Raw genomic sequence first — 230686 nt, forward strand, 5'->3', positions numbered from 1 at the left:
AAGGACATACGGGTTGATTGATAGGGATTTGATGGAAATTAGGGCCCCCTAAACGAGATAATTGTGTATCTGTATAGGAGAATAATCTTCCTTGCAGAAGAGGGTCATTTGAAAAATCAATACCTGGTACGACATGACCAGGGTGAAAAGCTACCTGCTCTGTTTCAGCAAAGAAGTTATCAACATTTTTATTGAGTGTCATTTTACCAACTAATTTTACGGGAACTTCTTCTTCTGGCCATAATTTCGTTGGATCTAAAATATCAAAATCAAATTTATGTTCATCTTCTTCTGGAATTAGCTGTAATCCAAGCTCCCATTCAGGATAATCCCCTTTTTCAATTGCTTCGTATAAATCTTGACGATGAAAATCAGGATTTTTCCCGGCAATCTTTTGAGCTTCATCCCATACTAATGAATGAACCCCGAGGGTAGGTTTCCAGTGAAACTTTACGAAATGGGCTTTTCCTTCTGCGTTAATGAGTCGAAATGTGTGAACTCCAAAACCTTCCATCATTCGTAAACTACGCGGAATAGCTCGGTCGCTCATTTGCCACATGACCATATGAGTGGACTCAGGATTATGCGCAACAAAGTCCCAAAAGGTATCATGAGCGCTAGCTCCTTGAGGAATATCATTATGTGGTTCTGGTTTAACTGCATGGACAAAATCAGGAAATTTAATAGCATCTTGGATAAAGAATACTGGCATATTATTACCCACTAAATCATAGTTTCCTTCATCTGTATAAAATTTTGTGGCGAATCCGCGTACATCTCTTACTGTGTCGTTGGATCCTTTAGAACCTTGAACGGTTGAGAACCGTACAAATACAGGTGTTTTCTTTGAAGGATTAGTAAGAAAATCTGCTTTCGTATATGTTTCTAAAGATTCATAAAGCTGAAAATAACCATGAGCGCCAACCCCGCGTGCATGAACAATCCTTTCGGGAATTCGTTCGTGATCAAAATGGGTCATTTTCTCGCGAAAGTGGAAATCCTCCATTAAGGTTGGGCCTCTTAAGCCCATCTTTAAAGAAAATTCATCTTCAGCTATTTTTACCCCTTGATTTGTTGTTAAAGCATGTTTGCATTGATTGTCAGTAACGTGATGCTTCAATTGTTCCGTTTTTTTATTCACAATATAGGCCCCTCCTTTACTCTGTTAATTAATAGATACCCTTTTTATTAGGTCGTAAACATGTATTATCGTTTTTGTATGTAAAAATCATAAAATATCGGTTGTTTCAGTGATTCTTGTTTGAGGAAGCAAAATAAAAACGCCAAGGATAATTTATTTTCTCCTTGGCGTTTAAGATATTTCTTTTCGTTAAAACGAAGAAACGCGTTGCTTCGTTTTTGGTACAATAATAAATTTGATCCAGAGTAACCCGACAATCATAATGATAAGGCTATGTAAAAATTGACCTGTAGCAATGAGTATAACACTCGAAAATACAATGAGTTGAATACTTAGCAATATAAAGATTAAGCTAAGAAATTGCTTCATTCTTTCTGCAGTACCAATTGGATATAATGTTGCAATAATATTTCCCGAAAAATATTTCCACAGTGAACGGAGCTGCATAGAAATCATATATAGAACGATGTAAGCGATAGCGCCTTTTACGTATATATTTGGTATAAAATATAATGCGAAGGCACCAATTAATCCTAAGCGAATATATATACCGAAATAATCATTCCCACGTAAAAATGCGAGTGTATGTAAATAGAAGAAAGTTGCTTGTTTTTTATGTAATAAAGGTTCAATCCAATTTGTAAGCCATTTTCTTTTATTTACTTGTTTATTCAGTTGCGGAACATCGGTAAAAATGCTAGCAAATTGATAAAAACGAACGTTCATTTTTTCTTCTTGCTCGATTATGTAATCCCACGGTATTCGTTTTGTAGGCTGTTTTTTCGTGTATAGAAGTAGGAAAGCAAGTAGTAAGAGTAGTCCGCCCAATATGAGAACATTTGCGGAATAAAACAGCATGTAAATGATTAGGGCGTTACAAGTAATACGGATGATCAGCCATATATTTTTTTCATGACTATCGCGCCACATCCAATGTATGTACATGTTCCAAGCTTTCGTAACCATTAAAACGATAAAGATTGTACATAAGAAAGGAACCGTTAATTGCAATGATTGCAGTGCAAGTGGTACGAGAATAAGGAACGTAAATAATAATGGGAAAAGCTGAATGATGTAATTATATAGAAGAGATTTTTTGAAATAAGATGTTAATTTCTCTTCTAGTGCTAGTAAATAGACAGCGTCAGGTTTCTGAATAAATGTACGGATAGGGCATCTCGTTATAATGAACGTAAGTACAATCGTTATAATTATTAAAGATATTCCTTTAGAAGGAGATGCTTTTAGAAACTGAGCATAATAATATGCACCAACACATGAAATAAAGATAAAGCTATATAGTAAACCGTTAATCATACGTGCAAAGTATGTAATGATATTTTGAATATGTTGTTGGAAGCGACTGCTCCATAGCGATTCGATTGACATGTTTTTCACCTCTTTGTTCTATTATATATGTTTTACAAAAGAAAAAACGAGCAAATTGCGTTATGCAACTTGCCCGTTTTTCTTTTCGTTATTTTTTTTCTGATCACGATTCATTAATGGATAGAAAGCAAATCCAATTACGAATAAACCAATTCCGAGAAGGAACGTTTTTATATCGGATGCGCCGGTTTTAATAACCCATAGTGCGTAGCAAAGTGCGATAACTGCGACTATGCCATCTGTAATTCTTGCCCGCATTTCATTTTTATATGTTTCACCAGTTGCGACTAGTTTTAACTGGAAGATTGGTGAAACGAGATATGGAATGAGGTAGGCCAGTGTCGATACGGTAATAACGAATGTATAAGCTTCCGCAATGGTTCCTGATAATGTTGAGAATAGGAATACTTGCGACATAATGTTTGTTAATCGTAATGAGTAAATTGGACTTCCTTTTTTATTTGTTTTCGTGAAGAAGGAAGGGAAGAAACCTTCTTTTGCTGCTTGATAAGGTACTTCTGAGCTTAATAAAATCCAGCCTAAGATAGAACCAAACAGGGAAGTAAGAGCAAGTAATGCCATCAGTTTCCCGCCGCCATGACCCATTGCAGCATTTAGTGCATCTGCTAATGGACGTTCAGAAGCTTGTAATTTATCAACGTGAAGTACACCCATTGTTAAAATTGTGATTCCTAAGTAAATCGCAACTGTAATAAGTAATCCCGCAACTGTTGCACGTTTTACCGTTTTTGGAGAAACAGCACGGTTTGATAAAAGAACGGCTGATTCAATTCCGATAAACGCCCAAAGCGTTGTAAGAGCAGCTAAATTTACTTGTGAAAGAAGACCGTGTGATGCACCTGATTTATCAATCATCGGTGTGTACCATTGTCCAAACTTAGAAGCTTCGAATGCAAATAACGTAACGACGATGAATAAAAGGAATCCAGTTACTTTCGTTGTTGTTGCTAAGAAGTTTAGTTTTCCAGCTCCGCTTACACCGTTCGTTAATATAATATGAGTTCCCCAAAGTAAGATGGAACAAATCGTAAATGTAATTAGTTTTCCGACTTCTACGTTAAACGAGCCGATTGAAAATAGTAGTCGCGTATCTTTCATAATTGGGAAGAAGAGTGATAAATATCCCGCAAATGATGTAATGATGGCAACGTTACTTGCCCAGTTTGCAACCCAATATCCCCATACCATACTGAATCCAGCCATTTTTTTCTTTTTTGGTGTTGAGAATAAAGCATATGCATGACTTTGTGGTCCTGTCGTTAAATCAGGACGACGAATTGCTAAATTACCGAAAACAAGAGCTAGCATTAAAACACCAAACCCTGTAGTTAACCAAGCTAAAGTGACACCGAGTGGGCTTGCTGTTTGTGCCAACGTACTTGGCACCATGAAAATACCAGCGCCAACCATGTTACCGACAACGAAAGCTGTTAGTACCCAAAAGCCCCATTTTTTTTGTTGCATAGAAAATACCTCCAAAGTTAGTATAACCAAGTCAAGCGAGGAGATATGTATGTCTTCCTGAGTCAGGAAGAGAAGTCCCAAACAAAACAAAAAAAGCACGTAATTTGCCGCTACATGCTTTCTATCTTATAAGAAACCCGCGACATACCTCTCGATAGCTCTCCACAAACGAAACGTTTGTGACAGTTCTGCACTTATTAAATGCAGACCCAGCAAGCGTGCATGGTGGACACGACTTACTTCGGCAAACATTCCTTTCTCATTCCTTCATCAATGCCACTACATCTCCTGAAATGATACTCTTAATGATTGCAACCTCTACCTCACCGAGATACGAATGAGGATTTAAATATTAAATTAACGTCTTTAAGAGTAACAAATGAATTTTTATACGTCAATGGATATAGTAATAATCAGATTATAGAGAAGAGTTTGTGATTAAAAGTGAGTTAGGAGAGGCTGTAACGATTATTAGTTCGGCAGAAGAAACAGCGATAGAGTTAAGTACCATTTTACAGCACAAAGGAATTTTGTCTGACAATCTGAATCCGAAGCATCGCTTTTTTACAACGGGATCTGTTTTATCATTTGAACATATCGCTGAGCGATGGCTAGGGTATCAAATTTCTGTAGAATGTGTACATTTGCCTATGAAAAATGCGTGTATACATAATTAAGATTTAGTAAATTACTTTTTTTTATAAATGAGGTTCGTTTCATAAGAAGGAAAGAATAAGCTTTTAATTGAAGTGTTTAAGGGCAGTTCAATTAAAGGGGAGATTGGATTATGGAATTATTAAGATCTCAATTATTTGCTTTAGAGTATATTTCAAAATATGCAGAGAACGAAAAACGTGGGGCTAAAGCAACGATTAATCATATACTTAAAATGTCTAATATTACAGATGAAATATTTGAAGAAGCTGTCGCTAATTTAAAATCTCATGCAAGGATTGCTTTACACTTTCATCCAGACAGATTAGATTTGAATATGAAAAGTATCGCTGAAGCACTGTTTGAGCAAGGAGTATATAAAAGTCAATTTGAAACGTTGCTATCTAATGGAAGCGTATCTGCTTATCCTGGTGGTGAACGTGACCTTTGGGAAAAGAGAATATTTGGAGGGGCATATCAATTAGAAGGCGTAACGAATGATCAACGGCCAAAATACGGAGCGCTAAATTTAATGTTACATCCAGATGGGCCGGCTCCGCGTTTTGGTTCATGTTATTTTCTCTTATCTCCAAAAGTTTCTTCGCGCTCTACATATACATATTTAGATTCGCATCAAGATCCGAAAGAAAAGGGGACTTATGAGGAGTTTGATATGATTTTAGCTGCTCTTTTGGAAGAGACATTCGTAAGAGATTTTGCAATTGGTGAAGGGAATTTGACGCCAACAATATTAATTAATCATTTACTAGCTAACCTGAAAAGGCCGTTTATAGATTTAGTAAGCAAAGAGCCAGCCCGTAATCTTAATCATTATATTGAAGCGCAAATTCATGGAGAGATTTCTCTTAAAGAAGACGTGGAGGCGCTTGTTGCAGATCCTTCATTTAAGGGTACGGATGTAGGGAAAGTTTTAGAAGAAATTTGCCTGAAGTATGCTATAGATTTGTATTGGCACATCGGTTTTGTACTTATGGTAGACGAAGTTCCGATGGATTTTAGAGGTTCAAAAATGCCATCTTTAGCAAGACGCATTGCACGGAATCATTGCATCGATGCAAATATAATTGGCTCTGCTGTAGTAGATTTGAAACGCAATCCATTATCTTGGAGTGATCGTGGAACTTATGAAGAAGTGCTTCAGGAATTAAAATTATTATGGCATGTTTTAGTTCGATTTGGAAAACCAAATCGGAAGTAGAACGAAATACTCCGTTTTTTGGAAGTATTTATATAGAAAAGAAGCTGATCTATAAATAGATCAGCTTCTTTTTATAAGATTAAACTAAGTTTAATACAGTTACTTTTTCACGTGTCATAGACTCAAGGCTCTTACGAATACCTTGTGCACCCATACCTGAACCTTTTACACCGATGAATGGGAAGTGATCAGGGCCGCGCTCTGTGCGTCCGTTAATTTGTACAGAACCAGTTTCGATTTTGTTAGCAATTGCAAATGCTTTGTTAATGTCTTTAGTGAAGACACTTGCTTGCAGACCGAACTCTGATTTGTTAGCAATTTCAATTGCTTGCTCATCTGAAGAAACACGGATGATTGGAAGGATTGGGCCAAATGGCTCTTCCCAAGCAACTTTCATTTCTTCAGTTACGTGGTCGATTAATGTTGGGTAAATTAAGTTACGCTCACGTTTGTTACCGATAACAATCGTAGCACCTTTTTCTACAGCGTCGTCAACTAAACCTTGAACGAAGTCAGCAGATTTATCGTCGATTAATGGAACGATTGTGCTGTCTTGTTCTGGAGATCCAACTGAGAGTTCAGCTACTTGCGCTTTTAATAAGCCAACAAGCTCGTCCGCTACGTTTTCGTGTACAAGTACACGCTTAATAGCTGTACAACGTTGACCAGAGTAAGAGAATGCACCGCTTACGATATGGTTTGCAGCATCTTGTAAGTCAGCATCTTCACGAACGATACCAGGATCTTTACCACCAAGTTCTAATACAAGTGGAATCATGGAAGCTTTTTTCGCTAAATGTTTACCTGTGTTTGTACCACCTGTGAACGATACCATATTGATGCCTTCGTGTTCTACTAAGTAGTCACCAATTACAGAACCGCGTCCTGTAGCTACGTTTACAAGACCTTTTGGAAGGCCAGCTTTATGAAGTGCTTCAACCATTTTAATACCACTAATTGCACCTTGAGTGGCTGGTTTGAAAATAACAGCGTTACCCATAATTAATGCTGGTGCAAGTTTTGCAGCAGATAAATTTACTGGGTAGTTAAATGGTGCGATTGCTAATACAACACCAAGTGGTGCGCGTTGGATAATCGCAAGTTTAGATTTTGTACCGCCCGGGAAGCTATCGCCCATCATGCTTTCTCCGTGCATATGTAAAGCTTCTTCGATCGTGTAACGAATGAAATCAGCCGTACGAACAACTTCTTTCTTCGCATCTTTATATCCTTTACCGACTTCTTTCATAATGATATCGGCAATTTCATCTTGCATATTTACGAGCTCATCAGCCCATTTATATAAATACTTTGCGCGATCTTGTAGAGAAGCTTCCGCCCATGATTTTTGAGCTTCTTTTGCAGATGCAATTGCTTCATCTACTTCTCCGCGAGTAATTGCTTGTACTTGTCCAATTACTTCGTGTAAGTATGGAGATGGAATTTCGATTGTTTCTCCTGAAGAGCTTTCTCTCCATTCTCCGTTTAAATAAAATTTGTACGTATTGCTAGTTGTCATGATTAGTCCTCCTAAAATAGCAACTTGTAAGAGTGAGTATAAGGTGATTGTAGGGGGTTTGATAACATTTTTCAAATGAAATGTTTGTGAAAACGATTTCTTATTCCTTTTTTATTTTGTATGCCCTTTCTTGCAGAACATTCTCTTATTTCAAAATGATGCATCATATATTTTTATTCCATGTGTAAAAAAACAATTGACAGAATACTCAATAAAGTTGTAAGATTATAAATGGAAAATAAATGAAGGGGGTGTGCGTAATGATTGTAATCGTAAATGTAATGGGCTTAGCTCTGTTAAATGGCAGAAAACATTCATATCATTACGCAACCCGTGCGGATATATAGGGCATCTTTGTCTTATAAAAAGCGTACGTTGCGTATATCGTAACGTACGCTTTTTATGCATTTTTGTGCATATCGTCAAGCGGCGGTATGCTTTTTTTTGTTTATTTTCCATGCTACTATATAAAACTTTGGAAGGTGGAAAAATGTGATGAGATTGTATGGGTTACGAAATGTAAATGTGATGGGTCTGGATAGTGGATAAAGAAATGAGAGGTAAACGAGAACGAGAAGGGAGAGGTTACATTGTTATCAGTATTACTAAAGTTAAAATGGTTTTTTAAAGAGCATTGGAAGAGATATAGTATCGCCATTGGAGCTCTTTTAATTGTGAATATAGTTGAAGTTATTCCCCCGAAAGTGTTAGGGGTTACGATTGATAATATAAAAACAGGAACGTTATCAAACGAAGCTATTATACAGTCTATTCTTATTTTAATTGGGGTTACCATAGTTGGATATGGTCTCACTTTCGTATGGCAACATCAATTGTTTGGTGGTGCATTCGTACTGGAGAAGACGATGCGCTCTAAATTTATGGGCCATTTACTTAAGATGACGCCGACTTTTTATCAAAAAAATCGTACTGGTGATTTAATGGCGAGAGCGACAAATGACTTAAAAGCAATCGCTATGACAGCTGGTTTCGGTATATTAACGCTCGTTGATTCGAGTTTATATATGCTTACGATTGTCTTTATGATGGGATTTACAATTAGTTGGGAGCTTACATTTGCAGCACTTATACCGCTTCCAATTATGGCGTATGCGATGAATATATATGGAAAGAAATTGCATGAAAGATTTACAGTTGCGCAAGATGCGTTCGGTGATATGAACGATAAAGTATTAGAATCGATTGCTGGCGTGCGTGTTATTCGTGCGTATGTACAAGAGAATGCAGATCAGGAAAGATTTCATCAATTAGGAGATGACGTCTACGAAAAGAATATGAAAGTAGCTAGAATTGATGCACTATTCCAGCCAACTGTGAAAATGCTTGTCGGTCTTAGTTATTTAATTGGTTTAGTGTACGGTGCATATCTTGTATTTCAATCAAAGGTGACACTTGGTGAACTCGTTTCATTTAACGTGTATTTAGGGATGATGATTTGGCCGATGTTTGCAATTGGCGAATTAATTAATGTTATGCAAAGAGGAAATGCTTCGCTTGACCGTGTAAATGAAACGTTAGCGTATGAACCGGATGTTAAGGATCCGAAACATCCAAAGCTTGTACAAGAGCCGGATTATATTCAGTTTGATGACGTTACCTTTTCATATCCTTCATCAACTGAAACAAATTTAAAAAAGGTTTCGTTTACATTAAAACAAGGGGAAACGCTTGGGGTTGTTGGAAAAACAGGAAGCGGAAAAACGACGCTCGTACGTCAGCTCCTTCGCCAATATCCACTTGGAGATGGAGATATTGCAGTCTCTGATGTGACGTTAGATAAAATGACGAATGAAAATGTACTCGGCTGGATTGGATATGTACCGCAGGAACATATTTTATTCTCAAAAACAGCAAGGGAAAATATTTTATTCGGAAATAGGGAAGCGACGGAAGAAGAACTTGAGAAAGCAATTGAAATTGCGGCGTTTAAAAAGGATTTAGAGTTTTTACCAGAAGGATTAGAAACGCTTGTCGGAGAGAAGGGTGTTTCTTTATCGGGAGGGCAAAAGCAAAGGATCTCGATTGCGCGGGCTGTTATTCAAAACCCAGAAATATTAATTTTGGACGATTCTTTATCAGCTGTTGATGCTCGTACGGAAGCAGCAATTATTGAAAATATAAGAACAGAAAGAAGCGGAAAGACGACAATTATTACGACGCATCGTTTATCTGCCGTACAACATGCGGATTGGATTCTCGTTATGGATGAAGGAGAAGTGATGGAAGAAGGTACGCATGATCAGCTTATCCAAAAGGGAGGCTGGTATGCGGAGCAGTTTGAAAGACAACAAGGGGAAAGTGAAAGTGCGGATAGTGGGGTGAAAATATGAGCGTTTCAAAACGATTGTTTCAATATGCGATGAAAGTGAAAGGAACGATTTTTGCAGCGATGCTAATGTTATTTATTTTCGTCATCGCAGAGCTTGCTGGTCCTTTCGTCGCGAAAACGATGATTGACGATCATATCGTTGGAATAGAGAAACCTTGGTATGAAACAGAAAAGAGTGAAGAGGCTGTTTCGTATAATGGCACCTTTTATAAGCGAAGCGATCGCTTCCAGGAAGGTGAGAAAAAAGGAAAAGAAGTACGCGTGATGCAAGTCGGTTTTCAATATTATTTTGTACCGAATAAAGTAAATGCGGAAGGGTCACGGACTGTAAAAGGTGATATGATTACCGTTCAAAATGGTAAAGCGGTGCAAGTGTATAAAGCGAAAGCATTGACGAAAGAAGAAGTGTTTGCGTTTTATAAACCAGAAATAAACCGTTTACTCCTACTTGGTGGTGGCTATTTTGCTTTATTAGTAGTCGTTTCATTATTTGCATACGGAAAGCAATTTTTCTTACAGAAGGCAGCGAACAAAATTATTCAAATTATGAGGGAAGATGTCTTTTCTCATATTCAAACGTTGCCAATTCGTTATTTCGATCATTTACCAGCAGGGAAAATTGTGTCGCGTGTAACGAATGATACGGAAGCCATTCGTGATCTATACGTAACGGTACTTGCGACATTCGTTTCAAGTATCATCTATATTATTGGGATATTCGCTGCGCTATTTTTACTTGATGTAAAATTGGCGACGTTATGTTTACTCATTATCCCGATTTTAATCGTTTGGGCAATTCTTTATAGAAAGTACGCGTCTGTATACAATCATAAAATGCGTTCGCGTTTATCTGATATTAACGGAACAGTAAATGAATCCATTCAAGGGATGCCAATTATTCAAGCGTTCCGTCAAGAGCGTGAAACGAAAAAAGAGTTTGAAGAATTAAATGGCGATTATTTTAAGTATCAAAATAAAATTTTGAATTTAAATGCAGCAACTTCGCATAACTTAGTATCCGTATTAAGAAATATCGCTTTCACAGGTGTGATTTGGTATTTCGGTGGAGCTTCATTAAGTGCTACAGGCGTCATTTCTCTAGGGATACTGTATGCGTTCGTTGATTATTTAACACGATTGTTCTCACCGATTACAAATATGGTGAATCAGCTTGCTAACTTAGAACAATCGCGTGTTGCATCAGAGCGTGTTTTTGAATTGTTAGAGGAAAAAGGAGAAGCAGTAGAAGAAGAGCGTATGCCTCGCTTACAAGGAAATGTGAAGTTTGATAATGTATCGTTTTCTTATAATGGGAAAGATGAAGTGCTAAAAAATATTTCTTTTGAAGCGAAACAAGGCGAGACCGTGGCACTTGTCGGTCATACTGGATCAGGAAAAAGTTCTATTATGAACGTACTCTTTCAGTTTTACGAGTTTGAAAAAGGAAAGCTTACGATTGATGGTCATGATGTAAAAGAGATGCCGAAACAAGCAACTCGTGAACATATGGGAATTGTACTGCAAGATCCGTTTTTATTTAGCGGAACAGTAGCATCTAATGTAAGTTTAGAAAATGAAAAAATTTCAAAAGAGCGCATCGTAAAAGCATTGCGTGATGTTGGTGCTGAAAGATTTGCGAACAATATAAATGAAGAAATTACGGAGAAAGGAAGTACTCTTTCAACCGGAGAACGTCAGCTTATATCGTTTGCTAGGGCGCTCGCTTTTGACCCAGCCATTTTAATTTTAGATGAAGCGACATCTAGTATCGATACAGAAACAGAGGCGATGATTCAACAAGCGCTAGAAGTTGTGAAAAAAGGAAGAACGACATTTATTATCGCTCACCGACTTTCAACAATTAAAAGCGCAGATCAAATTATTGTGCTTGATAGAGGAACCATTTTAGAAAAAGGGTCTCATGATGAGCTAATGAAAAAGCGCGGGCGTTATTACGATATGTACAAAACGCAAATGGAAGGGAACCAGAGCGCTTAATAGGTAAGGTGGAGAACTTGTGATTTTCACAAGTTCTTTTTTTAGTGAATCAGGGCAGTTAAATAAGAAGTATTATTTTACCTTTCGTACAATAAATGCTATATTAAAAAATGTTACTTATTTTTTGTATGTAGCATTATTTTTCCCTTTTGTTTGATTATGAAGAAAAAGGATAAACTAAATAAGAACATTTTCATTGAAAAATTGTTCAAGATTGCATACAATCAATATAGTTTTTAAATTCCTATCAGAATACTTGGAGGATTACTATCATGAAGAAATTATTTTCAGTGCTTGCAGTAACTACATTAGCGATTGGGATTGTAGCCGGCTGCGGTAAAGAAGAGAAAAAAGATACAGCTAGTCAAGACGCGTTACAAAAGATTAAACAAAGCGGTGAACTTGTAATTGGTACAGAAGGTACATATCCACCATTTACGTTCCACGATTCAAGCAATAAATTAACTGGATTTGACGTTGAATTAGCAGAAGAAGTTGCAAAACGTTTAGGTGTAAAACCTGTATTTAAAGAAACACAATGGGATAGCTTACTTGCTGGCCTTGATGCAAAACGTTTCGATATGGTTGCAAACGAAGTTGGTATTCGTGAAGATCGTCAAAAGAAATACGATTTCTCTAAGCCATACGTTTCATCTTCAGCGGCATTAGTTATTGCAAAAGATAAAGATAAGCCTGCTACATTTGCTGATGTAAAAGGATTAAAAGGAGCACAATCTTTAACGAGTAACTATGCAGATATCGCTAAGAAAAATGGTGCGGAAATTATTGGTGTAGAAGGATTTAGCCAAGCGGCAGAATTATTAGCTTCAGGACGCGTTGATTTTACAATTAATGATAAGTTATCAGTATTAAATTATTTAGAAACGAAAAAAGATGCGAAAATTAAAATTGTAGATACTGAAAAAGAAGCTTCAGAAAGTGGATTCTTATTCCGTAAAGGTAGCGATAAGCTTGTACAAGAAGTAGATAAAGCGTTAGAAGATATGAAAAAAGACGGTACGTATGACAAAATAACGAAAAAATGGTTCGGTGAAAATGTATCTAAGTAGTGCATTGGTTTCAGATCGATTGTCTACTTGGATAGATATTATGCAGACTTCCTTCATGCCTATGCTGAAGGAAGCTGTTTTTACAACAATTCCATTAACGCTTATTACATTTATTATCGGGATTATACTGGCAACGTTAACAGCGCTTGCACGTATTTCTGGTAGTCGTATTTTACAATGGATTGCTCGTATCTATGTATCTATCATTCGCGGAACGCCACTTCTTGTACAGTTATTTATTATTTTCTATGGTCTTCCAACTCTTAATATTGAAGTTGAGCCATATACAGCAGCAGTTGTTGGATTTTCATTAAATGTCGGTGCATATGCATCTGAAATTATTCGTGCTTCTATCCTTTCCATTCCGAAAGGGCAGTGGGAAGCAGCTTATACAATTGGGATGACATATCCACAAGCATTAAAACGTGTTATTTTACCACAAGCAACGCGCGTATCAATCCCACCGCTTTCGAATACATTTATTAGCTTAGTGAAAGATACTTCGTTAGCATCGTTAATTTTAGTAACAGAAATGTTCCGAAAAGCGCAGGAAATTGCGGCGATGAACTACGAGTTTTTAATTGTTTATTTTGAAGCAGGTCTTATTTATTGGGTTATTTGTTTCTTATTATCAATCGTACAACAGATGTTAGAAAAGCGTTCAGAACGCTACACATTAAAATAATCCTTTTACAAAAGGAGTTTTTGTTTTTATGATTTCAATTCAGCACTTACAAAAAAGTTTCGGAGATAATACCGTACTAAAGCATATAGATTTAACAGTTGAGAAGGGCGAGGTTGTTGTTATTATTGGGCCGTCTGGATCTGGTAAAACGACATTCTTACGTTGTCTCAATGTATTAGAAACACCAAACGCTGGTAATATTCGTATCGGTAATAAAGAGCTTAACTTCTCTCAAAAAGTAACGAAGAAAGATATTGTTAATCTTCGTACGCAAACAGGTATGGTATTCCAGCACCATAATTTATTCCCGCATTTAACAGCACTTCAAAATGTAATGGAAGGGCTCGTTACAGTGAAAAAGATGGGGAAAGAAGAAGCAAAGAAAAAAGCAAACTATTTCCTTGAAAAAGTTGGTTTAGCAGATAAAGTGGATTTATATCCGTTCCAATTATCAGGCGGACAACAACAGCGCGTTGGAATTGCGCGCGCGCTTGCGATGGAGCCGGAAGTGTTACTATTTGATGAGCCGACGTCAGCGCTTGATCCTGAACTCGTTCAAGAAGTTCTGAAAGTAATGAAAGAACTTGCTAAAGAAGGCATGACGATGGTTATTGTAACGCACGAAATGCGTTTTGCACATCAAATTGCGAACCGTGTTATTTTCATGGATGGTGGTGTCGTTGTCGAACAAGGTACACCAGAAGAAGTATTTACAAATCCAAAAGAAGAACGTACGAAGAAGTTTTTACAAATGTTGCAATAAATTAAGGAAGGTCTCAAGGCATATGCCTTGAGACCTTTTTGCCATATATATTTATTTGTGGAATCCGCCAAGGCTTTGCTCAGCCATTGCAACTAGACGTTTTGTGATTTCTCCACCAACTGAACCGTTAGCGCGAGCCGTAGAATCTGCTCCTAATTGTACACCAAATTCTTGAGCGATTTCGTACTTCATTTGATCGATTGCAGCTGTTGCACCTGGTACTACTAATTGATTTGAAGAATTTTGGTTTGCCATAGGAATATATCCTCCTTAGAGTTATAAAAGTTTTTTTGGTTGGACTAGCTGGAGTTGAACCAGATTATCGCCCCGATTGGCGCTAATCCATCGGTAATTAAGTTTGTACTCATAGTATGGATGTTACCTAGAAAGATATACAAAATAATAATTTGTAAATTTTGTAAAAAAACTTATTGATTTCGTAAATTATGAAATAAGAGTAATCGTTGTATTTTTAAGAAAACAGGCCAAACTAAGGAGGATATTAAATATAATTTTCTCATTGTAGCCTGCTACTTGTAGGCTAATTATTAGCTTCTTATATAGGATTTATTGAAATAAAAATGAAATCGGTAGCAACTTTATAGTTCTATTTTAAGTAGGGATGGAGTGGGCACTCCTATGTCTGGATAGGTTGCTCTCTTCACTCTAAAAAAGAGAGGCTTTAAACGATAACGTATGGAGGAATCATGATGGGGATTTGCCCGCTTTGCAACGCATTAGAATCACAAACATATTCTTGTCAAAATTGCCAAAGTATACTCCAAGATTATGGGAAGTCTGTAGATTATATAGACGATTATAGTGCCTATATGGATCAAGAATTATTAAGTGCAGTAGATGGTTTAACGCATAATAATTCAAATGAATATTGCAATCATATTTTTTATTGCGGAGTATGTAATGTGGAAACTGAGGTTGTAGTAAAACTTGTGTAAATAGAAAACTTCCACCTTATTATCTAGGTGGAAGTTTTTGTTTTTGTATTTGTGAGTGAATCATAGGAGAAGGGATATGTTCGGTGTTTGATGAAGCCCCTGATTTTATTTGAGACATTTTTTCCTTTGTATCACGTAGAGAATGTTCAGTTAAGTAGACGGCATATTCGTAAAATAATTGGCGTGTCAGTTCACTTTGTTCTTTTAATTTGGCATCTTGGAATACAGTTCGCCCAGGTTTAGAGTTGGCTTCAAATAACCACGGATTTTCCTTTGTGTCTAAACCGATATCAAAACCGATTTCTCCAATATTTCCGGTTACTTGTTCATCGAGCGCGTAACTTATTTGTAAGGCAGTATGTTTTAATTTATTTTCAATTTGAACTTGTTTCGTTGAATCTGGAAAAAGCTCTTGTAGCAATTTTGTATTACCGCCACTATTTACGTGCGTTGTTAAACTGCCTTTGCCGGCGATTTTGGCGACGATTGCACTAACTATCCAATTACCGAAATGATTTTTATTTGTATGAATGCGGAAATCAACAGGTTGCCCATCGAAGCGAAGTAACGAAATACCTTGCTGTACGATAAACTTTTTTAAATCATGCCCTTTTAGTACATGGTTTAGAAGAGTTTCTAATGATTGATACTTTCTCAGTTTGTTTTCTTCATTTTCGCGATAACGACAGTAGTAGCAATTTTCTGTTTGAGAATAAAATATTTGATGAATATTTCTACCGAAGCTCCCGTGTATTGGTTTCATGTACACTGATTTATATGTGCCAAGAAACCGTTCTACTTGTTCAAAATGCTGAAATGCTTCTGTATTTGGTAATAAGGGTTTAATTGATTCGTCTTTCATAAGAAGTTGATGAACTTCCCATTTATTGAAAAACCCTGGGTTAAACCATGGAATGGAGTAGTCTTGTTCTAACTTTCTTTTTGCTCTGACAATTGGTTTGTAATTTTCCGCTTGTCGATTCGGTAGTCGATCGTAAATGACGTTTGGTAAAGGAACCTTTTTCTTTATCCATTGTTTCTCTCGAAAGAAATATCCTTCAATTGTTTCTTCTTCCCAGTTTATATGTTGAACGCCAAAGACGAATACGAACGGTCGTAATGAGAATGGTGGTGTTAACAACTCACTGAGAGCGATTGAACGATTTCCTAAAGGATTAGAAGAATCATCGTTAAAGCCAGTTGTGAAAATGCCGATCAATGGTCCGAAAATAATTGTTTGGTTTTGTGTGAATGCATGAATAGTAGTTGATTGAGGCAGTAAAAGTTTTTCGGCAATATGTTTTCCAATAATAATTTCGCGAGTAAAGGAATAATGAATTTTTACTTCTTCACTTGCTATATGACGTATGCCGAAGGAGAGGGATGTAATAGGTGGTGTAATAGAAAAAACGTAAGGTAAAGTAATGCTATTTGGATGTTCATCTGAAATATTTAATGTATATATATGTTCTTTCAAAATAGGTTTACCTCCTTTCATTATGGTGTAAAACGACTGAATTTAAGTGGTCCATGAAATATCTTTTCAGCTAATGAATCACTATGACGAATGTATTGTTCGTAAGGAGGGATCGTGTTGACATACATAAGCCAGATTGCACCTTTTTGATCCATAATTGTGGAAAGTTCTAGTTCAAATAACGAAGAATAAGACTGATCTAGTGTTTGGAATACTTCATTTATAATGTCGTGTAAAGCGTCGTGCAATAGTTGCACACCTGTACTAGATAGTACGTATTTAATTTTTGAAAATGAATGTAATGAATCATCGTCCGTTGTTGAGGGTAAAAGCTGATTAGGAAATGAGCTTTTTTGTATAAATTGACCGATAACATTCCAAGTTTGTTCTTTGTTTTTTTGCAAAATGGTTCGAATGTGCAGTGGATATGTTAATTGATTTGGTGGTTGTAGCATAGTGTGCGCTATGTAACGTGATGAACGTATGTTAGATTTACACCAAGATATAAATTCGTCTGTGCGTTTGATTGGAATAGAAGTATGGTATTTTTCATTTACTGTATCGATCTGAAACGTTTTATTTTTGTAAGCGACTCGATATAAGTTATCTTTAGAATGTATATTAGTGGGGCGTATAATAATATCTTTAGTTTTTAACAACAGTTTGAAAATGTTTTGTATCGTCGCAATTTCAAATTTTGGTATATAAGGAGACAGTTTTTTATTAGTGAGAAATAAATCATGTAGTTCACTTGAATTAATAAGTGTGTTATTTAAAAAGGTAGTGGAAGGACGATTGTGCAAAGAGTGAATAATTGATTTTACTTTTTCAAAGTCTGTTTCCTCTTGAAAAGAATAACGATCATATATATAAGAAGGAATAGGGAATGTTTGCTTTTTCCATTTTCCTGTATCTGTATCGTAAATAAGACCAGAAACAAGGTCTGTTTTAGGATCAATACAAAATGGCGTAAACTGGGCAACGACATTATGATAAAGCCGAGCGCGTTTAGCGATTTCGGTGTAATACGTTTGCTCATAATGAAGTTTAGAAGTTAAAAGGCCGAGAACCAACGAAATCACTCCTTTACTACTATTTGCATAATAGGCGAAGCTATATATTGCAAATACGTTTTTATACCATTATACTTTTGTCCGTATGATGATATGCTATAGTTTTGGAGAAGTGAAAGGTTGATTGTAATGAATATATGGTTAAATATGTTAACGACGACAGGACTCGGAGCAATTATTGGAGGATATACGAATCATTTAGCGATAAAAATGTTATTTCGTCCTCATCGTCCTATTTATATCGGAAAGTTTCAAGTTCCATTTACACCAGGGTTAATTCCGAAGCGGCGTGATGAACTTGCTGTTCAATTAGGAAAAATGGTTGTAGAACATTTGTTAACACCAGAAGGAATCGGAAAAAAGCTAACAAATGAAGAGTTTCAAAAAGGTTTAATTCACTGGGCGCAAGTGGAAGTGGATAAAGTAATTACGAATGAACAATCACTGCGATATATGTTAGAAAAATGGAATATAGCACATGTAGAAGAAGAAGCGACTCGAAAAATCGAACATGTGATTACAGAAAAAATTCATGCATTTTTAGCAGAGTATTATACATATACATGGGAACAGGCTTTACCTCATTCTGTACATGAAAAGATAGAGAATGCGATTCCGAATGCCTCGGCGTTTATTTTAGAGCGAGGAATTAGCTTTTTTGAAAGTGAAGAAGGGAAAGCGCGTCTTTCAAAAATGATTGATGATTTCTTTGCTTCTCGTGGAACGCTACTTAACTTAGTTGGGATGTTTTTAGGAAATGTAAGTGTTGTGGATCGTGTGCAGCCAGAAGTTATTAAGTTTTTAGGGCAAGATGCTACAAAGCAGCTTTTAACTGACGTACTGCAAAAAGAGTGGGAAAAGTTAAAAGGAAGAGATGTAAAAGAATTAGAAGCATTTGTAGAGAAAGAAATGATTGTAAGCTCCGTGCTGTCAGCAGTTAAAGTAGAGGAAACAGTGAGTAAGTTTTTAAATCAATCGGTTCAGCAAGTATGTGAACCAGTTCGAGAAACAATTATTGAAAAAGTGGTTCCATGTGCAGTAACGAAAGGCTTAAAGTGGGGAACAGAAAACGTAGAGAGTATACTAAACAATCTACACCTTGCGGAAATTGTCCAGCAAGAAGTGTCTACATTCTCAACAGAAAGATTAGAAGACTTAGTTCTGTCTATTACGAAAAACGAATTAAAAATGATTACGTATTTAGGAGCGTTATTAGGCGGAATGATCGGGCTCGTACAAGGATTGTTACTATTGTTTCTTAGATAATAAGGTGAGTACATAGAAATAAAAGTGAAATTTCTTCACATCTCTTGCATAGTTTGATATGGTAAGAAGAGGTGCGTGTAAATGCACTGAAAAGGCAGTGCGTATGAAAAGCGCTAGCCTTCTAAAGGAGGAAAAATAAAATGACAAAGAACATTCATGATGTTGCATATGAATTACAAAAAGCAATCGCTGAAAACGATGACTTCAAAACTTTAAAAGAGAGCTACGCAGCAGTTCAAGCTGACACAGCTTCAAAGAATTTATTCGATGAGTTCCGTACAATGCAACTTAGCCTACAACAAAAAATGATGCAAGGCCAAGAAATCACTGAAGAAGACAACCAACAAGCACAAGAAGTTGTAGCTCGCATTCAACAAGATGCTAAAATTACAAAATTAATGGAAACTGAGCAACGCCTAAACGTTGTAATCGGTGACGTTAACAAAATTATCATGAAGCCACTTGAAGAATTATATAGCGCGCAACAACAAGCGTAATAGTGGAAGACGCTCCTAGGGGAGCGTCTTTTGTTGTTTTTATCCCGCTATTTGCTGGGCAGTAAGACCCCTACTGATTAAAGTTTCACTTTAGGGAACTCTGAATGTAACTTTATACATGTAAAATACTCTATATATAACAGGTGGGATATTAATTTTTCGTTTGTACGCATTTATATTGTCGTGAACTGTATTCCGTGATTAATAAAAGAATAAATTAGTCGGGGAGTTATATGCATAAGAAGTATATTAAGGGAATTCTCTTTCGGCAATCGCTTATCTATTTCGGGATAGCGCATTAGTATTTCGGTGAAAAAAATGTAATTTTTACATATAATGTATTTAATAATGAGCTAATTAATAGAGAGAAATGGAAGAGGTTAGTATAGATGGAGACCCTTATAGATTTAAATAGTTTTAAAACGGAAATATTAGCGAAACATGTACTTCATATGATGATAGAAAATGACTTTTTTTATCAAGGATCGCAATTGGTTGAAAATATTTGGGTAAATGATTCAACTATTTTTATAAATAATGTAAAGATACTTACAAAAGGTATTGAGATTTATAAAAAGAATAATGAATTTTATTTAACACGTCACCCAGATAGTACTAAAGTTATATTATATTAATATAATGAACAGAACAAGAAAGTAGCTTATAATTTATTTAACTTTGTGTTATAATTTTTTCCTAATCTCATGATGGTGAGTATATATTTTTATGGGGGTTCTAATTTTTTAGAAGTATGCTTAATTTACTTTTGAAAAATATAGAGCTATTTTTAATGTTTTAAGTGTAAGATAAATAATCCTATCTTTATTGAGGAATGAAAATCGAAAAATTATTCTAAGAATACCTAGGTAGAGCAATATATTTAATTTACCTTTTAAAAAATGCGGATTTATTTTTAATGTTAAAAATATAAGGTAAATAATTCTATCTTTATTTAGGAATGAAGATAAAAAAATTTCTCTTAAGAATACCTAGGGGGGGCAATGTATATGGTTGCGTTTGCAAAAGGATTTATGCAATGATAGCAAGAATGTGGAAATCTAAGTGGCAGTTGTTGATTCTGTTATTTTCACTTATAGTTAGTGGTTATTTCTCTTATTTAATAAAAGAATATCCTGAGATAGGTATATCTGTAAAATATGAATCTAATCAATATGTTATATATGAATTATCAAAATATAGTTGGGCGGGAAAAAGAGATTTCCAAATAGGAGATATTATTGTGAAAATTGATGACGATTCACCATCTAAACATTTTACAGTTGAACCGTATCATTCAATTGAACAAGCTAAAAAAATTACTTTAAATAGGAACGGGGAAATAAAAGAGTATGAGATAAAATATACACCTTATAGCAAGCAATTATTTTATCATTTGCTCATTCCAGTTGGATTTTATATAGTATGCTCTTTGATGGCATTATATCTTTTAATTTTTGTTCCTGAAATGAATCGTAGTACCACTAATCTAGTATATTTTTTAATTTCTCTTGGAGTGAATTTTATTAGTATTATGGCTGTTGAAAGAGAGGATATATTATCTTTTATTGTGGCCTCAATTTCATTAGTATGTTCATTTACTTTCTTTATTCGATTCATGATGTTGTATTTCTTGAATAATCAAATAAAATTTTTAATACCAAAGCAATCAAAAGTTTTAGATGCAATATCTGTATTCCTTATTATAGTGAGTATTTTTGTGTATATAAAACATAATGAATGGGCTAATTTGTTTACAATCATTTTAAGTTTGATATTATTTTGTTGTACAGTATACCTATTAGTAAGATTTTATTTTAAAAGTAAAAATAGTAGTTACATTAAATATTTAAAGATTATTATTATTAGTTTTTTTGTGTCAGCAACCCCATTTGTTTGTTTATATTTAATTCCAAATTTATATTATGGGGAAGAATTTATAAGTAGTGAAACGACGGGGATTTTCTTTTTATTTATCCCAGTGTGCTTGTTTTATTTAGTAATTGCAGGGAAGTTGTTTAATTTTAGGTTTATCGTTCAGCGATTACCACATTATATTATTTTATCTGTAGGGATTAACATATTTTTGGCAGTATTAACTATGGTAGTTTTTGAAGATAGTGAGGAAAGTTTATTAGATTGGATAAAATTTAGAATTATTGCTATTATTATTTGTATTTGTTTTTTATATATTAAGGATTATATAGATTTTAAGCTGAGAAAAAGTTTATACCATCATCAAAAAAATTATCAATTCAGCTTGCATCGATTTTTACACCAAGCGAAAAATGAATATAAACTATCAAATTTAATTTATAGTATGCGAAGAGAGATAGCGGATATTTTAAAACTTGAAGAGACGTGCTGTGTAGAAATAAATAAAATTGAGAAGTCTGTCCGTGTTTTGGATAGTGAATATGTTCCGCACCGGACGATAGAAACGTTATTTAATCATCAACTGGATACCTACAAGGTTGGTTCAAACATACAGTTAGAAAAACACTTTGGATTTGTTTTATCTGCTTCAGCAGAAAAAATGCTTATTTTATTGTGTAATTCTAATGGGAAAGAAATTTTAAGTGTAGATGAAGTAGTTTGGATTGAAACATTATGTAATTATGCAGATTTATTATTAGAGTGTTCTAATCAAATTGAAGACTTATTAAATCAATTACAAGAGATAAAAAATTTAGAGCAACCACCGATATGGTTGGCGAGACTTATGTTCAAACTATCAGAAAAAGAACGAACAAATCTTGCAAGTGATATACATGATGGAGTTTTGCAAGATCAAATACGTTTAACTAGAAAATTTGAAAGTTATAATGAACGTGTTAAAGATGAGGAAATGAAAGATATACTTAATGAAATATATGAAGAACTATTAGATCATATTTATACAATTCGTGAAACTTGTAATAATTTGAGGCCACCATTCTTATATGAGTTAGGTTTAAAACAAGCACTACTGAATTTATTTAAGCAAATTAATTTAAAAGCGACCTTTTTCTTCTACTATGATATTCCTGAAAGAATTGTAGTTCCTAGTATTGAACATGAACAAGCGATTTATCGAATTATACAAGAACTATTAAACAACGCAATGAAACATTCAAAAGCGACAAATGTAACGATAAGATTATTTCACAAAAACGATCACCTATATTTAACTTATGTAGATAATGGGGTAGGCGTTAAGTTAGATGAAGTAAACCGTTCTTACAACACGTTAGGCTTGTCTGGGATTGTCACTAGGATACAAAGCCTGAATGGAGAGATGTCTGTTGAATCAAAACCTAATCTCGGTTTGCAAATAATTATTAAATTTAAAGATAATTAATTTCCAGCGAGTCATCAGATGATGGGATGATGTTGTGTATAATGATATTGAAGGGGTGAGAAGATGATTTCAGTACTTGTAGTAGATGATCATGTTGCAGTAGGATTAGGGACGAAGGCGTTAATTGAAAAATACGATGATATGAATGTAGATGTAGTACATGATAGTATGGAAGTAGAAAAAATAATTAAGGATCAAAAATATGATGTTTACTTAATTGATCTACAAATGCCAAATATAAACGGTTTAGAGTTATCTAAAAAAATATTAAGGATACATTCAGAGGCATCAATCCTTATTTTTACAGGTTTTGATGTGCTTTCGCACTATAACCTACTTATAGAGAGTGGAGTTTTAGGGGTTTTAAGTAAAACATCGTCAGAGGAGCAAGTAATTACTTCGATTCGTCATGCAGTAAAAAAAGAAGTAGTTCTATCCCAGCAATTTGTTAAGCAGTTAAGAATAAAAGAAGCGATTTCGAATATAGCTACCGAACATGGAGAGGTTTCGAATAGAGTTTCATTAAATGAAGATGAAAAACAAATTCTAATAGAAGTGAGTAAAGGGAAAACAAATAAAGAGCTTGCTGGAATTTTGAATTTAAGTCAGCGTTCTATTGAGTATAAATTGACAGATATATTTCATAAATTAAAAGTTTCTTCTCGGATGGAAGCTGTTCAGAAAGCGAAGGAGCTGTGGCTTATTCCTTCTCTTGATTTATAACCTTAAATGGTACTTAGTGACATAAGCTCGGAAATAAAATATTTGATAAGAGGTTCTTTTCCAATTTCGTTTGGGAAGGAACCTTTTTTTGTTAGCAAGGAGATTTACTTGCGTTGTAAGCGCAAGTGTTTTTGCGTGGCATTACTTTGTTTTTTCGTTTCGGGATTTGGAAAAAATAGTTAATATAAGAATGGGATTGGGTGTCCTTTAATATTAGTGTAGATAACAGAAGCGATAATGAAGTGACACGGAGAGAAAGATAATCAAGTTAGGGAATTGTACAACAATAATCCCATAAAATTTAGGTATCTTTTAATAAGAAAGAAAGGGGGAGTAAATTGAGAGGAAGAACAAAGAAATTTGGGGAAATATGTTTAGCTAGTGGAATTCTATTTACTCAGGTTAGTACTTTGGGTGTTTTTTCGACCACCACTTATGCTGTTACAGGTGATGAGATATCAACTTTTATTATGCAAGCAAATAAAAGTAAGGTAAAGGTAGATGAGGACATCGTTTTAGAAATCGAAAACTCAGGAAATCAAGATGATAAGGTTGAGTTGCAATTACCTGAAGGCGTAAATTTCAATGAAGAAGCTACAAAAAAGCTGAATGAAACTAATGAAGCAATTGAAACAATCCATGTGGTAGAGCATTCAACAATTCAAATCCAAAGAAAATCGCAAAGTAGTGGTTTAGGTAAGGTGTTTTTATCAATTAAGGGAAATAAGCCAGGGGACTTTGCATTTGTGGCAAAGGTTCAATATGGGGACACTGAGGTAAAAACGAAAGCAGTTAATCTGAATGTTTCAGAAAATGTTCAGGAAGCTATTCAGGAACCAGATAATCTTTTGATAGAGAAAACAGAGGAATTGAATGAAGAGACGAGAGTAGTTGAAAAGACTACTAGTGATGGAAAAGTAGATGTTCAGCCAACTGAGGGAATGTCTGGTCAGATAGATGAAAATGCCCAAGAGGAAGAAAAATCAGAGGCTACATCAAATGGGAGATCTAAAGAAGGTAATAACGTAACTAGTAATGGAGAAGAACTAAATGCTGCCAAAGATACGAACACAGAAATAGTAAAGGTAGAGGAAGAAAATCAGACTGCTACTGCCTTGGTAGAACATGCAGATGAAACTCATCAGAGTATAATTCAGTATCCAAATGTTAATGTAATTAGTTCAAAGGATGGTACGGGATCTATGATTCCAGGAGAATATGCCCTTCAATGGAGATGGAGTACACAAGTAAAGTATAAAATTGTTGGGAGTACAACAGATACTAACTCAACATACCAGTCTTATGACTTTACAAACGTAAATCCCGATAAGGAATCGTATGTTCATATAGAGAAAGCTGGAATTTATATGGGCAGATGGCTAGATATACGTGTCAATATTATAAAGTTCGATGGAGTCACCAAAGTTAATGTAGCCACTCCGCGTAAAGTAAGTGGTAAAAAGGATTTCTTGCAAATGAGGTATTGGGGGCGAGTTGGATCTTCGGCTGATATTTCTTATGAATTTTATGACCATGAAACGGGAGAGTTAGTGCCTGTATCTGGTATGTGGAACATTAATAAATTGAATAGTCATAAGGCTATAGACTTAAATGTAGATAAAAAGCATTTCAATTCTTTATACACGTATGACAATACGACAATAACATATAAAGATAATGGTGATGGCACTGCTAATTTTGTGGGAACTGCTGGTGGTGCAGCTGGAAAAGATACAAATATGACATTCACTTATACGGGGATAACAGAATTACCAATGCGTATCCATCGATTAGGAGACTCAACATCACGGGTAAGGTATGAATATGAAGCTATGTCCAAGATTGGTATACCGCATCCTGAAGTAATAGGTGAAGTGACGGAGGGAGCTGATAGAGAACTATATTATCATGTATATCAAGATATGCCTCCGCAAGCCATTGCATCTTCTAATCCAACTTCATTTGTACTTGAGAGTAAAGTAAATCCAGATTTCAATGTAAAAAATGTAAAGATTTTAGATGAAGATGAAAAGGATATAAGTAGTTATTTTGATATTACACGTGAAAATAATAAGGTTACAGCTACTGCCAAAGCTAATATTGTAAATAAGTCAGAGTTCGGTGGTAAATTTTATGATATGCAAATTCGAGGCTCCTTGAAAGAAGAGGCTGACTTTAAGAAGTATTATAAAAAGGGCTATCTAGAGGTCCCTGTTTCTGCCAAAAACTATATTGATGGAGATAAAAAGGGACAAGAAGGTAATCAAGGTATTGCGAAAATACAGTACAAAGGTACCCCTACAGGAAAAGCGGTTCCACAAACTGTAAGGATTAACACAGATTTATCAAAGATGGATATTTCGAACTTTGTAACAGGATTATCTGTAGATACGGATGATAATATTGATAAACCAATATCTGTAGTTCGTTTGGAGAACATTCCAAAAACAAATGTTATAGGAGAGTATTCTGTTACAGTTGTAATTCGCACTGCACAAGGAGTAGAGGAAAGAATACAAGTACCTATAAAAGTAGTGGTGGGAACGTTGAAATTAGTGAATGTTCCACAAACGATCTCTTTTGAAAATTTGCTTATTCCATCCAAACCAACGATATATAATCCTACTTCTATGAATGGGAAATTGACGGTAGCAGATGAAAGGATGAAGAGACAGAAATGGCGTGTGGATGTAAAGGAAACAAAACCACTTACGTCTCGTACTAACGATAAATTAGAAGGTGCGATGATCTATACAACAAAGGATGGAACTGATCTTACGTTAAGTAAAGAGGGCGTAGAAGTAATTTCACATACACCGACTGATGATAAGAGTATTGAAGTGAACTGGGAACAAAATGAGGGAATTAGACTTCAAGTAGTACCAGGGCCGAATGTGAAAATGAATACAAAATATCAAGGTGAATTAACATGGACACTAACGGATGCTCCTAATTAAGATGATATATCTAAGAGAAATATAGATATAAATTTTAGAAAGGAGAGAATGTAATGCTAAAAAAATGTTTATTCTTGATGTTGTTTATGCTTGCTTTAATACCAATATTCTCATTTCATGAAAAGATATTAGCAGACAAGGTGAATTCAAAAGCAGGAATTACTTTTTCAAATAGTTATGTTCCCACTACAATTATCGATTCATTGATACCGGATGGATCTAATTTAGTAATCGATACATCTGATGACCAGATAAATAAGAAGGAGCTACCGAAAACAGGTGGACAATCTTTTTATCTGTTTCAATATTTAGGTTTAAGTAGTATTATAGCGGCTTTTGTTATGTTACTAACACTAGCCAGAAGTAAAAATAGGAAAAATAGAAACGCAAGTTTTTATTTAAATAAATAGAACTATATAAATGGAGGCCAATTATGAAATTAACGAAATTAGCATTAGCAGGAGCAGTATCATTTTCAACGGTATTAGCAGCAGGAGCACCAGCATTTGCAGAAGAAGCTGCAACAATGAAATCAGTTACAGATGTTTCATTTACAGAAAGTGAAGAAATTACGAACCCAGTTAACCCACTTAATCCAGATGAAACAGTAGAATCGAAAGATCCTAATGATAAAGAGGATCCACACGAGCCAGGAACACAAGGTCCATTAAGTATTGATTATGTATCAAATTTTCATTTTGGCAAGCAAGTTATGTCAGGTAATGATCAAGTATATAACGCAAAACTTGATACATTGAAAGTAAAAGGTGCAACAGAATCAACAGAAGTACCAAACTACGTACAAGTAACAGATAACCGTGGAACAAACAAAGGATGGAAATTGACAGTAAAACAAAATGGTCAGTTTATAGCCGATGATAAAGATAAAGCAGTATTAGACGGTGCTGAACTGAAGTTAAGCAATCCAGTTGCAAAGTCTGCAACAAATCAGAAATATGCTCCAGAAGTAAAAGAAGTAACATTAAATCCAAACGGAGATACACAAGAAGTAGCAATTGCTGCAGCTGAAAAAGGTATGGGAACATGGGTAACTATGTATGGTGAAGATGCTAAAAAAGGAATAGAAAGTGTTACATTATCTGTACCAGGTTCAACTGCAAAAATAAAAGATGCGAAATACCAAACATCATTAACTTGGACTTTAGAAGATACACCACAATAATTCATCGCAAATAATCATGAAACGAAAAACGAGATAAAAGGGGATAAATTATATGAAATTAACGAAATTAGCATTAGCAGGAGCGGTATCATTTTCAACAGTATTAGCAGCAGGAGCACCAACGTTTGCAGCTGAAGATGGTGGAACACTAAACTCAAAAGCATTTATCAAATTTGAGAAAAATACTGAAATTGTAAATCCAGTTAGTCCACTAGATCCAAATGTTGAAGTAGAAACAAAAGATCCAAACGATCCAAAAGACCCACATGAGCCAGGAACACAAGGTCCATTAAGTATTGATTATGTATCAAACTTCCAATTTGAAAAACATAAAGCTTCTGGTAACAACGAAATTTACCACGCTAGTTTAGATTCAGTAACAAAAAAAGATACAACTGAGACAATGAAAGTACAAAACTACGTACAAGTAACGGATAACCGTGGTACAAACGCAGGATGGAAGTTATCAGTAACACAAAACGACCAATTTAAAACTGCAGAAGGCAGGGATTTAACAGGAGCAGCTTTAACGTTGAAAAATGGAACGTTACATTCAGCATCTGGAAGTGAGGCACCAAAAGCTGCACAAGATATTACGTTAACTCCAGGTCAAGCATCTGATGTTGTAACTGCGCAAGAAGAGCAAGGTATGGGAACATGGGTAAACACATTTGGTAAATCAGTAGAAGATGCGGAGAAGAGTGTGGAGCTAAGTGTTCCAGGTAAAACAAAGAAAGAACAAGCTGAGTACACAACTTCTCTAACTTGGGAATTAAAAGACGCACCTATGTAATATAACTTTGTAAAGATTAATCATATAGGGCATAGAAAGAGATAAGGATAGATTTAATATCTTTATCTCTTTCGTTTGTATATCAAATTATTGAATATGAGAGGAATATAGTATGAAATCTATTAAAAAAATATTGAGTAGTTTATTAGCCATTGTATTTATTTTAAATATTGCTAGTGTTACAATGCACGCAGCAGAAATGAAATTTGCGGTAACAGCAGTAATTCCAGAAAACCAAGTTGACAAGAATCAAACATATTTCGATTTAAAGATGGAACCAGGTAAAAAGCAAACAATTCAAGTGCAAATGAAAAATGATACGGATAAAGAGGTTATAGTAGAAACTCATGCGAATACAGCTATTACAAATAGCAATGGTATTACTGACTATAGCATGATTGATCCTCAATTAGACTGTACACTTAAAACCCCATTTTCTAAAATTGCTAAAGTACAAAAAGAAACAAAAATTCCAGCGAAAGGTAAAGTTACATTAGATGTGAGTATTGAAATGCCAGCTGAATCATTTGATGGTGTTATTTTAGGTGGATTGTATTTTAAAGAAAAAGAAGATGAAAAAGAAAAAGGAACATCTGATAATGTACAGATTGAAAACAAATATGCATACGCAATTGGTGTTGTCTTAAGAGAAACGGACGCCCAAGTAAAACCAGATATGAAATTAAATGAAGTAAAGCCAGGACAAGTGAATGCACGTAATGTAGTGACAGCAAATTTACAAAATATAAAACCAGCAATGTTAAAGAATTTAAGCGTAGATGCAAAGGTGTACACTGAAAAAGGTAAAGATATACTACATGAAACGAAAAAAGAAAATTTAAGAATGGCACCAAATTCTAACTTTGATTATGCAATTAGTTGGGACAATAAAGCTTTAGAGCCAGGAACATACCGTCTAGAAATGAAGGCAACGGATGGTGATCAGAAATGGGAGTGGACCAAGAAATTTACGATTGAAGGAAAAGAAGCACAGAAGTTAAATGATACAGCTGTAGAGGCCAAAAAGGATTATACTCTGTACTATATTATAGGTGGAATTTTATTACTTGTAACATTACTAGTTTTAGTATTCTTACTAGGAAGACGCTCTAAGAAAAAAGGTGACGAACAAGAATAGTAAACGACATATGTTGATTAAGTACTATTAAGAAGATGATAGCATGATACAAAACACTGTTAAGAAATAGTGTTTTGTATTTTTTTATAAAGTATTTGAAAGAAAGAGAATATTAGTCAGAATGGCAAATTTACAGATTCACAAGGTCGTGAATTGACGGGTGCGAAAAGTACGTTTCATAAATGAAGTGCCTTAAGAAATATATATGCAAATCTATATTTTATAAATATTACATGATTTTAGAAAGCGTGTATCATATACGGGTGTGAAAGAGAAGGGTATGTAAAGGGCAGTCAACAATATATGTTAGGTGAAACAGCTGTAGAAGTAGCTACGTCTATTTCAACGAATAACGAACCGACTGAAGTATTTTGGAATGATGAATCGAATGGTATCCGATTATTTGTTGAGCCTAGTCCGCTTATTAAAGTCGGACTAGAATATAAAGGAAAGTTAGAGTGGGTGTTAGCGGATACGCCGATGTAATGCGGTATTCACTCAAGAAAAATGCGTGAATACGAGAGGAATGTTCGGTGATATAAATGGAAGAATATAGTATAGTTACATTAAAGGCAAAATAAACTCGCGAGGACTAACAGCTTAATATATTGCCTTTTATTAGGGTGTATAGTCGTATTCAAGTATATACTAATTAATAACAATCAATATAAATAGAATTATTTGAAAGACAGTCAATTATTTTAAGACACGGTAAAAAATTGCTGTAATAAGTTATTAGTATTGCATTGTTAAAAGAGTAATTTAGGGTTGAGTTACTCCAATTGATAAAAATCCTATACTTTGTCAATATAGTGATTTTATCGTCCATTATTTGTTGTTATTTTGCGTTTGTTGTTTTTGCTTGGGCCTCCTTTAAGGAGGCCTTTTTTTATGGGAAACGGATGAAGTGCATCCTTACACATAATAAAGTCTCTTTAAAATTTCCATATGTTGGTGAACGTTTTAAAGAGGAATGTATTATCACTTACTGAAATACTCAGTTTTAATGTTTTTTTCCTTCAAAAACTCTTCAATTTCTTTTTGCTTCCTACCATTAACTTTCTCAAAGCGCTTTGTAAAAGAGAAATCAGTTTTGAATAAGTTACCATCTTGAGCGAGTTTGTCTAACTCTTGCTCTAGTTCTACTGAAAGTGCTGTAGATGATGAAATAAATTCATATATTTCTTTTGAAGGCTTTTTGTAATCATCGGGGATCGTATTGTTGCTAATAAAATTATGGAAGTTCGCGTCGTTTTGTTGTGCTAAATCTACTAGTTGTTTTAATTTCTCTTGGTCAGATTTCGTGGCATTCTCATCAGACATGGCTGATGAAAATGCCACGATATTTTCGTCTAACTCTCCGCTATAATTTAAATAACTTTTTATATTTTGTTTCATTTCGTCTTTACTAATAGTTTCATTTTTCTTTGAGGAACTAAATATATTTTCTGGAATTTTAATAGTTACATCGTTTTCTTCCTTAGGTTGTGCACTGTTTGAACAAGCTGATAGAAATAACATTGTAAGTAACATGAATGGGTATAGAATATAATTTTTCATCTTAATCTCCTTTTGCATTAGTGTCGTTGCAAAATAGCTACATTCCATTTCAAATACTTAACTAAAGCTACGTATAGATGTTTTATTATTTGATAACATATGACTGATATTAGTAAGCCGATGCAAAAAGCTATGAATACATTGTAAACATCGGAATAACTGATTTGATGAAACCCTTTAAAGAATCCTAACCCTATTAATAATATAGGTGAAATAATTAATAACGGTGTAGCAATTATAAGTGCTAGAAGAAGCGGTAATAGAAAGAGTAATACGAAAAAGGCGATAATGATAAATATAAAGTTTAAAAGACTTAAGCTCATAACAGAAAAAAGTGCTTTCATAATGTTTTTTAGGCTGCGCCTATTGTCAGCGTTGCTTATTGCATATGAAACGTTAAGTTCTTTAGCGATAGTTTTAGGGTTTCCTAGCTTTTTAGAAATTTCCTCTTCAGATATTCCATCTTGTTTACCACTAATAAAATGAGTTTCGTACTCCGAGATAATATCCTCCTTTTCTGAATTAGGCATATTCTGCAGAGAGGAACTAAGTTGTTCCAAAAATTCATTTTTGTTCATAACAATCACTTTCCTTTATAGAATGATGAATTACAGTTGAGAATCTTATCTTCTTTCTAAACAGCACAATCTATATCTACCTTTTGAAGGGTATATATAAATTGTGAATGGAATTCCAAATAATGGTTATTCCATTATTTATAAATATATCACTTGCTATTATTCTTTGCAAGGTACTATAAAATTTTTAATAATGTAAATGGGTGGAAATATTTTTGCGCATTTTTAGAAGAGATATAAAAATGTTATTTTAAGATAAACAAAAGGTTGTAAGCGCATTCTTTTAATCTTGTTAAAATAATGTCGAATTCATATTGTTGGAAAAATAATGCATTTGTAATATAATGATAAATGATACTTCACCACATTAATTAACTAGGTGAAATTAAAAATCTTTATTACACAAATTATGAAACAAAGGAATGATTAGTTTGAGTACAGGTGTAAAAGTAAACGACGTGAAGACAAAAACAAAAGGAGCAGATCTTGTTGTTGATTGTTTAATTAAACAAGGTGTTACACATGTTTTCGGTATTCCAGGAGCAAAGATTGACTCTGTATTTGATGTATTGCAAGAAAGAGGACCAGAGTTAATCGTTTGTCGTCATGAACAAAATGCAGCATTTATGGCAGCTGCTATTGGTAGATTAACAGGGAAACCGGGCGTATGTCTTGTAACTTCAGGACCAGGGACATCAAATTTAGCGACAGGTCTTGTTACTGCGAATGCGGAGAGTGATCCCGTTGTTGCTTTAGCTGGTGCAGTACCGCGTACGGATCGATTAAAACGTACGCATCAATCTATGGATAATGCTGCACTATTCGAACCAATCACAAAATATAGCGTAGAAGTAGAGCATCCTGATAATGTGCCAGAAGCACTTAGTAATGCATTTCGAAGTGCGACTTCCACAAATCCGGGAGCTACTTTAGTAAGTCTTCCGCAAGACGTTATGACTGCGGAAACAACTGTAGAGTCTATCGGTGCGCTTTCTAAGCCGCAGCTTGGAATCGCTCCCACAAATGATATTACATATGTAGTAGAAAAAATAAAATCAGCGAAATTACCAGTTATTTTACTCGGTATGAGAGCGAGCACAAATGAAGTGACGAAAGCTGTTCGTAAATTAATTGCGGATACAGAACTTCCTGTCGTTGAAACATATCAAGCAGCTGGTGCGATTTCACGTGAGTTAGAAGATCATTTCTTCGGCCGCGTTGGATTATTCCGTAACCAACCAGGTGATATTTTACTAGAAGAAGCAGACCTTGTTATTTCTATCGGTTATGATCCAATCGAGTATGATCCAAAGTTCTGGAATAAACTTGGCGACAGAACGATTATTCATCTTGACGACCATCAAGCAGATATCGACCATGATTACCAACCAGAGCGTGAATTAATTGGTGATATTGCCTTAACGGTAAATAGCATCGCGGAGAAATTACCGAAACTTGTATTAAGTACGAAATCAGAAGCGGTATTAGAACGATTACGCGCAAAATTATCAGAACAAGCAGAAGTTCCAAATCGTCCTGCAGAAGGTGTTACGCATCCACTTCAAGTGATTCGTACACTTCGTTCTTTAATTAGTGACGATACAACTGTTACATGTGACATCGGTTCCCATTCTATTTGGATGGCGAGATGTTTCCGTTCTTATGAACCACGTAGATTATTATTTAGTAACGGCATGCAAACGTTAGGTGTTGCACTTCCTTGGGCAATCGCAGCTACTTTAGTAGAACCAGGTAAAAAAGTAGTTTCCGTATCAGGTGACGGTGGTTTCTTATTCTCAGCGATGGAGTTAGAAACGGCGGTACGTTTAAATTCTCCAATCGTCCATCTTGTTTGGAGAGACGGCACATATGATATGGTTGCGTTCCAACAAATGATGAAATACGGCAGAACATCAGCTACAGAGTTTGGCGATGTTGATCTTGTTAAATATGCGGAAAGTTTCGGGGCGTTAGGTCTTCGTGTTAACACGCCTGATGAATTAGAAGGTGTATTAAAAGAAGCATTAGCAGCAGACGGCCCTGTCATTATTGATATTCCAATCGATTATCGTGACAACATTAAATTAAGTGAAAAGTTATTACCAAACCAATTAAACTAATGGAGGCAGATTTGAGATGACTGTTGCGCAATTAATTGATATTGATGCAAAAAAAACGAAAATGAGTAATGAAGTATATCAAACATCTACAATGCTTGCGCTATTAGATGGTGTATATGATGGTGTGATTAGCTTTGAAGATTTGAAAAAACATGGTGATTTCGGCATCGGCACATTTGATCAATTAGACGGTGAAATGATTGCATTTGATAATGGATTTTATCATTTACGTTCAGACGGTTCAGCGGAAAAAGTAGAGCCAGAAGAAACAACGCCATTTGCAACTGTAACGTTTTTTGAAAAAGAAATGAGTTATACGGTAGAGCGTCCGATGAATCGTGAAGAAGTTGAAGCGTTATTACATGAATTAATGCCAAGTAAAAACTTATTTTACGCTATTCGAATGGACGGTACGTTCCGTGAAGTAAGAACGAGAACTGTTCCAAGACAAGAAAAACCGTATACACCACTCGTTGAAGTGACGAAATCGCAACCAATCTTTTCGTTTGAGAATACAGAAGGTACGCTTGCTGGATTTTGGACACCAGATTACGCACAAGGTATTGGGGTAGCTGGATTCCACTTACATTACATTGATGATGAAAGAAGCGGAGGCGGACATGTTTTCGACTATGTTGTAGAAAACTGCACGATCCAAATTTGTCAAAAAGCTCATATGCATTTAGCACTTCCAGAAACAGCAGATTTTATGGCGGCTGAATTATCAAGAGAAAATTTAGAGGATAATATTGCAACTGCGGAAGGTGCGGAGTAAAAGGAGAAGACTGTTCCATTTTGGAACAGTCTTCTTTTATTTGTCGGTAAGTCGATATCGTTTATTTCTTTGAAACAAACGGATGCCCCTCATAATAAAAACGCCACGGATAATGTACAGCTTCTTCTGCATAGTCGATATTAATACGAGGTCCTGCTGTTATTTTATATTGTGATGATATGTGTTCTTCTTTTGGAACTAATTCAATATGTAACGTATCACTTTGTAACGATACACCGCGTTCTTTTAAAGTGATGCCAAGTGCACGGCATAGTTTGCCAGGACCGTTCGTTAAATTTTTGTACTGCGCTTTTGTAATTTCTGTCTTATTGTAGCGCGCTAGTTTTATTTCTTCTATTCCATCTACCGGCTCAAGAGCTCGAATGAGAACACCTTGCGGGGTGCCCACTGGCGCTGTAATAACGTTAAAGCAATGATACATACCGTAAATTAAATATACGTAAGCATGCCCTGGTGCACCAAACATAACTTCTGTGCGATCTGTCCGTCTGCCTCCGTAACTATGTGCGGCCTTATCATCTGGGCCTTTATATGCTTCTACTTCTACAATGATTCCGCTTCGCTTTATTCCGTCTACAATATGAACAAGTTTTTGCCCGAGTAATTTTTTTGCGACTTCTAACGTATCGCCTTCATAAAAGGAAGGAGGTGCCTGCATTGTACTATCTCCTTTACTAAGTGTATATGTATATAGTAAACCAAATTTTCAGTAGTAATTCTAACTCGTTCTATTTATCGGGTTTATTTCATAAATTATGGATAGAGTACAACAGCGAAGAGGGGGAGTGCGACATGATTTATCGCTTACTAGCTCTTAATATAGATGGGACACTACTATACAACAATGGAAAAATTGCAAAAGGATTAAGAGAAACAATTGAATTTGTGAAAAGAAAAGATGTATACGTTACGTTATTTACGAGTCGTAATTTTCAATCCGCTCATAAAGTAGCAAAGGCGTTAAAATTAGATTCTATATTAGTGACACATGGTGGTGCTTTCGTTTCAGCAACGTTAGATAAGCCGTACGTTCAAAGAAGATTGTCTGAAGAGAAGACTTTTAACATTGTGCAAGTGTTAGAGCACTTTGATTGTAACGTACGTATTTCTCATGAACGGTTTTCGATAGGAAATCGTGAGAGAAATACACCAAACTTAATTGCGCGCACTGTATTATCAAGCGCAGATCCGTTATTTTATCCAGTTCAATTTGTAGATTCGTTAGGTGATGCGCTTCGGGACCATCCCGTAGCGGCGCCAAAAATTGATGTTCTTTTCCAAAGTAAAGGTGAAAAAGAAAGAGGACTGAACACATTAAGAAAAGCATTCCAAGATGTAGAGTATGTTGAATGTGATTCAAAACGAATAGAAATTTTGCCGCAAAATGTATCAAAGTTACGTGGATTACAATTGCTTGGAGAGCATTTAAATATTTCGCTAAATGAAATGGTTGCGATTGGAGATAGTATGGAAGATTTAGAGGTTATTGAAAACGTGGGACTTGGGGTAGCGATGGGGAACTCGCCTGTAGAATTAAAGCAAGCAGCAGATTGGATTACACGTTCAAATAGCGAAAACGGTGTAGAGTATATGATTAAAGAGCATTTCCGTAAGCAATTCCCGCTTCCGTTTTTGAAGAATCATAAAAATACACCGAAACGATGAAAGAAAAACGTAGCTTTTTGGCTACGTTTTTTTGTTTATCTTATTAAAAACAGTGAAAGCGTTTTAAAATATGAATTGTGTATGAAATCTATACAATTCACTTGAATCCTTTAGAAAACTAATGTAAAGTGAATGATGTTGCCAAAATAGTTACACCACATGAAATATTCTTCAGATTAATTTTATTGGGCTCCCATACGTAAAAGTATTTCCGCATGACAGTTTAGTTCACGTATTATTTCAAAAATGAATTGTAGCAATCTTATTAAGTAGTTGTAGTGTTTCTTTGTTTTATTTAAATGGATTATTTTAAGTTAATGTGAGTAAGGTTTGGTACATATGATATGTACTTCTTTTTGTGGTTTTAGGAAGTTTAAAAGGGGGAATGAATTTCTTGAGGAAATCATTTAATCAAAAAATTAAAAAGTTAAGTAGTAGTTTAATAGTTGTATTACTAATATGTATGAATTTTTTAATCCACTTACCATTTAAAGCAGAGGCAGCTACAACAGAATTAAAAGGTTTAGGTGATGTATCTTATTACAATGCCATCATTTTTGGAGATCATAGTGCAACGAGTGCGGATATTGAAGGTGCGATGGCTGTTCAGAAAAATATGAACGCATCAAGTTATACAGTCGTAGCGGCTGCAACTGGAGCAAATAACTTAGCTGGAGCAACTTGGGTAGATGAAGGATATCCATCATTATTACTAGGCGGTCAATTTACGAAAGCGGGAGCAGGACAAGTAATTATTCAAGATGGAACAGTGGCGATGACAAAAGACGGTGACCCAGATGGCGCAATGAAAACATCATATGACCGTATCTCTTATAAAGAGCAAGCGGAGATTGATGCTAAGTTTAAAGAATTTAGAAAAGACGTTGATAGCGTAATTGAGGATGCGGGCCAATTACATACTGATAAACCAAAATCGGGTATGACCTTTGGAATCGGTGAAGATGTAAAGAATCCTAATATTTATGTCTCTTCAGGATTAGAAGGGCAAGAACCATTCAATGTAAAGGATGTTTATCTTCCAAATGTAAGTAACAAAGATTTTATTGTTATTCATTCAGATGCAGAAGAAGTTAATTTTGGTGGCGGTGCAATCCTGTATGATACGACAGATAAGGGCGGGTTCACATTAGTTAATACCTCTCAAGAATATGACCCTAATTCCTTCTTCACTGAGTTAGCTAGTAAAGTCATTTGGGTGTTCCCTAATGCTAAAAAGATAACAACTAAAGGATATGGTGTAGTAGGTAGTGTGTTTGCACCTAATGCAGTTGTAGAAACAAAAGGTGGTTCTATTAATGGACAAGCCTATGTTGGAGGATTACACCAAAGAGATGGTTTTGAGGTTCATAACTTTAAATTTAACTGGCCAAAGTGGAATAAGCCAGCAGCTGAAAAAGGACATTTACAAATTAAAAAAGTTGATGAAAACGATGGAAATATTGTTTTAAAAGACGCAAAATTTGATGTTATAGACAAAGATAATAACGTTGTGGCTACTGTTACAACAAACGAAAAGGGTATTGCGGAAGTTAAAGATTTACCACTTGGTGACTATTTTGTAAAAGAAATAAATGCACCAGAAGGATATATAAAAGTTGATACACCAGTCAAAGTAACAATTGATAATACAAACGCAATTGAACTTGTTATGAAGAATACGAGAAAAGTAGAGAATGGCCAATTTAAATTATTGAAAAAAGATAGTGAATCTGGTCAACTTCTACCAGGTGCAAAATTTGATGTTATCGATAAAGATGGGAAAGTTGTGGAAACAATTGTTACAGATGATAAAGGTGAAGCCTTATCGAAACAACTTCCAGTTGGAAGCTATACATTAAAAGAAGTAGAAGCACCGAAAGGATATGAATTATCATCTAGTTCAGTTTCTGTTGATGTAGAGGCTAATAAAGTAGTGACTGTAGATGTGGTGAATAAAAAGATCCCCGAAAAAGTAACAGGTCAATTTGAAATCGTGAAAGTAGATGCGGAAGATAAAACGAAAGTATTATCAGACGCAGAATTTGAAGTGTATAAAGATGGTAAGAAAGTAGATACGTTACGAACAGATAAAACAGGTAAAGTAATTTCTCAGAAATTAGAGCCAGGAAAGTACACATTAAAAGAAACGAAAGCACCACAAGGATATAAGTTGTTAAAAGAAGAAATTGAAGTCGTTGTGGAAGCAGACAAAGTAGTAGAAGTACAAGTAAAAAACGCAAAAGAACTAGGAAGCTTACAAGTAATCAAAAAGGATTCGGAGAGTGGAAAAGTTCTAGCAGGTGCGGAATTTAAATTAAAGAACGAAGCTGGTCAAGTAGTTGGAGAAGCGAAAACAACGAATAAAGACGGCGTTGTGAAATTCGAAAACTTAGTGCCAGGAAAGTACACGTTAGAAGAAACGAAAGCACCGGAAGGTTATAAGGCGCTAGAAGTGACAGTAGAAGTAAAAGTTGTAGCAAATGAAGTAGTAAAACAAGAAGTCATGAATGAAAAAGTAATGGGTCAATTCGAAATCGTGAAAGTAGATGCGAATGATAAAACGAAATTGTTATCAGGTGCAGAATTCGAAGTGTATAAAGATGGTAAGAAAGTAGATACGTTACGAACAGATAAAACAGGTAAAGTAATTTCTCAGAAATTAGAGCCAGGAAAGTACACATTAAAAGAAACGAAAGCACCACAAGGATATAAGTTGTTAAAAGAAGAAATTGAAGTCGTTGTGGAAGCAAACAAAGTAGTAGAAGTACAAGTAGAAAACGCAAAAGAACTAGGAAGCTTACAAGTAATCAAAAAGGATTCGGAGAGTGGAAAAGTTTTAGCAGGTGCAGAATTTAAATTAAAGAACGAAGCTGGTCAAGTAGTTGGAGAAGCGAAAACAACGAATAAAGAAGGTGTTGTGAAATTCGAAAACTTAGTGCCAGGAAAGTACACGTTAGAGGAAACAAAAGCGCCAGAAGGTTATAAGGCGTTAGAAGTAACAGTAGAAATAAATGTTATAGCGAACGAAGTAGTAAAACAAGAAGTTATGAATGAAAAAGTGAAAGAAGAAATTACAGGTCAATTAGAAATTACAAAGGTAGATGCCAATAATACAAATAAAACTTTAGCAGGCGCAGTGTTTGAAATTTGGAAAGACGGAACAAAAATCGACACATTAACAACAAACAAGAGCGGTAAAGCGACTTCTAAGAAGTTAGAACCAGGAGATTACACTTTAAAAGAAATCCAAGCGCCAGAAGGATATACTTTATCCGATAAGGAAATGAAATTTACGATTTCTAATGAAAAAATTGAAGTTGTAAAGCTTCAAATTACAAATAAAAAAGATACAGAAAAAGGTCCGGAAAAAAGGTGAAGGAACAGAAAAGCCAGGTGAAGGAACAGAAAAACCAGGTGAAGGAACAGAAAAGCCAGGTGAAGGAACAGAAAAGCCAGGTGAAGGAACAGAAAAGCCAGGTGAAGGAACAGAAAAGCCAGGTGAAGGAACAGAAAAGCCAGGTGAAGGAACAGAAAAGCCAGGTGAAGGAACAGAAAAGCCAGGTGAAGGAACAGAAAAGCCAGGTGAAGGAACAGAGAAGCCAGGTGAAGGAACAGAGAAGCCAGGTGAAGGAACAGAGAAGCCAGGTCAAGGAACAGAGAAGCCAGGTGAAGGAACAGAGAAGCCAGGTGAAGGAACAGAGAAGCCAGGTGAAGGAACAGAGAAGCCAGGTGAAGGAACAGAAAAGCCAGATGAAGGAACAGAGAAGCCGGGTGAAGGAACAGAAAAACCAGGTGAGGGAGTAGAAAAACCTAATTTACCAGAAAAAGGACAAGGTTCTTCTAATAATCAACAACTTCCAGCTACAGGACACAATACGAATTACGTTCCATTCATCGGTTTTATGCTTCTGTTATTAGGAATACGTTTAAGATTCATGGCTAAAAATAGTTAAAAGATGTATAAAAGGCATCAGAGATATATAATCTCTGATGCCTTTTAAGTGAATACAGATAAAATGAAAATATCTATATGGAATGATAAATATGTTAAGCTTCAATTACGCTAAGCATTCTGTTTATAAATGCAGCTGCGTGTGCACGTTGTGATGGTCCTTTTGGTACGAATTGATTAAATTCATTACCTTTTACAATTCCATATCCATACACTCTTTGTACTTCTTCTTTAGCGTAAATTAAGTTTTGGTCTACGAATGGTAGTTCAACTTGTTTTGCAAAAATACCAGCGTGTTTTAGAGAACGATCGATCATAATAACAGCTTCTTCGCGTGTAATTGTAGTATTTGGATCAAATGTATTATCACCACGTCCGCGGATTATGCCTGCGCTTGCTGCACGATTAATACCGTCTCTTAACGATGGGTGTACTTGTTCTAAGTCTGTGAAATTAGCATTTCCACTTGGTAATTGTAAAGCACGAGTAATTAGTGTAGCAAATTCAGCACGCGTTACAAGACGTTCTGGGAAGTACTTGCCGTTCCCTTCTCCTTGCATAATGCCTCTAGCTGCTAATTGACGAATGTCTTGTTCATACCATCCACCTGTAATGTCATCAGTTACGGGATTTTTTTGGTTTTCCTTATAGTATGTTTCAGTTCCTTTTAAGAAAGCATCCCATTGTCCGCGTTGAATCATAAACGCAGGGCAGTTTTTTCCTGACCAAAATTGATGTTTTTGGACCTTATCTAGAGAAATATTTAAGTCGTTCATTAAATAAGCTGCCAATTTACGGGCATTTTCTACCGCTTTTTCATAGTTTCCATCTTGATTAACGGCAATTTCAATTCCGATAGATTCATAGTTTCCAGTTTTATTTCCAGCATGCCATCCAACTTCATTTACTGGAAGATGTTGATAAATTTCTTTATCATCTACTGTGAAATGCCAAGATGCGGCACGATCAGCTGTTCCGCGTGCTTGATTATCTAAGAATTTTGCATGATTTAGAGCATTGGCACCTTTCGCTGTATTAGCCGTTTCGTGAATCGTAATATATTTAGGCACCATCGGGTAGCCAGGGCGAATATCGTCATTTCCTTTTGGGACAATCATTTCTTTAAATGTAACGCCATAAATATTGTTTGTTTGTAGAGCTTCTGGCGATCTCAATAAACTATTTTTAGCAGTACGACTGTTTTTTAATAATGAAGCTTTTGTACCTTCAAATGTAGCAGAAGGTGCATAAATCCATTTTGTTGTTTCATTTATTTGGACTTTAAACCAATTTCCAGCTTGTTCAGTAGGAGTTATGACTTGTGGCTGTAGTTTCCCTTCTTCTTTAAATGATTGGAACGGAAGGGCATGTATGGAAGCTTCTTCTTTTACGATTAATTTTTGATTAGATAGTTTATGAATCTCTTGAACTTCTAAGCTATTATCATTGTTATCTATCCATCCAGCGCCAGTTGGCGTCGTTATGTAATAAGCATTTCCTTTTTTCTTTGTCGCCGTTACGACTTGTTCTGTAATCTCGATATTCGATTTGTTTTTTAAATCATTCGCGGTATATAATGAATGTTTTTTTGAAGTGTATAGTAGGAACTGGCCAGTAACCTCGATATCTTCTTCATGAGTACTATGCTCATTAACATGCTCTTTAATACTTTTAAAAACTTGATCTTCCGTATATACTTCAGCGGATTTTTCAGCACTCTCTGCAAATGAATAAGTAGGTGCAAGAACAGTTTGTAATGCAAGAGAGAGAGTTAAAACACTATAAAATTTCTTTTTCATATTTTTTTTAACACATTAGATTATGGAATCTAGTGTTAACATTCCTCCTTTTTATATTGTATTTTCACTATGTATCGATTTTAGTACTAATAAATTTTAACAAGAGAAAATGATGATGTCTATATACATGAGCGATATTCATAAAAAGAATTATTTGAAAAAATGTAAGAGAAACAGGTAAAACCTTCTGTATTGACCTGTAAACGCCCTTCAAGTAAACTAAAGAGAGTTTGCAAATGAAAAGGTGATAATGTTGTTAATTTCAATTAAAACGTTACAAGATGATCGTTTTTTACGTCCGCTACAAAATATTGGCGGCTTATTTTTTGAAGATAGTACGATTGGATTTGAACAAGAGGAAGCGAATCTTATCGTTGATATACACATTGAGGATAATGTGAAAGCATCCGCTCGATTAACGGATGTTAGCACAGGAAATGTGTATGAAGAAACATTCTCGAAAGATTTATCTGCTTTCACAGATGAAAAAGAGCGTATGAAGCAAGTGAAGCACGTTGTTTCTTATGTATATCTTTCTGTTCTTCAGCAGTTAACTGGTATTGAACAAAGCTGGGGTATTTTAACGGGAGTACGTCCGACGAAACTTCTTCATAAAATGCTTCAAAATGGTATGTCAAAAGAAGAAGCGCATCAAGAGCTTCGTGAAAGTTATTTAATTCATGAAGAGAAAATTGAACTTCTTCAGCGCATTGTTGATTGCCAATTAGCAGTTGTTCCGGATTTATACCGTTTGAAAGAAGAAGTAAGTATTTATATCGGTATTCCGTTCTGCCCAACGAAATGTGCATATTGTACATTCCCGGCTTATGCGATTAATGGACGCCAAGGCTCTGTTGATTCGTTCTTGGGTGGTTTACATTATGAAGTTCGTGAAATTGGTAAGTTTTTAAAAGAAAAAGGTGTAAAAGTTACGACGATTTATTACGGCGGCGGTACACCTACAAGTATTACAGCAGAAGAGATGGATATGCTGTATGAAGAAATGTATGAAGCATTCCCAGATGTGAAAAATGTGCGTGAAGTAACAGTTGAGGCAGGTCGCCCAGATACGATCACGCCAGCAAAGCTAGAAGTGTTAAATAAATGGAATATTGACCGTATTAGTATTAATCCACAGTCATACCATCAAGAGACACTAAAAGCAATTGGACGTCATCATACTGTAGAAGAAACAATTGAGAAATACCATTTAGCTCGTGAAATGGGAATGAACAATATTAATATGGACTTAATTATTGGTCTTCCTGGTGAAGGGTTAGATATCTTCAAGCATACGTTAGATGAAACAGAAAAGTTAATGCCAGAATCATTAACAGTTCATACGTTATCATTTAAACGTGCTTCTGAAATGACGCAAAACAAACGTAAATATAAAGTAGCAGGTCGCGAAGAAATTACAGCGATGATGCACGAAGCAGAAGAGTGGACGCAAAAGCATAATTACGTACCATATTACCTATATCGTCAAAAGAATATTTTAGGTAACTTAGAGAACGTTGGTTATGCAATGCCGACGCAAGAAAGTATTTACAACATTGTCATTATGGAAGAAGTACAATCAATTATCGGACTTGGCTGTGGTGCATCAAGTAAATTTGTTCATCCGAAGACGGGAGCAATTACTCACTTCGCAAATCCGAAAGATCCAAAATCATATAACGATGGCTTCGTAAAATATACAGAAGATAAACTGAAAATTTTAGAAGAGCTATTTGCATAAGAAGAAAGAGGGTGTTCCGAGTCGGAACAACCTCTTTTTATCCTGCAGTAACGGGCGGTCCGATTATATCTTGTCAGTTTTTGTCGGTAAGTCGATATATTCGAAAAATCGCTGATATAATTCGAGTTGCGCTGATATATTTTGAAAATCGCTGATATATTTCAAGTTACGGTCGATATATCTGGAAAATCGCTGATATAATTTCATTTACCGTTTAGCGGCACCGTATGTAAAACTATGTCGATAATAATCAGAAAAATTGGTCAAATCATTAAAGGACAATGTCTACTTATGGACGAAATGATAGATTTATGAAAGAGAAAAGGGGGAAATTGTTGGCATGTACATGACGATAGGGAGAATTTTTGATTTATCAGTTGGTAAGTATCCGAATAAAGAGGCGTTAGTGGAACCTGAAAAGAATATTCGCTGGACGTATAAACAGTGGGATGAACAAATAAATAAAACGGCGCACGCTCTATTAGAAGAAGGGGTAAGAAAGGGAGATACTGTATCTGTTTACTTATATAATTGCCGTGAATTTGTAAACGTTTACTTAGCCTGTGCGAAAATTGGAGCGATCTTTAACCCGATTAATTTCCGCTTAAAGGCGAAAGAAGTATCTTATATTCTCCAGGACGCATCCTCGAAAGTCGTTGTCTTTGAAAAAGCAGTTGAGTCAACTGTTGCTATAATTGAAAGAGATTTTCCAAATACATCTTTTTGGTCTATAGAAAACGATAAACCTTCCTATGCAAGTTCCTACCATGAAAAAGTGAATGCAGCATCTTCTGAGAAAGTAAATATCGAAATTGATGAAATGGATTATTGTTCAATGCTTTATACGAGCGGTACGACAGGTCATCCGAAAGGCGTATTACATCGTCATCGTGAAATGACTGAGCATAGTATGATTTGTACGTATTTCCTTAAATATAATAGAGATAGTGTAGGGCTTGTTGTGGCGCCTTTATATCACTGTGGTGAATTAAATGCCGGAATCATACCACGCATTCAAGTTGGTGGAAAGAATGTTATTTTGCATCATTTTGATACAGAAACAGTATTACATACGATTCAAGAAGAAAAGATTACGACGTTCTTTGCAGCGCCGACGATGTGGAATATGTTGTTGCAAAAAGATTTAGCTCAGTATGATTTAACTTCGATGAAGATTGGTATATACGGCGGAGCAGCAATGGCACCGGCGTTAGTGAAGGAATGTAAAGAACGCCTTTATATTGATCTTGTTCAAATATACGGAATGACAGAAATGGGACCAGTTGTTGCGTTTCTCGTAGAGGAGGATCAAATTACGAAAGCTGGTTCAGCAGGCACGCCATGCTTTAGCCATGAAGTTCGTATTGTGAAACCGAACGAGGATGAACCGGCAGAACCAGAGGATGTATTACCTCCTTATGAAGTGGGAGAAATTATTTTGCGCGGCCCAACTATGATGGCTGGCTATCATAATCGTGAAGAAGCGAATAAAAAATCGATGTATAAAGGATGGTATCATTCTGGTGATCTAGGCTATTTTGATAAAGACGGTTATTTATTCGTTGCTGATCGCGTTGATGATATGGTAATTAGCGGTGGCGTAAATATTTATCCTCGTGAAATTGAAGATTTCCTTCATAGTCATCCTGGTATATTAGATGTGGCGGTACTTGGTGAGCCAGACGAATTATGGGGAGAGCGTGTTGTGGCAGTTATTGTGAAGAAAGATGAAACAATAACAGAAGCTGATTTAGAAACGTATTGCAAAGAAAGTGATGAACTAGCAGATTATAAACGTCCGCGTCATTATTTATTTGTAGATGAACTCCCTCGTAATGCGAGCGGGAAGTTGCAGAAGTTTGTACTGAGGGAGTCGTTGAAAGGTGCGAAAAAATAGAAAATGAAGGATGCCCCATATCTATGGGGTATCCTTCATTTTTCTATATTAAACAGAAGAAACAATATCTTTGTTAATTCTCATTTCTTCTTGGTGAAGGTTAATTAGCGCATTTGAAATAAGGTGGAAAAACAAAGTGGATGTAATACAAAAAGAAAAGGCACCCTAAGGTGCCTCTCTTCGACTTGAACCATTTCATTTCATACGAATCTATCCGTATTACCATTACCCCTTTGTTATGAGTGTAAACACATACTATAAAGCAGAATCGTCTATATACACTAGATTGTTAGTTCACAAAAGACAAGAGATTTGAGATCAATATTGAAGTGACGCCACATCCCCTATAATAATTGATATGTTACGCCTTTTAAAAGAATCTGCTTTATAGAACGTGCCCACAAGTTATATTTTACTACATGTAATATTCATTTAGTGTATTTTTGATGAATATGTATAATTACATAAACTGTATGAAAAAAAGAGAGTATACTCTGATATTGTGTGATAAAGATAAAGCCCGCCTACGGAATAGGGGGCTTTTCTTACTTTTTATAAATATTTATTCCAATTATATTATCAGATGAGTCTAAACGAATATAAACGTCATCTGATAAAAGGTGTGCATTATATATTCTTTGTTTATATGTTGATATCTCGAAGCGTTTTCCATTTAATTCACATTCTAGAATAATCATATCGCCATGTTCTTTCCAATTTATTAATTTAGCAGTTGTATTCATATAAACCTCCTCTGAATCATTTTATGAAAATTAGTAGAGATAGTGTGAGAAAGGAGTTTATATAACAAAAAAAGACACCTTAAGTGTCTTCTTTGATTACTATAAAAGTCGTTGAATGAAATAGGTTTCTATTTTTATTTGCGTGAAAAGCCTTCTTCATCAAGGTATTCCGCAGCTTCTGGATAAGAGTTGAATGTACCGTCTAAGTTTACACCAGCGTACACGTTCCACATGTCATCCTCTGAAATAAGAGTAAGAATATGACCATCTTCGTTCTGCCATTCTTCTTCTTTCGCAGGTTCTACAGGTGCTACTACCTCTTCTTGTGATAGAAGGTCAATTGATTTCTCAATTACTGAACGTAACTCCTCTGCTGAAAACTCACGGATGTTAACCATACCTTTATCATCTGTTTTATAACCTTTAATACCGCTTGCATATACAAATCCATTTCCATTTGGGTGTAAATGAAATACAACGTTCTTTTTATCTAAACGACTTTCTTCAAAGTGGAAGTTTACACGTTTTAATGATACGTTCTTTCTTTCTAGTTCTGGGAAAGATTCAATAATCGATAATTTTTCTTCAAAAGTTAGCATAGTGCCTCCAAGTATATAGTAAAAGATTTAATTTGTTCATTATAGCATAGTTGCAATTGTTTCCAAAGATAAGGGGAAAACTTTTCGTTGAATACGTTTACGTCACGAGAATGTAAAAAGTGAGCTAACGAATGTATCTTTTTAGGTGTACAATGGAACATGGACTTTATACAAAGGTGGTTTTTTTATGTTTCAAAAAATAGCAAAGGAATGTTTAGCAGGATTTACTGTTGCGATTGTTGCGTTACCACTTGCGATTGCGTTTGGTATTGCTGCGACAGGAACGTCTGAGGGAGCGCTTGTTGGATTGTATGGTGCAATTTTTGCAGGTTTATTCGCAGCGTTATTTGGCGGGACACCTGGGCAAGTAACAGGGCCAACTGGACCGATTACCGTTATTGCAACAGGAGTTATTGCGACGCACGGGTTAGAGGCAAGTTTTATTGCCTTTATGATGGCAGGATTATTTCAAATTTTATTCGGTGTATGTAAGCTCGGTTCTTACGTTCGATATATTCCGTATCCTGTCGTTTCAGGATTTATGAATGGTATTGCATTAATCATTATTTTAGGCGAAATAAAACACGTACAAAATAGTTTTCTACTTGTTGTGTTAACGATTATTGTAATGATTGTTTCTGGTAAATGGATTAAGGCGATTCCGTCTAGTTTAGTAGCACTAGTCGGTGTGACAGCTTTGCTTCCTTTATTTTCTTCTCTACTCGAAGGACTTACAGTAAAGTTACCGATTATCGGAAATCTTTCACTAAATAAAGTAATTGAAAAGATTGGAACTATTCCAGAAGCGATACCTACGCTTCATATTCCATCTTTAAGTGGAACAGGAATAGCAGCACTTATTTTACCAGCGCTTAGTATTGCTTTGTTAGGGTCGATTGACTCGTTGTTAACATCGGTCGTAATGGATAATGTGACAGGTACACGTCATAAAAGTAATAAAGAGCTCGTTGGACAAGGTATCGGTAATATGATGAGCGGATTGTTTGGCGGATTAGCAGGTGCAGGTGCGACTGTAAGGTCTATCGTGAATATAAGAAGTGGCGGTAAAACGGCACTTTCGGCATGTATGCATAGTGTTATCTTATTTATTTTTATTATGGGTCTTGGTTCGGTCGTACAATATATTCCACTTGCTGTATTATCAGGTATTTTAATTTTAACTGGTATTGGAATGTTCGATTGGGGAAGCATGAAAAAGATGCATGTCGCTCCTAAAGGTGATGTCGTTGTTATGCTCGTAACGATGATTGTAACGGTGAAGTTCGATTTAATGATTGCTGTTGCCTTTGGTATTATTCTTTCGTTCATCATATATATGGTGAAATGTAAAGAACGTAAAACTTCTATCGTAAAAGAAAAAGAAGAAACGTACACAATTCAAGGGCCGCTCTCTTTCCTATCAGTAGATCGTATTTTCTCTACTTTACAAGATGTGAAGTCACCGGTTGTTTTACGTATGAAAGATGTGCGTTATATGGATGTATCAGGAGCTATGGCATTATTAAATTTTGTTGAGCAATCAAATAAAGTAGGAGCAAGTGTAAAGCTTGAGCAAGTACATCCGAGTATTGAAAAAACAATCGCAGTAATGGCAAGCGATGAACAGAAAGAGCAATTGAAAATCTTAAGTGTTTAGATAGTAATTAGAATATCTCACAATTTTACATAAATTATAATGTAGAGTTGTGGGATGTTTTTATAATGTTTTTAGTAATATGTATCGCAGTGACAGAGAGGAAGGGCTCTTTTGGCGTAACAGAAACGCTTATAGTGTGTACATATATAATGGAAGGAATTAGAAAAATATTGTGAAGAGACAGGCTTAAATGGGTTCGCTTTTCTATTTTGAAAAAAAAACCAAGTATTCAACCTATAATAAATTTGTTATGATAACCAATGGGATAAAATGAATCCCTATCGCTTAAAACAATATGTTTGAGAGTATATGTATAAAAGAAAAGAGAAAAAATATGAATAAAACATTTGTAAAAGGAGCAGCAATTTTAACCATTACAACTTTTTTGTCAAAATTGCTTGGTAGTTTTTTTCAAATTCCATTACAAAATATTGCAGGAGATGAAGTGCTCGGTATTTTTCGTCTTGTTTTTCCTGTATATATGATTGCTCTTACATTATCGGTAGCCGGAGTTCCACTTGCAATTTCGAAACTAATTGCAGAGTTGAACGAAAAAAATAAGCAAAAGGAAATTGCGAAATTATTTAAATCAGCGTCAATTATTGGGATAGCATTTGGCGTTTTCGGCTGTTTAGTCATTGTATTATTTTCTATTGAAATTGCGAATATGCTCGGTGGACAAGAAACTAGAATGCCGTTGCTTATTACTTCATTAGCATTACTCATTGCGCCATACATGGCGGTGTATAGAGGGTATTTTCAAGGTTTCGGTGATATGAAACCAACAGGGGTATCACAGGTCATTGAGCAATTTGTACGTGTATTTTTTATGTTAATAATTGCTTACATACTAGTATCATGGGATAAGAGTAATACTGTTATTACTAGTGGTGCGATGGTTGGCTCTTTTCTTGGAGTCATTAGTTCGCTTATATATTTGCGTATAAAATATAATAGAAGTCCATACTACAATAAAAGCAATTCCTATTCGCTCCGAGATTTAAGAGAAAACGGCAAAAAGATATTGCGGGTATCGATCCCAATCGCTATCGGAGCTTTATCAATGCCACTTTTAAATTTAGTAGACTCGCTTACAATACCGCATGTATTACAAGGATCATCAACAGAAATTCAAGAACAATTTGGAATATACAGTCGCGGTTTTGCATTCACGCAAATAATTGTTATTTTTGCAAGTGCAATTGTATTTCCGTTAATACCACTCTTAACTTCCGCATTGGCCAAAAGAGATATAAATTTGGCGAAAATAACAATTCAAAATACAAATCGACTAGCGCATGTTTTGACAGCACCGTTAACAATATGGTTGATGGCATTAACAGTACCGTTAAATGTCGGATTGTTCACAGATGTAAAAGGCAGTAGTATGTTAACAGTTATGATTGGCAGTTCGTATTTTACTGCGGTTATGGTATTATCAATAGGTGTTTTACAGGGCATTAACCGTTCTGCACAAGCTGCATGGATTGTTATTGGTGCGAGTTGTGTGAAAGTCATGTTAAACATTATGTTCGTGCAGAAGTTTGGCATAGATGGAGCGGCGTATAGTACACTAATTACTTACGTATTGATTTGTATTGTAAATCATTTGTATATTCGAAGCTATATTGCCTATTCTATTCATTTAAAAAGCTTTTTCGGTGTGCTAGCAATAGCATGTATTTTGGGACTAGGATTGTATGAATTATGTAATGTGATAGATGTTACAACTTCAAGAATTATGACGTTATTATTCAGTGGTATAGCATTAAGTATTACAACCATTTTGTATGGTGTATGTGCTTTGAAATTAAAATGGATATCAATAAACAAAATACCATTTTTGAAAAGATAAATATAGAAATTTAATTTTTTATTATAATTCATATGAACTGATAAAGAGGAAACTATGTAGGGTATCAAGTGTTTAGGTAAGGAATGGGTACTAGTTTATGTTAGATGAAATAAACGGTTACCTAGTTTTGGAGGAGATTTAGGGTGCGTTTAGTCTTATCAGGATATTATGGTTTTTATAATGTTGGAGACGAGGCGATTCTACAATCAATTATTGAATCGTTAAGTAAAGAGAACCCGGATATAGAACTAGTAGTACTATCAAATGATTCTAAATATACAAAGGAAATGTATGGTGTAGAATCGGTAGATCGCTGGGATATAAAAGCTGTTTATCATGCGATAAAAAACAGTGATGGAGTTATTAGCGGTGGCGGGAGCCTTCTTCAAGATCAGACAAGTACGAAGAGTATTCTATATTATACGGGTATTATGGGACTCGCTCGATTATTAAAAAAGCCGTATTATATTTATTCACAAGGAATAGGTCCAATTACAAAAGGATATAATCGTCTATTAGTAAAATGGAACTTGTCAAAAGCTTCCTATGTATCAGTTCGAGATGAGGATTCGTTTTTATATTTAAAAGAACTTGGCATAAAAAACGATATTGAAATTGTTCCAGACCCTGTTTTAACATGGAAACGGACAAAACAATCGGATTGGTTGCAAAAGCATTCGATACATGGAAAAGTAATTGCGGTTAGTGTGCGTTATTGGAATGCAAAAGAAGATTATATAAAAAAATTAGCTGCGGCACTAAAAAAATTAAAGCAAGAAGGATACCAAATTCTATTTGTTCCAATGCATGAGCCATTTGATCAAAAAGCTTCGCGTGAAGTAGTAGACTTAATGGGAGAAGAGACGTATATGCTTCCGTATAAAATGGATATCGACGAGAAAATATTCATTTTATCACAATGTTCATTACTAATTGGTATGCGTCTTCATGCACTTGTTTTTTCTGCCGTAGCCAAAACTCCAATGGTCGGGATTTCATACGATCCGAAAATTGATTCGTTTTTAAGTCAAGTGAATCAGCCAGTTATAGGGAGTGTGGATGGTGAATGGAGTGCTGAGTATTTATATGAAATTGCGAAAAAGCAATTAATGCAACAAGGAACTGTGCAGCAAGAGTTACAATTGACAATAGATGAGCTTCGGTTGCAAGGCAAACAGGCAACAAAGAAACTCATTGATCATATGGAAAAAGGCACTTTATTAAAAAAGTAAAGTGTCTTTTATTTTTGTTTTGAATTTAATGAAAATTCCAATTACAAAAACGTTTTATTTTAATTCCTATTTATTATGCTAAAATGATTGCGATTATTATATAATCAAATTTGTGATAATAAATTCGTAGATTACGAGGAGGGTAAACTTGAAGACTTTTTCAAAAGGTATAACAGCAGTGGCATTAACGGGATCATTACTTTTAACTCCTATTTCAAGTTATGCGGCAAATGATGATATTACAGGACATATGTTTGAGACGAATATGCGCTCACTTATTACTAAAGGAGTTTTAATGGGGTATGGAGACAATGTATATGCGCCTGATAAATTAGTAACAAGAGCAGAGTTTGCTACATTCATAGCAAGGGCTTTAAATTTACCGAAAGCTGATTCGAATTTCGAGGATGTGCCGAAGACTTACGGTTTATATGATGGTGTAAGTAGAGCATATGGAGCGAAAATTATTAATGGTCGTACGAACGAGACATTCTCACCAAATGATGTGATTACACGTGAAGAAATGTCGATAATGGTAAAGCGAGCGTTAGACTATAAAAATATTAAAGTAGCTGTAAGTCCGCTTACCTTTACTGATAAAGATAGTATTAACTATAAAGAGCATGTACAAGTTATGGTGGCCACTCAAATTATTAAAGGGTATCCAGAAGATAATACATTTAGACCACATTTATCAGCTACAAGAGGGATGGCTTCAGCTATGTTGGATCGTATGCTTCAGACGATTGAAAAAAACGGAAATAGCAATCCTGTAGAAACTAAGAAATATGTTGTGACAAATGTAAGAGAAAACGGAACAGAGCAAGAAGTAGAGCGCTATAATACGTATAAAGAAGCGGTTACGGCTGCTCAAAATAAAGGTATGAATGCGGTAAAATACGAGAACGAATTTTTATGGATTAAAGATGGTTTTGCAAGTGCGAAAAGAATAACTGGGCAAAACATCATTAATATTTATGATGAGAATTTGTCAACAGTATATACGTATATTCAGTATGGAACAGAATTGAAAGTGTTAGAAGTTGGCGAAGATCGTGTGAAAGTTCAACTTTCTGGTTTAACAGGTTATGTGAAGAAGAATGAAATCACTTTAATTCCTACAAATGAAATGAAACAGTCGTCTTATTATGTGAAATCAGATGGATATTTATACCATAAATATTATACATATAATACAACTTCACCTGGATATACAGAATTTAGATATGGTGTGGCACCTTCTTTCATGAAGCAAGGACAGCAAATGTATAGTGTAGATGGAAAGACATTCGGAGACGAAACTTTCTATCAATATTTCAATTATTTATCATTACGTTCGAAAACAGATTATACAGCTGAACAACTAGATAGTTATGTGAAATCGATTAAGCCAGACTCTCCATTAATTGGTTTAGGAAAGAAATTTAAAGAAGTAGAAAGCAAGTATAATGTAAATGCATTATTCTTATATTCATTAGCAATTCATGAAAGTTATTATGGAACAAGCGCTCTTGCAAAAGACAAAAATAATTTATTTGGTTTAAAAGCAACAGACGATAGTCCGTATGGTAACGGAGAGGCATTCAATTCAAAAGAAGATTGTATTGAACATGCAGCAAAATTATACATGAATGAAGGATATTTAAATCCAGGACATTGGCGTTATACAGCAACATATACAGGTGATAAAGCTGCTGGTTTAAATGCGAAATATGCATCTGATGCGAACTGGGGTAAAAAAGTAGCGGGGCATATGAACCGTTTTGATTCTTATTTAGGTAAAAAAGAATACAACAAGTACAAACTTGCACGTGTGATGAATAACGTGGAAGTGAAAAAGAATCCTAGTATATCAAATGAGCGACTGTATCGTTTAAATACAAATGTAGTTGTTACAGTTACTGGTGAAGAAATAATAAATGGAAAAGCGTGGGTTAAAGTTATTTCAGATAATCCTACTGTAACAGAAGCGTATATTGCAAAAGAAAGTTTAGAATACGTAAAACATTAATTAAATAAAAAAGAAGGTGCTACTAATATTTCGTAGCACCTTCTTTTTATTCAATTTCAAAATCAACAATGATATAAGCGAGTATAACAACGAAGAAAATACTAACGGATGGCGCTGTTAATACGTGGCCAGACATAAAGCCAATGCCAAGTGATAGAACGAGTGTGCTTGCTAATAGCATATACTTTACGCTCATGATTTTCTTAAAGTTTGTGATCATGCGGATAAATAATTTAATACCAAAGTATAGAAGAGGTATTAAGTAAATAAGGAAACCGACAATTCCAAAGGCGAAAAATAGGTCATGGAAGTCCATTTCAATTAATTTAATTTTATCTGTGTAGTTACCAGCGTAACCCATTCCGAATAGTTTTTGTGAAAGCGGTGCGTCTTTATAGTATTGTTTGTATGTTTTTAAGAATTTGTCGCGATCACTGTAAATTAAACTTTTTACTTCAGAATCTGTAAGTTCACCTTTTGCATGTTTTTTTGCATCTTCTGGATCTGCTTTAATTACTTTTCCTTCTTTTCGATCTTTCTCTTCTTGCACTGATTTTTTGTATTCGTATATTTGCATGTGAATGCCCATATTTTTTGCGATAGGAGTATGCGGTGTAAGAGCGATTAAACCTCCTAGTATAACTGCGACAACAACGGTATTTACAATATGTGTGAATCCTTTTCCTTCTTTTTTACGATTTATCATATATTCAATGAATGAGAAGAAAAGTGCTACGCCTAATGTAATAACAATTGCGCCATATCCGACTTTCGTTCCGACCATAATACTTGCATACATCGCAAGTATTGTTGGAATCCAGTAATATATTTTCGAGAAAGAAGTTGTTTTATGAATCGAATATAAGACAATGATTGGGAACATAATGGCGAAAAGAGAACTTAAATCATTTCCAGCGAAGAACCAACCTCTTGAACCGATTTTTGAGTGAGGATAGCTTGGGAAATCCGTTCCAGTTTGCATTGCGACAATCATTGTAATGCTTAAAATTAAAGTTGCATATAAGAAATATGTAATGATTTTATGAAATACATACTCTTTATTTTTTAGCTCTTTAAAGGCGATAATATATCCAAACAGTAGCACAATTGGATATACGCTCTTTAAGATGAATTTAACTTCTTCTCCAAATGAAACTGGAGATTTAACCATCATATTATTTACAAGACCAATTGCGAGTGCGATTCCGAGTAAGCATAAATAGAGGATGTACTTTTTCGCATCTTGTTGTTTGTGATGAAGAAGTAGGTACCCTAATGCAAGAAGCATAAAGGCGAAACGGACTACAACTCCAACTGTTGCGCTCATGTGTAGTATATAGATTGAAAAAGATGTTAATAAATCTAAAATTGGTTGAAACACAATGAATAGCAATAGGAAATGTGGGAAGTAGTTATCCGTTTGTTTCAACTTATTAACCATATGTTCCTCCAGTTCTTCATTCCTTTATTACAACACCCAAAAGATGGGTATAAAGCCTTTTTTACATAGTAAGGCGAATGAATTTCAATATTTGTTTTTTATCAAACTTAAGAATACACCATTTCATTGTAATGGTAAATAGATGAAAAGCATGGATAAACCGACTTTAATTTCTATATTTTTCAACGGAATTGTATGTTTTATACGGTAAATGTACAAATTGCGAGATTATTAGACAGAAAATTGAGAAAAAAGAAGGATTTTTCAGTGGTTTTCTATAATTATATAAGTATAATCTTTATGGAGAAAAGAGGGGTATATATAATGGAAATAACAAGTAAAACAGAATCTGTCGTTGTGAAATATGAAGGCCACGTTGCAACGGTTATGGTCAATCGCCCAGAGGTGTTAAATGCGTTGGATGAGCCGACCTTAAAAGAGTTATTACAAAAGTTGAAAGAAGTAGCGGAAAGTTCTGCGCATATCGTTGTGTTATGCGGGAACGGCCGTGGTTTTTCTGCGGGTGGGGATATTAAATCGATGCTTTCAAGTAATGATGAAAGTAAGTTTGATGGCATTATGAATACCATTTCTGAAGTTGTCGTGACATTATATACGATGCCAAAGCTTGTTATTAGTGCAATTCATGGACCGACTGCAGGTCTTGGGTTAAGTATTGCGTTAACAGCTGATTATGTAATGGCGGATATATCATCTGTTATTGCAATGAACTTTATTGGAATCGCTTTAATTCCAGATGGAGGCGGTCATTTCTTCCTTCAAAAGCGTGTCGGTGAAAATATGACGAAGCAAATTATTTGGGAAGGTAAGAAGTTATCAGCGACAGAAGCGCTTGATATCGGCTTAATTGATGAAGTAATCGGCGAAGATTTCCAAACGGCTGTGAAACAGAAAATTAATGAATGGTCACAAAAACCGATTAAAGCAATGATTCAAACGAAGCAAATTTTATGTGAAGTAAATCGCTCTAATTTAGAGCAAACATTGCAATTAGAAAAGCGTGGTCAATATGCAATGAGACAAACAGCGGATCATAAAGAAGGAATTGCTGCGTTTTTAGAGAAACGTTTACCAGCATTTAAAGGGGAATAAAGTTTGTCCATTCCTCACTAATTATTAGCTCGTTAATTCGGGATAAAGGGGAGAAAGTGCTAACACATTTTAGTATAATTGTGTTAGCACTTTTTTTTAGGAGTAATACATGAAGAAAATAATTGGTGTTATCACTATTATTCTGCTTACATATTCTGTTTTGCATAGTACACCATCTTTGGCAGTTCGGACTGCGTTATTTTTTGAGGGACATCCAAGTGTTGCATTTTCTGACGGGGTGACGAAAGAAAAAGATGTGAAAAAAGAAGCGATTCCAGATGAGTACCAAACTCTATATGGTAAGGAAGAAAACTTAGAGCACTATTTCTTTCGGCATGTAAGAGCACATGGATCAGGAATTGATATGTTAAGTGCGTGCGTGAAGAAAAAATGGTTTTTCTATAAAGCAGAGCTCGGATGTTATTAAATATAGGAGGATGAATGATGTCAGCATATAACAAGTTAGTAAGAGATCGTGTTCCAGAGAAGATTTTAATGTCTGGAAAAACATATACAGCACAAAAATTAACAGGTCAAGCATACATACAAGCTTTAGCGAAAATTGGAACGGAAGAAATTCGTGAATTTGCTTCTATGAAAGAACGAGAACATGCGCTAGATTCTCTTGCGGATGCGCTAGAAGTTATCATCTCATTAGCACGTGCAGAAGGTGCATCGATTGAAGATGTAGAACGCCTTCGTAAGCAAAAAGAGATAGAGCGCGGTGGATTTGAAAGAGGGATTTATTTATTAGACGTTTCAGAAGAATAGTTTTATAGGAAAAGCATAGCGTTACTGAGTAACGCTATGCTTTCTTGTTGCAATGAAGCTAATAATGAAGAAGATAGCTGTTAATATCCAGCCGATTGTAATAGAAGTAGTAGTATGAATGGCATAAGAGATTTGTAAACAAAATAATGATGCTAAAAACCAAATGAGTGCAATGTGTATATATTTTTTTGATATATTCATATTTCAGGGCTCCTTTTGTATACTAAAAAGAATTTTACTACAATTTAGAAAATTAGGCTATATAAGTAGAGGTTTTCTGGCGAATTTTGTATACTGAATAGTAGAGAAAATGAGGAGGAAACGACAATGGCACACCATACGAAAGAAACGATGGAACTGATTAAGGAGCTTGTCTCTATTCCAAGTCCATCTGGAAATACAGCAAAAATTATTAATTTCATTGAAAACTATGTCAGTGAGTGGAACGTAGAAACGAAACGTAATAATAAGGGAGCTCTTATTTTAACGGTAAAAGGGAAAAATGATGCACAGCACCGCTTATTAACGGCACACGTTGATACGTTAGGTGCGATGGTGAAAGAAATTAAGCCTGATGGTCGCCTGAGTCTTTCTATGATTGGTGGATTTCGCTGGAACTCTGTAGAAGGGGAATATTGCGAAATTGAAACATCAAGTGGCAAGACATATACAGGAACGATTTTAATGCATCAAACATCTGTACATGTATATAAAGATGCAGGTGAAGCAAAACGCAATGAGAAAAATATTGAAGTTCGTATTGATGAGCGCGTATTTTCAGCTGATGAAGTACGCGAATTAGGAATTGAAGTAGGAGACTTCGTTTCATTTGATCCGCGCGTTCAAATTACAGAGAGTGGATACATAAAATCACGTCATTTAGATGACAAAGTAAGTGTTGCAATTTTATTAAAATTAATTAAAAGATTACAAGATGAAAACGTAACATTACCATATACGACGCATTTCTTAATTTCTAATAATGAAGAGATTGGATACGGTGGTAACTCTAACATTCCAGAAGAAACTGTTGAATACTTAGCAGTTGATATGGGAGCGTTAGGTGATGGACAAGCATCTGATGAATATACAGTATCTATTTGTGCAAAAGACTCTAGCGGCCCGTATCATTATGCACTGCGCAAACATTTAGTAGAGCTTGCGAAAACGAATCATATTGAATATAAAGTAGATATTTATCCGTACTACGGATCTGATGCATCAGCTGCGATTCGCGCGGGATTTGATGTGAAACATGCGTTAATTGGAGCGGGTATTGATTCTTCCCACGCATTTGAACGTACGCATGAAAGTTCTATTGCGCATACAGAAGCATTAGTGTATGCATATGTAATGTCTAATTTAATTGAAGAATAATTTCATAGATAATAGAGAGCTGATTAAAGATATTATTTTTAATCAGCTTTTTATTTGGCAAAGCGATTAGGAGACATGTCCTAATCGCTTTTTTATCCCGCTATTTGCCGGGCAGTAAGACTCCTACCTCAAAATTCAGCGAAAGCAAAAAAGTTAGATGGGGGCGGGCTGCCCGTAAAAGCCCGATTGGTGAGGGCTGATTAAAGTTTTTTATATACATTCATTATAAGTTATATATATGCGATTTTTGTTATACGGCCGGAAACGTATTTACTATAGATATATAATGTTATACACTATGAAAGGAATTAATTAATAGTTAATATTTTTTAGTTAGCTTGATTAAAAAAATGAATGAATATGGAGTTTTGAGAGGAGATTTATTTTTCATGAAGTACAAAGCAATAGCCGCAGGTTTATTAGCAGCAAATTTACTAGCACATCCAATTAGTAGTTTAGCAGAAACGAAGAAATTTCCTGATGTTTCAGATAGTGCGTGGTCAAAAGACGCAATTTATTATTTAGTAGAGAGAAATGTAATTAACGGTATGCCAGATGGTAACTTTATGCCATACGGAAATTTAACACGCGCTCAGGCAGCAAAGATTATCGCAACAGCAATTGGTGCTAAAATAGATCCAAATGCAAAGCCGTCTTATAATGATGCAAAAAATAGTTGGGCAGCTTCATTTATTGCAGCCATGGAAAAAGAGAATATTATTAAAGGGCGAGAACCAGGAGTATTTGATCCTGAAGGAAAAGTAACTCGTGCTGAAATGGCAGCTATGCTTGTAAGAGCATATAATCTGAAAAGCAAAGTAACAGGACCAGTTCCTACAAAATTTGCTGATTTAGAGAATCATTGGGGTAAAGAAGAAGTTAATATTTTAGTAGAATTAAAACTTTCTTTAGGTACAGAGGATGGCTGGAAACCGAATGATTCTATTACGCGTGAACAAGCAGCTCAACTTACTGCGCAAACAGATAAATTTAGCAAGAATAGTGATTGTCCAGTAGAAACAAAGAAAATGTACATAGATAGAAAATTCATTACATATCACGCACCATCATTAAGTTCTGGGATTAGTGCAAATCAGCATAATCCACAAATGGTTGAAATTAAAGAAGAGCGAGATGGATGGATCAAAATTGCAACAAGTAAAGGTGATAAATGGACACCTTTAGTAGAGAAAACAGAAGTTATTAATGAAGGATTCACTACTTATGCAGAAGCTTCTTCTTCTTCAAAAGTAATGGGAACACATAACGCACAGCAAGTAACTGTTATTGAAGAGAACGGCAGCTGGATTCGTATCCGCATGGGCGCTGGTTTCCAATGGGTTAATAAAAATCAATTAAATCCAGTGAAGCAAGGTAACTTCTTAGAGGGCAAAGCGATTATCATTGATCCAGGTCATGGTGGAGTTGATTCAGGTAATCCAGGTTATTATGAGAAAGAAAGTGAAACTGTATTAGATGTATCATTGCGATTACAGAAGATATTTGAGAAAAAGACACCATTTACTGTGTTATTCACTCGTACAGATGATACACGTCCAGGAACAAGTGCTTCTGATTCTTTAAAGAAACGTGTAGAATTTGCTCAAAAAAATAATGGGGATATTTTTGTAAGTATCCATGGTAATGGTACGGAAAGTAAAAATGGGCAAGGTACAGAAACGTTTTACTATGAATCAGCGACAGCAAGAGGAACAAATCCTAACGTATCAGAAAGTCGTTTACTAGCAGAAAAAATTCAAGAGCGTCTTGTAGATGCACTGGGAACAAAAGATCGTGGTGTGAAAAAAGGCGATTTATACGTAATTAGAGAAAATACAATGCCAGCTGTATTAGCAGAATTAGCATTTGTAGATAATAAAAGTGATGCAGATAAAATAGCTACACCAGCGCAGAGACAAAGTGCAGCGGAAGCAATTTATCAAGGTATTTTAGATTACTATGAAGAAATGGGTAACAACGTGTCTTCTTTCCGTTAATAAATAATAAGAGATTGCCATTGGCAGTCTCTTTTATTTATTAACGTTTCTCTTTATTTCCGGCATATGATATCATTTAATTTTATATACAAAAGAAAAGTATTTGAGTAATTGTAATCAGAACAATTTTAAACGATAGAGGATGATAATAGATTGAATAATCATAGTAAAACACCTGCCTGTATATATACGTATGCATTTCGTGAGGAGGAGCGTGCTTTATGTTACTTGGAAATGCGCTCGTTCTTTGGAATGGAGTCCCACGTTAATATTTTAAAAAGTGATGTCAAAATTGACCCGAGTAGAAGTGCGTTTATAAAAGAGCGCGTTGAGGTTATGTATGAAGGGGACGACTTAGAAAGTATCTTAAAACAAGTGGAACAAATTGATTTGGCGGGAGCGACATTTAAAGTTATCTTCGTTAAAATCAATGACCTCGTTGGAGAGAATAAAATTGAATATGGAGAAAGACGTCTTATTGAACGAGACCTCGGCATGCATATTGAAGGAGAAGCGGATGTTCGTAATCCAGAGCGTGTATTCGGGATTGTTCCTCTTGGAGGACGCTGGTACTTCGGGCACTATGTAGAAAGCGAACCAGTTTGGTATCATCACATAAAAAAACCGCATAGTTATTCGACATCTCTTAGCACACGTGTTGCGAGATCAGTTGCAAATATCGCTGTACCAAATCCAGAGGGAGTACGAGCAATTGACCCGTGCTGCGGTATTGGAACAGTAGTAGTAGAAGCACTTTCTATGGGGATTAACATCGTTGGTAGAGATATAAATCCACTTGTAGTTCTTGGAACGAGAAAAAATATCGCGCATTTCGGATTTGAAGGAACAGTAACAAAAGGTCCAATCGAGGAAATTACTGAGAACTACGACGTTGCCATTATCGATATGCCGTACGACCTATTTACGCACGCCACACCAGAAGATCAACTATCAATTCTCTCAAGTGCACGCCGCATCGCGAAAAAAGTAGTCGTTGTCACGATGGAAACAATGGACGACATGATCCATGAAGCAGGATTTGAAATTACAGATCGCTGTATTACAAGAAAAGGGTCATTTACTAGACAGATTCTTGTTTGTGAATAAGAAAGAAAGGTCACCCGTTTGGGTGACCTTTTTTGTTTGTATTGATGTGTAATTGGTTGGTGGTTTAGGTAGATGAATTAGCGAAATTTGTCGGTAAGTCGATATTGCATGTCGAATCGCCGATAAATTTAAAAAATCGCTGATATATTGTGTTGAATCGCTGATAAATTTAAAAAATCGCTGATATATTCCGAGAATCGCCGATATCGTTACATTAGAATGTTACTGTTCTTTTAATTTCTCTTGTTGTGCAAGTAGTAAATTGCGCAAGATGTGTCCGCGGTAACTTTCTAGTTTTCGTCCTTCATGATAGCGTACGCCTAATTTTTTTAGTTCAGCTACGTACCAGCCCTTTGTTCCGTAATACATGGGATCACTTCCTTTTTGCTTTTGAACAGTATATGTTGGGGGGCGAAGTAACTTTACATTGAAAATAATAATGGTAAAAGGAATCCTACATGTGTGTACGAGAGGAATTGCAAAGTTATCGAGGTGTTTTATAACGTAACATCCAAGCCGTGTATAAAAAAGTAGACAGTTGTATATGAATTTGTTGAAAAAAGAATACACATTACTGAGGGGATTTGAAAAAAGTAATGCTATACGATTTGGCATGATACTTGCGTTGGAAATAGTATCAACGTATAGGGGAGAGATAGAAATGAAGGTTAGTAAAATATATACAACGATTGATGCACACGTAGCTGGGGAGCCGCTTCGAATTATTACGGGCGGAGTGCCAGAAATAAAAGGGGAAACGCAGCTGGAAAGACGCGCATACTGTATGGAACATTTGGATTACCTTCGTGAAATTCTGATGTATGAACCGAGAGGGCATCACGGAATGTACGGTTGTATCATTACACCGCCAGCAAGTGCCCACGCTGATTTTGGTGTTTTATTTATGCACAATGAAGGATGGAGTACGATGTGTGGTCATGGCATTATTGCTGTCATTACAGTTGGAATTGAAACAGGCATGTTTGAAGTAAAGGGTGAAAAACAAAAGTTCATTATTGATAGCCCAGCCGGAGAAGTTATTGCGTATGCAAAATATAACGGGAGTGAAGTAGAATCTGTATCATTTGAAAATGTCCCTTCCTTTGTATACAAAAAGGACGTTCCTATTAAAATAGATAACTATGAATTTCAAGTAGATATCGCGTTTGGAGGAGCATTTTATGCTGTAGTAGACTGTAAAGAATTTGGCTTGAAAGTCGATTTCAAAGACTTATCTGCTATTCAAGCGTGGGGCGGTAAAATTAAGCACTACATCGAGAGCAAAATGGAAGTGAAGCATCCACTTGAAGAAGGATTAAAAGGGATATACGGCGTTATTTTTTCAGATGAACCGAAAGGGGAAGACGCAACTTTACGAAATGTAACAATCTTTGCTGATGGGCAAGTAGACCGTTCTCCTTGCGGTACAGGAACTTCTGCGAGAATCGCAACTCTTTTTGAAAAAGATGCTTTACAAAAGGGAGAAATTTTCGTCCATGAATGCATTACTGACGGGAAATTCGAGGGGGAAGTATTGTCGGTAACCGCAGTAGATACATATGAAGCTGTCGTTCCAAAAGTAACGGGGCATGCCTTTATTACAGGATTTCATCAGTTCGTTGTAGACCCGAGAGATGATTTGAACCGTGGATTTTTGTTAGGATAGAAGGAGGGGGTGGAAAGATATGCTAGTCATAAGTGCGAACGAACAAAGAAACTTAGTAAATATGAATGAAGTTATTGAATACGCGGCGCTTGCTTTAAAAGAATTTTCCGCAGAAAGAACAATCACGCCAATTCGAGGTTCATTACTATTTGCGAACGAGAAAAATACGGCATTAATTATGCCTTCAGTAGCGGAAGGGCTTGAGGCACTTGGCTTAAAAGTAGTAACAGTAGTCCCCGAGAACAAAAAGGTAGGAAAGAAAACGATCAACGGGATTGTGATGCTATCAGACTTTCAAACGGGAGAACCGCTCGCACTTTTAGAAGGATCCTACTTAACGATGATTCGAACAGGCGCCTTATCAGGAGTAGCGACAAAATATTTAGCTCGTCATAACGCAAAAACGTTATGTATCATCGGGACGGGTGAACAGGCGAAGGGAATTGCTGAAGCTGTATTTGCGGTAAGAGCTATCGAAAAAGTCATTTTATACAATCGAACAGAAGAAAAGGCGTATGTATTTGCGGAGTATATACAAGAGAGATTCAACAAACCTGCATATGTTCACACAAATGCAAATGAAGCAATAAGCGAAGCAGACATCATCGTCACAACTACGAACGCATCCACACCAGTCTTCTCAGAAAAACTACAAAAAGGCGTCCACGTAAACGCCGTCGGCTCATTCAAACCGAGCATGCAAGAACTACCATCCCACGCCATCGCGGGAGCAAACAAAGTAGTAGTCGAATCAAAAGAAGCAGCACTAGAAGAAACAGGTGACCTTCAAGTTCCAGTGCGAGAAGGTTTATTTGAAGCAAGCGACATCCACGCCGAACTCGGCCAAATCATAAGCGGAGAAAAAGCCGGCCGCGAAAACGACGAAGAGATTACTATTTTCAAATCAGTTGGTTTGGCGGTAGTAGATATTATCGTTGCGAAGTATTTGTATGAGAGAGCGGTGGAGCAAGGAGTAGGGAATAAGATTGAGTTTTGAGGGACTGCCTTTTGGTGGTCTTTTTTGTCAGGATGGGTGTGCTAGTATTTATAATTAAATACTTTTAATATTATGTTTAAATATATGAATTCTGCGCGGACATCACATCATTCATTCAATTGGTGTATGAAAAAAGCTGTACCTCTAATAATTAGAGGTACAGCTTTTTACCATTCACGCCATTCTTCTGTTATATCTTCTTCAGATTCTAGACCAGCTATTCGTGCTGCTGTATCGATAAATTCATAGAGATCTTCTCTTTCCATTGTTTCGATAAAATAGTCATGTTCGTCATTTAATTCATTTATGTTAAGAACAACCTCTTTAACAACATGCATTATTTCAACTTCAGTTGGATTTTTTCCCAATTTCTCTAAATTATTTATGTAAGTGTCAAGAACTGTATTTGTTGCACTTATATTTTCTTCAGTAAAAAATTCCCCATCTTCATCATACTCAACCCATGAGGTTGTTGGTTTATTTTTTTTCAATTCATCAAATGTCATGATAACCTCCTAAATGTGTTTTTTGTCTTTAATCCCATTCTACATTTTCGATCATATAAAACAATCATTTTAGAGGGATTTTCTGTAAGTTGATAGTTTTTTAACTCATTTTATGAGGCTACTTATTCGTGGTCTTTTTATTTTCTCCTCCGCATAAATATAGTTTATCCCGCATTAACGGGCAGTAAGACTCCCACCTCAAAACTCGGCGAATGCGGAGGAGTTAGGTGGGAGTCGGGCTGCCCGTAAAAGCCCGATTGGTTCAACTAATAATCAGTGGGGGATGGACAACCCCCCCACTGATTAAAGTTTCACTTTATCGCAAGAATGCATGAATAGATTAAAAACTTTCTATCTTTGGGAAAAAGTTTGACAATACATACGGGTAGTGGTAATTTAAAACCTATAAGAAAACTCGGTATTAATTCCGAGTTTTCTTATAGGTGTAAATAGTCGAGAGGGGTCGAAATATGAAGAAGAAGTTGTTTGTATTACCATTTGTCCTACTATTATTTATTGCATTAGCTGCTTGTTCAGGGGAAAAAGATTCGAAGCAAGCGGGCACTAGTAAATCAGGGACTCCGAAAGATGGAGGAACGTTAACGATTGGCGTTAGCGATAATCCAGATACGATGAATCCGCTTTATGCGAATGATCGTGTGTCATTAACTGTGCAGCAAGCTTTATATGCGCCGCTGTATCATATGGAAGACGGTAAGAAAAAGTTTGTTCTTGCTGAGAGCTTTACGCCTTCAGAAGATCAATTAACGTGGACATTGAAATTGAAAGATAATTTGAAATGGCATGATGGTAAGAAAATTACATCAGACGATATAGCATTTACATTCCAATCTATTTTAGATGAGAAGCAAAATAGCTCAAGTCGTGAAAACTTTATTTTTAAAGGAAAGCCGCTTGAGGTGAAAAAGGTAGATGAGTTAACAACTCAATTCGTTTTACCACAAGTAAGCGCATCTTTCGAAGGTGTGATGAATGATTTCTTCCCGATTCCGAAACATGTATTTGAAGGGGAAGCAGATTTAGCGAAGAGTAAGAAAAACTTACAACCTGTAGGGTCAGGTCCGTTTAAGTTTAAAGAATATAAATCAGATGAGTACGTTGCATTAGATCGATTCGATGATTATGTAGGTGGGAAAGCTAAATTAGACTCTATCGTATACCGAGTTGTAAAAGACCGTAATACAGCAAATGTTTCACTGCAAAATGGTCAAATCAACATGAAAATGATTGAGCCGCAAGACTTTAAGAAATTAGATAGCACTGGGAACTTCTCAATGGTGACATTCCCTGAAGGTAGATTATTCTACTTATCTTATAACATGAATACTGATCTTATGAAGAAAAAAGAAGTGCGCCAAGCAATTGCGCATGCGTTAGATAAAAAAGAAATGATTAACTCAGCATTCGTTTCGGGTGAATTTGCAGAACCAGCAAATTCAATCTTAACGCCAGACGCTATGTATTATGCGAAAGATATTAAAGACTATAAGTATGATAAAAAAGAAGCGAAAGATTTATTAGCAAAAGCTGGCGTGAAAGATAAAGAAAAAGTACGCGTGATGTATGTAACGAATAATAAAATCATGGAAAGCTTAGCGCTTTATACACAACAAAAATTAAAAGAAGTTGGCTTAGAAGTTGAACTAAATGCATTAGATGCTAGTGCAGCAAGTGAAAAAGGCTTAGATAAAGAGAATAAAGAATATGACATTACATTTGGTGGTTACATAATGGGACCTGAGCCAGATTCATATAAGAGCTTATTCTTAAGCAATGCTGAATACAATTATGCACGATATAAAAACGCTGATTTCGATAAGTTATGGGAAGAAGCTGCAGTTGAAACAGATAAAACAAAACGTGCAGAGCTATACCATAAAATTCAAGAAACAGCTAGAGAAGATGTACCTTATCTACCAATCGCATATCCGAAAGCAGTTATTGCAGTAGATAAAAAGTTTGATGGATTAAAAGAAGCAAAAGCAATTCCTGTCACAATGTTTGAAGATCTATCTAAGATTTATGAAGTGAAATAAGAAACAATAAAGAAGCTGGTGGAAATCAGCTTCTTTAGCTTGAGGGGGGAAGTTTGTGTATAAAGTAATTGCGAAGAGGCTTTTAAATGCAATTCCGCTTTTATTTGTTATTTCTATTATTTCTTTTCTATTAATAAAGCTAGCGCCGGGGGATCCTGTTCGAAACTTTGTAACGCCAAATATGAGTCCAATTGATGTGGAGCGTATTCGCAAAAGTTTAGGACTAGATCAACCAATTTACGTGCAGTATTTTTTATGGTTAAAAAACATTTTAACAGGGAACTTTGGTTACTCACTTCAAAATCATCGTCCTGTTTTAGATCTTATCGCAGAAAGATTACCCGCAACAATTGGGTTAATGGGATCATCTTTACTCGTCTCATTCGTAATCGCAATACCACTTGGACTATTTACAGGTGTGAAAAAGAATTCATTCTTTGACCGCATTGTAAACTTTATTTCATACGTTGGTATTTCTATGCCGGTTTTCTGGTTTGCACTACTATTAGTCTACTTATTCTCTTTAAAATTGAACCTACTTCCGAGTATGGGTATGCGCACCGTAGGTAAAGATTCTGTTTGGGATATTGTGCAACACGGCATTTTACCTTGTATGGTGCTAGCGTTCCAAAACGTATCTGTTTATATGAGATATATTCGTTCAAGTACGATTCAGCAATTAGAAGAAGAATATGTACAAATTCAATATGCGTACGGTGCTTCAAAGAAAACGGTTTTATTTAATCACGTACTTCGAAATGTATTAATACCAATCATTACAATTTTCGGATTATCGATTCCAAGTTTAGTAGGCGGAGCATTTATTACGGAAACAGTATTTTCATGGCCGGGTCTTGGTTCACTTGGGGTAAATGCTATTTTTAGATTTGATTATCCGATTATCATGGCAATTACATTACTATCATCATTCATGTTAATTCTCGGTAACTTAATTGCTGATATTTTATATGGCGTAGTAGATCCGCGCATTCGAATGAGGGGGTGATTTGGAATGAATAATAGGAGATTTCAAACGATAAAACATAGCTTTACGAAAAATAAGTTTGTTGCAATGGGAGTTATTATACTTGCGATTTTAACGGTCGCATCAATTTTCGCATTCGTATCGCCGTACGATCCTAGCAAAATGTCGATTCCAGATCGCTTACAAGAACCAAGTATGAGTCATCCTTTCGGAACGGATGATTACGGAAGAGATTACTTAACGAGAGCGTTATATGGCGGACGAGTTTCACTTGCGGTCGGTTTTCTTGCGATGGTTGTTTCTATTACAATCGGTACCGCAGTTGGAACAATTAGCGGATATTTTGGCGGAAAGTTAGACAACTTCTTAATGAGGGTTGTTGAAGTACTTATGTCAATTCCATCATTCTTTTTAATGCTACTATTAAATGCGTATTTAAAACCAGGAATTACGACGTTAGTTCTTATTATCGGATTACTAACATGGATGGACACCGCCCGTATTGTAAGGGCAGAAACGTTATCTGTAAAAGAGCGTGAGTACGTTTTATACGCAAAAGTATCAGGACAAAAATCACTTATGATTATTGTAAGACATATCATTCCTAACATTTTATCAACCATTATTATCGCTGCGACATTAACAATTGCGACATCGATTTTAATGGAATCATCACTTAGTTTTTTAGGTTTAGGTATTAGAGAACCAGATTCTTCTTGGGGCAGCATGCTAAACAATGCGCAAGGATATATTGGTGAAGCTTGGTATTTAACACTCTTCCCAGGATTCCTTATCCTTTTAACGGTACTTAGTTTTAACGTAATTGGTGAAGCATTGAAGAAAGCTTTCGCACCAAAAGGAGCCGGACATGAAAACTAAAGTGTTAAGTGAAGGGAGTGAGAAGCGTGTCTGAAAAACTACTAGAAGTGAAAAATTTAAAGACTTCTTTTTTCATAGAAAGTGGCGAAGTTGAAGCGGTTCGCGGCGTTACATTTCGCTTAAATAAAGGAGAAGTAGTCGGTATCGTTGGGGAATCTGGAAGCGGAAAGAGTGTAATGGCGAAGTCCGTTATGTCTCTCGTTACGTCACCAGGAAAAGTGAAAGAAGGGGAAATCCTTTTTCATAATGAAAACATACTTTCTAAATCTGAAAAAGAATTGCGTTCTATTAGAGGAAATCAAATTTCACTTATCTCTCAAGACCCAATGTCAGCGCTAAATCCGGTCGTGAAAATTGGGAAACAAATGATGGAAGTAATTATACGTCATCAAAAAGTGAAAAAGAAAGAAGCAGAGCAAATCGCGGTCAACTTGTTAAAACAAGTCGGTCTTTCTTCACCAGAAGAAAGGGTGAAACAATATCCGCATGAACTAAGCGGAGGTATGAAGCAGCGAGTTATGATCGCAATGGCGATGTCTTGTAACCCTGACCTTCTCATTGCGGACGAACCGACGACAGCACTTGATGTAACGATACAAGCACAAATACTAGATTTAATGAAAAACTTAAAAAACGAAACGAACATGGCGTTACTTCTTATTACGCATGACTTAGGAATAGTCGCACAAAACTGTACACGCGTTATCGTTATGTATGGCGGACTTATTATGGAAGAAGGACCTGTACTTGATATTTTCCAATCGCCGAATCATCCATATACGAAAGGGTTATTAAACTCTCTGCCAAAAATCGCAAACGGCGTAAAAGAAAGACTTGCTCCCATTCAAGGTGTAACGCCAAACTTATTAAACCCGCCACAAGGTTGCCCATTCGCAGAGCGTTGCCCGCATGCGATGGACATTTGTGAAAAAGAACGTCCGCCATATTTTGAAATTGGAAACGAAAGACGTTCCATGTGCTGGCTAAACGATAGGGCGGTAGGTGATTTTCATGCATGAAGAAAACTTAATTGAAGTTCGGAACTTAAAAAAGTATTTTCCTATTAAAAAAGGACTATTCGGCAGAAAAACAGAGCAATTAAAAGCAGTCGATGATTTAAGCTTCACTATTAAAAAGGGTGAAACATTCGGGTTAGTAGGAGAATCTGGATGCGGAAAATCAACGACAGGAAGAAGTATCATTCGCTTACACGATGTCACTTCAGGTAACGTTTTATTCGACGGAAAAGACATCGCAAGTTTAAAGGAAAGTGAACTAAAAGAATATAGAAAACGAATGCAAATCATTTTCCAAGATCCATACGCATCATTAAACCCGGCAATGAACGTATTCCAAATTATTAGCGAGCCAATGAACATTCACGGCTCTTACGAAAAAGAAGAACAAAAAGAAATCATTTTAGACCTTCTGAAAAAGGTAGGATTAAAAGAAGAACACTTATATCGCTACCCGCACGAATTTAGCGGAGGCCAAAGACAGCGCATCAGCATTGCGCGCGCACTATCTGTAAAACCAGATTTCATCCTATGTGACGAACCAATCTCAGCACTAGATGTTTCCGTCCAAGCACAAGTCGTAAACATGCTGCAAGACATCCAAGAAGAAACAGGCGTCACATACTTATTCATCGCACATGACCTATCCATGGTAAGACACATATCAGATCGAATCGGAGTCATGTACTTAGGAAACATAGTAGAAATTGCCGACAGCGAAGACCTATACACAAAACCGGCACATCCATACACACAAGCACTACTCTCATCCATGCCAGAACCAGATCCAACAAACATAGGCAAAGAACGGATCATCCTAGAGGGGGAAGTTCCAAGCCCGCTCAACTCACCGTCCGGCTGCAAATTCAGAACGCGCTGCAAATTCGCTACTGAAAAATGCGCACAGGAAGTACCGAAGATGGTGGAGATTGCGAAGGGGCATCAGGTGGCTTGTCATTTGTTTTAGGGGGAGAGCACTAGGGGGACCTGGTGCTTTTTTCTTTTGTGTTGGGGTGTGGGATTGGTTGTAGACTAATGGTCAGTGATTGTTTATAGCTGCATTTCCTGTTATATAATTTTCCTTATTTTTCAACTATAATTGTAATGATATGTTAGATTGTATATTTTATCCTTAATATATTTAATGGAAGGGGGACTCTCTATGAAATTGCTTCGTTCATTTCTCATTTTGACTCTTGTTGTATTGTTAAGCGCATGTAATACAGCAACAAAAGTCACAAAGGTTCAAAAAAATGGCGAAACGACTTTAACAATTGGTTCTTTGCAAGGGTATTACGATGTACAAACGCTTAAAGCTGAAAAAGGAAATGTGGAAATTCCTTATGAGGCAGCAGTTGAAGAAGGTACGATTTTATTGCAAGTCACAAAAGATGATAAGGTCATTTATGAAGAAGAAGTCACTTCTCAAAAAGAAGGTTTGATTTCTTTTGAAGCGCCAAAACCCAGGTCATATGATTTAATTGTACGCGTGAAGGGTGAAGAAGAGAAAGCGAAAGGGATTCAAATACATACGAAGCTATGAAAAAACGGCAAGCGGAGTATACTCGCTTGCCGTTTCCATTTCCAGTTGGTTCTGGCATAACAAATGCTCATCAATTTTAAAAAGTAAACGTAAAGTAATTCTAAAATATACAATATTTCACTTTCGGCGATGTAATCTCTAATAAAAGATTCAATAAATTTCATAATATAAATAATTAATTCTAATCATTAAAAATCCTACTTTTTCTTACTTTAATTGTTTCTAAAATATAAAGAAGAATACCTAAACCAAATATTTTTTCAGCATTAGAAATATTATTACCTAATTTAATAATCGGTACATTTAAGCCAAATCTTTCACTCCATTCTAAAGGCATATATCCCCTCTTGCAGTTTATTAATATACGATCATCCATTGTACGAAAAGACGTTTCGAAAAAATCAAATTCCACTTCTATCTCAGAAATTTTTATCTCTTTTTCATTCATCAAAGAACCACGTACCATTCCAAATCCTTGTATCATATTTTCTTTAAACATACCTACACAATTATAATTCGAATCATAAATAGCCCAATCATAATTTTCAACTTCACTTTGAAAATACGCAAGAATTTCTCCATCACTTGCTTCCAATCCAAAAACTTCTTTGTTTTTTAAAATAGGTAATGTTGAAGAAATCATCTTTGTTCCTGCTACATATCTTCCATCAGGAGTATATAAACCTAAATGTTTATTATTTCTGGGTAATTCTAACAAAACATAAGTATCAATATCCCAAAATGTTAAATCATTTTTAACTATATTTTTTTCTAGTAAATTTCCTTTTCTTAATTGCCAAAATCCAATACTAAAAAATACAAGAGAAGCTATAATAATTAAGATTACTGGTCCCCAATTAATATTACCCCAAGTATTATACATACCAATTAATCCATAAAGAAAAAGCCCAGTTCCAATTAAACACTTTAACTTCCCCTTTTTTTTATAATACTCAAATAATTCCACGCAAACACCTCTATCAGTTGGTCTTAATATTCCAATTATCCTTCAAATGGGGGGCACATTACCGAAAGTAAAAAATTGTACGCTAAGGGTGTAAAAGCCTATTATAGCAGGTTTTATAGACGTTATATTTACCTTTATAATAAAAGAGGATGTGGAGTAACTTGATTATTCTTAATCATTCGACAAAATGCAACAATTTAAGATCGTGTTTTTTGCTATGATAAGTAAGAAATTTACATATCGTGTTATTGGGGGATAAAAAGAGATGTTGAAAAAATTTACTACATGTATTTTAGGTGGCGCTTTAGTATTCAATTTATCTGGTTGCGGCAATACATCCGACAAAACTTCTTCAGAATCTAAAGAAACCAATTCTAAACAAGAAGAAAAGAAAGTGCAAACAACTGATGAGGCGAAAACGAAAGAAAATACAAAGCAGAAAAATACAGAACAAACAAAAGAGAAATCAAAAATAAAAGAAAAAGAGTATGCTGTAAACAAGGATTTTCATACGCCTAAATTTGATGTAACTGTAAAAAGAGTTGTAGAAAGAGATAAGGTTGGTAAAGAGAGTATAGGATTCCAAAAACCTGAAGATGGACATGTCTTTATTGTTGTAGAAGCAGAAGGGAAAAATATCACAAACGAGCCGATGAAATTAGCCGTTTTACCATCAGTGGATTTAGTGGATGAAAATGATAATGCTTACCAAAGTGATGTGTTGGCAGCTAGTAGTTATGCGGTTGAAAAAGGCGAGACCTCTACTATTACTAAGGGATTAAAACCAGGGGAGGTAATGAGAGAAAGTAAAGTTTACGTGATTAATAAAGAAAAATTTGATACAGGAAAGTGGTATGTAGTTGTTAACCATGAGTATAAGGAACAAATTAAATAGTGTTTATTTATGAAGAGGAGATGGCTCCTCTTTTTTTTTACAAGTTAACACAGAATTTCGTTATAATGTAGAAATTTAATGTTTTCGAAAAAAAGAATTGACTTCTATATTAGTTGTAACTAAAATGGTTACATAAAGGCGTAATTAATTTAGTTACAACTAATATCTGCTAAAAATATGATTTATATATTTAATTAAGGATGGTGGTCCATACGTTGCCACCCGGTGTAGAAAGTTACTAACACATTCAAATCAATGCATATTCCAAGCTTTAGTATTTTCTGTTACGGGGCAATAAGGTGCAATGTTATCTTTTGTTAAAAACCTTGGTGGATCTTTCTTTAGAAATATTAGTTTTTGGGAAATATAGTAAGGCATCTAAAAAAGAACAAGGTATAAAAAGATGTACCTATATAAACCAAAAATTTAGTTGAGCTGGATAATAAAAAAAGGTAGGAGATTTAAATGGAGACGAAACAAGATAATCTTATTTACGTATGGGATGCATATTGTGGATGGTGCTATGGTTTTTCAGAAAGTATTAAAGGATTTTACAAAAACCACACTGAAGTACCATTAACGGTTTTATGTGGAGGGTTATTTTTAGATAATTTACCAATGAAAAACTTCTCATATATAGAAGAAGGAAATAAAAGAATTAATCAACTTACAGGTGCTGAATTTGGTCCTTCATATCAAAAATTGGTGGAGGAAGGGACTTTTAAAATGAATTCGAAAGATGCTGCAATTGGTTTTTCAGCTTTACGCTCATTAGCGCCAGACCGTTTATTAGAATTCACTTCGGCTATGCAAAAAGCATTTTATTATGAGGGCCAAAGTCTGAGTGATCCTGAAACATATCGCAAGATTGCAATCGAGCATGGTTTGGACCCTGAACAAGTGTTAGAACGTTTAAACGCTCAAGAAACAATAATAGATGTCCAAAATGATTTCAATAAAGTTCGACAGCTTGGTGTTAATAGCTATCCTTCATTACTTTTACAAAAGGATAATCAAATTATTCCTATTGGTGGTGGCGTAATGACACCGGATAAAATTGAAGCGCGTTTTAAAAATTTATATTAAGAAAATTTAGGATATAGTAGCAAACATGTTATCTTAGGCCACCTGACATTCATCTCCGGAATATTCGCTAGTACTATTACACTTTCAGATAAATGGGAGTGGGAGATTTTATCCCGCTTTAACGGGCAGTAAGACCCCCACCTCAAAATTCAGTGGAAGCAAAGAAGTTAGGTGGGGGATCAACTGTCCGTAAAAGTCCGATTGGTTCAACTAATAATCAGTGGGGGATGAACAAAACCCCCACTGATTAAAGTTTCACTTTATCGGAACAAGGTAAAAATATGATAATTAGTTAATAACTTTAACAATAGGAGAATAACATACTATGTTTAAAACAATCGATACAAATCAAAAAGATGTGAAATTAACGGTGTTTAGTTCGGACGAAAAAAGCTTTATGGTCACAGCAACATTAGTTGAGAAAGCAGGACATGCATTTTTAATAAACTCAAAATTTACGCAATCTGATTCGAAAGAAATTGTAGAGTATTTGAAAAAAAACAACTTATCTCTAGATAAAATCTTTATTATTCATGGGGATCCAGACTACTACTTTGGATTAGAGAGCATTAAAGCCGTTTACCCAGAAGCTATAGCGTATGCAACAGAGTCTACTGTTGAACATATCGTTCATTCTGTCTTAGGGAAATTAAAAGTTTGGAAAGACGCCCTTGGAGAAAATGCACCAAGTAACGTGGTATTACCTCAAGTATTTAAAGAAAAAGCGATTGATTTTCAGGGGTTAACATTTGAACTAGTAGGCTTAGATCATTACAGAACTAGCCTATTTAATAAAGAACTAAAAGTATTAATTGGTGGTATTGATGTATTTAACGAAATACATGTATTCTTAGCGGATACTAGCTCAAAAGCGGCTATGGAGGCATGGATTGAGAACTTGAAAGTATTACAAGCATTACATGCTGACATAATTGTGCCTAGCCATGGATCAATCGAAAAATCCCTAAATAATCAAGCACTTACTGCGACAATGGATTATCTAAGAACGGCGGTTCAAGCTTCTGAGGAAAGTGGAACTTCAAAAGATTTTGTGGCAAAACTTGAAGCAGCATATCCAGGCTATGCAAATAAAGGTGTATTAGAATTAAGTGCAAAAGTTGTTACAAAAGAAATGCCTTGGGGTTAATGATATGAATAAATATCAAAAACTATTACATGAAACGTATGTGTTAACTGGCGAAGGGAAATTGGATGCGTTCAAAACGTATTTAAGTGAAAATGTATCTTGGACAGAAGCTGCTGGGTTTCCATATGCAGGTACTTATATAGGTCCAGATGAAGTAGTGAAAAACGTACATGAACGTCTTGGCACGGAATGGAATGACTATAACGCTAAAGATGAAATTTATACTTTTAATAACAATACTGTTATCGTTTATGGAAAATATAGTGGAACATATAAAGCTACAGGGAAGTCATTTGTAGCAGATTTTTGTCATCTTTATAAGTTTGATGAGAACGATAAGGTTAAGAAGTTTATTCAAATTGTGGACAGTGCAACTGTTAATGAGGTATTAAGTTAGAGTTAATCGTTTCTAATATGCCTTGTATAGGGGGAGGTTAGGATAAATGAAATTCCTAACATTATCCCTGACATTACATTTTGGGGAAGGTTTCTCCTTCTTCAAGCTTTTTATAGAAGAAAACTTATTTAAGTAGAAGAGGTAGGTATATATGAAATTAGAGAAAAATTTAATCATAACAATTATTTCTGTATTTATTTTAGGAGTAGTTTCGACTTTGGTATATCAAGCTTCCACCGGTAATAACAAAGGGAACTCAATAAAGAGTGAAAATGTCGCTTCTGTATCAAAAGAAGTAAAAGAAAATGAAAAGAATAAAAAGATGGTAGTTGATTTCTATAATGAAGTTTTTAACAAACATAATATCGATATTATCCCTAAATATGTTAGCGAAGATTATAAGCAACATAATCCTTTTGTTGCTGATGGACGAAAAGCCTTCATGGATTTCTTTAAGGAGGATTTTGTTAAAAATCCTAATTCCTCTGCAGAGATTAAACGTGTAGTAGCTGAAGGGGATACAGTTGCTCTTCATGTACACTCTCGTACTAATTCTCAAGATAAGGGAGTTGCTATAGTGGATATATTTCGTATCAAGGATGGAAAGATTGTCGAACACTGGGATGTAATTCAAGAGATTCCAAGTGAAGCAGTTAATAATAATACGATGTTTTAGAGAGAAGATATATTTAATAATTGTTTAAATGATAGTGCTGTATAGAGTTTAGAAATTTAAATAATTAGTCATCAAATTTGGAAATCATTTAAAAATAGCATATTAAATGATGGCACAAATTAATACGAAATAGCTCTTTAATAAAAAATCCTACTCATTAAAAAATGAGTAGGATTTTTTATTAAAGAATAGTGCTAATTTTGTGGTTCGGCACCATCTAAATTTGGAAACCATGAAAGTATAGGTACTCTATATCCACGTAAAGTAAAATTGTAATTTTTTCCTTCTTTTATGTTTGCTTGCAGATCCACTGAATTAAACTTCATCATAAGAAGGCTATCCTCATTAGAAATAACTTTTTGGGTTCCATTTTTTTGCTCAACCTAGTACAATCTCATCAATATAAAAAAGGACCACCATTACTGGCAGTCCTTTTTTGGTAGTTTTAGAAATTAAATTATAACATATTAATATGCAAATTAAAAATATACCTTTACAAAAGATACTATAAGTTTTTTATAATTCTTGATTTCTCAATTTTCATTGCATAATGAATTTTTCTATGGGTATTAACAACTAACATTAAAATTATCAATTCACTAGATTATTAGAAAAAACTGGTTATCTATATAATTATTTGGTAAAATATAGATATAATTTAAGAGGGTAAAGTTAATATAGATCAACTAAGTAATGCTAAGAAAATGTTTTATTGCATAAAAAAAGGCTCCATTGCTGGAGCACTCAAAATAAACAAACGAATTAAAACAAGAAACAGACAATTTAACTATATAGATAAAACATAAATAAATCTATATATATGTAAAAATGCATATAAAAACTCTATTTATTGATGCTATAATAGGTTTACTCGATGATTGTTATATTTTTTTTATGGTTTTTAAGCAATAAATACCTTCTTAACACCAAGTGTACAAGAAAAGAAGACATCTTAAGTGATGTCTTCTTTTCTTATATAATAACAACACAATAAAATTAAGATGGTTCAAGTGGGAGGAAGGCACCTTTGGGTATCTTTTCTTTGTCAAATTTGCCTAATAGGTGCAGCACTACATTGCTATCAAGTTCAAATATAATTTTCATCCAAAACAAAAAAACGAGCTGAATTCACATAAATAACTATGGAAGAAAACAAAAACTTGGGATTAAAGAACTTGTGATGTATGACTATATTGGCTGTTTTTATTCAGAAGGATATATTAATCCTGAGTATACATTTGTATTTAATCATGAGGATATCGAAGAAATTATATTTGTAGGTTTTATAGATGAGGAAGAAGAGGCATTTGTAGGATGAATATGATCTAGAAACAGGTAATCTTCAAATTCCGATAAAACTAGCAATCTCCACGCCGAACTTGGACAAATCCTAAGCGGGGGAAAAACGGACGCGAAAATGATGAAGAGATTACTATTTTCAAATCAGTTAGTTTGGCTGTAGTAGATATTATCGTTGCGAATTATTTGTATGAGAAAGTAGTGGAGCGCGGGATGGGATTGAGCTTTGAGGGACTGCCTTTTGGTGGTCTTTTTTGCATAAAATCTTGTAAAGCTAGAAAAAGTAGGATATTTAATGATTAGAATTGAATATTCATATTCTAATATTCAATAGAAAGATAAAACGTTTAAAAGTTCAGAATAATAGATTATAATATGTTTAGTAAAATTAACCAATAAATATTTTGCTCATTATGTATTAAAGGGGAAATGAAAATGGCTGGACAAATTCGTATGTCACCAGAGGAGCTTAAATCGAAAGCGGCTCGATATGGACAAGGTGCAAATCAAATTGAGGACATTTTAAGTCAACTACAAAACTTGCAAAATGAATTAAGAGGAGAATGGGAAGGTCGTGCTTTTGAAGGTTTTGACCAACAGTTCAATCAATTAAAGCCAAAGGTACAAAACTTTGCACAGCTATTACAAGAGATTAATATGCAGCTTAATAAAACTGCAGAGGCTGTTGCTTCTCATGATGAAGAATTATCACGTAATTTCGGTTTGAAATAAAAATTGTCGTACTCTATATAACAAGTATTTTAAATGAGCCATACAGCTTATATTGTATGGCTCATTTGATTGCATGCCTAGAGCGAGTGATATTGATAGGGATATATATTTAATGAGATTTCTTTGATGCATTTGGAAAACTTATAGAAAGGGTTTGAAAGAATGGGACAATTTCAAAGTGATTTACAAACAGCAACGCAAATTGCTACGAAAATGGGATCAGCCTCTGATAGGATTCAAAGTGCAACAAGTCGTTCCATAACAAAAGCGACGCGTACAACACTATCTGTTAACTTCAAAGCACAAGAAGCGAATCAGCAAGTTTTAGACTTGACGAAACAATTTTCCGCTGCCTTTCAACAAGCGGTTGATAATATTCATTCGGTATCTAATGAATTTGAGAGAATGGATAATGAACTTCACAACACTTTTCGCTAATGTGACAACCTACGTAAAGTAAAATAGTAGGAGGAAAAAGATGAGTCAACATATTGAAAAACAAATTAATCAAGTAAATCAAAAGTTACGAAGTGTATTTGAAGAACAAGACCGAAATCAATCTGCGATTCAAAAACAGGAAAAAGTAGAGGAAGATTTTCATGTATGGAAGAATCAAAACCATCGTTTGTTTGATCGTATTTTAGGAACTTGGCATAAAGATAGAGAAATGTCATTGTTTTTTATGGATATTCGTCAAGAAGCACAATACATCGAACGAAAACTTACATTTGAATTGGAAAGCCAAAAAGAAACATTGTTTAAAGAGAAACGAGATCTTAGTGATTTAGAAAATGATCTTTCATATCAGCAACAACAATTAGTAAAGGAGGCTAATTCATGAGTTTAAATATGTATTTGGGAGAAGTACAAAACCAAACTCAAAGTATGAATGCTGTATGTACGGCCACCATTCAAGGTATGGAACAAGCAATTCAGTCGATTGATGCTTTTGCAACTGATACTGTGTTACAGGGGCAAACATATAGCAGTGCAAAAGCATTTTTTGTACAAACTTTTCGACCTTTGGCACAAGGAATCATTTATTTGTGTGAAGAATTAATCCGTCAGAATGGTGCTTTTCCAAGTCAATTTCAATCACAAGTCGCTTCCACAGATGTAATTGAACAAGAGATATTAGAACAAATTCGGGAAATTGACCGAATGAAAACAAGTATGGAAGCTGTCAATCAAGCTATGCCAATGCCGGGTATGGATGCCATGGTAAATCTTTTTATTGTTATGAGGCAAAAACTGCAAGAAAAGCTGGATCATTTGTATCAATTCAATCAGACCTCTAGTAATAATTATAGTACAGCAATTCAATTAGCAGCGAGTATTGCTGCAGGTCTTGCGGAAGTCCAAAGTGGGAAAGGGTTTAGTGTTGTCAGCGGTACATTTAGTACGCAAGTATTGAACATGGGATGGACAACATCTATTCAAAAAATTACAGAAAAGAAAACTCATGAAGCTGATAAAATAGCACAGGCAGGAACTAAAAAAGATGATAAGGATAACATTAAATATTTTACAGGTAAAGCAGAATGGAAAGATGGAGATCGTGTTGGAGGAGTTTTAGAAGGTTCTGTGATTGATGGTAAGGAGCCTCTTGGTAATAACAGCGAGTGGAACATGAAAGCTTTATCTGGAAAAATAGATGTAAATGTGCCTTTTTCTTTTGATGCTGCTAAAGATGATTTAATGGCTGGAAATATTATTGGAGCAAAAATAGAGGGATCTGCTTTAGAAAACTCCTTTAAAATAACAAAAATAAAGGTTCCAATTACTACTTTTATTGGGCCCATTGGACCTATTAGGTTTACTCCGCAAGAGTTAACCATTACTCAAAAGTTTGGCGAAGCAAACTTTACAACAGGTGTGGATCAATATACATTAAAAATTGCATCGGAACTTACTGCTAACAAATATGAAGCAGAGTTAAATCTTTTTCATATCCCAGATTTCGTTCCATTTATAGGAGACCATGATGTAATAGCAAAAGGGGAATTAGGATTAGGTACATTCGGTTATAAAGTAAAGCTTGGAGCTGAAACCGGGGGATACTTCGGGGAAGAGTTTGGCCTTGGAGGATTTATCAAATTTGAAAAACCAAAGAAAGAGGAAAGCTGATATGCAAGCATTTAAAGTTGGAAAATTAGTCACATTCGTTGCAATTATAATACTTCTTGTAGTTGCTATTTTATCTCCTTACAGTTTATTTAAAAAGATTTATTTTATTATTGGGGTTCTTATTATTGGTGCAATTTCACTTGGTGCAAATAAATTTTTTGAACTGGTACATAGTAAATTTAACAAGAAATGATATTACCTATGTGATAGGGGAATTCAAAATATGAATAAATTGTTAAGGATTCTTACCATTGTTGGGGTACTTATTCCCCTTGTAGTAATATGTAATTTACCTGAAGCTTCTTCAAAAGAAAAAATCCTTTTTACAGTCATTCAATTATCTATTGGATTTGCTTTTATAATTATTTTAGAATTTATATTCAGATATAAAAAGAAAAAGGAGAGCAAATAAATGAAACTATTACCTATTGGCTCAGTTGTTAAACTAAAAGGTGTAGAACCAATCATTATGATTATCGGAAGAATGGTTATTTCAGCAGATAAACGTGATTTTGACTATGTAGGTGTTCCTTATCCAGTTGGTTATTTAGGTGATGAAAAAGTATTATGCTTTAATTGCGATAAGATTGTAGAAGAATTACACAGAGGTTACATGACTGAAAATGAATTGATATTACGTGAGAAATTGTTGAAAATATAGTTTTTTATTACAATTGAATTAAATACAAAACGTATCTAGTACACTATCTTTTTCTTCCTTACTGATGCCAATATATTTAAGTGTAATTTGTGAGGTGCTATGATTGAGTATTTCTTACAACATAGCGACATCTTTTGTTTATTTATAGAACCAATAGCCGAAGGTTTTGCGCATGGTGTGAGTCCTAATAGATTCGATACCGGCAAAATCTCCGGCTTTTTGAAATTTTTGATAAGCCTAGATCTTATTAATGGGGTGATCTTCTTTTCGGGAAGGGAATAATATTTCACAGAAGGTGTAAAATGGGATGTTGATTTAGATGGTGATGGTGAAGATGATAGTATTAAGGATATGGTGAAAACGAGCGCGAAAAAAACTTGGTCAACGGTAGCGGGGTGGTTTAATTAACATGAAAAAAAGTCTAGATTTTAATAAGAAAGCTTTTGCACATTATATGGCTCTTTATCCTGTAAATGAAATAAGAGTCCACGTAATTGTCCTTGTCCTTTTGGGGGCAGACGTGTTTGTTCTCTTGCCTGCGTTTGCGAATCCTTTTCAATTACTCTATGTATATATAGTAACTCCTCCAGTTATTTTTTTAAATTTGTGGGCGATATGGATTGCTATCAATCCTCGGAAACGACAGTTACAATACACTCTATTTCGAGGAGTATATGGCACCATATGTTCAGTCGGATTATTAGTTATAACTCAAAAATATGCTTATGAAGTGTTACAATTACAAACTCCTATCTATTGTATTCTTTCATTTGGTTTGTATAGTTTTGCTTTGTATCATTTTTATAAAAATCATATTGAAAAACTTCAGGAACCAAGAAAAAAATCAAAATCATCGAAAGGAACTGGTGGTGTAAAAGTAGCAGCTATTGCAGCGGGATTGGGGCAGTTAATTGCTAATATAATTCTTAGCATTGCAACACAACAGATGGGTGCGATTGTATTTATGTGTGCATGCACAGTGTTTTCGTTTGGTTTGTTTTATATGATTATAGAACTCCATAAGTATTATTATTTACGGAAGCATATAGAAGATGGAGGGAAAATACGTATAGGCTTTTAAAGAGAATTTGTTGCATTTCAAGTATATAATCGCATTCTTCTTCTAGTTGGTTAAAGGATAGAAAAAATAGGAGGGAGAGTTAATCTCATGAATGTGGAATTATATTTAGATAGCAGAGATAACTTTTTTCTATTTTGGGTGATAGGGATAAATAATACTTAATCGAAAACGACAGGATGGTGCAAGTGAGATTCTGCGCTATTTAAATAATCTTTGAAAAATATATCAGCCGTATAAGAAAGGGCGGAGAATTATGCAATTTTCTAAAGAAAAGCTGTTACCAAATGGCTCTATTGTTCTGTTAAAAGGAGGGACAAAAAAGGTTGTAATTTACGGGAGAAAACAACTACTTATGGTTGAAGAACCGGTTATGTATGACTACATAGGCTGTTTTTATCCAGAAGGATATATTGATCCTGATTATACATTTGTATTTAATCATGATGCTATTGAAGAAATTATATTTGTAGGTTTTATAGATGAGGAAGAAGAGGCATTTGTAGGATTGCTTAATTGAATGTGATTTAGAAACAGGTGACCTTCAAATTCTGATAAAACTAGCAATCTCCATACCGAACTTGGGCAAATTATAAGCAGGGAAAAAGCTGGACGCGAAAATGATGAAGAGATTACTATTTTCAAATCAGTTGGTTTGGCAGTAGTAGATATTATCGCTGCGAAGTATTTGTATGAGAAAGCGGTGGAGTGCGGAACGGGGAATAGGATTGAGTTTTGAGACTGCCTTTTGGTGGTCTTTTTTGCATAAAATCTTGTAAAGCAAGTAAAAGTAGAATATTCAATAGAAAGATAAAGTGTTTAAAAGTTCGGAATAATATATTACAATGCGTTTGGTGAAATTAACCAATATATATTTTGCTCATTAGAAGTTATAGCAGGTATTGACGATTACTCCTTAAAGGCAGCATCGGAAGCTTCTACACTTAAGTATGAAGTAGAAGTAAGTATGCTACATTTTCTAGATTTGTTACCAATTATTGGAGATTCAGACCTGAAAATTAAAGGTGATTTGTGATTGGGTGCAATAGGTGTGAAAGGTAGCGTTAGAAAAGAAACTGGTATAACAGTTCCTGTTTTAGAGGGGTTTACTATGGGAAGTAGTTTTAAATTTGAAAAACCTGAGGAGAAAAAATGATATGAAAACTCCATCATATAAACCATTATATATTTTAGTTTATGTCGTAATATCTGTATCTATTATAGGATTAATGATTACTCCATCCAACAATTGGTGGGAAAAATTGTTAGGAACTATCGTTCTCATTCTTTTGGGAGCAGGTTTAATATGTTTTTTTAAATTCGGAAGTTGGGCGCAGGAGAAATTTTATGATAAATTTACAAAAAAACGGGATTAATATAAGACTGGAGTAATTAAGATATGCGTACAATAAATAGAATTCTGACTTTTACTGTATGTATTATGTTTATATTGTTAATTGGGGTTTCTTCTACTATACGGTTAGAAGATAAACTTTTACTTATAGGTCTGTCACTAATTTGCAATGTTATTGCATACTTTACAGTAGAGTATATCTATAAACGTATAGACAATAAGAAAAAGAATTGGATTTATAATTCGCAAAATTCATTTAATATTTAGAAGGCAAAAGTATCAATGAAACTATTACCAAATGGTTGGTTTTACAGTAGCCCAAGCCGGAATAGAACTAGAGAATATTAAAGGATTTGGAATAGGAGCTGAGGCTAAAGTAGCTCTTGCTACTGTAGATTTAGGTGCTCATGTGGAAAATGGAAATTTACATATAGGAGCTGAAGCTACTCTAGTAAAATATGAGAGTGCTATAAAAATTCCTATTCCATTTATGGATAAAAAGTTACAAACTGGGGGATCAGCATCGCTTGGAACACTCGGGGGATCTTTTGAAGCTGGAAAAAGTGGATTCAAATTCCATGCACCATTTGGTCCTGATGTAGGTTTATGGGGATTTGGTTTAGAAGTTAATGTTAAGGAATAAAGGAGATAAGTAGCATGAATAAAAAAGTGAAACAATTTAAATATTTTATGATTATATTAGCTTGTATTGCAATTTTTGGTACAATTTTACCTAATGCATTGGATCCAAATGAAACATTAGCAGGTAACATTTCGGTTGCAGTTTTTGGTACAATTGGTACTTGTTTGTTGTTTTCTATCACTTATTTCCTTATAAAAAAGGCTATTTTAAGAAGGGGAAACTAAGATGGTACAAAATTTAGAGTTAGAACTACTTCCAATAGGTTCGGTTGTGAAATTTAAAACATGGGAGCAACCTTTGGTGATATATGGTAGAAAACAGGAAGATTCAAAAACTAAGGAAACTTGGGATTATGTGGCATGTTATTATCCTATTGGAAATGTTTCAACTGAATATAATATATTTTTTAACCATGAATACATATCAGAAGTTATTTTTACTGGTTACATAAATGAGGATGAAATTAAGTTGCGTGAAGATTTGAAATAATAATTTGGAATTTATAACTATAATAAAGTATATATATCTTAATGGATATAATTTTTTATTATAGTTATTTTTATAAGTTTAATGGTGAAAATTTTATTGGGAATAGAAGGGGTAATGATAGTGAAAAATTTTAAAAATACAATTTTATTTGTTTTGTGTTTAGTAATTCTTAGTGGTTGTTTTACAAGAGAGGGAACTATTGTTGGTGGTAAAGTTCATGGTTCTTCAGATAGTGTATCAGGTAGTATATCTGGAGATTATAGAAAATTTACTGGATCTGCAACTCAAGATAGGAAAGTTAAAAAAGGTGAGAATTGGATTTTTTCTTTTGATGATAAAACTAAACAAGGAACTATAATTGCTTATGTTGTGGATTCAAATGATAATACAATACTAGAGTTTAATAGTGGCGAAGGCGAAAAAAATATTAAAGTGCCTAAGGATGATACATATAAGGTTAAAATTAAAACGGAAGAACATGGTGGGGAATTTCGAATATCATGGAAAAAAATAGTTTTTGGATTGAAAAAGGCATCTAAAGATAGATGCTTTTTTTAGTCTTTAATTAAATAGTTTAGAATCTGTATTCTGGTGAAATATATAGTAATCATGTTTTTTAAGTAGAGAATCAGCTCCAATTTAATTCAAAGAATTATTAAGTAATGTTTTTAAATCTGATTGTATATCAAATTTTTCTTTATGTTGATCATATATGATTAGATATAGAAATTACCTAGTATATTATCTTTTTCTTCCTTATTGATACCAATATATTTCAGTGTAATTTATAGAGTGCTATAATTGAGTATTTCTTACAACATAGCGAAATCTTTTGTTTGTTTATAGAACCAATAGCCGAAGGTTTTGCACATGGTGTGAGTCCCAATAGATTCGATCCCAGCAAAATCTTTGGCTTTTTGAAATTTTTGATAAGCCTAGATTTTATTAATGGGTTGATCTTCTTTTCGAGAAGGGAATAATATTTCACAGAAGGTGTAAAATGGGATGTTGATTTAGATGGTGATGGTGAAGATAATAGTATTAAGGATAGGGTGAAAACGGGTTCGAAAAAAGCTTGGTTAACAGTAGCGGGGGTGGTTTAATTAACATGAAAAAAAATACAGATTTTAATAAAAAAGCTTTTGAATATTATATGGCTCTTTATGCTGTAAATGATATAAGATCGACTATAATTACTCTTGTGATTGGGATAGCAGATATATTTGTGCTTTTGCCTGCTTTTGCGAATCCTGTTCAACCGATATATATGTACATAATAGTTCCACCAGTTGCTTTTTTAAATGTATGGGCAATATGGATTGTTATAAATCCTAGGAAGCGGCAATTACAATACACTCTATTTCGTGGGGTATTTGGCATCGTATGTTCAGTAGGATTATTAGTTATAACCCAAAAGTTTGCATATGGAATGTTAGGATTACAAACTCCTATCTATTTTATTTTTTCGGTTGGTTTGTATATTTTTGCTTTGCATTATTATTATAAAAATCATATTAAAAAACTTCAGGAATCAATCAAAAAATCAAAATCATCGAAAAAAAACTCTAGTTTTGGAGTAGTGGCTTTTGTAGTATTGGGTCAACTCATTGCTAATATCAGTCTTGGTTTTGCAACACAAAAGATGGTAGCAATTGTATTAATGTGTGTATATTCCATGCTTTCGTTTATGTTGTTTCATTTCATTATGGAACTCCATAGGTATTATTATTTAAGGAAGCATATAGAAGATGGGGGTAGAACACATGAAACCATTTAAAGAGTCTGTATTGAATTTTAAGTATATAATCGTGGTTCTCCTATAGTCAGTAAAGAATGCGGAAAAGAAAAGGGAGAAGCAACATCATGAATATAGAATTACATTTAGATAAAGCAAGGATGGGGAATTATGCAATTTTCTAAAGAAAAGTTTTTACCAAATGGTTCTATTGTTCTCTTAAAAGGAGGGACAAAAAAGGTTGTAATTTACGGAAGAAAACAACTACTTATGGTTGAAGAACCTGTATAACTACATAGGCTGTTTTTATTCAGAAGGATTATAAAACTAATCCACTTAACGAAGGTAGAACAGCTCCTAAGATTGTTGACAAGGGTACTTTTGATAAATATGGATTTGAAGGTATTGCATACGAATTACCTGACCCCACTAGTCGGTTGTTGGTAGAATGTGGATGAAATGCTAAACTTATTAAGTAAGAGAGGAGAACGAGTTAAATGATTAAGCCTTTATACGCCGAAAATATTATAGTGGGTGTAAAATATAAAAATAAGCTCAATTGGTATATAAATGAATCGGATTTATGGTGTTTAGATTATAATCAAGCTGGTTATTCTCCTAGTGAATATCCAGAAGAAAGAAAAGGCATTAGTATTTTAAATGAGACTACAATAGCTAACTTTTTAGAAAGAATAGAAAAATATAAAAGATTTACAGAAGATATTAGGTTAGAATTTTTAAGAGAACTAAGAACTAATAGAGAAGAAGCCTATTATGATTATAATCCATGTTTCCTAATAGATTTTGAGCGTTTAATTTTTTATTCTAATTATCCGGAATCAATATCTTTTGAAGAATATATTCCGAATAACTGGAGAGGTTATTTACAGCGATTTGATGAACAAGTACCCTATGAATATAGATACTGGGAAGATAAGAATAAAAGCTATTTAGTTAGAGAGGATTAGGTCATTGAAGAAAATAAATTAATTATGATAAAAGAAACATTTAAGAATGAAGAAACTGGTGAACTGACGCCAGGAGTTACTATAATACTTGATGGGAATGTAAGGGGATTATTGGAAATAATTGCAGGGAAACAAGGTTATTCGGATTATGCAGAAGCTCTAAAAGAAGTAATCTTTGAAGGGATTCATCATTTTGTGAAAAGAAATAAATAATAAGCTGACATATACTCTTAAGGTAAAGGGCAATTCCGAAAGGGATATGCCCTTTTTATTTTGAAAATTTGAAATGTAACTAAGATATTACTTTTTTCTTATTTAGTGATACCAATATATTTAAGTGAAAATCTGTGGTGTGCTATGATTCAAGATTCCTTGCAACATTGCAATGTCTTTTGTTCATAGAACCAATAGCCAAAGGTTTTGCGCATGGTGTGAGTCCTAATAGATTCGATACCGGCAAAGTCTCCAGGGTTTTGAGATTTTTGATAAGTCTAGATCTTATTAATGGGTTGATCTTCTTTTCGAGAAGGGAATAATATTTCACAAAAGGTGTAAAATGGGATGTTGATTTAGATGATGATGGTGAAGATGAAAGTATTAAGGATATGGTGAAAACAGGTTCGAAAAAAGCTTGGTCAACAATAGCAGGGTGGTTTAATTAATATGAAAAAAAGTCTAGATTTTAATAAGAAAGCTTTTGCACATTATATGGCTCTTTATCCTGTAAATGAAATAAGAGTCCACGTAATTGGTCTTGTCCTTTTGGGGGCGGATGTGTTTGTTCTTTTGCCTGCTTTTGCGAATCCTTTTCGATTACTCTATGTATATATAGTAACTCCTCCAGTTATTTTTTTAAATTTGTGGGCGATATTGATTGCTATAAATCCTCGGAAACGACAGTTACAATACACTCTATTTCGAGGAGTATATGGCGCCATATGTTCAGTCGGATTATTGGTTATAACTCAAAAATATGCTTATGAAGTGTTACAATTACAAACTCCCATCTATTTTATTCTTTCATTTGGTTTGTATAGTTTTGCTTTGTATCATTTTTATAAAAATCATATTGAAAAACTTCAGGAACCAAGAAAAAAATCAAAATCATCGAAAGGAACTGGTGGTGTAAAAGTAGCAGCTATTGCAGCGGGATTGGGGCAGTTAATTGCTAATATAATTCTTAGCATTGCAACACAACAGATGGGGGCAATTGTATTTATGTCTGCATGCACAGTGTTTTCGTTTGCTTTGTTTTATATGATTATAGAACTCCATAAGTATTATTATTTACGTAAGCATATAGAAGATGGAGGGAAAATACGTATAGGATTTTAAAGAGGATTTGTTGCATTTCAAGTGTATAATTGCATTCTTCTTATGGAAGCCATTTACGAGGCTTATAGCAATAAAAGATGTATAAAATGATAAAATGATAACTGTTTATACAATGTATTAAAGAATGTGAGGTACTCAAAAATGAAAGTAACTACTCAGCTCATAGTTAAAAATGCAAGGCAATATGGAGGGAATTGTTAAGGAGCACTCCCCTAAGTTTCAGATGAAATTAAATAATTGAATATTTACATTTAAATAATCGACTATTTATGCTTTAATATTTATATGTACATAACTGGAATGATTAGGAAATTATATTTAATATATTTTAAGAAAGGGGAATGTTTTTTATATGGAAACTCCAGAAAATCAATTTAAACGTGCACTCAATCCTTGGTTCTCTATTTGGACAAAACCACGTGATACAATGAAAGAAATTTTTATATCCAAACCTAAGAATGTGTTTTTACTCATTTTATTAGGCTCATTCGTACAGACTTTAGATCGAGCATCTTCTAAAAATATGGCGGATTCAATAAGTAGTCCAGTTTCATTAATCTCAATGGTTATATTCGGCACCTTCGTTGCTTTCTTAATTTATTATTTTTTGCTACCAGCGTTATTTAATTGGGTGGCAAAAAAACTTGGTGGACAAGGTACCTTTGAGAAAACACGTTACTCAGTTGCCTATTCTTATATCCCTTACGTTTACTCTCTTATATTAGTTTGGGTGCCTTCATTTTTCTTGTTTGGGATAGAAAACTTTACGAGTGAGACACCGAAAATGGAGAGTAGCATAACTTTAACGATTTTGTTTCTTATTTTTGCCATAATTGATATAGTTATTGGAATTTGGACAATCATTATTTCCTTAAAATGTTTAGGAGAAGCACACCAATTTTCAGCATGGAAAGCATTATTAACAATAATAATATCCTTTATGATTATCATTCTTCCTTTGGTAATAATAGTATTTCTTATAGTAGGGGTTACAACTTTTTAATCATTTATTTGCCTCTTATTTATCCAAATGTTTTCTAAGCGCTGTTAGTAATTGTTACAGGGTGAACAACCACATGATTCGGATGTTCCACTTGGCGAAGCGTATGACCTTTATGATCAAATTGATCGCCCGTTACGGCCTGTTTTTCTTATTATCAGTGTTAACAGGAATTTGTGAAGGCAAACTTGAAAATCAAAATATTAAACCATTAAAATCTTAGGGTAGCTGAGTAGATTGTCCTTGTTTGTCCCTTATTTTCCAATTGGAGGCTAATTATTACCAATTGGTTCTGTAGCTCTTATAGAAGAAATTAATCAACCTCTTATGATTTATGGAAGAAAGCAACAACAAGCTGATAATAAATTATGCGATTATGTTTCTTGTCCATATCCTCATGGTAATTTATCAAAAGAATATAATGTGTTTTTTAATCATAATCAAATAATTCATTTATTATTTAAGGGTTTCGAAACAGAGGATGAATTAGAATTAAGAAGTAAATTATCTGAGTTTTAGTGAAAATGGAGAAAATATAATATGGTTTTAGGAATTTCATATTCTGATATTTTTCGTATCATAATTATTGTTTTGGTTTTTTTCATTTTTTGGAGATTGAATACTTGGTATAATAAAAAATATAATGTTCCTAAGGTTTTTCAATGGTTTCCTAGAAGATGGGGAAAAAGAAAAGTTTCAGAGCATTTGTCTCAACTAGATAAAAAGTTAGAAGCTGAAGGTAAAGGTATCTGGGTTACAATCTATGCTATTGATTTGTACATTGTAACTATTCCTTGTACAGTAAAAAAATATAAATCTTAATACATATATGTTTATAAAAAAGACCTTTTATTTTAAAATAAAAGGTCTTTTTTATGATGATTGAAATAGTAATTTTAAGTGAATTAAATTTGAAATGTATCAAGAATATTATCTTTTTCTTCTTTATTAATTCCAATATATTTCAGGGGGATGTGTGGTGTGCTATGGTTAAGAATTTCTTGTAACATAGCAACATCTTTTATTTGTTTATAGAACCAATAGCCGAAGGTTTTTCGCATGGTGTGAGTACCAATGGATTCTACATTGGCAAAATCTCCGGCTTTTTGCAATTGTCGATAATACGTGTTTTTTCGTCATACAAAAACCCCTACATATAAGTAGAGGTTTTTAAATTATATCTTAATGAATTATGCCTTCTTAGATAAAGTAAATCGAGTTCAGATAAACGAAGATTATAGAATACATAATTTTAACTAGACTTATTATTAACTAATGTATCCCCACCACCAAGCTCTGCCTCAATCTGCGAAGTCTTCGATGACTCATCCATACGCCAATACGTAATAAAGCTGATCGCGATACATCCAGCTACGTAGAAGTAGAATAGTGATTCCATTCCGATACTCTTTAGCCATAATGCGATGAACTCAGCTGTTCCGCCAAATATCGCAACTGTTAGTGCATATGGTAAACCTACGCCAAGTGCGCGAATTTCAGTTGGGAAGAGTTCTGCTTTTACAATTGCGTTAATCGAAGTGTAACCAGTAACGATAATGAGACCGACCATCATGAGTAAAAATGCTACGATTGGTTCTGTCGTTTTTTCCATAAAGAAGAAGATCGGTGCTGTTAGTAATGTTCCAAGAATACCGAATGCCATTAATAATGGGCGGCGTCCGATTTTATCGGATAGTAGTCCTGCAATTGGTTGAAGTACGACGAAAATAAGTAGTGCGACAAAGTTAATCCAGCTTACAACTTCTTTCGGAAGACCGACTGTGTTTACCATGAATTTTTGTAAATATGTTGTGTACGTATAGAATGCGACAGTGCCTCCTAATGTTAGGCCGACTACTGTTAATACTGCTTTCGGGTGTTTCATAAGTGCGCGAACGGTTCCTGCGCTTTCGCGTTTTTGTGATTTTATGTTTGAGAATTGCTCTGATTCATCCATCGTGCGGCGAAGCCATAATACAGCTACTGCACCCATCGCTCCAATAATGAATGGAATGCGCCAGCCCCAAGCTTTCATATCTGGTTCGCTTAATAATTGCTGAAGAACAATTTGAACGCCTAACGCAACCATTTGCCCGGCGACGAGCGTGACATATTGGAAGCTTGAGTAAAAACCGCGGCGACCACTACTAGCCATTTCAGATAAATATGTTGCGGAAGTTCCGTACTCTCCGCCGAGTGATAATCCTTGCAGTAAACGGGCAAGAACTAAAATAATTGGGGCCATAATCCCAATGCTTTCGTAACTAGGTGTACAGGCGATAATTAAAGAACCACCGGCCATAACCGTAATCGAAAGCGTTAATGCTGCCCGGCGTCCGTGTCGATCTGCATAGCGTCCCATTAATAAACTTCCGATAGGGCGCATTAAAAACCCAACTGCGAAAATAGCTGCCGTGTTCAGTAACTGACTCGTTGGATCTCCTTTAGGAAAGAACTCTGCTGAGAAGTAAACAGCGAAAGCAGAGTAAACGTACCAGTCATACCATTCAATTAAATTACCGACAGAACCTTTAAAAATATTGCCGGCGACTCGATTAGATTTTGCTTGAGCCATAATAATTCCTCCTCTTGCTTAGAAATAAAAGTTAAATATGAAAGCGTGTTCATTGTAGTTGAATTGTACTGTCTATAGAATGAAATCTCAATATTATGACAATTTTATTCTTTTTGTACTTTATGTACATGGAGAGTTTTAATAGTTGCTTCATTATTCGTTTTGTCATAATAATAGAAAAAGGAGATTGATAGTTTTGAATATTTTATCAAAGGATATGAAGTATGAAGAAATCACGCAAAGTGTCATTACAAACGAAAATAGTAAGCTTAATTATCGCGTTAATTTTATTTGTCGTTCTCCTATTAGCGGGAATATTTGTTTACATTCAGTCCGTTGATACGAAGCGCCAAGTGGAGCAGCTAGCACTGCAAACAGCGAAGTCGCTTTCTTTTATGCCAGCTATAAAAGAAGCTTTTCAAAATAACGAGCATAAAAGTACGATCCAATCCATTGCGGAACAAGTTCGTGAGCAAGCTGGCGCAGATTATGTCATTATAGAAGATCGCTTTGGGGTGATGTATTCCCATTCTAATTCGGAGTTAATTGGCACAAAGAGTAACAATCCATATAACTATGAGGCACTCACTTTTGGTGGCTATTATACGCTCGAAGGAAATGGTGAAAGTGGTCCTGCTTTAATGGCGAAGGCGCCCATTATTGTTCATAACGGAGACTACGATCAAGTCGTAGGCGTTGTGACAGTAGAGTTTTTAATAAAAGGTATCGAATCTAACATACTGAGCAGAACGAAAGAAATTATACTCTTTTCTTTAGCGGTATTAGTAGCCGGCATTGTTGGTGGCATCCTTTTAGCACGTAGCATTCGGAAAGATACACTCGGTTTAGAGCCGAATGAAATCGCAGCGCTATACCGGGAACGAAGTGCGATACTACTATCTATAAAAGAAGGAATTATCGCCATTGATCAAAACGGTTTTATTACGATGATGAATACGTCGGCAGAAGAGATGCTTCATGTAAATGGTGATTATATGCAGCAGCACATTTCAAAAGTTTTACCAGAATTTAATATGGAAAGAGTGCTAGAAAACGATCAAGAAATCGCGTTTCAAGATAAAGTGTTTATTTTAAACATGACGCCGATACTCGAAAACAATAGTACGGTAGGCGTTGTATGTAGCTTTAGAGATAAAACGGAGCTGCAAAATTTAGTGAATACAATATCGGAGGTAAGAAAGTATTCAGAGGACTTACGTGCTCAAACGCATGAATTTACAAATAAACTTTTCGTCTTATCAGGATTACTTCAGTTAGGGCACTACAGAGAAGCGATTGAATTTATCCAGCAAGAATCTAATATTCATCAAAGTCAAAACCATATTTTATTTCATCAAATTCATGATGCGAAAGTACAAGCTATTTTATTAGGGAAAATCGGAACAGCATCTGAGAAGAAAATTGATTTTCATATTGAAGGAGATAGTGCGCTTCATCCGTTACCAGACCATATAAAAGTTTCGCACCTTATTACGATTCTTGGAAACATAATCGACAATGCGTTTGATGCGGTGAGTGGGCAAGAGGAGAAGAATGTTTCCTTCTTTGTTACGGATATTGGACATGACATTGTGTTTGAAGTGATAGATAGCGGTGCAGGGATACCAGCTGAAAAAATCAAGACTATTTTTCAAAAAGGGTTTTCAACGAAAGGAAATGATCGTGGTTACGGACTAGCGAATGTGAAAGAAATGGTAGACCTACTAGAGGGAACAATTGAAATTCAAAACGAGAAAAATGGGGGAGCGATTTTTACAATTTACCTTCCGAAAACATTGAGAGAAAGTACATGACAAACAGGGGGATGGGCATATGTTGAAGGTTGCAATTGCAGAAGATGATTTCCGCGTCGCGCAAATTCAGGAAGAGTTTTTATTAAAAATAAAGGACGTAAAAGTAATTGGAAAAGCATTGAACGCGAAAGAAACGATGGAACTACTACAAAGAGAAGAAATCGATTTACTTCTATTAGATAATTATTTACCAGACGGAATTGGTACAGACTTATTACCGAAAATTCATGCCGACTTTCCAAACGTTGACGTCATTATGGTTACAGCGGCAAATGAAAACCATATGTTAGAAAAAGCAATTCGAAATGGCGTAAGCAATTACCTTATAAAACCGGTCACGTTAGAAAAATTCGTTCGCACAATTGAAGACTATAAAAGAAAGAAGCAATTATTACATAGTAACAATGAAGTGAATCAAGCACTCATCGATAACTTCTTCGGCATTTCGCAAACACAAGACATAAAAAACTTACCGACAGGTGTTGATCCGTTAACACTGCAAAAAGTGAAAGGGATTATAAAAGGATTCGAAGAGGGCATTACAATAGAAGAAATGGGAGAACAAATGGGGGCCTCCAGAACAACCGCAAGAAGATACTTAGAATACTTAGTAGCGACAAACGAATGCACAGTAGAGTACACATACGGCATTATCGGACGACCAGAAAGAAAATATCGCATAGGACGAGGAATATGAAAAAACGATTATTACTATGTATATGGATTATGACAGGAGTAATAGCTGGTTGTTCTGTAGAAAAAACGCACACGAATAAAGTGAACATAGAAGAAGTGGAGATTGTTGCACCAAACGTTCAAGGAGCAGGATGGGACTTAACAGCACGAGCGATGCAAAAAACGCTCACAGAAGAAAAAATCTTCACAAAACCCATCACAGTCACAAACAAAGTAGGTGGTAGCGGTGATGTCGGATGGAAATATACGAAACAAAAAGGCGGTCACGTACTGGCGATTAACTCAAGCTTACTCATAACGAACAACCTACTAGGCCACAGTAAACTAACATATAAAGACTTCACCCCGCTCGCAACACTCGCGTCAGATTGGGAAGTCGTTGTCGTCTCAAAAGACTCAAACATAGAAAACGCAAACGAACTAATGAAACAACTAAAACAAAACAAGAAAAACTTCAAACTAGGCGTTGCCCCAGGCCTAGGAAACGACGATCACCTATCATTCGTACAAGTAAGCAAAGCATTCGGCATAAACCCTGCCGAACTACAATTCTTCGTCTACGAAAACAAAGAAAAAATCATAAACGCCCTAACGAACAAACAAATAGGCGCCGCAACCATGACCCTATCCGAAGCCGAAAAACAATACAAAGCCGGCAAAATAAAAATACTAGCCGTATCCGCACCAAAACGCCTAGACCGACTACCAGAAATCCCAACATGGAAAGAACAAGGAATCGACGTCATCTTCCAACACTGGAAAGGGATCATGGGCCCGAAAGATATGACGGAGGAAGAGGTTGCTTATTGGGATGGTGTGATTAAGAAGATGGTTGAGAGTGATAGTTGGAAGGGGATTTTGAGGGAGCGGGGTTGGAATTCTTATTATAAGGATAGTGGGGAGAGTAGGGGGTTTTTGGAGGAGAGTAGTCAGGAGTATGGAGAGTTAGTGGGGGATAGTAAGAATTAGTACATCTTACGGTATGGCGTATGATTTTTCTTTAAATGAAAAATCCCTTTTAAACTAACATATCAGTTTAAAAGGGATTTGTTTATATTTTTGTTTTAAATACTTCGGATTCTAAATACTGATAATTATTGGTTAAAATTATCATCAATAATAGTAGCTATATAGGAATTGTTCAGCCAATAGCACTGCTTCGTGATTTTTTGTCCATCAGGTAGTAGGATCTTATCTTTTCCATCTTGTCCTTTGGGTCGTATGTGGGCAACGCCATTAAATTTAGTTTTTGGTAGATTATTTGTTTCGATTTCATTATTACCACGTTTTTTATATTGGATTTGAATTCCTTCTCGTATTATTTTGTTAACTTCTTCCCATAAATGTTTAATTTCAATTTCGATTGTATGAACAGGCATATTCCAAAGTTTAATGCCTTTCAAATAAAGTTTACGGTTTGGATTTTCTTTTATTGTTTGCCTAAATTCAAATATAACAAATAAAAACTTTGTCTCATAAAAACGTTCGCGTAAATAGCTTTCTTCCCAAGTTTCATTCAACCATTGATTAAAATTAATTGTTTCAAATGACATACTTTCTTTAGGTATCCCATTTGGTTCTAAACGAATTGTTTTAAATTGTATATTTGCTTTAGCAAATTCTTCGATATCATCAAGACGGGTTCCTTTAATCCCTAATAAGGAACTTACTAAGTTTGGAACAAAACTTTTATTTCTAGGCTTGTAGTCTACTGATAAATTCTGAGCAATCTCTTCATCAGTTAATCCTATGTATAATTCGAATTTAGAGTGAATAATTTCTTCTAAAGATTGTTTTTTTAGTTCATCAGCTGTTACAAAACTTACTAGTTCTTTATTTTGAATATATCTGCGAACTAGTGCCGTCATATAAGACGGCTTTAATGAAAAAGCTCTTTGCATTGCTGGAATTTCAGAACGTGGTTGTGAGCGGAGTGAATTTTTATTGGAACCTTTTGTACAAGCTCCTAAATAGTTTGTATCACCTTCGGATAATTCATGTGCTTTGCCGGCACGAATTTTATTTACGATGGTTTCCCAGTCTTGTCTAATTATTTCTAAATCAGCTTCGGGATAGGTGAATAAAAGGCTTTTTGTAATGTGAAAATCTTTACGGTCTACACCAGGTACCCATTCATAGAACATTAATAGTAGTTTTTCGTTTTTCTTCCAAAAGCTTGAGGTTTCAAATTGTGTATGAACTTCTTCCATATAGTTGATAATATTTAAGACTAGTCGTTCTTTGGCTGATAATGAACCGTTTTTATTTTGTTTAAATGCAGTTACTTTAAGTTCAATACCAAGGTGTTTAAAGTCAGCTTCTGCGTTTGAATTGACTTCATATCCAAAAAAGCTTTCCTCGATTACTTGTCCTAGTCCACCTTTTGATTTAGCATTTGCAAGTCGATTAGTGGAATCAATTTCACCAAATGTTTTTCCTTCAGCCTCATGTGCTTTTTTCATTAGTTCTTCTATTGTAGTGTAGTCCATAATAATCTCCTTTCTGTATCCGGTGCTGCGTTGTATGATTTTAAACATTACATATTAAAGTTATGCTATAATTAAAAGCTGTTTCAATTTTATATAAGTAAAAATTTATAAGAAGGAAAAGACGATTTGTTTTATTAGATAAGGGCTATATTGGATCTGTTCAAGGGAAGTTTATTCCTTTATACTATTGATATAGTAGCGAACTGTTTTCTTAATTGTTACAAGCCAAAATAAGAAATTATAAAAAAGTATGGTTCTTGAAATGTTATAGTTGATCTTTTCCTCACTTTTTATTATAATGAAGCATAGATAAATAAAATACCGAAAGGATGTTCGTGTATTTATGGTGAAAGTAGTAGAACTTTTCGCGGGAGTAGGAGGTTTTAGATTAGGACTAGAAGCAAACGAAAACTTTGAAGTTCTTTGGGGAAACCAGTGGGAGCCCTCAACTAAAGCACAACATGCATTTAATTGTTATGCAACTCGCTTTAAAAATAAAGGAATACATGTAAATAAAGATATAGCAGAAGCTTGGCCGGAAATACCTGAGCATGATTTATTAGTAGGTGGATTCCCTTGTCAAGACTATTCTGTAGCACGTACTTTATCAAATGAAAAAGGAATACAAGGAAAAAAAGGTGTTCTTTTTTGGGAGATAATGAACATAGTTAATTCTCGCAAGCCAAGATTTGTTTTGTTAGAGAATGTAGATAGATTGTTGAAATCACCAGCAAAACAAAGAGGTCGTGATTTTTCTATTATGCTGGCGAGCTTTAGAGACGCAGGATATGTAGTGGAATGGAGAGTTATTAACGCTGCGGATTATGGAAATTCTCAAAGAAGACGAAGAGTATTTATTTTTGCGTATTTAAAAGAATCTCATTTCACGTCTGTTCAAAGTAAAATGAAGCCTTTAGAGATATTGTGTGGAAATGGATTCTTCGCTCCAATTTTTAATGTGCATGAAGCACCTGAAGAAAACAAAAAAAGAGGGCAATTTGAGTTGCCAGTCGATATTATTGAGGTTTCTGATACATTTAAAGCTGAATACTATAATTCTGGCGTAATGATGGATGGACAAGTATATACGGAAGAATTAGTTCCAGTAACTGAAAATGCAGAGACTTTAGGTGAAGTTGTTCAAAAGGTATATGATAAATTTGGCCCTGCAGATGAATCGTATTATTTGAAAATGGATAAGGTTAACAAAAAGGGAAGAACGGAATTTGAGGAACTGAAGTATCTTAAAGGTCCTAAAAAAGAAGAAAGAGTATCAAAGGCGACGGGTCATAAATATTTCTACTCTGAGGGAGGAATGGCTTTCCCTGATGATTTAGAAAAGCCTGGACGTACAATGTTAACAAGTGAAGGGACATGTAATAGAAGTTCACATGTAATAGAAGATCCTTATACAAAAAGACTAAGATATTTAACACCAGTTGAATGTGAATTGTTAAATGGTTTCCCGATGGACTGGACAAATACTGGTATGCCACAAAGAAATAGGTACTTTTGTATGGGAAATGCTTTAGTGGTTGATTTGGTGGAGCGAATGGGAAAAAGGATTTTGGAGATTAATACAGAGGAAAAGCTGAAGAATTTTGTCCAACTGAGCCTGGGTCTTTAAAAAGTAGGCATAGTTGTATAAAAAGAACTATGGCCGATGCTAAATAACCTGACTACTATTTTATATAGAGGTCAGGTTATTTATTTTGTATAGAAGAGAGTATAAAATGATTTATAGTGAAGGAGGGGATTGTGAGGGATAACTAAAGCCCTAATGATAGGATTCACCATCTTTTAAAAATAAATAGAATAAAATTATTAAAATAATAAAGGATTTAAAACAGTGGTAGTTTTATAAATTTATTAAATTAACACCACTGTTATAGAAAGTAGGGGTAGGAAAATGAATCTAGAGCAATTTAATCAAAAGCTTGAAAAAGAATGGCAAGCATATTATGGGAAAACAATAGAGAAAATAGCTGAAGATTTAGGTATGAATTTTGATTTGTTAAAAGGAAAGTTATCGGTTGTAATGGTGGTAAATCAATTTTTAAAGAAAAGTAAAATAAATCAAAAAGATAAAGTTGATGGGCGTACCTTAGCAATTAAAACTGTAAGACTACAGGGAAATGGAGTACCTAAGGAATCTATGTCATTTGAACAAATAGATTTTATAGGAGTACATTCAGAGAAATGGGAAAATAGCTTTATTTATAATAAATTTAGAAATACTTTATTTTGTTTTATTGTATTCCAGAGTATTGGGAAGGATGTATATTTTAAAGGGTTTAAACTGTGGCAGATGCCTATAGAAATATTGGAAAAAGATGTTTTTGATTTTTGGGAATGCTTAAGAAAGATTTTAAATGAGGGGGTGAAAATTGAGTTAAAAAAACACGGGGCTACATATATAAAAACAAATAACTTACCAGGATCTAAAATGAATAAGGTTGTACATGTGCGTCCTAAAGCAAAAGATGGTAATGATATTGTTGAGTTACCAGATGGTCAAATGATTACGAAACAAGCCTATTGGATAAATGCATCGTATATAGGTGGGATTTTGAAAGATATAAAGGAAGTTACACCTACAAGAACTGAGAGTAGAAAAAAATTTGATATTAATCAACATATTGAATGGCAAGAAATTTTGTCTAAAGAGGTTTATACTATTGATGAAATAATAAATCTGGGTAAGCAAGAAAAAAGTAATTTTACTGCAAGTGATATAAAAGAAAAAAATTTAAAACAACATGGTTATCATATTCAAAATACGTTTGTAGTAAAAAATCAGATTTTGGATATTAGTGAGTATCTAGAAGGGAAGATTTTAAAAAGTAACTATTTTGATAGTAGAGTAGATACAATATTTCAAACATCACTGGCGAAACGAAAAATCGAAAACCTTGAAAATGCATATAAACTATTACGAGTTGAAGATACAATCTATTTAACTGAGAAAGGAATGCGAAAAGCCAAAGTATCGAGAGAAGACATAGTCTCTTATAAAACGGCTATTGAAAAATACGTTGGGGAAGAGCTATTTACATTGGCTTCTATAAAAGGTGAAGGTTTTTATCATGAAGTAGATGACTATGGTTTTGATAATGTATTTTATGAAAATATTATAAAACGTCCTGGGCGGATTCATTCATATAGATTTGCAGGTATTACATTTTTTGCTAAAACAACGTACAAAATTTCATCTGAAATTATTATGAAAGATATTTTAAAAGGAAAAGATTCCATTTCTTTATTTGAAATGACGCAAGAAATTATCAGTAAGTATAAATGTCGTGTTCCAGAGGATCGTTTAGAAAATGCAATTTTAAATACAAAAATGAATCTTTATTATTCAATCGAACTCCATCGATTATTTGGTACAAAAAAAATGTATTTAGATTATATAAATCGATAATTATAAAGGGATAATAGAGTGCTAAATTTGCATTCTATTATCCCTTCATAATTATTAATAATATTTCTATCGATAGATTTCCTTTTTTTTCTTGAAATTTCCTTTTTTTTCTTGAGTTTTAAGTGATAAAGTAGTATTCTCTTTTTAGATCTAAATAATAGTTAATTAATGATTACACATTTAATCAGAGCTCTCATAGAGAAATGGAGTGAAATAGTTCATAATGCCGGAAATTGAAACAATGTTAGACTTATATGCCTTATGTAATTTCGGTTTTAACATTCGAAGTGTTGAAAAACTAAGGGAGGAGTATGGACTATCTTGGAGTGATATTAAATATCAGACATCAAATCTAGAAAATCTAAAGTTCCATAAGCCAGCAACCGTTACGAAGTTACTAGCAGTGTTTTCTGAGGTAGCAGATGCTTACCGTGTAAATAATCTATTTCAATTAGCATATGAGGGCATTAGTGAAAGAAATATTAAGTTACTAATTGAAAAAGGCATTACTTATACTGATTTATATAGTATTTCATTAGAAGAATTTAATGAAATACTGGAAGGTAGTAAAAAGTCTTTTTATCAAAAATTGCTTAATGCTTTTGATAAAATTGAAATATTAAAAGGAAGAATAGCTCCTTCGACTATTGAAAATGTAATAATTGATGAATTTAGTAAGCTACAACCAAATCAATATATAAAAAAAGAAGAAATTTGTAATATATTAAACTCTAAGTTTAAAACTGAGACTAATGATACTCAAATGAAAATTTTAGAAAAAATGATTAAAAAAGAATTGATTTTTGAGCGTGATTTAAGGTTCTTTAAAAAATATAAGTTTTTGGACGAGTATTTAAAAGAAGAATTTCTTAATAAAGATGTTCTCTTGATGAGATTAGAAGGATATTCTTTACAAGAAATTGCTAATCTCAAAAATGTTAGTAGGCAGGCTATTTCTCAGAAGGAACAAAAATTATTGAATAAAATTGATGATGATTTAGCCGAATTTAAAATTTATAAAGAATTATTCGAAAAGTACAATTGGAATCAAGAAGTTTTTTGTAAAGTTTATAAAGAAAATACTTCGGTATTTAATGCACTAAATCTCAAATTTAAAAAAGGGTACGAAAAAATTACAAATATTTTATTAGATTCAAATTATAAACTCGATGATCGACAAAAGAATGTGATTTTACAATATTCGAACATGATGATGAATCATATGAAACAGGTTGTACCATTAACTAAATCAAGCATATTTGATGAGGTTATCATTACCACATGCCAAGAGTCTTCTGTAGATGAATTAGTTGCTAAAAGATGTAATCAATTTATAAATAAAAATAGTCTAGATGAAAAATTTCTTTTTGATGAAGTGTCTATACGCGGATTTAGTGAGCGTAGTGACATTCTTATTAGAAGTAAAGGCAATGTTTATAGATATTTTGATTTCAGCCGTATTGATGATATCACTAAAGAAAAATTATTTTTCTTAATAAATCAACTGGATCCTGGAGTGTATAACATAGCAAAAATATTCCGTGAAAACAAAGAACTAATGGGGAAAATAGATATCAGGGATGAATATGAATTGCACAATTTTTATAAACAAGAAATCAAGTCATCAAATATAATTTATAATCGGATGCCTGAATTTGCTGTTGGCGGGGTAGAAAAAAACAATTTCTTAATCAGTTTATTTTATGAGTATGCACCTATACAAATTGATCAATTGCTAAGTAAAATTGAATCCGTATATTATCTAAGACAAGATTCTTTAAAAAGTCATATTTCTATGTTTTTACCAGAATACTTACATGGTGATACGATTAAAGTAGCTAGAGAAACTTTTACTTCTGAACAGATACTAAATTTGAAAAATGTATTAGATAAAGCAATCTATCTTGTTAATGAAGTAGCACAGATTGGTGAAGCTATAATACCCAATTTTAGTGAGAAATTCCTTAATAAATCTGCCATGAAAGATTTAGGATTTAATTTGAAGAGTGAATATGTATTTAGTTATGAGTATGAAACTGTTGAAGATTGTTTTATAAAGTACATTTTAGAAAAAAACTATTTCTCTAAAAATGATAAAGCGATTTATAATACAAATATTTTTAGAAATTTATTGTATTCACTTGAAAAGTCACTTGATGTAATTAAGTTGGAAAAGGATATCTATATCACTTCTACAAACCTTGAAAATGCTGGTATACCTAAAAATCAATTAATTGATTTTCAACAAAAAGCTTTAGAACATGTGAATGGCAATGAGTACTTTACGTTGAAACTACTACATAGTCGAGGGTTTACGCATGAGCTTGAAAAGTTTGGTTTTGAGAGATTTTTTTATGATCGGGTACTTTGGGCTGCTAATATAAGAACTATTACACTATCTACAGGGTATATATTTACAGTTCAGGAAACAGACGTTGCATTAATTGATTTCATACAATGGGTTATTCAAAAATGCGGTGTGATATCTATTGATGATTTAGATGCTTATGTAAAAGAGTATTTGGGAATTGTATTGGATTTTTCACGAGTTATATCACTTATTAAGTCAACAGATATCTATTATTCAGAAGAGCTTAATAAATTATATAAAAATAAAAATATGTATTTTGAGGAGATTTATAATGACAATGACTACTAAATTAACCAGTGTTACAGGTATCGAAAAAACTGATGGTACAAGAAAGTTAACAATTAAAGGGAAAACAAATAATTACACAGTTTATCGTATTCCCTTAGAGAAGCTATTCTATAATGACAGAAATGGTCGAATTGCTACTTACATTTCAAAATATATCGCAGAAGGAAATTATATCGACAGAACAATTATAGATGAATACAACGATGTATTACATGGGTTTATTCGTGAATCTAATTCAACTGCTTTAGATGCTACGAAAGATAATATTAGTAGATTTGGTCAACGTCTTCCAGGTGTTGTACTTCAAGATGGCCGTGTTATTGATGGAAATCGCCGTTTTACATGTTTAAGAGAATTAAGAAAAGAAGGAAATGATGTCTTTTTTGAGGCCGTTATTTTAGACACAGAGAATGGTATTGATGAGAGAGATATAAAACGTTTAGAATTAAATCTACAGCACGGTGAAGAACGCCCAGTAGATTATAATGCCATTGATTATTTAGTAGATATGTATAATGACATTGTGAAAAATAAAATGTTTTCCATTAAAGAGTATGGGGATTCTACAAATAAAAATAAAAAAGATATAGAAATGGGAGTTAAAAAGGCCATTTTAATGGTTCAATTTTTAGAATTTATTAATGCAAAAGAACAATATTTTATCGCGCGTGACATGGAATTAGATGGGCCATTACAAGAATGTGTTACTATCTTAAACAAGGAATTTAAAAAATGGAGTTTTGAAGAATTAGATAATCCAAGCTTTGAAGAGAAAGATATTCAAGCAGAATACCTTCGTATTCGTAATGCCTTATTTACAGCTATCTTTACGAGTCGTAGCGATGAACGAGGTGATTTAACTCGTTATATTCGTCAAATAGGGAAATCCGTTATTCATAGTGATAATCGAGAAGATTTCTTAGAAGAGTATGAAGAAATTGTTGAAGAAGTATACGAAACATTGCAAGAAGATATTGTTACATCTCAAACAGTAAAAGAAATTGGAAAAAAATTAGGGGATGCACGAAAAGAAAGCTCAGTAATTATTGATAAGGTAATTGAAGATACACAGATTACAGAAGCCCGTAAAAAGCCTGTTGAATTATTAAATCAAGCTTTAACATATTTAAATAAAATTGACAGCGATCAGGTGAAACGTCTCAAAGTTGAGGATGCTAAAGAATTTAATTTAGTTCTTGAAGAAATTAACGATGTACTAGCAGAATTTGGTGAAGCTCTTGAAATTTAATGAACTTACATTACAACCGTCATATTACACTACTACATCAGATATAGCGAAAGAGTTTTATAATCCAGTATTGTCTAGAGCAGTTTCGTATGACAGAGTTAGTGCTTATTTCAGTTCTCAAGCCCTTGCAGCTTATGCAAAGGGCTTGGAGGGCTTAATTTATAATGGTGGTCATATGAGGTTGATTATTTCTATTGATATAAGTGAAACAGACTTTAATCTAATTAGACAAGGCTATGCATTAAGAAAAGAATTACAAGAAGGGTTAATAAAAAAAATAGATAATCCGTTATCGTTGCAAGAACAAGTGAATTTTTTGAATTTAGCTAATTTAATTGCAAATGGTTATGTAGACATAAAAATAGGATTTACTAAAACAGGTATATTCCATTCTAAATTTGGGTTATGTCAAGATATCGATAATAATGTAATATATTTCACTGGATCAAATAATGAGACAGAAGCCGCTATAAAGAAAAATTTTGAGTCATTCGATATTACGGCTACATGGCTTGCATCACCGTTCGATCAACAAAAAATCTTAAAAGCACGAGATGAATTTGAAAAACTGTGGGATGATAGGCAAAATAATAACATTATTTATGTTAAAGAAGTTAACGAAGTGATTAAAAAGGAAATTATTAAGTATGATAAGGGGCGAATTATTCTGGATACGGAAATATTAACTGAAGATGCGTTAATCCTAACCATAGAAGAGGAAAGGTTAGTTCTCTATGATAACCTTGAATCCTATACTATCAAAACTTCAGATTTTGTAATAACTCAGAAATTGACACCATATTATGATCAAAAATATCCTAAGTTTTCAGGTGATTTAACTTACATTGAAATGAAAAAGGTAATTGATATATTAAAAAAATATGCAAAACGAAAAAAATTCAACTTCATTGTGAGTGACAAATTAGAAAAATATCTCGAAGAAAAAGCATATTTTATAGAGGAACGTTCAAAATATGGAGTTCTTCTAAAAAATCAAGATGAGAAAATTCTTAATCGTTTTGAAAAATTCAAGACGATTGTTACTAAGGAGCTATCTCGTACATTAAGAGATAAACAAATGTGGAGTGCGTTTTATATGCAACAAATGATAAATGCATCAAACTTTTCTGTTCCGGGTGCAGGTAAAACATCTATGATTTACGGTGTTTTTGCCTATTTGAATTCACCAGAAATAGATAAAGTTGATAAGATAGTAATGATTGGTCCGAAAAACTCTTTTTTATCTTGGAAGCAGGAGTTTAAGGAAAATTTTGGGGGTAAGAAGGAATTAAATATTTTAAATATCCATGAAAATCAAAGTAATGAATTTCAACTTAGATTAGACAGTGGTGAAAAGAATCTGATTCTCATTAACTATGAATCTTTGCAGAAATATGAATCGGTACTATTAGACATAATTGATCAACGTACAATGCTTGTTTTTGATGAGGGGCATAAAATAAAAGGTATTACTAGCAAACGTGCACAGTCTGCCAAACGTGTGTCTGTGAATGCTGGATATAAATATGTGCTAACAGGTACGCCTATTCCAAATTCATATCAAGATGTATTTAATTTTTTGAATATACTATATGCAGACGAATATAAAATGTTCTTTAATTTTAAACCAAACGATTTAGTGAAACCAAGTCCGGCTAAGGTAGATGAAATTAACGATAAAATGTATCCATTTTTTTGGCGTACAACAAAAAAAGAGCTAGATGTCCCCCCCGCTAATGATGATGAAATCATTCAAATTGTAGCAAATACAGAAGAACAAGAAATTATTGATTTACTGTATCGTAAATATGGGGACATTCCGTTTAACTTATACATTAGATTAATGCAAGCGACGGCAAATCCTGAACTACTATTAAAGTCAATTGATGCTATTGAAATGTATGGAGAAGAAGAATCTCAAAAATGGTTATCATACATGGATGATAAAACAGTAGTCTTTACTGAAGAAGAAGTAAGTTTAATTAAAAATGTCCCAGTTACATCAAAATATAGAGAAGCTATTAATTTAGCTAGTAATCTGTATGAAGAAGGAAAGCAAAGTATTATATGGTGTACGTTCGTGAGTACAATCGATAAGGTATGTAGAGATTTAAGATTAAGAGGATTGAATCCAGCTGTTATTTATGGTAGTACACTTCAAGAAGAACGAGAAGCTATTATAGAAAAGTTTAAGGCGAGAAAGATAGATGTATTAATTACCAATCCACATACTTTAGCTGAATCTGTTTCTTTGCATAAAACATGTCATGATGCAATATATCTAGAGTACTCATTTAATTTAACTCATATGTTGCAATCGAGGGATAGAATTCATCGTCTGGGGCTTCCTGAGAATCAATATACTCAATATTATTATTTAATGTTGAATGGACAAGAGGATAGACGAAATACAATCGACGAAAGAATATATCATCGATTAAAAGAAAAAGAAGAAAGAATGATTACAGCGATTGAAGATAAGAAGTTAGTTCCAGATCCTACAGAAGATTATCAAGAGATTTTGGATTTGTTTAAAATGTAGGTACTATAAAATTGAGCTGTTAAAGTGTTAATAACGATGGATGATAATGGTTTATTTGTATAAGGATTCTATCGTTAATAGTAGTTCTTTGGTGTAGAATTTGACGGATTAATTATTATTTGGGAAATAGGTTGTATTTTATTTAGTTTAATTATTCAAGATATAATTTATAAATAACCATTTCGAGTCAATATTAGTTGAATCGAAATGGTTATTTTTTAGAGTTTAAATATTTTATGTATTGAAGAAACGATGGAATAACTTGATAGGACTCAAAGCAATGTAGAGAATGTAATGAAGAAATTCAGCAGTTTAACACCTAGTTAAACTGCTTTTCCATTATAATAGAAGAAAAAACAACGGAGGAAAATCCCATGCCAACCTACAACAAACTAATCCGAAACAAAATCCCACAAATAATAAAAGCTAACGGAAAAACACCCACAACAAGAATTCTTACCCAAGACGAATACATAAAAGAACTCTGCAAGAAAACACAAGAAGAACTAACAGAATACATTGAAGCAAAAACAAAACCCGATAAACTCGAAGAACTATCCGACCTCCTAGAACTAATAAACGCCCTAGCCGAATACGAAGGCACGACACTAGAAGAAATCAACAACATCCGTAAAAAGAAAGCAGAAGAACGAGGCGGCTTCTCAGATCGAGTGTTTCTAATTGAAGTAACCGATAACTAGCCCTTCATAAGCCCCTCATAAGCCCCTCATAAGCCCCTTACAAGCCCCTACCAAGTAATAAATCACTAAGAAAAAACACAACAAAAACAAAAACACCAACAAACACCGTAGTAGGAGTCGAAAAAAATTTTAAAATAACACGCCAAAAACCCGGCCCTCCCGCCTATATATATTACAAAGGGGCTTTTACTTTTGAACGGAGACGGGAGGAATTAGGATGGCGGTGTATCGTAATGTGCAGGTGAATTTTTGGCAGGATGATTTTGTTTTGGATTTGACGCCGGAGGAGCGGTATTTTTATGTTTATTTGTTAACTTGTTCGAAGACGACGCAGTGTGGGATTTTTCCTTTTCCGAAGCGGTTAGCTGAGATGGAGACGGGTTATAATCGGGAGACTGTTGATAAGCTTGTGCAGCGCTTCATTGATTATGGGAAGATTCTTTATGATGCGGATACTCGTGAGTTATTCGTTTTGAATTGGCTTCGTTATAATCCGGTGACGAATACGAATGTGGAGAAGTGTGTGCTTCGTGAGCTGAAGGGTGTGAAGAATAAGGAGTTTGTACATATGTTTCTTCAGAAGTGCGTAGAGGAGGAGCTGAATGTTCCGATGCTTTTAGCACATTTCGGTATGCCGAGTGAATTGGCTGTGGATGATGTTGATCCAGATTCAGTTTGTGAGGAGACAGAGGAAGAAGAGGTTATAGAGGAAGAGACGGGAAGTCGCGTGTTTTCTTTTTATGAGCAAAATTTCGGTAGTTTGTCTCCGCATACGGTGGAGGAATTGAGTGCGTGGATGGAAGATTTGTCAGAGGAGCTTGTGCTGAAGGCTCTTCAAATTGCGTTTGAGAATAATAAGCGGACGGTTGCTTATGTGAAGGGGATTTTGAGAGGGTGGCATGGGAAAGGGTTTACGAAGGTTTCTGAGGTTGAGGCGGATATGGCGAGCTTTAGGAAGAAGGATTCGTCTGTTAGTACGGTTGAGACGGAGGAGTTTTTGGCGAGGTGTGAGGAGTGGGAGAAGAATGCGCCGTCTGAGGAAGAGTTGCAGCGCTTTTTAGCAGAACGCGGGTGGCGGCCATGAGTATTCAAAATGTGGAGGCGGAAAAGACGGTATTAGGTTCTCTATTACTTGATGGAGAGCTTATTAAGGAGTGTCGTTTGACGGAGCGGTATTTTTCTCTGTCGGTGCACAAGTCTATATTTCAGTTAATGCGAAAAATGGAAGAAGAGGGGCAACCGATTGATCTTGTGACGTTCATTTCTAGGGTAGATCCGAAGTTTTTAGAGGGGATCGGGGGAATGGAGTATTTTATAGGCTTAATGGATGGGGTGCCTACAACTGCCAACTTCTCTTATTATGAGGGGCTTGTTCGAGGTGCCTGGAAAATGTATCAGGCAGGTGTTCTCGGGCACAAGATGGGAGAGCGCCTTATTGCGGAGAAGAATGAAAAAATTATTGGTGAGACGATTACGGCACTTTGTGAGTTAGAGGAAAAGGACTGTGTATGTGAGTTTGATTTGAAGGATGCGCTAGTTGATTTATATGAAGAGCTTCATCAAGATGCGAAAGAGATTACTGGTATTGAGACTGGTTATACATCGCTAAATAAAATGACGTGCGGATTGCAGGAAGGTGATTTTGTCGTTCTTGGTGCGCGTCCTTCTATGGGGAAGACTGCGTTTGCGCTTAATGTGGGACTGCATGCGGCGAAGTCTGGAGCGGCGGTTGGATTGTTTTCGTTAGAGATGAGTAGTAAGCAACTGTTAAAAAGGATGGCGTCTTGCGTAGGTGAAGTGTCAGGAGGTAGGCTGAAAAATCCGAAGCATCGTTTTGCGATAGAGGACTGGGAAAAGGTGAGTAAGGCGTTTGCAGAGATTGGTGAACTGCCATTTGAGATTTACGATAACGCGGGCATTTCGGTGCAAGATATTTGGATGCAAACTCGTAAGTTAAAGCGGAAGCACGGTGATAAAAAGCTTTTAGTCATTGTAGATTATTTGCAGCTCATTACGGGCGATCCGAAGCATAAGGGCAATAGATTTCAAGAGATTAGTGAGATTTCTCGTAAGCTTAAGGTATTAGCACGTGAGTTAAATGTTTGTGTAGTAGCGTTATCGCAATTATCTCGTTCGGTAGAAGCACGACAAGATAAGCGACCTCTTTTATCTGATTTAAGAGAGACAGGACAAATTGAGCAAGATGCGGATGTCATTATGCTTATGTATCGCGAGGATTATTATGATAAGGAAACAGTGCAGAAAGAGGTGACGGAGATTCATGTGGCGAAGCATCGGAATGGACCTGTGGGCAGTTTTAAGCTGAGGTTTATGAAGGAGTTTGGGCGGTTTGTGGAGATTGGATGATAAAATAGAAGAAGGCATATAAAAAGGTAAAGGAGTGGTTACGGATGACAAAAGTAGGTCGTTTATATGAACAAGAGAAGCAAGAAGAAATTGATAAAGCACTTTCGGCAGCTGGAATGCTCTTTAAAGGAATGAGTGTAGAAGAAATAGCTAAAAAATTAGATGTAACAATTGAAAAGGTGAAAGAGTGGGAGAAGCGTTTATCTCATTAATCGCTGGGGTAACGGCAGCGTCTGTATAAATTTATACAAAAATAGCCGAATATTTATTATATAATAGTCGGCTATTTTTGTACGGAGAAGTTGTTAGGTTTAATACGCAAATCTTTTGGTTTGCTCTTGAATATATTCCTCATTTCCCCATAAAGAAAGATCTTCTCTCTGCAGTAATCCATTGCTGCAAGTCATCTTGGCTACGTCGGACAAGTCGATTTACTAACACATCATGCCATACATAATCCTCTAGTAAGTATATATGAACGGGGTCATCTGTATAAAAAGCAATATTACGCTCTTCAATTGATGGTCCGTAAATCATTTCTTTAGAATCTATCGATAAAATAAACCAATGTTCTGTAGACAAGGTTTCTGTATAAGGTGTTATGCGATGGGCTTCTAGATTTTTAATTGGGTTTTCAACATGCAGGGTAATACCTTGTATTGTAACTTTATCAGCTACTTCAGATAGATCTTCTTTTAACGCTTCATACATCTCATCCCACATTGAAATGACAATACGTCGTTCTGCTTTTTTTATTAATGCCTGACAATAGCTAATGATTGTTTGATTGTCTTTTAAAGTAATCACTCGATTATCCGTTTTTTCCTCGGAAGTTTCTAGTTTTTTTAATGAATCACTTATTCCTTCGTAAGTAGACTGCCATTCTGTTTGCGCCTTCTGTAAAAAGATTTCAACAGGTAGAGGTGAATAGCGAGTGGTGTCATTTATTTCTTCCTTCATGACAATTCCTTTTTCTACAAGGTTACCTAAAATCTCATAAATTCGCGCTCTTGGGACACCCGAATCCTTACTCACTTGGTAGGCTGTGACAGGCCCTTGTTTAACAAGAGATACATAAGATTTAGCTTCATATTCATTGAAACCAATTTTTTTAAGCTGTTGCACTATGTAGTCCACTTTTTTCGTCCTCCGATGTTTGCTTTTATCCCGCTTTAACGGGCAGTAAGACTCCCACCTCAAAATTCAGCGGAAGCAAAGAAGTTAGGTGGGGGTCGGGCTGCCCGTAAAAGCCCGATTGGTTCAACTAATAATCAGTGGCCCCACTGATTAAAGTTTCACTTTATATTTTAACGTTACAATAACTGTTTACATTTAGCAAATTATTAGTTACTATTCGAATAGTGACTAAAGGGGAGGTTAATAGTATGGATTTTTATTTAGACCCATCTGTATTAATGATTTTGATTGTTTTTGGATTTGTAGCTGCATTTATTGATTCAGTTGTAGGTGGTGGTGGACTCATTGCTTTACCAGCTTTATTATTTACAGGACTGAATCCAGCAAGTGCAGTAGCTACGAATAAACTAGCGTCGACAATGGGAAGTGCAACTAGTAATATTGTATTTTATCGTTCTGGTAATCTTGATTTGAAATCGGCGTTTAAATTAGTTCCGCTCACTTTCATAGGTTCCATAATAGGGGCATGGACTGTTCATTTAATGAATCCAGAAGTATTGAAGCCATTAATGCTGATCATGCTTGGTGCGGTCGCTATTTATACGATATTCAAAAAGGATTGGGGTAGTATTTCCACTCATAAAAAATTGTCTGGTCGACACGTCATTATTTTTACTTTTTTTGTTTTTGCTATTGGTTTTTATGATGGATTTCTAGGTCCTGGAACAGGTTCATTTTTAATGTTTTCTCTTTTATTTATTGGGTATGATTTTTTAAAAGCAGCAGGTAATGCGAAGCTTCTTAATTTAGGAAGTAATGTTGGTGCATTGTTGATGTTTATGTATGTAGGGCAAGTAAACTATGCGTATGGTTTTATAATGGGGATTGCTCAAATTGCTGGAGGGATTGTTGGCTCCAAATTTGCTATAAAAAAAGGGAGCGGGTATGTTCGTGCTCTTTTCATTACGGTAACTTGTTTATTGTTAGCGAAAAATCTGTATGACTATATTCAGTAAGTAATTAAAGAACTTAGAAAAGGTCAAGTATGCAAACTACATCGAGTATAAGAAGATACTAAGGAGAGATTCCTTTTAACATTTTTTAGATGCTACCTTGTTTGAAGATAGCATCTAAAAAGAAAATCTAATTGAAGAGAATGAAAATAATATAAACTCATATTTTTCTATGTAAAATTTCATTTGTTTTGTTTACATAATATCTTTACAATCATTTGATAAAATAAAGTCAACTGCATATTGTGAGGGTGGATGGTTATCCCTTCTTTCTATTCGGAAGGAAAGGAGGTGATAATATGGAGTTTTTGTTTGACTTTGTAAAAGAGTTTGTCAAAGCGACTGTGCGCGAAGTTTCAGCGTATTTTTTGCGGAAGCAACTTCTAGATAAGGACAACAAAAAACCCACTCCGCGCCGTCACAAGCAAAAGGGTGGGTTCCGCAAAAAGAAATAGCTTATAATAACCACCACCCTAAGCGGTAGCAGTTAAGGAAGAGATGTTAGCGCATCTCTTCTTTTTATTATATGCCATTTTATTTGATGTCATACTTATATAGTATTCTACGGAAAATATAGCATATTCCTATTTTGTGGTCAATTTGATCCCGCTTTAACGGGCAGTAAGACCCCCATCTCAAAATTCAGTGGAAGCAAAGAAGTTAGGTGGGGGTCGGGCTGTCCGTAAAAGTCCGATTGGTTCAACTAATAATCAGTGGGGGATGAACAAAACCCCCCACTGATTAAAGTTTCACTTTATTGCATGATTGAAAAGGTGTAGTCTTATTCCTCTTCAAACTGAAAAATATCCCGATTAATAAGTTGGTGGAGATACTTATCCATTTCAGCCGCAGAAACGCTTCTTTCATTTTTAAACCACCATGCGCTTAATGAGGTGATTGCCCCTGAATAAAATTCAATGATTAGATCATTTGGCATCGTATGATTTTTGCGCAGTTGATGTAACGCTTCTATTTCTTGTTTTCTCGTTTCGTGACTTAAATACTGTGTCCGGTTAATAAATTGTTCATCAGACATTTGTGTCTCTAATATTTTACCGATTTCTTCATGGTGTAGAAATTGTTCCATTACTTGAAATGGTTTACTTAATCGATCTGAAACCGGTATTTCAGCAATCATCTTGCTGTATCGTTTAAATCCAAATGCTAATAAAGCATCTTTATCTTCAAAGTGTTTATAAAAGGTTGTTCGGTGTACCATCGCGCGGTCACATATTTGGTTAATTGTGATCGTACTATATTTCTGTTTTGATTGTGTCATTAATTCAAATAAGGAATCCCATAGTAATTTATGTGTACGTCTAATACGTAAATCAATTTGTTTTTCATTATCGTTCATCTACAATTCTCCTTTTTTGTAGATTAAATATACAGTGGCTGAAAATTGATTCTCCCTTTTTAATCTACATATGTATATTATATTACATGTGTTCTGGTGTATTTAAAGTTTTTAGTAAGAAACAGGAGGAGAATTTGCAAATGAATATGACAACTAAGAGCCCAGCAAGTGGCAAAGTTGATACTTCTAATATGAAACATACCCCTATTTTAATTGCATTACTTTTAGGGGCAATGGTTGCATTATTAAATGAAACATTACTTGGTAATGCGTTAACGGTATTAATGAAAGAATTTGATGTAACAGCTTCAACGATTCAATGGCTTTCTACAGCTTACATGTTGGTGGTTGGGGTTTTAGTCCCAATTACAGCGTTACTTCAGCAATGGCTCACAACAAGACAAATGTTTTTGATCGCTATGGTAACGTTTTTAGCTGGTACATTAATTGCGGGATTCGCACCGACATTTTCTGTTTTATTAGTCGGCCGTATCGTCCAAGCAGTAGCGACGGGATTAATTACACCGTTATTAATGAATACGATTTTAATCATTTGTCCACCTGAAAAACGTGGTGCGACAATGGGATTAATCGCACTTGTGATGATGGCAGCTCCGGCAATTGGTCCTACATTATCTGGAGTAATTGTGGATTCATTAAATTGGCGCTGGTTATTCTACATTGTTATTCCAATCGTGATCATTTCAATTATGATTGGGATGAAGTACATTCAAAATGTTTCAGAGTTAACAAGACCAAAAGTAGATTACCCATCAATCCTTTTATCGACACTCGGATTTGGCGGACTTGTGTATAGCTTTAGTGCATCAGGTGATTTAGGATGGTCTGATACGAAAGTGTATGGCGCTTTACTTGTTGGATTTATCTCATTATGTATTTTTGTCGTCCGACAATTAAAAATTGAGAATCCAATTTTAGAATTACGCGCATTTAAAGTCCCGATGTTTACATTATCAGTTGGATTAATCGTCATTGTGATGATGTCGTTATTTTCAACGATGACTTTATTACCGATGTTCCTGCAAACAGTTTTACTCGTTACAGCTTTTAAATCAGGAATCATCATGCTTCCGGGAAGTGTTATTAGCGCCATAATGGGACCAATCGCAGGTAAACTATTTGATAAATTTAGTCCGAAAGTTATTATCGTTCCCGGTATTGTGTTAGTGGGGATAGCAATGTTCTTATTTAAAGGCATTACTCCTGATACATCAATGGTAAAAATTATTGTTATGCATAGCGTATTAATGGTTGGACTCATGTTTGTCATGACAGCACAAACATACGGTTTAAATCAATTAACACCAGATTTATATCCGCACGGAACAGCACTGTTTAGCACACTGCAACAAGTAGCTGGCGCAATTGGTACGGCTATCTTTATTTCGAAAATGTCTTCAGGAACAGCTAGCTATATGGAAAGCTCCGTAAATCCAATGGACCCAGTAGAGAAGTTAAATGGTTTAACGTCTGGATTCCAAGGTGCATTTGCACTAGGGTTAGTCTTTATCATTGTTGCTTTTATCGTATCGTTGTTTTTAAAAGAAGAGAAAGAGGGAGTAAAGGCAGCGAGGGTTTTACAGAACGAGAATTAAGATTTAAATAAAAAAGACATCTTTAAGAGGTAAAGATGTCTTTTTATATTTCTTTCGTAACACTTGTTTTTGATGTCTTAATACATAAGAATTGGTATGTAAAATATTTGTATATTTTGAACATGAATAATTATTGAGAATAACGATGCAAAGCTGTGCTAATAACTAAAAGTCCAATAATGAGAGAAAGTGTTCTTATAATAAGTTCTGCCACTAATAGTTCACCAAATGATTTAGTGACATCGTATATAGATCCTGTTATGAGAATAGGCATAGTCATGATTGTGAAGTTGTTATATTGGTATTAAATGATTTATACGTTTTTTATAGTAAAAATTAGAGACTCTTCAATAAAAAGGAATTAAATATGGTATTCTTTAGTTAAGATATGTAAACGAAGACAGGGGAAATGAAGATGGACAAGAAGCTAACGTATTGGCTAGCATCTATTATAGGGGGAGTAGTACTTGCAACTGGTATGACTTATGGAATGTTACAGTTTGCTGAAGTCCCGCTTAAGAGTGAGGACCATGTTTTTGCAGAGGTTAATAAAGAAGACATACTATCGAATGAAGCAGAAGTGAAAGGTTCAAATGCACAACTTCACATTACAGTAACTTCTACTGAAGAAGAAGTTATTTCAGCTATGCATAGCATGACTCATCAAAAAGTAAAAGCATGTGAAGGAAAGGGAGCAACCCCACATCCATCAACTTAAGGATTTAGACTATTTTTGAAGTTAAAAGCACGTTACTATTTTCTTATGTTAATGAGAAAGGGTGACGTGTTTTTTATGAATATGAATCAAAAACAAGAATTATCTTTATTCGCTGAAGAGTTATATCGATATATGTCTCCCGCTACACTTAATCAATTAGCCATAGAAGCAGGCGGAATGAAACGAAAACGTAAGTGCCACGGGCACCATTTCTTATCTTTGTGTGTATGGCTAAATCAACAAGTCGCTACTACCTCTCTTACTCAACTATGTAGTCAATTAGAAACTTCAACAGGAGTTTTATTAAGTCCGGAAGGACTTAATCGGCGATTTAACTCTGCTTCTGTAGCCTTCTTTCGAACTGTATTTACTACACTTCTACAAGCTAAAATTGGAGGCGTATCTAAGATTTCTCATTCTCTTTCTTCCTACTTTGAGCGCATTCGCATCCTTGATTCTACAACCTTTCAGGTTCCAGATCGATTCGCATCTACCTATCCTGGTGCCGGAGGATGTAGTCATAAAGCTGGTGTGAAAATTCAACTAGAGTATGACTTGTTGAGTGGGGAATTTTCTGATGTGAAAATTGAGCCAGGAAAACGAAGTGATCAGGCGTATGGTGCGACTCGAACAGGCATGATACAAAAGAATGAGCTGTATATTCGTGACTTAGGATATTTTCGTCTACAAGACTTTAAGTCTATTCAAGACAAGCAGGGGTATTATTTATCTCGTCTTAAGTTACCAACTAAAATATATAGAAAAGAGTTCGAAACAGTGGTATTTAAAACAAAACCCTCTCAATTGAAACCAGTATATATACAAATTCATTTGGAAGACATTATGAAACAACTACAACCTGGCCAAGTGTATGAATTACACGATGTATATGTAGGGAGTAAGGACAAATTGCCTACTCGTATTGTAGTTTATAGGTGTACCGAGGAGCAAAAACAGAAACGCCTACGTGACCGAGCTATTCGTGAAAAGAAAAAAGGAATTACATATACAGAGCGTACAAAGCTTTTACAAGGTATTACGGTATATATGACAAACATTCCTACGGAATGGGTACCAAAAGAGAAAATCTATGATTTATATTCATTACGTTGGCAAATTGAGCTGTTATTTAAAATATGGAAATCTTGGTTTCAAATTCATCGTTGTAAATCTATTAAACAAGAGCGATTAGAATGTCATCTTTATGGGCAACTCATTAGTATTCTATTATGTTCTTCTACTATGTTTAAAATGCGAGAACTCCTATTACGTAAGAAACAGAAAGAGCTAAGTGAATATAAAGCGATGTACATAATTAAGGATTATTTTTCACTTTTTTACCAAGCATTACACAAAAACACCCAAGAATTATCAAAGGTTCTCCTTCGTCTGTTTAACCTCCTACAGCACAACGGACGAAAATCTCATCGATACGAGAAAAAGACAGTCTTTGATATTTTGGGTGTTGTCTATGAGTATACCACTTCTACTCATCAGGTAGCATAGTAAAAAATTGAAACCCGTCAGGGTTTATTTGATATGCCCGCTTTTATAAAATCTACAAAAGATAATAAAAAACTATATGGAAAGACCACATTTTGTTTGAAAATATACCTTAAGTTGATGGATGTGGGAGCAACCCCTATGTCCAAAAAGAATGCAGAGAAAGTAAGAAATATTCTAAACGGAAACAATTTCAAGAACAAAGAAGAGCTATTAGCAATTACTGAAAGATGGGCAAATAGAGATTTTAGTAAAATTTTAGAAGAACATAACTATTTTATTAAACTTCAAGGTGGCAAGATAGGTGAAGCTACAGTAATGGATACGGTAGACGAGAAAGTATTCTGTCTCAATACTTTCGGTGATGATGTAACGGCTGCATTAGTTAAATCAGGAGATCTTCAAGCCTTGTAAGGTGTTTTTTCTTTAATATAAAGAAAGCCTCAAGTATTCATATACTTGAGGCTTTTCTAATGGAAAGATAGGAATGGTCCGAATTCTTTACATTAAGAACAAAGTGGAATTACTCCTAAACCAATTAATAAAGCTGCAGCAACTGCTGGAATTGGTACAGGAATTTGAATACCTTCTACAAATAAGAAGTATTGACCACTTACTATTTTAAAACAAACTAATTGCATGGCTATTCCTCCCTTCTTTTAGGATTAATACATTATATTAATTTATCTATCTATTGATATAGTTAAATTATTTATTTTTAAAAATATAGTTAATATGTGAATAGTTTTCGAAAGGACCTGCTCAATCAATGCGGAAAAACATAAGATGAAACGAATCCATTAAAATACATGAGTGAACCTTAGTTTTCCCCTCTTATCTAAAGGAGGAACTATTATGGGTTATGGTGATAGTTGTGGCGGTTGTGGCTTTTCTGGAGGCTTTGCTTTATTAGTTGTGTTATTCATTTTATTAATCATCGTTGGAGCTTCTTGCTTCTGCTAAAAACTATTGGAAAAGACACTCATATAGAGTGTCTTTTCTTTCGTGCAAAATGATTCCTGACAATAGCCAACTGTATAAAGTATACGGTATACTTTTGCCTCATTAGACATATAAAAATGTTGGAGGGATGTTATGAAACTAGTAGGGAAGCACATTTATATTCGGCTTTATAAAACTGCTGATGCTAACGAGTTAGCTAACTTACATATTAGAAATCGCGAATTTTTTCAACGAGTTTGTCCATTGCTCCCAGAAGTTTTTTATACAGAAGAACATCAAAAAATACGTCTTGAACAATCTCTAAAAAAGACAGCTGAAGGGCAAGTATACCCTTTTGGAATCTTTTTAAGAGAAAATGATAAGCTTATCGGAGACATTTCATTAACTCAAATTGTTAGGGGAGACCTCCAAAGCTGTTATACGGGATTCACTTTAGATAAGGAGCATAATGCAAAGGGCTATACAACAGAGGCTCTTCAACTTGTTGTAGAGTTTGCTTTTAGGGAATTAAAGCTACATAGAATTGAAGCAGGAGCGATACTTGATAATATAGCATCTATTCGTGTATTAGAAAAAGTGGGGTTTAAAAAAGAAGGTATAGCGAAAGAAAATATAAGGATTAATGGCAAATGGACAAATCATCAAATATTAGCTATTATCAATAGTTTGGATGTGTAAGCTTATTTTGATTCCAATAACGATAATTATGTAAAGGGCTGTCTATATCGACAGCTTATTATATTTTTTGCTTAGCGTGATTTTTTCGGTTAATTCAGTAAAAAACGGAAACTCTGCAACCCACGCCAGGATAGGAATGTATAAAAAAATGAATAGCATTATAGGGGTACGGAAACGATTATGAGTTTCAAGGGCCACTCTGAAATTAAATACCACGCTTCGATTTTAATAAGTGTATTTGAGAAACTCTAAATCCTTTAAAATCAATAACTTGTAAGCTTCTCAATAGAGTACACTCTATTGAGAAGGTAAATATGCAATTATGCATATTTATATTTTTTTATTTTAATAGTAAATAAACCTAATATATAATTAAAAAGTTTTTTGCGAATTGATAAGGAGATGCGAGTATGAAGAAAACCATAGGACTTATATTATCATTATTTTAATTACTTTCTACCTATGCACCAATGTTTACAGAGGAAGTCGAAGTTTTAAATCAAATAGGCCGCGTCAAAGAGAAAGGAGATTAGTATTATTATGGATCTCGTCAACATAATGCGAATTTTAGACTAAGGGATTTTCAAATTAAAAAACTTGGTTTTACTGTTTATTAAGAAGGTTCCATAAACGGGCTACTACATTTAAAACATGAAACATCTTATGAACTAATTATTGTTTAGACAGAATGACTTAGGTTGTCCTTATGCGAAATATTAGTATGAATAGAAATTTGATAATTATATAAGACGCCGTAAATGAAGGATAAAATAAGTGCTGATTTTGCAATTATATTTTTAAAAATTGAATAGGAGATCTATTATGAATACAATTAAGAAATTATTTTTAAGTTCTGTGATATGTATTTTATTATTCAGTACAGTAGGAACAGCGTATGCAGAACAAAATGGTCAAGTGAATTCATCATCTTTTATTGACGTTCCTAAAACCCACTGGGCATATAAAGAAATGATGTATATGGCTGAAAATAAGATTATAACAGGATACGGAAATGGATATTTCGGTGCTACGGATCCTATTATTCGCGAACATCTTGCTGCTTTCTTGTATCGATATTTAAAACCGCAAGATAGTACAAATAATCCATTTGTTGATATTGGTGACAGCAATTTTAAAAAGGAAATTTTGGCACTTACTGCACGGGGCATATTTAGCGTAAATGTAGAGAAACAATTCAATCCGAAAAATAATATGACGCGTGCTGAAATGGCTGCAGTGCTTGTCAGAACATTCGATTTAAAACCGCAAGGTAATTTTGACTTTACGGATATGAAAGGTCATTGGGCTAACGAATATGTCAAAATATTAGCTGGAAATAAAATCACAAATGGTACTGGTGATGGTAATTTCAATCCAAATGGACTTGTCACAAGAGAGCAATTTTCTGTGTTCTTATATAGAACAATCATGGCAACATCAGGTATAAAAAACAATGAATCGGTTGGATGGGTTGTAGATGGAGAAAAGAAATACTATTATGACAAACCAGGCGTGAAACATACTGGATTATTACGTTCAGGGGATGATACCTATCTCTTCGATAAAAATGGTAATCTAGCTTCAGGATGGAATACTGTAGCCGGAAAGGACTACTATTTTGATACGGTAAGTGGAGCTGCACAAAAAGGATGGTTCTCTCAAACTACCCATTGGTATTATGCAGACGATAACGGTGTGATTCAAAAAGGCGATGTAATCTATAAGGGAAAACAATTTCAATTTGATAGAACAGGTAAAATGGTAAAAGGATGGATAACAATCCAATCCCTCGACCAAAATATCTACAAATCCAGAACAGTTGTAAGGGGATTTGACCCGATAAAAGTTAGAAAGGATGAAATTCTTGAAGTAGTAGGGGAAGACGGTCCTCTATGGTTTAAGGTGAACTACAATGGTCAAACATACGTTGTGCAAAAATTATTTGCAGTCGTGTTTGATCAATCTCTATCTAATAAACTAGATACAATTCGTCAAGATATTGATGATTTAAAAAAGAGTACTGAGTTAGTAAAAAAATATTCAGAACGCTATAAAAAAGCAAAAGAAACTAAAAATGATGATGCGGCTTTAGTTGAATCTAGTGAACTTGCACAAAGTGTCTCTCAATTACTAACCACACTAAAAAAATCTGAATTGAAGAACACTGTAGATAAAATTTATGAAAAAGAAGCTGATCCAGCTGTAAGAGAAAAATACAATTCTACTATCGCAACTTTAGAGATGATGAATCAGGATTTTGGGAAAATCCATAAATTAATGCTACTAAAAGATAGTATTATGGTTATCGATAAAGCGAATCAGGATTCAGGTAATATTATTCAACAAATCCAACAAGGTAAATATTTGGTACAGCAGGATAAAGCTAACCTTCAAAACTATGTGAATGGTTTAACGGATTATAAAAATAGTATGACAGCCTATAAAAAGCAAATGTTGGAATGGTTTGTGGATACTGCTGATGCAGGAACAGATGCCATGATAATGTTTATGGACATGACAACAGCTTACTCGCTCTCAATTAATAAGGTGTTTATCGAACCAGCAGAAAAATGGGTTGGCACATTACCAAAAGGTGAAATAGAAAAATTTGCAGACGGTGTTCGCGACTATGGACAGCAACTTACTGCCATGCAGGAAGGATTCAAAAATAGACTACCTGAATATAAACAAATGGCCAGTGATTTACGCGTAGTAAATCAAAGTTTCCATAAGTTTGGAGATTCAGTGCAAAAAGCTGGGGCATCACTTCATAAACAAGCAGTAATGGCTGATGGACTAATTAATAGTGTCTCAACGCATGTTGCAGAAGCTCAACAAGCATTTCCAACACTACATACAGATATTATGTCTGGATTAGATGCTGCTAATAATATGATGGATTCTGCTAATAAAATTTCAGGCTACAAAATAGATACGTCTAATGTTGTTAAAAATGTTGGTAATATGGATGGTTTAACAACCCGTCTTAAGGATTTTGGTGTACCACCTGAAAAAATGAAAGAATATCTGGAAGAACAAAAGCGAACGAATGAATTAGGATCTATGGCGCTTGATTTTATTCCAGTTGTTGGACAAATTAAACAAGGTTTACAAATTTATAATGGAAGAGAATTTTTCACAGACAGAAAATATGAGCCGAATGATTATGTATGGGGAACTGTTTCTACAGTTGTAGGTGGCACTCCTAAAGTTATTGGTCGAGTATTTGGTAAATATGGAGAGTTAGAGCAAAAAGCGAAGGATTTAGGAAAAGTATCAAAGGTAACTGAAGAGATTGGATGGAGTATGCCAAGAGGTGGCGGCGTCATTGATGGACGTAAGTACTCTGAACATGCACTTGAAAGAATGGCACCTGATACAGTTCAAGTTCGAGCGGAGCTTACAAAACGAGCACGTGAGCGAGCTGAAAGAAAAGGGTATACATTCGGATCAGATAAATACATGGAAGAATTAAAAAAAGTTGATCCTCGAGGAATGACTCCAAATGTAGTTGAAGATATTATAAAAACGGGCACTCGCAAACCAGGAGACAATCCTGGTACTTGGAAATACGTTAGAGACGAAGGCTACGTAGTTATAAATGATAAAGGTGACGTTATCACAGTTGTTCCCGCAAAGAAAAAAGAATAGAATGAATAGCATAGTAAGTAATCTATGACAAAAAGGTTGAGGAATATTGGATATTAAACATGATAAGTATGAGTTACTAGAAATTTTCGAAAGCGAACCAGAAGATTACTATATTCCAGGTGCAGGTGCGTATCGATATAGTAAAATTGATAAACTTAGATTTGAACTGGTTATGAATATGTTCTATTATGATGCAACAGTTGAATTAATAATGCTATACGAAGACAAACGTATCATAGAAACCAAGATGGAATCAGTGAAAGAAATATATACTCGTAATGATTCACTATACATTCTAGGTACAGAAGAAAAGAAAAAAATCGAAGTAAAATTCAAGCCACATTTTACAGTTACAATAAATGAGTTTTAAAAACTTGAAATCAATGTTCGTAAATATTCTGAACATGCTTTAGAAAGAATGGCCCCGGATACAATACAAGTTCGAGCTGAATTAGAGGCACATGCCAAAAGTAGAGGGCTTGTACGTAGTACACAGAAATTTAAAGAATTTGTTAATCCTAGAGGTATCACAACTTCTGTAGTAGATTTTCTGTGCCTTTTCATTGGAAAATCAAGACTGATATAAAAAATGAGTAGAAAAAACAAGGCTTTTACTTCGTGGATACCACTACAAAGTAAGAGCCTTGTTTCATTATATTTGTTCATACAGTTTTCCTTGTAGTCTTCTGTTTTCATCCTTCAATCTCTTATTCTTTATCAATTTTTCGAACAGGTTGATGGCAAAAGTTTTTTATACAAAATAACATCAAAAAATACGTCTTGAACAAGTATGAAAAAAGAAAGCTGAAGGGCAAGTATGTCCTTTTGGAATCTTTTTAAGAGAAAATGATAAAATGATCGGAGACATTTCATTAACTCAAATTGTTAGGGGAGACCTCCAAAGCTGTTATACGGGATTTACTTTAGATAAGGAGCATAATGCAAAGGGCTATACAACAGAGGCTCTTCAACTTGTTGTAGAGTTTGCTTTTAGGGAATTAAAGCTACATAGAATTGAAGCAGGAGCGATACTTGATAATATAGCATCTATTCGTGTATTAGAAAAAGTCCTACATAAGGGGACTTTTTCTAATACATATAGATTAAAATAATAATAGAAATTTTTTATTTTTTTCCACAACTATTAATTAAATCATATTGTTTAGAAATCATTTCATTTCGAATTTGATTGAGATGTTTATTTAATGTTTCTTTTATTGCACTACCTGTTTTGCTTTCAAAACTTTTGTTTAATTCAATTCCTTGTTCAGATAAACTTTTGCATACATCATGAAATGCTTCTTTGTTTTTTTGAATGGCATGTTTTTGGCTTGCTACTATGCTATTTGTTTTGAATGCTACATCAGTTTTTAAAAGTGATTGTTGCAGTTCTTTTTCTAATTGCTTTTTAACAGCTTGCAACTCATCTATAATAGTTCCAACTGCACCAACTGTAGCTTTCTCTATTTCTTTCTCTATTTTTTGAATTTCCCCTATAAAATCCATCATATTATCTCGCCGCCAGTCCTTCAAAATTTGTTCCTAATTGATTATCTTTATCTCGTAATGAATTAGCTGCATAAGCAATATCATCTCCAAAATGAATCAATTCTTTTTGTTTTTTCCGTAAAAGATGAATTAGTTCTTCTGCTAGTTGTATATCATGAAAATAGTCTTTTCCGTTTTGGGATATTTTCGCAACCTCTCTAATTGCTTCATCTACTTCATGTTCTTCTAACAGATGATATTTTCCTCCAGGGCCTGTCTCATGCTTCAATTGACTCTTTAATTTCGCAACTTCCTCTTCTTCTTGTTGTTGGAATGTTTCTATATTTCTAATAATATCAGATAATATATCGCTTATTTTTTGTATCTCTTTTGCATGACGAATGATATCATCTGGTTCTAATTCTAGTCGAACACTACCATTATTGTGGAACATTTCTAGAAATGTTGACATTGGATGTTGTCCCATAAATACAGCCGCGAGAATACTATCTGTTCCATTACTTTTTGTTGTAAATTGTTTACCAATCATAGGTGCTCCAAATTGATCAAAATTTCCTACAGCATCTTTTCTATGAGTATAATCTACTACTTTATTTTCCATTACGCCTTCATCTACTCGTTTTTTTGCTTTATCACTTAGTAATCTATAAATATTTGGTGCAGCATATGTTGTTGCATAACAATTCATTTCTGCTGCTACATATTGGGCTTCTGCAGCACCTTTACTATGTCCGGTAGTGTGAATAGATGTAGGGTTATATTTTTTCTTAATTTTTTCTGCAAATTCTACTGCACTATCAAATGATGTCGGTACCTTTTCACCTGCTACACCAAGGTTCTTTTTCTGTCCAAGTGTAATTTGAACTATATCTGTGGTTTTATCTCCATCGAATCTACCAAATTCAGTACCGCGGTATGCAATGATTACATCGTCATACTGTTTTTTACCAGATTTATACTTATCTGCGGGTACTACAGCGATTGCTTGTAATCCATTTTTCACCTTTGTGTGATCTGCATCGAAGGTGTCTATTACCTTCCATAATTTACCGTCAATTCCTTTTATCTCTTTCCCTTCTTCCAAATAATCTTTTTTATAAACCATACTTGAAAGCTCAAAATAATCTTCATCTGTCGCAATGGTATTCTTTTTCAATTCATTCATCTGCCTCAACTCACTTCGTGGTATATTTTAAATATATTTAATGATAAGGGGAATAGGAATGAAAAAAGCAATAATTATTATAATATCCATAATTTTCATTATAACAGGAGGTTATTTAGGAATGGAATACTTACAAAAAAAAGAACAAGAGGGACTGTTTTGGAAACAACAAGAGACAAGAATTGAGAAATACATTCGTTATAATATTAAAGATGTGCAATCGATTACCTTCACAAAACATGAAGTAAATCCGATGGGAGTTCCTTCTGTGGATGGATATATAAATAATGATAAAGAATTGAATTTCTCAGCTAGTATTAGTACTACGAAGAATTTTGAAGATAAACTTTCACGTTCTGGAAAATTAGGGGAACTTGTAAAAAAACCTGAAAAATCAGTATCTGAAATTGAAAAAGAAGAGAAGGAAAAGAAACAAGAGTAGTCTTTGCACTACTCTTATTTTCTGTATCCCATTTTTAAGAAGAATGCATTGGTAAGTTTTTTATAAGGAGATGTTCAATGAAGAAAGTAATGATTTTGGTTGTATCTGCTGTGGTGCTCATAGCAGGAGGATATTTTACTATGGAATATTTAAAACAAAAAGAAATTGAAGAAAAGTTTTGGAACGAGCAAAAAGAACGAGTAGAAAAGTATATTCACTATAATATTAAAGATGTAAAATCGATTACATTTAGAGAACATAAGGTAAGTCCAATGGGCGTTCCTCATATAAGAGGTTATATAAATGGTGATAAGGCATTATGGTTTGATACTGGTATAGGTACTACGGAAAATTTTGAAGATGATTTTGGATGTTCTGGGGAATTAGATAAACTTATAAAAAAACCTGATAAGTCGGTATCTGAAATTGAAAAAGAAGAGAAGGAAAAGAAACAAGAGTAGTCTTTGTACTATTCTTGTCTTCTCTATCCCATTTTAAGAAGAATACATTGGTAGGCTTTTTATAAGGAGATTTCCAATGAAGAAAGCAATGATTTTGGTTATATCTGCTGTGATACTCATAGCAGGAGGGTATTTTACTATGGAATACTTAAAACAAAAAGAAAAAGAAGAACAATTTTGGAAAGTACAAGAGGCACGAGTAGAAAAGTATATTTATTATAATATTGAAGATGTAAAATCTATTACGTTTATAGAAAAGGGTGTAAGTCCTATGGGAGTCCCTAAATTAAAAGGTTATATAAACAATAATAAAGAATTAGATTTTATAGCTAGTATAAGTACAACTAAAAACTTTGAAAATAAATTTACGCGTTCTGGAGAATTAGATGAAATGATAAAAAAACCTGCAAAATCTGTATCTGAAATCGAAAAAGAAGAGAAAGAAAAAAACAAGAGTAGTCTTTGCACTACTCTTATTTTCTGTATCCCATTTTAAGAAGAATACATTGGTAGGCTTTTTATAAGGAGATTTCCAATGAAGAAAGTAATGATTTTGGTTGTATCTGCTGTGGTGATCATAGCAGGAGGATATTTTACTATGGAATACTTAAAACAAAAAGAAAAAGAAGAAGAGTTTTGGAAAGTACAAGAGGCACGAGTAGAAAAGTATATTCACTATAATATTAAAGATGTAAAATCGATTACATTTACAGAAAATAAGATAAGTCCAATGGGAGTTCCTCATATAAAAGGTTATATAAATAATAATAAAGAATTAGATTTTATAGCTAGTATAAGTACAACTGAAAACTTTGAAGACAAATTTACGCGTTCTGGGAAATTAGGAAAACTTATAAAAAATCCTGAAAAATCAGTATCGGAAATTGAAAAAGAAGAGAAAGAAAAAAACCAAGAGTAGTTCTTGTGACTACTCTTGGTTTCTGTACCCTACTTTAGAAAGAGCATATGTTAACTAGCTTGGAATATAAGGGGATTTCCAATGAAGAAAGCAATGATTTTGATTGTATCTGCTGTGATACTCATAGCAGGAGGATATTTTACTATAGAATACTTAAAACAAAAAGAAAAAGAAGAAAAGTTTTGGAATGAACAAAAAGAACGAGTAGAAAAATATATTCACTATAATATTAAAGATGTAAAATCTATTACATTTACAAAAAATGATGTAAGTCCAATGGGAGTTCCTTCTGTAGAAGGATATATAAATAATGATAAGGAATTATGGTTTGATGCAAGTATAAGTACTACAGATAAATTTGAGGATAAGTTTGGTTGTTCTGGGGAATTAGATAAAATGATTAAAAAACCAGCAAAATCTGTATCTGAAATTGAAAAAGAAGAGAAGGAAAAGAAACAAGAGTAGTCTCTTTAACTACTCATGTTTCTTTATTCTAGGGGTACCGCCCATCACCGTTAAGCTCACAGAACAGGTTGCTCTTAAAATGAACTTCATTGCTATAAAAGACTCTAATTTTTCGTTTTGGGGCAAATATTATATAAAATAATAGCTATCTCTGAATCACTAGTTTCAAAAAGCCTTCACGCAATAATGATTGCATGAAGGCTTTTGATGTTTGCTTATTTTTTTGTCTCGTTAACCCATGTAATAATGTCCTGGATGACGTATTCGGGAACGTTAGCAGGGATTTCATATTCACTAGGGAGGCTTAATTCTCCGTCACCCTCCGTGAAGAAATGATTCAATTTCGGATATTTTTTGAACTGAACATTCCCGCGGTTTGAAAGTCCTTTCTGCCATTTTGTATATTCATCTTTTACTGTTACTTGATAATCACGTGCTCCTTGCAGAATGAGTAAAGGCTCTTTTCGTGATTTTGCCTCTTCAACTGGACGCCACCTAGAAACATCATACATAAAATGAGGTGACCCAAAATTGTAGCCAGCTGGAGGATGGTCAGGATTGAAAGTAGGATCCTGAATAAAAGCGACCTGCCTTTTTAGTTCATCGATTTCTTCCTTTGACGCCCCAAGGTATTGAGAATGATCAATAGCAATGTCAGTCAAAGGGCGTGCAGGTGGTGCGAGTAAGATGCTTCCTCGGACAAGTGTGGAAGGCGCTTTGCTCAGTATACGTGGCATTGTGCCACCTCCTAGGCTATGTCCAAGAATGAAAATATTATTTGGATCAATGCCTTCTTGCTGCGCTGCTGATTTTGCTGCAAATATAGCATCATCTGTAGTATCACGGTCTAACGTAACAGGTTCTGCACTCATCTTTAATGCGTGTTCTAAGGTGCGTTTTTCATAGCGCAACACTGCAATTCCGTTGGATGAAAGGCCCACCGCAATGTCTCGTAAGATTTTTGTTCCCATATATGTGCTATCGCGATCATGGATGCCAGCACCATGCACAAGAACAACTACGGGCAGTTTTTCACCACGCTTATGTTTCGGAACTGTTAATGTCGCTGGTAACGGATAGGTAGAATTTCCAATGACGATTTCACGTTCTTGATAGGAGTCAGGTTGATCATAGCTAGGATGCGGGATGGTATAAGATTCCTCGGGTGGCCTTTCTCCAATTTCATCTACTTTCCCGCCAGGTGTGAATTTAAGGAGTAGCGGTATGGTAGTTCCTTCGGTAGCTGCTGGAATTTCCACCGTCTGATGGACCAAGTTTCGTTTTTTTATCACGGGGATTCCCATGCTTTTTATCCCGCTCCAACCACTTTGTGTCCACCAGTTTTGTAATGTGGTTGCTGTAAATTTGGATTGAAAAGCAGCAGACGTCAACTGTATTGCCTCTGCATACTTACCTTGCTGGAGATATTCAAAAAATAATGATGTACGCTCCGTTAAAGAGACTAGTTTCTTTTCAGCAGATTGTTCCTCGCTTGTATCTGCGTGAATAGTTGTTGTAAGCGAGAAAGATGAAATGCCTAAAGAAAAGAGTAGGATAAAGGTAAGTACTGATCTTTGTATTTTCTTTTTTGCATTCATGTTTTAACCTCCAATATGTGATGGCAAAAAACAAGTATGGTAATTAGAATTCTGGTACAAAAACTTTAAAATACTTGCAAGTAATCTCAAAAACTTGGACATACTAATATTATTATTCTAAAAAAATGTAGATTTCTTCTCTTGTTACATGCATATTAATCCCAAAAATAATCTTTTTTCCTTCACTTTATATTTTGATTATACGAAGCAAAGCTCTCGTTTTTCTTACTTGATACTTACAAATTCCTTAAGTAGAGGATATTTTAAAATCTTAGCTTGATAAATATGTAGCGGTACTCTTATGTTAAGAGATAGCTTAAGGAACGAGGATTATATTGTTTTTATAAAGAGTTGATGCTATGTTTGTTTTGTAACATATGGTGTTTTATGCATGTAGGAGGATTTATTGAAGAAATTATTAATATTGTTTTTATTAGCTACATTTTGTCTACAGATTACAGGATGTTCTAATAATATGGGTACACTAAGGGAGAAGTCTAAAACTTCAACACTTGTGAAGTTTAACCGCATCAATAAAGGGTGGTACAAACATATGTAATAGTTTGTATCACCCTTTGTTGATGTTAGAAGTCATAAGGAAAAGGTTGATAGTTAGATATTTTTCATAAAGAAAAGACACCCATATAAGAGTGTCCTTTCTAATAGTTTTTTAGCAGAAGCAACTGCATCCGATAATGATTAATAGTATAAAGAGTACAACAAGCAAAGCAAATCCTCCAGCAAAACCACAGCCTTCTCCGCAACTACCACCATAGTCCATAATAGTTCCTCCTTTAGGTAAGGGGATTAAAACTAAGGTTCATTCATGTATTTTAACGGGTTCACTTTACTTTATGTTTTTAAGAATGAATGGAGTAGGTCCTTTTGAAAATAAAGAAAAGCCCCCCTAAAGTGCCTTCCTTCGACTTGAACCATCTAATTTTAATAATATATTGGACTCCCATCAGAATACTATTTTACTATGTTAATTTTTTTGTTCATTGAGGGGTACCGCCACACATCCATCAACTTAAGGTATATTTTCAAACAAAATGTGGTCTTTCCATATAGTTTTTTATTATCTTTTGTAGATTTTATAAAAGCGGGCATATCAAATAAACCCTGACGGGTTTCAATTTTTTACTATGCTACCTGATGAGTAGAAGTGGTATACTCATAGACAACACCCAAAATATCAAAGACTGTCTTTTTCTCGTATCGATGAGATTTTCGTCCGTTGTGCTGTAGGAGGTTAAACAGACGAAGGAGAACCTTTGATAATTCTTGGGTGTTTTTGTGTAATGCTTGGTAAAAAAGTGAAAAATAATCCTTAATTATGTACATCGCTTTATATTCACTTAGCTCTTTCTGTTTCTTACGTAATAGGAGTTCTCGCATTTTAAACATAGTAGAAGAACATAATAGAATACTAATGAGTTGCCCATAAAGATGACATTCTAATCGCTCTTGTTTAATAGATTTACAACGATGAATTTGAAACCAAGATTTCCATATTTTAAATAACAGCTCAATTTGCCAACGTAATGAATATAAATCATAGATTTTCTCTTTTGGTACCCATTCCGTAGGAATGTTTGTCATATATACCGTAATACCTTGTAAAAGCTTTGTACGCTCTGTATATGTAATTCCTTTTTTCTTTTCACGAATAGCTCGGTCACGTAGGCGTTTCTGTTTTTGCTCCTCGGTACACCTATAAACTACAATACGAGTAGGCAATTTGTCCTTACTCCCTACATATACATCGTGTAATTCATACACTTGGCCAGGTTGTAGTTGTTTCATAATGTCTTCCAAATGAATTTGTATATATACTGGTTTCAATTGAGAGGGTTTTGTTTTAAATACCACTGTTTCGAACTCTTTTCTATATATTTTAGTTGGTAACTTAAGACGAGATAAATAATACCCCTGCTTGTCTTGAATAGACTTAAAGTCTTGTAGACGAAAATATCCTAAGTCACGAATATACAGCTCATTCTTTTGTATCATGCCTGTTCGAGTCGCACCATACGCCTGATCACTTCGTTTTCCTGGCTCAATTTTCACATCAGAAAATTCCCCACTCAACAAGTCATACTCTAGTTGAATTTTCACACCAGCTTTATGACTACATCCTCCGGCACCAGGATAGGTAGATGCGAATCGATCTGGAACCTGAAAGGTTGTAGAATCAAGGATGCGAATGCGCTCAAAGTAGGAAGAAAGAGAATGAGAAATCTTAGATACGCCTCCAATTTTAGCTTGTAGAAGTGTAGTAAATACAGTTCGAAAGAAGGCTACAGAAGCAGAGTTAAATCGCCGATTAAGTCCTTCCGGACTTAATAAAACTCCTGTTGAAGTTTCTAATTGACTACATAGTTGAGTAAGAGAGGTAGTAGCGACTTGTTGATTTAGCCATACACACAAAGATAAGAAATGGTGCCCGTGGCACTTACGTTTTCGTTTCATTCCGCCTGCTTCTATGGCTAATTGATTAAGTGTAGCGGGAGACATATATCGATATAACTCTTCAGCGAATAAAGATAATTCTTGTTTTTGATTCATATTCATAAAAAACACGTCACCCTTTCTCATTAACATAAGAAAATAGTAACGTGCTTTTAACTTCAAAAATAGTCTAAATCCTTAAGTTGATGGATGTGGGGTACCGCCACATCGCTATCAAGCTAAAAAAGTAGGTCACCCCAAAAAAGAGAAAATACGTTAAATTCTCATAGATAACTATCTTATATTAATTACATAATCTAGTGTGATATAATGATATAAAGATATTATATTTAAAAGGGGGATTCAAATTGGTTAAAAACTTACCTTTACTAATAGTGATTTTACTACTAGGTATCAGTTCTTCTACATTAAGCACGAACGGATACTTTTCTCCAGTTATAGAATGGTCTTTAATGATTATAAGTATTATTTTGAACATTACTGCAGTGATAGGTTTATCATTACACGTCCTTGTATATCAACCTATGAAAAGATTTGATAAAAATTTAAAAGAGACCTTCAAATAAAATAATTATATTTGAGGTAACACCACATCGCTATCGAGCTAAAAAAATGTATCCATAAAAAGAAAAAAACGCTATTCTTTCTGTAGAATCATAGGAAAGGATGGCGTTTTTTTATGTCTGTTTCTGTTTCTGATGAATTACAACTATTTGCTCAAGAGATTCAACGTTTTTTATCTCCAAATACCTTACGGAATCTTGCTCGAGATGTTGGTTTCGTACAACGAACCAGTAAGTACCAAGCAAAAGATTTAGTCGCTTTATGTGTATGGATGAACCAAAATATCGCTACGACGTCTTTAACTCAGTTATCTAGCTGTTTAGAAGCCTCGACAGAAGTGCTCATCAGTCCCGAGGGACTGAACCAACGATTTAATAAAGCAGCCGTCCAATTTTTACAACACATACTAGCTGAACTACTAAGCCGAAAATTGACCTCATCTATACCGATTTCTTCTCCATATACTTCTGTTTTTAAGCGTATTCGTATTTTAGATTCAACTGCATTTCAACTCCCTGATGTATTTTCATCGGTTTATCCAGGTGCAGGAGGATGTAGCCATACTGCTGGGATAAAAATTCAACTTGAGTATGATTTGTTAAGCGGACAGTTCCTACATATTCATACAGGTCCAGGTAAACAACATGATCGTACTTACGGCTCTCTGTGTGCCCCAACTGTGACGGCAAATGATTTATGTATCCGAGATTTAGGTTATTTTCATTTAAAAGACCTTCAATATATACAAGATAAAGAGGCCTACTATATCTCTCGTATCAAGTCGAATACACGTATGTATCAAAAAAATCCTAACCCTGATTATTTTCAAGATGGAAGAATTAAGAAAGGTACAGAGTATATACAGTTAGATATGGAGATGTTACTGAACTCTCTTCAACCAGGACAAACATGTGAAATAGCTAATGCTTATGTAGGAATGACTGATAAAGTGCCAGCTCGTGTAATTGTTCATCGATTAACAAGACAACAGCAACAAAAACGATTACAAGATCAAGCTGTAAGAGAAAAAAAGAAAGGAATGAAGTATTCTTCTCGTAGTAAACGACTCAGTGGTATCAATGTATATATGACAAACACCCCTACAGATATTGTCCCGATGGGACAGGTACATGACTGGTATTCTTTGCGTTGGCAAATCGAAATTTTATTTAAAACGTGGAAGTCATTCTTTCAAATTCATCATTGTAAAAAGATAAAACCAGAACGATTGGAGTGCCATTTATATGGTCAGTTGATTGCCATTCTACTCTGTTCTTCTATCATGTTTCAAATGCGCCAATTGCTCCTCATGAAGAAAAAACGAGAGCTTAGTGAGTATAAAGCCATATATATGATTAAAGACTATTTTCTTCTTCTATTCCAAACTATACAAAAAAACACCCAAGAGCTATCAAAGGTGTTACTTCGTCTGTTCAATCTCCTACAGCAAAACGGGCGGAAATCTCATCGATATGAGAAAAAAACGGTCTTTGATATATTAGGTGTCGTTTACAATTCCATGTCTGATAATCAAGCCGCTTAATTCAAAAAAGTGAAACCCATTAGGGTTTATTTCGTATGCAAATCTTTCAATTACCTAAACTTGCCCCTTAGAAAAAAGAAACAATCTCGCCTAAAATTGACTTTGCATAAGCTTAGCTTGATAGCGATGGGGTACCGCCACATCGCTATCAAGCTAAGAAAATACAACTACCCCCAGAACAAGATTTTGTGCTAATTTGTAATAAAAAAGCTCATTTTTTCGTTTTGGGGATACCTTAAAATTTTAAGTTGATGGGCATGGGATCCCGCCCACATTTTAACGAAAATATACGCTAAGCAAATTCCAACATAAAGCGAGCCGAATTTTCTACTCATAAGAAAAATTTCGGTTCGTTTTATGGTTTCATGACAAGTTGTTTACTGAACAATAAAGTTCTTTATTGGAACAGGCTACTTTCTTCAACAATCGGGCCAGATTGTTGAAGAAGAAATATAATAAAAATACTTTTGATTGTTTTATTAAACGAATTAAACCGCAAAAAACAAGAAGAATTCCCCCCCCTTTTACTAGTACACTAAATTCTATAAAGGGGGGAGATCATGAACAATAAAGCCATTGGATTATTTCAAGGAATTGCGTTATATATTTCAGCTATTCTAGGATCAGGTGTCCTTTTTTTATCGGGGGTAACGGCCTCAATAGCGGGCCCTGCATCTATTGTATCCTGGTTTATCGTTATTATAATTAGTTTTCCGCTTGCTTATTCCTTTGCTAGTTTGGCACGGATATATCCTGATTCCGGTGGAGCAGCAACCTTTGTTAGAAATTCTTTTGGATATCATCTTGGCAATATCGTTGGGTGGTTTTACTTTGTAACAGCAGCAGTTGGTCAAACGATTGTATCTTTAACTGGTGCTTTTTACGTCAGTCAGGCATTTGGATTTTCGCATTTTGAAACAATTTTAATTGCCGTCTTTATTTTGGTAATTGCAGGTGTTTCCAATTATTACGGCGTAAATGTTAGTGGTAAAGTTGCATTGATTTTAAGTTCCTTATTACTGATTCTTTTAGCGTCAGCTGTATTTGTGGCGTTTCCAAGAATATAATGGGGAAATTTTACTCCCTTTGTTCCAAATGGATGGTTTTCTGTCGGGAACGCTATAACGGTTATCTTTTGGTCATTTTTCGGTTGGGAGGCGATTTGTAATCTGGCTGAGCACTTTAAAAGGCCAGAAAAAGATATTGTCAAAGGAGCAGTTATTAGTGCAGTTGTCATTGGATTATTATTTTTAGCGCTAAGCCTTGTCACTATTGGAACGGCCACGTATGGCAGTCAAGAAAGCAACCTGTCTCCTATTGGTGTTATAATGGGAGATACAGTAGGCGGAGGTGCCAAAGTCGTTACAGCTGTTTTAGCTTTAATTATTTGTACAGGGACAGCGAATGCTTTTGTAGCCAGCCTAACGCAATTAGGATATTCATTAAGCAGAGATGGTGCTTTCCCAAAATTTTTCTCAAGGCTGCATGCAACTACTCAAATTCCAAGACAGATGGTATTGTTTGTTATCTGTTTTTCGGTAGCAGGTGTGTTAGTGACAAAAGCTTTGTCACTAACGTTTGATGATATTTTGTTTATACCGACTTCTCTTGGGATTCTAGTTTATGTTCTTTCAATGGCAGCAGGCGTTAAATTATTTAGGAAGAACACACGGGCATGGTGGGCATCGTTAATCTCTTTCATTTTATGTTTGCTGGTGATTCCATTTTTTCAATTGTATATATTTGTTCCGTTAATTGTCGTGGCTATATATGCGATTTATATGATTTTGAGTAATAAGATTTTCGCCTACAAGGGAGGGTTAAATTCTAATGAAGGATCAAAATAACCTTTCCAGAGATACCATGTGGAAAGCAACAGTATCATGTGATTCAGCGTATGACGGGATATTCTTTTACGCAGTCAAGACAACTGGAATTTTCTGCCGGCCTTCTTGCAAGTCTAAGGTTCCTAATTATGAAAATGTATCCTTTTTTTCAAATGCGCACGAAGCTCAAAGGGCAGGCTATCGTCCATGCAAAAGATGCCGATCAGATCTAAATATAAAAATATACGACCCGTTCGAATGCGTTTTGGAAGATACTATGCGATTGATAAAAAATAATTATGTTCAAAACATGTCTTTAAATGAAATTGCATCAAGGGTAGGAGTTAGTCGTTTTCATTTAAATCGGATTTTCAAAGAAAGAACAGGGTATACTCCTCGAATATATTTAGAAAGGATCAGAGTTAAGAAAGCAAAGGAACTTCTCTTGACAACGGTCTTTAATAGTACAGAGATTGGTTATCAAACAGGCTATCAAAGTGTATCTAGCTTTTATAATGCATTTAAAAGAAATACAGGATTTTCACCGAGTCAATTCCGTGCTTTCCATAGTGGAAATACCGTAAACCAAGAACTTGACTGAATTCACGTTCTTTAACAAAAGATAGCATGAATTAACAAGAGTGCTTTGTACTCATCGTATTTTTTGATAAATCATTACTGATTGATTAAAAGTAAGCAACTTTGTATTGAACAATAATAAGCCATTTTTTCTCTGTTATAGAATTGTAAGCTTTTTAATTCAATCCTCAACAAACGGGCAGGATTATTGAACAAGTTTTATGAACTTTAGTGGTAGCATCATTAGTGAAATGCTTTATAACAACTAATTAAGGAGGGATAGAATATGAGAAATAACTTTCAAATCGTTGCGTTACAAGAGAAGGAGTTTAATAACCTATTTCTAATGAACGAAGAAGTATTAAAAAGTATCGGGGCAGTCAAAATAATAGCAAATAAAAATCCTGGATATCCTTGCAGGATAAGTTTGAAGGATGCAGAGGTAGGAGAAGAGGTAATTTTACTGAATTACCAATATCATAGTGTTAATTCGCCTTATAAAGCAAGTGGTCCTATATTTATACGAAAGGGAGCAACTACTGCTAAGCTAGATGTAAATGAAATTCCGCATATGTTACATCATAGGTATCTATCTGTACGCGGCTACAATGCTGACTCAATGATTGTAGAAGCAAGGGTTACAGAAGGTGTCAATTTAAGAGAAAATATAGATGAAATTTTTGATAATAAAGAAGTAGAATATATTCACATTCTTAACGCTAAACCAGGATGCTATAACTGCCTTGTTAATAGAGTGTGAAAAAATTGAAAATGCAAACTTCTATTATCCTATAAGGGGTACCACCAATCGCTATCAAGCTAATTCAACAAAATCCCCCCTAAAATGAAAAAATACTCTGCTATCTAGTGAACAGTTTTATACTTTCCGAATAATAGTCAAATAAATGGATGATACTATACTTATATAATCATTATCAGGAGGATCTGCAGATTTGCAGATTCTTTTTTATTTTATCGAAAGTAAACTTTTAGCCAGCAGTTTATTTTCCTACTATTGATTTTTTATACGTATTTGTTGAAAAATCAAGGAGCTGCAAAAAAAAACCGAAATTTAGTTCGGTAATAGTAACGTGCATATAAAAGATCCCACTTTGGTATATCTCCGAAAGAGTCATAAAAATCTATGTTTTTTTAATTCAGTTGCAAACTACAAAACTTCTTTTGAAAGAAATGTACATACAAATTATATTTTATTCCATAACTCTCTAACTTTTGTTCATGGTAGTCTGATATTGAAAAAATATAATATTTGGTACGACATCACTTTGTTTTTTTATAAAGTTTTGTAATTAAACTATAATATTGTATTTTTTTTGTATTATTGAAATTAGTAATAATAAAATGTATTATTGAAAAGCACAATTTATAATTCAAGTAATCAGGACTATGCGCCCATTATAATTTGAACATTCAGAAATTATAATATTGTCTAAAAATGAGGTGAGATTCATAGAAACAGTACATATTAAATGGTATGGAATGTATAGTATAAATGATTTTTATAATAGGGAAGAAGCTTCTAAGAAGGGGATATTTGCAATCTCTAGAGTATGTGCTAAGAGTGTAACATTGCTATATATAGGACAAACCAAAAGAAGCTTTATACAAAAGATAAGGGAACTTAATAAGGAGTGGCCTTTCGATGAGAGCGAATTAAAGATTACATTAGGAATAATAGAATTTCCTAGTGGTGAAATTTACTCTGAAAAGAAGGTAAAAGAGATAAAATCCCTTTTGATTTTACGACATACCCCATTAGAAAACGAAACATCTTTATTATACTATAGAGGGAAATTTAATTTAAAAATTATAAATAAGGGAAGAAGAGGTTTAATTGTTAAAAAGCTTTCTACAGGAGATCTAATATGGACATAATTGGAATCACCTTTGAATAAAATTGAAGGTTTCTTAAGTGCAGAAGCTTATCAATTTTTAATGTATTAAACTATTTTGAATAACATATGTCAGATACTTGAAAAAACACAAATTTTATTATGATATGAAATCCTGTATGGAAAGTGTAGTTTATTTCTATTGTTTAATAAAAATATTAAGAATTTTAGGGATAATACATAAAGAGTAGAGGAGAAAGTAAACACGGAGGTTTGAAGAATGGGACAAGTAAGCAGATTTCAAGAAAAACAACAGAATCGTCGTCAAAAGGCAATTTTTAATATTGCATTTACTTTGGTATTAGTGACAGTTGGTATAGTGACATACCAATTGTTTACCCCTTCTAATACATCAACGAAAGCAATTGCTCAAGAAAAGAAAGTAAAAAAGATAGAAGAGAAGAAAACTGAAGATAAAGAAACAGCAAAGATAGAAGAGAAGAAAACTGAAGATAAAGAAACAGCAAAGATAGAAGAGAAGAAAACTGAAGATAAAGAGGCAGCAAAGATAGAAGAAAAGAAAAATGAAGATAAAGAGGCAGCACAGCTAGAAGAGAAATCAAAAACAGAAAAATCGGTAAAAACGAACGGAACTGAAAATAATGAGGAAGAAAAAACGGCATCTCAAGAAAAGGGTTCTCAAACTAATCCTTCTTGGAAGCCAATTGGTACCGAGCAAGGAGCAAAACCTGAAATGAAATTTAAAGAAGGAACAGTAGATTGGAGTGAGATGAAAAAAGCAATTTCTTATGCTGTTGATGTTCCAGAGAGCCAATTGATTTTCCATTTTATTGGGAATAATGGTAATAATAAAGCCTACGGTAATGTACGAGATAAGCAAAATAATAAAAAATATAAGGTTAATATTGATTGGGTAGAAAATCAGGGGTGGAAACCAGTATCTGTACAAGTGGTAAGATAAATAATAGAAATGTAATGATGTAAATCAGCTGTCCATATGGACAGCTGATTATTTTTTTTGCTTAGCGTATTTTTTTGAAAATGCTGGTGGTACCTCGTTGAGAAACATGAATTAAATCTATATTTTGTTTTATTTACCTCACTACTTTATCCATAACTTCTTTATATTTATAATAGTAATTAGTTTCAAATAAATAGTTGTATGGAAGAAAATGTTCCTTGTAAGTAGTAAGCATCCTTTACAATTTTAATTTATAATTATTTATAAAAAAGAAAAGACACCCTAAGGTGCCTTCCTTCGACTTGAACCATCTTAATTTTAATAATATATTGGACTCCCGTCCAAATATTATTTTACCATGTTAAATTGTTTTATTCATTGAGAAATATAGTTTCATTTTATATTTAAAAGAATTCTATAGGCTAGAACCACCTATTAATTAGGGGGAACTGACATGTTAAGCTAATATTATAATACTTCTAGAACGGAAATTTTGAGCAAGATGTATACGAGCCACATATTAAAAAAAAGACACTCTCAAGAGTGCCTCTCCTTAGCAGCCGAATCCGCCGCCCCAACAGCTAGCGCCAACGATGATTAATAAGATGAAGAGCACAACAAGTAAGGCAAATCCGCCGCCGAAACCACAGCCTCCACCACAACTACCGCCATAGCCCATATTAACTCCTCCTTTCATAAAGACCATTTATTAATGGATTTAATTTACTTTATGTTTTTAAGGATGAATGGAGCAGGTCCTTAAAAAAATAAAAGGACTTTGGAAGTTAAAAAGAGTTGACGACCTTATTTTTGTCACCGGTATCCCGCCTTCTACATATTGTATTTTATTCTGTGTATTGGGGGAAGGAGGATCTTATGGCTAATTCTGAGATGATTTTACGTTTACTTACGGATTTAAAGATTGAACAACAATTGTTGAAAGAACAGTTAGAGAAAATGCAAACAGCTGTGACCATTCTTGAAGAAAAATCAGTGACGCTTAAAGAAAAACCAGCGACGCTTAAAGAAAAAACAATGACTCCTGAAGAAAAACCATCTGTTACAAAGCAAAGAGCTTTTTCTGGACGCCCAACATCTTTTCGTGATTGGAGAGCATCTAGTCAAAAAAATTAGAGAATGTTATGTGAAATGATAAAAAAAGTACAGTCTGCTGTAGAAAAGACTGTACTTTTTTATGTTAGTAGAGAATGTTAAGGGAGACGTATTTATTTTGCCTATTCCAATTCCACTTTTAATTGGAGCTCTTTATCTAACTTATCATTATTAAATTTTAAAGTTAATCCTCGCGTGTTTTTCGGTACATCGAATACAATGTTTCCGTCCGAATGTTCATCAGGGTTAACAATACCAAATTTAAATGTAGAGGTATTTGCAGCTTTAAGTACGGATTGATATTCATTGGAAATGTGATATTCTCTTCCAAATCCATCAATTAATTTAAAGTTGTTAATATCTAGTGTAATGGGTTCTTTTTTACGATTATAAACTGCGATGTCTAATACTTTAAAGACACCTTGTGCTTTAACTTCTCCAGTCCCTAGAACATCTAATGACTCGGCAGATCCCATTGACATGTATACATCAGAGGAATCTACATTGGTAGGAAGTTCTTTTTGCGAATCCTTGCTGCTAAGTTTGTCATTCTCTGTTTTTTTGGAAGTCGCCTGCTCATTTTTTGCAGGCGCATCATGTGAACTGCAAGCTGATACTCCAAACAAGAATGTGCTACATAATAATGATGCTAATAACTTTTTGTTCATCGTTTCTTCCTTCCAAAATAGAAGCACTTTTAATGAGTGCTATATATATTTGTCTTTATATGTATTACATTTTATATCTTATTATATTATTTTTGGAAAGAAAAGGGAAATTATTGTACATTTCTCTGATTCGAATTATTTATCTGTCTAAAAGTTGAAATTAAAATGAGCCCCATAAATGATAAACCATTCCACTAACAAAAAACACTAATCCTAAAAATAAAACAATTAAAGCAAGCATTCCATTTTTATTATGTTCCATAAAATTAGCTCCTTTTTTCATTTACTTACATACAAAAAGCCTTTATTCGTAATTATGGCTAAAGGCTGTGGTCATTATACTTTTGTGGTCAATATTACTTTATCTAGCTGTATCTGAGTAATATTCCTCAGCAAGAAACTCTTTAATAAGTGATATTTCATTTGTATCTGGATTAAACTTAAATATTTTAATTTGATTAGATTCGCCTTTGTATGCAAATGTATTCTCACCAACTTGGGTCATATTGCTGGTGTTTAAGATAGGATCGCTACCGTGATCAGTAATTTCTACAGTTTTCTCCCGGTCCCAGAATGCAATGATAATAATCAAAATGATAAGACATACCCGTATAAAACGTAATTCTCTTGCAACAGGATGTTCCATCTGTTAGTCTCCTTTACTGTTTGATAGAGTCTGTTTATAAAAGAGATAATTCCTAGGAATATAAATAAAAAAGACACCGTAAAGTGTCTTTTTTATTTTAGTTATGCGCATTACTTAATAAGACGCTAGTTCCTCAGTCTGGCTATGAGTAACTATGTAGGGTAATTCCATTATAACATTTTAACCAGTAATGGGTCTATATGGAATTTTATTGATTTTCTTTTTGATTATTCAGAATGACTTACCGAGTATTTGGATGAGGAAAGCAGTGAGACAGAAGCGACTAAACTTGTTTTAGAAGAGTGTCTTTTTTGTATCATTGTGAGTAGAGTGTAGAGTTATATTTCCCTTTACACAAACATAACGGTATAATATAGTTAAGTTAAGTAAACTAAACTATTAAACGAAACGAAATAAAAGCATGGAGGATGCTATGACTAGAACGTATAAAGAAGTAATTAATGAAATGAATCGAGCCTATACGGAACTCTATATTTTACTATTTCAAGATTTAAAGGATGAGTTCGGTCTTACTGGGCAGCAAGAGAGCATGTTATTTCATATTCATTTAAATGAAAACACGACAGCAAATAACATTGCGAATACGTTTAATATAACGAAAAGTGCGGTGAGCCAAGTTTTATCGAAATTGGAAAAGCAACAGATGATTTCAAAACAAGTAAACCCTAATAATAAAAGGGAGTATTTTCTTACACTTGGTCCAAACGGTAGTAAGTATATAGAGCGGTTGTCTGAGTTAGATGATGTATTAATTGAGAAATACTTTTCTAAAATCGATATAAATGCCCTAGAGCAAATGACAGAGACGTTAACGAAAATAAATAAAGTGATATTGGAAGAAAAGCAGAAGGATCTTGATTGTAATGAGTAAGAACTTAGATGAAGCAATTAGTAGAAAGGAGGGGAAGCATGTGATGAGTTACATACCAAATATGATTACGATAGCAAATTTTGTGTGTGGGCTTTTGGCTATTCATGCTGTTTTCGTTGAGGATATGTACGGTGCAGTTATGTTCATTATTACAGGTATGGTCCTTGATTTGTTTGATGGCATGATTGCTCGGAAACTTGATTCTGTTTCAGAAATTGGTGGAGAGCTGGACTCATTTGCGGATTTAGTTACTTTTGGTGTGGCACCATCTATTCTTGCATATAATGCTTCGTTAAAAGATTTGCAGTCTATCGGGATGATATGCGCGCTCGCTTACAGTATTTGCGGAATGCTTCGGCTTGCGAGATTTAACACACAGCAAAGCAAACTCCCAACATTCATCGGAATGCCCATTCCATTCGCGGCGATGTGTCTCCTCATTTTATGTCGCCTAAATAATCCAGTTTCCGTGGCATTTGGTACAAGCGTACTCGCTTATTTAATGGTGAGCAAAATCAAATTTCCTCATTTTAAAAAAGATATAGCTGAAAGCTTGGATTCTGAAAGATTGGATTGATAATACGGAATTACAATGAGAAAGATAAAGGAGAATAACATGATTCGTATGGCATTAAGATCATTCAACATACAAATGTATTGTTTGCTAGGCGTAATGTTATTGGGATGGCTCGTGACACCTTTTCGAGCCCAGTTTGTCGGGATAAGCATTGGCCTTTTGGTGAGTATGTACTGCGCCTGGATTTTAGGAAGGCGTATTGAAAAGTTCGGAGATAGCATTGTAAAAAAAGAAAAAGCACCGATGCTCGGAATGATAAATCGGTTCGCAGCCGCAATACTCGGCGCGATTATTATGTATGAAATTGAACATCATGAATTCATGTGGACATTTGCAGCTGGAATTATGGGTGGGTATTTCTTGATTATTATTAATTTGGGGTATTACAGTATGAGGGATGAGAAGGGATAGATGAGTAAACTCTCAAGTATAGAATGATATACTTAAGAGTTTACTCATTTTAAATTTATCTATTACTTGTTGTAACATATCCATTAGAAAAATCCCCATTGCTGTACTGTTTAGCTTTTTCAGTACGTCTAACAATATAACATATATATTCATTATTTTTGGAAATCTTAATCTATTAAATGTCCCTTTTTCGGAGGTCACTTCATTTCGCTAGAAGGCTTTTCTATTTTTCCCGAGAATGAACAGTAATATATAATCTAATTTTCGTGAATGTAATGGGGAGGCAGTAAAATTTGAACAGAAAAATTTGGTTTGTATTCACTTTTTTTGCTCTTTTAGTATCTGGTTATATTGTTGTCCAATATTCTATTATGGATGGATTTCAAACAGGGCTTGTAAAAGCGAAGCTTATGTTTGGATCTAAATTAAGTGATTTCTGGTATAGTATGTTATTTATACATATTACGACTAGTATAGTAGCATTAGTAATTGGTCCTTTCACATTATCCACTAAATTTAGAGAGAGGAATATCAACCGTCATCGAATAGTTGGGAGAATCTACATGGTTGGTATATTATTAGGAGGCGTTTCTGGACTATACCTATCCTTTTATGCTACGGGAGGATTGGTAGCGAAGCTAGGCTTTGGTTTGTTATCTGTATTTTGGCTAACATCAGCATATCAAGCGTTACATAGAGTTAAGAATAAAAAAATTAAAGAGCATCGGAACTGGATGATTAGAAATTATTCTTTAACCTTTGGAGCAGTTACATTAAGAATTTGGCTACCCTTGTTTATAGTTCTATTTGGAATAGAGCGGTTTGAACTTAGTTACGCTATTATTGCTTGGTTAGCATGGGTACCTAATTTAATTGTGGCAGAATTATTTATAAGAAAAAGACTTAATAAAGGAAAATACGAAGGAAATGAGGATTTACATTTTTGATGTGAATCTGCTGTTATATTGAGGACAGAATTCTTCAGTAATTCAATACTTTTATAGGTGTAAGCATGGCGTTACCTAACAACGAATAGCGGATTCCTAATAAGAGTAATAATAAAAACTAACATAAAATTTAAGAAAAATTTTATATTTACCCCACTTTTTATTTTAAAAGTTTTTCCTATCCTATAAACAAGTTACATCAAGGAGGAGACTGAAAATGAAGGAGTGGGGATTTTTTATTTTTAGTATATCCCCTATATTCGAAGACAAAGTAGAAGATTAAATATATGAACAAAGTACTGGTTCTTAAACTATATTCTAAAATAATAGATGAAAATGTAAAGTTAGGGGATTCCACATGCATACAGGAGTTTTGATTAGTTATTTGTATACGTATTTTTTCACTATAATTTTTTGTATTTTGTTTCAAATTGGATTTTATTTTAAAGCGAAAAGAAACATATCTATTCGGCATTTTCTATGGGTATATATTTTTCTGTTCTATCTTTCGTTAGTGTATAAGGTGACGCAAATCGCGACTGTATGGGATATAAGTAGATATGAAACGTGGATTCGTGTAAGTCAAATCAACTTGACTCTATTTGATACGGCAGGTAGTACGACGTATCTTTTAAATATTGTACTGTTTATGCCGTTCGGCTTTTTATTACCGACTATTTGGCCGCAGTTTAGAAAAATGAAAAACACCGTATGCGCGGGATTCCTTTTTTCATTGGCAATTGAGTTAAATCAATTATTAAATAATAGAATTACGGATATTGATGATTTATTTACGAATACCCTCGGAGCGATTGTTGGGTATGTATTATATAGAGCTTTATTTAAAATGATATTGAAAAGAGAGGGAAAAAAGCTTGATACGAACACTTCTGTAGTCATAAAATACGAGGCTGTTTTTTGTCTAGTATGTTCATTTGTAGGGGCGATGTTAATTTATTATCCAGCTTTATTTGGAAGACCTGTCATCCTTCAGTGAGGTGATTACGAATTTCTTTTGAACGCTCGTGCGATATTTCAATTTGTAAAAAGCCTTTAACTTGTTATAGTTAAAGGCTTTTATCATCATAATTTTTACTTACCAATTACCCACTCTAACATCCACCTTCAACCACTTCACCCAATCCAAATCCTCTACCTTAAGCAAACTAAGCGAAACACCCTTCATATCTAAAGAAGTTAACAGCGTACCAACCTTTACGAATGTCACTTGTAAACCTTCAAGTTCACACAAACGGCGAATGTCGTTTGCGAAAATGTATTGTTCCATTAATGGAGTTGCGCCGAGTCCATTAATGAGGATAGCGAAGTTGTCTTCTTTTCTCCAGCGATAAATGCTTTTTAGTTTGTTCATTAGTTCGATCGCTAATATTTCAGAAGAGGATAGTGCTTCTTTACGGTAACCTTTTTCGCCATGGATGCCGACGCCATAAAACACTTCATCGTCATTTAATGTGAATGAAGCTTTTCCTTTTACTGGATCGTTGGCAGGGGAAAGGGCAACTCCTAATGTGTGTAAGTTTTCAGTGATAGAACGGCCAAGTGTTGTTAGTTCTTCTAGAGAATGGCCTTCAAGAGCGGCTGCACCAAGTATTTTTTGAACGAAAACAGTACCAGCGACGCCGCGTCTTCTTTTATTAAAAGAAGCATCATCTTCAATTGAAACGTCGTCATTTACGATGATGTGGTCAATTTTTCTTCCTTCTTCTTTAGCGATCTGCTCAGCCGCTAGAAAGTTCTCAACGTCATCTTTAAAGTTTTTAATGATAAATAAAATACTTTTATCTTTTGGCATGAGGCGAGTAGCCGCTACAATTTGTTCCACTGTAGGCGGAGTGAAAATGCTGCCGTTTACTGCCGCTGTAAGCATACCTATTCCTACATAGCCAATATCAGCGGGTTCATGTCCGCTACCACCGCCGCTTATAATCGCGACGTTTTGCTTTAGTTTTTCGATATCTTTTACATAAATGATGTTATTTGTTTCGTCGTAATTTACTTTGTCGTTATGTTCAAAATAAAAGCCATGCAGCATATCTTGAACGATATTTTGTACATCATTCATAATCTTTTTCATTGCTTTTGCCACCCTTTAATTACTTTGCTGATTGCTCAAGTAATAGTAGTAATTGATTGTTTATCATATTTTTTATGAGAGAAGACATAATGGAAGGATCTACTTCGCACTTGCTTTCAATCCAATCTTTTATTGTTCCAACGAAGCCGTGACTATAAAAGGAGGCGATCGTATTTTTTGTCTCATTAGAAAGGCTGAATCCACAGCTTACAGATAGTTCATCAATAATCTTCATATATAAGTTTTTCGTATGCTCAAATAAATAGTGATTAAACGAGTTTTGCTCAATGACTTTAAAAGCATTTCGGTAAAATTTTTGATTTTCATAAAAGTAATCAAATAATAAATCGAAAATGTTTTCCCATGTTTCATAATCGAGAAAGTCGATAATGTTTTCCTTCGTTTCTTCTCTATAAATCCAGCTTAATAGTTCAAATTTATCTTTAAAATGATAATAAAAAGTTTGCCTACGCATTTGACAGTGTAACATAATATCGCTCACTGATATTTTATGAAACGACTCTGTTTCCATTAAATATTTCAATGAGTTCGCGATTATTTTTTTAGAAATTATAGAAGAGGTCATCTGAATCATCCCTAGAATGTTAGTAATATAAAAATCCTATCCATAAATGAGAGCGGTGTCTTTAGACAGATTGTCCATTTTGTCCGTTTACTATAAAACGCTTTCATTTTAACATGGATAGTAAGAAGAAGATTTCAAATATATCACAATATATTAAAGGAATTGAGGGATAATCACAATGAAAAAGATTATAAACAAACCAGAAACATTAGTAATGGAAATGTGTAACGGAATGGTTATGGCTCACCCAGAGCTTGAACTTTTGAAAAAATATAAAGTTATTAAGAAGAAAGAAATGAACGAAAACAAAGTAACGTTAATTAGTGGCGGCGGTAGTGGCCATGAGCCGGCACATGCAGGATTAGTCGGAAAAGGAATGTTAGATGCGGCGGTGTGCGGAGATGTGTTTGCGTCACCTTCACAAATTCAGGTATATCAAGCAATTAAAGAAACAGCTAGTAAAAAAGGTACGTTATTAATTATTAAAAATTATAGCGGCGATATTATGAATTTCAAAAACGGTGCGCATTTAGCGACGGAAGATGGAATTGAAGTCGACTACGTAAAAGTGGACGATGATATTGCGGTAGAAGATAGTCTGTATACAGTAGGACGCCGCGGCGTTGCAGGAGTTATTTTAGTTCATAAAATTGCCGGCGCAGCAGCGGAAGCAGGTATGGATTTAGGAGCGGTAAAAGCTGTAGCGGAAAAAGCCGCTGCTAACGTGCGCACAATTGGTTTAGCGTTAACGTCTTGTACAGTTCCAGCGAGCGGATCACCTACTTTCACACTTGCGGAAGATGAAATGGAATACGGCGTAGGTATTCACGGCGAGCCAGGAATTAAACGTGAAAAAATGTTGTCAGCAGATGAACTAGCGAACCGTATGACAAATGATCTTGTAAAAGATTTAGGAGTAAAAGATGGCGAGGAAATCGCACTTCTAGTTAACGGTTTTGGCGGAACACCACTGCAAGAACTTTACTTATTTAACAACGCCGTTACGAGAGAACTAGCTGCAAGAAACATTAAAATTAATAGAGTATTCGTCGGTAACTATATGACAAGTATTGATATGGCTGGTATGTCTTTAACGGTAATGAAGTTAGATGAAGAGCTAAAAACATTACTATCAAAAGAATGTAATACACCAGCGTTTAAAGTAGATGGACCAGTTGAAAGTGTAGAGTATGTAAATGTACTGGAAGAGGCAGAAGAGAAGGAAGTTTCTTTTGAACTAGAAACGGCAGAAGAGCACGCTGTTATAAAAGATAATGTTATCACATTAAACAACATGGTGTATCTCGTTGATAAAATGAGCGACATTATTATTAAAAATGAAGTACCGTTCTGTGAGCTAGATACGCATGCTGGCGACGGCGACTTCGGAATGAGTGTAGCAAAAGGATTTAAGCAATTAAAACGTGAGTGGCATTCTATTGTAGATCAAGAAAACGTAACGATCGGATCATTCCTTGACGGTTGTTCGATGATTATTATGGAACATTGCGGCGGCGCATCAGGTCCAATTTGGGGCGGAGCATTCCGCGCAGCTAGTAAAGCAGCAGGCGAGAAGCGCGAGTTAACAGTGAAAGAATTCGCTGAAATACTGCAAGCAGCACTGCAAGGCATCCAATCTATCGGTGAAAGATCATTCGGTAGAGGAGCAGTAGTTGGTGACAAAACACTTGTTGACGCACTTGCTCCATGTGTAGACTCTTGGTTAGCTAGCGCTTCAAACGAGGAAGACATGAAAACTGCCTTCGAAAAAGGAGCAGAAGCAGCGGTCAAAGGAGCAGAGTATACGAAAGAAATCGTAGCTCGCATGGGCCGCGCTGGTACAGTTGGTGAAAGAAGCTTAGGATATCCAGATGCAGGTGCACATGCACTTGGAGTTATCTTTACGGAGATTGCGGGTAGTTTGAAATAGTAATTGGAAAGTCCCTCTGCCTTAAGGTGGAGGGATTTTTCTGTAGTTTTCGAGAATAATAGTATGTGTCTTTTTGTATCACCAAAAACGACCGATTTTGGTGATACAGAAGGACATAAATCTCGTTTTTTGTTATGTCTTCATTTACAACGGTTTTCAAAGGAGATATTCTTAGTAAGAAATTATATTGAAAAGAGGTTTTGATTGTATATGATGAAGCTTATTAATCGCTAATTAAAATTCAAACGAATTTTATACTGTAAAAGGTCAAATTAAGGATAATTCCTTGATTTTATTTGTTATACCCTTTTACTAGTAGCGGTTAGAAGACATTATATCTTATCAAAAAATTTCATGTTATTTCACGATATTTATTCTTTCGAGATAGGTGTATTTATAATAGACAGAAATTTGACCATGAGAAGATGTTTCTTCTTGTGGTCTTTTTTTGTCGTTTTTTGATTCCGGAAGCATGTTTCTATGCCGTTACACCTATTATAAGGCGGTGATTAACGAAAACTTAGTAGTAGATTGTTGTAAGAAATATACACTCTTTTTAGGAAAATATAATAAAAAATGGAGGATTTATCATGAATGAATATCAATTAATTAGTGACTACAAGCAAAATGAAAAATATAAGGAAAGCTTTAATGACCTTGCAAAACATGTATTTGAATTGGATTTTAAAGGATGGTATGACAGGGGTTGTTGGAATGATAACTATATTTGCTATTCTTATGTGGATGGAGATAAAGTCATCGCAAATACATCTATTAATAAAATGAATGTAATCTCTAACGGTAAGGAATATAAAGTAATTCAATTGGGTACAGTGATGACACATCCGGATTATAGACATCAAGGTTTAGCGACTAAATTAATGAATCATATCATTAAAAAATACGAGAAGGATTATGATTTTATATACTTATTCGCGAATGATACGGTGTTAGAATTTTATCCTAAATTTGGTTTTGGAAAGGTGCAAGAAAGTAGCTTCAGCCTGAAGGTTTCAAATATGATACGTCAAATAGACAAAAAGTACGATTTACGAAAGTTAGATGTTAATAATCAGGCTGATTTTGAGCTGATGAAGGAATATGAAGCCGAAAGAATTCCGGTGTCTTCTAAATTAGGTTTGAAAAATAGTAACATTATTCACTTTAATATGTTAATTATTTTTTGTTGTCTTGTTAGTTAAAGGGGTACTTAGTACAAAAAATAACCGTAGATAGTAGCACGAACACTGTTCTTGTTATAATTAATTTTTTTCAGAACGTCTATAATCCTCTTTTAAAAAATATATGTAAATATAATAAAAAACGAATGATTAATAGAAATATTCTACACCACTCGTTTTTTATCGGACTTCTTTTTATTGTACTTTTATTTTCTTTATGAGTTATTGGAAAAATAATTATCTATATAAGTCTTTATTTTTTCAAAATTCTTTTCCATAAATAAGATTGCTGGTACTTCAATTATTGGAAGATTATTTTCATTATCAAAAGCTGGACACGGTTTGGGAACTACCAAATAGTCAACTGAGTTTTTATCCCTAATATAATTAATTGAAACATCATAATACTTAGAGAAATATTCCTTCAAATCATCCTGATTCCTTAAAAATGGTAGAGAAAATATTGAACCATAATTTATACCAGCGTCGACAATTAATACAAAGCATATTTTTTTCATGATACACCCTCCTCGTATAATAAGTTTTAAGTTAATAACTGTTCCTTGAAAATTAAATAGTTTTTATCTTCAAGAGCTACATCAAAAAATGATGTATGGGTAAAATTTAGTCTTGGATACTGGGGGATTTCCCTAGATAATGGAAGTATAGAAATGGATCCATCGGGAATATGCTTACTCCCCCTGTAGTTCGACCACGTTAAAAGACTGTGACCCAGGCCAAAATGCACTGCATACGCACAAGCTGTATCGGTTTCCTTCACTTACCTCTCATAGTGGTGGGAGGGCAGCTAAAAAGAAGTCCTGGTGGAAGTTTTGGAAATTAGTACCATTTTTTTAATTAATACAAGTAAAAGAGACCTTATAGGGTATTTTACTGTTTTCGCTCACATGGATTGTCTTATACATCTAAGTTGTTTCTACATAAATATCTGTAATCTCACCTATTACTATATCTTTAAAAAATTTCCAACAGAACCAATAAACCGTTATAAAAAGTATTTAAAATAATAACAAATAGGTATAATAATTCCCACTATAGAAAATACAATACTTCCTAAATTAAATGCAGAAAGTTTCGCACGATGAACTTGAATTTCACCTAAATCTACCCCTCCACTAAAATGCTTATCCATAACTTTAGCGACGTTTTGTTGTTGATTAACAAAATAAGGTATTAGCCATATACAGCAGAACAAAATAATACTACCAAAAAAGAGTGTGTCAATAATTGAAGCTCTCCAATTTAATGAAGTAATGACTATGAGAACAAATTCTCCCACCATAACAATTACCATAGTTACTACATATCTGGATTTTTCAGAAACGTTTTTAAATACAGTCTCGTCCAGAATTTTTTCTATTTTAGTCCATATTACACTGATTAACACGATTAGGCTAATTAAGAAAATAGTAAATAAAGCTTTAACTAAAAGATACTCAAACACTACTGACACCACCTAATAATTTCTAAATTAGAATGTAAAGTTGATTTTTTTAACTCTATTAAAAGATTAAATTCAATAATCTATTAACTAGCTTATCGAAAAATTTATTGATTTAAAGATACAACGCTATATGTATTAGTTATATAGGATAAGATTTCCCAAAATTCCTTTTCTAATATATATATCTTCTAATCGTTGTTGGACTTCAATTGTCTAAATATTTTATTTAGCACTTTATATTGCTTAATGGTTTGAATTTTCTGAATTAAAATTCCGTGATATTGTTAAGAAAATAATTATTATTATGATATCTCGATGTAATTGCTGCTAATGCTTTATCTTCAAGGGGAAATATCAGGTTTTCGTTACCGTAATACTAATAACAACCTAACAAATTGAATAGTTACCAGAAAATACTAAAATATGTCCCTCAGCAATTTACAGTATAATACACTTTTAGAAAAAATGGAATATTTAAGTATTTCTTTATTAATAATATGAATTAATAGAATGTTTATATTATTATACGGATTAAAGATAGCTCAGCTGTGGTGATCTTTATTCATTTTTTCTAGAGTTTATATTAACTTAGCAAACTTTGTAACAGAACCATATATAAGATCAAATATGATAAAAGCAATATCACAAGTTTTTTATTTTTTGTACAGTAACCATTTGTTAGCCAATCCCTTCTCTTTATTCGGAATATTCCGTTGTTTTTTATCGATTTACAATTGCAGGTTGAACTATTATATAATATGCAGAATAATGGTAATATTTAGAAAAAAAGAAGTAGTTGAGGAGGACGTAGTGATATGAGCATAAATATATTAATGCATGAAGCAGTTATGCAACAACTTAATGATTTTTATCAAATGATGTTGTCGCAACAAATTATAAAAGCAACGGAATTAAAGAAAGAAATAGATGAAAAAATTGAACAGATTAAACATGCAGAAGAAAAAGAAAATCAAAATCAAAATTTATTATTATATTATTCTTTACTAGACCTAAAATATAGAATGCTAACTGATCGAGTGAGTATTCGAAAAGATAGTTTTGAAGCAATTGATACAATTGATGAATCGACAGATACACTCACAGCTTATTACTATCATTCTTTTAAAGCAGAACATGCTTTAATGTTTAGTAACTATAATGAAGCCAGAAGGCAATATGAAGAAGCTGAGAGTTTATTAGAACATATTTCTGACGAACTAGAGCATGCAGAGTTTTATCAAAAATATGCGGTGTTAAGTCATCATATGTCTAGTATGTTAATATCTATTGAATACGCAAATAAAGCGAAAGAAATCTTTGAAAGGCATGTTGGATATGAGGTGAAAGTTGCTTCTTGTGAAAACACACTAGGGACAGCTTGTATATTCTTAAAGCAATTTGAAAAAGCGGAAGAACATTTGAATCGTTCCATTGATCTTTTGCAAAAACATAATGTAGAAAAATTGATTTTAGTAGTAAGGCATAATTTAGGATTATTATATGCAACTCAAAACTTATCTATATTAGCGATTCGTCATTTATCAGAAGTGACAGAGAAGAATCCTGTCCATTTTAAAGCATTGTTCTTACAAGCACGTGAACACTACAAGCTAAGAGAAACAATTATTGCAAAAGAACTTATTGAAAAAGGATTAGCAATTTGTATAGAATTAGGAAATGAAGAGTATGTATATCATTTCAATATTTTACGTTCTCTTAATGAAGATGAAGCAATTGAACTCTTAGAAGAAGAAGTGAAAAAAGGTATTTCTTACTTCGAAAAGCAGGATTTATGGGGTTTCGTAGAAGAATATGCAGAAGTATTAGCAGTTCGCTTCCGCAAATTGAATAAGCATGAAAAAGTTAGTGATTATTTCGATGTATGTTACGAAGCGAAACAAAAACTACTAAGCAAAGGGGCGTTAAAATAATGAAGAAGCTTGTATTAGCGACGTTAGGATTAGTGATAGTATTATCATTTAGTAACAATACAGGTGATACACAACATGCTCTAAAAAAGGAAGAAATTATACAATATTCACATGCTGATCATTTTTAATATCTCATTAACAAAGGGACTCCAATTATGGAGTCCCTTTGTTAATGAGATATTGCTTTAGTTTATCTAATTGTAATAATGTTTGTAAAAAGTGTAGATATTTTCTAAATTTGCAGAGGTAATTATTTGTTAATCTTTTAAAACATTGGCTTAGTAATACCAAGGGTTATTATAAATATATTAATTACATAATTTGTCCATATCAAAATGAACGTTTTTTGCATTTAATATATTGTAAATATATTTTATTTTGGAAGGATCTGATTATATGGCTCATAAATCTACTGGAGTGTTTCGAGTTCCAGTTTCTGAAAATGGGATTATTCCAACTGCTCTCAACATTATGTTAAACAATGATTCACGCTGCCATACTAGTAATGTAACGGTAACTGTTAAGAGAAGTCGAAACACCTTTTTCCCAACTCAAAATGAATTAGTTGAAATCTCTCATACTTTTGTTTCTTTAGAACCAAACAGAACAACTAAGATTGTGTTGTTTACTCCAGAATTTCAAGTAGAAGATTTCCTTGATGTCATCATTAGTGGAAATAAAGAGGATGTTAAGGATGTTCTTGTATATTCTTTCTTAGCAGATTCAGTAGGTCACAATCTGCCATCTACTGTTTTCAGAAATGCAGAATACACTTTTGCTTGCTGACACTGTGATAATGTATTCTTTACTGTCGTATATCTAAATTGAAATGTTACAAGTAGCACTTCACGGCATACAATCTATCGGTGAAAGATCGTTCGGCAGAGGAGTGGTAGTTGGTGAAAGAAGTTTAGGATATCCAGATACACATGCGCTTAGGGTACCTTTACGGAAATTTTGGGTAGTTTGAAATAGAAATTAGAAGATCCCTTCTACCTTAAGGTGGAGGGGTTTTCTTAATATTATTTTTTGATATATATCGCTAAGTATGTTCCAATAATTCATTCTATTGTATTGAGAATAATGTCATCTACATCAAAAAAACGGCTTATAAAAGGAACTAGTATTTGAGGTGGGTTTATTAACGAATTTTATATATAGCATGAATGAAAATGAGATAAATAAAACAATATTCCCTATTATGTTTTTAAAAATTAATTGAGCAGGTCCTTGTAAAAATAAAGAAAAGACACCTAAAGGTGCCTTCCGCCGGCTTAAATTATTTTAATATTATCGATCTAAGTTTAAAAGCTATAAGGATTTTTTCTATAGGATTTGTAAGTAGTTTTTATGAAATTATGAGTGTTTTTTATTTTGTAATTCAATAAGTTCATCTGGTATCACTTTTGTATAATATTCTTTTTCTGTTAGTTCAAATATAAATAATGCTTTTTTCCAGTTATAAATAACATCTTCTACATTATGTTGTTTCATTTTTAATAAACACTGACCTTTTAAATAGAATAGTTCACCTAGTAGGTATAAAGTATGTAGATTAATTGCTAATTTGATACCCTTATCAATGTACTTTATTGCCTCTTCATATTGATATGTGAAGTCGAAACATTTTGCTAAATTTAACATGAGTTTTAATTTAATTTCTTTATCTCTAGGAAAATCTAACTTATTAAAATTAGTTAAACATCTTTTGAATATATTAATACTTTTTTCATATTCTTTATTTTCTGCATAAAATATAGCCATTGTTTGCATAATATCTATTTCTCTTTCTGATAAAAAATCAGAATTAGTTAAAGTCAGTTTTAATGCATTATTTAAAAAATCTAAAGCAGTTTTTATTGATTTATCCACCATAAATACAGCAATTGCTTCATGCCACATTAGAAATTGTTTCTCATCTTTTGTTTGAAAATTATTTAAGTTTTTCTCTTTTTTTACTATTTCATAAAGTTCTTTATATTGTTTTTGCTTTAAGCAATCTTTTATTACGTATTTTACATTTTCTACATATTTTAATCTTTTGTTTTGAGTTAGTGCAAATATGTTATTCGGATCAATACCAAGTCTTTCTGATAATTGATATAACAATATACTAGATGGATAAATCATACCTTTTTCAATCTTGCTAATTTGACTTTGTGAACATATTCCATGACATAATTCGGATTGTGATATATTTTTTTTGATTCTAAGTTCTTTAATGGTAATACCCAAATCGTTAAATTCCATTTTTCCACCTACTATTTAGCACTTTATTAAAATAAGAACATTCTCTAACCTTAATGTAATGTAAAATTAATATAGTTGCAATTATTGTTTTACAGGGCTTATCGTTTCTATAAGATGGTGAGATTTTTTATGTACAAAAAAGACACCAAAAGGTGTCTTTCGCCGACTTGAACCACGTTCATTTAATATAAACCTATCTGTATTTTCACATGCTTTTCTAATTCCTCTATTTTCCATTTGATAAAATATAATCCCAATATTACCAATAATTAAATAAATATTTCTACATATTCAAGATATTTACATAAATTACAAAAGTGATACATTTAAGTTGTAATCTATAAAAACTATTAAAGGGGGATTTATTATGTTCAAGAAATTAGTAGTAGGAGCGTTAGCAACAGGTATTGCATTAACAGGAGGAATTGGTGCAGCTTCAGCTGATACACAAAAAGCTGTGAGCTCTCCGAAGCAAGCAACATGCTCAATTCCTTATGAGTATTCTAATGGTAAATTCAAAAGAACTCTTTATTACTCAAATGGAGTATATGCTAATAGTTTTAATGAAAATGTTTGTGGCGGGACGATTACGTGGTATTTAAAACATGTTCAAAATGGAGTTGCTTTTTACGAAGGTAATTTAAAATAGTAGATTTTTTGAACCTCATTTATTGAGGTTCTTTTATTTTTAGTTTTTAAACTGATTCTCTATAAAAAAAGCACTCAAAGGTTCTTTCCTCCGATTGAAACCATTTAAACTCTAATAATATGTATTGGGCATCCGTCTGAATATTATTTTATTATGTTAAACAATATGGATCGTTGAGCAATATGATTCAACCCTATTATTAATCAACTTTATAGAAAGGTATGCTCAAGCGCTGTCATAAAGGTTGGGGGATTTATTAAATAGAAATAATTAGTTGTAATATAAAGTGTTTTTTGCCTAATAAACCTTTTGAACTCTAAATATTAACTCTAAAGTAATTCATTTCATAAATTTTATTTTTTTTGTTAACGCTGTTATTATTTTATATATTATTATTCCAATAAGCGTTGTGTTAATTAGTTATTTTCTGATAATATCTCTGTGTGTTCTACTCTAATAATTATAAAAAGGTGGTGTTTTCTTTATGTCAAACATGTTTCATCAAATTGGTGATGCGATTGAAAGGCGTATGTATTTTAAATCTTGTTTTTATATCTTAACAGGAGCTCTGCTTATTTATATTGGTTACATTGTAGGGAATTGGGTGGGTTCTGCTGTATTTTAAAGTAAAAAATGGAATTTAATCAAGAAAAGAGAATTTTTTCAAAAGGTGTAGTAATATAAAGTAAATATTAATTAAACGTAATATTATCAACTTAAGAATAATGGGTATTATTAAGAATTCAGTATTAAAAAAAAGCGCTGCCTAATTTAGCTGTATTAAGTAATGAGGAATTAAAAATAATAATGTTCATGGTGTCTACAGCAGTTTTTTTACTGCTGTGTATTACGTTATATTTTAAAACACACGATAAACGTTTTATGTATCTTAGATATGTATCATTATTTTTAACTTTTTTTGTTATTGGTACTTTTTCATAATTAAATGTCCAATGGTTTATCACAAACTAAATTAAGAAGAGCATATATAAGAGAGAAAAGGCATTCATAAGAATGCCTTTTCTTTATCAATAGCCCGAGGAGGAGGAGAGAATATACAGATTTCGATGTGCTACTTCTTGAGCAAATAGTTGTAATTCATCAGGTACAGAAATAGACATACAAAAATGTCATCTTTTCCTATGATTCTACAGAAAAAATAGCGTATTTTTCATTTTAGGGGGCATTTCTTTTTATTAGCTTGATAGCGATGTGACAGTACCCCATGCCCGTCAAGCTAAGATTTTAAGATACCCCTAAACGAAAATTAAATATTACTTGTTTCTATCATTGCTAGTATTTGTTGTGGGAGCAATTAGCTCAACAACATGGGCATGTATAGTGACCTCTAATAAGGTATTTTATTTAAAAACGCAGTCTATTTTTTCTCTATCATAATCTAGAATCCAATTATTATATTTTTCATAAATACCTTGGATAGAATCAATTGAAGCGGCTATCAAATCCGCGCCTCTATCATCGTAAATATGAAAAATAGTACCTTTTTTGATATTTATAAAAAAGACATCGTGAAGAATCTTCGGTTTTATTCCCATATCTTGATTACAAATTGCTTTTATCATTGTTGCATATTTAATATCAGATACTTTACATGTAAGAACAAACCTATGTGTTTTATATTTACCTTCTTCATCATCTTCCGGAAAAAGATAAGGGACTGTTATCTCATTTAATTTATACAAAACTTTTTTAGTTTTAATATAAGGAGAAAATACTTTTAGTTTATGTTTGAAAACTGATTTATTTCCAAAATCATCTATATTAGATACAATAATAATGTCATCTTCAGGAGCATGCAAGGTATTAAATAAACTAACTGCTCTTTCGTATACCTTTAGTAAATATGGACTTTTTGCATAGGCATGTTTTACTTCATAATTTACACCTAACTCGAATCTAATTCCAATTTCCCAAGTATAAAACAACGACGGTTTTAACTCCAATTTAGGGAAATGTTCATCCATATAATCTTTTAGTAGCATATTTGCACCTCGTTTCATTTTATATTTCTATAATATAACATGGTAATAGAGAGAAAGCAGATAACCTCCAGATTACCTGCTTTTTCTAAAATAATTAATCTCTGATAATTTTTCCATTTTTATCTAAAGTTTCTATTCTTTTCCCTGCTTTATTTAATAATTTGTAAAAGCTTCCACCGTGAGGATTATTACCTCGGTCTCTAACAATCATCCAACCTGATTTAGGGTCTTTTAATCTTCCAGCAGTTTTAATTGTAAATTTCGATAGATTTACAGATTGTTGGCCTAATCTTATAGCAGCAGGTACTATTCGTAATATTGCCAAAACAATCGCTGGAATTACCGGTGCTAGGTACATTACATGATCTTGAACAACTTCAACTTCATTTGGATCAATATTTGCCATAACTTCTTCATAAGTTAATTCTACTTCATTAGTGTAATTATATTCATCAGCATATCCTTTCGTAGGGGCTAATGACGTAATACCTAATGATAAAACTGAAGCCATAAGTATAGATTTGATAAATTTTTTCATTGTATTCCCTCCAATTACTTTTTTTTACTATATATCCAAATATTAATTTTAATAGAACTTAATTTCAAGTCTGGTTATCTATGTACTTTTTGTTATAATTTACATGTAAGGAAATGTAAATTTAACTAGGTTTATGATTGTGAATTTTCAGAAAACAAGAAGTTTTAAACCTGAATTTAGGGGGAATTATCTTTTTCTTATACTTGGCTTCACCATACATGCCAACCAACCTAAGGTTTTGTATTACTCCAAAAATGAAATTACCGTTGCGGGTATTGAATGTATTCGCAGTTCGGATGGAACAATTTATACGTATGATATTAATACAAACACTAATTATAATTCTGATGCAGAGTCTATAGCGAATCAATTCGGTATGCTTGAGCTTGCTACATTCCTCGGAAGAGAATTAGAGAAACAAGTAGAGTCAGTTAAATAATAGATAAGATTCTAGTGAAAACCTTTGTTAAAGTAATAGTGGGAGTATGGATAAGTTTAACAGTACTACTTACATGCTCTTATGGTGTTTGCGCTAGAACGAAAAACAGCCCAAGTTTCAATGAGGAACTTGGGCTGTTTGTGTGTTGTATTTCTTTTCTATTTATATATTCACAAGCAAAAACATAATATTAATACGGAAAAATATATTAATATGAATTTTTGCATATTTTAAAATTTAATATATCCCTTAAAAACTTTTAATTGTATAATATATTTTGTCATATTTTTAGATTTTTCGACATAAACCAACAAAAATAGAGAGCTTATTGGGAGAAGACATTATGTATACAAAACTATTAAAATCAATTACATCATTATCACTTATTGGTGGTGCGTTGTTATATACAAATGGCAGCGATGTAAAAGCTGCTGAAGTGGGTGTTTTTTCTGATGTGCCGACATCACATTGGTCATATCCTGCGATTAAAGATTTAGCGAGTAAAAATATTATTTCCGGTTATGGAAATGGGATATTTGGTTTTGGAGATGTTGCGACAAGGGAGCAAGTTGCAGCTTTAATTTATCGAGTGTTAGTACCGAATAAACAAGGCGGTTCGTTTAGTAATGATGGAACTCGTTACGTATTAAAGGATGGATCTACGTTTAAAAATCCTTACGGTGATATTAATCAAAGTTCTACAATGTTCCCAGAAGAGGTATTAACTTTAACGAATTTAGGAGTTTTTAAAGGTGATGAAAATGGCCAATTTAGACCGAAAGCTTCTGTGAATCGTGCGGAAATGGCACAAATTCTTACGAATGCTTTCCATCTTGCGGCAAAACAAAAACATACCTTTAAGGATGTTCCAAATCCATTTTGGGCAGAAAATGCAATTAGTGCGGTGCAGTCAAATGGAATCGCAGATGGCACAGGGAACGGGAATTTTGAACCGTATGGCACAGTAACACGTGAACAGTATGCGCAGTTTTTATATAAAACTTTGAAGTATAAAAATGCTGATGTGAAAGATACAGGGGATGCGGCATTATTAAAAGCGTTTAAAGAGGAAGTACAAAAGCGTATTAATACATACGAGACAAATATTACACTGCCATATAAAACGAAAAATAATAATACAAACGAAGTGATGAATACACTTTTTAACGCATATAAAGAAGTGGCAAGTAAAAATGAGTATACAAATAATAATAGATCGAATGTTTCATATGGGCTTTCTGGATCACCTGGAAATTATACGTTTACGCTTAAGATTACATATCGTGAAACGAAAGAACAGACGGAATATGTCATGAAACAAGCGAAAGCAATCGTTTCTTCTATCACTCAAGTTGGAATGGATGATCACGAAAAAGTGAAGGCGATTCATGATTACGTAGTAAAGCATGTTTCTTATGATACGTCTTATAAAGCTTATACAGCATATGAAGCACTTGCAAATCGTTCTGCGGTTTGTCAAGGTTACGCACTATTAACTTATCAATTATTAAAAGAAGCAGGAATTGAAAATCATTTCGTGACAGGAACTGGGGACGGACAACCTCATGCTTGGAATTTAGTGAAAATCGAAAACAATTGGTATCACCTTGATACAACATTCGATGATCCGGTGCCAGATGAGCAGGGCCGCGTAACGTATTCGTATTTCAATTTATCAGATGAACAAATCGCAAGAAATCATGAGTGGAACCGCGGAGACTATCCGCAAGCGACAACAAACTATTATAGTACACTGACAAATAAAATTGCGGCAGGTAGTAAGAAAACGCCTGCATATCAGCAAATATTAAAAGATACAAAGTTAAACTATCTAGGAAATGAATATATTGCAAATAACTATACTGAATTAAAAAATAAAATGCAGCAACGCTATAGTGCAAAACCAGAGAAAATTGAAGTGTTATACAAGCAATCAATGAATGGTGCACTACAAGATGTGAAAAAGGTAATTGGCGAAATTGATTATCCGCAAGGGGCAAACCGAGTTTCTTATAAAGCAGAGCCGTACAATGCGAAAGAAGGGTATTCTTTAGTGACGATTACGTTTACGTATTAAGAATGAGAAAAAGCATCTGTTTTAGATGCTTTTTTTATTGTATTAATTCGACAAAATATGACAGGTAAAAGGGAATTGGTCTGTTATGATAATTTTTGAAATTTTACATTTTGGAGGATTAATCATGAATAAAAAGAAGATTTTCGCTGCGTTAATAGGAATTATAGCTTTATTTGTAATTATTAATGTAGTTGTTACGAAAGAGAAAACGACATCAACCAGTGAAAAAATGTACTCTGAGAAAGAATATAATAAATTAGTAGATGAACATTTTGCAAAAACGCAAAAGTTGAAAAGTGATATGAGTGTGTTAGAAACTGAAAAAAACTCTCTTGATGAGCAAATGAAGGCGAAGAATAAGCAAGGGTAAAACAAAAACGCTATCTTTTAAAAAGGTAGCGTTTTTGTTTTGGGTTATAAAGTTATTCCTACATTTGACATATACAGTCTAACTGTATAAAATCAAACTATACAGTTTAACTATATAGTTTAGCTATATAGTTATCGTTACATTGGAGGTCTTTATGAATAGAGATAAAAATTTACCATTAACGGAAACAACGTATTACGTTCTTTTAGCTTTATTAGAGCCAGCTCATGGATATTTAATTATGCAAAAGGTGGAGGAACTGAGTAATCATCAAGTGAAAATCGCAGCGGGTACATTGTATGGTGCGGTGGAAAATTTATTAAAACAAGGGTTAATAGAATCGGTAAAAAGTGAAGATAAACGAAGAAAAGTGTATGTCATTACAGAACGCGGGAAAGAAGTATTGCATTTAGATTTTATGAGAATGCAGCACATTATTGCGGTTACAAAAAGTTTATTACACGTATAGTTAGGGGGAAACGATGATGTGGAGATTGAAATTCTTTTTAGACTTTGAGAAAGAGGAAAAATGGTTAGAGGAGATGGCTTGGAAAGGCTATCAACTAGAAAGCAATACATTTGGTTATACATTTAGATATACAGAACCGGAAGATGCGACGATTAAAATAGACCATAGAGTATTTAGTAGAAAAAGTGATTTTATTAATTACTGCACATTATTTGAAGATAGTGGCTGGGAGCATATAGCTGGTAATCGGTGGTCAGGTACGCAATATTTTAAAAAGGTAGATGAAGAAAGTGAAGATGACATTTTTTCAGATCCAATGTCACGAGCAGGGAAGTATAAGCGTCTATCTAAAACATTTTTAGAATTAGCGATCTGTTATTTGCCGATATTATTTTTATTTGTGTATAGTAATACAATGAATTTAGGAGCCTTTGTAAATCCGAAAGAACTATACTTGACGCCAGGATTATGGGATAAGCAAGGTGTATCATTTCTATGGTCATTCTTATTTGAAACGCCATTTGCATTAATGAGAGGACTTTTTTTGACATTTATCCCCGTTGCGACATGTATGTTTTTCGTTTGCTCGTATAAAGCAAATCGATTGTATGAAGAGAGAAGATGATAGGAGAAATCCCCTTAAAGTAGATGCTTTGAGGGTTTTTTTGAATTTGTAAATGACTCTTCTTAAAATAGATATGAGATTAGAGAAGGACAATGATGTATTGGAGGTCACTATATCAAAAAAAGAAAATTGTACGTCTAGACGCATTTTAAATACAAAATAACCGATTCCTTAAATGTTAAGAAATCGGTTATGTATTTCCCTACTTTTTTAGAGATCTTTTTCTTGTAATGGTTTTAAATGATTGATTTAAGGTTATAAACTTAAATCATAAATAAAAGATAGAGTAAAAACTATATAAGAAATAAATGTAATGAAAACAAGAAAACATATAAACTGAGCATTAAATACATATTGTTCTATTCTTCTTTTCATGTTAATTCGTATTATTTTTCAAATGTGAAGTATCAATTTGAAATTGACCTTTCCAAGATCCAACTACTTTTCCAATTCTAGTTATATTTACATCTAAAGTAAGGGGCTGTTTAAAATCGTCTCTTCCTTCATTAACTATAACAAATGTAGAAACACCTTCGGGTCTATCATTATCACGAATACCTATATCATTTAATTTTTTACCTGCTGCCATAAGTTCAAAAGGAAGATAATCATCTGAATCATCGATAAATGATAGTCTTCCTTCATTTTTGATCTCAGGGTTTTCCTCTTGTTGCCCATTAATTTTACCATCATTTTCGAGCTCTAATCCTGATGTATCAAATTCAAAGGGTACTAAACTTCCATCAGATTTTTCCATTCTATAATGAACTGATATACGTAAATCTGATATATATAATTCTTTGAGGTGCACAGTAATACCTTGATCTGTAATTTTTTCATCAATAGGAATATATTTACCATTCTTCATCATATCTTGTGTGACACCATTTTCATCTTGTATTCCTTCATTTACAACTTTATCATTTGTAATTGCATCAGAAAAATATGAGGCAACATTTGTAGCCGCCACTCGTACTTGTGGAATCATTGCTGTTGTGAAAAGTGCTGTTGCAGCTACTGCTGTATAAATGAAACGTTTTGATTTTTTACTCATGTTTGTAAAGAGTCCCTTCTTCTGTTGTTTTTTGTAATTTATATTAGAAACATTGTCTGACTTGGAACGACTTTCAAATGTTTTCCATGCTTGTTCTATATCAATTTTGATTTCTTGTGGTGAATTTGCAGACTCTTCATCTAGCATTACGTTTTCCCATTGATTTAATTTACTAATTTCTATTAATAAATCTTGGCATGCTTCACATGTATCTAGGTGTTTTGTAAATTCCTTTCTTATATCATGAGAAAGTTCTCCATCAATATATGTTTGAATAAACCCGATATCATAACATTTCATTTGTTATGCCTCCTCCATTTGTTTATAAATCTTGCGAAATTTCATTTTGGCTCGGACCAATAATGTTCCAATAGAAGATATTTCAATTTGAAGTACTTCTGCAATTTCTTTATATTGAAAACAAGAGAATTTCATTAGTAAAAGGGTTCGTTCTCGATTATTCATTTTATTTAGTATCGTTTGGACCTTTGTAATTTCTTCTTTTCTTATCCAATCATCGTCTAATGATGAAACATTTTGTACTTCATGGTATTGTATTTCTTTATCAATCTTCGCTTGCTGCCTTTTTTCAGATCGAAAATGGTTATAGGCTACATAAGTAGAAGATTTAATCAACCATCCAGGTATGTTTTCAATTCCTTTCCAATCACTACGATATAATTGTAAAAATACTTCTTGTGCTAACTCTTCAGCGATAGATTGATCTTTAACAATCCAGATAAGCATAGTACTGCTTAAATAAATCTTCAAAGGTCATATCAGAAGTATGACTTTCTTCATTTTCTATGGTTAACATGTTTGTTTAAACCTCACTTTCAATTTGATACCTGTATTATAGAGAAACCAGAAAAACAGATTTTGTGACAGTTTTTCTGGATATTTTTTATTATGTACTACAAAAAGCATTCGTCTAATTAAAAGAGAAATGCAAAAAGGAAATGAAAACATAAAAACTATAACTCTTGCAGTAGTTGTCTATTAATGCACAAGAAAACAGTTAGTTTGTTGCCAAACTGTATCTAAACGTACAATTTCACTTCTTCTATTTTCATGAATATGTATAATTACATAAAATTTCAAAGAAAAAGAGAGTATACTTTCATATTGTGTAATAAAGATAAAGCCCGCCTACGGAAATAGGCGGGCTTTTTTTACTTATAAAGAAAAGACAACCTTTAAGGTGTCTTCCTTTTGAAATCTAGGTTGTCCAGTTTGTTTTACTTTGGTGCAATAGCAATATTGTTTGGAATAAAGTTTCACCATATTGCTATTAAACTAAAATATTAAGATTGCACTTAAACGAAATTTATAGCACCGAAGTTCATTTTGGAGGGGGGAATGTAATACTACATTTTTAAAGTATTCGTTACACTTGAACCTCTGCACATTGCGTAGAGCTTTTTTCATGAAGAAAGGACACTCACGTGAGTGTCCTTTCGATAGTTTTTAGCAGAAGCAAGCAGCTCCAACGATGATTAATAAAATAAATAATACAACTAATAAAGCAAATCCTCCAGCGAAGCCACAGCCGCCACAACTACCACCAAAGCCCATAACAGTTCCTCCTTTAAATAGGAGGAGAAAAACAAAGGTTCACTCATGTGTTTTAACGGATTCCATTTACTTTATGCTTTTTACGAATAAATGGAGCAGGTCCTTTTCAAAATAGATTTATTCTTAGCAGGAGTTCAAAGGAAAAACAGGAGAATCCATATTATTCTTTAAGAGCGAATAGGTAGAAATCCGCTTTTATACCTTTCATTAAAATAATACTAGCATTATATATTATAAGGAATACTTGTCCTTAATTGTAAATGAAAGGGGGGAATTGATATGAGCTATGGCTATGGTCATCCTCCTGGAAGATGTCATAAACATCACAATGAAACTTTATCAACGGGTGTATTACGTAGACATTCCGCTACGTTATTTCTTACTGTTGAAGCTATGAATGTTGATCCAGATGATACTCGTAGAGTAACAGTTGAAATGTTTGATTGGTCATCAGGTTCTCCGGTATTGTTACCATTAATAGACCCTTCAACACAAACATTGCCACCTAATCGATATGTTACTTTTCGTTCAGCAGCTCTTCCTCCAGCACTTTTTGCTTATGAAGTAAGAATCATTCGTCCGAAAGATAGAGATGTTGTTACGAATGTTTTTGGTCTTAGTGCAATCATATTTAACCCACAAGAAGGAAACAATGTTTTACAACATGATTTAGCAAAATTAGACCTTAAATAGATTTTATAAAGGTCTATTTATTGAGCATGATTAAAAAAAGAGTAGGATGTAATCCTACTTTTTTTAACGTTAACTAGAATTTTAAAAGAAATCCTTCATTATTTTAGCATCTTTAATATTCACTATCACACCTTCTACCTTATCTTTCTTCTCATCTTTAGCAATCGTAATTTGCTCCTTATTATCAGCCCACACAAGAAATTCTTCTTTTGAGTCATCTTTATATGTAACAGTAATAGTAGAATGTGCAGATTCTCTCTTTTTTTGATCTAAAGTGATTGTTTTAGGTGTTCCATTTTGAACTGCTGAAACGATAGATTGTATCATTTTTTCATTATCTGTTTGAGATTTGGAAGTAGTATGATTTGTTGTTTTCAGTATTTCAATGTCTGTAATATTAGCGGAATTTAATTGAAAGGTATTTTGTGTATGTTCTTGCTTAACTTGTGAAGCTTTATCTGTAGCCGAGGTACTTGTACAACCTATTAAGGTGAAAGATAAAGCGGTTAGAGCGCATATAGATATGATTTTTTTCATAGTATCCCTCCTCAAGTTTAATTATAACAATTTTCTGTTAATTTAGGTAGTTATTGTAAGGAGAAGATGTTTTAAAGAGGTAAATGATGATGTTCATTCTCTATTAAAATCAAAATTCACATAACTTTTTTCATATTTTATGTTTAACATTTCGAAAATGGGTGTACTACATATAATATAACAAATAATTCATTTTAAAGGAGGAAGTTAAAGATGGAAACGAAGTATAGTAAACCTTTTGTATATGAATTTATTACGGAGAAAGAGGTCATGAATGCGGCGAATGATCTAGTGAAGAAAGGGATAGACCAAAAAGATATTTACGTATTAACACATGAGAAAGAGAGGACAGATAGAATCGCAGACAATGCAGACGTGAATACAATTGGGATAAAAGAGGAGGGACTTGGGACAAGCATTATTAACGTCTTTCAAAACACGGGAGATCAGTTAAGAAATAAGATGCAAGAGTTAGGGCTTAATGAGGAAGAGGCGAACTTCTACGAAGAAAAGCTGGATGAAGGAAAAATCTTGTTATTCGTTAAGGATTTAGAAAGAGTCGGTGAATGGTTACAAGAAAGAAGATGCATGTATTCTATTTAAATTTGTATCCTGTAAATCTATAAATCTATTACGAAAAGGAGATTGTAAATATGAGTGAGAACGGACTAAAAGAACAAGTTAAAGGTAAAGTTGAAAAGAAAAAAGGACAAGTAAAAGAAGGAATTGGTGAAGTTACAGAAGATAGAGAGTTGAAAAATGAAGGGAAGTGGGAAAAAACGAAGGGAACGATAAAAGAAAAAGTCGGAAAAGTGAAACAAAAGATAAGTGATGAATTGGATAATAAAGAATAATATATGTTCATCAAGCTTTGGTTACATACTAAAGCTTGATGAATCCAATATAAAACGAATATAGGAGGTTTAATTGTGGGACTTATTATTACGTGTATTGTAGGTGGACTTATTGGTGCGTTAGCTGGAATGATTACAGGAAAAGACTTTCCGTTAGGTATAGTTGGTAACGTGATTGCCGGATTAATCGGATCTTGGGTAGGTAGTGCGTTATTTGGTCATTGGGGTCCTGAATGGGGAGGCATCTTTATTCTTCCAGCTTTATTAGGTGCAATCGTCTTTATTTTAATCGTTACATTCGTTTCTAGAATGCTGCGGAAAGCGTAAGTATGATAATAAATAGTAATCTTAAGTTTATTATATATAGCTATAAAGTTAATGAACTGATAAATATACATAAAAAAGCATCCGATTAAAATAATTGGATGTTTTTTTATGTAATCTGCATAGAAATGAGCGGGGGATGAAGGCCCCCGCTTATTAAAATTACACTTTCTATCATATGCCTTTCGAGAGGACTCCCACTTCTAAACGTAAGTGAAGGTGGTGAGGTGAATCGAAAGAAATATTTTATTTTCAAGAAAATAAAAGAAACATATGTTCTGTTTTTGCTATAATATCCTTAACAAGGAGGTGAATAAAATGACAAAGGAAAATCCGTCAAACTATAAAACTCTTCAAATTTGGATTAAAAAAGGGCATCGTATGTATTCTTATTTTCAAGAATGTTGTCATAACGCTAAGAACATGTACAACACCACAAACTTTTATATACGCCAGGTGTACACTGGATTAACACAAGAAAAAGAGTTGCAGCCTTTGCAAAAAGAAGTTCTGGATAATATTCATAAAAATATTGGTAAGATGAATGACACACAACGTCTTGCCTATCAGAAGAAATTGGAAAAAGAGAAATTAAAGCCTAAAGAAGAACAGAAAGAGATTACATGTAATTTGTTTTCAGAACCTAATTTTGAAAAACCTTATGTAGATTACAACTTTCTAGATGCACTATTTAAGGCTATGATTCAAAATGATTATCGAGCTTTGCCTACGCAATGTAGCCAATCAATCATGAAAGGTTTGTTCCAAAATTGGAAATCTTTTTTTGCTAGTTTAAAAGACTATAAAAAGAATCCAAACAAATATGCTGGAATGCCTAGGATTCCAAAGTATATTCGTTCTTCTGAAAAAGAGATTCTGTATACAAACCAAGATTGCATCATTAAAAACGATAGATTTTTAAAGTTTCCAAAGACGAAATTGCAATTAAATATTGGGAAATTAGGTTTCACTGAAGGTAAACTGAAACAAGTTCGTGTGATTCCAAAATACAATGAATATGTAGTGGAATTGGTAATTGATGTTCCTTCTGAACAACAAATGATTGAAGAGAATGCTCGTTATATGAGTATTGATTTAGGTATTGATAACCTTGCAACCATCGTAACAAACACAGGTATAAAACCTGTCCTTGTTAAGGGCAAACATATCAAAAGCATAAATCAATATTACAATAAAATGAAGAGTCATTTTACAAGCATTCTTAGAAATGGAAAACAAACGAATGAAGGACCTTTTACTTCTAAAAGGATAGAAAAACTTCATCAAAAACGTTACTTGAAAATAAAAGACGTCTTCCATAAAGTTAGTCACCGTATTGTAAAACTAGCTCAAGAAGAAGAAGTTTGTAAAATCGTTATTGGTCAAAACAAAAGCTGGAAACAAAAAATGAATATGGGAAAAAGAAATAACCAATCGTTTTGTCATATCCCACATAGTTTACTGATTCAAATGATTACATACAAAGCAAATGCTGTAGGCATTCAAGTTGTTGTAACTGAAGAATCATATACATCGAAAGCAAGTTTTCTGGATAACGACTTCATTCCAACGTATGGAGAAAATGACCAAAATACAACTTTTTCAGGAAAACGAATAAAGCGCGGCATATATCGTTCAGCAAATAAAACTTTAATTAATGCAGATGTAAATGCTGCGGCTAACATTTTACGAAAAGTAATCCCAAATGCATGGACAAATGGGATAGAGGGGTTAGGCGTGAAACAGCTCGCTAATGTGTTAACTCCCCTGACGTTAATCGTCCGTTAGGTCGAAACGTTAGAAACCCCCACTTCAAGCTTTGCTAAGTGGGGGAGTGTTCATTATGTATTAAACCATCGTTACTTTTTCACAATTATTTATCCTTACGACCTGCCTCGGTTCTATATGAGATAAGTCTTCGCTATTACCGATATCTACTACAATTGTATTCGTTAGTATGTTAATAATGGAACCAATTAATTTTGTAGCATGATCGTGTCGATAAGAAAATTGAACAAAATCTCCCTTTTTAAAGTTGTGCTCTTCCATAGATAGATCCCCCTAAAAATAATGTTTATACATTATACATACACAAAATTATAAGTTTTAAACATTTATTAGTACGATTTAAGTGTTAAGCCGAGAAAGGTGTAGAAAATTTATTTATAATGAAAATAAAAAAATATGTTTAAAATTAATTTTTATGGGTAATTAAATAGTAAGAGTTTGAGATAAGGGGGCGGAAATGATGAATTTGGCAATAAATATTTTGCAAAATGATGTAGGTTATACAGTACAACTTAATGGTGAAATTGATGCATATACGGCATCAGATTTGAAAAATAAGATTATGCCTATTGCAAGCGAAAAAGAGGTTCATATTGTAGTAGATTTTACTGAGGTAGAGTATATGGATAGTACAGGTTTAGGCGTGTTTATAGCTCTATTAAAAGCAATTAAGAAAAATGATGGAAAGCTAGAGTTTATTGGTGTATCTAAAAGACTAAAAAGATTATTCGATATCACAGGACTAACAGAAATATTAAATTTGAATTCCGATTTTGAAAAAGTAGAAAGAAGGTGACTAGGGATGATGGAGAGATTTGAAAAGATAGAAATGAAAATTCCTGCAAAAGCAGAATATGTGGCTATTATTCGTTTAACAATGGCTGGTGTTGCGAATCGAATGGGCTTTGCTTATGACGATATAGAAGATATGAAAATTGCTATTAGTGAAGCATGTACAAACATTGTACAACATGCATATAAAGAAGACGTTGGAGAAATTACAATTGTCTTTGGCTTATATGAAGATCGATTAGAAATTATGGCTGCGGATAATGGAGTTAGCTTTGATTTTAATAGCTTAAAAAGTAAAGTTGGTCCGTATGATATTAATAAATCAGTAGAGCATTTGCCAGAAAATGGTTTAGGTTTATATTTAATCAATACGTTAATGGATGATATACAAATTATGCATGATGAGGGCATGACAGTTTTAATGACAAAATATATACAAAGAGAGCAGGTGGAGAATGATGGAAATCCAATCTCAACCTACAAATCTTACTAAAGAAGACGTTATTAAACTAATTGCAGACTTCCAACAAAACCAATGTGATGAAGCACAGGAAAGATTGGTTAATCACTATAAAAATCTTGTATACTCCATTGCATATCGCTATTCAAAAGGTGGGCCGATGCATGAAGATATTATACAAGTAGGAATGTTAGGGCTCTTAGGTGCAATAAGAAGGTATGATTATTCGATAGGGAATGCTTTTGAGCCGTTTGCAATACCTACAATAGTAGGCGAAATAAAGAAATATTTACGTGATAAAACTTGGGGTATTCACGTTCCAAGGCGAATTAAAGATTTAGGCGGGAAGATTAGACTTGCGATAGAGGAGCTAACAGATCGTTTGCAGCGTTCACCGAAAATTATAGAGATTGCAGATCATTTAGGACTATCCGAAGAGGAAGTGCTAGAAATTATGGATGCGAAAAATAATTATCGCGTATCTTCCTTAGATGATGTAGTTGAAAATTCATCTGATGGCAGTTCGGTAGCGAGGATTGAATCTGTAGGTGAAGTAGAGCAAGGATATGAAGAGACAGAAAGGCGTCTCGTTTTAAAGGATATTTTTAACGTATTAAATGAGACAGAAAAGAGTGTTATTCATTATATATTTGGAGAAAATTTAAATCAAAAAGATACAGGGGAACGGTTAGGTATTTCACAAATGCACGTTTCTCGTATTAAAAGACAAGCGATAAGTAAATTGAAGCAAGCAGCGTTTTTAGATACATAAAAATTTTAAAGAGCTATGTTTAAAACATGAGAAAAGGGGTAGTTATTAAGTATAGGAGGAGATATAAAAATGTCACACGATGTGAAAGAACTAATCGAAGGATTGAATGAAGATTTAGCAGGAGAATACTCAGCAATTATTATGTATAACCATAATGCAGCTACAGTTTCTGGTATATATAGACAAGTGTTAAAACCTTTCTTTGAATCTGAAATTAGTGATGAACAAGGACATGCCCTATATTTAGCGGAGAAAATTAAGACGTTAGGTGGTACACCTACTACAATCCCTTTACCAGTGAAACAAGTAGAAGATGTTCGAGAAATGTTAGAATCCGCTAGACAATCAGAATATGAAACAATTAAGCGTTATGAAATGAGAAAAGAACAGGCAGCGAAATTAAATATGACAGAGTTAGTTGTAAAACTAGAAGATATGATTGCAGATGAAACTAATCATATGGAAGAATTAGATCGTCTTTTAAATGATAAAGCAATGGTGTTAAATTAAAAGTAGAAATTTATAGAGTGAAAGAACAAATTCCTATTTCTAGGGGTTTGTTCTTTTGTTGTATAAATATGTTTGAGTAAGAAATTTTCATTTTGTAACTGATTATGTAATACTAGAAAAATAGAAAATGATAATAGATTTACATTTTAAATAAGAAAAGGGGAAATAACTTGTGTCCATTTTAATTGTTGATGATAATCCGGTTAACATATTTGTAATTGAGAAGATTTTAAAACAAGCCGGATATCATGATCTTGTATCACTCAATTCTGCACAAGAGCTCTTCGAATATATACATTTTGGAAAAGATTCTTCCAGGCATAATGAAATTGATTTAATACTATTAGATATTATGATGCCTGAAATTGATGGACTTGAAGTTTGTAGGCGATTACAAAAAGAGGAGAAGTTTAAAGATATCCCTATTATTTTTGTTACAGCTTTAGAGGATGCCAATAAATTGGCCGAAGCTCTTGATATGGGGGCAATGGATTATATTACGAAACCTATAAATAAAGTTGAACTATTAGCACGTATGCGTGTAGCGTTACGCTTGAAATCGGAATTAAATTGGCATAAAGAACAAGAAGAAAATCTTCGGAATGAACTAGATTTAGCTACGCAAGTACAAAGAAATTTATTAAGTAGCCCATTAAGAGAAAATCATATAAAAATTGAAGCAAGCTATTTACCTTCATTCAAACTAGCTGGAGATATGTATTATTGGTATAAAATCGATGAAAACCGCTACGGTATTATATTATTAGACGTGATGGGACATGGTATATCTGCTTCATTAGTTTGTATGTTTATTTCGTCTGTATTACGTGAAACGATTAAATCTTTAATCGATCCAGAACTCGTCATTAAAGACTTAAATAAATATATGACTCTTTTACATAATGAGAATGACAATATTCCATATTATTTTACAACGATATACTTAGTAGTGGATACAGAAAAGAGAACAATTGAATATGTAAATGCAGGACATCCTGCTGGATACGTTTTAGTTGATGAAACAAATATGGTTGAACTGAATCGCGGGAGTTGCGCGGTAGGATTTTTTGATGAAATAAAAGTTAAAAAGACAGTTATACCTTTTGAGAAGAACGCTCAAATCATATTGTTTACAGATGGTGTTCTTGAAGCGATTGCAAATGATGAATTTGAGTCTGAAGAGAAATTACGTGCTTTTACAGAAAGGAAATGGGGAGATTTAGAAGAAGAGATAGAAGGGTTTTATAAGGAAGAACAGAAGAAAGAACAATCAGATGATATGTGCCTCATTATGATACAAACGAATGCGAAATAAAAAGCGTATGAAATCCAAATAAGGATTTCATACGCTTTTATTGTATTTTTTGATAGATTTGTTCGTTCGGATTAAATTGGATATAATGCGGCATTATATCGGAAAAACGAAGAGTTTCTTTATTTCCTAAACATAGGAATCCGTTGTGACCTAAACTTTCATAAAATAGTTGCTGTACTTGGTTTTGAAGTTTACTCGTAAAGTAAATTAAAACGTTACGGCAAAGTATAATATGAAATTCGTTAAAAGATTGATCAGTTACTAAATTATGCTGTGCAAAAATAATGTTTTGTAACAGTGATGGATTAAAATAAGCAAAACGATTATCTGTTGAATAATAGTTAGAAAATGCTTGTGTACCGCCAGCTTGTAAATAGTTTTTCGTATAAGTTTGCATTTTATTTAACGGAAGGATACCTTGTTTTGCTTTTTCTAACACATTTGTATTCATATCTGTTGCGTAAATAACAGCTTTTTCACTTAATCCTTCTTCGTGAAGTAAGATGGACATGGATAATACTTCTTCACCAGTTGCGCATCCGGCGTGCCAAATTCTAATTTCAGGATACTTTTTTAATTCAGGAATGACATGCTCTCTTAGCGCTTTAAAAAAATTAGGGTTACGAAACATTTCAGTTACGTTAATGGAGAAATCATTTAATAACTGTTCTAAAAACCCTTCCTCATGAATTACTTTTTCAATTAACTTTGAAATGGTTGGAATATTAGAGATCTGCATTCTATTACAAATTCTTCTATAAATAGATGTGCGAGCATATTGGCGAAAATCGAAGCCAGATAGTTTAAATACCGCTTCCAATAGTAATTCAATTTCTAAGTTCATGCGCTTATCCATATCTACAGATGGATCAAAATTATAATACTTATTTTCCACTCCAACTAAACCTCACTTATTTTATTAACCATACACTCATTACCGAATAGAGTTGATGTAAATTTAATGGTTTACTTATATAATCTGAAGCGCCAGCAGATAAACATTTCTCTTTATCATTTGGCATTGCTTTCGCAGTTAATGCGATAATAGGTATTTCACTTAACCCTAAGTTCATTCGGATATGTTCCATCGTTTCATAACCGTCCATATTCGGCATCATAATATCCATTAAAATAAGGTCAATATTTGTATTGTTTTTTAGTATGTCTAAACACTCTATGCCGTTTTGGGCAGTAATAATGTTGGCATGCTGTTTTTTTAATGCATTTTGTAATGCAAATATATTTCGGTGATCATCATCGACAATTAAAATAGTTTTCTCTTGGAAGACGTTATTTGTTTCGGTAGTAACGATAGTTTCCTCCACAACTTCAGCAGGAATAACATCTTCTATCGTTGCTGCAACTTCTAAATTGGATACTTGTATATCAGTTAATCCATTTGGAAGGTTAGGAATATATACAGTGAAAGTACTGCCTTCTCCTACATGACTCTCTAACGTAATCCAACCACCTAACAGTCTAGCAAACTCTTTACAAATAGATAATCCTAAGCCTGTACCACCATATTTTCGAATCGTTGCACCATCTGCCTGTTGAAAGGCTTCGAAAATAAGTTGATGCTGTTCTTTAGAGATACCAATACCAGTATCTTTTACCGAAATTTTCATCCAATCATTACTTATAGACTGCATATCATGACTCAAATTACTTATTTCTATTGAATCGAAATGTAAAGAAACGGATCCTTTTTCGGTGAATTTAAATGCATTGGATAATAAGTTTTTAATAATTTGCTCAATCCGTTTTGCATCTGTATAAAACAAATCCGGAATGGTGTCACTGTCTTTAATCGTAAATTCGACATTTTTTTGTGCAGCGATATGTAAGAAGTTTTGATGCATACTTGCTGCCATATCACTTATATTCGTTGCTTCGAAAATCACATCTAGTTTCCCAGCTTCTACTTTCGATAAATCAAGTATGTCATTAATTAAAGTAAGTAAATCTTTTCCTGATGAATGAATGACAGTTGCTAATTCAATTTCATCGTCGGATAAATGATTATCATGATTTTCTTTTAACATTTCAGATAATAGTAAAATACTATTTAACGGTGTGCGTAATTCATGAGACATATTTGCTAGAAATTCTGATTTGTATTTTGAGCTACGTAATAACTCACTTGCTTTTTCTTCTAATTCTGATTTAGTAATTTGTAAGTCAGCTGTCTTTTGCTCCGCCTCTTCCGTTCTAGACTCTAGTTGTTCATTCGTTGTTCGTAATTCTTCGGCTTGCATTTGTAGTTCTTCAGCTTGCGTTTGTAATTCTTCTGATTGAACTTGCAGCTCTTCTGTCATTGCTTGTGATTCATGTAAAAGGGTTTGAATTCGCATACGTCCCATAATGCTATGGATTGTTAAACCTAGATTATCAACGGTTTGTTGAATTAATTCTTGATGTAAGTCTGAAATCTCAGTTACACTTACTAACTCCATCACTGCGATCACTTCATCTTCAAATAAGATAGGGATGACTAGTAGGTTTTTAGGGCGTATTTCTAATAATCCGCTAGTAACATAACGAAATTCTTCTGGTATTTCTCGAAGAATAAAGCTTTGTTTTTCTAAAGCACATTGCCCAATTAAGCCTTCACCCATTTTAATGGACTGTTTTCCAACATCAGGACCTTGACCGGCGAAAGAAGCTTTTTTCACATAGTAGACAGTTTCTTCAATTTCTTCACGTACATAAAATGCACCGCAAGAAGTTTGCGTTTTTTGTATCATTCCACTAAGAATTTTGTTACCTAACATCTCAATAGAAGATACACCTTGATACATTAAAATTAATTCTGCAAGCTCAGTTTGCAACCACTCTCTTTTCGATATTTCGTCTAGTAAATGGTTCGTTGTATGAGCCAAATCTTTTATTTCATCATGGCTGTTCACATGAATTCTTTCCGTAATTTTTTCTTTAGAAGAAATGGATTTAATAACTTGAATTACATTTTTAATCGTTTTTGTAATGGAATTCGAAATATAGAGTGAAATGATAATGGAAATACAAGAAAGTAAGAACAATAAGCTGTATAACCAAATCTCTAATTTATTATTCTCAGTATCTAATTGTGCAGCTCTTTTTTTCGTTAGTTGCTCCTCTACACTACGGAAGTTAGTTAGTTGCGATTGTAATGATTGAATTTGAGTCGTGTCGATTGCTTGTACGTTATTACTATTGTGATTCGTAATGAATGGGTGAATCTCTTTATTAACCCAATTATTAATGTTTTCATTAATCTGTTTTAATTTTTCTTGCTGAGAAGGGTTATCCTCTAATAGAGCTAAAAGATTTTGATAATGTTTTTCGTAATCCTTTTCCGCAGCGTTAAGGGATTGAACGTAATTTGTATCATTAGAAGTGATAAATCCTTTCGCTTTATTTTCAATTGTTAGTAAATCTTTCTCCACTTGATTCGTTAAATTAAGAACTTTAAAATCGTGATCAATAATAAAATTACGAGATTTTTGTAAACTGGAAATCCCATTGTTTAACATAATGAAAGAAATAAGTAAGAACAAAATGATAACTAAATAACCAGCCATAATTTTGTAACGAATACTAAATTTTGCTTTCGATTTCATTAGAAATTCCTACCTTCAAGATTATTAAAAGTTTTCAATCGTAAAGAATGAAAACGTAATATATATTATATCAGTTTTCGTAAGGCCAAACTAGAAATCCCCCTATTGTATTAGGGGGCTCGTTTTTCATAGAGGAAATCATTTTGAAATATAAAACTATATATGAAAAGTAACAATCGAGGGAATAGGGGATAACAAAACTTTTAAGAAGGAAAGAGTGTTCTTAAAGCTTTTTTTGCATCTATTCCTTCAAAGATAAATAATACAAGCTCTCTCTTTTTTACGGTAAGGAAAAAGGATACTAATGTGCTTAAGTTTTTAATAGAAGTAAGTGTTCCGTGTTTACTTATAAATACATTCGTTTGAAATGTTGTCATTAAAGCATAAAAATGATGAATCTGAGTTATTGTAGGTGTTTCATTATAAGAAATAGTAGTAGAGTGAATGGCGTTCATCGTAATATTCCTTTCCATATAGTAAGCATAACAATATAAACATACCCGTTTTAAAAAGTGTTAAACATATAAATAAGAAAAAATATAATTATAGTTTTTTACGTTTAGAAAAGGTTAGGAAGGGTATACATATACTACAAAGAGATTAACTGAAGATGAATTGTAAGATGTCTATGTTTAGTAGATTAGTCTATTAAAATATACTTTTACTTTAAATAAAAAGGAGCCTGGTATACATGAATGAAATGATGATTGATATTACATTTGATTTAATTTACTTGTTAAGTAGTTCACTTGTAGTGCTTTTACTATTCGCTTTTTTCGTAAATGGTTATGTTAATAAGAAGATTAGTGTATACAGAAATGAAGAAAAATAAAGATACATTATATAAAACTTTAGGAGGTTAATAGTTATGAATGTAGATAGAAAAATAGTAGGTGTCTTTAGAACAATTGATGATGCGGCACTCGTTATTAATGAATTAAATGAAAAAGGATACTCAGCAGATAACATTTCAGCTATTGCAAAGGATCAAAAGGAAATTGAACACCTTGAAGAAAAATCCGGTGAAAAAGTTAAGAATGAAACTGCACATAAAGCAGATATCTTTTCAGCAACAGGGCTTGTAGCAGGAGGAGTAGTAGGCGGACTCGGTGGTTTATTAACAGGTCTTGGTGTACTTGCCGTATCTGGACTGGGCCCAATTGTAGCAGCGGGACCTATCGCGGCAGCTATTGGGGGAGCCGGTATTGGCGGAGGAGCTGGAAGTTTAATAGGAGCATTTATCGGATTAGGAATTCCAGAAGAACATGCTAAAAAGTATGAAGAATACATTTACGATGGAAATATATTAATTTTAGTAGATGCAAAATTAGATGATAAGTTAGAAATCTATAAAATATTTGATAAGCATAATGCTTATAACTCTGATTTCTTTAAATAATATGTACGTCACATATTAAACATAGTGAATATCGTTTTTGATCTTACAACTTTGGCGCGGCCGAGGAGTCGTATGACTATAAGAGAGGAAGGGCTTATAGTAAAAGATCAAGTTTAAGAGAGAAGGGGTGTCTTTTCGTGATTGTAAAAATATTAAAGGATAGTAGTAATAGTTTCCTTTGTACGGTTCAAAATAAAAATGGAGAGAAGTATGTAAAGAAATGGTTTAGTAAACAGGAAAACAATGAAGAATTAGGGCGACCAACCTTTAAAGAAGTGGAAAAGGATTGGAAAGAAAATAGAAAATCGTTTATGTATCCTAACGTAAAAGCGCTTTATTAAATAATAGCCGTTTCATTCTTACAAAATTGTCACACTCCTGTAAGGTAATTCAATAGATTAGTTACTTTTTCCATGTCATAATAAAGACATAAGAAAGCTTATTCAAACTACAACTTATTAGGAGAGTGTCAGTCATGATTGTAACAACAACGTCTGGAATTCAAGGTAAAGAAATTATTGAGTATATCGATATTGTAAATGGTGAAGCTATTATGGGTGCAAATATTGTCCGCGATTTATTCGCTTCTGTTCGTGATGTTGTCGGTGGTCGTGCTGGTTCTTACGAAAGCAAACTAAAAGAAGCACGTGATATCGCAATGGATGAAATGAAAGAACTTGCAAAACAAAAAGGTGCGAACGCTGTCGTTGGTGTTGACGTAGATTACGAAGTTGTTCGTGATGGAATGTTAATGGTTGCTGTAAGTGGTACAGCTGTACGTATATAAGTAAATAAAAAACAGGCTCACCCCTTGAAGTTTATGCTTTGAGGGGATTTTTTTGTTTCATGATTAAAGTTAAAATGAAGAAGAGTTGATGGCGTATTATAAGTACAAAAAATAAGCAAAACGTTATTGTAAAAGATGCTAGGATTGGGGGTATTGCACGGGAATTTAGATACTAAGCAGACGCACCCGCTTATTTCAAATATAGTATATATCGTTTTCAAGGAGAAAAGTAAGAAATACAGCAATCTTTATATTTGTTTAACGAGAGTGTTAACTTTATGATAAATAAAAAAATTGTTATTTGAGGTAAGGGGAGAAATAATGGTATGAATAACGAGAGTGTATAGTTTATAGAAATAAACGATTGAGCATGTAAAGGGTTGTATTACAGAAAATTTATAATGAATAGAGGCGGTTACATTATGTTTTGGTTAGGGTGTTTTTTAGGATATATTGTAGGTTCAGTTATTACATGTGCTCTACTTTACTATGGGTATAGATCCAATGAAAATAAAAAAGTGGATATACAAAAGAGGGAGGAGAGGAAAGTCAATAAAAAAGGTGTATAGGATGTGGAAGGTAAGGTGATAATGTTGATGCAACAATAAAGGACAGTACATATTTTATATGACGATTATGTACTGTTCCGCTTATTCTTTTTGGATTATGAAAAATTGTTGCCTGTCTTGCTATAAATTTCATAGGCGAAATAACCAAATAAATAGCCTATTCCAGACCCTAAACTAATGGAAAACAGTGAGAAATCTGGGGAAAACATACCGGAAATCAAACCAATCATACAGCCGACAAGCATTCCCATAGGTATGAAACTATCTAATAACAGTTGAGCTTTTTGAGATTTTTTCTTACCTAATTTTCCGTTCTTATATTTATGTTCCAATCTTTTAATTACAAATACTACAATTCCACCAACTATTACAACAGGCGCGATTGCCGTGATTAGCCACATGTGAAAATCTCCTTTCACCTTTTAATAGGATTATACCAGATACTTACAATTAGGTGTTCCTAAACGTACTATCTAGTCTATTTAAATGGCCAATCAAAAAGACTCCTTCAATTGTAGTCAGTAACCCGTCAAAAAAACTTTCCCTTTCGTTTTCTCCGCAGATTGCACAACATCAACCGCCGTTTTCACATCCGCTAAGTCATATGTAGAATGGACTTTCATAAAACGTAATTGCTCATTTTCTACTAGACGAATTAAGTGACGAAACGTCTCCTGCCATTTATATGCTGACACATTTTTATTCCAATGTCGTAAATGAAATATGTTTGCGTGTACTTTTGCTTTTGTGACAATCTCGGCCCAGTTCACTTGTATTCCTGATAGAAGACCGATCGTTAAAAAATGCCCGTTTGGACGTAAGGAAAAAGCTAATTCATTTCCATCCGGTCCTCCGATAGAATCAATCGCAGCATCCGCACCAATCCCGTTTGTTAATTCCATAACAGTTTCATAAAGCGGGGCAGTGGAAGTATCAATTACATATGCAGCACCAAGGCGCAGTAATTCTTCTGTATGCTTATTATTTCTTGTAACGGCAATTAATCGGAAATTTTAAATTTGGGATAACTGCGCAAATAGATGTCCAATAGCGGACCCACAAGCATTCACTAATAAAACGTCATTACGCTGTAAGTTTAACGTTTCTGTACAAGTAACCCACGCCGTAAGGGGATTAATATACATTTGTGCCGCTGTGAAATCATCAATGGAATCAGGAATAGGGACTACAAAATCAGCTGATGTCTTCACATATTCTTGCCAAGTACCTTCCCCGCGTAAAGGTAACACTCGTTTACCGATAAGCTCTCGAGAAACAAAAGCGCCAACATTTTCTACAATACCAACACCTTCATAGCCAGGTATGTTAGGTAAAGGAATTCTATGAGCGTACGCTCCTGTGATGGGAATTAAGTCAGATGGATTAATCGGTCTAACTAGCATACGGACGAAAACTTCATTATCTTTCAGTGGTTCTATATTTTTATATTCAACTTGTAATACGTCTTTTGGATTGCCAAACTTATGAAATTGAATGCATGTTCCAAGCAAAGTAATTTGCCCCCTTAGTTTGATTGGATTTATTATAGCATTTTTAGTTTGGGTGGTTACTTTGTTAGTGATAAATAGGGTTTTTAATTTACGTATTTATCAGAATTTTATAAAATGTGTATATAACTATAAAATGGGGGGATTTCTTCATGTGTACTAGTTTGACGTTACAAACTAAAAATTTCCAACATCTTTTTGCGAGAACAATGGATTTCACATTAGATATGAATCAGGAAGTAATAATCATTCCTCGGCGTTATCAGTGGAACAATATAACTGGTGAAACTATCCGAGCGAAAAAGGCTGTTGTCGGAATGGGAATTAATCATGAAGGAAGGGTCATTATGGCGGACGGAGTAAATGAAGCTGGTATGACGTGTGCCACTCTCTATTTCCCGGGATTCGCTACTTATAGTAACAGTATAGATAACCATAAAACGAATTTAGCGCCATTTGATTTTGTGGCTTGGAGCCTCACGCAATTTAATTCTGTTGAAGAGTTAAAAAAATCTGTTGATAACATTTCCCTTATAGATATACCATTACCAGTTTTAGGAATTACCCCACCGCTACATTGGATTTTAGCAGATAAATGGGGAGATTGTATTGTACTTGAGCCGACAACTGATGGACTAAAAATGTATGACAATCCATTAGGAGTGATGACTAATAGTCCGGAGTTTAATTGGCATTTACAAAATTTAAGACAATATATTGGACTTAAATCGCAGCCATTTGCGCCAACGGAGTGGGGAGATGTACCATTAAGTGCTTTTGGCCAAGGTTCAGGAACGATGGGACTTCCTGGAGATTTTACCCCGCCATCAAGATTTGTGCGGGCAGCATATGGCAAACAAAACATTCAAGGTATAGAGAACGAAGAAGAGGGGATATCGGCTATTTTTCATATCTTATCAAATTGTGAGGTCCCTAAAGGGGCAGTAATAACAGAAGACGGAACATTAGATAATACCATCTATACGAGTGCAATGTGTATGGAATCTGGAACATATTATTACCATACCTACGATTGTAGACAAATTATAGCTATTCATTTATTCCATGAAAATTTAGATACAGCTGAGATTAAAACTTATCCGTTTCAGCGGAAACAAAAAATATTTTATGAAAACTGAAGAGCCCCTGAAAAAGTGAAACTAATAAAAACACCTCCATTTAATTTGCATACTTAGTATGCGAATTTAGGAGGTGTTTTTTATCATTTACCAATATTCAGGTTTACTTCTTGCTATTCTATTAAGCCGAAGCCTTCTTCATTCTCTCAAGTAAACTAGACAACACATGCGTACGATAAGATTCTAGTTTTTTACCTTCATAAGTACGGATACCTAATTTTTTAAGTTCTTTTACATACCAACCTTTGCTTCCGAAATACATGTGATCGCTCCCCTTCAACTTTGTTTTTATTTATCCTGATTACATATGGAGGTACAGGAATTATAATGAAGGAAATGAATTTCGCACGAAAATGGTTAACTTTGTTGCAAAAGACATATATACTAAAGATAGTATACAACGAGGTGGACAAGACGTGATTATAGAGAAGCACGAAATTCAAATTGACCAAATTACTAGCGGTAAAGTGAATATCTTTACTTTCTATCGAAATAGAAAGCAAATTGATGATCATTTTTTACAATTGCAAGAACCATCGCTTACAGCAAACTACTTCTTCCATTTTCATTTTGATGCAGAGAGCTTGCATCTACTGCAGGAAGAGTTTCCAGGCGTATATCCGTACGACGGTAGTGAAACGATTCACGACTGGACGGAAAAGATGAAAGCAGAATTGCAACATCAGATCCAAACAGGTAAATGGAATAAACGCGTACGTATCGGTAATCGCATTCTAGATGTGGTGTTTACGTGGTGTGACGAAGATATAGTAGAGTGAAAAAGAAGCGGATGACGCTTCTTTTTTTAGCGCTGGAATAAAACGAGCTTACCTGCAGTAGATGTACAGCGATGTGTTTTTTCATACAATCCTTTTTCTTGTAAAATAGATTCACCTTTTGCTTTTGCTTCTTTTTCAGTTGCCGCCTCGAATGATTCGTCTAATGCTTTTGAACCATCTTTTTCAAAGACTGTTAGAACGTATACTCCCATGAAAATTCCCTCCAATAATTAAAATCAGAATCTTATAATTATTTTGGCATAAAATGCTACAATATGCAAAGAAATATATGACATTGCGTGGTAAAATAGAATGAAACTTTAATCATCGAGAATATTTTTATTCTCGATAATTATTAGTTTTCAGCGATTTTAATTTTGATAAAATGAAACTTTTGAAAGATAGAAAGGATCGTTATTTGTGAAACAAGTAAAGTTTATACATGCGGCTGATTTGCATTTGGATAGTCCGTTTAAAGGGATGGAGATGAATGTTGCGCAGTCTGTTTGGGAGAGAATGAAGCAAAGTACGTTTGAATCATTTGAGCGTATTGTTGATAAAGCGATTCAAGAGCGCGTTGATTTCGTATTACTAGCTGGGGATTTGTATGATGCGGAGACGAGAAGTTTGAGGGCGCAAGTGTTTGTGCGTGAGCAAATGAAGAGACTTTCGCAATACAATATCCCTGTTTTTATTATTCACGGTAACCATGATCATTTAGGGGGAAGCTGGGCAGCAATTGAGTTTCCGGAAAATGTTCATGTATTTACTGAGCCTTATGTAGAAGAGAAATCATTTTATAAAAATGGTGAGCTATTAGCTTCTATTTATGGTTTTAGTTATTTGCAGCAAGCGGTAACGGATAATATGACAGCGCAGTATACGAAAATGAGTGATGCGACTTTTCATATTGGTATGCTTCACGGAAGTGTGGAAGGAGATGCAGAGCATAACCGCTATGCACCGTTTCAAATTCGTGAGTTGAAAGAAAAACAGTTTGATTATTGGGCTCTTGGCCATATACATAAACGTGAAATTTTATCAGAAGAACCATACATTATTTATCCAGGGAACATACAAGGTCGTCATCGTAAGGAAACAGGCGAGAAGGGTGCGTACCTTATTGAACTTACGAAACAAGGAACGCAGTGTTCATTTTTCCATACGGCAGATGTTGTATGGGATGAAATCGAAGTTTGTATTGATGGACTTGAAACTGTTGATGAACTTATGACAAGCATATCTACTGCGATGAATGAATGCCGAAGAGAAGAGGAAGGTACGTTATTAACTGTCGTATTTACAGGACAAGGCCCACTTTCCCCTTATTTGCGCGACGAAAAGCGTGTGGAAGAGATTTTTCACATTTTAGCATCTGGAGAAGAGCGAAAAGACTTCGTATATGCGATGAAGTGGAAAAATGAGACGGTTTCTTTTGCGGAAATCGAACGTTTGAAAGCGGAAAATCATTTCGTCGGTAGTGTGCTAAAGGAGTTAGAAGCTTTCACTAATATGGACGGAGTATTGCGAACTATTTGGACATCTCCTGTAGCGCGTAATAGTATTGAATCTTTTACAGAAGAAGAGAAGAAAGAGGTTCAGAAGGAAGCAGAAAATATTATTTTAGAACAATTATTCCAGCAAGAGAGGGATAAAAAATGAGAATTGAAAAACTCCATATTTATGGGTACGGAAAATTAGAAAATGTGGAAATGGATCTTTCCTTGCTGACAGTGTTATACGGTGAAAATGAAGCGGGGAAATCGACAATTCGCTCATTTATGAAAAGTATTTTATTCGGTTTTCCGACGAGAGGACAGCGCCGTTATGAGCCGAAAGAAGGCGGAAAATATGGCGGTGCGATCATTGTGCAAACGGAGCAGTACGGTCGTTTGAAAATTGAGCGATTGCCAAAGACGGCAGCTGGCGAGGTGATCGTTTATTTTGAAGACGGGAAAACGGGCGGAGAAGAAATTTTAAACGATATATTAAGCGGGATGAATGAAAGTTTATTTGAATCTGTCTTTTCATTTGATATGCATGGCCTTCAAAACATTCATCAGCTCGGCGAAGCGGATATTGGCAATTATTTATTTTCGGCAAGTGCAGTCGGAAGTGATGCGCTATTGCAGTTAGATAAAAAGCTAGAAAAAGAAATGGACCAGCGCTTCAAGCCGAGTGGTCGTAAACCAGAAATTAACGTGTCATTGCAAGAGATGAAGAAACTTGAAGAGAAGATGAAAGAGTGGCAAGGGAAAATCGGCACGTATGAAAAACAAGTGGAGCAGTTAAAAGAAAGTGAAGAGAAGCTTGCTTCTGTTCGCGGGGAAAAAGAGAGTGCAGAAAAACGAAAGCAAGATTATGAAATATTAGCAGCGCTTGAGCCACTCGTTATTGAAAAACGTGCGCATGAGAAAGTGTTAGAGAACGAGAGCGGGCAGTTTCCTGTAAACGGAATGGCGCGTTATGAAGGAATTAAAGCGAAGATGGAGCCGCTCCAATTACAAGTTGATTCGCTCTATAAAAAAATTGAGAATGTGCAATCGGAAATAGAATCAATTCAAATAGATGAGGATTTTTTACAAAAAGAAAGTTATGTAGAAGAACTTCGTATGCAGCATATGTCTTACGAAAATGCACGCCAAGAAATGCGTGATATGACAGGAAGTATTACGAATATAAAAGAAGAAATCGCAGAACTAGAACAACAAATTGGTGCTACTTTTGAAAAGGAAACAGTTCTGTCGTTTGATATGAGTTTGGCAACGAAAGAGTTAATTACGCAAACAGTGCAAAAGGCGCGTGAATTAGAAACGCAAAAAGCACAGCTTGATGATCGTTTTAAAGTAGCGCAAGAGCAATTAGAAGAACAAGAAGAAAATATAAGACAGATTAAGAAACAAATGTTAGTGGATGAAGAGAGAAATGTGTTAGTTGAGAAAGAGAAATCATTCCAAGATGCGGCGTTTATCGGTATGGGCGCAGAGAGAATGAAGCGTAAGTATGAGGAAAAAGCAGGAGCAGCTAAGCAAAAGAAAAAGCAGTGGCAAAGAGTTTGTCTTCTGTTACTTCTTATTAACACGCTTGTTTTATTCACAAGCTTATTTATAGATAACCGAGCGCTCTTATTTATTAGTGTCATTGTTTTTGTAGGGATTGTTCTCGCCCTTGTTTTATATAAAGATCCATCAAGTGGATTACAAGAAGAGTTCCTTACACTTCAGCAAAGTGCTGGCGGGAGACAAAGTGAAGAAGCGATGTCTGTTCGTTATCAGTTAGAAAAAGATGAAGAGGTTCGGAAGTTATTTGAGCGCGAGTCGTATAAGTTACAGCAGTTGGAACGAGCGTATGATAAAGTCGTTTCATCGTATGAGGAATGGGAGAGAGAAAAGTTCCAGGCGGGAGAACAAGTCGATGTGTATAAAGTGCGCTATATGTTCCCTGAATTTTATACGTATGCACACATATTGCCGGCGTTTGAGCGTATGGGAAAAATGCAGCAATTATATCGCGAGTTAGAGAAACAAAGTGAGCGGAAATCTTCATTATATGAAATGATTTCGCAATTTGAACATAAACTAGAAACTGTTATCGGTAGTGCGGAGTATAGTAAGCTGCACGAGGCGCAAATCCGTATGCAAAATGAGAAAGAAAAGCGCCAAACTTGTAAGCAGTTAAAAGAGAAGCTTGTGGAATGGCAAGAAGAATATGAGTTCATGCAAGAGCAATTAAAACAACTGTTAGTAGAACGAGATAGTTTATGGCATATCGCACATTCTACAGATGAAGAGATGTTTTTAAAAGCAGGTAAACTGGCAGAAAAACGTGAAGATGCTGCGCAGCAAGTCGGGCGTTTATTACCGCAAATTGATCTGTTAGAACAGGGTTTAACGAGTTTATCATTAGCTGAACATTATGAAGCTGACGGTTATGAAGAGAAATTAAAGAGAGAAATGACAGTCGTGCAAAATTGTCTGGCGCAAGAGAAAGAATTGACAGAGCGTATTGCGAAACATCGTATGGAAATTGCGAATTTAGAAGAAGGTAGTACGTACGGCGATTTAATGCATGAATGGGAAATGAAAAAAGCGCAAGTGCGTGAACAAGTGAAGAAGTGGGCTGCTTATGCGGCCGCAAAGACAGTGTTAACGAAAACGAAGCACTATTATCATGAAGTTCATCTTCCTCGTATTTTACAAAAATCAGAAGAGTATTTCGTCTATTTAACAGGCGGACGCTATAGTAAAATCTTTTCACCGTCAGAGGCAGAACCGTTTATCGTTGAACGTAACGACGGTATGCGTTTTTACAGTCATGAACTAAGCCAAGCGACAGCGGAGCAGTTATATTTATCGCTGAGATTTGCACTCGCGAAAACATTCGAACATGATTATCCATTTATTATTGATGATAGTTTCGTGCATTTTGATGCGGTAAGGACGAATCGAACGATTGAACTTATAAAGGAAATTGCAAAGGATAGACAAGTCATATTCTTTACATGTCATGCGCATTTACTCGCGTATTTTACAGAAAAACAGATTATAAAATTAACACATATGCGTAAAGAAAATGAGTTGTAGTGTGCTATACTAAAAGTAACTGATTTGGTGGAGGAATTCGAATGAAAAAGAAAATTGCAGAATATGAAGTTGGTGAACAAGTCGATATTTTCTTGTTAATTAAAACAGCGACAAAAGGTATCGCAAGCAATGGAAAGCCATTTTTAACAGTAATCTTACAAGATCCAAGTGGAGACATTGAAGCGAAGCTATGGGACGTATCACCAGAAGTTGAGAAACAATATGTAGCGGAAACAATCGTGAAAGTAGCTGGTGATATTTTAAACTACAAAGGACGTATTCAATTACGTGTGAAACAAATTCGTGTTGCGAATGAAAATGAAGTAACAGATATCTCAGACTTCGTAGAAAAAGCACCAGTGAAAAAAGAAGATATGGTTGAGAAAATTACGCAATACATATTTGAAATGAGAAACCCGAACATTCAGCGTCTAACAAGACATTTATTAAATAAGCATCAAAACGAATTTTTAGACTATCCAGCAGCGACAAAGAACCATCACGAGTTCGTATCTGGACTAGCTTATCACGTCGTATCAATGCTTGATTTAGCGAAAGCTATCTCAAATCTATATCCATCGTTAGATAAAGACTTACTATATGCAGGCGTTATTTTACATGACCTTGGTAAAGTAATCGAACTATCTGGCCCAATTTCTACAACGTATACGTTAGAAGGAAATTTACTAGGCCACATTTCTATTATGGTGAACGAAATTGGTAAAGCAGCAGACGAATTGCAAATCGATGCAGAAGAAGTATTGATTCTTCAACACATCGTTCTTTCTCACCACGGAAAAGCAGAATGGGGTAGCCCAAAACCACCATTAGTAAAAGAAGCAGAAATTCTGCATTACATCGATAACTTAGATGCAAAAATGAACATGATGGACCGTGCATTAGGACGCACAAAACCAGGCGAGTACACAGAGCGTGTCTTTGCTCTTGATAATCGTTCGTTCTATAAGCCGACGTTCCATAATTAATAGTGTGAATAAAGTGGCCTCATTAAGTGTTAATACGCTTAGTGAGGCTGTTGTATAATGATAATAAAGTTATTGAATTTTGATTATTAAAAAGCTAAGAGCCTTACTACATTCTACGTAGCAAGGCTCTTTAAAGTTGTTTCAAATTACATCCATCTGTTCGTTCAAGTGTAACTATTCGCAATTATTTGATATTATACAGGTGAATAGAAAGATACATTAAAATTTAGTTTCGTAGTTGTAAAAGGAGGTTATTTATATTATTCTCTTATAATTTTTCCAAAAAGGAGAGTTTATGAAAAAGATTATTGTTTTTGTATTAACGATATTTATATTATTCTCAGGATTTGCAACACAAAGTTATGCGTTGTCAGATTCGCAATCTGCGGCAATACAAGCGTTGCTAGATGATGCCTGTCGTATATCAGGTGTGCCGGGAATGTCAATCTCAATACTTGCTGATGATGAAGTGTTCTACTTTTCTTCAGGGTATGCAGACCGTGAAAAGGGGTTGTCTGCAAGTGAAAATACACTCTATGAGTTAGCCTCGGTCAGTAAAGCTTTTACCGGTATGGGTATTATGCTATTGGAAGAGCAAGGGCTGCTTTCAATGACTGACCCTGTCCAAAAATATTTACCTTGGTTTACATTAAAGTATCAAGGGAAACCTGTTGATATGCAAAGTCTTACACTAAATAACTTTCTTCACCATACCAGTGGTCTAACAAATATTAGGCATCTTCAAAATATTCCACAAGGCAATACACCGGATATGTTGCAAAAGACTGTGGAAATGCTCGTGGATGCTGAATTGGCGTTCCCTCCCGGTGAACAGTATAACTATGGAACCGTTAATTATGACGTATTGGGTTTGGTTATTGAGATTGTGTCGCGACAAAGCTATGAAGACTTTATGAAGGAACAGGTATTTCAACCGTTAGGTCTTCACCAGACGTATGTTTATAAAGAAGCTGCTCAAGCTACTGGACAGTTGGCACAGGGCTACCGTTCTTCCTTTTTTATGACAACTCCATTTAAAGCTCCGGATTATGCTGGGAATAAACCCGCAGGCTACATCATTTCTAATACAAAAGATATGGCTCGTTGGATGGGCATACAGATGGGTATCGTGCAGGACATACCCGAAATATTTCACACGGTTATCGAAAAATCACATAGGGGTGATATGTCTGTTTCGGCTGTCAACGGTATGTATTATGCGGCAGGTTGGTCCGTAAATGCCGATCAAACGATTATAGAACACACTGGGGGCAATCCAAATTTCAGAACCGAAGTAGTCATACTGCCAAATGAACGAACAGCCGTCTCCTTGCTGAGCAACGGCACAAATACCAATACAAACATGGTACTAAAAGTTAAAGATATATTAGAAGGCAATCTAACTCAGTCATATGAAATAAGCGGCACACAGCTTTTGGATATCATTTTGTCGTCTATCACAATTATTTTTTGCCTATTGGCCGTTTTGCTATTTCTCTTAGGATTACGCAGAAGGAGAACGAATGAGCGACAGCCAATGACAAAAAAGAGAATAACCGTAACAGTTATTTTCCTGATCGCTACGATTGCTCTGGGTATACTGTGCTGCGCTTTCGATTGGTCAACAATACTTATGTGGCAAACATATAGTGTTCTTACAGCTTTGATTTCGTCAGCATTATTAACAGCAAGCATTACATGGTTTGTATACACTCACCGATAAAATACCTCGCTCCTAAGATAAGCATAATGTTAAGTCATTAAATTTCAATTTATCCCGCTTTAATGGGCAGTAAGACCCCTAACTCAAAATTCAGCGAAAGCAAAGAATTTAGGTGGGGGTCGGGCTGCCCATAAAAGTCCGATTGGTGAGGGCTGATAATCAGTGGGGGGGGAAGAAAACCCCCACTGATTAAAGTTTCACTTTATTAAAAATGAAATAAAATAGTTAAGAAGTTCGCATGGGTGTAACGAAGAACTAATAAAACATATCTTGCCACTAGAATGGGGGCATATCAACTTTTAAATTGAGTACCGCCAGCATTTCAGAAAAAATATGTTAAGCAAAAAATACAATAAGCTGTCCATATGGGCAGCTTATTGTTATTCTACATTGTTCTTAAATAAACGTAATATTTGTTGAGCATCTGTATCCCTTATTATGTAATGTTCTAGATTTTTTTGTTCTTCATGATCTTGACGAGCAATTACAACTTTTTTATCCTCTAGCCAAATTAAATATGTTTCATTGGAACCATCTTGGTAATTTACATTCATTTGATAATCAATATTTGCTTTGGCCTCATCATCTAGCAAAAGAGGAATAACTCTTTCTCGATCCTTATCTATTCCTGTATGTTCCATGGATTTAATAATTTGATCAAACTCTAGATTTATAACTGCTTTTTTATTTTTTACCTTAGCGGATATAAGCTCAATTTTCTTTATTTCCTTTCCTTGAAAGAAAATAGGTTTATGATTTTCCTCTTGTTGTATTGAGGCAGTTTTTCCTTTTGGTTGTTCAGTAGTAGATGTACTACCAGTGTTTGTCTCAGTCGAACAAGCGGATAGATATAGGAATAATGATAAGGTCAGTAATGATATATTTTTATTCATAAATTAACCCCTTTCTTTTATGGATAATATTCCTTTTCACCATGTAATAAACCTTTTTAAAGGGGAGAAGTTGTCTACTCTTCGTATGAATACTTTATCCCGCGATAATGGACAGTAAAACCCCCACTGATTATTAGCCTTCACTTTATCATTCTCCAGTTCAAAATGTTATCCAATAAAAAAATATCTCGAATTTGAGATAAATTACTTGCTTTTTAATCACTTGAGTTGTAAAGTGATAGTAACGAAAGCGATTGAGTCATATGAAAAACATACACTCAGTTGTTTTCGAGTTAAAAACGAAAGTAACTTATGCAGTAAAAACTAAGATGAATTTACAAAAACATAATGAGAATAAATTGAACAGCTAAAAAAACATATTATTTTTTTATCATCACTTGACTAGTAAAATGAAGTGGAGGAATTACAAATGTATAAAATTAAAGGGCATCATCACATTTCAATGGTTACGAAAAATACAAATGAAAATAATCACTTTTATAAAAATGTACTTGGATTACGTCGTGTGAAAATGACAGTAAACCAAGATGATCCGTCAATGTATCATTTATTTTACGGAGATAAAACAGGAAGTCCGGGTACAGAGTTATCATTTTTTGAAATTCCTTTAGTAGGAAGAACATATCGCGGTACAAATGCGATTACTCGAATTGGATTACTCGTTCCTTCAGAGGAAAGCTTACATTACTGGAAAGAACGATTTGAGAAATTTGATGTGAAACATAGTGAGATGACAACATATGCAAATCGTCCTGCTTTACAATTTGAGGATGCTGAAGGTCTTCGCTTAGTACTACTCGTTTCAAACGGAGAAAAAGTAGAGCACTGGGAAACTTGGGAGAAATCAGAAGTTCCTGCAAAGCATCAAATTCAAGGAATGGGTTCTGTGGAAATGACAGTTCGTAGACTTGATAAAATGGCGAGTACACTTACAGAGATGTTTGGTTATACAGAGGTTAGCCGAAGCGAAGAGGAAGCAATTTTTCAGTCCATTAAAGGAGAGGCTTTTGGAGAAATCGTTGTGAAATATTTAGATGGTCCTACTGAAAAACCAGGCCGCGGTAGCATCCACCATTTAGCAATTCGCGTGAAAAACGATGCAGAGCTTGCCTATTGGGAAGAACAAGTGAAACAAAGAGGCTTCCATTCTTCAGGAATCATTGACCGTTTCTACTTTAAAAGCTTATATTTCCGTGAATCAAACGGAATCCTATTTGAAATTGCGACAGATGGACCAGGGTTTACAGTTGATGGAGATGTAGAACATTTAGGAGAAAAACTTGATTTACCACCGTTCTTAGAAAATCAGCGTGCAGAGATTGAAGCGAATTTAGCACCTATTGAAGAGAAGTAATAGAAGAAAATATACAACTTTAACATATAAATGAAACCCATTGGAGGAATATAAAATGAACCAATTAAAAGGAATTCACCACGTTACAGCGATTACAAGTAGTGCAGAAAAAAACTATGAGTTTTTCACTCACGTTTTAGGAATGCGTTTAGTTAAGAAAACAGTAAACCAAGATGACATTCAAACGTATCATTTATTCTTTGCAGATGATAAAGGTAGTGCAGGAACAGATATGACATTCTTTGACTTCCCAGGTGTTCCGAAAGGTGTACACGGTACAAATGAAATTTCAAAAACTTCATTCCGTGTTCCGACTGATGCAGCATTAGCATATTGGGTGAAACGCTTTGACCGTCTTGAAGTAGAACATACAGGAATTAAAGAGCAATTTGGTAAGAAAACTCTTTCTTTCGTTGACTTTGATGACCAACAATATCAATTAATTTCAGATGAGCTTGATAACGGTATAGAATCAGGTACACCATGGCAAAACGGACCAGTTCCATTAGAATATGCAATTACTGGTTTAGGGCCTGTATTCATCCGTATTGCAAACTTTAGTTTCTTCAAAGAAGTGTTAGAGAAAGTTCTATTATTTAAAGAGGTTGCGCAAGAAGGAGAATTCTATTTATTTGAAGTGAATAAAGGTGGAAACGGTGCTTCTGTCATTGTAGAACATAATACGGTTCTTCCAGAAGCACGACAAGGTTTTGGTACGGTTCACCATGCTGCATTCCGCGTAGAAGATCGCGCTGTATTAGAAGAATGGATTGAGAGAATCAGTAGCGTTGGACTTCCTTCATCTGGTTATGTAGACCGTCATTTCTTTGAATCATTATACGCAAGAGTTGCACCACAAATCTTATTTGAATTTGCAACAGACGGCCCAGGATTTATGGGAGATGAGCCATACGAAACACTTGGCGAAAAATTATCTTTACCTCCATTCCTAGAGCCAAAACGTGAAGAAATTGAAAAATTAGTTCGTCCAATTGATACAGTGAGAAGTACGAAGGAATTTATTAAAGAGTAAAAATAGAGATAGTAAGTAGGAGAGCAAGTAGTTTTAGCGGAGTGCTGGAACTACTTGCTTTTTTATTTATCCTAGTAAGTTTTCTGACAATTATTTCTCAAGTTATTAAAAAGGAAAAGTTTGGTATAATTAATTAAAATATTGAATTTTCTAATAATTATTTTTCAATACATAGAAAAGGAGTGGTAATATACAATTTTAATAATTGTATAAAAATCCTAATTTTGTAATTTTGGAGAAAAGGGGATGCGAGTGTATGGGAGCAGATGTAGTAACGCGGGAGCAAATGAAACATTCTTTAGATGATTGGTATCGTGTAATGTTGCAGCAAAATATAGAGAAGGCCACAGAAATGAAAGAGGAGATTGAAAGTAAGATTAGTGGGTTGGATGTGGATCAGGATGTATTACTTTATCATGCGTTGTTGAATTTTAGATATGATGCATTAGTTGATTGGATTTCAGTTAGAGAAGATAGTTTTGATAAAGTGGAATCTTTCGAAATTCCAACAGAGGGCTTTTTAGCTTATTATTATCACTTTTTTAAAGGGTTTCATTGCACATTAATTTCAAATTATAACGAAGCGAAAGAACAGTATGAGCAAGCTGAGAAGTTATTGAAATATATTGCAGATCCGATAGAACATGCGGAGTTTTATTATCGGATGGGATATTTTTACTATCAAGTATATCAGCAAATGTTAGCTTTAGATTATATCAAAAAGGCGAAAGAAATATTTTGTGAACATAAAGGTTACGAAGGAAACGTGGCGTTGTGTCATAACTTCATAGGATTATGTTGTATTGATTTTAAACAGTTTGAGTTAGCGGAGGAAAGTTTTAATACCGCAATCCATTTACTTCAACAACATGATAAAGAAGAAAAACATATTTTAATGGTTAGAAGTAACTTAGGGTGGTTATATAGTAGTCAGAATTTATCAGATTTGGCAATTAGACATTTAAGTGAAGTGACTAAGAAAATGCCTAAGCATTTTAAAGCGATTTTTACTGAAGCAGAGGAAAATTATAAACTGGGCAAAATAGAAATTGCTAATAACTTAATAGAACTAGGGCTGAAAATTTGTAATGAGTTGCAAAATAAAGAATTTCAACATCGCTTTATGATATTGAAGGAATTAAATATTAATTCGAGTGCTAATGAGTTAGAGAAAGTAACTGTGGAAAGTATTTCGTATTTTGAAGAACACTCCCTTTTAGATTGTGTTAAGGAATACGCAGAAATATTAGCTTATAAATTTTATCAAGAAGAAAAACATGAAAAGGCTAGTAAATACTTTTATATTAGTAGCCAAGCTCGAAAAAAACTTTTAAAAGAAGGAGCGCTAAAATAAATGAAAAAAATTAATGTATTGATAGCAGGTTTAGTAATACTACTTTCATTAGGGCTTACTGCTTTTACAGAGTCTGAACAACATGCTTTAAATAGAGGTGATGGTGGCGGAGCACCAGCAAGACCAGACTACGTTAACATTGGCGACACAGGAGGAGCACCAGCAGATAATAAAGGCGACGGCGGCGGAGTAAGCCAACTATAATAACAAAGAAAGGGACTTCAACATGAAGTCCCTTTTTCTATTTTCAGGTCATGTAGAGAAAAGAATTGACTTACTTTAAATCTGTAACTATAATAGTTACAGAATAACCATTAGTAATAGAAATGAGTTATATTTTTTTAGTATAATTGTAACTGTTTTAGTTACAATTAAAAAGAAAACATAAAACAACCAAAAAATGTAAAAACTTTAAATAGCAAATTGAGAAAGGAGACGGGAACTTTGAAACGGTTTAAGTTTTATTTGATTAGCGGTATTGTGCTTGTTTTGCTTATCGTATGTAACTTCGTTGATAAGCCGATTGCGAAGGTTGAAGAAGTGAAAGATACTGTTATGATGAAGCTGAATACGAAAGAGAGTATGGCGCAAATTGATGGGCAGACGATTTATTTTAAGCAAATTGGTGAGGGGAAACCTCCGTTACTCATGTTGCATGGGTTTGGTGGTTCTTCTGATGGGTTTAGTGATATTTATCCGGAACTAGTGCGAGATCATACGATTATTGCGGTTGATATTTTAGGATTTGGGCGTTCTTCTAAGCCGGTTGATTTTCAGTATTCGTTTCCTGCGCAAGTGAATTTATATTATAAGTTAATGAAGAAGCTCGGGTATGATCAATTCGCAGTACTTGGTCATTCGATGGGCGGAGAGATGTCTCTCAATTTAGCGTATTTATATCCGGATGCAGTGACGCATCTCATCTTGGCGGATGCTACAGGGATAGAGTCTTTCCAGCAAAAAGAAAGTTATGAAGTACCACCGCTATCGACGGACTTACAAACTGTAACCGAGATTACGAAGTATAATAAAAATGAAGTAAAAAATAGTCGTGATGATAAAGAGCATTATGATCAGCTTACGAAAATGAGAGAGCGCCGCATCGCGATGGAAGCCGATAAGATTAAGGTGCCGACTTTAATTATATGGGGACGACACGATAAGAGCGTTTCTTGGAAAAATGGTGAACTGTATCATGGGCTATTTGCAAATAGTACGTTTCATATTATTGAAAAAGGATACCACGCACCGTTTCGTCAAGAACCAATTGAGTTTATGGAATATGTACAAGCATTTTTCGCGAAGCATCCACAATAAAAATTTTAAGCATAAATCCACTTCTTTCCTCATAAAGTGAAACTAATAAGGCTTGTCTAAGGAAAGGAATGAAGTGATTTGGAAACTTTACCATGGTGGGTGTATCTTGTGATTGTCGGGATTGTACTAAGTGGCTACATGGTTTTATATACTTCGAAAAAAGAGCAAGATATGGATAATGAGTTTATTGAAAAAGAAGGCGAAGTATATATGAAGCGTTTAGAAGAAGAGCGTGAGAAACGTAATCAGGAAAGTGATAAAGATTCGGTATTGCTTTAATAGAAATTTTGAAAGGTTACCACCTAGTAGGATTTTACATCTCGGTGGTAGCTTTTTTTCTTCTGCGGGAGCAGTATATGTTCATCAAGCTAAGGTTATATTAGTTTAATTTTACATGTATAAGAGAGTCATCATAAACTTTTATTGATGGTATTTATATATTTTTTTACTCATAAGAATGGAACTAGTGGGGATTTTACTGGGGGGGGATTAACAATGCATAGGGATGAAACTTCATTACATCCGGATACAGGTGTTACATCTGTAATGTTTGTTGAGCGTTCATTAAATGAAATTCGTTTTTGGTCTAGAATCATGAAGGAGCATTCTTTTTTTCTTCGTTTAGGATTTAGGTGCGAGGATACTCAACTAATCGAAGAGGCGAATCAATTTTATCGATTGTTTGAACATATTGAACAAATAGCGCATTCCTATACAAATGAAACAGATCCTGAGCAAATAAAAAGATTTAATGCAGAAGTACAACAAGCCGCAACTAATATTTGGGGATTTAAACGAAAAATTTTAGGATTAATTCTCACATGTAAATTGCCAGGACAAAATAACTTTCCACTTTTAGTTGACCATACAAGTAGGGAAGCTGATTATTTTAGAAAACGTTTAATACAATTAAATGAAGGTAAATTAGATGCGCTTCCTGATGCTATTATTAAAGAAAATGTTTTCTTTTTACGGATTATGGCAGACCATGCTAAATTTATTGGCCATCTTCTTGATCCATCGGAAAGAAAGCTTGTAGATACAGCGCGGAATTTTAGCAATGATTTTGATGAATTGATGTATCAAGCAATTGACTTAGAATCTATGAAACCACAATCCCAAACAGCCCCTCTTTTAGATCAATTTTTAGATCAAAATCGTGTGTCGGTTGCATCTCTTCGGGATTTTAAGAAAACAGCACGTGATTTAATTGAGCAATGTAAAATAAAGAGTATCATTCATCCGTTATTAGCAGACCATGTTTTCCGTGAAGCTGATAGATTTCTTGAAATCATTGATATGTATGATGTTCATCTTACAAATATCCAATCACAACCTAGATATTAGAAGATAAGGAAAGATAGTATTTTACTTTCGATTGAGAAGTTAACAATTTATTGTTAGCTTCTTTTCTTTGTGATTAAAATTTTCTTTTAAGGACTACATAAATCCCTTTGACCAAATATGTAATTCTTTGTAAAATGATATATATGGAAAGATTATGAATATACAGGAAATCTATGGATAGTAGGTTTTAATAAATTATTCGGGGGAAATTTATTAGTTAAGTATATTAACTTGTTTGCACTACATTTTACAAATAAAGGGGTATTAGTAATCATGAAAGCAAAGAAATTAGTAAGTTTAGCGTTACCAGTTATGTTATTGAGTGGTTGTATTACAATTGAAACTGATGGTAAGAAAGCTGAGCCAAAGAAAGAAGAAACGCAAAAGGTAGAGAAAGAGAATAAGACTTCTGAAAAAGAGAGTAAGTCAACTGATAGCAAGAAAGAGGATAGCTTATCTGTAGCGAAAGGTGAAGGTACAAACAGTAGTTCATCAAGTAGTCAACCAAGTTCTTCTTCAAATAATTCAACTTCTTCTAGTTCTTCAACTGGTAAGGTAACTGGTTCAGATGTTGAAAGGTACAAGGCAGATATCATAAATAGTGCTACTCAAATTGAAGATACAATGAAATTAATTGAAGGAATAGCAGATTCAGACGTAAAATCATATAAACAAAAGAAAAGTGAAGTACAACTGAGTTTAGGTGGAGCAAAGGCAACTGCAACGAAACTGAAGAATCTACAAGCGCCTCCTGAGTTACAGGGAGAACAGGCGAAGATAAAGCAGTCGATGGAACTATATGCGGATTGTTTTCAACTTCTCTTTGATGCATTGGACCAAGAAGACGAAAGTAAAATGCATCAATCATTAAGTAAAGCACAAGAAGGTTCGAAACTGTTTGAAGAGGCAGCGAAGAGTATCGGTAGTAAAACCAACTAAGAATAAATTATTTTAAGGGGTACTTGTGGGTGCAGTTGGTGCAAGTGAAGAGTTAGGAATTAGTTATGGAAACACATTACAAATTTATCAAATGGACGATAATGTTCGTATTCGATATGTAAAACAATAAATAATTGGTGAAAAACTCTGTAATAAATTTTACAGGGTTTTTTGTTAGTTCTAGTTTATTTTTTTTGGTCTTCCTAAGCGCTAAACATACTAGTATAAGTTGAGAAATGAACAAGAAGATTTGATGGGGAATATTGAATTTCCGATAAAAAATAACAATAGTAGACGCGTTTTTTCACGGTTTAAACCATAGTAACTGTAACCATCCAAAGCCCAATTCATACACTATGATGGAGGTTTTTTACTTACTAATCGGATGAAAAAGGAGTGTAATCATGAAGAAACGTACTGTTAATGAAGCGGGAGGGAATGTGCCACAACCAATCCGCAGCGACGGAGCGGGTGCGATTGATTCTGGACCTCGTAATGTTATGCGGGATATTCAAAATCCGAATATGCTTGTTCCGCCTATAACGGATGCAGGGTTAGTTCCTAACTTGAAGTTTTCATTCTCGGACACTTCTATGATTTTGAAACAAGGCGGGTGGTCTCGGGAGATTACTGCTCGGGAACTACCGGTTTCGACGACGATTGCGGGAGTAAATATGAGTTTAACGGCCGGTGGAGTACGAGAACTACATTGGCATAAAGAAGCGGAATGGGCGTATATGCTTTTAGGACGGGCGCGCATAACGGCTGTTGATCAAAATGGACGGAATTTTATTGCTGATGTTGGACCAGGTGATCTTTGGTATTTTCCGCCTGGTATTCCGCATTCCATTCAAGGATTGGAACATTGTGAATTTCTACTTGTTTTCGATGATGGACATTTTTCTGATTTATCTACTTTAGCTATTTCTGATTGGTTTGCGCATACGCCAAAAGAAGTGTTGTCGGCTAATTTTGGAGTACCTGAGAGTGCTTTTCATTCTATCCCTTCAGATCAAGTTTATATTTATCAAGGAGAGGTGCCAGGTTCGCTTGAAAGTCAGGAAATTCAATCACCGAAAGGAGAAGTTCCTTTAACATTTAAACATGAACTGTTAAAACAAAAGCCGATTAAGACGCCTGGTGGTAGCGTTCGAATTGTAGATTCTACAAATTTTCCTATTTCCAAAACAATCGCAGCAGCGCTCGTTGAGGTTGAGCCTGGTGGAATGAGAGAACTTCATTGGCACCCGAATAATGATGAATGGCAATATTATTTGACAGGGGAAGCGAGAATGACTGTGTTTCTTGGAAATGGTACCGCTCGTACATTTGATTATAGAGCTGGCGATGTCGGATATGTACCGTTTGCGACGGGGCATTATATTCAAAATACAGGTACCGAAACATTATGGTTTTTAGAGATGTTCAGAAGTAATCGTTTTGAAGATGTATCGTTAAATCAATGGATGGCACTGACTCCTAGAGAAATAGTGGAGAGTAATATACATGTTGGCCCGCAAGTAATGGATTCCCTGCGTAAGGAGAAGAGGCCTGTTGTGAAATATCCGGGGTTTTCATATAGTCCGAAAAATGATGAGTAAAAATGAAAATTTGCGTTATTCTTTCTGGAGACTGATAAGAAGGGATGGCGTATTTTTTATGCCTAATCTAGTCTTAACTAGTATCTGTTCGTTGTATTATTGTTTGGGAAATTATTATAGAAGAAAAATATATGAAATCGACATACTACATAGCTTTATTTTCAGGTGTAACGCACAAGTTGCACAGCTAACGCAACGACAACTCGCTTTACTCTTCATTATGTATTTGTCCATACTAGACGTAGAGAGGTGATAAACACAGTATGATTTTTAGCGAACGTTTAAAAGAAGAACGAGAAAAACGAAATTGGTCACAAAATGATTTGGCTGAAAAACTTCATGTGAGTAGGCAATCTGTTTCGAAATGGGAGACGGGAAAGAACTATCCGAGCATTGAAATTATTATTCATTTAAGTGATCTGTTCGGTATTACAATTGATGAATTGCTAAGGGGTGATGAAGAATTGACGCAGAAAGTAATTGAAGATAGTAAGCAATTGGCGTATCCAAAATGGAAGGTGTTTTTTGATAGTCTATTTATGATAGGGGTATTTTTGTTTATTGCAAAAATCGTTGTATGGATGCTAAATAAGTTTGCAGGAGCAAGTATTACAATTGTAGCAGATGCGCCATATGTAATGAATCTTTTACCCCTTGCATTCATGATTATAGGTGGTATGGGATCGGATAAGTTGAAGAAAATATATAGATAGAGGAAAGATTTGAAAGAAATCCCCTACACTAGCTGTTCTTTTCACTTAAATTGTGTACTATAAAGGATAGGATGACATAAAGAAGGGGATATAGAGAATGGAATTTCATGAACAGAAGATTTTGCCGGCAGTGAGGCAAATTAAAGATTTGGAAAAGCTATTACATAGTTCGTATGAATATATTGTTATTTTAGATATTCATGTCGGTCAATTGAAGAGTGTTATATCGCTTGCGAAGCAATATTGTAAAAAGGTGTTTTTACATGTGGATTTAATTCATGGTTTGCAGAGTGATGGGCATGCGACGGAATATTTATGTCAGGAGTTTAGACCGTACGGGTTACTTTCAACAAAGGCGAGCGTTATTATGAAGGCGAAGCAAAAAGGTGTTGTGGCAATACAACGCATCTTTTTAATCGATTCGAGTGCGATGGAGAAGAGCTGCAATCTTTTAGATAAGACGAAACCGGATTATATTGAGGTACTTCCTGGAGCATTAACGGATGTTATTGCTGAAGTGAAAGAGCGTACTGGTGTACCGATTTTAGCGGGTGGTTTTATTCGTACTGTAGAAGATGTGGAAAGAGCTTTAAACGCTGGTGCGACAGCAATTACGACATCAAAACGCGAACTATGGAAACATTACCAAAAAAAGTGACGAAAATGTGAATTTTTTCGTTGACACCGCTTTCATTTACAGTTAACATTATAGACAAGTTAATAAACGTGACGGAGAAAAGTAGAGATCCACATTTCATTGTTTCTATATAAATTTATATAGAAGCGTGCAAGCTGTGGGTCTTTTTCTTTTGACAAAAACGAATGGCCATTCATTTTACCTCTATCACATTTGGAAGCGTTTAAATTGATTGTGGAGGGATACTATGTCAGCATTTTTAGGAGAGTTAATAGGGACTGCGTTGTTAATCGTACTTGGTGGCGGCGTTTGTGCTGGTGTAAGTTTAAAGAAATCGTTTGCGAAAGATTCAGGTTGGATTGTTATTACAATGGGCTGGGGCTTAGCAGTAGCGGTTGCAGCGTATGCGGTTGGATCAATTAGTGGGGCACATTTGAATCCAGCTTTAACAATAGGATTAGCATTTAAGGGAGCGTTCCCATGGAGTGACGTACCAGGTTATATCGCAGCACAAATGATTGGGGCAATTATCGGGGCAGTTATCGTATATTTACATTACTTACCACACTGGAAAGAAACAGAAGATCCAGGAACAAAGTTAGGTGTATTTGCAACAGGTCCAGCAATTCCGAACACATTTGCAAACCTTTTAAGTGAAATGATTGGAACATTCGTTTTAGTATTTGGTATATTAGCAATTGGTGCAAATAAATTTGCAGATGGATTAAATCCATTTATCGTAGGTTTCTTAATTGTAAGTATTGGTTTATCATTAGGTGGGACAACAGGATACGCAATTAACCCAGCACGTGATTTAGGTCCGCGTATCGCACACTTCTTCCTTCCGATTGCAGGAAAAGGCGGTTCAAATTGGAAGTATGCATGGATTCCAGTAGTTGGTCCAATTTTAGGTGGATCACTTGCAGGTTTATTCCATCAAGTTGTATTTGAAGGAAAACAAAATTCAGCACTTATTTATGTGATTATCGCAACTGTGATTGTACTAGCAATCTCTTATATGACAAGTAAAAAAAGCGGAAGCAATACAAATAGTAGAAAAGTAGCATAAGGGGGAAACCGATATGAAAAAATATATTCTTTCATTAGACCAAGGAACAACAAGCTCACGTGCAATTTTATTCAATAAAAAAGGTGAAATTGTTCATTCAGCTCAAAAAGAGTTTACACAACATTTTCCAAAGCCGGGCTGGGTAGAGCATAATGCGCAAGAAATTTGGGGATCTATTTTAGCAGTTATCGCAACTTGCTTAAGCGAAGCAGATGTAAAACCAGAACAAATCGCTGGTATCGGTATTACGAACCAACGTGAAACAACGGTTGTATGGGATAAAACAACTAGTAAACCAATTTACAACGCAATCGTATGGCAATCTCGCCAAACAGCTGAAATTTGTGATGAGTTAAAAGAAAAAGGTTATAGCGAAATGGTTCGCGAAAAAACAGGTCTTTTAATTGATGCATACTTCTCTGGAACGAAAGTAAAGTGGATTTTAGATAACGTTGAAGGTGCAAGAGAGAAAGCAGAAAACGGGGATCTATTATTCGGAACAATTGATTCATGGCTTGTATGGAAACTATCTGGTGGTAAAGCACACGTAACAGATTACTCAAACGCATCACGTACGTTAATGTTTAACATTCACGACTTACAGTGGGATGATGAGCTTCTAGACATGTTAACAGTACCAAAGAGTATGCTTCCAGAAGTACGTCCATCATCTGAAATATATGGAGAAACAATTGATTACCACTTCTTCGGTCAAAATGTACCGATTGCAGGTGTAGCTGGTGACCAACAAGCAGCATTATTTGGACAAGCTTGTTTCGGTGAAGGTATGGCGAAAAATACTTACGGAACTGGTTGCTTCATGTTAATGAACACAGGTGAAAAAGCAGTAGCTTCTGAGCACGGTCTATTAACAACAATTGCATGGGGAATAGATGGTAAAGTAAACTACGCATTAGAAGGAAGTATTTTCGTAGCAGGTTCTGCAATTCAGTGGTTACGTGACGGAATGCGTATGTTTAAAGATGCAAGTGAGAGTGAAGTGTATGCGAGTCGCGTTGAATCAACTGATGGTGTATACGTTGTACCAGCATTCGTTGGACTAGGAACACCTTATTGGGATAGTGAAGTACGCGGCGCTATGTTTGGTGTAACACGCGGTACGACGAAAGAGCACTTCATTCGTGCAACGCTAGAATCTTTAGCTTACCAAACGAAAGATGTATTATGCGCAATGGAAGCAGATTCAGGTATTGAACTGAAAACATTACGCGTTGATGGCGGAGCAGTTAAAAATAACTTCTTAATGAAGTTCCAAAGTGATATTTTAGATGTTCCTGTAGAGCGTCCAGTGATCAACGAAACAACGGCTCTAGGTGCAGCATACTTAGCTGGTCTTGCGGTTGGATATTGGAAAAACCAAGATGAAATTAAAGAACAGTGGCATATGGACAAACGCTTTGAACCAACGATGGAAGCGAAAACAAGCGAAGAGCTATATGCTGGATGGAAAAAAGCAATTGAAGCAACAAAAGCTTTCAAATAATCATAAACAGTGTTATAATGGTGACAAGTTAATAATTCGGTAGGAGATTTGGAGAGACCACAACGCGCTATAGAGGCGAAATCTATAGCGGAGTTTGTGGTCTCTTTTTTCGTTATCAAAGGGAGGAATTACCATGAAATTTTCAAGTAAACAACGTAAAGACGTATTAAACGGAGTAAATAAACAAGAGTTAGATGTGATCGTAATTGGTGGAGGTATTACTGGTTCTGGTATTGCATTAGATGGAGCAACACGCGGGTTATCAACAATTGTGTTTGAAATGCAGGACTTTGCAGCAGGTACATCAAGTCGTTCAACGAAGCTTGTACACGGTGGTCTACGTTATTTAAAACAACTTGAAGTGAAAATGGTAGCAGAGGTGGGTAAAGAGCGTGCTATCGTATATGAGAACGGTCCCCATGTAACAACACCAGAGTGGATGTTACTTCCGTTCCATACAGGCGGTACATTCGGATCATTTAGTACATCAATTGGTCTTCGTGTATACGACTTCTTAGCAGGTGTAAAACGAAGCGAGCGCAGAAAGATGTTTAACCGTGAAGAAACATTAAACAAAGAGCCTCTTGTAAAAAAAGAAGGATTAAAAGGCGGCGGTTACTACGTAGAATATCGTACAGATGATGCGCGTCTTACAATTGAAGTAATGAAAGAAGCAATTGAGCACGGCGCAAAAGCTGTTAACTATGCAAAAGTAGACAGTTTTTTATATAAAGATGGAAAAGTATGCGGTGTACGTGTAATCGATTTACTAGACGGAGAAGTATACGAAGTTTACGGTAAGAAAATTGTAAACGCAGCTGGCCCTTGGGTAGATACACTTCGTGAAAAAGATAATTCGAAAAAAGGAAAAGTACTTCAGTTATCAAAAGGTGTTCACTTAGTAATTGACCAAAAACGTTTCCCATTAGGTCAAGCGATTTACTTCGATACACCAGATAAACGTATGGTGTTCGCGATTCCTCGCGGCGGAAAAACATACGTAGGTACAACAGATACGTTCTATGATAAAGACGCAGCTGTACCACAAATGACAACAGAAGATCGCACATACATCATTAATGCGATTAACTACATGTTCCCAAGCGTGAAAATTACAGAGAAAGACATTGAATCAAGCTGGGCTGGTGTACGTCCGTTAATTTATGAAGAAGGTAAGAGTGCATCTGAAATTTCTCGTAAAGACGAAATTTGGACTTCTGAATCTGGTTTAATTACAATCGCAGGTGGTAAATTAACAGGATACCGCAAAATGGCTGAAATGGTAGTAGACTACGTAACGAACTTACTACAAAAAGAAGGTCATAGCGCATATCCGAAGAGCGACACGAAACATATGCCAATCTCTGGTGGACATGTAGATGGTTCACACGGATTCCCAGCATTCGTTGCGAAAAAAGCTGGCGAAGGTACGAAATATGGTTTAACAACAGCACAAGCAGAAGAATTCGCGAAATTCTATGGTTCTAACGTTGACGTACTATTTGACTTAGCGAAAAAACATAAAGACGAAGCGAAAGAATACAACATGCCGCTTGACGTTCTAATCCCGCTTGTATATGCAATGGATTACGAAATGACAGCAAAACCAGTTGACTTCTTCGTACGCCGCAGAGGCGCTGTATTCTTCAACATCCACTGGGTATACGAGTGGAAAGAAGCAGTAATCAACTACATGGCTGCGAAACTAGGCTGGAGCAAAGAAGAACAAATGAAATATACAGCAGAACTAGAAAAAGCACTAACAGACGCTGTTATTCCTGTAGATCAACAAGAACAGGCAGCTGCGTTAGCATAAAATAGAGAACCACCTGAAGGGGAGCCTTTAGGTGGTTCTTTTTTTATGGAATATTCTTCTAACTATATTGCATAACGACATATGTTGTTATACGATGTATATAAGGTGGTGGTATTGTTGGACAAAGAAATCTTGAAGGGAAGTATAGATATTTTATTACTTTCTATCATTGCAAAACGTGATACATATGGATATGAAATAGCTCAAAGTTTAAAGGATGCAAGTGAAGATTTGTATAGTATGGGGCAGGGAACTTTGTATCCTGCTTTAAAGAGATTAGAGAAAAAGGAGTTTCTTGAATCTTATTGGAATGAATCTGAGAATGGGATGAAAAGGAAATTCTATACTATTACAGATAAAGGGAAAAAAGAATTGCAGAAGAAAGTGAATTCTTGGGAGAGTGTAACAGCATTAATTCAAGCTTGTCAGAAAGGAGTTATTTATGAGTGAATTTGATGAGTATATTAAGTCTATTTTAGCCTATTCAGAACTTAGTGATATTGAACAGGATGAGTTATTTCTAGAAATGTATGATCACTTGAACAGCTTGAAAGAAGAATATATGGAACAAGGTATGAATGAAAAAGAAGCGATTTATAAAGCGATTCAAAGTTTTGGAGAATCAAAAGTTATTGGCGTAGAGATTAATAAATCGGTATACGAAGTTCCTAGACCATTAAAGGTATTATCAAAAATTTTATGTATTCCTTATATAATCATTTGTTTTATTGTCTTTTTAGGAACGTTTATTTCAACTTCTACATTTGACTCTGTTCGCAGTTTGACAGGTGGGACTGTCTATCATCCCATTGAATTTTGGCAGCAATTTTTACATATATCTGATTTAGAAACGTTATTACAACTTTTTGGAATAACACTTTGGCAAGTTAAAGATTTTATTGCACATCCAGGTCCTTGGGGAAACTCAACTTATTGGTTAAGTGTTTTACAACATATAATATTAGTAGTTCCATTTGGATTTTTCGTTCCAGTGCTGATTAATAAAGTGACTAACTATAAGAAAGCTCGTAAGTGGTATGTTATGACCTTTCTTGTTTGGGAGATATTACATTTACTAACTTTGTCTGATGTTTTTGATGTGTGGCGGATTGCTATAAATATGCTCGGTGCGTCGGTAGGATATCTTTTATTTATAAGCATGATACAAATAGATAATAAATTTAGGATAATGCGCAAGAAGATATTTGAAAATTAGCTTGCTATTTTGTAGTTTAAATTATACAAATTTAGTTTGATGGTAATAGAGTATTGCTGAAAACATAGGTGCTATATAGTGAGAGGATTTTTTATATTCGTAATAGGTGTTGTTCCTTGTTTACTCATTGTTATGAAGCGGGTACATAATCCGTCTTTATTGGTGCTATAAATGATGAGAGCGGCACAGCTGAACTTGAAAAAGTCTAGCTGCGTTAGCGTAAAATAGAGAACTACCTGAAGGGGAGCCCTTTAGGTAGTTTTTCTCTTGACTAAAAATAAATAAAATGTGTTACAATGATGATAGAGTATGTAGTGTGAATTTTGCATAAAATAAAAAAGACAGAAGCCTGAGAAACTTCTGCCTTGTGTAACCTAACTTGCTATTGTGGTGGTAGTAGGTGCGGTTATAAGACAATTACATTAACGTTTTAGCCGAGAACCGCCCTTACCTTTTCCACGAAGCAGGGTGGTTCTCGCTTTTTTGTATACAGAAATTAGCCACGGACCGACGTATCTTCTACCGATGACAACGCCAGCTCCGGTTAGGATACCATACACTAATTTAATTACAAACATCGCGATTATATTATCACCTCCCCCTTTTTTCAAAATGGAAGAGATGATTGCCACACCTACTAGTTATAGCTTATTAAGTTACGTATTCATTGTATTATGTTTTAAAATAGGGAACAAGATATATGGATGAAAATTCCTAGTTTTAAATGGTGGTTGTGTAAATTGTAGTTTATCATGTATAACCTGTTTATGAATTTCCTACAAGTTAAGGTTTTCATGCAATTGCGTTATGTATAGAAGTTTAAATACTAAACTTGTATGAAGAATGTATTAGTTTTGATATTATCGATTCATCTTTGTATGGCCATGATATATTAGATTCTTTAAGTGAGCGTTAGAAAGAAGGGGGACTCGATTAAATCGGTTCTCTTTTTCATTTAGCGATGAGGGGAATCTTGATGATATAAAACTAAGACAAAATCCTTATTGTAAACTTAAAGAGCGCCTTGGGAGAAAGACGCTCTTTAGGTGAATGCATTGTAACGACTATTCGGTTTATTATATGTAATTTACTGAGGAAGTGCTTTATAAAAAATGTGATTGCCGATCGTATTTTTTTATACATTTATAAAACTTTTCCATACAGTGCGTCGTCTAATATATGGGAAGGAGGAAATGATGTGGATGAATTAACGATAGAAGCGTTTGAAATAGAAGATAAGGAGGACCTTATCGACGAAATAATGAACAAGTATGGACAAGAAGTCCTGCAGCTTGTGTATTCGTATGTGAATAATAAAGAGGTTGCGGAGGATGTAACGCAAGATATATTCGTGAAATGCTATAAATCTCTTCATACATATAAAGGGAATTCGAATGTGAAAACATGGTTATGGAGAATTGCAATCAATCAATGTAAGGACTATATAAAAAGTTGGTATAACAAAAAAGTTATCGTTACAGAGGATGACTTTACGTATATGGAGAGTCAAAAAGAAAGTGTCGAACAAACAGTTATTCAAAATGCTGAGGATAGTAGGTTGGCTTCTGCGGTAATGAATTTACCGATAAAATATCGAGAAGTCATTTATCTATTTTATTATGAGGAATTATCAATTAAAGAGATTGCTACAGTAATAGAAGTAAAGGAAAACACGATAAAAACGAGACTGAAAAAAGCGAAGGAGCTTTTGAAGGAAGGATTGGAGGAATAATCGAATGGAAGGTCGATTAAAAGGCTTGCGAAAATCAATGGAGAACACAACGTTTAAACATTTGAGTTTTTCTGATCGGCACCAAAAGCGGGTGCACGAAAAAATCAATCAATCGTCCGAAAAGGAAGAAGACATCCTTTTAGCAGTGTTGCAACTTCTTATGAATGAAAAAACAGGTTATGAATTGATGCAGTTACTGCGGGGGAGAGGAATTCAAAAATTCGAAGGTGATGAAGGATCTCTATACACTTTATTGCATCGTCTAGAACAGAATCGCTTTATCCAATCTAGCTGGGATCATGCGGGAGCTAAATATTATCAATTAAATGATAAAGGAAACAAGATGCTGCGAAAGGCAGAAAAAAATGCTACGAAGGTACAATTTATATTAAAAGGTTTAGTACAGGAGTGAGGCGGAATTGTATAAAAAAGGGGAGCGTTTTGTAAGCGAAGTTACGAATCATATTAAATCAAAAGAAGCGAAGAGCTTTGTAGCAACCGAACTAGATTTTCATTTAAAACAGGCAAAGAACACATGGATAGAAAAAGGTTTAAGTGAGGAAATTGCTGAAAATAAAGCTGTGGAACAAATGGGAAGTCCGAGTAAATTAGGGCGGGAATTTAATAAACTTCATAAGCCAAAGGTTGATTGGTTCTTACTTATTTTATTGGTGGCTGCGATGGGGTTAGGGTTTTTACCAGTTTTAGTTTTTGGATATACGAATGATGTAATAATGAATAAGGTGATATTTGTTATTCTGGGTGTTATAACAGCGATTGGGATGATGTTACTTGATTATCGGAAATTAGAGAGAATGGGATGGTTGTTTTACACAATCGGAGTAGTTGTCTTGTTAATTCTATACTGTTTTCCAAACGCTTCAATGATTGGAGAACCGTTAATAAAAATTGGTCCAATTGCAGTTGACTGTTTAATGGCAGTTCCTTTCTTTTTTCTAGCTTGGGCTTCTTTTTTCAATAATAATAGGTTAAAAGTTATACATCTTGTGGTTTTATATTTATTTTCTTTGTATTTATTTTTAATTGTATCCACCCTTTCGTCAATTTTCATCTATATTACGATGGTATTCGTTATGCTTTGGTGGAGTAAGCTAGGAAAGAAAACGTCGTTGATTATTACGGTTGTACCTATTTGTTTATTTATTATTAAGGTATCCGTATCATGGTCTTCAGGATACCACTTAGATAGACTTTTAGGGTATTTAAATCCTGAGAGTGATGCAGGTGGCGCAGGATTTATGTATATACGATTAAAAGAGGTAATGTCATCAGCAGGTTGGTTTGGTACATATGGAGATATGAAATTCATCCCTGCTCCGGATACTGATTTTGTATTTGCAAGTTTGACTTACTATTATGGGTATTGGCTTGCATTAATTCTTGTCTTCGTTCTTTCTCTTTTTGTAGCAAGATTAATAGTCATCTCTTATAAAATAAATGATCGGTACGGTAAATTGCTACTCGTTGGTGGATTGACTCTTTTTGTATTCCAGTTCATTTATAATGTTGGAATGATACTAGGATTATTGCCGCTTGCTGCTATATCCTTACCTTTTATTAGTTACGGATTAACGCCGACTGTATTTCATGCGCTTATAATGGGGATTGTGCTGAGTGTATATAGGCGTAAGGGTATTTCATTCAGGATTAGAAAGACACCTTGATACTTATATAAGTTGCATATAAAAGAATTCATTATTATGATCAAGTAAAAACGTAAATAGATAGTAGAAGAGGGGTATGATAAATACTCCTCTTTTCGTGTTTAAATAAGTGTACTCTCTTTAACAGAAATACATAATTCAGAACGAGATATCGATTCAGTTAGTTGTTGTAAATAGGAGTATTCTTCCGCATCTTTTTCGGAAGTGTTAGGATTTAATAAAGGTGAAGATAGAAGTACATCAAGTGTAAGAATGTCTGCATCATGAGAAGCGATACGATAACCTGCAAATACAGGGCGTTTTATGAAATTTAAGTAAGTGCGTGTTTGCATGCGTATCACTATTTTATGTACAATAAAAGAAAAGCCTCTTATGAGATGGGGAGAGAAAATTTCATGTCCAGCCAACAATTAGTGAATTTACGCATTGATTTTGCTTTTAAACAATTATTTGGCACAAGTGGAAATGAAGATATTTTAATTGCTTTTTTAAATGCGATGTTACAGGATTCTTTAGAATCACCCATTGTTTCGTTACAATTTGCAGATCCACATTTACACAGGGAACATGAAGAAGATAAGTTATCTATCTTAGATATTTCAGCTACATTAGACACAGGAACAAAAGTCAATGTAGAAATACAACTCAATAATAATCATGATATGATTAAACGTAGTTTATATTATTGGGGAAGGCTATACACAGCTCAACTTCAAAAGGGAATGCCATACAGCTCTCTTCATAAAACAATTACAATCAATTTGTTAAATTTCGTTATGTTTCCTGAATACGAGGCATTCCATACAACAGGAGTTTTATGGAATCGACAACAACATAAAATATTGAGTAGTGATATCGAAGTTCACATCGTAGAGATTTCGAAACTTATGCAACAGTGGCGGAATGAACAAGTAAATCCTTGGGAAGATTTGTTTGTTCGTTGGTTATTATTACTTCCGGCAAACGAGGATGAACAACTAACCCAAACATTGGAGGACATTGCGATGAACCAAGATCCGATTTTACAAAAAGCGATGAATAAATGGGAGCGTATGAGTCAAGATTCTTCTTTCCGACAAGCATATGAGGCAAGAGAGAAAGCTTTGATGGATGAAGCCGCAAAGTTCGCTCATGCTCGTAATGAAGGAAAGAAAGAGGGAATTGAAGAAGGTAAGATTCAATTAATTCGTGGAATGCATAAAAATGGAATGCCAATCGAAGATATTGCAAAGTTTACAAATTTACGTTTAGAAGAAATACGAAGCATTTTACAAGTCTAAATGATAAAAAGAACACCTCCATTGAATTTGCATACTTAGTATGCGAATTCGGGAGGTGTTTTAATATGTGTCCCGTTTTCGGGGTTCACTTCAATCATCAAGGTGTTTTCATTATAAGCTCAAAACTCTCCGAATCAGCTCCAAGTATAAAAGGACTAACCTCGCCAACGCTATAAAGTTGTAATTCATGCATTGCGCGTGTACAAGCAGTGTAGAACAATCTATGTACGCTCTTATCGCTGTACACATCTTTAGAAGCATTGTAAATAATAACAGCATCAAATTCAATACCTTTCGCTAAGTAAGCAGGGATTACGACAATGCCTTGCTCATACTCGGCTGAGTTACTCTTCACGAGTTTAATATTATCGATATGATTAAGTGCTTCGTATGCAGCTGCGCTTTCAGCTGCAGATTTACATATAATTGCGATCGTATTGTGCTGCTCTTTTTGTAGTTCAGCAACTTTGGCAGTAATATGCTCGTGCAGTTCGCTGTCATTTGATACTTTCGTCACTGTAGGTTTCTCGCCGTCACGTTCAAAGGCGTGAATGTTCTTGCCCTCCGGTACGAGAGTGCGTGTAAATTCAATGATTGGTTTTGTTGAGCGATAGCTACGAGTTAAGTTGATGCCATTCGTTTCGTCTGGTCCGTATAAGCTAGTAAGTGTGTTGAAATTTACTGCTTCACTCGCATGAGCAAATATCGCTTGGTTAAAGTCTCCGAGTACAGTCATTCTTGCAGCAGGGAAGAGACGTTTTAAAAACTCAAATTGAAACGGTGAATAATCTTGTGCTTCGTCTACGAGTACGTGTTTAATCGATCTATTCGTTTGGAAGCCTTCGATTAACTCTTTTAAAAGTAAAAATGGCGTGGCATCCTCGTAATATAGCTTTCCTTCATCGAGCATGTTTACTGTTAATGAGCAAATGTCATCCCATTCTTTCTGCTTTTCTCCAGTAACCCATGATGCATCTGTGAAGAGCTGTTTATATATGCCTGTGAAATTAATGAAACGTAATGTTTGAACGCCTTTACGAAGTGGCTTCAATTTTTTACGGACAATCATACGTCCAAGCACTTTCGTTTCTTTCTCAAAATCATGGAAGGAGTTGTCGTCAAACTCGCCTTTTTTCTGTAAATATTTATAAGCCTTTTGGTATTCATCTTTACTCAGTAATTCAATTTCTTCTTCTACCCAAGGCTTTTTCAGTTCTGTTTTTTCAATTTCATCTATTTGTTTATTTAGCCAATCTGTTAACTTTTCAATTCGATTATGGAAGCGGAGGGAGGAATCAGTATTGTAAAACTGCTCTGTAATTTCTTTAGCAGAAACAATTAACTTTCCTCTAAATTTCATTCCTCTAAATAGCATACCTGAAGATTCAAGGGATTGTCTGTAAGCTCGAATCATTTCGAAAAATTGAGTAGATGCTTTAAAGCGAATGCTCGCATTTCTCGTTTTATAGGTAGGGCTATTCGTTTCAGTTAACATATATTCTAATTGCTCGTAAGGATCTTCGACGTCAAATGCCTTACTTAATCTATGGTTTAAATATTCTTGGAATGTAACTTGCTGCATATTTTCTTCACCGAGTTCAGGTAGTACGTTAGAAACGTAGCTATTGAACATAGAGTTAGGAGAGAAGAGAATGATTTGATCTGCTTTTAGCCATTCGCGATATTTATATAGTAAGTAGGCGATTCGTTGCAATGCAGCTGATGTTTTACCACTACCAGCGGCTCCTTGCACGATAAGGAGTCGGCCTTCATCGTGACGGATAATTTCATTTTGCTCGCGCTGAATCGTAGCAACGATGCTTTGCATATGTTTGTTCGTGCCTTTTCCAAGCGCTTGTTGCAAGATTTCATCACCAATTGTAAGGCTCGTATCGAACATAGAATCAATCTCGCCATTTTGAATAATGTATTGTAATTTTTTCTCCACATTACCGTGGATTACGCCGCCTGGTGTACTGTATTCAGCCGGTCCTGGTGGATAATCGTAGTACACACTCGAAATAGGTGCGCGCCAGTCATATATAAGAAAGTTTTCTCCGCTTGCATCAGTAAGTGTAGCGACGCCAATATAAATTTGATCCGCGGCAGATTCTCCTTCTTCTTTGAAATCAATTCGTCCGAAATAAGGTGCTTTATGCATACGTCTTAATGCGGCAAGTCGATTAAAGGTGTGCTTATGGGTAATTTGTGTGACAGCTAGTGACTGAGCTTGTTGTCTCAAGTTGATAACTGTTTCAAGATAATCATCGAAAGTATCAGTATTCACTTTCACGTCATCCCAAAAGTGTTTACGAATATTGATTACTTCTGCCCGGCGTCTGCCAGTTTCGTTTTCCAGTTTATCAATTTGCTCCGTAATCGTTTCAATTACGGTATCCAATCGTTTTTGCTCTAAATCAAGTTTTTTGTTCATACGGTAGCACTCCTTTAAAAGTGAAAAATAGAGGTTGACTGAAGATGTTTTTTGGTGTACAATTAAGATACGGATAAATACGTTCTTTGTATTTTGTAAAACGTGTTTCTGTACTAATTTAACATAGTTTTTGAATTTAATCAATGATAATAAGATAAACCTTGGTTCCGTGTGGCGTGGATCAAGGTTTTTTTGTGTTTGAAGAGGGAGTCATGCTTGTTGTCGTTTTTTGTCGGTAAGTCGATATATTTTGAAAATCGCTGATATAATTGGAGTTGCGGTCGATATAATTTCATTTACCGAATCTAGATATAACTACCGGGAGAAGAGGGGATAAAAAAAGCTCGGGCCTAAGCCCAAGCTTTTTACTGCATTATTTCTTTTCTTCTTTTTTATCGTCAGCTTTTTTCTCTTCGAAAAGATCTTTTAAATCTTTATCGTCAACTTTTACGTCAGCTTTTTTGATTTCTTTCATCATAAGATCATTCATGAATTGAGCATCTTGTGTTTTTTCTTGAACTAGTGATTTTTTAATATCAGCTTTTGCTTTATCGAAATTTGCATCTGCGTGATTATCAGTTACTTTGATGATATGGTAACCGAATTGTGTTTTTACAGGTTCGCTTACTTCACCTTTTTTCAACTTTTGAGCTGCTTCTTCAAATTCTTTTACCATTTTCCCTGGTCCGAAGAATCCTAAGTCGCCACCTTTTTCTTTTGAGCCTGTATCTTCAGAGTATTGTTTTGCTAATTCTTCGAAAGATTTACCTTGAGCAAGTTCATCTTTTACCTTTTTAGCAGTTTCTTCATCTTTTACAAGGATATGACTTGCTTTAATTTCTTTTTTATAATCCTCGAATTTTGCTTTTACATCTTTATCAGTAATCGATTGTTCAACCGCTTTTTCTTGAGCTAATTGAGCACGCACACTATTTTTAATAGTTTCTTCTTTAATACCTTGTTGTTTCATTAGTGTATCGAATTGATCACCGTATTGTTTTTTCATTTCATTGAACTTTTTGTCTACATCTTTGTCTTCAACTTTGTAGTTTTTAATAAGTACTTTTTCCATAACCATGTTGTTTAGTACTTGTTTACCAGCTTGTGTCTTCATTTGATCGTAGAATTCTTCTTTTGTAATGTCACCAGCTTTAGATGTAACAATTTTGTCTGATGATGATGTTCCACATGCTGATAATGCGATTACACTTGTTGCGGCTAAGGCAAGCATAGCTTTCTTCATTCAATAAACACTCCTACTATTATGTATTTTTAATTTATCCTACACCGATGAATTTTAGTTCATAAGAGCCCGATTAAGTCTCACTGATACTTTTGCTTTTTTATATTGGTAAAGCGCGCTTAACAGGGCTTACCGTGGCTGAGGATAAAGTTTTGATGAATGTTTTGTTCTATAGTATAAGCAATATGTACAAAATTTAATATATCATATTTCGAACCGTTTTCATATTGATAAAGAAAAATTAACCAGCACGTGTCAGATTTTGAAAGTGTGCCATATTGGGCGCATGCCGCATATACAGAATAGAGGAGGGGATGGGGATGAATTCTCAACTTATTTTATTACTTGTACTGTTTATTTTATTGGTTATTGTAGGTATAATTTGCTTATAGAGGAAAAAAGTGAGGAAGGGGCTTTCCTTCCTCACTTTCCATGAAATATAATTTCTATATAACTAGAAATTAATAAAATTGTTATACATACATTAATAACCCGAAAGACACCGGGCTGGCGGCTCGCAGCTATTTGTTTTCGTTCACACAGTGTATGTGTCATGAAATTCGTGTAAAATATAACAAGAAGTGCGAATGCGACAAAAACAACTGTTATAAGTGTCATGAGGCGAGACCTCCTTTTGGCTAAAATACATATACATATATTGTATCACACGATATTTTGTTCGTGTTACAAAATTCAGAAATAGAAGACTTTGTGTTAGAAAGTGAGGGAGAAAATGGACGTTGTTAGAAGATTAGAACAAGCTGAATACTATGTAGACCTATTATTTAAAATGATTGATGAAGAGAAGTGTCCATTTTATTCTTTGATCATAAAGAAAAAAGCTCGTAAAAAAGATATTGAACGTATACTAAATCTTTGTGAAAAACTGAACGAGCAATATGTAGTGGAGAAAGCAGAAGGGCTTCTTTTGTTCGATGCGCTGTTAGATCAATTTGAAAAAGCGCTTCCACATCAGCTCGAAGTACACGAAACTGCGGAAGCGCTAGCAAAACAAGGTTTATTTAAGCCGCTTATGAATGAATTCTTAAGCATGATTGCGAAAAAATAAATAGATTATTTCTTAACTAACTTTTGATCGGATTCTGTAAAGTTCTCTTCAATATCTTCTAATGATTTCTCAAAAATATCGATAAAGTCTTGTCCGTAAATATTACGCAGGATTGCAATCAGTTCGATATTTTCTGGGAACTTCCCATAAAAATTACGAAGTGCAAGAGCCCCATTAAACACTGAATTATTTTCAGGATCATACTCTTCCATTAAGCGAAGTAGTAATTCTTCCCCTTTGTCTGTAATTTCAATGTACGTATTTCGTTTATCATCTTCCTTTTTTGAGAATACAAGATAGCCGCGTTCTTCCAGCTTTTTCGAGAAGTTAAACGCTGTTGATACGTGCATAACTCCAAACTTAGCAATCTCAGAAATAGAAGCCCCTTTTAAATGATAAGCGATTGTTAAAATATGATGTTCATTAATATTTAAATCGTAAGGTTTAATCCACTGCTGCCAATCTTTCTCTACACATTTCCATAACGCTTTCGATAATTGAGCAATGCGTTGGCTGAAAATCATCGCTTCTTTTACCGAGTAATCTTTTTCTCCACTTTTCATTTACTCACCCACTTTAACATTCTTTTTTCATTACTATCTATTATGCCAGTAAAATAAAAATTAATAAAGTCTTTTTGTGAGAATTGTGAAAATTTTTCGGAAAAATGACATTCTATACAAATCATGCATAACTATGGAAGCGTTTTATGAGTCGTGAATACATACGTTGTCCTTACATGTTAAGTGATAACATATATTGTAAATGCATAAAAACACGGCATATCTATACGATATGCCGTGTCAAGGTCAATTTATATAAAAAATATTTGTTATATGCAAAAAACTAAGCAGGAATTTGTTTACGCTTTTTCTGGAACAGCTTCTTGTAGTTTCTCAATTGACTTTTGGATGTCCAAAATTTCTTTCTCAATATGGCGCTTGTTTTGAGAAATATCTTGCTTCCAGTTAGAAAGCGTGTCTTGCATGTCATCTTTTAATTCTTGAAACACTTCTTTACCTTCTGAAGCAGTTTCAATAATTTGACGCTTTAATAATTTCGTATCAGCTGTAATATCAGCTAAAGTCTTTTTAATATCATTTCCTTTTTCTTTTAACTTGCCTCGCATGTCTTTACCAGAAGAAGGAGTTGAGAAAAGAACAGCTAGTCCAGCAACTGCTCCGCCGCAAATAACACCTGTAATAAAGGATTTAGCTTTTGACATAAAAGGAGACCTCCTTATTTTTTGTTCGTATTCATGATGGGAAAAATATGCATATCTTTCTTATATGTGCTATGCACAAACAATCATCCCTGAGCATTTTAAGTAAAGAAACAAGCCATGCGGAATTTGATGACTTCAGGGAAGTGGCTTGTTATGTATTACGCCTTCTTATAGTGTCATTATTTCACACTATTTGCAATTGTACTTGCGATGTTTTGTAAATTTTCCATAGTGTATTCATTTTGATGTGATTTCCAAACAGCACCGAAACCATCTTTTTCACCGTAGCGTGGAATTAAATGAAGGTGGAAGTGGAACACAGTTTGTCCAGCTTTTTCACCGTTATTGTTAAGTAGGTTAAAGCCAACTGGATTAAACTCTGCTTTAATCGCATTTGCGATTTTTGGAACGACAGAAAAAATGTGTGATGCGATTTCTGGCGTTAACGCAAAAATGTCTTGTTTGTGAACTTTCGGAATAACAAGAGTATGTCCTTTTGTTACTTGACTAATATCTAAAAATGCAAGCACATGTTCATCTTCGTATACTTTTGAGCAAGGGATTTGCCCGTCAATGATTTTACAAAAAATACAATTGTCTGCTGTATGATTCATTGATCTCATCCTTTCAAATATCCTTAGCCGTATTTTACCATAATTACATAAGAGAACAAACACGAAAAACAGGAAGCTGACTCAGCTTCCTGTTTTCTGAAGAGGGATTGAAAAAGCATTATCGTAATTTACGTTTCGCAGACACCTCATTTATTTAAGAAATGCACGGTAAATCGGCTAAAGTTTCTGCCGTAGACACCCCATTTTCAAGTGAAATGAATTGCAATCTTTTTTAAAATGAAATTGTTTATTTTTTAAAACAGTATATGCTCTTTCAGAGACACCCCGTTTCGAAAATGAAACAAATGATCTGGTTATGTGTAAATTTCATTGTCCAACTTGGACACCCCATTTCATGATGACTTCACTATGTTGTTGTACTCATCAATAGGTGGTTGCTTTTTCAATGTGTTCCTTCTTCAATAATTATGATGTCCGCTTTCGGAAAAATATATGCTAATAAATTTAAAAATTTTTTTTGAGTACATGGATACTATGTAGTACAGCATAATTTTTGGTAAGATGAATATAGAATGAATACTAATGAAGAAAGTGGTGTCGTATGAGCGAGTTATTGCGTGTAGAAAATGTTACAGGAGGATATACGAAACGACCTGTATTAAAAGACGTTTCGTTCTCTGTTAATAAAGGCGAACTTGTCGGCTTAATCGGTTTAAATGGAGCTGGTAAAAGTACGACGATTAAACATATTATCGGTTTAATGGAACCGAAAAAAGGAACTGTCACAATTAATGGGAAAACAATTCGTGATGATATGACAGCGTACCGTTCTAGCTTTTCATTCATTCCGGAAACGCCGGTATTATATGATGAATTAACGTTAGAAGAGCATTTGAAATTAACAGCTATGGCGTATGGCGTTGATGAAAAACAATATGAAGAACGTGTAGGACAACTACTACAAGAGTTTCGTATGAAAAATCGTTTAAAATGGTTTCCATCTCATTTCTCAAAAGGAATGAAACAAAAAGTAATGATTATGAGCGCATTTTTAGTGGAGCCATCTCTTTACATAGTAGATGAACCTTTCGTTGGATTAGATCCGTTAGCGATTCAATCCCTTCTTCAAATGATGGACCAAATGAAAAAGAGTGGTGCCGGTATTTTAATGAGCACACATATTTTAGCGACGGCAGAGCGTTATTGTGATTCGTTCATTATTTTGCATCAAGGTGAAGTAAGAGCGAAGGGAACATTATCTGAACTGCAATCACAGTTTAATATGCCAGGTGCAACGTTAGATGATATTTACATCGCGCTAACAAAGGAAGAAGATTATGAATAGCACAGCGTTATGGAAAGAACGATTTCGTCACTTTCTAAAAGAAGTTCGTACATATAGTAAATACGTATTTAATGATCATTTGAAATTTATTTTCGTGTTCATCATTGGTGCGGGAGCGTATTATTACCAGCAATGGTTACAAACGTTAACAACTTCGTTTCCGGCGGCGCTCGTAATGGCAGTATTAATTGGACTCGTGTTAACGGCTGGATCCATTCAAACATTATTAAAAGAAGCGGATCTCGTTTACTTACTGCCAGTTGAAGAAAAGTTAAAACCTTACTTCACAAAGGCATTTCTTTTTACATTTATGATTCAGTTATACATAATCGCAATCGTAGCAGCTGCGCTTGCTCCGTTATACTTCCAACAAATGAAGCAAACAGGAGCGGCTTACATATGGATTGTACTCGCGTTTGTTATCGTAAAAGCGTGGAATTTATTTGTAGCGTGGGAAAAGTCATTTTTAACAGATCAAAATATACAAAGAGCGGATTGGTTCATTCGTTTTATCCTAAACGGTTTATTTGTATATTTCCTTGTAGAACGTACTTCAGTTCTTTTCATTGGTGGAATCGTCCTTCTCATGGTGTTATACCTTGCTATCATGCATCAAATGGTAAAGGGAAAGCCACTAAACTGGGAGTATTTAATTTCTGAAGAAGGTAAGAAGATGATGCTGCTGTACCGCATCGCGAACATGTTCGTTGATGTACCAGCATTAAAAGAAAGAGTAGCACGCAGAAAATGGCTCGATTTCATTCTTTCGATGATTGGTGAAAAGCGTACATATTTATACTTATATACGAGAACATTTTTACGATCTGGTAACTATTTTGGATTATATGTGCGTTTGCTCGCTCTTGGAGGAGTTATTCTTTACTTCATTCCATTTTTATACGGGCGATTTATCGTAAGTTTTATCTTCCTATATTTAATCGGCTATCAGCTCTTAACTTTATGGAAACATCACCGCATGAAAATTTGGCTTGATTTGTATCCAGTACGGGGAGAAGAGAAGAAGAAAGATTTTCTTACTTTATTAAACGCGGTTCTAATCATCGGGAGCGTAATCTTTACAGTTATATTTGCACTAGCAACGAAAGATTTCATGATGACAGGAATTTTACTTATCGTAAGCATATTATTTAGTATCGGTTTTGTTTACCAATACGGGGCCAAGCGCATTGAGCGTTTAAATTGAAAGGAATGAACCTATGATTACATACGAAGAGAAAGTTATAAAAGAATTGGAGCAGTGGAAAGCTACATTCATGAAAGATTCTTCTATGATGACACGGTTCTCCAAAAAAGTGCAGACGAAAGTGCAACAGCTCATTCCGGCGAAAGTACAAAAGGTACTAACAGAGACGATTCGTATGATGGTGCAAACGATCAGCGCCGGGTCAAACTTTATAAAGCCGAAGCTAAAAGAGACGACATGGTCATTGCAAAGACGAGACGATGAAGTACGTAAAAAAATGGATGAGTACAAAAAAATAGCAGCGGCAGAAGGGGCAGGGACGGGGGCTGGCGGTATTCTCCTCGGTCTTGCTGACTTTCCGCTTCTACTTACAATTAAAATTAAATTTTTATTCGATGCAGCAACGTTGTACGGATTTGATACGAGCAATAAAGAAGAGCGCCTTTTTATCCTTCATGTTTTTCAGCTTGCCTTTTCAAGTGACGATCACCGAAAAGAAATATGGAAAGCAATTGAAACGTGGGATACAGAAGAAGAAAATCATATGGACTGGGAAAAGTTCCAAACAGAGTACCGAGACTATATCGATTTAGCCAAAATGCTGCAGCTCGTACCAATAATCGGTGCCCCGGTAGGCGCATATGCGAACTATCAATTGCTGCAAAGACTTGGAGAAGTGACGATGAATTGTTATCGTATGCGATTGCTGAATAGGGATTAAAACAAGGCGTCCTACATGTGTAATGTAGGACGCCTTTTCTTAGAAGCCAAGTCCGATATAGCTAACTCCAACTATAATCAATACGATAAAAAGTACAATGATTAATGAAAATCCGCTCTTACCAGCTTGTCCTGCTTCACCGCTGCCATTACCACCACTACCCCCATTACCACCAAGTCCCATATGGTATCCTCCTTATTGTTATATGTTGCTTTTACTTTATAACTTTCTGTAATTTCCAATAAACACCTTCTAGAACGCTAACTAAATTGAAAATCATTTCGTTTTATTTTATAATTTACTTACCGACCGGTAAGTAAAAACAAGTGAGGTACAGTATGACGAAGAATTTACAAACATCGCAAAACATTGTAGAGGCATCATTTAAACTTATGGCAGAACACGGCATTGAGAAGATGAGTCTTTCCATGATTGCGAAAGAGGTAGGTATTTCAAAACCGGCTATTTATTATCATTTTTCTTCTAAAGAAGCGTTAATCCATTTTTTATTTGAAGAAATTTTCTCTGGATATCATTTCGTGAGTTATTTCGATAAAGAGCAATATACGAAAGAAAACTTTGCAGAAAAGTTAATTGCTGATGGTTTACATATGCTCTCTGAATATGAAGGGCAAGAAGGGATATTACGCGTTATCAACGAATTTATCGTAACTGCATCGCGAAATGAAAAGTATCAGAAACGCTTATTTGAAATACAAGAAGATTTCTTAAATGGTTTCCACGATTTATTGAAGAAAGGCGTAGAACTTGACGTAGTGTCACAACATGAAACGGAAGAAAATGCTCATACGCTAGCACTCGTGATCGATAATATGAGCAACTATATGCTCATGGGATTCCAGTTAAAGTATAAAGAAATTTGGATTCGAAATGTGAAAAACGTCATGAAGGAGGAGTAAAAATGAAAATGCAAAAAAACTGGTGGCTCGGTTTTCTTGGATTTATTGGGGTTTATAAAATACCAGGTATGATTGAAGCTTTTCAAGCGGATGGAAATTGGATGAAGTTAATCGGTTTCATTTGGCTACTTTGGTTCGGATATTTTATTCCTGAGAAGAAAGAAGATTAAATTTCAATTTTCTGTAAAGTTACGTAAAATATAGATTGAGAGAATTCATATATTAGATTACTAGATTTGGAGTGGTTACATGGATCCATTGAAAAATGAAATTCACCCTGACATGGTCAAGGTGTGGAAAGTTCGTGCTGTAATTGAAGAAGGGATCGGTATACTCGTTATTTTAGCTTACCTTTTCCTCATGATAAAGTTTGATTGGTGGGCGTGGATTTTGTATGTGATGATTGGGCTAACAGTTGTGTTCGCACCATTTGCGTACTTCTTATTCCCGAAACTACGTCAACGTTATTACAGCTACCAACTAAATGAAGAAGAACTTGAAATTCAGCATGGTCTTTTTGTCGTAAAGCGCGTATTAGTACCGATGATTCGTGTGCAGCACGTAACGATTGAACAAGGACCAATTATGAGAAAATATGGCTTAGCAGAATTACACATTTCAACGGCAGCAACTTCTCACAGCATCCCAGGCTTAACGATGTATGAAGCAGAAATGTTGAAAACGAAAATCGCAGAATTAGCGAAAGTGAGTGATGAGGATGTATAAGAGGCAGCATCCAATCACGATGTTATTAGAATTAAAAATAACAGATTTTATACCACTCATTATTTTCATGTTTAGCTTAAACGGAAAATTCCCGTTTTGGTATTTAATTCCTGCAGCATTTGGTTTACTCACCGTTTTTTCAGCATTTGAAAAATGGTATTACACAACATATTGGGTTGAAAATAACGTATTACATGTGAAAAAAGGTCTCTTCGTGAAAAAGGAAAGCTACTTAAATAAAGAACGTGTTCAAACGATTAATACAAGTTCTAACGTACTATATCAAATGCTCGGTTTGAAAAAAATTCAGATTGAAACAGCTGGTGGGGGCGATGAAGCAGAAGTTAGCTTAGCTGGTATTACGGCAGAAGAAGCGGCGGAGCTTATTGCTTTGCTAAATGAGCCAACTCCAGAAGTGAAAGCAGAAGGAACGTTAGACGAAGCAACAGAAAATGTAGTAGAAAAAGCAATTGTTACAGAGGAAAAACAAACGACAGAATATAAATTAACTTGGAAAGAGATTTTATTAGCATCTGTTACATCTGGTCAATTTGGACTATTATTCTCTTTAATCTTTTTCGTTTATCACCAAGTAGATAAGTACATTCCGAAATGGATAGAGAATGGCGTAAAGTCGTATGTAATGGAACATGATATATATGGCTGGATTTTCATGGTAGCCATTTTACTCGTTCTTTCTTGGATTATATCTACAATCGGTTACGCGTTAAAACATGGCGATTTCACAGTGAATCGAAGAAATGACGAAGTTCGCATTTCACAAGGATTACTTGAGAAAAAAGAGCTCGTACTAAAATTGCATCGTATTCAAGGTATTACGATAAAAGAAAGTATTTTACGCCAACCATTCGGTTATTGTGCTGTGCAAGTAGAAGTCATTCAAAGTAAAGGAATGGGTGACGAAAAAGAAAAGGTTACACTGCACCCAATCATTCGAAAAGATCGAGTACAACAGTTACTCGCCCATTTACAATTACCATACGAACTGAATGCAAACATTATTGCATTACCAAAAGCAGCATTGCGCCGCTATCTCATTGATAGTTTTATCTTCTTCGCAATGCTAGCAATCCCGCTTCTTGGAATAAGTATATACTCTGAAAAGCACTTCATCATGTGGGCATTAATTCCGCTCGCAATCCTTATCTTTACACTTGGATACGCAACATTTAAAACAAATGGTTACAGTGTTAACGGAGAACAAATTACACTTGTCTATCGTAGCGTCGGAAAATATACAGGACTTATTAGAAGAAGACATGTCCAATCAATGGAGAAGACACAATCATATTTTCAGCGCCGTGCGGATTTATGTACGTATAAGTTTTCGAGTGCATCATCTAGTTACAAAATAGAGCATACGAGAGTAGAAGATGCGGAGAGAATGCAGGATTGGTATAAGAAGAAGTTAAGTGGGAATTAACCAGAGAAAGCTTGCCTATTATGAAGGGCAAGCTTTTTTGTTATAGGGAAAAGAGTGGTTTAATCCATATATTAGTACAACTACAGTATATGAAAAAAGGTAATTAGCTTCTATTTAAGGAAAATCTATGGGGTTTTTGATATAAATGGTATACTAAAATATAAATAGTATTAGGAGGTTATATATGATAAGTCAGTTGAAAAGAGAAGCACTTGATGCATTAAAAGGAAGATGGGGATTAGCGGTAGGGGCAACCTTATTAATCGGGATCCTTATTGGAGCTGTTGAAATGCTAACCACAGGTATTTTTTCGATATTTTGGGGTTGGGAAGAAGCAAGTGATTCACTTACAGTAAGTATTATAGTAATGCTTGTTATTGGTCCATTAACAATAGGTGCCTATTATCTTGTTTTAAATACAATTCGTGGGACTGATGCTCGCATTGGTCATATATTTAGATGGTTTACCGATGGAAGTAAGTTGATGAAGTCGTTTTTAACATATTTACTAATGTATGTATACTTGACTCTATGGACATTACTTCTTATTATTCCAGGTATTATTAAATCATTTTCTTATTCTATGACATATTTTATTTTGAATGATCATCCAGAATATACAGCGAATCAAGCGATTACTGAGAGTCGTCATATGATGAATGGACATAAAATGGATTACTTTTTACTATGCTTAAGTTTCTTAGGCTGGTTCATTTTAAGTATTCTTACTGTAGGAATTGGTTTCTTATGGTTAGCACCTTATTTCTACGCGACATCAGCCGCATTTTATGAAGAGATTTCAAAAGAATATTATAAAAAAGAAGGCACTACTTTCTAATAAAACATATAAACTATCTACCCTAAAGAATGTAGGGAGCAGATAGTTTATATGTTTTAGGTGTTTTGATATTTGTCCTATTTTCGGGATTCACTTCAGGATAAGGTATAGATTTTTATATAGAAATGCTACCCTCTATGTTTTATCATAGAGGGTTATTTTTTTATGTAAAAATGATAGGAAATAATGAATAATATATGTAAAGAAAAAAGCGAGGTGAATGAGAGTGAGCAAATTTTTAATACCGTATTCATTTTCTATATTAAGTTTCTTTATTTCAGCAACAGCACTTGATTTATATGATAGGATGGGAAACGATAGTGAGCTGGTTTCGCCGAACATAATTGGAAAGATAATTCAATCTACTGCGCAAATGGGAGCCCTTACATTGTATTTCGGAGTACCTATTATTTTAGGTGGCTGTCTACTTGGTGAGCTATTGTTTAGAGGTATCATTTTACGATTTAAACTAAGCTATATTATATCTTTATTATTATATCTATTTTTAGCTTTTAGTATTGTTTTCGTGACGGTAGGCATTCCAACTACATATGAAGATTCTAATACATTTTTCATGGGGATAACTATGATTTGTGCTGTTACATTCTTTGTGAGTAGGAATATATGGGAAAACAAGTTAATAATGGAGTGACAAAATGAAATACACCTGTCCATGTTGCGGATATAAAGTTTCACTTTATTGGATCAGTTAGAAAACCGACTAGTGAAGATGTGAAGGATGCTAGTTGGCAGAGAATTTGTTAAGTAAAATGTTATTACTCAATTCAATGGGAGTAATAACATTTTTTATTTAGTGCTGAAAGAATTACTGCCGTCTTATAAAGTAATAAGAAGGACTAAATCGGTAAATTTTATTAATGGATATATTAGGAATGAATATGAAAGTATAGATGTATAGTCAATGTTGTGTATTTGATGTTATCATATTGAATGATATGGAAATTTTTAATAGAATAAGTAACTAAAAATTCAAAGGTAATGATACTTTTGTTGTATAAAGAAAATACTTAGTAGTAATCAACAATATTAAAAATAAGATTCGTATTTATATAAATTTAGTAGAAATGGGGTTTTAAAAAGGAATGAGTATAAGCATAACGCGGCAAAAGATTTTGGCGGCCGCTTCTCAAATTGTACAATGTAAAGGGGTTGCTAAATTAACTTTAGAAGCAGTGGCAAAAGAGGCGGGTTTAAGCAAAGGTGGATTATTGTATCACTTTTCAAATAAAGAAGCTTTAATAGAAGGTATGATAGTCCGAGGGGTAGAGGATTATGAAGGGGCCATTTACAATAAAGTAGCGGAAGACTCAGAGAGGAAAGGGAGATGGATTCGCTCTTTTGTAGAGGAAAGATTAAGTAATGAGAGAAGAACAGAAGAGTTGTCTAGCAGTATGATGGCAGCACTCATGTTAAAACCTGAATTACTTGAGCCATTACAACAATCATTTCAGCAACTGCAAAAAAATATAGAAAATGATGAGATAGATTCAGTTTGTGCAACAATTATTAGATTAGCAGCAGATGGATTATGGTATTCGGAATATTTAGGGGTTGGAAGACTAAGCCCCGAGTTAAGAGAAAAAGTGATTCAAGCTCTTATTAGTAATTCATATAAATAGAATATACGAACTATATAATTTTAAAATGATTCACCATTGCTTCTTTAATGTAGTGGTGAATTATTTTTTTTATTAGAAAAATAGAACAATTTTATAGAGTATTGAATTATAACCGTCCAGACGGTATAGTAATATTTGGTTTAAGAGGAAAATGAAACAAAAAAGAATAAAAGATATTTTTAGCACACTATTCGAAAGGATAGGCCGCAAAGCTTAGAGTCTACGGTAATACATATTGGTTACTAAGATCGTCTGGTTGCACATTTTTGATGCAACCGGACGGTCTTTTTTTGTTATATAAATATAAAAAAATAGGAGGGAACTATGCAAATGAAAAGTACTAAAACACATATTTCAATGGTTTCATTAGTTTTTCTAGTATTATTTTCAGTGCTGAATGTGTGGGCTCCAGTTATTCAAGCTGCTGTGATGAAAAGTCCAGTGGACGAAATTAATATTTCCCGTACTGATGGCACGACATCTGAACCATATCAAGCCTCAGATGGTATGAAAGTAGAAGTGAAGTGGTCAGCTAAAGAAAAAATAAAAAGTGGAGATCAATTCACAATTGATATGCCAAAAGAGTTTCGGAAAGACCTTATGAATATGAGTTTTCCTTTAAAAGATGCTGAAGGAAAAACAGTTGGTACATGTGAGATGAAAAAGGGTCTATTAACGTGTACTATGGGTGATTACGTAGAAGGAAAGAATAACATTAAAGGTTCTTTATTCGTAGAATTCTACTTTGGTCTAGAAGCATATGATGGTGTTAAAGAAATTCCATTAGAATTTAACGTTGATGGTCAAATCGTAAATAAAGAAGTAAATGTAAGTAATACTACAGAGAGACCGAAGCCACAGCCCAATACAGATAATCTATTGAAATGGGGTTCTTATAATCAAGAAGATCCGTCCATTGCTGATTGGCTTGTATATGTAAATGCGACTGGAACAGAAATGCAAGATCTTAAATTAACAGATACATTAGGACCTGGGCATGAGTTAATTACAGACAGCGTAGTATTAGAAGAGGCTGTATTTGAAGATGGTTATGCACCAACAAATATTAAGCCAGCAGATTTATCTAACATTAAAATAAATGCAACAAAGGCTGGATTTACAATTGAATTTCCAGACAGTTCAAAAGGTTATATTTTAAGATATAAAACAAAGATTACTAATCCTGCTGCAAAGCCTCATAAAAATACTGTGAAATTAGAAGGTAAAAATATTAAAACTGAAGAAAAAGTAGGACAAGTATTTGTAAGTGGTGGAGGGGGAACCGGTTCAGGTGACGATAATCCACCTAGCATTGAAAAAAATATAGTTGATGAGAATGGCAAGCTTGTAGAGAATGAGCAGCTAACACAAATGAATCAAGTTATTCAATATCAAGTTGGTACACATATACCAAACGATCCTCCTAAATACACATCAATGGTAATTAGCGATGATTTAGAAGATGTTTTAGAAGTATTAGAGGCAAAAGTGTATGATCAAAATGGCCAAGATATTACTTCTAAAGGAACGCTAAAGATAGATAAACAAAGAAGTGAAGTAACATTTACGTTTGATGAGAATTTTGACTATAAGTCATATGAAGACCAGATAATTAATCTTAGTATCAAGGCGAAAATTAAAAATAATGCAGACTTATCTTCTTACGTAGATAAGAAGATTCCTAATAAAGCGGAATTACATTTTGATGATAAAACATTAACATCAAAAGAAGTAACTATTACACCGCCTGAAGCTCCAAAAGATGGTACAGTATCGCTTCATAAAATAGATTCTGAGAATCCGAACAAAGGGTTAAAAGGTGCCGAATTTGAAGTTCGAAATAGTGCAAATGAAGTTGTTGCAAAACTGACAACGGACGAAAAAGGTTTTTCAGTACCTCAAACTTTAGCTCCGGGGACGTATAAAGTTTATGAAACAGTAGCACCAGAAGGATATCAAAAATTAACAAGCCCAGTAGAGGTTACACTTCAAGCTGGAGAAACAAAAACAATTGAAATTAAAAATACTGTGCAAAAGGGTCAAATTGAAATAAAGAAAATTGATTCGGAAAATGGTGAAAAACCATTAGCAAATGCAGAGTTTGATATAGTAAAAGACGGTGTAGTAGTCGAACATATTGTTACAGATAAAGATGGTAAGGCAACCTCTAAACCGTTAGCACTAGGAAAATATATTTTAAAAGAAACGAAAGCACCTGAAGGATACCAATTAAAAGAAACAGAGTTCGAAGTAAATGTAACAGGGGACGGCATATTCCCAATACAAGTGGAAAATGCAATGGTTGACAAAGGTAATATAGAAATCACAAAAGTGGACAAAGAAAACGGGGCAGTATTAGCGGGTGTCGAATTTGAAGTCCAAGATGAGAAAGATGGAGTAGTAAGAAAAGTAGTAACAGATAAAGATGGAAAAGCAAACGTTTCAGATCTATCAGTAGGAAAGTACAAATTAGTAGAGACGAAAAGTTTACCTGGCTACAAAAAGCTAACAGAACCAGTACCATTTGAAATTACAAAAGGTATGACAAAAGCTTTAGCAATAAAAGTAGAAAATGAGCAGTTAGACAAAGGCTCAGTAGAAATTACAAAAATAGATAAAGATAGCCAAAAAGTATTAGAAGGCGTAGTCTTCGAAGTGCAAGATGAGCAAGGAAAAGTAGTAACAGAAGTAAAAACAGATAAAGATGGTAAAGCAAAAATCTCAGATT

225 protein-coding genes, 20 pseudogenes and 2 riboswitches (2 of these 247 only partly in view) are annotated in these 230686 nt (G+C 34.4%); of the genes and pseudogenes, 180 read left to right on the forward strand and 65 right to left on the reverse strand.

Going from position 1 to position 230686, the window contains the following annotated elements; genetic code table 11:
* The 3 genes from MKY21_RS04355 to MKY21_RS04365 form a co-directional block, all read right to left on the reverse strand.
* Positions 1 to 1141, reverse strand: partial view of a catalase gene (locus MKY21_RS04355; RefSeq protein WP_001036536.1) — the 5' portion only. 857 nt of this gene lie to the left of the window's left edge; only the first 1141 of its 1998 coding nucleotides appear in the window; its start codon is at positions 1139 to 1141; the stop codon falls past the left edge of the window.
* Between the two features lie 189 nt (positions 1142 to 1330).
* Positions 1331 to 2530 carry an ABC transporter permease gene (locus tag MKY21_RS04360; protein ID WP_074625337.1) on the reverse strand — a complete coding sequence of 400 codons (1200 nt, stop codon included), beginning with the start codon at positions 2528 to 2530 and terminating at the stop codon, positions 1331 to 1333.
* Positions 2531 to 2590: 60 nt separating this feature from the next.
* Positions 2591 to 4015, reverse strand: coding sequence for an amino acid permease (locus MKY21_RS04365; RefSeq protein WP_001186301.1), 1425 nt, complete (start codon positions 4013 to 4015; stop codon positions 2591 to 2593).
* 147 nt (positions 4016 to 4162) lie between these two features.
* Positions 4163 to 4344: riboswitch (Lysine riboswitch) on the reverse strand.
* A 99-nt stretch (positions 4345 to 4443) separates the two neighbouring features.
* Between MKY21_RS04365 and MKY21_RS04370 the strand changes: the two are divergent.
* Positions 4444 to 4692: pseudogene (locus MKY21_RS04370) on the forward strand (glutamate racemase); the annotation flags it as partial.
* Between the two features lie 110 nt (positions 4693 to 4802).
* Positions 4803 to 5888, forward strand: a complete 1086-nt coding sequence (locus MKY21_RS04375) for a DUF3626 domain-containing protein (RefSeq protein ID WP_341075527.1) — start codon at positions 4803 to 4805, stop codon at positions 5886 to 5888.
* A 79-nt stretch (positions 5889 to 5967) separates the two neighbouring features.
* On the opposite strand, the gene gapN is transcribed toward MKY21_RS04375, so the two are convergent.
* Positions 5968 to 7407: an NADP-dependent glyceraldehyde-3-phosphate dehydrogenase gene (gapN, locus tag MKY21_RS04380; protein WP_000213630.1), complete on the reverse strand. Its 1440-nt coding sequence runs from the start codon at positions 7405 to 7407 to the stop codon at positions 5968 to 5970.
* A gap of 590 nt (positions 7408 to 7997) precedes the next feature.
* Between gapN and MKY21_RS04385 the strand changes: the two genes are divergently transcribed.
* The 5 genes from MKY21_RS04385 (at position 7998) to MKY21_RS04405 (ending at position 14273) form a co-directional block, all read left to right on the forward strand.
* Positions 7998 to 9758 carry an ABC transporter ATP-binding protein gene (locus tag MKY21_RS04385; RefSeq protein WP_086391564.1) on the forward strand — a complete coding sequence of 587 codons (1761 nt, stop codon included), beginning with the start codon at positions 7998 to 8000 and terminating at the stop codon, positions 9756 to 9758.
* The gene (locus MKY21_RS04390) at positions 9755 to 11755 is read left to right on the forward strand and encodes an ABC transporter ATP-binding protein (protein ID WP_016117246.1); all 2001 of its coding nucleotides are present in this window, start codon (positions 9755 to 9757) and stop codon (positions 11753 to 11755) included. Before MKY21_RS04385 ends, MKY21_RS04390 begins: the two co-directional genes overlap by 4 nt.
* A 272-nt stretch (positions 11756 to 12027) precedes the next feature.
* Complete coding sequence (locus MKY21_RS04395) at positions 12028 to 12825, forward strand: amino acid ABC transporter substrate-binding protein (protein ID WP_000732843.1); 798 nt, start codon at positions 12028 to 12030, stop codon at positions 12823 to 12825.
* Positions 12812 to 13510 carry an amino acid ABC transporter permease gene (locus MKY21_RS04400; protein WP_000281499.1) on the forward strand — a complete coding sequence of 233 codons (699 nt, stop codon included), beginning with the start codon at positions 12812 to 12814 and terminating at the stop codon, positions 13508 to 13510. Before MKY21_RS04395 ends, MKY21_RS04400 begins: the two co-directional genes overlap by 14 nt.
* 28 nt (positions 13511 to 13538) lie before the next feature.
* Positions 13539 to 14273, forward strand: a complete 735-nt coding sequence (locus MKY21_RS04405) for an amino acid ABC transporter ATP-binding protein (RefSeq protein WP_000623610.1) — start codon at positions 13539 to 13541, stop codon at positions 14271 to 14273.
* 51 nt (positions 14274 to 14324) lie between these two features.
* Here MKY21_RS04405 and sasP read toward each other — a convergent pair whose 3' ends face one another.
* Positions 14325 to 14528: a small acid-soluble spore protein, SasP family gene (sasP, locus tag MKY21_RS04410; RefSeq protein WP_000013338.1), complete on the reverse strand. Its 204-nt coding sequence runs from the start codon at positions 14526 to 14528 to the stop codon at positions 14325 to 14327.
* A 455-nt stretch (positions 14529 to 14983) separates the two neighbouring features.
* Between sasP and MKY21_RS04415 the strand changes: the two genes are divergently transcribed.
* On the forward strand, positions 14984 to 15229 hold the full coding sequence (locus MKY21_RS04415; protein ID WP_000510474.1) for a hypothetical protein: 246 nt from the start codon (positions 14984 to 14986) through the stop codon (positions 15227 to 15229).
* Between the two features lie 19 nt (positions 15230 to 15248).
* Here the strand turns inward: MKY21_RS04415 and MKY21_RS04420 are convergent, their stop codons facing one another.
* Both MKY21_RS04420 and MKY21_RS04425 read right to left on the reverse strand, forming a co-directional pair.
* Positions 15249 to 16706, reverse strand: a complete 1458-nt coding sequence (locus tag MKY21_RS04420; RefSeq protein WP_044796360.1) for a YheC/YheD family endospore coat-associated protein — start codon at positions 16704 to 16706, stop codon at positions 15249 to 15251.
* A gap of 20 nt (positions 16707 to 16726) precedes the next feature.
* Positions 16727 to 17779 (reverse strand): YheC/YheD family endospore coat-associated protein, encoded by a 1053-nt coding sequence (locus MKY21_RS04425; protein ID WP_000242813.1) that lies wholly within the window; start codon positions 17777 to 17779, stop codon positions 16727 to 16729.
* 129 nt (positions 17780 to 17908) lie between these two features.
* On the opposite strand from MKY21_RS04425, the gene MKY21_RS04430 reads away from it, so the two are divergent.
* From MKY21_RS04430 to MKY21_RS04480, 11 genes are all read left to right on the forward strand, one after another.
* Positions 17909 to 19045, forward strand: a complete 1137-nt coding sequence (locus tag MKY21_RS04430; protein WP_140159095.1) for a DUF445 domain-containing protein — start codon at positions 17909 to 17911, stop codon at positions 19043 to 19045.
* A gap of 140 nt (positions 19046 to 19185) precedes the next feature.
* Positions 19186 to 19542, forward strand: a complete 357-nt coding sequence (locus MKY21_RS04435) for a YlbF/YmcA family competence regulator (RefSeq protein WP_000164610.1) — start codon at positions 19186 to 19188, stop codon at positions 19540 to 19542.
* A 389-nt stretch (positions 19543 to 19931) separates the two neighbouring features.
* Positions 19932 to 20177, forward strand: coding sequence for a hypothetical protein (locus MKY21_RS04440; protein ID WP_061664773.1), 246 nt, complete (start codon positions 19932 to 19934; stop codon positions 20175 to 20177).
* A gap of 401 nt (positions 20178 to 20578) precedes the next feature.
* Entirely contained in the window at positions 20579 to 22879 is a 2301-nt protein-coding gene (locus MKY21_RS04445) for an ATP-binding protein (protein WP_061664771.1), read from the forward strand.
* Positions 22880 to 22942: 63 nt separating this feature from the next.
* A complete protein-coding gene (locus MKY21_RS04450) occupies positions 22943 to 23602 on the forward strand; it encodes a response regulator transcription factor (protein ID WP_048567842.1) in 660 nt (219 codons plus the stop codon).
* Positions 23603 to 23940: 338 nt separating this feature from the next.
* Positions 23941 to 26559: a WxL domain-containing protein gene (locus MKY21_RS04455; protein WP_016117255.1), complete on the forward strand. Its 2619-nt coding sequence runs from the start codon at positions 23941 to 23943 to the stop codon at positions 26557 to 26559.
* Positions 26560 to 26612: 53 nt separating this feature from the next.
* Entirely contained in the window at positions 26613 to 26969 is a 357-nt protein-coding gene (locus MKY21_RS04460; RefSeq protein WP_016117256.1) for an LPXTG cell wall anchor domain-containing protein, read from the forward strand.
* 23 nt (positions 26970 to 26992) lie between these two features.
* Entirely contained in the window at positions 26993 to 27742 is a 750-nt protein-coding gene (locus tag MKY21_RS04465; protein WP_016117257.1) for a WxL domain-containing protein, read from the forward strand.
* 52 nt (positions 27743 to 27794) lie between these two features.
* Positions 27795 to 28535 carry a WxL domain-containing protein gene (locus tag MKY21_RS04470; protein ID WP_016117258.1) on the forward strand — a complete coding sequence of 247 codons (741 nt, stop codon included), beginning with the start codon at positions 27795 to 27797 and terminating at the stop codon, positions 28533 to 28535.
* 112 nt (positions 28536 to 28647) lie between these two features.
* A complete protein-coding gene (locus tag MKY21_RS04475; protein ID WP_341075536.1) occupies positions 28648 to 29673 on the forward strand; it encodes a DUF916 and DUF3324 domain-containing protein in 1026 nt (341 codons plus the stop codon).
* A 303-nt stretch (positions 29674 to 29976) separates the two neighbouring features.
* Positions 29977 to 30159: a hypothetical protein gene (locus tag MKY21_RS04480; RefSeq protein WP_061664765.1), complete on the forward strand. Its 183-nt coding sequence runs from the start codon at positions 29977 to 29979 to the stop codon at positions 30157 to 30159.
* Positions 30160 to 30654: 495 nt separating this feature from the next.
* On the opposite strand, the gene MKY21_RS04485 is transcribed toward MKY21_RS04480, so the two are convergent.
* Complete coding sequence (locus MKY21_RS04485) at positions 30655 to 31233, reverse strand: NDxxF motif lipoprotein (protein ID WP_341075538.1); 579 nt, start codon at positions 31231 to 31233, stop codon at positions 30655 to 30657.
* Between the two features lie 17 nt (positions 31234 to 31250).
* Entirely contained in the window at positions 31251 to 31811 is a 561-nt protein-coding gene (locus tag MKY21_RS04490; protein WP_086411009.1) for an HAAS signaling domain-containing protein, read from the reverse strand.
* Between the two features lie 431 nt (positions 31812 to 32242).
* Between MKY21_RS04490 and alsS the strand changes: the two genes are divergently transcribed.
* Together alsS and alsD are read left to right on the forward strand one after the other, a co-directional pair.
* Entirely contained in the window at positions 32243 to 33931 is a 1689-nt protein-coding gene (gene alsS / locus MKY21_RS04495; protein ID WP_000103546.1) for an acetolactate synthase AlsS, read from the forward strand.
* A 16-nt stretch (positions 33932 to 33947) separates the two neighbouring features.
* Complete coding sequence (gene alsD / locus MKY21_RS04500; RefSeq protein ID WP_098616958.1) at positions 33948 to 34706, forward strand: alpha-acetolactate decarboxylase; 759 nt, start codon at positions 33948 to 33950, stop codon at positions 34704 to 34706.
* Between the two features lie 61 nt (positions 34707 to 34767).
* On the opposite strand, the gene MKY21_RS04505 is transcribed toward alsD, so the two are convergent.
* Positions 34768 to 35385 (reverse strand): DNA-3-methyladenine glycosylase, encoded by a 618-nt coding sequence (locus MKY21_RS04505; RefSeq protein ID WP_001148797.1) that lies wholly within the window; start codon positions 35383 to 35385, stop codon positions 34768 to 34770.
* Positions 35386 to 35519: 134 nt separating this feature from the next.
* Between MKY21_RS04505 and MKY21_RS04510 the strand changes: the two genes are divergently transcribed.
* Together MKY21_RS04510 and MKY21_RS04515 are read left to right on the forward strand one after the other, a co-directional pair.
* Positions 35520 to 36392 (forward strand): Cof-type HAD-IIB family hydrolase, encoded by an 873-nt coding sequence (locus MKY21_RS04510; RefSeq protein ID WP_000640420.1) that lies wholly within the window; start codon positions 35520 to 35522, stop codon positions 36390 to 36392.
* Between the two features lie 394 nt (positions 36393 to 36786).
* Positions 36787 to 40345 (forward strand): annotated as a pseudogene (locus MKY21_RS04515) (MSCRAMM family protein).
* Positions 40346 to 40439: 94 nt separating this feature from the next.
* Here MKY21_RS04515 and MKY21_RS04520 read toward each other — a convergent pair.
* Positions 40440 to 42143: an S-layer homology domain-containing protein gene (locus MKY21_RS04520; RefSeq protein ID WP_000726531.1), complete on the reverse strand. Its 1704-nt coding sequence runs from the start codon at positions 42141 to 42143 to the stop codon at positions 40440 to 40442.
* Between the two features lie 250 nt (positions 42144 to 42393).
* Between MKY21_RS04520 and MKY21_RS04525 the strand changes: the two genes are divergently transcribed.
* Complete coding sequence (locus MKY21_RS04525; protein ID WP_001999181.1) at positions 42394 to 43884, forward strand: coproporphyrinogen III oxidase; 1491 nt, start codon at positions 42394 to 42396, stop codon at positions 43882 to 43884.
* Between the two features lie 340 nt (positions 43885 to 44224).
* Entirely contained in the window at positions 44225 to 45781 is a 1557-nt protein-coding gene (locus MKY21_RS04530; protein ID WP_025966923.1) for a fatty acid--CoA ligase, read from the forward strand.
* A 545-nt stretch (positions 45782 to 46326) separates the two neighbouring features.
* Here MKY21_RS04530 and MKY21_RS04535 read toward each other — a convergent pair.
* Positions 46327 to 46524 carry a hypothetical protein gene (locus tag MKY21_RS04535; RefSeq protein ID WP_001098260.1) on the reverse strand — a complete coding sequence of 66 codons (198 nt, stop codon included), beginning with the start codon at positions 46522 to 46524 and terminating at the stop codon, positions 46327 to 46329.
* 134 nt (positions 46525 to 46658) lie between these two features.
* Positions 46659 to 47123, reverse strand: a complete 465-nt coding sequence (locus MKY21_RS04540; RefSeq protein ID WP_000954998.1) for a hypothetical protein — start codon at positions 47121 to 47123, stop codon at positions 46659 to 46661.
* A 187-nt stretch (positions 47124 to 47310) separates the two neighbouring features.
* On the opposite strand from MKY21_RS04540, the gene MKY21_RS04545 reads away from it, so the two are divergent.
* The 4 genes from MKY21_RS04545 to MKY21_RS04560 all read left to right on the forward strand — a co-directional run bounded on the left by MKY21_RS04545 (position 47311) and on the right by MKY21_RS04560 (position 53878).
* Entirely contained in the window at positions 47311 to 48780 is a 1470-nt protein-coding gene (locus MKY21_RS04545; RefSeq protein ID WP_000486650.1) for a SulP family inorganic anion transporter, read from the forward strand.
* Between the two features lie 334 nt (positions 48781 to 49114).
* Positions 49115 to 50635, forward strand: coding sequence for a putative polysaccharide biosynthesis protein (locus tag MKY21_RS04550; RefSeq protein WP_016117270.1), 1521 nt, complete (start codon positions 49115 to 49117; stop codon positions 50633 to 50635).
* A gap of 143 nt (positions 50636 to 50778) precedes the next feature.
* A complete protein-coding gene (gene csaB / locus MKY21_RS04555; RefSeq protein WP_001241591.1) occupies positions 50779 to 51867 on the forward strand; it encodes a polysaccharide pyruvyl transferase CsaB in 1089 nt (362 codons plus the stop codon).
* Positions 51868 to 52015: 148 nt separating this feature from the next.
* A complete protein-coding gene (locus MKY21_RS04560) occupies positions 52016 to 53878 on the forward strand; it encodes an S-layer homology domain-containing protein (RefSeq protein ID WP_341075542.1) in 1863 nt (620 codons plus the stop codon).
* A 46-nt stretch (positions 53879 to 53924) separates the two neighbouring features.
* On the opposite strand, the gene MKY21_RS04565 is transcribed toward MKY21_RS04560, so the two are convergent.
* Positions 53925 to 55319, reverse strand: a complete 1395-nt coding sequence (locus MKY21_RS04565; RefSeq protein ID WP_000247536.1) for an O-antigen ligase family protein — start codon at positions 55317 to 55319, stop codon at positions 53925 to 53927.
* Positions 55320 to 55619: 300 nt separating this feature from the next.
* Here MKY21_RS04565 and MKY21_RS04570 point away from each other — a divergent pair, with 300 nt between their 5' ends.
* The 3 genes from MKY21_RS04570 (at position 55620) to MKY21_RS04580 (ending at position 57203) form a co-directional block, all read left to right on the forward strand.
* Positions 55620 to 56432, forward strand: a complete 813-nt coding sequence (locus tag MKY21_RS04570; RefSeq protein WP_001999174.1) for an enoyl-CoA hydratase — start codon at positions 55620 to 55622, stop codon at positions 56430 to 56432.
* Positions 56433 to 56541: 109 nt separating this feature from the next.
* Complete coding sequence (locus tag MKY21_RS04575; protein ID WP_000720152.1) at positions 56542 to 56859, forward strand: hypothetical protein; 318 nt, start codon at positions 56542 to 56544, stop codon at positions 56857 to 56859.
* 17 nt (positions 56860 to 56876) lie between these two features.
* Positions 56877 to 57203, forward strand: a complete 327-nt coding sequence (locus tag MKY21_RS04580; protein ID WP_001277350.1) for a nucleoside triphosphate pyrophosphohydrolase — start codon at positions 56877 to 56879, stop codon at positions 57201 to 57203.
* Positions 57204 to 57224: 21 nt separating this feature from the next.
* On the opposite strand, the gene MKY21_RS04585 is transcribed toward MKY21_RS04580, so the two are convergent.
* Positions 57225 to 57404 carry a hypothetical protein gene (locus MKY21_RS04585; RefSeq protein ID WP_001027085.1) on the reverse strand — a complete coding sequence of 60 codons (180 nt, stop codon included), beginning with the start codon at positions 57402 to 57404 and terminating at the stop codon, positions 57225 to 57227.
* A gap of 126 nt (positions 57405 to 57530) precedes the next feature.
* Between MKY21_RS04585 and MKY21_RS04590 the strand changes: the two genes are divergently transcribed.
* The 3 genes from MKY21_RS04590 to MKY21_RS04600 all read left to right on the forward strand — a co-directional run bounded on the left by MKY21_RS04590 (position 57531) and on the right by MKY21_RS04600 (position 61684).
* A complete protein-coding gene (locus tag MKY21_RS04590; RefSeq protein WP_000930087.1) occupies positions 57531 to 58580 on the forward strand; it encodes a M42 family metallopeptidase in 1050 nt (349 codons plus the stop codon).
* A 389-nt stretch (positions 58581 to 58969) separates the two neighbouring features.
* Complete coding sequence (locus tag MKY21_RS04595; protein ID WP_341075545.1) at positions 58970 to 60577, forward strand: N-acetylmuramoyl-L-alanine amidase; 1608 nt, start codon at positions 58970 to 58972, stop codon at positions 60575 to 60577.
* A 153-nt stretch (positions 60578 to 60730) separates the two neighbouring features.
* Entirely contained in the window at positions 60731 to 61684 is a 954-nt protein-coding gene (locus MKY21_RS04600) for a TRM11 family SAM-dependent methyltransferase (protein ID WP_001059316.1), read from the forward strand.
* A gap of 222 nt (positions 61685 to 61906) precedes the next feature.
* Here MKY21_RS04600 and MKY21_RS04605 read toward each other — a convergent pair whose 3' ends face one another.
* The gene (locus MKY21_RS04605; protein ID WP_137026075.1) at positions 61907 to 62137 is read right to left on the reverse strand and encodes a YflJ family protein; all 231 of its coding nucleotides are present in this window, start codon (positions 62135 to 62137) and stop codon (positions 61907 to 61909) included.
* Between the two features lie 208 nt (positions 62138 to 62345).
* On the opposite strand from MKY21_RS04605, the gene MKY21_RS04610 reads away from it, so the two are divergent.
* The gene (locus tag MKY21_RS04610; RefSeq protein ID WP_341075547.1) at positions 62346 to 63350 is read left to right on the forward strand and encodes a proline racemase family protein; all 1005 of its coding nucleotides are present in this window, start codon (positions 62346 to 62348) and stop codon (positions 63348 to 63350) included.
* 19 nt (positions 63351 to 63369) lie between these two features.
* On the forward strand, positions 63370 to 64347 hold the full coding sequence (locus MKY21_RS04615) for an ornithine cyclodeaminase family protein (protein WP_341075550.1): 978 nt from the start codon (positions 63370 to 63372) through the stop codon (positions 64345 to 64347).
* A 167-nt stretch (positions 64348 to 64514) separates the two neighbouring features.
* On the opposite strand, the gene MKY21_RS04620 is transcribed toward MKY21_RS04615, so the two are convergent.
* The gene (locus MKY21_RS04620; RefSeq protein WP_109139978.1) at positions 64515 to 64853 is read right to left on the reverse strand and encodes a hypothetical protein; all 339 of its coding nucleotides are present in this window, start codon (positions 64851 to 64853) and stop codon (positions 64515 to 64517) included.
* A gap of 470 nt (positions 64854 to 65323) precedes the next feature.
* On the opposite strand from MKY21_RS04620, the gene MKY21_RS04625 reads away from it, so the two are divergent.
* The 6 genes from MKY21_RS04625 (at position 65324) to MKY21_RS04650 (ending at position 71333) form a co-directional block, all read left to right on the forward strand.
* Entirely contained in the window at positions 65324 to 66910 is a 1587-nt protein-coding gene (locus MKY21_RS04625) for an ABC transporter substrate-binding protein (RefSeq protein WP_000727701.1), read from the forward strand.
* Positions 66911 to 66965: 55 nt separating this feature from the next.
* Entirely contained in the window at positions 66966 to 67916 is a 951-nt protein-coding gene (locus tag MKY21_RS04630) for an ABC transporter permease (RefSeq protein ID WP_000278771.1), read from the forward strand.
* Positions 67917 to 67922: 6 nt separating this feature from the next.
* Positions 67923 to 68774, forward strand: coding sequence for an ABC transporter permease (locus tag MKY21_RS04635; protein ID WP_001065278.1), 852 nt, complete (start codon positions 67923 to 67925; stop codon positions 68772 to 68774).
* A gap of 26 nt (positions 68775 to 68800) precedes the next feature.
* Positions 68801 to 69793, forward strand: a complete 993-nt coding sequence (locus MKY21_RS04640) for an ABC transporter ATP-binding protein (protein ID WP_001291149.1) — start codon at positions 68801 to 68803, stop codon at positions 69791 to 69793.
* Positions 69786 to 70757, forward strand: a complete 972-nt coding sequence (locus MKY21_RS04645) for an ABC transporter ATP-binding protein (protein WP_000544130.1) — start codon at positions 69786 to 69788, stop codon at positions 70755 to 70757. Before MKY21_RS04640 ends, MKY21_RS04645 begins: the two co-directional genes overlap by 8 nt.
* 195 nt (positions 70758 to 70952) lie before the next feature.
* The gene (locus tag MKY21_RS04650) at positions 70953 to 71333 is read left to right on the forward strand and encodes a BA_1872 family lipoprotein (protein ID WP_341075556.1); all 381 of its coding nucleotides are present in this window, start codon (positions 70953 to 70955) and stop codon (positions 71331 to 71333) included.
* A gap of 181 nt (positions 71334 to 71514) precedes the next feature.
* Here the strand turns inward: MKY21_RS04650 and MKY21_RS04655 are convergent, their stop codons facing one another.
* Positions 71515 to 72300 (reverse strand): ABC transporter ATP-binding protein, encoded by a 786-nt coding sequence (locus MKY21_RS04655; RefSeq protein ID WP_341075558.1) that lies wholly within the window; start codon positions 72298 to 72300, stop codon positions 71515 to 71517.
* 265 nt (positions 72301 to 72565) lie between these two features.
* On the opposite strand from MKY21_RS04655, the gene MKY21_RS04660 reads away from it, so the two are divergent.
* The 14 genes and pseudogenes from MKY21_RS04660 to MKY21_RS04725 all read left to right on the forward strand — a co-directional run bounded on the left by MKY21_RS04660 (position 72566) and on the right by MKY21_RS04725 (position 81320).
* Entirely contained in the window at positions 72566 to 73195 is a 630-nt protein-coding gene (locus MKY21_RS04660; RefSeq protein WP_086411023.1) for a hypothetical protein, read from the forward strand.
* A 465-nt stretch (positions 73196 to 73660) separates the two neighbouring features.
* Entirely contained in the window at positions 73661 to 74281 is a 621-nt protein-coding gene (locus tag MKY21_RS04665; protein WP_000448622.1) for a DsbA family protein, read from the forward strand.
* A 325-nt stretch (positions 74282 to 74606) separates the two neighbouring features.
* On the forward strand, positions 74607 to 75428 hold the full coding sequence (locus MKY21_RS04670) for a hypothetical protein (RefSeq protein ID WP_000477273.1): 822 nt from the start codon (positions 74607 to 74609) through the stop codon (positions 75426 to 75428).
* A 4-nt stretch (positions 75429 to 75432) separates the two neighbouring features.
* Positions 75433 to 75825 (forward strand): nuclear transport factor 2 family protein, encoded by a 393-nt coding sequence (locus MKY21_RS04675; protein WP_341075562.1) that lies wholly within the window; start codon positions 75433 to 75435, stop codon positions 75823 to 75825.
* Between the two features lie 151 nt (positions 75826 to 75976).
* Positions 75977 to 76501: a nuclear transport factor 2 family protein gene (locus tag MKY21_RS04680; protein WP_341075563.1), complete on the forward strand. Its 525-nt coding sequence runs from the start codon at positions 75977 to 75979 to the stop codon at positions 76499 to 76501.
* A gap of 1141 nt (positions 76502 to 77642) precedes the next feature.
* Positions 77643 to 77819, forward strand: a pseudogene (locus MKY21_RS04685) (DUF4176 domain-containing protein); the annotation flags it as partial.
* A 116-nt stretch (positions 77820 to 77935) separates the two neighbouring features.
* The gene (locus MKY21_RS04690) at positions 77936 to 78103 is read left to right on the forward strand and encodes an ornithine cyclodeaminase (RefSeq protein ID WP_242280889.1); all 168 of its coding nucleotides are present in this window, start codon (positions 77936 to 77938) and stop codon (positions 78101 to 78103) included.
* A gap of 132 nt (positions 78104 to 78235) precedes the next feature.
* A complete protein-coding gene (locus MKY21_RS04695; protein ID WP_000918591.1) occupies positions 78236 to 78532 on the forward strand; it encodes a WXG100 family type VII secretion target in 297 nt (98 codons plus the stop codon).
* 162 nt (positions 78533 to 78694) lie between these two features.
* A complete protein-coding gene (locus tag MKY21_RS04700) occupies positions 78695 to 78970 on the forward strand; it encodes a TIGR04197 family type VII secretion effector (protein WP_000529641.1) in 276 nt (91 codons plus the stop codon).
* A 40-nt stretch (positions 78971 to 79010) separates the two neighbouring features.
* Positions 79011 to 79373, forward strand: a complete 363-nt coding sequence (locus MKY21_RS04705) for a DUF3958 family protein (protein WP_000077666.1) — start codon at positions 79011 to 79013, stop codon at positions 79371 to 79373.
* Positions 79370 to 80659, forward strand: coding sequence for a T7SS effector LXG polymorphic toxin (locus MKY21_RS04710; protein ID WP_341075566.1), 1290 nt, complete (start codon positions 79370 to 79372; stop codon positions 80657 to 80659). Before MKY21_RS04705 ends, MKY21_RS04710 begins: the two co-directional genes overlap by 4 nt.
* 1 nt (position 80660) lies before the next feature.
* Positions 80661 to 80852: a hypothetical protein gene (locus MKY21_RS04715; protein ID WP_001147556.1), complete on the forward strand. Its 192-nt coding sequence runs from the start codon at positions 80661 to 80663 to the stop codon at positions 80850 to 80852.
* A 30-nt stretch (positions 80853 to 80882) separates the two neighbouring features.
* Positions 80883 to 81071, forward strand: coding sequence for a hypothetical protein (locus MKY21_RS04720; RefSeq protein WP_097999439.1), 189 nt, complete (start codon positions 80883 to 80885; stop codon positions 81069 to 81071).
* Positions 81072 to 81320 carry a DUF4176 domain-containing protein gene (locus tag MKY21_RS04725; protein ID WP_000771613.1) on the forward strand — a complete coding sequence of 83 codons (249 nt, stop codon included), beginning with the start codon at positions 81072 to 81074 and terminating at the stop codon, positions 81318 to 81320.
* Between the two features lie 18 nt (positions 81321 to 81338).
* Here the strand turns inward: MKY21_RS04725 and MKY21_RS04730 are convergent.
* Positions 81339 to 81602 (reverse strand): annotated as a pseudogene (locus MKY21_RS04730) (tyrosine-type recombinase/integrase); the annotation flags it as partial.
* 127 nt (positions 81603 to 81729) lie between these two features.
* Between MKY21_RS04730 and MKY21_RS04735 the strand changes: the two are divergent.
* The 8 genes and pseudogenes from MKY21_RS04735 (at position 81730) to MKY21_RS04770 (ending at position 85442) form a co-directional block, all read left to right on the forward strand.
* Entirely contained in the window at positions 81730 to 82401 is a 672-nt protein-coding gene (locus MKY21_RS04735) for a hypothetical protein (protein WP_341075569.1), read from the forward strand.
* Positions 82402 to 82654: 253 nt separating this feature from the next.
* Complete coding sequence (locus MKY21_RS04740) at positions 82655 to 82918, forward strand: DUF4176 domain-containing protein (RefSeq protein ID WP_001160636.1); 264 nt, start codon at positions 82655 to 82657, stop codon at positions 82916 to 82918.
* Between the two features lie 48 nt (positions 82919 to 82966).
* Positions 82967 to 83137 (forward strand): annotated as a pseudogene (locus tag MKY21_RS04745) (ornithine cyclodeaminase family protein); the annotation flags it as partial.
* A 418-nt stretch (positions 83138 to 83555) separates the two neighbouring features.
* Positions 83556 to 83774: a hypothetical protein gene (locus tag MKY21_RS04750; RefSeq protein ID WP_341075571.1), complete on the forward strand. Its 219-nt coding sequence runs from the start codon at positions 83556 to 83558 to the stop codon at positions 83772 to 83774.
* A gap of 276 nt (positions 83775 to 84050) precedes the next feature.
* Positions 84051 to 84395, forward strand: coding sequence for a hypothetical protein (locus MKY21_RS04755; RefSeq protein WP_002163866.1), 345 nt, complete (start codon positions 84051 to 84053; stop codon positions 84393 to 84395).
* A gap of 14 nt (positions 84396 to 84409) precedes the next feature.
* Positions 84410 to 84619 (forward strand): hypothetical protein, encoded by a 210-nt coding sequence (locus MKY21_RS04760; RefSeq protein WP_001036924.1) that lies wholly within the window; start codon positions 84410 to 84412, stop codon positions 84617 to 84619.
* Position 84620: 1 nt separating this feature from the next.
* Positions 84621 to 84884, forward strand: a complete 264-nt coding sequence (locus MKY21_RS04765) for a DUF4176 domain-containing protein (protein ID WP_000250498.1) — start codon at positions 84621 to 84623, stop codon at positions 84882 to 84884.
* A gap of 81 nt (positions 84885 to 84965) precedes the next feature.
* The gene (locus tag MKY21_RS04770) at positions 84966 to 85442 is read left to right on the forward strand and encodes a hypothetical protein (RefSeq protein WP_187299589.1); all 477 of its coding nucleotides are present in this window, start codon (positions 84966 to 84968) and stop codon (positions 85440 to 85442) included.
* A gap of 158 nt (positions 85443 to 85600) precedes the next feature.
* Here MKY21_RS04770 and MKY21_RS04775 read toward each other — a convergent pair.
* A pseudogene (locus MKY21_RS04775) lies at positions 85601 to 85864 on the reverse strand (tyrosine-type recombinase/integrase); the annotation flags it as partial.
* A 128-nt stretch (positions 85865 to 85992) separates the two neighbouring features.
* On the opposite strand from MKY21_RS04775, the gene MKY21_RS04780 reads away from it, so the two are divergent.
* From MKY21_RS04780 to MKY21_RS04795, 4 genes and pseudogenes are all read left to right on the forward strand, one after another.
* Positions 85993 to 86661 (forward strand): hypothetical protein, encoded by a 669-nt coding sequence (locus MKY21_RS04780; RefSeq protein ID WP_118043374.1) that lies wholly within the window; start codon positions 85993 to 85995, stop codon positions 86659 to 86661.
* Positions 86662 to 86790: 129 nt separating this feature from the next.
* Positions 86791 to 86938: pseudogene (locus MKY21_RS04785) on the forward strand (DUF4176 domain-containing protein); the annotation flags it as partial.
* Positions 86939 to 87116: 178 nt separating this feature from the next.
* Positions 87117 to 87587 (forward strand): hypothetical protein, encoded by a 471-nt coding sequence (locus MKY21_RS04790; RefSeq protein WP_000595042.1) that lies wholly within the window; start codon positions 87117 to 87119, stop codon positions 87585 to 87587.
* Between the two features lie 3 nt (positions 87588 to 87590).
* Entirely contained in the window at positions 87591 to 87800 is a 210-nt protein-coding gene (locus MKY21_RS04795) for a hypothetical protein (RefSeq protein WP_043308071.1), read from the forward strand.
* 98 nt (positions 87801 to 87898) lie between these two features.
* Here the strand turns inward: MKY21_RS04795 and MKY21_RS04800 are convergent.
* Positions 87899 to 88123: pseudogene (locus MKY21_RS04800) on the reverse strand (tyrosine-type recombinase/integrase); the annotation flags it as partial.
* Positions 88124 to 88250: 127 nt separating this feature from the next.
* Here MKY21_RS04800 and MKY21_RS04805 point away from each other — a divergent pair.
* The 4 genes from MKY21_RS04805 to MKY21_RS04820 all read left to right on the forward strand — a co-directional run bounded on the left by MKY21_RS04805 (position 88251) and on the right by MKY21_RS04820 (position 90744).
* Positions 88251 to 88922: a hypothetical protein gene (locus tag MKY21_RS04805; protein WP_341075581.1), complete on the forward strand. Its 672-nt coding sequence runs from the start codon at positions 88251 to 88253 to the stop codon at positions 88920 to 88922.
* 352 nt (positions 88923 to 89274) lie between these two features.
* A complete protein-coding gene (locus MKY21_RS04810) occupies positions 89275 to 89925 on the forward strand; it encodes a Yip1 family protein (RefSeq protein WP_000449722.1) in 651 nt (216 codons plus the stop codon).
* Between the two features lie 324 nt (positions 89926 to 90249).
* The gene (locus MKY21_RS04815; protein WP_000639126.1) at positions 90250 to 90441 is read left to right on the forward strand and encodes a DUF4176 domain-containing protein; all 192 of its coding nucleotides are present in this window, start codon (positions 90250 to 90252) and stop codon (positions 90439 to 90441) included.
* A gap of 21 nt (positions 90442 to 90462) precedes the next feature.
* Positions 90463 to 90744 (forward strand): hypothetical protein, encoded by a 282-nt coding sequence (locus tag MKY21_RS04820; RefSeq protein WP_000242739.1) that lies wholly within the window; start codon positions 90463 to 90465, stop codon positions 90742 to 90744.
* A gap of 83 nt (positions 90745 to 90827) precedes the next feature.
* On the opposite strand, the pseudogene MKY21_RS04825 reads toward MKY21_RS04820, so the two are convergent.
* Together MKY21_RS04825 and MKY21_RS04830 are read right to left on the reverse strand one after the other, a co-directional pair.
* A pseudogene (locus MKY21_RS04825) lies at positions 90828 to 91043 on the reverse strand (tyrosine-type recombinase/integrase); the annotation flags it as partial.
* 131 nt (positions 91044 to 91174) lie between these two features.
* Entirely contained in the window at positions 91175 to 92497 is a 1323-nt protein-coding gene (locus MKY21_RS04830; protein ID WP_001984230.1) for an MFS transporter, read from the reverse strand.
* Positions 92498 to 92721: 224 nt separating this feature from the next.
* Here MKY21_RS04830 and MKY21_RS04835 point away from each other — a divergent pair, with 224 nt between their 5' ends.
* From MKY21_RS04835 to MKY21_RS04845, 3 genes are read left to right on the forward strand one after another with little or no spacing between them, the layout of a single operon-like run.
* Positions 92722 to 94311: a sensor histidine kinase gene (locus MKY21_RS04835; RefSeq protein WP_341075586.1), complete on the forward strand. Its 1590-nt coding sequence runs from the start codon at positions 92722 to 92724 to the stop codon at positions 94309 to 94311.
* A 19-nt stretch (positions 94312 to 94330) separates the two neighbouring features.
* Complete coding sequence (locus tag MKY21_RS04840; RefSeq protein WP_341075588.1) at positions 94331 to 95008, forward strand: response regulator; 678 nt, start codon at positions 94331 to 94333, stop codon at positions 95006 to 95008.
* Positions 95005 to 95976 (forward strand): tripartite tricarboxylate transporter substrate binding protein, encoded by a 972-nt coding sequence (locus MKY21_RS04845; RefSeq protein ID WP_341075590.1) that lies wholly within the window; start codon positions 95005 to 95007, stop codon positions 95974 to 95976. Before MKY21_RS04840 ends, MKY21_RS04845 begins: the two co-directional genes overlap by 4 nt.
* Before the next feature lie 125 nt (positions 95977 to 96101).
* Here the strand turns inward: MKY21_RS04845 and MKY21_RS04850 are convergent, their stop codons facing one another.
* A complete protein-coding gene (locus MKY21_RS04850) occupies positions 96102 to 97496 on the reverse strand; it encodes a Sau3AI family type II restriction endonuclease (protein WP_149185845.1) in 1395 nt (464 codons plus the stop codon).
* Positions 97497 to 97839: 343 nt separating this feature from the next.
* Here MKY21_RS04850 and dcm point away from each other — a divergent pair, with 343 nt between their 5' ends.
* From dcm to MKY21_RS04895, 9 genes are all read left to right on the forward strand, one after another.
* Positions 97840 to 99123, forward strand: coding sequence for a DNA (cytosine-5-)-methyltransferase (dcm, locus tag MKY21_RS04855; RefSeq protein WP_098537922.1), 1284 nt, complete (start codon positions 97840 to 97842; stop codon positions 99121 to 99123).
* A gap of 282 nt (positions 99124 to 99405) precedes the next feature.
* A complete protein-coding gene (locus MKY21_RS04860) occupies positions 99406 to 100920 on the forward strand; it encodes a MutH/Sau3AI family endonuclease (protein ID WP_149185843.1) in 1515 nt (504 codons plus the stop codon).
* Between the two features lie 223 nt (positions 100921 to 101143).
* A complete protein-coding gene (locus MKY21_RS04865; protein ID WP_341075599.1) occupies positions 101144 to 103579 on the forward strand; it encodes a hypothetical protein in 2436 nt (811 codons plus the stop codon).
* The gene (locus tag MKY21_RS04870) at positions 103563 to 104828 is read left to right on the forward strand and encodes a hypothetical protein (RefSeq protein ID WP_149185813.1); all 1266 of its coding nucleotides are present in this window, start codon (positions 103563 to 103565) and stop codon (positions 104826 to 104828) included. The genes MKY21_RS04865 and MKY21_RS04870 overlap by 17 nt, the downstream gene beginning before the upstream one ends.
* Positions 104809 to 107370 carry an SNF2-related protein gene (locus MKY21_RS04875; protein WP_341075603.1) on the forward strand — a complete coding sequence of 854 codons (2562 nt, stop codon included), beginning with the start codon at positions 104809 to 104811 and terminating at the stop codon, positions 107368 to 107370. Before MKY21_RS04870 ends, MKY21_RS04875 begins: the two co-directional genes overlap by 20 nt.
* A 374-nt stretch (positions 107371 to 107744) precedes the next feature.
* Positions 107745 to 108071 carry a nucleoside triphosphate pyrophosphohydrolase gene (locus MKY21_RS04880; protein WP_097826376.1) on the forward strand — a complete coding sequence of 109 codons (327 nt, stop codon included), beginning with the start codon at positions 107745 to 107747 and terminating at the stop codon, positions 108069 to 108071.
* A gap of 217 nt (positions 108072 to 108288) precedes the next feature.
* On the forward strand, positions 108289 to 109155 hold the full coding sequence (locus MKY21_RS04885; RefSeq protein ID WP_341075606.1) for a DnaD domain-containing protein: 867 nt from the start codon (positions 108289 to 108291) through the stop codon (positions 109153 to 109155).
* Complete coding sequence (gene dnaB / locus MKY21_RS04890) at positions 109152 to 110438, forward strand: replicative DNA helicase (protein ID WP_341075607.1); 1287 nt, start codon at positions 109152 to 109154, stop codon at positions 110436 to 110438. The genes MKY21_RS04885 and dnaB overlap by 4 nt, the downstream gene beginning before the upstream one ends.
* Before the next feature lie 44 nt (positions 110439 to 110482).
* Positions 110483 to 110650, forward strand: coding sequence for a hypothetical protein (locus MKY21_RS04895; RefSeq protein WP_000169783.1), 168 nt, complete (start codon positions 110483 to 110485; stop codon positions 110648 to 110650).
* A 139-nt stretch (positions 110651 to 110789) separates the two neighbouring features.
* Here the strand turns inward: MKY21_RS04895 and MKY21_RS04900 are convergent, their stop codons facing one another.
* On the reverse strand, positions 110790 to 111575 hold the full coding sequence (locus MKY21_RS04900) for a TrmB family transcriptional regulator (protein WP_341075610.1): 786 nt from the start codon (positions 111573 to 111575) through the stop codon (positions 110790 to 110792).
* Positions 111576 to 111823: 248 nt separating this feature from the next.
* On the opposite strand from MKY21_RS04900, the gene MKY21_RS04905 reads away from it, so the two are divergent.
* Both MKY21_RS04905 and MKY21_RS04910 read left to right on the forward strand, forming a co-directional pair.
* Complete coding sequence (locus MKY21_RS04905; RefSeq protein WP_000348458.1) at positions 111824 to 112591, forward strand: TSUP family transporter; 768 nt, start codon at positions 111824 to 111826, stop codon at positions 112589 to 112591.
* A 296-nt stretch (positions 112592 to 112887) separates the two neighbouring features.
* A complete protein-coding gene (locus MKY21_RS04910) occupies positions 112888 to 113043 on the forward strand; it encodes a hypothetical protein (RefSeq protein ID WP_086411041.1) in 156 nt (51 codons plus the stop codon).
* A gap of 326 nt (positions 113044 to 113369) precedes the next feature.
* Here the strand turns inward: MKY21_RS04910 and MKY21_RS04915 are convergent, their stop codons facing one another.
* Positions 113370 to 113945 carry a TetR/AcrR family transcriptional regulator gene (locus MKY21_RS04915; RefSeq protein WP_000999274.1) on the reverse strand — a complete coding sequence of 192 codons (576 nt, stop codon included), beginning with the start codon at positions 113943 to 113945 and terminating at the stop codon, positions 113370 to 113372.
* Positions 113946 to 114085: 140 nt separating this feature from the next.
* Between MKY21_RS04915 and MKY21_RS04920 the strand changes: the two genes are divergently transcribed.
* From MKY21_RS04920 to MKY21_RS04935, 4 genes and pseudogenes are all read left to right on the forward strand, one after another.
* Positions 114086 to 115561 (forward strand): MDR family MFS transporter, encoded by a 1476-nt coding sequence (locus tag MKY21_RS04920; RefSeq protein WP_086391442.1) that lies wholly within the window; start codon positions 114086 to 114088, stop codon positions 115559 to 115561.
* Between the two features lie 415 nt (positions 115562 to 115976).
* Positions 115977 to 116264: pseudogene (locus MKY21_RS04925) on the forward strand (hypothetical protein); the annotation flags it as partial.
* Between the two features lie 90 nt (positions 116265 to 116354).
* Positions 116355 to 117785 carry an IS4 family transposase gene (locus MKY21_RS04930; RefSeq protein ID WP_001056973.1) on the forward strand — a complete coding sequence of 477 codons (1431 nt, stop codon included), beginning with the start codon at positions 116355 to 116357 and terminating at the stop codon, positions 117783 to 117785.
* A 126-nt stretch (positions 117786 to 117911) separates the two neighbouring features.
* Positions 117912 to 118196 (forward strand): annotated as a pseudogene (locus MKY21_RS04935) (DUF6241 domain-containing protein); the annotation flags it as partial.
* Positions 118197 to 118288: 92 nt separating this feature from the next.
* Here the strand turns inward: MKY21_RS04935 and MKY21_RS04940 are convergent.
* Positions 118289 to 118423, reverse strand: a complete 135-nt coding sequence (locus MKY21_RS04940) for a hypothetical protein (RefSeq protein ID WP_001177693.1) — start codon at positions 118421 to 118423, stop codon at positions 118289 to 118291.
* A 214-nt stretch (positions 118424 to 118637) separates the two neighbouring features.
* Here MKY21_RS04940 and MKY21_RS04945 point away from each other — a divergent pair, with 214 nt between their 5' ends.
* The 5 genes and pseudogenes from MKY21_RS04945 to MKY21_RS04965 form a co-directional block, all read left to right on the forward strand.
* Positions 118638 to 118745, forward strand: a complete 108-nt coding sequence (locus MKY21_RS04945) for a YjcZ family sporulation protein (protein WP_341075618.1) — start codon at positions 118638 to 118640, stop codon at positions 118743 to 118745.
* Between the two features lie 132 nt (positions 118746 to 118877).
* A complete protein-coding gene (locus MKY21_RS04950; protein ID WP_341075620.1) occupies positions 118878 to 119423 on the forward strand; it encodes a GNAT family N-acetyltransferase in 546 nt (181 codons plus the stop codon).
* An 822-nt stretch (positions 119424 to 120245) separates the two neighbouring features.
* The gene (locus MKY21_RS04955; RefSeq protein WP_341075621.1) at positions 120246 to 123074 is read left to right on the forward strand and encodes an S-layer homology domain-containing protein; all 2829 of its coding nucleotides are present in this window, start codon (positions 120246 to 120248) and stop codon (positions 123072 to 123074) included.
* A 46-nt stretch (positions 123075 to 123120) separates the two neighbouring features.
* A complete protein-coding gene (locus tag MKY21_RS04960; protein WP_341075623.1) occupies positions 123121 to 123444 on the forward strand; it encodes a hypothetical protein in 324 nt (107 codons plus the stop codon).
* Between the two features lie 364 nt (positions 123445 to 123808).
* A pseudogene (locus MKY21_RS04965) lies at positions 123809 to 124186 on the forward strand (GNAT family N-acetyltransferase); the annotation flags it as partial.
* Positions 124187 to 124199: 13 nt separating this feature from the next.
* On the opposite strand, the gene MKY21_RS04970 reads toward MKY21_RS04965, so the two are convergent.
* Both MKY21_RS04970 and MKY21_RS04975 read right to left on the reverse strand, forming a co-directional pair.
* Positions 124200 to 124583 carry a hypothetical protein gene (locus MKY21_RS04970; RefSeq protein ID WP_016117330.1) on the reverse strand — a complete coding sequence of 128 codons (384 nt, stop codon included), beginning with the start codon at positions 124581 to 124583 and terminating at the stop codon, positions 124200 to 124202.
* A 1-nt stretch (position 124584) separates the two neighbouring features.
* Positions 124585 to 125748 (reverse strand): hypothetical protein, encoded by a 1164-nt coding sequence (locus MKY21_RS04975; RefSeq protein WP_109139986.1) that lies wholly within the window; start codon positions 125746 to 125748, stop codon positions 124585 to 124587.
* Positions 125749 to 125806: 58 nt separating this feature from the next.
* On the opposite strand from MKY21_RS04975, the gene MKY21_RS04980 reads away from it, so the two are divergent.
* The 5 genes from MKY21_RS04980 (at position 125807) to MKY21_RS05000 (ending at position 128035) form a co-directional block, all read left to right on the forward strand.
* The gene (locus MKY21_RS04980; RefSeq protein ID WP_000709122.1) at positions 125807 to 126190 is read left to right on the forward strand and encodes a DUF1433 domain-containing protein; all 384 of its coding nucleotides are present in this window, start codon (positions 125807 to 125809) and stop codon (positions 126188 to 126190) included.
* Positions 126191 to 126267: 77 nt separating this feature from the next.
* Entirely contained in the window at positions 126268 to 126651 is a 384-nt protein-coding gene (locus MKY21_RS04985) for a DUF1433 domain-containing protein (RefSeq protein ID WP_000757432.1), read from the forward strand.
* Positions 126652 to 126727: 76 nt separating this feature from the next.
* The gene (locus MKY21_RS04990) at positions 126728 to 127147 is read left to right on the forward strand and encodes a DUF1433 domain-containing protein (RefSeq protein WP_109139987.1); all 420 of its coding nucleotides are present in this window, start codon (positions 126728 to 126730) and stop codon (positions 127145 to 127147) included.
* A 39-nt stretch (positions 127148 to 127186) separates the two neighbouring features.
* The gene (locus MKY21_RS04995) at positions 127187 to 127570 is read left to right on the forward strand and encodes a DUF1433 domain-containing protein (RefSeq protein WP_201145043.1); all 384 of its coding nucleotides are present in this window, start codon (positions 127187 to 127189) and stop codon (positions 127568 to 127570) included.
* An 81-nt stretch (positions 127571 to 127651) separates the two neighbouring features.
* On the forward strand, positions 127652 to 128035 hold the full coding sequence (locus MKY21_RS05000) for a DUF1433 domain-containing protein (protein WP_109139989.1): 384 nt from the start codon (positions 127652 to 127654) through the stop codon (positions 128033 to 128035).
* Between the two features lie 215 nt (positions 128036 to 128250).
* Here MKY21_RS05000 and MKY21_RS05005 read toward each other — a convergent pair whose 3' ends face one another.
* The gene (locus MKY21_RS05005; RefSeq protein ID WP_268501535.1) at positions 128251 to 129633 is read right to left on the reverse strand and encodes an alpha/beta hydrolase family protein; all 1383 of its coding nucleotides are present in this window, start codon (positions 129631 to 129633) and stop codon (positions 128251 to 128253) included.
* 406 nt (positions 129634 to 130039) lie between these two features.
* Between MKY21_RS05005 and MKY21_RS05010 the strand changes: the two genes are divergently transcribed.
* The gene (locus MKY21_RS05010; RefSeq protein ID WP_000734751.1) at positions 130040 to 130192 is read left to right on the forward strand and encodes a hypothetical protein; all 153 of its coding nucleotides are present in this window, start codon (positions 130040 to 130042) and stop codon (positions 130190 to 130192) included.
* Positions 130193 to 130303: 111 nt separating this feature from the next.
* On the opposite strand, the gene MKY21_RS05015 is transcribed toward MKY21_RS05010, so the two are convergent.
* Entirely contained in the window at positions 130304 to 130414 is a 111-nt protein-coding gene (locus MKY21_RS05015; protein WP_000384438.1) for a YjcZ family sporulation protein, read from the reverse strand.
* Positions 130415 to 130776: 362 nt separating this feature from the next.
* Entirely contained in the window at positions 130777 to 132207 is a 1431-nt protein-coding gene (locus tag MKY21_RS05020) for an IS4 family transposase (protein ID WP_001056973.1), read from the reverse strand.
* A 245-nt stretch (positions 132208 to 132452) separates the two neighbouring features.
* Here MKY21_RS05020 and MKY21_RS05025 point away from each other — a divergent pair, with 245 nt between their 5' ends.
* From MKY21_RS05025 to MKY21_RS05055, 7 genes and pseudogenes are all read left to right on the forward strand, one after another.
* A complete protein-coding gene (locus MKY21_RS05025) occupies positions 132453 to 132671 on the forward strand; it encodes a hypothetical protein (protein ID WP_000240399.1) in 219 nt (72 codons plus the stop codon).
* A 113-nt stretch (positions 132672 to 132784) separates the two neighbouring features.
* Entirely contained in the window at positions 132785 to 134212 is a 1428-nt protein-coding gene (locus MKY21_RS05030) for an IS4 family transposase (RefSeq protein WP_098578215.1), read from the forward strand.
* A 560-nt stretch (positions 134213 to 134772) separates the two neighbouring features.
* Positions 134773 to 136059 (forward strand): annotated as a pseudogene (locus tag MKY21_RS05035) (APC family permease).
* Positions 136043 to 136639, forward strand: a complete 597-nt coding sequence (locus MKY21_RS05040) for a bifunctional transcriptional activator/DNA repair enzyme AdaA (protein WP_000654819.1) — start codon at positions 136043 to 136045, stop codon at positions 136637 to 136639. The pseudogene MKY21_RS05035 and the gene MKY21_RS05040 overlap by 17 nt, the downstream one beginning before the upstream one ends.
* 264 nt (positions 136640 to 136903) lie before the next feature.
* Positions 136904 to 137377: a DUF1203 domain-containing protein gene (locus MKY21_RS05045; protein WP_001245414.1), complete on the forward strand. Its 474-nt coding sequence runs from the start codon at positions 136904 to 136906 to the stop codon at positions 137375 to 137377.
* 701 nt (positions 137378 to 138078) lie between these two features.
* A complete protein-coding gene (locus tag MKY21_RS05050; RefSeq protein WP_002100802.1) occupies positions 138079 to 138513 on the forward strand; it encodes a hypothetical protein in 435 nt (144 codons plus the stop codon).
* A gap of 237 nt (positions 138514 to 138750) precedes the next feature.
* Positions 138751 to 139452 carry a DUF1510 family protein gene (locus MKY21_RS05055; RefSeq protein ID WP_341075634.1) on the forward strand — a complete coding sequence of 234 codons (702 nt, stop codon included), beginning with the start codon at positions 138751 to 138753 and terminating at the stop codon, positions 139450 to 139452.
* A gap of 553 nt (positions 139453 to 140005) precedes the next feature.
* Here the strand turns inward: MKY21_RS05055 and MKY21_RS05060 are convergent.
* The gene (locus MKY21_RS05060; protein ID WP_000540377.1) at positions 140006 to 140131 is read right to left on the reverse strand and encodes a YjcZ family sporulation protein; all 126 of its coding nucleotides are present in this window, start codon (positions 140129 to 140131) and stop codon (positions 140006 to 140008) included.
* 197 nt (positions 140132 to 140328) lie between these two features.
* Between MKY21_RS05060 and MKY21_RS05065 the strand changes: the two genes are divergently transcribed.
* The gene (locus MKY21_RS05065; RefSeq protein WP_000013694.1) at positions 140329 to 140586 is read left to right on the forward strand and encodes a hypothetical protein; all 258 of its coding nucleotides are present in this window, start codon (positions 140329 to 140331) and stop codon (positions 140584 to 140586) included.
* Between the two features lie 101 nt (positions 140587 to 140687).
* Here the strand turns inward: MKY21_RS05065 and MKY21_RS05070 are convergent, their stop codons facing one another.
* Positions 140688 to 141233: a DUF4352 domain-containing protein gene (locus MKY21_RS05070; RefSeq protein ID WP_341075636.1), complete on the reverse strand. Its 546-nt coding sequence runs from the start codon at positions 141231 to 141233 to the stop codon at positions 140688 to 140690.
* Between the two features lie 361 nt (positions 141234 to 141594).
* Positions 141595 to 141879, reverse strand: a complete 285-nt coding sequence (locus tag MKY21_RS05075; RefSeq protein WP_000400961.1) for a YmzC family protein — start codon at positions 141877 to 141879, stop codon at positions 141595 to 141597.
* Positions 141880 to 142312: 433 nt separating this feature from the next.
* On the opposite strand from MKY21_RS05075, the gene MKY21_RS05080 reads away from it, so the two are divergent.
* The 5 genes from MKY21_RS05080 to MKY21_RS05100 all read left to right on the forward strand — a co-directional run bounded on the left by MKY21_RS05080 (position 142313) and on the right by MKY21_RS05100 (position 145703).
* A complete protein-coding gene (locus tag MKY21_RS05080; protein WP_000198946.1) occupies positions 142313 to 142771 on the forward strand; it encodes a MarR family winged helix-turn-helix transcriptional regulator in 459 nt (152 codons plus the stop codon).
* Positions 142764 to 143348, forward strand: a complete 585-nt coding sequence (gene pssA, locus MKY21_RS05085; RefSeq protein WP_000042028.1) for a CDP-diacylglycerol--serine O-phosphatidyltransferase — start codon at positions 142764 to 142766, stop codon at positions 143346 to 143348. The genes MKY21_RS05080 and pssA overlap by 8 nt, the downstream gene beginning before the upstream one ends.
* Before the next feature lie 39 nt (positions 143349 to 143387).
* The gene (locus MKY21_RS05090; RefSeq protein ID WP_000620602.1) at positions 143388 to 143759 is read left to right on the forward strand and encodes an ATP synthase subunit I; all 372 of its coding nucleotides are present in this window, start codon (positions 143388 to 143390) and stop codon (positions 143757 to 143759) included.
* Between the two features lie 293 nt (positions 143760 to 144052).
* Positions 144053 to 144706 (forward strand): DUF2306 domain-containing protein, encoded by a 654-nt coding sequence (locus MKY21_RS05095; protein WP_001080296.1) that lies wholly within the window; start codon positions 144053 to 144055, stop codon positions 144704 to 144706.
* A gap of 358 nt (positions 144707 to 145064) precedes the next feature.
* Complete coding sequence (locus tag MKY21_RS05100) at positions 145065 to 145703, forward strand: VanZ family protein (protein ID WP_341075639.1); 639 nt, start codon at positions 145065 to 145067, stop codon at positions 145701 to 145703.
* A 99-nt stretch (positions 145704 to 145802) separates the two neighbouring features.
* Here MKY21_RS05100 and dhaQ read toward each other — a convergent pair whose 3' ends face one another.
* Together dhaQ and dhaS are read right to left on the reverse strand one after the other, a co-directional pair.
* Positions 145803 to 146801 (reverse strand): DhaKLM operon coactivator DhaQ, encoded by a 999-nt coding sequence (gene dhaQ / locus MKY21_RS05105; protein WP_061664678.1) that lies wholly within the window; start codon positions 146799 to 146801, stop codon positions 145803 to 145805.
* Positions 146802 to 146820: 19 nt separating this feature from the next.
* The gene (gene dhaS / locus MKY21_RS05110) at positions 146821 to 147387 is read right to left on the reverse strand and encodes a dihydroxyacetone kinase transcriptional activator DhaS (protein WP_000204225.1); all 567 of its coding nucleotides are present in this window, start codon (positions 147385 to 147387) and stop codon (positions 146821 to 146823) included.
* 178 nt (positions 147388 to 147565) lie between these two features.
* On the opposite strand from dhaS, the gene dhaK reads away from it, so the two are divergent.
* Together dhaK and MKY21_RS05120 are read left to right on the forward strand one after the other, a co-directional pair.
* On the forward strand, positions 147566 to 149317 hold the full coding sequence (gene dhaK / locus MKY21_RS05115) for a dihydroxyacetone kinase subunit DhaK (RefSeq protein ID WP_341075642.1): 1752 nt from the start codon (positions 147566 to 147568) through the stop codon (positions 149315 to 149317).
* A gap of 590 nt (positions 149318 to 149907) precedes the next feature.
* Positions 149908 to 150519, forward strand: a complete 612-nt coding sequence (locus MKY21_RS05120) for a GNAT family N-acetyltransferase (protein ID WP_016117343.1) — start codon at positions 149908 to 149910, stop codon at positions 150517 to 150519.
* Between the two features lie 194 nt (positions 150520 to 150713).
* Here MKY21_RS05120 and MKY21_RS05125 read toward each other — a convergent pair whose 3' ends face one another.
* The 3 genes and pseudogenes from MKY21_RS05125 to MKY21_RS31135 form a co-directional block, all read right to left on the reverse strand.
* Positions 150714 to 151016, reverse strand: coding sequence for a hypothetical protein (locus MKY21_RS05125; RefSeq protein ID WP_000717611.1), 303 nt, complete (start codon positions 151014 to 151016; stop codon positions 150714 to 150716).
* Between the two features lie 488 nt (positions 151017 to 151504).
* Positions 151505 to 151963, reverse strand: a complete 459-nt coding sequence (locus MKY21_RS05130) for a hypothetical protein (RefSeq protein WP_000464473.1) — start codon at positions 151961 to 151963, stop codon at positions 151505 to 151507.
* A gap of 104 nt (positions 151964 to 152067) precedes the next feature.
* A pseudogene (locus MKY21_RS31135) lies at positions 152068 to 152173 on the reverse strand (BtrH N-terminal domain-containing protein); the annotation flags it as partial.
* Between the two features lie 605 nt (positions 152174 to 152778).
* Here MKY21_RS31135 and MKY21_RS05135 point away from each other — a divergent pair.
* The 4 genes and pseudogenes from MKY21_RS05135 to MKY21_RS31140 form a co-directional block, all read left to right on the forward strand.
* Positions 152779 to 153894, forward strand: a complete 1116-nt coding sequence (locus MKY21_RS05135) for a response regulator aspartate phosphatase (RefSeq protein ID WP_341075645.1) — start codon at positions 152779 to 152781, stop codon at positions 153892 to 153894.
* Positions 153894 to 154022, forward strand: a complete 129-nt coding sequence (locus tag MKY21_RS05140) for a hypothetical protein (RefSeq protein ID WP_000737558.1) — start codon at positions 153894 to 153896, stop codon at positions 154020 to 154022. Before MKY21_RS05135 ends, MKY21_RS05140 begins: the two co-directional genes overlap by 1 nt.
* Before the next feature lie 268 nt (positions 154023 to 154290).
* Complete coding sequence (locus MKY21_RS05145) at positions 154291 to 154680, forward strand: hypothetical protein (protein WP_341075647.1); 390 nt, start codon at positions 154291 to 154293, stop codon at positions 154678 to 154680.
* Positions 154681 to 154720: 40 nt separating this feature from the next.
* Positions 154721 to 154807: pseudogene (locus MKY21_RS31140) on the forward strand (dihydroxyacetone kinase, ATP-dependent); the annotation flags it as partial.
* A gap of 443 nt (positions 154808 to 155250) precedes the next feature.
* Here MKY21_RS31140 and MKY21_RS05150 read toward each other — a convergent pair.
* Positions 155251 to 156144, reverse strand: coding sequence for a helix-turn-helix domain-containing protein (locus MKY21_RS05150; RefSeq protein WP_000395470.1), 894 nt, complete (start codon positions 156142 to 156144; stop codon positions 155251 to 155253).
* 367 nt (positions 156145 to 156511) lie between these two features.
* Here MKY21_RS05150 and MKY21_RS05155 point away from each other — a divergent pair, with 367 nt between their 5' ends.
* Positions 156512 to 156793 (forward strand): LCI fold-containing protein, encoded by a 282-nt coding sequence (locus tag MKY21_RS05155; protein ID WP_000473814.1) that lies wholly within the window; start codon positions 156512 to 156514, stop codon positions 156791 to 156793.
* A 484-nt stretch (positions 156794 to 157277) separates the two neighbouring features.
* Positions 157278 to 157418 (forward strand): hypothetical protein, encoded by a 141-nt coding sequence (locus MKY21_RS05160; RefSeq protein WP_341075651.1) that lies wholly within the window; start codon positions 157278 to 157280, stop codon positions 157416 to 157418.
* Between the two features lie 736 nt (positions 157419 to 158154).
* Here the strand turns inward: MKY21_RS05160 and MKY21_RS05165 are convergent.
* Entirely contained in the window at positions 158155 to 158796 is a 642-nt protein-coding gene (locus tag MKY21_RS05165; protein ID WP_341075653.1) for a DUF3885 domain-containing protein, read from the reverse strand.
* Positions 158797 to 158890: 94 nt separating this feature from the next.
* Positions 158891 to 159334, reverse strand: coding sequence for a hypothetical protein (locus MKY21_RS05170; RefSeq protein WP_341075655.1), 444 nt, complete (start codon positions 159332 to 159334; stop codon positions 158891 to 158893).
* A gap of 241 nt (positions 159335 to 159575) precedes the next feature.
* On the opposite strand from MKY21_RS05170, the pseudogene MKY21_RS05175 reads away from it, so the two are divergent.
* From MKY21_RS05175 to MKY21_RS05195, 5 genes and pseudogenes are all read left to right on the forward strand, one after another.
* Positions 159576 to 159773: pseudogene (locus MKY21_RS05175) on the forward strand (alpha-L-glutamate ligase); the annotation flags it as partial.
* Between the two features lie 343 nt (positions 159774 to 160116).
* The gene (locus MKY21_RS05180) at positions 160117 to 161850 is read left to right on the forward strand and encodes an S-layer homology domain-containing protein (protein WP_044796026.1); all 1734 of its coding nucleotides are present in this window, start codon (positions 160117 to 160119) and stop codon (positions 161848 to 161850) included.
* Positions 161851 to 161974: 124 nt separating this feature from the next.
* Positions 161975 to 162199, forward strand: a pseudogene (locus MKY21_RS05185) (hypothetical protein); the annotation flags it as partial.
* Between the two features lie 175 nt (positions 162200 to 162374).
* Positions 162375 to 162689 (forward strand): PadR family transcriptional regulator, encoded by a 315-nt coding sequence (locus tag MKY21_RS05190; protein ID WP_001078063.1) that lies wholly within the window; start codon positions 162375 to 162377, stop codon positions 162687 to 162689.
* 13 nt (positions 162690 to 162702) lie between these two features.
* The gene (locus MKY21_RS05195) at positions 162703 to 163314 is read left to right on the forward strand and encodes a DUF2812 domain-containing protein (RefSeq protein WP_001999228.1); all 612 of its coding nucleotides are present in this window, start codon (positions 162703 to 162705) and stop codon (positions 163312 to 163314) included.
* A gap of 376 nt (positions 163315 to 163690) precedes the next feature.
* Here the strand turns inward: MKY21_RS05195 and MKY21_RS05200 are convergent, their stop codons facing one another.
* The 3 genes and pseudogenes from MKY21_RS05200 to MKY21_RS05210 form a co-directional block, all read right to left on the reverse strand.
* Positions 163691 to 164668, reverse strand: coding sequence for a DUF4179 domain-containing protein (locus tag MKY21_RS05200; RefSeq protein ID WP_341075661.1), 978 nt, complete (start codon positions 164666 to 164668; stop codon positions 163691 to 163693).
* A 3-nt stretch (positions 164669 to 164671) separates the two neighbouring features.
* Positions 164672 to 165185 (reverse strand): annotated as a pseudogene (locus MKY21_RS05205) (RNA polymerase sigma factor SigX).
* 650 nt (positions 165186 to 165835) lie between these two features.
* Positions 165836 to 165943 carry a YjcZ family sporulation protein gene (locus tag MKY21_RS05210; protein WP_000505670.1) on the reverse strand — a complete coding sequence of 36 codons (108 nt, stop codon included), beginning with the start codon at positions 165941 to 165943 and terminating at the stop codon, positions 165836 to 165838.
* Positions 165944 to 166222: 279 nt separating this feature from the next.
* Between MKY21_RS05210 and MKY21_RS05215 the strand changes: the two genes are divergently transcribed.
* Positions 166223 to 166636 carry a hypothetical protein gene (locus MKY21_RS05215; RefSeq protein ID WP_000120203.1) on the forward strand — a complete coding sequence of 138 codons (414 nt, stop codon included), beginning with the start codon at positions 166223 to 166225 and terminating at the stop codon, positions 166634 to 166636.
* An 81-nt stretch (positions 166637 to 166717) separates the two neighbouring features.
* Here the strand turns inward: MKY21_RS05215 and MKY21_RS05220 are convergent, their stop codons facing one another.
* Entirely contained in the window at positions 166718 to 167173 is a 456-nt protein-coding gene (locus tag MKY21_RS05220) for a hypothetical protein (RefSeq protein WP_000720862.1), read from the reverse strand.
* Between the two features lie 213 nt (positions 167174 to 167386).
* On the opposite strand from MKY21_RS05220, the gene MKY21_RS05225 reads away from it, so the two are divergent.
* The 4 genes from MKY21_RS05225 (at position 167387) to MKY21_RS05240 (ending at position 170139) form a co-directional block, all read left to right on the forward strand.
* On the forward strand, positions 167387 to 167776 hold the full coding sequence (locus MKY21_RS05225) for a general stress protein (RefSeq protein ID WP_000448812.1): 390 nt from the start codon (positions 167387 to 167389) through the stop codon (positions 167774 to 167776).
* A gap of 50 nt (positions 167777 to 167826) precedes the next feature.
* Complete coding sequence (locus tag MKY21_RS05230) at positions 167827 to 168027, forward strand: CsbD family protein (protein WP_001293468.1); 201 nt, start codon at positions 167827 to 167829, stop codon at positions 168025 to 168027.
* A gap of 75 nt (positions 168028 to 168102) precedes the next feature.
* Positions 168103 to 168354, forward strand: a complete 252-nt coding sequence (locus MKY21_RS05235) for a GlsB/YeaQ/YmgE family stress response membrane protein (RefSeq protein WP_016117352.1) — start codon at positions 168103 to 168105, stop codon at positions 168352 to 168354.
* A 315-nt stretch (positions 168355 to 168669) separates the two neighbouring features.
* Positions 168670 to 170139 (forward strand): RNA-guided endonuclease InsQ/TnpB family protein, encoded by a 1470-nt coding sequence (locus MKY21_RS05240; protein WP_086391664.1) that lies wholly within the window; start codon positions 168670 to 168672, stop codon positions 170137 to 170139.
* Between the two features lie 60 nt (positions 170140 to 170199).
* Here the strand turns inward: MKY21_RS05240 and MKY21_RS05245 are convergent, their stop codons facing one another.
* Positions 170200 to 170400 (reverse strand): methyltransferase, encoded by a 201-nt coding sequence (locus tag MKY21_RS05245; protein ID WP_000390990.1) that lies wholly within the window; start codon positions 170398 to 170400, stop codon positions 170200 to 170202.
* Between the two features lie 196 nt (positions 170401 to 170596).
* Here MKY21_RS05245 and rsbV point away from each other — a divergent pair, with 196 nt between their 5' ends.
* From rsbV to MKY21_RS05270, 5 genes are all read left to right on the forward strand, one after another.
* Entirely contained in the window at positions 170597 to 170935 is a 339-nt protein-coding gene (rsbV, locus tag MKY21_RS05250) for an anti sigma b factor antagonist RsbV (protein ID WP_001999229.1), read from the forward strand.
* 6 nt (positions 170936 to 170941) lie between these two features.
* Positions 170942 to 171424 carry an anti-sigma B factor RsbW gene (gene rsbW, locus MKY21_RS05255; protein WP_001999230.1) on the forward strand — a complete coding sequence of 161 codons (483 nt, stop codon included), beginning with the start codon at positions 170942 to 170944 and terminating at the stop codon, positions 171422 to 171424.
* Positions 171387 to 172163 (forward strand): RNA polymerase sigma factor SigB, encoded by a 777-nt coding sequence (gene sigB, locus MKY21_RS05260; RefSeq protein WP_086391665.1) that lies wholly within the window; start codon positions 171387 to 171389, stop codon positions 172161 to 172163. The genes rsbW and sigB overlap by 38 nt, the downstream gene beginning before the upstream one ends.
* A 69-nt stretch (positions 172164 to 172232) precedes the next feature.
* On the forward strand, positions 172233 to 172673 hold the full coding sequence (locus MKY21_RS05265) for a ferritin-like domain-containing protein (protein ID WP_000017753.1): 441 nt from the start codon (positions 172233 to 172235) through the stop codon (positions 172671 to 172673).
* A gap of 172 nt (positions 172674 to 172845) precedes the next feature.
* Positions 172846 to 173988 carry a fused response regulator/phosphatase gene (locus tag MKY21_RS05270; RefSeq protein WP_061663651.1) on the forward strand — a complete coding sequence of 381 codons (1143 nt, stop codon included), beginning with the start codon at positions 172846 to 172848 and terminating at the stop codon, positions 173986 to 173988.
* 37 nt (positions 173989 to 174025) lie between these two features.
* On the opposite strand, the gene MKY21_RS05275 is transcribed toward MKY21_RS05270, so the two are convergent.
* From MKY21_RS05275 to MKY21_RS05285, 3 genes are all read right to left on the reverse strand, one after another.
* A complete protein-coding gene (locus MKY21_RS05275) occupies positions 174026 to 174883 on the reverse strand; it encodes a CheR family methyltransferase (RefSeq protein WP_000429024.1) in 858 nt (285 codons plus the stop codon).
* Positions 174884 to 174899: 16 nt separating this feature from the next.
* Complete coding sequence (locus MKY21_RS05280) at positions 174900 to 177590, reverse strand: ATP-binding protein (RefSeq protein WP_061663650.1); 2691 nt, start codon at positions 177588 to 177590, stop codon at positions 174900 to 174902.
* Between the two features lie 203 nt (positions 177591 to 177793).
* Entirely contained in the window at positions 177794 to 178045 is a 252-nt protein-coding gene (locus MKY21_RS05285) for a hypothetical protein (protein WP_000991358.1), read from the reverse strand.
* A 236-nt stretch (positions 178046 to 178281) separates the two neighbouring features.
* Between MKY21_RS05285 and MKY21_RS05290 the strand changes: the two genes are divergently transcribed.
* From MKY21_RS05290 to MKY21_RS05305, 4 genes are all read left to right on the forward strand, one after another.
* A complete protein-coding gene (locus MKY21_RS05290) occupies positions 178282 to 178422 on the forward strand; it encodes a hypothetical protein (protein ID WP_001004567.1) in 141 nt (46 codons plus the stop codon).
* Positions 178423 to 178458: 36 nt separating this feature from the next.
* Positions 178459 to 178989: a general stress protein gene (locus MKY21_RS05295; RefSeq protein ID WP_341075666.1), complete on the forward strand. Its 531-nt coding sequence runs from the start codon at positions 178459 to 178461 to the stop codon at positions 178987 to 178989.
* Positions 178990 to 179126: 137 nt separating this feature from the next.
* Positions 179127 to 179330 (forward strand): DUF4028 family protein, encoded by a 204-nt coding sequence (locus tag MKY21_RS05300; protein WP_000635857.1) that lies wholly within the window; start codon positions 179127 to 179129, stop codon positions 179328 to 179330.
* 134 nt (positions 179331 to 179464) lie between these two features.
* On the forward strand, positions 179465 to 179776 hold the full coding sequence (locus MKY21_RS05305) for a YbjQ family protein (protein WP_000637512.1): 312 nt from the start codon (positions 179465 to 179467) through the stop codon (positions 179774 to 179776).
* Positions 179777 to 180440: 664 nt separating this feature from the next.
* Here MKY21_RS05305 and MKY21_RS05310 read toward each other — a convergent pair.
* Together MKY21_RS05310 and MKY21_RS05315 are read right to left on the reverse strand one after the other, a co-directional pair.
* Positions 180441 to 180746: a hypothetical protein gene (locus MKY21_RS05310; protein WP_000266269.1), complete on the reverse strand. Its 306-nt coding sequence runs from the start codon at positions 180744 to 180746 to the stop codon at positions 180441 to 180443.
* Between the two features lie 117 nt (positions 180747 to 180863).
* Positions 180864 to 181856 (reverse strand): annotated as a pseudogene (locus tag MKY21_RS05315) (zinc-dependent alcohol dehydrogenase family protein).
* 149 nt (positions 181857 to 182005) lie between these two features.
* On the opposite strand from MKY21_RS05315, the gene MKY21_RS05320 reads away from it, so the two are divergent.
* Entirely contained in the window at positions 182006 to 182992 is a 987-nt protein-coding gene (locus tag MKY21_RS05320; RefSeq protein WP_000337592.1) for a choloylglycine hydrolase family protein, read from the forward strand.
* A 121-nt stretch (positions 182993 to 183113) separates the two neighbouring features.
* Here the strand turns inward: MKY21_RS05320 and MKY21_RS05325 are convergent, their stop codons facing one another.
* Entirely contained in the window at positions 183114 to 183254 is a 141-nt protein-coding gene (locus MKY21_RS05325; protein WP_000273536.1) for a YflJ family protein, read from the reverse strand.
* Between the two features lie 154 nt (positions 183255 to 183408).
* Between MKY21_RS05325 and MKY21_RS05330 the strand changes: the two genes are divergently transcribed.
* Entirely contained in the window at positions 183409 to 183771 is a 363-nt protein-coding gene (locus MKY21_RS05330; protein WP_000582773.1) for a hypothetical protein, read from the forward strand.
* 26 nt (positions 183772 to 183797) lie between these two features.
* On the opposite strand, the gene MKY21_RS05335 is transcribed toward MKY21_RS05330, so the two are convergent.
* Entirely contained in the window at positions 183798 to 183983 is a 186-nt protein-coding gene (locus MKY21_RS05335) for a YhzD family protein (RefSeq protein ID WP_000539552.1), read from the reverse strand.
* A gap of 208 nt (positions 183984 to 184191) precedes the next feature.
* Here MKY21_RS05335 and MKY21_RS05340 point away from each other — a divergent pair, with 208 nt between their 5' ends.
* The 4 genes from MKY21_RS05340 to MKY21_RS05355 all read left to right on the forward strand — a co-directional run bounded on the left by MKY21_RS05340 (position 184192) and on the right by MKY21_RS05355 (position 191063).
* Positions 184192 to 185433 carry a metallophosphoesterase family protein gene (locus MKY21_RS05340; RefSeq protein WP_086391666.1) on the forward strand — a complete coding sequence of 414 codons (1242 nt, stop codon included), beginning with the start codon at positions 184192 to 184194 and terminating at the stop codon, positions 185431 to 185433.
* The gene (locus MKY21_RS05345; protein WP_341075671.1) at positions 185430 to 188354 is read left to right on the forward strand and encodes an ATP-binding protein; all 2925 of its coding nucleotides are present in this window, start codon (positions 185430 to 185432) and stop codon (positions 188352 to 188354) included. Before MKY21_RS05340 ends, MKY21_RS05345 begins: the two co-directional genes overlap by 4 nt.
* 41 nt (positions 188355 to 188395) lie before the next feature.
* The gene (gene yhaM, locus MKY21_RS05350; RefSeq protein ID WP_000726639.1) at positions 188396 to 189340 is read left to right on the forward strand and encodes a 3'-5' exoribonuclease YhaM; all 945 of its coding nucleotides are present in this window, start codon (positions 188396 to 188398) and stop codon (positions 189338 to 189340) included.
* Between the two features lie 295 nt (positions 189341 to 189635).
* A complete protein-coding gene (locus MKY21_RS05355) occupies positions 189636 to 191063 on the forward strand; it encodes a serine hydrolase domain-containing protein (protein WP_000720973.1) in 1428 nt (475 codons plus the stop codon).
* Between the two features lie 380 nt (positions 191064 to 191443).
* Here MKY21_RS05355 and MKY21_RS05360 read toward each other — a convergent pair whose 3' ends face one another.
* Entirely contained in the window at positions 191444 to 191956 is a 513-nt protein-coding gene (locus MKY21_RS05360) for a hypothetical protein (RefSeq protein WP_001038846.1), read from the reverse strand.
* A 430-nt stretch (positions 191957 to 192386) separates the two neighbouring features.
* On the opposite strand from MKY21_RS05360, the gene MKY21_RS05365 reads away from it, so the two are divergent.
* From MKY21_RS05365 to MKY21_RS05440, 16 genes are all read left to right on the forward strand, one after another.
* Positions 192387 to 193331 carry a ring-cleaving dioxygenase gene (locus MKY21_RS05365; RefSeq protein WP_000276688.1) on the forward strand — a complete coding sequence of 315 codons (945 nt, stop codon included), beginning with the start codon at positions 192387 to 192389 and terminating at the stop codon, positions 193329 to 193331.
* A gap of 55 nt (positions 193332 to 193386) precedes the next feature.
* The gene (locus MKY21_RS05370) at positions 193387 to 194364 is read left to right on the forward strand and encodes a ring-cleaving dioxygenase (RefSeq protein ID WP_001072573.1); all 978 of its coding nucleotides are present in this window, start codon (positions 193387 to 193389) and stop codon (positions 194362 to 194364) included.
* 256 nt (positions 194365 to 194620) lie between these two features.
* The gene (locus MKY21_RS05375; RefSeq protein WP_341075672.1) at positions 194621 to 195718 is read left to right on the forward strand and encodes a response regulator aspartate phosphatase; all 1098 of its coding nucleotides are present in this window, start codon (positions 194621 to 194623) and stop codon (positions 195716 to 195718) included.
* Complete coding sequence (locus MKY21_RS05380; protein WP_000723609.1) at positions 195719 to 195922, forward strand: hypothetical protein; 204 nt, start codon at positions 195719 to 195721, stop codon at positions 195920 to 195922.
* A 240-nt stretch (positions 195923 to 196162) separates the two neighbouring features.
* On the forward strand, positions 196163 to 197035 hold the full coding sequence (locus MKY21_RS05385; RefSeq protein WP_000819468.1) for an alpha/beta fold hydrolase: 873 nt from the start codon (positions 196163 to 196165) through the stop codon (positions 197033 to 197035).
* A gap of 78 nt (positions 197036 to 197113) precedes the next feature.
* Positions 197114 to 197314 (forward strand): sporulation YhaL family protein, encoded by a 201-nt coding sequence (locus MKY21_RS05390; protein WP_000449225.1) that lies wholly within the window; start codon positions 197114 to 197116, stop codon positions 197312 to 197314.
* Between the two features lie 216 nt (positions 197315 to 197530).
* Complete coding sequence (locus tag MKY21_RS05395) at positions 197531 to 198382, forward strand: DUF2935 domain-containing protein (RefSeq protein WP_000554479.1); 852 nt, start codon at positions 197531 to 197533, stop codon at positions 198380 to 198382.
* A gap of 273 nt (positions 198383 to 198655) precedes the next feature.
* On the forward strand, positions 198656 to 199321 hold the full coding sequence (locus MKY21_RS05400) for a DUF7018 domain-containing (lipo)protein (RefSeq protein WP_000644835.1): 666 nt from the start codon (positions 198656 to 198658) through the stop codon (positions 199319 to 199321).
* 404 nt (positions 199322 to 199725) lie between these two features.
* Positions 199726 to 200922: an oxalate decarboxylase family bicupin gene (locus MKY21_RS05405; protein WP_000747510.1), complete on the forward strand. Its 1197-nt coding sequence runs from the start codon at positions 199726 to 199728 to the stop codon at positions 200920 to 200922.
* A 263-nt stretch (positions 200923 to 201185) separates the two neighbouring features.
* Positions 201186 to 201635, forward strand: coding sequence for a helix-turn-helix domain-containing protein (locus MKY21_RS05410; RefSeq protein WP_000577650.1), 450 nt, complete (start codon positions 201186 to 201188; stop codon positions 201633 to 201635).
* Between the two features lie 97 nt (positions 201636 to 201732).
* Positions 201733 to 202293 (forward strand): glycerol uptake operon antiterminator GlpP, encoded by a 561-nt coding sequence (gene glpP / locus MKY21_RS05415; RefSeq protein ID WP_000394285.1) that lies wholly within the window; start codon positions 201733 to 201735, stop codon positions 202291 to 202293.
* 226 nt (positions 202294 to 202519) lie between these two features.
* Positions 202520 to 203341: a glycerol uptake facilitator protein GlpF gene (gene glpF / locus MKY21_RS05420; protein ID WP_001272195.1), complete on the forward strand. Its 822-nt coding sequence runs from the start codon at positions 202520 to 202522 to the stop codon at positions 203339 to 203341.
* Positions 203342 to 203354: 13 nt separating this feature from the next.
* Complete coding sequence (gene glpK, locus MKY21_RS05425) at positions 203355 to 204845, forward strand: glycerol kinase GlpK (protein ID WP_000760006.1); 1491 nt, start codon at positions 203355 to 203357, stop codon at positions 204843 to 204845.
* A 133-nt stretch (positions 204846 to 204978) separates the two neighbouring features.
* Positions 204979 to 206661, forward strand: coding sequence for an aerobic glycerol-3-phosphate dehydrogenase (gene glpD / locus MKY21_RS05430; protein WP_000672831.1), 1683 nt, complete (start codon positions 204979 to 204981; stop codon positions 206659 to 206661).
* Between the two features lie 117 nt (positions 206662 to 206778).
* Positions 206779 to 207111 carry a PadR family transcriptional regulator gene (locus MKY21_RS05435; RefSeq protein WP_000356630.1) on the forward strand — a complete coding sequence of 111 codons (333 nt, stop codon included), beginning with the start codon at positions 206779 to 206781 and terminating at the stop codon, positions 207109 to 207111.
* Positions 207104 to 207877: a VanZ family protein gene (locus MKY21_RS05440; protein WP_001288383.1), complete on the forward strand. Its 774-nt coding sequence runs from the start codon at positions 207104 to 207106 to the stop codon at positions 207875 to 207877. The genes MKY21_RS05435 and MKY21_RS05440 overlap by 8 nt, the downstream gene beginning before the upstream one ends.
* Positions 207878 to 208299: 422 nt before the next feature.
* Here MKY21_RS05440 and MKY21_RS05445 read toward each other — a convergent pair whose 3' ends face one another.
* Positions 208300 to 208455, reverse strand: coding sequence for a hypothetical protein (locus MKY21_RS05445; protein ID WP_000497655.1), 156 nt, complete (start codon positions 208453 to 208455; stop codon positions 208300 to 208302).
* A gap of 620 nt (positions 208456 to 209075) precedes the next feature.
* On the opposite strand from MKY21_RS05445, the gene MKY21_RS05450 reads away from it, so the two are divergent.
* Genes MKY21_RS05450 through MKY21_RS05460 form a run of 3 tightly spaced genes read left to right on the forward strand, consistent with a single transcriptional unit; the run spans position 209076 to position 211294 of the window.
* Positions 209076 to 209609: a sigma-70 family RNA polymerase sigma factor gene (locus MKY21_RS05450; protein WP_000344007.1), complete on the forward strand. Its 534-nt coding sequence runs from the start codon at positions 209076 to 209078 to the stop codon at positions 209607 to 209609.
* Between the two features lie 4 nt (positions 209610 to 209613).
* Positions 209614 to 210021, forward strand: a complete 408-nt coding sequence (locus MKY21_RS05455; RefSeq protein WP_086391667.1) for a PadR family transcriptional regulator — start codon at positions 209614 to 209616, stop codon at positions 210019 to 210021.
* 7 nt (positions 210022 to 210028) lie between these two features.
* On the forward strand, positions 210029 to 211294 hold the full coding sequence (locus MKY21_RS05460; protein ID WP_000276946.1) for an FtsW/RodA/SpoVE family cell cycle protein: 1266 nt from the start codon (positions 210029 to 210031) through the stop codon (positions 211292 to 211294).
* A 101-nt stretch (positions 211295 to 211395) separates the two neighbouring features.
* Here MKY21_RS05460 and MKY21_RS05465 read toward each other — a convergent pair.
* Positions 211396 to 211599 (reverse strand): annotated as a pseudogene (locus tag MKY21_RS05465) (hypothetical protein); the annotation flags it as partial.
* Between the two features lie 90 nt (positions 211600 to 211689).
* Between MKY21_RS05465 and MKY21_RS05470 the strand changes: the two are divergent.
* Positions 211690 to 212574, forward strand: a complete 885-nt coding sequence (locus MKY21_RS05470; protein ID WP_000098344.1) for an Rpn family recombination-promoting nuclease/putative transposase — start codon at positions 211690 to 211692, stop codon at positions 212572 to 212574.
* Positions 212575 to 212671: 97 nt separating this feature from the next.
* Here MKY21_RS05470 and helD read toward each other — a convergent pair whose 3' ends face one another.
* From helD to MKY21_RS05490, 3 genes are all read right to left on the reverse strand, one after another.
* A complete protein-coding gene (gene helD / locus MKY21_RS05475; RefSeq protein WP_341075675.1) occupies positions 212672 to 215008 on the reverse strand; it encodes an RNA polymerase recycling motor HelD in 2337 nt (778 codons plus the stop codon).
* A 373-nt stretch (positions 215009 to 215381) separates the two neighbouring features.
* Positions 215382 to 216251: a peptidylprolyl isomerase PrsA gene (prsA, locus tag MKY21_RS05480; RefSeq protein WP_341075677.1), complete on the reverse strand. Its 870-nt coding sequence runs from the start codon at positions 216249 to 216251 to the stop codon at positions 215382 to 215384.
* A 423-nt stretch (positions 216252 to 216674) separates the two neighbouring features.
* A complete protein-coding gene (locus tag MKY21_RS05490) occupies positions 216675 to 216869 on the reverse strand; it encodes a hypothetical protein (protein WP_000172690.1) in 195 nt (64 codons plus the stop codon).
* Between the two features lie 115 nt (positions 216870 to 216984).
* On the opposite strand from MKY21_RS05490, the gene MKY21_RS05495 reads away from it, so the two are divergent.
* Complete coding sequence (locus tag MKY21_RS05495; protein WP_000383655.1) at positions 216985 to 217320, forward strand: DUF1878 family protein; 336 nt, start codon at positions 216985 to 216987, stop codon at positions 217318 to 217320.
* A 5-nt stretch (positions 217321 to 217325) separates the two neighbouring features.
* On the opposite strand, the gene MKY21_RS05500 is transcribed toward MKY21_RS05495, so the two are convergent.
* The 3 genes from MKY21_RS05500 to MKY21_RS05510 form a co-directional block, all read right to left on the reverse strand.
* Positions 217326 to 217883 (reverse strand): HTH-type transcriptional regulator Hpr, encoded by a 558-nt coding sequence (locus MKY21_RS05500; RefSeq protein ID WP_000834924.1) that lies wholly within the window; start codon positions 217881 to 217883, stop codon positions 217326 to 217328.
* A gap of 299 nt (positions 217884 to 218182) precedes the next feature.
* Complete coding sequence (locus tag MKY21_RS05505) at positions 218183 to 218545, reverse strand: YtxH domain-containing protein (RefSeq protein ID WP_000030299.1); 363 nt, start codon at positions 218543 to 218545, stop codon at positions 218183 to 218185.
* A 179-nt stretch (positions 218546 to 218724) separates the two neighbouring features.
* Positions 218725 to 219159, reverse strand: coding sequence for an HIT family protein (locus MKY21_RS05510; RefSeq protein ID WP_001016835.1), 435 nt, complete (start codon positions 219157 to 219159; stop codon positions 218725 to 218727).
* 562 nt (positions 219160 to 219721) lie between these two features.
* Here MKY21_RS05510 and ecsA point away from each other — a divergent pair.
* Genes ecsA through ecsC form a run of 3 tightly spaced genes read left to right on the forward strand, consistent with a single transcriptional unit; the run spans position 219722 to position 222390 of the window.
* Positions 219722 to 220465, forward strand: coding sequence for an ABC transporter ATP-binding protein EcsA (gene ecsA / locus MKY21_RS05515; protein ID WP_001292603.1), 744 nt, complete (start codon positions 219722 to 219724; stop codon positions 220463 to 220465).
* Positions 220458 to 221669: an ABC transporter permease EcsB gene (ecsB, locus tag MKY21_RS05520; RefSeq protein ID WP_137074320.1), complete on the forward strand. Its 1212-nt coding sequence runs from the start codon at positions 220458 to 220460 to the stop codon at positions 221667 to 221669. Before ecsA ends, ecsB begins: the two co-directional genes overlap by 8 nt.
* A gap of 13 nt (positions 221670 to 221682) precedes the next feature.
* Positions 221683 to 222390: an ecs operon protein EcsC gene (gene ecsC / locus MKY21_RS05525; RefSeq protein ID WP_137074321.1), complete on the forward strand. Its 708-nt coding sequence runs from the start codon at positions 221683 to 221685 to the stop codon at positions 222388 to 222390.
* A gap of 39 nt (positions 222391 to 222429) precedes the next feature.
* Here ecsC and MKY21_RS05530 read toward each other — a convergent pair whose 3' ends face one another.
* Positions 222430 to 222573, reverse strand: coding sequence for a YjcZ family sporulation protein (locus MKY21_RS05530; protein ID WP_000522762.1), 144 nt, complete (start codon positions 222571 to 222573; stop codon positions 222430 to 222432).
* Between the two features lie 155 nt (positions 222574 to 222728).
* Here MKY21_RS05530 and MKY21_RS05535 point away from each other — a divergent pair, with 155 nt between their 5' ends.
* From MKY21_RS05535 to MKY21_RS05570, 8 genes are all read left to right on the forward strand, one after another.
* Positions 222729 to 223310 carry a TetR/AcrR family transcriptional regulator gene (locus MKY21_RS05535; protein WP_137074322.1) on the forward strand — a complete coding sequence of 194 codons (582 nt, stop codon included), beginning with the start codon at positions 222729 to 222731 and terminating at the stop codon, positions 223308 to 223310.
* Positions 223311 to 223312: 2 nt separating this feature from the next.
* Positions 223313 to 223480, forward strand: a complete 168-nt coding sequence (locus tag MKY21_RS05540) for a hypothetical protein (RefSeq protein WP_000783813.1) — start codon at positions 223313 to 223315, stop codon at positions 223478 to 223480.
* 79 nt (positions 223481 to 223559) lie between these two features.
* On the forward strand, positions 223560 to 224036 hold the full coding sequence (locus tag MKY21_RS05545; protein WP_000371357.1) for a PH domain-containing protein: 477 nt from the start codon (positions 223560 to 223562) through the stop codon (positions 224034 to 224036).
* A complete protein-coding gene (locus MKY21_RS05550; RefSeq protein WP_137074323.1) occupies positions 224029 to 225480 on the forward strand; it encodes a PH domain-containing protein in 1452 nt (483 codons plus the stop codon). Before MKY21_RS05545 ends, MKY21_RS05550 begins: the two co-directional genes overlap by 8 nt.
* A 184-nt stretch (positions 225481 to 225664) precedes the next feature.
* Positions 225665 to 226318 carry a DUF975 family protein gene (locus MKY21_RS05555; RefSeq protein WP_137074324.1) on the forward strand — a complete coding sequence of 218 codons (654 nt, stop codon included), beginning with the start codon at positions 225665 to 225667 and terminating at the stop codon, positions 226316 to 226318.
* A 226-nt stretch (positions 226319 to 226544) separates the two neighbouring features.
* The gene (locus tag MKY21_RS05560; RefSeq protein ID WP_170964284.1) at positions 226545 to 226970 is read left to right on the forward strand and encodes a hypothetical protein; all 426 of its coding nucleotides are present in this window, start codon (positions 226545 to 226547) and stop codon (positions 226968 to 226970) included.
* Positions 226971 to 227421: 451 nt separating this feature from the next.
* A complete protein-coding gene (locus tag MKY21_RS05565) occupies positions 227422 to 227958 on the forward strand; it encodes a TetR/AcrR family transcriptional regulator (protein WP_000028008.1) in 537 nt (178 codons plus the stop codon).
* A gap of 171 nt (positions 227959 to 228129) precedes the next feature.
* A riboswitch (cyclic di-GMP riboswitch) is annotated at positions 228130 to 228222 on the forward strand.
* A gap of 60 nt (positions 228223 to 228282) precedes the next feature.
* A protein-coding gene (locus tag MKY21_RS05570) for a SpaA isopeptide-forming pilin-related protein (RefSeq protein WP_341075690.1) crosses the window boundary here: on the forward strand, positions 228283 to 230686 show its beginning. 3602 nt of this gene lie beyond the right edge of the window; the window shows 2404 of its 6006 coding nt (coding positions 1-2404); it begins with the start codon at positions 228283 to 228285; the stop codon falls past the right edge of the window.

The organism is Bacillus sp. FSL R9-9497, assembly GCF_038005805.1.
Taxonomy (GTDB): domain Bacteria; phylum Bacillota; class Bacilli; order Bacillales; family Bacillaceae_G; genus Bacillus_A; species Bacillus_A cereus.

What these genes read in the sequence shown, in the direction of transcription:
- MKY21_RS04360 (WP_074625337.1), bottom strand. Translation starts at nt 2,530, where the DNA reads ATGTCAATCGAATCGCTATGGAGCAGTCGCTTCCAACAACATATTCAA.
- MKY21_RS04365 (WP_001186301.1), bottom strand. Translation starts at nt 4,015, where the DNA reads ATGCAACAAAAAAAATGGGGCTTTTGGGTACTAACAGCTTTCGTTGTC.
- MKY21_RS04375 (WP_341075527.1), top strand. Translation starts at nt 4,803, where the DNA reads ATGGAATTATTAAGATCTCAATTATTTGCTTTAGAGTATATTTCAAAA.
- gapN (WP_000213630.1), bottom strand. Translation starts at nt 7,407, where the DNA reads ATGACAACTAGCAATACGTACAAATTTTATTTAAACGGAGAATGGAGA.
- MKY21_RS04390 (WP_016117246.1), top strand. Translation starts at nt 9,755, where the DNA reads ATGAGCGTTTCAAAACGATTGTTTCAATATGCGATGAAAGTGAAAGGA.
- MKY21_RS04395 (WP_000732843.1), top strand. Translation starts at nt 12,028, where the DNA reads ATGAAGAAATTATTTTCAGTGCTTGCAGTAACTACATTAGCGATTGGG.
- MKY21_RS04400 (WP_000281499.1), top strand. Translation starts at nt 12,812, where the DNA reads ATGTATCTAAGTAGTGCATTGGTTTCAGATCGATTGTCTACTTGGATA.
- MKY21_RS04405 (WP_000623610.1), top strand. Translation starts at nt 13,539, where the DNA reads ATGATTTCAATTCAGCACTTACAAAAAAGTTTCGGAGATAATACCGTA.
- sasP (WP_000013338.1), bottom strand. Translation starts at nt 14,528, where the DNA reads ATGGCAAACCAAAATTCTTCAAATCAATTAGTAGTACCAGGTGCAACA.
- MKY21_RS04415 (WP_000510474.1), top strand. Translation starts at nt 14,984, where the DNA reads ATGGGGATTTGCCCGCTTTGCAACGCATTAGAATCACAAACATATTCT.
- MKY21_RS04430 (WP_140159095.1), top strand. Translation starts at nt 17,909, where the DNA reads ATGAATATATGGTTAAATATGTTAACGACGACAGGACTCGGAGCAATT.
- MKY21_RS04435 (WP_000164610.1), top strand. Translation starts at nt 19,186, where the DNA reads ATGACAAAGAACATTCATGATGTTGCATATGAATTACAAAAAGCAATC.
- MKY21_RS04440 (WP_061664773.1), top strand. Translation starts at nt 19,932, where the DNA reads ATGGAGACCCTTATAGATTTAAATAGTTTTAAAACGGAAATATTAGCG.
- MKY21_RS04445 (WP_061664771.1), top strand. Translation starts at nt 20,579, where the DNA reads ATGATAGCAAGAATGTGGAAATCTAAGTGGCAGTTGTTGATTCTGTTA.
- MKY21_RS04450 (WP_048567842.1), top strand. Translation starts at nt 22,943, where the DNA reads ATGATTTCAGTACTTGTAGTAGATGATCATGTTGCAGTAGGATTAGGG.
- MKY21_RS04460 (WP_016117256.1), top strand. Translation starts at nt 26,613, where the DNA reads ATGCTAAAAAAATGTTTATTCTTGATGTTGTTTATGCTTGCTTTAATA.
- MKY21_RS04465 (WP_016117257.1), top strand. Translation starts at nt 26,993, where the DNA reads ATGAAATTAACGAAATTAGCATTAGCAGGAGCAGTATCATTTTCAACG.
- MKY21_RS04470 (WP_016117258.1), top strand. Translation starts at nt 27,795, where the DNA reads ATGAAATTAACGAAATTAGCATTAGCAGGAGCGGTATCATTTTCAACA.
- MKY21_RS04475 (WP_341075536.1), top strand. Translation starts at nt 28,648, where the DNA reads ATGAAATCTATTAAAAAAATATTGAGTAGTTTATTAGCCATTGTATTT.
- MKY21_RS04480 (WP_061664765.1), top strand. Translation starts at nt 29,977, where the DNA reads ATGTTAGGTGAAACAGCTGTAGAAGTAGCTACGTCTATTTCAACGAAT.
- MKY21_RS04485 (WP_341075538.1), bottom strand. Translation starts at nt 31,233, where the DNA reads ATGAAAAATTATATTCTATACCCATTCATGTTACTTACAATGTTATTT.
- MKY21_RS04490 (WP_086411009.1), bottom strand. Translation starts at nt 31,811, where the DNA reads ATGAACAAAAATGAATTTTTGGAACAACTTAGTTCCTCTCTGCAGAAT.
- alsD (WP_098616958.1), top strand. Translation starts at nt 33,948, where the DNA reads ATGACTGTTGCGCAATTAATTGATATTGATGCAAAAAAAACGAAAATG.
- MKY21_RS04505 (WP_001148797.1), bottom strand. Translation starts at nt 35,385, where the DNA reads ATGCAGGCACCTCCTTCCTTTTATGAAGGCGATACGTTAGAAGTCGCA.
- MKY21_RS04510 (WP_000640420.1), top strand. Translation starts at nt 35,520, where the DNA reads ATGATTTATCGCTTACTAGCTCTTAATATAGATGGGACACTACTATAC.
- MKY21_RS04520 (WP_000726531.1), bottom strand. Translation starts at nt 42,143, where the DNA reads ATGAAAAAGAAATTTTATAGTGTTTTAACTCTCTCTCTTGCATTACAA.
- MKY21_RS04525 (WP_001999181.1), top strand. Translation starts at nt 42,394, where the DNA reads ATGTTGTTAATTTCAATTAAAACGTTACAAGATGATCGTTTTTTACGT.
- MKY21_RS04530 (WP_025966923.1), top strand. Translation starts at nt 44,225, where the DNA reads ATGTACATGACGATAGGGAGAATTTTTGATTTATCAGTTGGTAAGTAT.
- MKY21_RS04535 (WP_001098260.1), bottom strand. Translation starts at nt 46,524, where the DNA reads ATGAATACAACTGCTAAATTAATAAATTGGAAAGAACATGGCGATATG.
- MKY21_RS04540 (WP_000954998.1), bottom strand. Translation starts at nt 47,123, where the DNA reads ATGCTAACTTTTGAAGAAAAATTATCGATTATTGAATCTTTCCCAGAA.
- MKY21_RS04545 (WP_000486650.1), top strand. Translation starts at nt 47,311, where the DNA reads ATGTTTCAAAAAATAGCAAAGGAATGTTTAGCAGGATTTACTGTTGCG.
- MKY21_RS04550 (WP_016117270.1), top strand. Translation starts at nt 49,115, where the DNA reads ATGAATAAAACATTTGTAAAAGGAGCAGCAATTTTAACCATTACAACT.
- MKY21_RS04565 (WP_000247536.1), bottom strand. Translation starts at nt 55,319, where the DNA reads ATGGTTAATAAGTTGAAACAAACGGATAACTACTTCCCACATTTCCTA.
- MKY21_RS04570 (WP_001999174.1), top strand. Translation starts at nt 55,620, where the DNA reads ATGGAGAAAAGAGGGGTATATATAATGGAAATAACAAGTAAAACAGAA.
- MKY21_RS04575 (WP_000720152.1), top strand. Translation starts at nt 56,542, where the DNA reads ATGAAGAAAATAATTGGTGTTATCACTATTATTCTGCTTACATATTCT.
- MKY21_RS04580 (WP_001277350.1), top strand. Translation starts at nt 56,877, where the DNA reads ATGTCAGCATATAACAAGTTAGTAAGAGATCGTGTTCCAGAGAAGATT.
- MKY21_RS04585 (WP_001027085.1), bottom strand. Translation starts at nt 57,404, where the DNA reads ATGAATATATCAAAAAAATATATACACATTGCACTCATTTGGTTTTTA.
- MKY21_RS04590 (WP_000930087.1), top strand. Translation starts at nt 57,531, where the DNA reads ATGGCACACCATACGAAAGAAACGATGGAACTGATTAAGGAGCTTGTC.
- MKY21_RS04595 (WP_341075545.1), top strand. Translation starts at nt 58,970, where the DNA reads ATGAAGTACAAAGCAATAGCCGCAGGTTTATTAGCAGCAAATTTACTA.
- MKY21_RS04610 (WP_341075547.1), top strand. Translation starts at nt 62,346, where the DNA reads ATGAAGGTTAGTAAAATATATACAACGATTGATGCACACGTAGCTGGG.
- MKY21_RS04615 (WP_341075550.1), top strand. Translation starts at nt 63,370, where the DNA reads ATGCTAGTCATAAGTGCGAACGAACAAAGAAACTTAGTAAATATGAAT.
- MKY21_RS04620 (WP_109139978.1), bottom strand. Translation starts at nt 64,853, where the DNA reads ATGACATTTGATGAATTGAAAAAAAATAAACCAACAACCTCATGGGTT.
- MKY21_RS04625 (WP_000727701.1), top strand. Translation starts at nt 65,324, where the DNA reads ATGAAGAAGAAGTTGTTTGTATTACCATTTGTCCTACTATTATTTATT.
- MKY21_RS04635 (WP_001065278.1), top strand. Translation starts at nt 67,923, where the DNA reads ATGAATAATAGGAGATTTCAAACGATAAAACATAGCTTTACGAAAAAT.
- MKY21_RS04645 (WP_000544130.1), top strand. Translation starts at nt 69,786, where the DNA reads ATGCATGAAGAAAACTTAATTGAAGTTCGGAACTTAAAAAAGTATTTT.
- MKY21_RS04650 (WP_341075556.1), top strand. Translation starts at nt 70,953, where the DNA reads ATGAAATTGCTTCGTTCATTTCTCATTTTGACTCTTGTTGTATTGTTA.
- MKY21_RS04660 (WP_086411023.1), top strand. Translation starts at nt 72,566, where the DNA reads ATGTTGAAAAAATTTACTACATGTATTTTAGGTGGCGCTTTAGTATTC.
- MKY21_RS04665 (WP_000448622.1), top strand. Translation starts at nt 73,661, where the DNA reads ATGGAGACGAAACAAGATAATCTTATTTACGTATGGGATGCATATTGT.
- MKY21_RS04670 (WP_000477273.1), top strand. Translation starts at nt 74,607, where the DNA reads ATGTTTAAAACAATCGATACAAATCAAAAAGATGTGAAATTAACGGTG.
- MKY21_RS04675 (WP_341075562.1), top strand. Translation starts at nt 75,433, where the DNA reads ATGAATAAATATCAAAAACTATTACATGAAACGTATGTGTTAACTGGC.
- MKY21_RS04680 (WP_341075563.1), top strand. Translation starts at nt 75,977, where the DNA reads ATGAAATTAGAGAAAAATTTAATCATAACAATTATTTCTGTATTTATT.
- MKY21_RS04695 (WP_000918591.1), top strand. Translation starts at nt 78,236, where the DNA reads ATGGCTGGACAAATTCGTATGTCACCAGAGGAGCTTAAATCGAAAGCG.
- MKY21_RS04700 (WP_000529641.1), top strand. Translation starts at nt 78,695, where the DNA reads ATGGGACAATTTCAAAGTGATTTACAAACAGCAACGCAAATTGCTACG.
- MKY21_RS04705 (WP_000077666.1), top strand. Translation starts at nt 79,011, where the DNA reads ATGAGTCAACATATTGAAAAACAAATTAATCAAGTAAATCAAAAGTTA.
- MKY21_RS04710 (WP_341075566.1), top strand. Translation starts at nt 79,370, where the DNA reads ATGAGTTTAAATATGTATTTGGGAGAAGTACAAAACCAAACTCAAAGT.
- MKY21_RS04715 (WP_001147556.1), top strand. Translation starts at nt 80,661, where the DNA reads ATGCAAGCATTTAAAGTTGGAAAATTAGTCACATTCGTTGCAATTATA.
- MKY21_RS04720 (WP_097999439.1), top strand. Translation starts at nt 80,883, where the DNA reads ATGAATAAATTGTTAAGGATTCTTACCATTGTTGGGGTACTTATTCCC.
- MKY21_RS04725 (WP_000771613.1), top strand. Translation starts at nt 81,072, where the DNA reads ATGAAACTATTACCTATTGGCTCAGTTGTTAAACTAAAAGGTGTAGAA.
- MKY21_RS04735 (WP_341075569.1), top strand. Translation starts at nt 81,730, where the DNA reads ATGAAAAAAAGTCTAGATTTTAATAAGAAAGCTTTTGCACATTATATG.
- MKY21_RS04740 (WP_001160636.1), top strand. Translation starts at nt 82,655, where the DNA reads ATGCAATTTTCTAAAGAAAAGCTGTTACCAAATGGCTCTATTGTTCTG.
- MKY21_RS04750 (WP_341075571.1), top strand. Translation starts at nt 83,556, where the DNA reads ATGAAAACTCCATCATATAAACCATTATATATTTTAGTTTATGTCGTA.
- MKY21_RS04755 (WP_002163866.1), top strand. Translation starts at nt 84,051, where the DNA reads ATGGTTGGTTTTACAGTAGCCCAAGCCGGAATAGAACTAGAGAATATT.
- MKY21_RS04760 (WP_001036924.1), top strand. Translation starts at nt 84,410, where the DNA reads ATGAATAAAAAAGTGAAACAATTTAAATATTTTATGATTATATTAGCT.
- MKY21_RS04765 (WP_000250498.1), top strand. Translation starts at nt 84,621, where the DNA reads ATGGTACAAAATTTAGAGTTAGAACTACTTCCAATAGGTTCGGTTGTG.
- MKY21_RS04770 (WP_187299589.1), top strand. Translation starts at nt 84,966, where the DNA reads ATGGTGAAAATTTTATTGGGAATAGAAGGGGTAATGATAGTGAAAAAT.
- MKY21_RS04780 (WP_118043374.1), top strand. Translation starts at nt 85,993, where the DNA reads ATGAAAAAAAATACAGATTTTAATAAAAAAGCTTTTGAATATTATATG.
- MKY21_RS04790 (WP_000595042.1), top strand. Translation starts at nt 87,117, where the DNA reads ATGATTAAGCCTTTATACGCCGAAAATATTATAGTGGGTGTAAAATAT.
- MKY21_RS04805 (WP_341075581.1), top strand. Translation starts at nt 88,251, where the DNA reads ATGAAAAAAAGTCTAGATTTTAATAAGAAAGCTTTTGCACATTATATG.
- MKY21_RS04810 (WP_000449722.1), top strand. Translation starts at nt 89,275, where the DNA reads ATGGAAACTCCAGAAAATCAATTTAAACGTGCACTCAATCCTTGGTTC.
- MKY21_RS04815 (WP_000639126.1), top strand. Translation starts at nt 90,250, where the DNA reads ATGATTTATGGAAGAAAGCAACAACAAGCTGATAATAAATTATGCGAT.
- MKY21_RS04820 (WP_000242739.1), top strand. Translation starts at nt 90,463, where the DNA reads ATGGTTTTAGGAATTTCATATTCTGATATTTTTCGTATCATAATTATT.
- MKY21_RS04830 (WP_001984230.1), bottom strand. Translation starts at nt 92,497, where the DNA reads ATGGCTCAAGCAAAATCTAATCGAGTCGCCGGCAATATTTTTAAAGGT.
- MKY21_RS04835 (WP_341075586.1), top strand. Translation starts at nt 92,722, where the DNA reads ATGAAGAAATCACGCAAAGTGTCATTACAAACGAAAATAGTAAGCTTA.
- MKY21_RS04840 (WP_341075588.1), top strand. Translation starts at nt 94,331, where the DNA reads ATGTTGAAGGTTGCAATTGCAGAAGATGATTTCCGCGTCGCGCAAATT.
- MKY21_RS04845 (WP_341075590.1), top strand. Translation starts at nt 95,005, where the DNA reads ATGAAAAAACGATTATTACTATGTATATGGATTATGACAGGAGTAATA.
- MKY21_RS04850 (WP_149185845.1), bottom strand. Translation starts at nt 97,496, where the DNA reads ATGGACTACACTACAATAGAAGAACTAATGAAAAAAGCACATGAGGCT.
- dcm (WP_098537922.1), top strand. Translation starts at nt 97,840, where the DNA reads ATGGTGAAAGTAGTAGAACTTTTCGCGGGAGTAGGAGGTTTTAGATTA.
- MKY21_RS04860 (WP_149185843.1), top strand. Translation starts at nt 99,406, where the DNA reads ATGAATCTAGAGCAATTTAATCAAAAGCTTGAAAAAGAATGGCAAGCA.
- MKY21_RS04865 (WP_341075599.1), top strand. Translation starts at nt 101,144, where the DNA reads ATGCCGGAAATTGAAACAATGTTAGACTTATATGCCTTATGTAATTTC.
- MKY21_RS04870 (WP_149185813.1), top strand. Translation starts at nt 103,563, where the DNA reads ATGACAATGACTACTAAATTAACCAGTGTTACAGGTATCGAAAAAACT.
- MKY21_RS04880 (WP_097826376.1), top strand. Translation starts at nt 107,745, where the DNA reads ATGCCAACCTACAACAAACTAATCCGAAACAAAATCCCACAAATAATA.
- MKY21_RS04885 (WP_341075606.1), top strand. Translation starts at nt 108,289, where the DNA reads ATGGCGGTGTATCGTAATGTGCAGGTGAATTTTTGGCAGGATGATTTT.
- dnaB (WP_341075607.1), top strand. Translation starts at nt 109,152, where the DNA reads ATGAGTATTCAAAATGTGGAGGCGGAAAAGACGGTATTAGGTTCTCTA.
- MKY21_RS04895 (WP_000169783.1), top strand. Translation starts at nt 110,483, where the DNA reads ATGACAAAAGTAGGTCGTTTATATGAACAAGAGAAGCAAGAAGAAATT.
- MKY21_RS04905 (WP_000348458.1), top strand. Translation starts at nt 111,824, where the DNA reads ATGGATTTTTATTTAGACCCATCTGTATTAATGATTTTGATTGTTTTT.
- MKY21_RS04910 (WP_086411041.1), top strand. Translation starts at nt 112,888, where the DNA reads ATGGAGTTTTTGTTTGACTTTGTAAAAGAGTTTGTCAAAGCGACTGTG.
- MKY21_RS04915 (WP_000999274.1), bottom strand. Translation starts at nt 113,945, where the DNA reads ATGAACGATAATGAAAAACAAATTGATTTACGTATTAGACGTACACAT.
- MKY21_RS04920 (WP_086391442.1), top strand. Translation starts at nt 114,086, where the DNA reads ATGAATATGACAACTAAGAGCCCAGCAAGTGGCAAAGTTGATACTTCT.
- MKY21_RS04930 (WP_001056973.1), top strand. Translation starts at nt 116,355, where the DNA reads ATGAATATGAATCAAAAACAAGAATTATCTTTATTCGCTGAAGAGTTA.
- MKY21_RS04940 (WP_001177693.1), bottom strand. Translation starts at nt 118,423, where the DNA reads ATGCAATTAGTTTGTTTTAAAATAGTAAGTGGTCAATACTTCTTATTT.
- MKY21_RS04945 (WP_341075618.1), top strand. Translation starts at nt 118,638, where the DNA reads ATGGGTTATGGTGATAGTTGTGGCGGTTGTGGCTTTTCTGGAGGCTTT.
- MKY21_RS04950 (WP_341075620.1), top strand. Translation starts at nt 118,878, where the DNA reads ATGAAACTAGTAGGGAAGCACATTTATATTCGGCTTTATAAAACTGCT.
- MKY21_RS04955 (WP_341075621.1), top strand. Translation starts at nt 120,246, where the DNA reads ATGAATACAATTAAGAAATTATTTTTAAGTTCTGTGATATGTATTTTA.
- MKY21_RS04970 (WP_016117330.1), bottom strand. Translation starts at nt 124,583, where the DNA reads ATGATGGATTTTATAGGGGAAATTCAAAAAATAGAGAAAGAAATAGAG.
- MKY21_RS04975 (WP_109139986.1), bottom strand. Translation starts at nt 125,748, where the DNA reads ATGAATGAATTGAAAAAGAATACCATTGCGACAGATGAAGATTATTTT.
- MKY21_RS04980 (WP_000709122.1), top strand. Translation starts at nt 125,807, where the DNA reads ATGAAAAAAGCAATAATTATTATAATATCCATAATTTTCATTATAACA.
- MKY21_RS04985 (WP_000757432.1), top strand. Translation starts at nt 126,268, where the DNA reads ATGAAGAAAGTAATGATTTTGGTTGTATCTGCTGTGGTGCTCATAGCA.
- MKY21_RS04990 (WP_109139987.1), top strand. Translation starts at nt 126,728, where the DNA reads ATGAAGAAAGCAATGATTTTGGTTATATCTGCTGTGATACTCATAGCA.
- MKY21_RS04995 (WP_201145043.1), top strand. Translation starts at nt 127,187, where the DNA reads ATGAAGAAAGTAATGATTTTGGTTGTATCTGCTGTGGTGATCATAGCA.
- MKY21_RS05000 (WP_109139989.1), top strand. Translation starts at nt 127,652, where the DNA reads ATGAAGAAAGCAATGATTTTGATTGTATCTGCTGTGATACTCATAGCA.
- MKY21_RS05005 (WP_268501535.1), bottom strand. Translation starts at nt 129,633, where the DNA reads ATGAATGCAAAAAAGAAAATACAAAGATCAGTACTTACCTTTATCCTA.
- MKY21_RS05015 (WP_000384438.1), bottom strand. Translation starts at nt 130,414, where the DNA reads ATGGACTATGGTGGTAGTTGCGGAGAAGGCTGTGGTTTTGCTGGAGGA.
- MKY21_RS05020 (WP_001056973.1), bottom strand. Translation starts at nt 132,207, where the DNA reads ATGAATATGAATCAAAAACAAGAATTATCTTTATTCGCTGAAGAGTTA.
- MKY21_RS05030 (WP_098578215.1), top strand. Translation starts at nt 132,785, where the DNA reads ATGTCTGTTTCTGTTTCTGATGAATTACAACTATTTGCTCAAGAGATT.
- MKY21_RS05040 (WP_000654819.1), top strand. Translation starts at nt 136,043, where the DNA reads ATGAAGGATCAAAATAACCTTTCCAGAGATACCATGTGGAAAGCAACA.
- MKY21_RS05045 (WP_001245414.1), top strand. Translation starts at nt 136,904, where the DNA reads ATGAGAAATAACTTTCAAATCGTTGCGTTACAAGAGAAGGAGTTTAAT.
- MKY21_RS05055 (WP_341075634.1), top strand. Translation starts at nt 138,751, where the DNA reads ATGGGACAAGTAAGCAGATTTCAAGAAAAACAACAGAATCGTCGTCAA.
- MKY21_RS05060 (WP_000540377.1), bottom strand. Translation starts at nt 140,131, where the DNA reads ATGGGCTATGGCGGTAGTTGTGGTGGAGGCTGTGGTTTCGGCGGCGGA.
- MKY21_RS05065 (WP_000013694.1), top strand. Translation starts at nt 140,329, where the DNA reads ATGGCTAATTCTGAGATGATTTTACGTTTACTTACGGATTTAAAGATT.
- MKY21_RS05070 (WP_341075636.1), bottom strand. Translation starts at nt 141,233, where the DNA reads ATGAACAAAAAGTTATTAGCATCATTATTATGTAGCACATTCTTGTTT.
- MKY21_RS05075 (WP_000400961.1), bottom strand. Translation starts at nt 141,879, where the DNA reads ATGGAACATCCTGTTGCAAGAGAATTACGTTTTATACGGGTATGTCTT.
- MKY21_RS05080 (WP_000198946.1), top strand. Translation starts at nt 142,313, where the DNA reads ATGACTAGAACGTATAAAGAAGTAATTAATGAAATGAATCGAGCCTAT.
- pssA (WP_000042028.1), top strand. Translation starts at nt 142,764, where the DNA reads ATGAGTAAGAACTTAGATGAAGCAATTAGTAGAAAGGAGGGGAAGCAT.
- MKY21_RS05090 (WP_000620602.1), top strand. Translation starts at nt 143,388, where the DNA reads ATGATTCGTATGGCATTAAGATCATTCAACATACAAATGTATTGTTTG.
- MKY21_RS05100 (WP_341075639.1), top strand. Translation starts at nt 145,065, where the DNA reads ATGCATACAGGAGTTTTGATTAGTTATTTGTATACGTATTTTTTCACT.
- dhaQ (WP_061664678.1), bottom strand. Translation starts at nt 146,801, where the DNA reads ATGAAAAAGATTATGAATGATGTACAAAATATCGTTCAAGATATGCTG.
- dhaS (WP_000204225.1), bottom strand. Translation starts at nt 147,387, where the DNA reads ATGACCTCTTCTATAATTTCTAAAAAAATAATCGCGAACTCATTGAAA.
- dhaK (WP_341075642.1), top strand. Translation starts at nt 147,566, where the DNA reads ATGAAAAAGATTATAAACAAACCAGAAACATTAGTAATGGAAATGTGT.
- MKY21_RS05120 (WP_016117343.1), top strand. Translation starts at nt 149,908, where the DNA reads ATGAATGAATATCAATTAATTAGTGACTACAAGCAAAATGAAAAATAT.
- MKY21_RS05125 (WP_000717611.1), bottom strand. Translation starts at nt 151,016, where the DNA reads ATGAAAAAAATATGCTTTGTATTAATTGTCGACGCTGGTATAAATTAT.
- MKY21_RS05135 (WP_341075645.1), top strand. Translation starts at nt 152,779, where the DNA reads ATGAGCATAAATATATTAATGCATGAAGCAGTTATGCAACAACTTAAT.
- MKY21_RS05140 (WP_000737558.1), top strand. Translation starts at nt 153,894, where the DNA reads ATGAAGAAGCTTGTATTAGCGACGTTAGGATTAGTGATAGTATTATCA.
- MKY21_RS05145 (WP_341075647.1), top strand. Translation starts at nt 154,291, where the DNA reads ATGGCTCATAAATCTACTGGAGTGTTTCGAGTTCCAGTTTCTGAAAAT.
- MKY21_RS05150 (WP_000395470.1), bottom strand. Translation starts at nt 156,144, where the DNA reads ATGGAATTTAACGATTTGGGTATTACCATTAAAGAACTTAGAATCAAA.
- MKY21_RS05155 (WP_000473814.1), top strand. Translation starts at nt 156,512, where the DNA reads ATGTTCAAGAAATTAGTAGTAGGAGCGTTAGCAACAGGTATTGCATTA.
- MKY21_RS05160 (WP_341075651.1), top strand. Translation starts at nt 157,278, where the DNA reads ATGTCAAACATGTTTCATCAAATTGGTGATGCGATTGAAAGGCGTATG.
- MKY21_RS05165 (WP_341075653.1), bottom strand. Translation starts at nt 158,796, where the DNA reads ATGCTACTAAAAGATTATATGGATGAACATTTCCCTAAATTGGAGTTA.
- MKY21_RS05170 (WP_341075655.1), bottom strand. Translation starts at nt 159,334, where the DNA reads ATGAAAAAATTTATCAAATCTATACTTATGGCTTCAGTTTTATCATTA.
- MKY21_RS05180 (WP_044796026.1), top strand. Translation starts at nt 160,117, where the DNA reads ATGTATACAAAACTATTAAAATCAATTACATCATTATCACTTATTGGT.
- MKY21_RS05190 (WP_001078063.1), top strand. Translation starts at nt 162,375, where the DNA reads ATGAATAGAGATAAAAATTTACCATTAACGGAAACAACGTATTACGTT.
- MKY21_RS05195 (WP_001999228.1), top strand. Translation starts at nt 162,703, where the DNA reads ATGATGTGGAGATTGAAATTCTTTTTAGACTTTGAGAAAGAGGAAAAA.
- MKY21_RS05200 (WP_341075661.1), bottom strand. Translation starts at nt 164,668, where the DNA reads ATGAAATGTTATGATATCGGGTTTATTCAAACATATATTGATGGAGAA.
- MKY21_RS05210 (WP_000505670.1), bottom strand. Translation starts at nt 165,943, where the DNA reads ATGGGCTTTGGTGGTAGTTGTGGCGGCTGTGGCTTCGCTGGAGGATTT.
- MKY21_RS05215 (WP_000120203.1), top strand. Translation starts at nt 166,223, where the DNA reads ATGAGCTATGGCTATGGTCATCCTCCTGGAAGATGTCATAAACATCAC.
- MKY21_RS05220 (WP_000720862.1), bottom strand. Translation starts at nt 167,173, where the DNA reads ATGAAAAAAATCATATCTATATGCGCTCTAACCGCTTTATCTTTCACC.
- MKY21_RS05225 (WP_000448812.1), top strand. Translation starts at nt 167,387, where the DNA reads ATGGAAACGAAGTATAGTAAACCTTTTGTATATGAATTTATTACGGAG.
- MKY21_RS05230 (WP_001293468.1), top strand. Translation starts at nt 167,827, where the DNA reads ATGAGTGAGAACGGACTAAAAGAACAAGTTAAAGGTAAAGTTGAAAAG.
- MKY21_RS05240 (WP_086391664.1), top strand. Translation starts at nt 168,670, where the DNA reads ATGACAAAGGAAAATCCGTCAAACTATAAAACTCTTCAAATTTGGATT.
- MKY21_RS05245 (WP_000390990.1), bottom strand. Translation starts at nt 170,400, where the DNA reads ATGGAAGAGCACAACTTTAAAAAGGGAGATTTTGTTCAATTTTCTTAT.
- rsbV (WP_001999229.1), top strand. Translation starts at nt 170,597, where the DNA reads ATGATGAATTTGGCAATAAATATTTTGCAAAATGATGTAGGTTATACA.
- rsbW (WP_001999230.1), top strand. Translation starts at nt 170,942, where the DNA reads ATGATGGAGAGATTTGAAAAGATAGAAATGAAAATTCCTGCAAAAGCA.
- sigB (WP_086391665.1), top strand. Translation starts at nt 171,387, where the DNA reads ATGATGGAAATCCAATCTCAACCTACAAATCTTACTAAAGAAGACGTT.
- MKY21_RS05265 (WP_000017753.1), top strand. Translation starts at nt 172,233, where the DNA reads ATGTCACACGATGTGAAAGAACTAATCGAAGGATTGAATGAAGATTTA.
- MKY21_RS05280 (WP_061663650.1), bottom strand. Translation starts at nt 177,590, where the DNA reads ATGAAATCGAAAGCAAAATTTAGTATTCGTTACAAAATTATGGCTGGT.
- MKY21_RS05285 (WP_000991358.1), bottom strand. Translation starts at nt 178,045, where the DNA reads ATGAACGCCATTCACTCTACTACTATTTCTTATAATGAAACACCTACA.
- MKY21_RS05290 (WP_001004567.1), top strand. Translation starts at nt 178,282, where the DNA reads ATGAATGAAATGATGATTGATATTACATTTGATTTAATTTACTTGTTA.
- MKY21_RS05295 (WP_341075666.1), top strand. Translation starts at nt 178,459, where the DNA reads ATGAATGTAGATAGAAAAATAGTAGGTGTCTTTAGAACAATTGATGAT.
- MKY21_RS05305 (WP_000637512.1), top strand. Translation starts at nt 179,465, where the DNA reads ATGATTGTAACAACAACGTCTGGAATTCAAGGTAAAGAAATTATTGAG.
- MKY21_RS05310 (WP_000266269.1), bottom strand. Translation starts at nt 180,746, where the DNA reads ATGTGGCTAATCACGGCAATCGCGCCTGTTGTAATAGTTGGTGGAATT.
- MKY21_RS05320 (WP_000337592.1), top strand. Translation starts at nt 182,006, where the DNA reads ATGTGTACTAGTTTGACGTTACAAACTAAAAATTTCCAACATCTTTTT.
- MKY21_RS05325 (WP_000273536.1), bottom strand. Translation starts at nt 183,254, where the DNA reads ATGTATTTCGGAAGCAAAGGTTGGTATGTAAAAGAACTTAAAAAATTA.
- MKY21_RS05335 (WP_000539552.1), bottom strand. Translation starts at nt 183,983, where the DNA reads ATGGGAGTATACGTTCTAACAGTCTTTGAAAAAGATGGTTCAAAAGCA.
- MKY21_RS05345 (WP_341075671.1), top strand. Translation starts at nt 185,430, where the DNA reads ATGAGAATTGAAAAACTCCATATTTATGGGTACGGAAAATTAGAAAAT.
- yhaM (WP_000726639.1), top strand. Translation starts at nt 188,396, where the DNA reads ATGAAAAAGAAAATTGCAGAATATGAAGTTGGTGAACAAGTCGATATT.
- MKY21_RS05355 (WP_000720973.1), top strand. Translation starts at nt 189,636, where the DNA reads ATGAAAAAGATTATTGTTTTTGTATTAACGATATTTATATTATTCTCA.
- MKY21_RS05360 (WP_001038846.1), bottom strand. Translation starts at nt 191,956, where the DNA reads ATGAATAAAAATATATCATTACTGACCTTATCATTATTCCTATATCTA.
- MKY21_RS05365 (WP_000276688.1), top strand. Translation starts at nt 192,387, where the DNA reads ATGTATAAAATTAAAGGGCATCATCACATTTCAATGGTTACGAAAAAT.
- MKY21_RS05370 (WP_001072573.1), top strand. Translation starts at nt 193,387, where the DNA reads ATGAACCAATTAAAAGGAATTCACCACGTTACAGCGATTACAAGTAGT.
- MKY21_RS05375 (WP_341075672.1), top strand. Translation starts at nt 194,621, where the DNA reads ATGGGAGCAGATGTAGTAACGCGGGAGCAAATGAAACATTCTTTAGAT.
- MKY21_RS05380 (WP_000723609.1), top strand. Translation starts at nt 195,719, where the DNA reads ATGAAAAAAATTAATGTATTGATAGCAGGTTTAGTAATACTACTTTCA.
- MKY21_RS05395 (WP_000554479.1), top strand. Translation starts at nt 197,531, where the DNA reads ATGCATAGGGATGAAACTTCATTACATCCGGATACAGGTGTTACATCT.
- MKY21_RS05400 (WP_000644835.1), top strand. Translation starts at nt 198,656, where the DNA reads ATGAAAGCAAAGAAATTAGTAAGTTTAGCGTTACCAGTTATGTTATTG.
- MKY21_RS05405 (WP_000747510.1), top strand. Translation starts at nt 199,726, where the DNA reads ATGAAGAAACGTACTGTTAATGAAGCGGGAGGGAATGTGCCACAACCA.
- MKY21_RS05410 (WP_000577650.1), top strand. Translation starts at nt 201,186, where the DNA reads ATGATTTTTAGCGAACGTTTAAAAGAAGAACGAGAAAAACGAAATTGG.
- glpP (WP_000394285.1), top strand. Translation starts at nt 201,733, where the DNA reads ATGGAATTTCATGAACAGAAGATTTTGCCGGCAGTGAGGCAAATTAAA.
- glpF (WP_001272195.1), top strand. Translation starts at nt 202,520, where the DNA reads ATGTCAGCATTTTTAGGAGAGTTAATAGGGACTGCGTTGTTAATCGTA.
- glpK (WP_000760006.1), top strand. Translation starts at nt 203,355, where the DNA reads ATGAAAAAATATATTCTTTCATTAGACCAAGGAACAACAAGCTCACGT.
- glpD (WP_000672831.1), top strand. Translation starts at nt 204,979, where the DNA reads ATGAAATTTTCAAGTAAACAACGTAAAGACGTATTAAACGGAGTAAAT.
- MKY21_RS05440 (WP_001288383.1), top strand. Translation starts at nt 207,104, where the DNA reads ATGAGTGAATTTGATGAGTATATTAAGTCTATTTTAGCCTATTCAGAA.
- MKY21_RS05445 (WP_000497655.1), bottom strand. Translation starts at nt 208,455, where the DNA reads ATGTTTGTAATTAAATTAGTGTATGGTATCCTAACCGGAGCTGGCGTT.
- MKY21_RS05455 (WP_086391667.1), top strand. Translation starts at nt 209,614, where the DNA reads ATGGAAGGTCGATTAAAAGGCTTGCGAAAATCAATGGAGAACACAACG.
- MKY21_RS05470 (WP_000098344.1), top strand. Translation starts at nt 211,690, where the DNA reads ATGTCCAGCCAACAATTAGTGAATTTACGCATTGATTTTGCTTTTAAA.
- helD (WP_341075675.1), bottom strand. Translation starts at nt 215,008, where the DNA reads ATGAACAAAAAACTTGATTTAGAGCAAAAACGATTGGATACCGTAATT.
- prsA (WP_341075677.1), bottom strand. Translation starts at nt 216,251, where the DNA reads ATGAAGAAAGCTATGCTTGCCTTAGCCGCAACAAGTGTAATCGCATTA.
- MKY21_RS05490 (WP_000172690.1), bottom strand. Translation starts at nt 216,869, where the DNA reads ATGACACTTATAACAGTTGTTTTTGTCGCATTCGCACTTCTTGTTATA.
- MKY21_RS05495 (WP_000383655.1), top strand. Translation starts at nt 216,985, where the DNA reads ATGGACGTTGTTAGAAGATTAGAACAAGCTGAATACTATGTAGACCTA.
- MKY21_RS05500 (WP_000834924.1), bottom strand. Translation starts at nt 217,883, where the DNA reads ATGAAAAGTGGAGAAAAAGATTACTCGGTAAAAGAAGCGATGATTTTC.
- MKY21_RS05505 (WP_000030299.1), bottom strand. Translation starts at nt 218,545, where the DNA reads ATGTCAAAAGCTAAATCCTTTATTACAGGTGTTATTTGCGGCGGAGCA.
- MKY21_RS05510 (WP_001016835.1), bottom strand. Translation starts at nt 219,159, where the DNA reads ATGAATCATACAGCAGACAATTGTATTTTTTGTAAAATCATTGACGGG.
- ecsA (WP_001292603.1), top strand. Translation starts at nt 219,722, where the DNA reads ATGAGCGAGTTATTGCGTGTAGAAAATGTTACAGGAGGATATACGAAA.
- ecsB (WP_137074320.1), top strand. Translation starts at nt 220,458, where the DNA reads ATGAATAGCACAGCGTTATGGAAAGAACGATTTCGTCACTTTCTAAAA.
- ecsC (WP_137074321.1), top strand. Translation starts at nt 221,683, where the DNA reads ATGATTACATACGAAGAGAAAGTTATAAAAGAATTGGAGCAGTGGAAA.
- MKY21_RS05530 (WP_000522762.1), bottom strand. Translation starts at nt 222,573, where the DNA reads ATGGGACTTGGTGGTAATGGGGGTAGTGGTGGTAATGGCAGCGGTGAA.
- MKY21_RS05535 (WP_137074322.1), top strand. Translation starts at nt 222,729, where the DNA reads ATGACGAAGAATTTACAAACATCGCAAAACATTGTAGAGGCATCATTT.
- MKY21_RS05540 (WP_000783813.1), top strand. Translation starts at nt 223,313, where the DNA reads ATGAAAATGCAAAAAAACTGGTGGCTCGGTTTTCTTGGATTTATTGGG.
- MKY21_RS05545 (WP_000371357.1), top strand. Translation starts at nt 223,560, where the DNA reads ATGGATCCATTGAAAAATGAAATTCACCCTGACATGGTCAAGGTGTGG.
- MKY21_RS05550 (WP_137074323.1), top strand. Translation starts at nt 224,029, where the DNA reads ATGTATAAGAGGCAGCATCCAATCACGATGTTATTAGAATTAAAAATA.
- MKY21_RS05555 (WP_137074324.1), top strand. Translation starts at nt 225,665, where the DNA reads ATGATAAGTCAGTTGAAAAGAGAAGCACTTGATGCATTAAAAGGAAGA.
- MKY21_RS05565 (WP_000028008.1), top strand. Translation starts at nt 227,422, where the DNA reads ATGAGTATAAGCATAACGCGGCAAAAGATTTTGGCGGCCGCTTCTCAA.